General features: G+C 70.9%; 204 protein-coding genes, 2 tRNA genes and 7 pseudogenes (2 of these 213 cut by a window edge). 79 read left to right on the top strand and 134 right to left on the bottom strand.

Annotated features, from left to right (window positions below):
• From SH922_RS08830 to SH922_RS08840, 3 genes are all read right to left on the bottom strand, one after another.
• Positions 1–184: the start of a Tox-REase-5 domain-containing protein gene (locus tag SH922_RS08830; RefSeq protein ID WP_393056674.1), read on the bottom strand. It extends 2,330 nt beyond the left edge of the window; the window shows 184 of its 2,514 coding nt (coding positions 1–184); its start codon is at positions 182–184; its stop codon lies off the left edge, out of view.
• Positions 185–311: 127 nt separating this feature from the next.
• Entirely contained in the window at positions 312–797 is a 486-nt protein-coding gene (locus SH922_RS08835; protein ID WP_393056676.1) for a GNAT family N-acetyltransferase, read from the bottom strand.
• Positions 798–855: 58 nt separating this feature from the next.
• The gene (locus tag SH922_RS08840; protein WP_393056678.1) at positions 856–1,794 is read right to left on the bottom strand and encodes an AraC family transcriptional regulator; all 939 of its coding nucleotides are present in this window, start codon (positions 1,792–1,794) and stop codon (positions 856–858) included.
• 101 nt (positions 1,795–1,895) lie between these two features.
• Here SH922_RS08840 and SH922_RS08845 point away from each other — a divergent pair, with 101 nt between their 5' ends.
• A complete protein-coding gene (locus tag SH922_RS08845) occupies positions 1,896–2,906 on the top strand; it encodes a zinc-dependent alcohol dehydrogenase family protein (RefSeq protein WP_393056680.1) in 1,011 nt (336 codons plus the stop codon).
• Between the two features lie 216 nt (positions 2,907–3,122).
• Here the strand turns inward: SH922_RS08845 and SH922_RS08850 are convergent, their stop codons facing one another.
• Together SH922_RS08850 and SH922_RS08855 are read right to left on the bottom strand one after the other, a co-directional pair.
• The gene (locus SH922_RS08850; protein WP_393056682.1) at positions 3,123–3,734 is read right to left on the bottom strand and encodes a DUF1349 domain-containing protein; all 612 of its coding nucleotides are present in this window, start codon (positions 3,732–3,734) and stop codon (positions 3,123–3,125) included.
• Complete coding sequence (locus SH922_RS08855) at positions 3,731–5,251, bottom strand: aldehyde dehydrogenase (NADP(+)) (RefSeq protein WP_393056684.1); 1,521 nt, start codon at positions 5,249–5,251, stop codon at positions 3,731–3,733. Before SH922_RS08855 ends, SH922_RS08850 begins: the two co-directional genes overlap by 4 nt.
• A 155-nt stretch (positions 5,252–5,406) precedes the next feature.
• Between SH922_RS08855 and SH922_RS08860 the strand changes: the two genes are divergently transcribed.
• The 10 genes from SH922_RS08860 to SH922_RS08905 all read left to right on the top strand — a co-directional run bounded on the left by SH922_RS08860 (position 5,407) and on the right by SH922_RS08905 (position 15,291).
• On the top strand, positions 5,407–6,177 hold the full coding sequence (locus tag SH922_RS08860; RefSeq protein WP_219569419.1) for an IclR family transcriptional regulator: 771 nt from the start codon (positions 5,407–5,409) through the stop codon (positions 6,175–6,177).
• A 2-nt stretch (positions 6,178–6,179) separates the two neighbouring features.
• Positions 6,180–6,653, top strand: a complete 474-nt coding sequence (locus SH922_RS08865) for a GNAT family N-acetyltransferase (RefSeq protein WP_393056687.1) — start codon at positions 6,180–6,182, stop codon at positions 6,651–6,653.
• Between the two features lie 326 nt (positions 6,654–6,979).
• On the top strand, positions 6,980–8,245 hold the full coding sequence (locus SH922_RS08870; RefSeq protein WP_393056689.1) for a phosphatase PAP2 family protein: 1,266 nt from the start codon (positions 6,980–6,982) through the stop codon (positions 8,243–8,245).
• A 91-nt stretch (positions 8,246–8,336) separates the two neighbouring features.
• Entirely contained in the window at positions 8,337–9,353 is a 1,017-nt protein-coding gene (locus SH922_RS08875; RefSeq protein ID WP_393056691.1) for a hypothetical protein, read from the top strand.
• Positions 9,350–10,603, top strand: coding sequence for a sensor histidine kinase (locus SH922_RS08880; RefSeq protein ID WP_393056693.1), 1,254 nt, complete (start codon positions 9,350–9,352; stop codon positions 10,601–10,603). The genes SH922_RS08875 and SH922_RS08880 overlap by 4 nt, the downstream gene beginning before the upstream one ends.
• On the top strand, positions 10,600–11,259 hold the full coding sequence (locus SH922_RS08885) for a response regulator (RefSeq protein ID WP_393056695.1): 660 nt from the start codon (positions 10,600–10,602) through the stop codon (positions 11,257–11,259). Before SH922_RS08880 ends, SH922_RS08885 begins: the two co-directional genes overlap by 4 nt.
• Positions 11,260–11,351: 92 nt before the next feature.
• Entirely contained in the window at positions 11,352–12,803 is a 1,452-nt protein-coding gene (locus SH922_RS08890) for a peptidoglycan D,D-transpeptidase FtsI family protein (RefSeq protein ID WP_393056697.1), read from the top strand.
• 238 nt (positions 12,804–13,041) lie between these two features.
• Entirely contained in the window at positions 13,042–13,614 is a 573-nt protein-coding gene (locus tag SH922_RS08895) for a SigE family RNA polymerase sigma factor (RefSeq protein ID WP_393056699.1), read from the top strand.
• Positions 13,611–14,333: a hypothetical protein gene (locus SH922_RS08900; RefSeq protein ID WP_393056701.1), complete on the top strand. Its 723-nt coding sequence runs from the start codon at positions 13,611–13,613 to the stop codon at positions 14,331–14,333. The genes SH922_RS08895 and SH922_RS08900 overlap by 4 nt, the downstream gene beginning before the upstream one ends.
• 109 nt (positions 14,334–14,442) lie before the next feature.
• Positions 14,443–15,291, top strand: coding sequence for a pectate lyase (locus SH922_RS08905; RefSeq protein WP_393063499.1), 849 nt, complete (start codon positions 14,443–14,445; stop codon positions 15,289–15,291).
• 69 nt (positions 15,292–15,360) lie between these two features.
• Here the strand turns inward: SH922_RS08905 and SH922_RS08910 are convergent, their stop codons facing one another.
• The 13 genes and pseudogenes from SH922_RS08910 to SH922_RS08970 all read right to left on the bottom strand — a co-directional run bounded on the left by SH922_RS08910 (position 15,361) and on the right by SH922_RS08970 (position 31,613).
• A complete protein-coding gene (locus SH922_RS08910; RefSeq protein ID WP_393056703.1) occupies positions 15,361–16,698 on the bottom strand; it encodes a polysaccharide lyase family 1 protein in 1,338 nt (445 codons plus the stop codon).
• A 65-nt stretch (positions 16,699–16,763) separates the two neighbouring features.
• Positions 16,764–17,594, bottom strand: a complete 831-nt coding sequence (locus tag SH922_RS08915) for a rhamnogalacturonan acetylesterase (protein ID WP_393056705.1) — start codon at positions 17,592–17,594, stop codon at positions 16,764–16,766.
• 150 nt (positions 17,595–17,744) lie between these two features.
• Positions 17,745–19,079, bottom strand: coding sequence for an ABC transporter substrate-binding protein (locus SH922_RS08920; protein ID WP_393056707.1), 1,335 nt, complete (start codon positions 19,077–19,079; stop codon positions 17,745–17,747).
• 71 nt (positions 19,080–19,150) lie between these two features.
• Entirely contained in the window at positions 19,151–21,151 is a 2,001-nt protein-coding gene (locus SH922_RS08925) for a pectinesterase family protein (protein ID WP_393056709.1), read from the bottom strand.
• A 53-nt stretch (positions 21,152–21,204) separates the two neighbouring features.
• A complete protein-coding gene (locus SH922_RS08930; RefSeq protein WP_393056711.1) occupies positions 21,205–22,767 on the bottom strand; it encodes a family 43 glycosylhydrolase in 1,563 nt (520 codons plus the stop codon).
• Complete coding sequence (locus tag SH922_RS08935; RefSeq protein ID WP_393056713.1) at positions 22,764–23,591, bottom strand: PmoA family protein; 828 nt, start codon at positions 23,589–23,591, stop codon at positions 22,764–22,766. The genes SH922_RS08930 and SH922_RS08935 overlap by 4 nt, the downstream gene beginning before the upstream one ends.
• Positions 23,592–23,806: 215 nt before the next feature.
• Positions 23,807–24,952: pseudogene (locus SH922_RS08940) on the bottom strand (Gfo/Idh/MocA family protein); the annotation flags it as partial.
• Positions 24,949–26,289, bottom strand: a complete 1,341-nt coding sequence (locus SH922_RS08945; protein ID WP_393056715.1) for a polysaccharide lyase family 1 protein — start codon at positions 26,287–26,289, stop codon at positions 24,949–24,951. The gene SH922_RS08945 and the pseudogene SH922_RS08940, both read right to left, overlap by 4 nt.
• Positions 26,290–26,294: 5 nt before the next feature.
• A complete protein-coding gene (locus tag SH922_RS08950; RefSeq protein WP_393056717.1) occupies positions 26,295–27,215 on the bottom strand; it encodes a carbohydrate ABC transporter permease in 921 nt (306 codons plus the stop codon).
• A complete protein-coding gene (locus SH922_RS08955) occupies positions 27,212–28,141 on the bottom strand; it encodes a carbohydrate ABC transporter permease (RefSeq protein WP_393056719.1) in 930 nt (309 codons plus the stop codon). The genes SH922_RS08950 and SH922_RS08955 overlap by 4 nt, the downstream gene beginning before the upstream one ends.
• Before the next feature lie 156 nt (positions 28,142–28,297).
• Positions 28,298–30,025 carry an L-arabinonate dehydratase gene (araD, locus tag SH922_RS08960; protein WP_393056721.1) on the bottom strand — a complete coding sequence of 576 codons (1,728 nt, stop codon included), beginning with the start codon at positions 30,023–30,025 and terminating at the stop codon, positions 28,298–28,300.
• A complete protein-coding gene (locus SH922_RS08965) occupies positions 30,022–30,924 on the bottom strand; it encodes a dihydrodipicolinate synthase family protein (RefSeq protein WP_393063500.1) in 903 nt (300 codons plus the stop codon). Before SH922_RS08965 ends, araD begins: the two co-directional genes overlap by 4 nt.
• 32 nt (positions 30,925–30,956) lie before the next feature.
• Positions 30,957–31,613, bottom strand: a complete 657-nt coding sequence (locus SH922_RS08970) for a GntR family transcriptional regulator (protein ID WP_393056723.1) — start codon at positions 31,611–31,613, stop codon at positions 30,957–30,959.
• A gap of 266 nt (positions 31,614–31,879) precedes the next feature.
• Between SH922_RS08970 and SH922_RS08975 the strand changes: the two genes are divergently transcribed.
• On the top strand, positions 31,880–33,091 hold the full coding sequence (locus SH922_RS08975) for an MFS transporter (protein ID WP_393063501.1): 1,212 nt from the start codon (positions 31,880–31,882) through the stop codon (positions 33,089–33,091).
• Here the strand turns inward: SH922_RS08975 and SH922_RS08980 are convergent.
• Together SH922_RS08980 and SH922_RS08985 are read right to left on the bottom strand one after the other, a co-directional pair.
• A complete protein-coding gene (locus SH922_RS08980; RefSeq protein WP_393056725.1) occupies positions 33,081–34,259 on the bottom strand; it encodes a hypothetical protein in 1,179 nt (392 codons plus the stop codon). The genes SH922_RS08975 and SH922_RS08980 overlap by 11 nt on opposite strands.
• Complete coding sequence (locus tag SH922_RS08985) at positions 34,256–35,215, bottom strand: 5-dehydro-4-deoxyglucarate dehydratase (protein ID WP_393056727.1); 960 nt, start codon at positions 35,213–35,215, stop codon at positions 34,256–34,258. Before SH922_RS08985 ends, SH922_RS08980 begins: the two co-directional genes overlap by 4 nt.
• A 627-nt stretch (positions 35,216–35,842) precedes the next feature.
• On the opposite strand from SH922_RS08985, the gene SH922_RS08990 reads away from it, so the two are divergent.
• The gene (locus tag SH922_RS08990; protein ID WP_393056729.1) at positions 35,843–36,652 is read left to right on the top strand and encodes an NAD-dependent epimerase/dehydratase family protein; all 810 of its coding nucleotides are present in this window, start codon (positions 35,843–35,845) and stop codon (positions 36,650–36,652) included.
• Between the two features lie 111 nt (positions 36,653–36,763).
• Positions 36,764–37,978, top strand: a complete 1,215-nt coding sequence (locus SH922_RS08995) for a TerD family protein (protein ID WP_393056731.1) — start codon at positions 36,764–36,766, stop codon at positions 37,976–37,978.
• A 116-nt stretch (positions 37,979–38,094) separates the two neighbouring features.
• Here the strand turns inward: SH922_RS08995 and SH922_RS09000 are convergent, their stop codons facing one another.
• From SH922_RS09000 to SH922_RS09015, 4 genes and pseudogenes are all read right to left on the bottom strand, one after another.
• Positions 38,095–38,325: a hypothetical protein gene (locus tag SH922_RS09000; protein WP_037711258.1), complete on the bottom strand. Its 231-nt coding sequence runs from the start codon at positions 38,323–38,325 to the stop codon at positions 38,095–38,097.
• A gap of 296 nt (positions 38,326–38,621) precedes the next feature.
• A complete protein-coding gene (locus SH922_RS09005) occupies positions 38,622–40,100 on the bottom strand; it encodes an alkaline phosphatase PhoX (RefSeq protein ID WP_393056733.1) in 1,479 nt (492 codons plus the stop codon).
• A 127-nt stretch (positions 40,101–40,227) separates the two neighbouring features.
• The gene (locus tag SH922_RS09010) at positions 40,228–41,697 is read right to left on the bottom strand and encodes a hypothetical protein (protein WP_393056735.1); all 1,470 of its coding nucleotides are present in this window, start codon (positions 41,695–41,697) and stop codon (positions 40,228–40,230) included.
• A 213-nt stretch (positions 41,698–41,910) separates the two neighbouring features.
• Positions 41,911–42,615, bottom strand: a pseudogene (locus SH922_RS09015) (antibiotic biosynthesis monooxygenase).
• A 135-nt stretch (positions 42,616–42,750) separates the two neighbouring features.
• Between SH922_RS09015 and SH922_RS09020 the strand changes: the two are divergent.
• From SH922_RS09020 to dapA, 3 genes are all read left to right on the top strand, one after another.
• Positions 42,751–43,872, top strand: a complete 1,122-nt coding sequence (locus tag SH922_RS09020) for a lipid II:glycine glycyltransferase FemX (RefSeq protein ID WP_393056737.1) — start codon at positions 42,751–42,753, stop codon at positions 43,870–43,872.
• A 63-nt stretch (positions 43,873–43,935) separates the two neighbouring features.
• Positions 43,936–44,718 (top strand): phosphodiesterase, encoded by a 783-nt coding sequence (locus SH922_RS09025; RefSeq protein WP_393056739.1) that lies wholly within the window; start codon positions 43,936–43,938, stop codon positions 44,716–44,718.
• Between the two features lie 88 nt (positions 44,719–44,806).
• Positions 44,807–45,733 carry a 4-hydroxy-tetrahydrodipicolinate synthase gene (gene dapA, locus SH922_RS09030; RefSeq protein WP_393056741.1) on the top strand — a complete coding sequence of 309 codons (927 nt, stop codon included), beginning with the start codon at positions 44,807–44,809 and terminating at the stop codon, positions 45,731–45,733.
• Here dapA and dapD read toward each other — a convergent pair.
• The 4 genes from dapD to SH922_RS09050 form a co-directional block, all read right to left on the bottom strand.
• Positions 45,705–46,694, bottom strand: coding sequence for a 2,3,4,5-tetrahydropyridine-2,6-dicarboxylate N-succinyltransferase (dapD, locus tag SH922_RS09035; RefSeq protein WP_350988864.1), 990 nt, complete (start codon positions 46,692–46,694; stop codon positions 45,705–45,707). The genes dapA and dapD overlap by 29 nt on opposite strands.
• Before the next feature lie 128 nt (positions 46,695–46,822).
• Positions 46,823–47,170, bottom strand: a complete 348-nt coding sequence (locus SH922_RS09040) for a hypothetical protein (protein ID WP_393056744.1) — start codon at positions 47,168–47,170, stop codon at positions 46,823–46,825.
• 204 nt (positions 47,171–47,374) lie between these two features.
• Positions 47,375–47,911, bottom strand: coding sequence for a TetR/AcrR family transcriptional regulator (locus tag SH922_RS09045; RefSeq protein WP_393056746.1), 537 nt, complete (start codon positions 47,909–47,911; stop codon positions 47,375–47,377).
• Positions 47,911–48,231 carry a multidrug efflux SMR transporter gene (locus SH922_RS09050; protein ID WP_330827114.1) on the bottom strand — a complete coding sequence of 107 codons (321 nt, stop codon included), beginning with the start codon at positions 48,229–48,231 and terminating at the stop codon, positions 47,911–47,913. The genes SH922_RS09045 and SH922_RS09050 overlap by 1 nt, the downstream gene beginning before the upstream one ends.
• Positions 48,232–48,447: 216 nt before the next feature.
• Between SH922_RS09050 and SH922_RS09055 the strand changes: the two genes are divergently transcribed.
• Positions 48,448–49,467, top strand: a complete 1,020-nt coding sequence (locus SH922_RS09055) for a hypothetical protein (RefSeq protein WP_393063502.1) — start codon at positions 48,448–48,450, stop codon at positions 49,465–49,467.
• A gap of 198 nt (positions 49,468–49,665) precedes the next feature.
• Positions 49,666–51,909 (top strand): PQQ-binding-like beta-propeller repeat protein, encoded by a 2,244-nt coding sequence (locus SH922_RS09060; RefSeq protein ID WP_393056749.1) that lies wholly within the window; start codon positions 49,666–49,668, stop codon positions 51,907–51,909.
• 95 nt (positions 51,910–52,004) lie between these two features.
• Here the strand turns inward: SH922_RS09060 and SH922_RS09065 are convergent, their stop codons facing one another.
• Positions 52,005–54,467: a hypothetical protein gene (locus SH922_RS09065; protein WP_393056751.1), complete on the bottom strand. Its 2,463-nt coding sequence runs from the start codon at positions 54,465–54,467 to the stop codon at positions 52,005–52,007.
• 170 nt (positions 54,468–54,637) lie between these two features.
• Positions 54,638–55,363 (bottom strand): DUF6333 family protein, encoded by a 726-nt coding sequence (locus SH922_RS09070; RefSeq protein WP_393056754.1) that lies wholly within the window; start codon positions 55,361–55,363, stop codon positions 54,638–54,640.
• Positions 55,364–55,652: 289 nt separating this feature from the next.
• Here SH922_RS09070 and SH922_RS09075 point away from each other — a divergent pair, with 289 nt between their 5' ends.
• From SH922_RS09075 to SH922_RS09085, 3 genes are all read left to right on the top strand, one after another.
• The gene (locus SH922_RS09075) at positions 55,653–56,114 is read left to right on the top strand and encodes a hypothetical protein (RefSeq protein WP_393056756.1); all 462 of its coding nucleotides are present in this window, start codon (positions 55,653–55,655) and stop codon (positions 56,112–56,114) included.
• 9 nt (positions 56,115–56,123) lie between these two features.
• Positions 56,124–57,923, top strand: coding sequence for an alpha/beta hydrolase (locus SH922_RS09080; protein WP_393056758.1), 1,800 nt, complete (start codon positions 56,124–56,126; stop codon positions 57,921–57,923).
• A 73-nt stretch (positions 57,924–57,996) separates the two neighbouring features.
• The gene (locus tag SH922_RS09085; protein ID WP_393056760.1) at positions 57,997–58,440 is read left to right on the top strand and encodes a hypothetical protein; all 444 of its coding nucleotides are present in this window, start codon (positions 57,997–57,999) and stop codon (positions 58,438–58,440) included.
• A 265-nt stretch (positions 58,441–58,705) separates the two neighbouring features.
• Here SH922_RS09085 and SH922_RS09090 read toward each other — a convergent pair whose 3' ends face one another.
• The 10 genes from SH922_RS09090 to SH922_RS09135 all read right to left on the bottom strand — a co-directional run bounded on the left by SH922_RS09090 (position 58,706) and on the right by SH922_RS09135 (position 67,192).
• Positions 58,706–58,897, bottom strand: a complete 192-nt coding sequence (locus tag SH922_RS09090) for a hypothetical protein (protein WP_393056762.1) — start codon at positions 58,895–58,897, stop codon at positions 58,706–58,708.
• A gap of 180 nt (positions 58,898–59,077) precedes the next feature.
• Complete coding sequence (locus tag SH922_RS09095; RefSeq protein WP_393056764.1) at positions 59,078–60,472, bottom strand: hypothetical protein; 1,395 nt, start codon at positions 60,470–60,472, stop codon at positions 59,078–59,080.
• A 148-nt stretch (positions 60,473–60,620) separates the two neighbouring features.
• Positions 60,621–60,959, bottom strand: a complete 339-nt coding sequence (locus SH922_RS09100; protein ID WP_093539690.1) for a metal-sulfur cluster assembly factor — start codon at positions 60,957–60,959, stop codon at positions 60,621–60,623.
• A complete protein-coding gene (gene sufU, locus SH922_RS09105; RefSeq protein WP_024492621.1) occupies positions 60,956–61,411 on the bottom strand; it encodes a Fe-S cluster assembly sulfur transfer protein SufU in 456 nt (151 codons plus the stop codon). The genes SH922_RS09100 and sufU overlap by 4 nt, the downstream gene beginning before the upstream one ends.
• Positions 61,412–61,432: 21 nt before the next feature.
• Entirely contained in the window at positions 61,433–62,701 is a 1,269-nt protein-coding gene (locus SH922_RS09110) for a cysteine desulfurase (protein ID WP_393056767.1), read from the bottom strand.
• Positions 62,698–63,462 carry a Fe-S cluster assembly ATPase SufC gene (gene sufC / locus SH922_RS09115; protein ID WP_326663577.1) on the bottom strand — a complete coding sequence of 255 codons (765 nt, stop codon included), beginning with the start codon at positions 63,460–63,462 and terminating at the stop codon, positions 62,698–62,700. The genes SH922_RS09110 and sufC overlap by 4 nt, the downstream gene beginning before the upstream one ends.
• A 7-nt stretch (positions 63,463–63,469) precedes the next feature.
• Positions 63,470–63,787, bottom strand: coding sequence for a bifunctional 3-phenylpropionate/cinnamic acid dioxygenase ferredoxin subunit (locus SH922_RS09120; protein WP_136328637.1), 318 nt, complete (start codon positions 63,785–63,787; stop codon positions 63,470–63,472).
• Positions 63,787–64,968 carry a Fe-S cluster assembly protein SufD gene (gene sufD, locus SH922_RS09125; RefSeq protein ID WP_393056770.1) on the bottom strand — a complete coding sequence of 394 codons (1,182 nt, stop codon included), beginning with the start codon at positions 64,966–64,968 and terminating at the stop codon, positions 63,787–63,789. The genes SH922_RS09120 and sufD overlap by 1 nt, the downstream gene beginning before the upstream one ends.
• Before the next feature lie 62 nt (positions 64,969–65,030).
• Positions 65,031–66,452, bottom strand: a complete 1,422-nt coding sequence (sufB, locus tag SH922_RS09130; protein WP_136328638.1) for a Fe-S cluster assembly protein SufB — start codon at positions 66,450–66,452, stop codon at positions 65,031–65,033.
• Complete coding sequence (locus SH922_RS09135) at positions 66,449–67,192, bottom strand: helix-turn-helix transcriptional regulator (RefSeq protein WP_393056773.1); 744 nt, start codon at positions 67,190–67,192, stop codon at positions 66,449–66,451. Before SH922_RS09135 ends, sufB begins: the two co-directional genes overlap by 4 nt.
• A gap of 136 nt (positions 67,193–67,328) precedes the next feature.
• On the opposite strand from SH922_RS09135, the gene SH922_RS09140 reads away from it, so the two are divergent.
• The 3 genes from SH922_RS09140 to SH922_RS09150 all read left to right on the top strand — a co-directional run bounded on the left by SH922_RS09140 (position 67,329) and on the right by SH922_RS09150 (position 70,130).
• Complete coding sequence (locus tag SH922_RS09140) at positions 67,329–68,276, top strand: ABC transporter ATP-binding protein (protein ID WP_393056775.1); 948 nt, start codon at positions 67,329–67,331, stop codon at positions 68,274–68,276.
• Complete coding sequence (locus SH922_RS09145; protein WP_393056777.1) at positions 68,273–69,040, top strand: ABC transporter permease; 768 nt, start codon at positions 68,273–68,275, stop codon at positions 69,038–69,040. Before SH922_RS09140 ends, SH922_RS09145 begins: the two co-directional genes overlap by 4 nt.
• A 76-nt stretch (positions 69,041–69,116) precedes the next feature.
• Entirely contained in the window at positions 69,117–70,130 is a 1,014-nt protein-coding gene (locus SH922_RS09150; RefSeq protein ID WP_393056779.1) for a heme A synthase, read from the top strand.
• A 49-nt stretch (positions 70,131–70,179) separates the two neighbouring features.
• On the opposite strand, the gene SH922_RS09155 is transcribed toward SH922_RS09150, so the two are convergent.
• The 7 genes from SH922_RS09155 to SH922_RS09185 form a co-directional block, all read right to left on the bottom strand.
• A complete protein-coding gene (locus SH922_RS09155; protein ID WP_393056781.1) occupies positions 70,180–71,175 on the bottom strand; it encodes a sugar kinase in 996 nt (331 codons plus the stop codon).
• Positions 71,176–71,215: 40 nt separating this feature from the next.
• The gene (locus SH922_RS09160; protein WP_393056783.1) at positions 71,216–71,857 is read right to left on the bottom strand and encodes a bifunctional 4-hydroxy-2-oxoglutarate aldolase/2-dehydro-3-deoxy-phosphogluconate aldolase; all 642 of its coding nucleotides are present in this window, start codon (positions 71,855–71,857) and stop codon (positions 71,216–71,218) included.
• A gap of 49 nt (positions 71,858–71,906) precedes the next feature.
• Positions 71,907–73,052 (bottom strand): galactonate dehydratase, encoded by a 1,146-nt coding sequence (dgoD, locus tag SH922_RS09165; protein ID WP_393056785.1) that lies wholly within the window; start codon positions 73,050–73,052, stop codon positions 71,907–71,909.
• The gene (locus SH922_RS09170) at positions 73,049–73,792 is read right to left on the bottom strand and encodes a FadR/GntR family transcriptional regulator (protein WP_393056787.1); all 744 of its coding nucleotides are present in this window, start codon (positions 73,790–73,792) and stop codon (positions 73,049–73,051) included. Before SH922_RS09170 ends, dgoD begins: the two co-directional genes overlap by 4 nt.
• A gap of 40 nt (positions 73,793–73,832) precedes the next feature.
• A complete protein-coding gene (locus SH922_RS09175; protein WP_393056789.1) occupies positions 73,833–74,591 on the bottom strand; it encodes an SDR family NAD(P)-dependent oxidoreductase in 759 nt (252 codons plus the stop codon).
• A gap of 232 nt (positions 74,592–74,823) precedes the next feature.
• Positions 74,824–75,180: a hypothetical protein gene (locus SH922_RS09180; RefSeq protein ID WP_219570174.1), complete on the bottom strand. Its 357-nt coding sequence runs from the start codon at positions 75,178–75,180 to the stop codon at positions 74,824–74,826.
• Between the two features lie 93 nt (positions 75,181–75,273).
• Complete coding sequence (locus tag SH922_RS09185; RefSeq protein WP_393056792.1) at positions 75,274–76,227, bottom strand: heme o synthase; 954 nt, start codon at positions 76,225–76,227, stop codon at positions 75,274–75,276.
• A 468-nt stretch (positions 76,228–76,695) separates the two neighbouring features.
• Between SH922_RS09185 and tkt the strand changes: the two genes are divergently transcribed.
• The 6 genes from tkt to SH922_RS09215 all read left to right on the top strand — a co-directional run bounded on the left by tkt (position 76,696) and on the right by SH922_RS09215 (position 83,714).
• Complete coding sequence (gene tkt / locus SH922_RS09190; protein WP_393056794.1) at positions 76,696–78,783, top strand: transketolase; 2,088 nt, start codon at positions 76,696–76,698, stop codon at positions 78,781–78,783.
• 34 nt (positions 78,784–78,817) lie between these two features.
• Positions 78,818–79,936, top strand: a complete 1,119-nt coding sequence (gene tal / locus SH922_RS09195; protein ID WP_393056796.1) for a transaldolase — start codon at positions 78,818–78,820, stop codon at positions 79,934–79,936.
• A gap of 5 nt (positions 79,937–79,941) precedes the next feature.
• The gene (gene zwf / locus SH922_RS09200; protein ID WP_393056798.1) at positions 79,942–81,474 is read left to right on the top strand and encodes a glucose-6-phosphate dehydrogenase; all 1,533 of its coding nucleotides are present in this window, start codon (positions 79,942–79,944) and stop codon (positions 81,472–81,474) included.
• On the top strand, positions 81,471–82,493 hold the full coding sequence (gene opcA / locus SH922_RS09205) for a glucose-6-phosphate dehydrogenase assembly protein OpcA (RefSeq protein WP_393056800.1): 1,023 nt from the start codon (positions 81,471–81,473) through the stop codon (positions 82,491–82,493). The genes zwf and opcA overlap by 4 nt, the downstream gene beginning before the upstream one ends.
• Positions 82,490–83,275 (top strand): 6-phosphogluconolactonase, encoded by a 786-nt coding sequence (pgl, locus tag SH922_RS09210; protein ID WP_393056802.1) that lies wholly within the window; start codon positions 82,490–82,492, stop codon positions 83,273–83,275. Before opcA ends, pgl begins: the two co-directional genes overlap by 4 nt.
• Positions 83,276–83,354: 79 nt before the next feature.
• On the top strand, positions 83,355–83,714 hold the full coding sequence (locus SH922_RS09215; RefSeq protein WP_393056804.1) for a VOC family protein: 360 nt from the start codon (positions 83,355–83,357) through the stop codon (positions 83,712–83,714).
• Between the two features lie 6 nt (positions 83,715–83,720).
• On the opposite strand, the gene SH922_RS09220 is transcribed toward SH922_RS09215, so the two are convergent.
• The 14 genes from SH922_RS09220 to SH922_RS09285 form a co-directional block, all read right to left on the bottom strand.
• On the bottom strand, positions 83,721–85,199 hold the full coding sequence (locus SH922_RS09220) for a PH domain-containing protein (RefSeq protein ID WP_393063503.1): 1,479 nt from the start codon (positions 85,197–85,199) through the stop codon (positions 83,721–83,723).
• A 98-nt stretch (positions 85,200–85,297) separates the two neighbouring features.
• Positions 85,298–85,801 (bottom strand): PH domain-containing protein, encoded by a 504-nt coding sequence (locus SH922_RS09225; RefSeq protein WP_393056806.1) that lies wholly within the window; start codon positions 85,799–85,801, stop codon positions 85,298–85,300.
• 4 nt (positions 85,802–85,805) lie between these two features.
• Positions 85,806–87,458 carry a glucose-6-phosphate isomerase gene (pgi, locus tag SH922_RS09230; RefSeq protein ID WP_393056808.1) on the bottom strand — a complete coding sequence of 551 codons (1,653 nt, stop codon included), beginning with the start codon at positions 87,456–87,458 and terminating at the stop codon, positions 85,806–85,808.
• 173 nt (positions 87,459–87,631) lie between these two features.
• On the bottom strand, positions 87,632–87,967 hold the full coding sequence (locus tag SH922_RS09235; protein WP_078622699.1) for an RNA polymerase-binding protein RbpA: 336 nt from the start codon (positions 87,965–87,967) through the stop codon (positions 87,632–87,634).
• Positions 87,968–88,075: 108 nt separating this feature from the next.
• Complete coding sequence (secG, locus tag SH922_RS09240) at positions 88,076–88,312, bottom strand: preprotein translocase subunit SecG (protein WP_018104607.1); 237 nt, start codon at positions 88,310–88,312, stop codon at positions 88,076–88,078.
• Positions 88,313–88,421: 109 nt separating this feature from the next.
• Positions 88,422–89,210, bottom strand: a complete 789-nt coding sequence (gene tpiA / locus SH922_RS09245) for a triose-phosphate isomerase (protein WP_393056811.1) — start codon at positions 89,208–89,210, stop codon at positions 88,422–88,424.
• Between the two features lie 6 nt (positions 89,211–89,216).
• Complete coding sequence (locus SH922_RS09250; RefSeq protein WP_393056813.1) at positions 89,217–90,428, bottom strand: phosphoglycerate kinase; 1,212 nt, start codon at positions 90,426–90,428, stop codon at positions 89,217–89,219.
• A gap of 108 nt (positions 90,429–90,536) precedes the next feature.
• Positions 90,537–91,547, bottom strand: coding sequence for a type I glyceraldehyde-3-phosphate dehydrogenase (gene gap, locus SH922_RS09255; RefSeq protein ID WP_219573458.1), 1,011 nt, complete (start codon positions 91,545–91,547; stop codon positions 90,537–90,539).
• 258 nt (positions 91,548–91,805) lie between these two features.
• The gene (gene whiA, locus SH922_RS09260; protein ID WP_024494235.1) at positions 91,806–92,795 is read right to left on the bottom strand and encodes a DNA-binding protein WhiA; all 990 of its coding nucleotides are present in this window, start codon (positions 92,793–92,795) and stop codon (positions 91,806–91,808) included.
• Positions 92,786–93,820 carry a uridine diphosphate-N-acetylglucosamine-binding protein YvcK gene (gene yvcK / locus SH922_RS09265; RefSeq protein ID WP_350988802.1) on the bottom strand — a complete coding sequence of 345 codons (1,035 nt, stop codon included), beginning with the start codon at positions 93,818–93,820 and terminating at the stop codon, positions 92,786–92,788. The genes whiA and yvcK overlap by 10 nt, the downstream gene beginning before the upstream one ends.
• Positions 93,817–94,782 carry an RNase adapter RapZ gene (gene rapZ / locus SH922_RS09270; protein WP_393056817.1) on the bottom strand — a complete coding sequence of 322 codons (966 nt, stop codon included), beginning with the start codon at positions 94,780–94,782 and terminating at the stop codon, positions 93,817–93,819. Before rapZ ends, yvcK begins: the two co-directional genes overlap by 4 nt.
• Positions 94,779–96,845, bottom strand: coding sequence for an excinuclease ABC subunit UvrC (uvrC, locus tag SH922_RS09275; RefSeq protein ID WP_393056819.1), 2,067 nt, complete (start codon positions 96,843–96,845; stop codon positions 94,779–94,781). The genes rapZ and uvrC overlap by 4 nt, the downstream gene beginning before the upstream one ends.
• A 125-nt stretch (positions 96,846–96,970) precedes the next feature.
• On the bottom strand, positions 96,971–97,867 hold the full coding sequence (locus tag SH922_RS09280; RefSeq protein WP_393056821.1) for a hypothetical protein: 897 nt from the start codon (positions 97,865–97,867) through the stop codon (positions 96,971–96,973).
• Between the two features lie 4 nt (positions 97,868–97,871).
• Positions 97,872–98,486 (bottom strand): papain-like cysteine protease family protein, encoded by a 615-nt coding sequence (locus tag SH922_RS09285; RefSeq protein ID WP_393056823.1) that lies wholly within the window; start codon positions 98,484–98,486, stop codon positions 97,872–97,874.
• Positions 98,487–98,712: 226 nt separating this feature from the next.
• On the opposite strand from SH922_RS09285, the gene SH922_RS09290 reads away from it, so the two are divergent.
• Positions 98,713–99,639 carry a hypothetical protein gene (locus SH922_RS09290; RefSeq protein ID WP_393056825.1) on the top strand — a complete coding sequence of 309 codons (927 nt, stop codon included), beginning with the start codon at positions 98,713–98,715 and terminating at the stop codon, positions 99,637–99,639.
• 87 nt (positions 99,640–99,726) lie between these two features.
• Here the strand turns inward: SH922_RS09290 and SH922_RS09295 are convergent, their stop codons facing one another.
• Both SH922_RS09295 and uvrA read right to left on the bottom strand, forming a co-directional pair.
• Positions 99,727–100,155, bottom strand: coding sequence for a Rieske (2Fe-2S) protein (locus SH922_RS09295; RefSeq protein WP_393056827.1), 429 nt, complete (start codon positions 100,153–100,155; stop codon positions 99,727–99,729).
• Positions 100,156–100,402: 247 nt separating this feature from the next.
• Positions 100,403–103,462 carry an excinuclease ABC subunit UvrA gene (gene uvrA / locus SH922_RS09300; RefSeq protein ID WP_393056829.1) on the bottom strand — a complete coding sequence of 1,020 codons (3,060 nt, stop codon included), beginning with the start codon at positions 103,460–103,462 and terminating at the stop codon, positions 100,403–100,405.
• Positions 103,463–103,637: 175 nt separating this feature from the next.
• On the opposite strand from uvrA, the gene SH922_RS09305 reads away from it, so the two are divergent.
• Together SH922_RS09305 and SH922_RS09310 are read left to right on the top strand one after the other, a co-directional pair.
• Positions 103,638–104,327 (top strand): maleylpyruvate isomerase family mycothiol-dependent enzyme, encoded by a 690-nt coding sequence (locus tag SH922_RS09305; protein ID WP_393056831.1) that lies wholly within the window; start codon positions 103,638–103,640, stop codon positions 104,325–104,327.
• A 10-nt stretch (positions 104,328–104,337) separates the two neighbouring features.
• Positions 104,338–104,994, top strand: a complete 657-nt coding sequence (locus SH922_RS09310) for an MBL fold metallo-hydrolase (protein ID WP_393056833.1) — start codon at positions 104,338–104,340, stop codon at positions 104,992–104,994.
• Positions 104,995–105,054: 60 nt separating this feature from the next.
• On the opposite strand, the gene SH922_RS09315 is transcribed toward SH922_RS09310, so the two are convergent.
• The 5 genes and pseudogenes from SH922_RS09315 to SH922_RS09335 form a co-directional block, all read right to left on the bottom strand.
• A complete protein-coding gene (locus tag SH922_RS09315; RefSeq protein WP_393056835.1) occupies positions 105,055–106,068 on the bottom strand; it encodes a TerC family protein in 1,014 nt (337 codons plus the stop codon).
• A gap of 254 nt (positions 106,069–106,322) precedes the next feature.
• Positions 106,323–108,279 (bottom strand): annotated as a pseudogene (locus SH922_RS09320) (TerD family protein).
• Positions 108,280–108,573: 294 nt separating this feature from the next.
• The gene (locus tag SH922_RS09325) at positions 108,574–109,152 is read right to left on the bottom strand and encodes a TerD family protein (RefSeq protein ID WP_266777464.1); all 579 of its coding nucleotides are present in this window, start codon (positions 109,150–109,152) and stop codon (positions 108,574–108,576) included.
• Positions 109,153–109,283: 131 nt separating this feature from the next.
• Positions 109,284–111,410, bottom strand: coding sequence for an excinuclease ABC subunit UvrB (uvrB, locus tag SH922_RS09330; RefSeq protein WP_393056837.1), 2,127 nt, complete (start codon positions 111,408–111,410; stop codon positions 109,284–109,286).
• Between the two features lie 62 nt (positions 111,411–111,472).
• Positions 111,473–112,363: an MHYT domain-containing protein gene (locus SH922_RS09335; protein WP_393056839.1), complete on the bottom strand. Its 891-nt coding sequence runs from the start codon at positions 112,361–112,363 to the stop codon at positions 111,473–111,475.
• 213 nt (positions 112,364–112,576) lie between these two features.
• On the opposite strand from SH922_RS09335, the gene SH922_RS09340 reads away from it, so the two are divergent.
• From SH922_RS09340 to SH922_RS09350, 3 genes are all read left to right on the top strand, one after another.
• Positions 112,577–113,563 carry a glycerophosphodiester phosphodiesterase gene (locus SH922_RS09340; protein ID WP_393056841.1) on the top strand — a complete coding sequence of 329 codons (987 nt, stop codon included), beginning with the start codon at positions 112,577–112,579 and terminating at the stop codon, positions 113,561–113,563.
• A 148-nt stretch (positions 113,564–113,711) separates the two neighbouring features.
• A complete protein-coding gene (locus SH922_RS09345) occupies positions 113,712–114,254 on the top strand; it encodes a methylated-DNA--[protein]-cysteine S-methyltransferase (protein ID WP_393056843.1) in 543 nt (180 codons plus the stop codon).
• Between the two features lie 61 nt (positions 114,255–114,315).
• Positions 114,316–115,614 carry an MFS transporter gene (locus tag SH922_RS09350; protein ID WP_393056845.1) on the top strand — a complete coding sequence of 433 codons (1,299 nt, stop codon included), beginning with the start codon at positions 114,316–114,318 and terminating at the stop codon, positions 115,612–115,614.
• Positions 115,615–115,667: 53 nt separating this feature from the next.
• Here the strand turns inward: SH922_RS09350 and SH922_RS09355 are convergent, their stop codons facing one another.
• From SH922_RS09355 to SH922_RS09365, 3 genes and pseudogenes are all read right to left on the bottom strand, one after another.
• Positions 115,668–116,030: a cupin domain-containing protein gene (locus SH922_RS09355; protein ID WP_393056847.1), complete on the bottom strand. Its 363-nt coding sequence runs from the start codon at positions 116,028–116,030 to the stop codon at positions 115,668–115,670.
• Entirely contained in the window at positions 116,017–116,418 is a 402-nt protein-coding gene (locus SH922_RS09360; RefSeq protein WP_393063835.1) for a hypothetical protein, read from the bottom strand. The genes SH922_RS09355 and SH922_RS09360 overlap by 14 nt, the downstream gene beginning before the upstream one ends.
• Before the next feature lie 49 nt (positions 116,419–116,467).
• Positions 116,468–116,551: pseudogene (locus SH922_RS09365) on the bottom strand (class I SAM-dependent methyltransferase); the annotation flags it as partial.
• A gap of 299 nt (positions 116,552–116,850) precedes the next feature.
• Between SH922_RS09365 and SH922_RS09370 the strand changes: the two are divergent.
• Positions 116,851–117,792: a pseudouridine-5'-phosphate glycosidase gene (locus SH922_RS09370; RefSeq protein ID WP_393056849.1), complete on the top strand. Its 942-nt coding sequence runs from the start codon at positions 116,851–116,853 to the stop codon at positions 117,790–117,792.
• On the top strand, positions 117,789–118,691 hold the full coding sequence (locus tag SH922_RS09375) for a carbohydrate kinase family protein (RefSeq protein WP_393056851.1): 903 nt from the start codon (positions 117,789–117,791) through the stop codon (positions 118,689–118,691). Before SH922_RS09370 ends, SH922_RS09375 begins: the two co-directional genes overlap by 4 nt.
• 126 nt (positions 118,692–118,817) lie before the next feature.
• Here SH922_RS09375 and SH922_RS09380 read toward each other — a convergent pair whose 3' ends face one another.
• The gene (locus tag SH922_RS09380) at positions 118,818–119,465 is read right to left on the bottom strand and encodes a uridine kinase (RefSeq protein WP_393056853.1); all 648 of its coding nucleotides are present in this window, start codon (positions 119,463–119,465) and stop codon (positions 118,818–118,820) included.
• A 124-nt stretch (positions 119,466–119,589) separates the two neighbouring features.
• On the opposite strand from SH922_RS09380, the gene SH922_RS09385 reads away from it, so the two are divergent.
• Positions 119,590–119,955, top strand: a complete 366-nt coding sequence (locus tag SH922_RS09385) for a nuclear transport factor 2 family protein (RefSeq protein WP_393056855.1) — start codon at positions 119,590–119,592, stop codon at positions 119,953–119,955.
• 58 nt (positions 119,956–120,013) lie between these two features.
• Here the strand turns inward: SH922_RS09385 and SH922_RS09390 are convergent, their stop codons facing one another.
• Together SH922_RS09390 and SH922_RS09395 are read right to left on the bottom strand one after the other, a co-directional pair.
• Positions 120,014–120,466 carry a cupin domain-containing protein gene (locus SH922_RS09390; protein WP_393063504.1) on the bottom strand — a complete coding sequence of 151 codons (453 nt, stop codon included), beginning with the start codon at positions 120,464–120,466 and terminating at the stop codon, positions 120,014–120,016.
• A gap of 199 nt (positions 120,467–120,665) precedes the next feature.
• Entirely contained in the window at positions 120,666–121,343 is a 678-nt protein-coding gene (locus SH922_RS09395) for a winged helix-turn-helix transcriptional regulator (protein ID WP_393056857.1), read from the bottom strand.
• A gap of 88 nt (positions 121,344–121,431) precedes the next feature.
• Between SH922_RS09395 and SH922_RS09400 the strand changes: the two genes are divergently transcribed.
• Positions 121,432–122,643: a pyridoxal phosphate-dependent aminotransferase gene (locus SH922_RS09400; RefSeq protein ID WP_393056860.1), complete on the top strand. Its 1,212-nt coding sequence runs from the start codon at positions 121,432–121,434 to the stop codon at positions 122,641–122,643.
• A gap of 30 nt (positions 122,644–122,673) precedes the next feature.
• On the top strand, positions 122,674–123,291 hold the full coding sequence (locus tag SH922_RS09405; RefSeq protein WP_393056862.1) for a peptidase: 618 nt from the start codon (positions 122,674–122,676) through the stop codon (positions 123,289–123,291).
• Between the two features lie 317 nt (positions 123,292–123,608).
• Here the strand turns inward: SH922_RS09405 and SH922_RS09410 are convergent.
• Together SH922_RS09410 and SH922_RS09415 are read right to left on the bottom strand one after the other, a co-directional pair.
• Positions 123,609–123,695: transfer RNA gene (locus tag SH922_RS09410), tRNA-OTHER, on the bottom strand.
• A 38-nt stretch (positions 123,696–123,733) separates the two neighbouring features.
• A complete protein-coding gene (locus SH922_RS09415; RefSeq protein WP_393056864.1) occupies positions 123,734–124,465 on the bottom strand; it encodes a hypothetical protein in 732 nt (243 codons plus the stop codon).
• A gap of 215 nt (positions 124,466–124,680) precedes the next feature.
• Between SH922_RS09415 and SH922_RS09420 the strand changes: the two genes are divergently transcribed.
• Together SH922_RS09420 and SH922_RS09425 are read left to right on the top strand one after the other, a co-directional pair.
• Entirely contained in the window at positions 124,681–125,220 is a 540-nt protein-coding gene (locus tag SH922_RS09420; RefSeq protein ID WP_393056866.1) for a DUF3574 domain-containing protein, read from the top strand.
• 210 nt (positions 125,221–125,430) lie between these two features.
• Positions 125,431–125,739 carry a hypothetical protein gene (locus SH922_RS09425; protein ID WP_393056868.1) on the top strand — a complete coding sequence of 103 codons (309 nt, stop codon included), beginning with the start codon at positions 125,431–125,433 and terminating at the stop codon, positions 125,737–125,739.
• 38 nt (positions 125,740–125,777) lie between these two features.
• Here SH922_RS09425 and SH922_RS09430 read toward each other — a convergent pair whose 3' ends face one another.
• The 3 genes from SH922_RS09430 to SH922_RS09440 form a co-directional block, all read right to left on the bottom strand.
• Positions 125,778–127,106 (bottom strand): SWIM zinc finger family protein, encoded by a 1,329-nt coding sequence (locus SH922_RS09430; protein WP_393056870.1) that lies wholly within the window; start codon positions 127,104–127,106, stop codon positions 125,778–125,780.
• The gene (locus tag SH922_RS09435) at positions 127,103–130,054 is read right to left on the bottom strand and encodes a DEAD/DEAH box helicase (protein WP_393056872.1); all 2,952 of its coding nucleotides are present in this window, start codon (positions 130,052–130,054) and stop codon (positions 127,103–127,105) included. The genes SH922_RS09430 and SH922_RS09435 overlap by 4 nt, the downstream gene beginning before the upstream one ends.
• 303 nt (positions 130,055–130,357) lie before the next feature.
• Complete coding sequence (locus tag SH922_RS09440) at positions 130,358–131,401, bottom strand: slipin family protein (RefSeq protein ID WP_393056874.1); 1,044 nt, start codon at positions 131,399–131,401, stop codon at positions 130,358–130,360.
• Between the two features lie 255 nt (positions 131,402–131,656).
• On the opposite strand from SH922_RS09440, the gene SH922_RS09445 reads away from it, so the two are divergent.
• Positions 131,657–132,004 (top strand): hypothetical protein, encoded by a 348-nt coding sequence (locus tag SH922_RS09445; RefSeq protein ID WP_393056876.1) that lies wholly within the window; start codon positions 131,657–131,659, stop codon positions 132,002–132,004.
• 89 nt (positions 132,005–132,093) lie between these two features.
• Here the strand turns inward: SH922_RS09445 and SH922_RS09450 are convergent, their stop codons facing one another.
• The 3 genes from SH922_RS09450 to SH922_RS09460 form a co-directional block, all read right to left on the bottom strand.
• Positions 132,094–132,534: a DoxX family protein gene (locus SH922_RS09450; protein WP_393056878.1), complete on the bottom strand. Its 441-nt coding sequence runs from the start codon at positions 132,532–132,534 to the stop codon at positions 132,094–132,096.
• A gap of 108 nt (positions 132,535–132,642) precedes the next feature.
• Positions 132,643–133,338 (bottom strand): class I SAM-dependent methyltransferase, encoded by a 696-nt coding sequence (locus tag SH922_RS09455; protein WP_393056881.1) that lies wholly within the window; start codon positions 133,336–133,338, stop codon positions 132,643–132,645.
• Positions 133,339–133,379: 41 nt separating this feature from the next.
• The gene (locus SH922_RS09460; RefSeq protein ID WP_393056883.1) at positions 133,380–134,621 is read right to left on the bottom strand and encodes a PucR family transcriptional regulator; all 1,242 of its coding nucleotides are present in this window, start codon (positions 134,619–134,621) and stop codon (positions 133,380–133,382) included.
• 146 nt (positions 134,622–134,767) lie between these two features.
• On the opposite strand from SH922_RS09460, the gene SH922_RS09465 reads away from it, so the two are divergent.
• From SH922_RS09465 to SH922_RS09475, 3 genes are read left to right on the top strand one after another with little or no spacing between them, the layout of a single operon-like run.
• A complete protein-coding gene (locus SH922_RS09465) occupies positions 134,768–135,667 on the top strand; it encodes an SGNH/GDSL hydrolase family protein (RefSeq protein ID WP_393056885.1) in 900 nt (299 codons plus the stop codon).
• A 3-nt stretch (positions 135,668–135,670) separates the two neighbouring features.
• Positions 135,671–137,662, top strand: a complete 1,992-nt coding sequence (locus tag SH922_RS09470; protein ID WP_393056887.1) for a hypothetical protein — start codon at positions 135,671–135,673, stop codon at positions 137,660–137,662.
• 54 nt (positions 137,663–137,716) lie between these two features.
• Entirely contained in the window at positions 137,717–138,793 is a 1,077-nt protein-coding gene (locus SH922_RS09475; RefSeq protein ID WP_393056889.1) for a tyrosine-protein phosphatase, read from the top strand.
• A gap of 13 nt (positions 138,794–138,806) precedes the next feature.
• On the opposite strand, the gene SH922_RS09480 is transcribed toward SH922_RS09475, so the two are convergent.
• Positions 138,807–139,982, bottom strand: a complete 1,176-nt coding sequence (locus SH922_RS09480) for an ADP-ribosylglycohydrolase family protein (RefSeq protein WP_393056891.1) — start codon at positions 139,980–139,982, stop codon at positions 138,807–138,809.
• A 22-nt stretch (positions 139,983–140,004) separates the two neighbouring features.
• Here SH922_RS09480 and SH922_RS09485 point away from each other — a divergent pair, with 22 nt between their 5' ends.
• On the top strand, positions 140,005–140,283 hold the full coding sequence (locus SH922_RS09485; protein WP_393056893.1) for a DUF6343 family protein: 279 nt from the start codon (positions 140,005–140,007) through the stop codon (positions 140,281–140,283).
• Positions 140,284–140,295: 12 nt separating this feature from the next.
• On the opposite strand, the gene SH922_RS09490 is transcribed toward SH922_RS09485, so the two are convergent.
• From SH922_RS09490 to SH922_RS09505, 4 genes are all read right to left on the bottom strand, one after another.
• Positions 140,296–140,664: a tetratricopeptide repeat protein gene (locus SH922_RS09490; RefSeq protein WP_385282548.1), complete on the bottom strand. Its 369-nt coding sequence runs from the start codon at positions 140,662–140,664 to the stop codon at positions 140,296–140,298.
• Positions 140,665–140,730: 66 nt separating this feature from the next.
• Positions 140,731–141,333, bottom strand: coding sequence for a dephospho-CoA kinase (gene coaE / locus SH922_RS09495; protein WP_393056896.1), 603 nt, complete (start codon positions 141,331–141,333; stop codon positions 140,731–140,733).
• Positions 141,334–141,388: 55 nt separating this feature from the next.
• Positions 141,389–142,327 (bottom strand): PAC2 family protein, encoded by a 939-nt coding sequence (locus tag SH922_RS09500; protein ID WP_393056898.1) that lies wholly within the window; start codon positions 142,325–142,327, stop codon positions 141,389–141,391.
• 82 nt (positions 142,328–142,409) lie between these two features.
• On the bottom strand, positions 142,410–143,933 hold the full coding sequence (locus tag SH922_RS09505) for a flavin monoamine oxidase family protein (protein WP_393063505.1): 1,524 nt from the start codon (positions 143,931–143,933) through the stop codon (positions 142,410–142,412).
• 335 nt (positions 143,934–144,268) lie between these two features.
• Here SH922_RS09505 and SH922_RS09510 point away from each other — a divergent pair, with 335 nt between their 5' ends.
• A complete protein-coding gene (locus tag SH922_RS09510; RefSeq protein WP_393056900.1) occupies positions 144,269–145,231 on the top strand; it encodes a right-handed parallel beta-helix repeat-containing protein in 963 nt (320 codons plus the stop codon).
• A gap of 101 nt (positions 145,232–145,332) precedes the next feature.
• Here the strand turns inward: SH922_RS09510 and rpsA are convergent, their stop codons facing one another.
• On the bottom strand, positions 145,333–146,844 hold the full coding sequence (gene rpsA / locus SH922_RS09515; RefSeq protein ID WP_124267717.1) for a 30S ribosomal protein S1: 1,512 nt from the start codon (positions 146,842–146,844) through the stop codon (positions 145,333–145,335).
• A gap of 401 nt (positions 146,845–147,245) precedes the next feature.
• Here rpsA and SH922_RS09520 point away from each other — a divergent pair, with 401 nt between their 5' ends.
• Positions 147,246–148,058 (top strand): class I SAM-dependent methyltransferase, encoded by an 813-nt coding sequence (locus tag SH922_RS09520; protein WP_393056903.1) that lies wholly within the window; start codon positions 147,246–147,248, stop codon positions 148,056–148,058.
• 49 nt (positions 148,059–148,107) lie between these two features.
• The gene (gene hrpB / locus SH922_RS09525) at positions 148,108–150,609 is read left to right on the top strand and encodes an ATP-dependent helicase HrpB (RefSeq protein ID WP_393056905.1); all 2,502 of its coding nucleotides are present in this window, start codon (positions 148,108–148,110) and stop codon (positions 150,607–150,609) included.
• Here the strand turns inward: hrpB and SH922_RS09530 are convergent.
• The 3 genes from SH922_RS09530 to SH922_RS09540 form a co-directional block, all read right to left on the bottom strand.
• Positions 150,596–151,603: a DUF3068 domain-containing protein gene (locus SH922_RS09530; protein ID WP_393056907.1), complete on the bottom strand. Its 1,008-nt coding sequence runs from the start codon at positions 151,601–151,603 to the stop codon at positions 150,596–150,598. The genes hrpB and SH922_RS09530 overlap by 14 nt on opposite strands.
• Before the next feature lie 67 nt (positions 151,604–151,670).
• A complete protein-coding gene (locus SH922_RS09535) occupies positions 151,671–151,808 on the bottom strand; it encodes an SPW_0924 family protein (protein ID WP_393056909.1) in 138 nt (45 codons plus the stop codon).
• Positions 151,809–151,959: 151 nt separating this feature from the next.
• Positions 151,960–153,642 (bottom strand): lytic transglycosylase, encoded by a 1,683-nt coding sequence (locus SH922_RS09540; protein WP_393056911.1) that lies wholly within the window; start codon positions 153,640–153,642, stop codon positions 151,960–151,962.
• A 186-nt stretch (positions 153,643–153,828) separates the two neighbouring features.
• Between SH922_RS09540 and SH922_RS09545 the strand changes: the two genes are divergently transcribed.
• Positions 153,829–154,719 (top strand): DUF4184 family protein, encoded by an 891-nt coding sequence (locus SH922_RS09545; protein WP_393056913.1) that lies wholly within the window; start codon positions 153,829–153,831, stop codon positions 154,717–154,719.
• Positions 154,720–154,798: 79 nt separating this feature from the next.
• Here SH922_RS09545 and polA read toward each other — a convergent pair whose 3' ends face one another.
• A complete protein-coding gene (gene polA, locus SH922_RS09550; RefSeq protein WP_393056915.1) occupies positions 154,799–157,510 on the bottom strand; it encodes a DNA polymerase I in 2,712 nt (903 codons plus the stop codon).
• Between the two features lie 166 nt (positions 157,511–157,676).
• Between polA and SH922_RS09555 the strand changes: the two genes are divergently transcribed.
• From SH922_RS09555 to SH922_RS09585, 7 genes are all read left to right on the top strand, one after another.
• On the top strand, positions 157,677–159,950 hold the full coding sequence (locus tag SH922_RS09555; protein WP_393056917.1) for an FdhF/YdeP family oxidoreductase: 2,274 nt from the start codon (positions 157,677–157,679) through the stop codon (positions 159,948–159,950).
• A 110-nt stretch (positions 159,951–160,060) separates the two neighbouring features.
• Positions 160,061–160,531 carry a PaaI family thioesterase gene (locus SH922_RS09560; RefSeq protein ID WP_393056919.1) on the top strand — a complete coding sequence of 157 codons (471 nt, stop codon included), beginning with the start codon at positions 160,061–160,063 and terminating at the stop codon, positions 160,529–160,531.
• A 647-nt stretch (positions 160,532–161,178) separates the two neighbouring features.
• Positions 161,179–162,390, top strand: coding sequence for a branched-chain amino acid ABC transporter substrate-binding protein (locus SH922_RS09565; protein WP_393063506.1), 1,212 nt, complete (start codon positions 161,179–161,181; stop codon positions 162,388–162,390).
• 100 nt (positions 162,391–162,490) lie between these two features.
• Complete coding sequence (locus SH922_RS09570) at positions 162,491–163,420, top strand: branched-chain amino acid ABC transporter permease (RefSeq protein ID WP_350988694.1); 930 nt, start codon at positions 162,491–162,493, stop codon at positions 163,418–163,420.
• A gap of 5 nt (positions 163,421–163,425) precedes the next feature.
• Positions 163,426–165,210: a branched-chain amino acid ABC transporter permease gene (locus tag SH922_RS09575; protein WP_393056922.1), complete on the top strand. Its 1,785-nt coding sequence runs from the start codon at positions 163,426–163,428 to the stop codon at positions 165,208–165,210.
• Positions 165,211–165,215: 5 nt separating this feature from the next.
• Positions 165,216–166,142: an ABC transporter ATP-binding protein gene (locus tag SH922_RS09580; protein WP_393063507.1), complete on the top strand. Its 927-nt coding sequence runs from the start codon at positions 165,216–165,218 to the stop codon at positions 166,140–166,142.
• Positions 166,139–166,855 (top strand): ABC transporter ATP-binding protein, encoded by a 717-nt coding sequence (locus tag SH922_RS09585; protein ID WP_356324248.1) that lies wholly within the window; start codon positions 166,139–166,141, stop codon positions 166,853–166,855. Before SH922_RS09580 ends, SH922_RS09585 begins: the two co-directional genes overlap by 4 nt.
• A gap of 86 nt (positions 166,856–166,941) precedes the next feature.
• On the opposite strand, the gene SH922_RS09590 is transcribed toward SH922_RS09585, so the two are convergent.
• Positions 166,942–167,592: an ANTAR domain-containing response regulator gene (locus tag SH922_RS09590; RefSeq protein WP_148015825.1), complete on the bottom strand. Its 651-nt coding sequence runs from the start codon at positions 167,590–167,592 to the stop codon at positions 166,942–166,944.
• A gap of 96 nt (positions 167,593–167,688) precedes the next feature.
• On the opposite strand from SH922_RS09590, the gene SH922_RS09595 reads away from it, so the two are divergent.
• Together SH922_RS09595 and SH922_RS09600 are read left to right on the top strand one after the other, a co-directional pair.
• Positions 167,689–167,763 (top strand) — tRNA-Leu (locus SH922_RS09595).
• A 109-nt stretch (positions 167,764–167,872) separates the two neighbouring features.
• Entirely contained in the window at positions 167,873–168,637 is a 765-nt protein-coding gene (locus SH922_RS09600; RefSeq protein WP_393056925.1) for a transcriptional regulator, read from the top strand.
• Positions 168,638–168,647: 10 nt separating this feature from the next.
• On the opposite strand, the gene SH922_RS09605 is transcribed toward SH922_RS09600, so the two are convergent.
• The 3 genes and pseudogenes from SH922_RS09605 to SH922_RS09615 all read right to left on the bottom strand — a co-directional run bounded on the left by SH922_RS09605 (position 168,648) and on the right by SH922_RS09615 (position 170,929).
• Positions 168,648–169,109, bottom strand: a complete 462-nt coding sequence (locus tag SH922_RS09605; RefSeq protein ID WP_393063508.1) for a pyruvate kinase alpha/beta domain-containing protein — start codon at positions 169,107–169,109, stop codon at positions 168,648–168,650.
• 66 nt (positions 169,110–169,175) lie between these two features.
• Positions 169,176–170,082 (bottom strand): annotated as a pseudogene (pyk, locus tag SH922_RS09610) (pyruvate kinase); the annotation flags it as partial.
• Positions 170,083–170,230: 148 nt separating this feature from the next.
• Positions 170,231–170,929 (bottom strand): SIMPL domain-containing protein, encoded by a 699-nt coding sequence (locus SH922_RS09615; protein ID WP_393056927.1) that lies wholly within the window; start codon positions 170,927–170,929, stop codon positions 170,231–170,233.
• 218 nt (positions 170,930–171,147) lie between these two features.
• On the opposite strand from SH922_RS09615, the gene SH922_RS09620 reads away from it, so the two are divergent.
• Positions 171,148–172,959, top strand: coding sequence for a bifunctional metallophosphatase/5'-nucleotidase (locus SH922_RS09620; protein WP_393056929.1), 1,812 nt, complete (start codon positions 171,148–171,150; stop codon positions 172,957–172,959).
• A 100-nt stretch (positions 172,960–173,059) separates the two neighbouring features.
• On the opposite strand, the gene SH922_RS09625 is transcribed toward SH922_RS09620, so the two are convergent.
• The 4 genes from SH922_RS09625 to pepN all read right to left on the bottom strand — a co-directional run bounded on the left by SH922_RS09625 (position 173,060) and on the right by pepN (position 179,147).
• Entirely contained in the window at positions 173,060–173,467 is a 408-nt protein-coding gene (locus tag SH922_RS09625; protein ID WP_393056931.1) for a peptidoglycan-binding protein, read from the bottom strand.
• Between the two features lie 74 nt (positions 173,468–173,541).
• Entirely contained in the window at positions 173,542–174,960 is a 1,419-nt protein-coding gene (locus SH922_RS09630) for a lysine N(6)-hydroxylase/L-ornithine N(5)-oxygenase family protein (protein WP_393056933.1), read from the bottom strand.
• Complete coding sequence (locus SH922_RS09635; protein WP_393056935.1) at positions 174,957–176,360, bottom strand: pyridoxal phosphate-dependent decarboxylase family protein; 1,404 nt, start codon at positions 176,358–176,360, stop codon at positions 174,957–174,959. Before SH922_RS09635 ends, SH922_RS09630 begins: the two co-directional genes overlap by 4 nt.
• A gap of 252 nt (positions 176,361–176,612) precedes the next feature.
• Positions 176,613–179,147, bottom strand: a complete 2,535-nt coding sequence (gene pepN, locus SH922_RS09640; RefSeq protein ID WP_393056937.1) for an aminopeptidase N — start codon at positions 179,145–179,147, stop codon at positions 176,613–176,615.
• Positions 179,148–179,367: 220 nt separating this feature from the next.
• Between pepN and SH922_RS09645 the strand changes: the two genes are divergently transcribed.
• The gene (locus SH922_RS09645) at positions 179,368–179,859 is read left to right on the top strand and encodes a MarR family winged helix-turn-helix transcriptional regulator (RefSeq protein WP_393056939.1); all 492 of its coding nucleotides are present in this window, start codon (positions 179,368–179,370) and stop codon (positions 179,857–179,859) included.
• Positions 179,860–180,040: 181 nt separating this feature from the next.
• On the opposite strand, the gene SH922_RS09650 is transcribed toward SH922_RS09645, so the two are convergent.
• The 11 genes from SH922_RS09650 to SH922_RS09700 form a co-directional block, all read right to left on the bottom strand.
• Positions 180,041–181,105, bottom strand: a complete 1,065-nt coding sequence (locus SH922_RS09650; protein ID WP_393056941.1) for a Rieske 2Fe-2S domain-containing protein — start codon at positions 181,103–181,105, stop codon at positions 180,041–180,043.
• Between the two features lie 7 nt (positions 181,106–181,112).
• A complete protein-coding gene (locus tag SH922_RS09655; protein ID WP_393056943.1) occupies positions 181,113–181,343 on the bottom strand; it encodes a recombinase-like helix-turn-helix domain-containing protein in 231 nt (76 codons plus the stop codon).
• Between the two features lie 23 nt (positions 181,344–181,366).
• On the bottom strand, positions 181,367–182,329 hold the full coding sequence (locus SH922_RS09660) for a PDR/VanB family oxidoreductase (RefSeq protein ID WP_393056945.1): 963 nt from the start codon (positions 182,327–182,329) through the stop codon (positions 181,367–181,369).
• Positions 182,326–183,996, bottom strand: a complete 1,671-nt coding sequence (locus SH922_RS09665; protein ID WP_393056947.1) for a thiamine pyrophosphate-binding protein — start codon at positions 183,994–183,996, stop codon at positions 182,326–182,328. Before SH922_RS09665 ends, SH922_RS09660 begins: the two co-directional genes overlap by 4 nt.
• Positions 183,997–184,029: 33 nt before the next feature.
• Positions 184,030–184,815, bottom strand: a complete 786-nt coding sequence (locus tag SH922_RS09670; protein ID WP_393056949.1) for an SDR family oxidoreductase — start codon at positions 184,813–184,815, stop codon at positions 184,030–184,032.
• A 128-nt stretch (positions 184,816–184,943) separates the two neighbouring features.
• Positions 184,944–185,702, bottom strand: coding sequence for an SDR family NAD(P)-dependent oxidoreductase (locus SH922_RS09675; protein WP_393056951.1), 759 nt, complete (start codon positions 185,700–185,702; stop codon positions 184,944–184,946).
• Positions 185,702–186,223 carry a cupin domain-containing protein gene (locus SH922_RS09680; RefSeq protein ID WP_389134295.1) on the bottom strand — a complete coding sequence of 174 codons (522 nt, stop codon included), beginning with the start codon at positions 186,221–186,223 and terminating at the stop codon, positions 185,702–185,704. Before SH922_RS09680 ends, SH922_RS09675 begins: the two co-directional genes overlap by 1 nt.
• A 47-nt stretch (positions 186,224–186,270) precedes the next feature.
• On the bottom strand, positions 186,271–187,071 hold the full coding sequence (locus SH922_RS09685; protein WP_393056954.1) for an alpha/beta fold hydrolase: 801 nt from the start codon (positions 187,069–187,071) through the stop codon (positions 186,271–186,273).
• The gene (locus SH922_RS09690) at positions 187,068–187,907 is read right to left on the bottom strand and encodes an aspartate dehydrogenase domain-containing protein (protein WP_393056956.1); all 840 of its coding nucleotides are present in this window, start codon (positions 187,905–187,907) and stop codon (positions 187,068–187,070) included. The genes SH922_RS09685 and SH922_RS09690 overlap by 4 nt, the downstream gene beginning before the upstream one ends.
• The gene (locus SH922_RS09695) at positions 187,904–188,878 is read right to left on the bottom strand and encodes a VOC family protein (RefSeq protein WP_393056958.1); all 975 of its coding nucleotides are present in this window, start codon (positions 188,876–188,878) and stop codon (positions 187,904–187,906) included. The genes SH922_RS09690 and SH922_RS09695 overlap by 4 nt, the downstream gene beginning before the upstream one ends.
• A 38-nt stretch (positions 188,879–188,916) precedes the next feature.
• Positions 188,917–190,398, bottom strand: coding sequence for an aldehyde dehydrogenase (locus SH922_RS09700; protein WP_393056960.1), 1,482 nt, complete (start codon positions 190,396–190,398; stop codon positions 188,917–188,919).
• Between the two features lie 321 nt (positions 190,399–190,719).
• Here SH922_RS09700 and SH922_RS09705 point away from each other — a divergent pair, with 321 nt between their 5' ends.
• On the top strand, positions 190,720–192,156 hold the full coding sequence (locus tag SH922_RS09705) for an MFS transporter (RefSeq protein WP_393056962.1): 1,437 nt from the start codon (positions 190,720–190,722) through the stop codon (positions 192,154–192,156).
• A 93-nt stretch (positions 192,157–192,249) separates the two neighbouring features.
• Here the strand turns inward: SH922_RS09705 and SH922_RS09710 are convergent, their stop codons facing one another.
• Complete coding sequence (locus tag SH922_RS09710) at positions 192,250–192,588, bottom strand: chorismate mutase (RefSeq protein WP_393056964.1); 339 nt, start codon at positions 192,586–192,588, stop codon at positions 192,250–192,252.
• A 25-nt stretch (positions 192,589–192,613) separates the two neighbouring features.
• Positions 192,614–193,492 carry a helix-turn-helix domain-containing protein gene (locus tag SH922_RS09715; RefSeq protein WP_393056966.1) on the bottom strand — a complete coding sequence of 293 codons (879 nt, stop codon included), beginning with the start codon at positions 193,490–193,492 and terminating at the stop codon, positions 192,614–192,616.
• Between the two features lie 255 nt (positions 193,493–193,747).
• Between SH922_RS09715 and SH922_RS09720 the strand changes: the two genes are divergently transcribed.
• Positions 193,748–195,547 (top strand): beta-galactosidase family protein, encoded by a 1,800-nt coding sequence (locus SH922_RS09720; protein WP_393056968.1) that lies wholly within the window; start codon positions 193,748–193,750, stop codon positions 195,545–195,547.
• Between the two features lie 131 nt (positions 195,548–195,678).
• On the opposite strand, the pseudogene SH922_RS09725 reads toward SH922_RS09720, so the two are convergent.
• Positions 195,679–195,771 (bottom strand): annotated as a pseudogene (locus SH922_RS09725) (transposase); the annotation flags it as partial.
• Positions 195,772–195,808: 37 nt separating this feature from the next.
• On the opposite strand from SH922_RS09725, the gene SH922_RS09730 reads away from it, so the two are divergent.
• Positions 195,809–196,717 (top strand): hypothetical protein, encoded by a 909-nt coding sequence (locus tag SH922_RS09730; RefSeq protein ID WP_393056970.1) that lies wholly within the window; start codon positions 195,809–195,811, stop codon positions 196,715–196,717.
• 52 nt (positions 196,718–196,769) lie between these two features.
• Complete coding sequence (locus tag SH922_RS09735; RefSeq protein ID WP_393056972.1) at positions 196,770–197,735, top strand: ankyrin repeat domain-containing protein; 966 nt, start codon at positions 196,770–196,772, stop codon at positions 197,733–197,735.
• Positions 197,736–197,832: 97 nt separating this feature from the next.
• On the opposite strand, the gene SH922_RS09740 is transcribed toward SH922_RS09735, so the two are convergent.
• From SH922_RS09740 to SH922_RS09755, 4 genes are all read right to left on the bottom strand, one after another.
• Positions 197,833–199,536: a DEAD/DEAH box helicase gene (locus tag SH922_RS09740; RefSeq protein ID WP_393056974.1), complete on the bottom strand. Its 1,704-nt coding sequence runs from the start codon at positions 199,534–199,536 to the stop codon at positions 197,833–197,835.
• A gap of 267 nt (positions 199,537–199,803) precedes the next feature.
• Positions 199,804–200,007, bottom strand: coding sequence for a cold-shock protein (locus SH922_RS09745; protein WP_015607926.1), 204 nt, complete (start codon positions 200,005–200,007; stop codon positions 199,804–199,806).
• A gap of 293 nt (positions 200,008–200,300) precedes the next feature.
• Positions 200,301–200,912, bottom strand: coding sequence for a TetR/AcrR family transcriptional regulator (locus SH922_RS09750; RefSeq protein WP_393056976.1), 612 nt, complete (start codon positions 200,910–200,912; stop codon positions 200,301–200,303).
• A 69-nt stretch (positions 200,913–200,981) separates the two neighbouring features.
• Positions 200,982–201,488 carry a pyridoxamine 5'-phosphate oxidase family protein gene (locus SH922_RS09755; RefSeq protein ID WP_393056978.1) on the bottom strand — a complete coding sequence of 169 codons (507 nt, stop codon included), beginning with the start codon at positions 201,486–201,488 and terminating at the stop codon, positions 200,982–200,984.
• Positions 201,489–201,656: 168 nt separating this feature from the next.
• On the opposite strand from SH922_RS09755, the gene SH922_RS09760 reads away from it, so the two are divergent.
• Positions 201,657–201,944, top strand: a complete 288-nt coding sequence (locus SH922_RS09760; protein ID WP_393056980.1) for a hypothetical protein — start codon at positions 201,657–201,659, stop codon at positions 201,942–201,944.
• On the opposite strand, the gene SH922_RS09765 is transcribed toward SH922_RS09760, so the two are convergent.
• Entirely contained in the window at positions 201,923–202,507 is a 585-nt protein-coding gene (locus tag SH922_RS09765; RefSeq protein ID WP_393056982.1) for a HutD family protein, read from the bottom strand. The two genes, SH922_RS09760 and SH922_RS09765, sit on opposite strands and share 22 nt — an antisense overlap.
• A 133-nt stretch (positions 202,508–202,640) precedes the next feature.
• Between SH922_RS09765 and SH922_RS09770 the strand changes: the two genes are divergently transcribed.
• Entirely contained in the window at positions 202,641–203,564 is a 924-nt protein-coding gene (locus SH922_RS09770) for a rhomboid family intramembrane serine protease (RefSeq protein WP_393056984.1), read from the top strand.
• Between the two features lie 184 nt (positions 203,565–203,748).
• The gene (locus SH922_RS09775) at positions 203,749–204,912 is read left to right on the top strand and encodes an SLC13 family permease (RefSeq protein ID WP_393063509.1); all 1,164 of its coding nucleotides are present in this window, start codon (positions 203,749–203,751) and stop codon (positions 204,910–204,912) included.
• Between the two features lie 149 nt (positions 204,913–205,061).
• Here SH922_RS09775 and SH922_RS09780 read toward each other — a convergent pair whose 3' ends face one another.
• The 3 genes from SH922_RS09780 to SH922_RS09790 all read right to left on the bottom strand — a co-directional run bounded on the left by SH922_RS09780 (position 205,062) and on the right by SH922_RS09790 (position 212,227).
• Positions 205,062–206,522 carry a glutamate synthase subunit beta gene (locus SH922_RS09780; RefSeq protein ID WP_393056986.1) on the bottom strand — a complete coding sequence of 487 codons (1,461 nt, stop codon included), beginning with the start codon at positions 206,520–206,522 and terminating at the stop codon, positions 205,062–205,064.
• On the bottom strand, positions 206,515–211,074 hold the full coding sequence (gene gltB, locus SH922_RS09785) for a glutamate synthase large subunit (RefSeq protein ID WP_393056988.1): 4,560 nt from the start codon (positions 211,072–211,074) through the stop codon (positions 206,515–206,517). The genes SH922_RS09780 and gltB overlap by 8 nt, the downstream gene beginning before the upstream one ends.
• A 418-nt stretch (positions 211,075–211,492) precedes the next feature.
• Positions 211,493–212,227, bottom strand: a complete 735-nt coding sequence (locus SH922_RS09790) for a VIT1/CCC1 transporter family protein (RefSeq protein WP_393056990.1) — start codon at positions 212,225–212,227, stop codon at positions 211,493–211,495.
• 263 nt (positions 212,228–212,490) lie between these two features.
• On the opposite strand from SH922_RS09790, the gene SH922_RS09795 reads away from it, so the two are divergent.
• The 7 genes and pseudogenes from SH922_RS09795 (at position 212,491) to SH922_RS09825 (ending at position 220,477) form a co-directional block, all read left to right on the top strand.
• Entirely contained in the window at positions 212,491–213,687 is a 1,197-nt protein-coding gene (locus SH922_RS09795) for an ADP-ribosylglycohydrolase family protein (RefSeq protein WP_393056992.1), read from the top strand.
• Positions 213,684–215,066 carry an ADP-ribosylglycohydrolase family protein gene (locus SH922_RS09800; protein WP_393056994.1) on the top strand — a complete coding sequence of 461 codons (1,383 nt, stop codon included), beginning with the start codon at positions 213,684–213,686 and terminating at the stop codon, positions 215,064–215,066. Before SH922_RS09795 ends, SH922_RS09800 begins: the two co-directional genes overlap by 4 nt.
• Positions 214,993–216,195, top strand: a complete 1,203-nt coding sequence (locus SH922_RS09805; RefSeq protein ID WP_393056996.1) for an ADP-ribosylglycohydrolase family protein — start codon at positions 214,993–214,995, stop codon at positions 216,193–216,195. The genes SH922_RS09800 and SH922_RS09805 overlap by 74 nt, the downstream gene beginning before the upstream one ends.
• Positions 216,192–217,582: pseudogene (locus SH922_RS09810) on the top strand (ADP-ribosylglycohydrolase family protein). The gene SH922_RS09805 and the pseudogene SH922_RS09810 overlap by 4 nt, the downstream one beginning before the upstream one ends.
• The gene (gene rbsK / locus SH922_RS09815) at positions 217,579–218,463 is read left to right on the top strand and encodes a ribokinase (protein WP_393056998.1); all 885 of its coding nucleotides are present in this window, start codon (positions 217,579–217,581) and stop codon (positions 218,461–218,463) included. Before SH922_RS09810 ends, rbsK begins: the two are co-directional and overlap by 4 nt.
• Complete coding sequence (locus SH922_RS09820) at positions 218,460–219,659, top strand: CaiB/BaiF CoA transferase family protein (protein ID WP_393057000.1); 1,200 nt, start codon at positions 218,460–218,462, stop codon at positions 219,657–219,659. The genes rbsK and SH922_RS09820 overlap by 4 nt, the downstream gene beginning before the upstream one ends.
• Positions 219,656–220,477, top strand: coding sequence for an HpcH/HpaI aldolase/citrate lyase family protein (locus SH922_RS09825; protein WP_393057002.1), 822 nt, complete (start codon positions 219,656–219,658; stop codon positions 220,475–220,477). The genes SH922_RS09820 and SH922_RS09825 overlap by 4 nt, the downstream gene beginning before the upstream one ends.
• Before the next feature lie 78 nt (positions 220,478–220,555).
• Here the strand turns inward: SH922_RS09825 and lgt are convergent, their stop codons facing one another.
• The 11 genes from lgt to hisI form a co-directional block, all read right to left on the bottom strand.
• A complete protein-coding gene (gene lgt / locus SH922_RS09830) occupies positions 220,556–221,551 on the bottom strand; it encodes a prolipoprotein diacylglyceryl transferase (protein ID WP_393057004.1) in 996 nt (331 codons plus the stop codon).
• Positions 221,552–221,707: 156 nt separating this feature from the next.
• Positions 221,708–222,535, bottom strand: a complete 828-nt coding sequence (locus SH922_RS09835) for a DsbA family protein (protein ID WP_393057007.1) — start codon at positions 222,533–222,535, stop codon at positions 221,708–221,710.
• 76 nt (positions 222,536–222,611) lie between these two features.
• Entirely contained in the window at positions 222,612–223,424 is an 813-nt protein-coding gene (trpA, locus tag SH922_RS09840) for a tryptophan synthase subunit alpha (RefSeq protein ID WP_393057009.1), read from the bottom strand.
• Positions 223,421–224,707, bottom strand: coding sequence for a tryptophan synthase subunit beta (gene trpB / locus SH922_RS09845; protein ID WP_393057011.1), 1,287 nt, complete (start codon positions 224,705–224,707; stop codon positions 223,421–223,423). The genes trpA and trpB overlap by 4 nt, the downstream gene beginning before the upstream one ends.
• Positions 224,708–224,846: 139 nt before the next feature.
• The gene (gene trpM, locus SH922_RS09850) at positions 224,847–225,062 is read right to left on the bottom strand and encodes a tryptophan biosynthesis modulator TrpM (protein WP_393057013.1); all 216 of its coding nucleotides are present in this window, start codon (positions 225,060–225,062) and stop codon (positions 224,847–224,849) included.
• Positions 225,063–225,070: 8 nt separating this feature from the next.
• On the bottom strand, positions 225,071–225,880 hold the full coding sequence (gene trpC / locus SH922_RS09855; protein WP_393057016.1) for an indole-3-glycerol phosphate synthase TrpC: 810 nt from the start codon (positions 225,878–225,880) through the stop codon (positions 225,071–225,073).
• Positions 225,881–225,995: 115 nt separating this feature from the next.
• Complete coding sequence (locus SH922_RS09860) at positions 225,996–226,514, bottom strand: DUF2752 domain-containing protein (RefSeq protein ID WP_393057018.1); 519 nt, start codon at positions 226,512–226,514, stop codon at positions 225,996–225,998.
• Between the two features lie 80 nt (positions 226,515–226,594).
• On the bottom strand, positions 226,595–226,843 hold the full coding sequence (locus SH922_RS09865; RefSeq protein WP_148022565.1) for an HGxxPAAW family protein: 249 nt from the start codon (positions 226,841–226,843) through the stop codon (positions 226,595–226,597).
• Between the two features lie 130 nt (positions 226,844–226,973).
• Positions 226,974–227,633 carry a TIGR02234 family membrane protein gene (locus SH922_RS09870; RefSeq protein WP_393057021.1) on the bottom strand — a complete coding sequence of 220 codons (660 nt, stop codon included), beginning with the start codon at positions 227,631–227,633 and terminating at the stop codon, positions 226,974–226,976.
• A gap of 50 nt (positions 227,634–227,683) precedes the next feature.
• A complete protein-coding gene (locus SH922_RS09875) occupies positions 227,684–229,171 on the bottom strand; it encodes an anthranilate synthase component I (protein ID WP_393057023.1) in 1,488 nt (495 codons plus the stop codon).
• A 111-nt stretch (positions 229,172–229,282) separates the two neighbouring features.
• Complete coding sequence (gene hisI / locus SH922_RS09880; RefSeq protein WP_393057026.1) at positions 229,283–229,732, bottom strand: phosphoribosyl-AMP cyclohydrolase; 450 nt, start codon at positions 229,730–229,732, stop codon at positions 229,283–229,285.
• Between the two features lie 84 nt (positions 229,733–229,816).
• On the opposite strand from hisI, the gene SH922_RS09885 reads away from it, so the two are divergent.
• The gene (locus SH922_RS09885) at positions 229,817–230,449 is read left to right on the top strand and encodes a TIGR03085 family metal-binding protein (RefSeq protein WP_393057028.1); all 633 of its coding nucleotides are present in this window, start codon (positions 229,817–229,819) and stop codon (positions 230,447–230,449) included.
• A gap of 25 nt (positions 230,450–230,474) precedes the next feature.
• Here SH922_RS09885 and SH922_RS09890 read toward each other — a convergent pair whose 3' ends face one another.
• Positions 230,475–230,686, bottom strand: partial view of a cation acetate symporter gene (locus SH922_RS09890; RefSeq protein WP_393057030.1) — the final stretch only. The gene runs 1,393 nt beyond the window's last position; 212 of the gene's 1,605 nt are visible here — the last part of the coding sequence; its start codon lies off the right edge, out of view — the gene reads right to left on this strand; it ends in the stop codon at positions 230,475–230,477.

Raw genomic sequence — 230,686 nt, forward strand, 5'->3', positions numbered from 1 at the left:
CGCCGTTCAGCGCGTCGGCGGCGAGCGCGGAGCCGAACAGGCCGGCGCCGCCCAGCAGCGTCGCACCGAACAGCACATGCAGCAGCATCCGGGCCGCGCCCATGGGGCGGGGCAGTGCCCGGCGCCCCGTTCCGGGCGCGGGTTCTACGCCTCCGTATGCGGATATGCCACCTGTCGCAGACATGCTTCGCCCCCCACCAGCACTGCCCGGAGGCAGAATGACGATTTCTCAGGCTACGGGCCCCGGGACCCGCCGTCATGGGCCCCAGGACCCAACTCGGGTCCCAGCGTCGCTGGGCCTGCGCTCACGTCTACTGGTGCGCGGCAGCCGACACCGCGAGGCGCAGCACCAGATGGCTGCCCGCCCTCGGGTGATCCGGGTCGGCCGTCCAGCCGTGCGCTGCGTAGAAGGACTGGGCGCGGACGTTGTGGACGAACACCTCCAGGCGGGCGTCCGCCACCCCGTCCCGCTGCCAGGCGGCCACGCACGCGGTGTGCAGGGCGGTCCCGACTCCCTTGCGCCAGTGGGCGGGTGACACATGGAGCTGGGAGAGGTGCATCATGCCGTCGCGCGGGGCGTAGGCCGCGACGCCGGCGAGTATGCCGTCCGGTTCGGCGCAGATCACGGTGGCGCCGTCCCGGTCGATGGCGCGGGCCCAGCCGCCCCGGCTCCGGCCGACCTCGGCCTCGCCCGCGTACTCCTCCTCGGGAAGGTGCCCGCTGTAGTACGTGGCCCGGGCCTCGGTGTGCAGGCGGACTATGGCGTCGAGGTCGGCGGGCGTCGCAGTTCGGATCATGGTGGAGGGGACGCGTCCGGCCGGCCGGCGGTTGCCCCCGCCGTGCGGTCGTGAGGAGTCATCCCGCCTGTCGGCGGTACTGCCCGGGGGCCATCCCGTACTCCCGCTTGAACGCCTTGGCGAACGCGAACTCCGAGGTGTAACCAGCCCGTTGGGCGACCGAGCGCAGGGGTGCGTCGTCGGCCCGCAGCAGCCGGCCCGCCGTCGTCATCCGCCACCAGGTCAGATAGGCCAGCGGCGGTTCACCGACCAGGGCGGTGAACCGCCGGGCGAAGGCGGCGCGGGAGAGGCCGCCCAGGGAGCCGAGTTCCTCGACGGTCCAGGGGCCTGCCGGGTCGTCGTGGACGGCGGACAGGGCCGCCGAGACCGCCGGGTCGGCCAGCGCCGCCGACCAGCCCGCCGGGCGCCCGTCCGCGCGGGGCGACGCCTGCTCCTCCAGCCACCATGTGCGCAGGATGTACAGCAGCAGGGTGTCGAGCAGCGCGGGCACCACGGCGTCGGAACCGGGCAGCGGGGTGCGGAGCTCGCCGCCGAGCAGGTCGATCGCCGAGCGGAGCGCGGGGTGTGCGCCGATCCCGGCCGGGAGGTGAACCACGTCGGGCAGGTGCGTGAGCAGGGGATGTGCGCGAGCCCGGTTCAGCTTGTAGGCACCGCACAGGAGTTGGGCGGACGGAGCCGCCGCGTCGGAGGGTGGCTCGTCGTCGGGCGTCGGCCAGGTGCCGTCCGGGCCCGGGACAACATCGTCCAGGGGCGTGCCGGGGTCGTCGGCCAGCGCGTGCCCTCGACCGTGTGCGAGGAACACCACGTCACCGACGCCCAGCCGCACCGCAGGAGCCTCGCCGGGCGGGATCAGCCAGGCCGTGCCCTGGAGCACCACATGGAATCCGGCCCCCTCGGATGCGGGGAACCTCATGCCCCAGGGGGCGTACTTGCTGCGGCGGGAGGAATGCGGACGACCGGCCCGCATGGCCGTGATCACGTCGCTGAGGACATCCATGACTCCAGCCTATCCACGACACAGCTGCAGGAGACGAACAGACATGGAGAGGCGCTTCTGAGATATGGATCGTCTCGAACCGGGTTCGTACGGTGATGACCATGACGAACACAGCATCACCCACCACCAGGGCCGTCCTCTTCCACACCACCGGTGATCCGGACGTCCTCACCGTCGAAGAGGTGCCGCTGCCCGCACCCGGCCCCGGCGAGGTGCTCATCCGGGTCGAGGCGCTGGGCCTCAACCGGGCCGAGGCGCTCTTCCGCGCGGGCACGTACTTCTACCAGCCGACACTGCCTGCCTCCCGCAACGGCTACGAGGCGGCCGGAGTCGTCGAAGCCGTCGGTACGGGAGTGAGCGACTTCGCGCCCGGCGACCTCGTGATGGCCACTCCCGAGAAGGAGCTGAGCGGCCACGGTCTCTACGCCGAGCGCGTGGTGGTTCCGGCCGCTTACGTGCTCCACCGCCCCGCGGGCGTGGATGCGGTGAACGCGGCCGCCGCCTGGCTGACGTACTCCACCGCCTACGGCGCCCTGCTGGAGAAGGGCGGGCTGCGCCCCGGCGACCATGTGGTGATCACCGGGGCATCGAGCGGGGTCGGCACGGCTGCTCTTCAGGTGGCCGAGCGGATCGGGGCGATCCCGATCGCCACCACCCGTACCGCAGCCAAGAAGCAGCGGCTGCTCGCCGCGGGGGCAGCCCATGTCGTCACGACGGACGACGAGGACGTGGTGAAGGAGGTCGGGCGCATCACCGGCGGCAAGGGCGCCGAGCTGATCTTCGACGCGATCGGCGGACCCGGACTCGCCACGCTGGGTGAGGCGGCGGCGCACGACGGGACGCTGATCGTGTACGGGTGGCTGGACGGGCGGCCGGCCGTGCTGCCGACGAACTGGCCCTTGACCGTGATCGGTTACAACAATCTCGACCTGTCGGCCGATCCGGCCGGCCGTCGCCGGGCTGCCCATTTCCTCGGTTCCGGCCTCCGCAGTGGTGCGCTGGCTCCCGTGGTGGGTGCCACGTTCGACGGTCTGGAGCGGATGGCGGACGCGCACCGCCTCATGGAGTCCGATGCGCACATCGGGAAGATCGTGGTGACGGTCCGGCACTGACAGGCGGCCGGTCGCTCCATGAGCCGGCACTCGTCCGGGACGAAGCGGCGTGAACCGGCCCCGATGAGCGAGCAGCCTGCCGGGTGGCGCCGGTCCGCGAGGACAGCACCACCCGACAGGAACGACGCCCCCGGTCAAGGACTCGGTCCCGCCTCATGGCGGTAGCCGCCTCCCCGAGCCCAGGCCCGGGAGGCGGCTACCGCCTCAGCCGCGAGGTCAGCTGCCGTCGCGCAGGTCGGCGATCCCCGTCGGCCGGAACTCGATCCGGTCGAAGGAGACCTCGCAGCCGTCGCCCGTGGGCGACTGGGCCAGGAAGCCGATGGACGCGGTGGCGGCCCGTTCCGGATCACCCAGGGCGAAGACGCGGACGAAGGTCCACTTCTCACCGTCGGGCGAGGCATGGCAGGCGAAGGCGTTGCCGGTGCGGCTCAGGCGCAGCCAGTAGGTGTCGCCGTCCACGACGAAGGAGTTGACGTCGTCGGAGTGACCGCGGGTGACGACGGTGCAGATCGTGGGGCGGTCCGGGGAGAGCTCCAGACAGACCTTGGCCCACTCCCGGTCGCCGACGTGGAGGTACAGGACCCCCGCGTCGAAGGCGGCGGCGAAGCCGGCCTTCACCCGGGCGATCAGCTGGAAGTCACCCTCCGGGGCGGTGCCCAGCAGCCGGGGAGCATCGCTCACCGAGTCGAGGCTCTCGCCGTCCGGCGCGACGAAGCGGTCCTGCCGGGCGCCGGCGCGGCCCGTGAGTACGCCGTCCTGGTAGTTCCAGCCCGTGGCGGGGCCGAACGACTCCAGGCCGAAAGGGAGTTCGGGAACTTGCAGGGTCATGAGCGACGTCCGTCCACGCGGCGGGACAGGCCCAGCGGATTGTCCTCGCGGAGCTCCGGCGGGAGCAGTGCATCGGGGGTGGTCTGGTAGCTGACCGGGCGCAGCCAGCGCTCGATCGCGGTGGCGCCGACCGAGGTGGAGGTGGAGGTGGTGGCCGGGTAGGGGCCGCCGTGGTGCTGGGCGGGTGCGACGGCGACGCCGGTCGGCCAGCCGTTGACCAGGACGCGTCCGGCGAGCGGGGTGAGTGCGTCCAGGAGTGCGGCGGCGCTGCCGTCGGCTTCCTCGGTGGCGATCTGGAGGGTGGCGGTGAGGTTGCCGGGCAGGCGGGACAGGACCGCGGTGATCTCGTCCTCGGAGGTGTAGCGGGCGATGACGGTGACCGGGCCGAAGCACTCTTCCAGGAGCGCGTCGTGCGGGCCCTCGGTGGCGAGCAGCTGCGCCGGTACGGTCAGGAAGCCGGCCGCGACGGTGTGTTCGCCGCCGGCTCCGGGGGTGACCGGGGCCTCCACGTCCGGGAGTGCGGCCCGCTCGCTCACTCCGGCGAGGAAGGCGTCGCGCATGCGGTGGTCGAGCAGGACTCCGGCCTCGGTGTCGCTGACCGCCCCGGTGAGGGACTTCAGCAGCCGGTCGCCGGCCTCGCCCGCGGGGGCCAGGACGAATCCGGGCTTGGTGCAGAACTGGCCCGCGCCCATGGTCATCGAGCCCGCGAGCCCGGCACCGATCTGCTCGCCGCGCTCGGCGGCGGCCGCCTCGGTGACGACGACGGGGTTGAGGGAGCCGAGCTCGCCGTGGAAGGGGATGGGGACCGGCCGTGCGGCCGCCGCGTCGAAGAGGGCGCGGCCGCCGCGGATGGAGCCGGTGAAGCCGGCGGCGCTGACGAGCGGGTGCCTGACCAGTTCGACGCCCGCCTGGAAGCCGTGCACGAGGGTGACGACGTCCTCGGGCAGCCCGTGCTGCGCCGCGGCCCGGCGCAGCACGGAGGCGCACAGTTCGGAGGTCGCGGGGTGGTCGGGGTGCGCCTTGATCACGACCGGGCAGCCGGCCGCGAGGGCGCTGGCGGTGTCGCCGCCGGGTACGGAGAAGGCGAGCGGGAAGTTGCTGGCCGCGTAGACGGCGACGACGCCGAGCGGGATCTTGTAACGGCGCAGGTCGGGCCACGGCGGGGTGCGGGTGGCGTCCTCGTGGTCGATGTGGATGTCGAGGTACGCGCCCTCGTCGACGACCTCCGCGAAGGCACGCAACTGGGCCGCGGTGCGGGCGAGTTCGCCGGTCAGCCGGGCCGGGCCGAGCGCCGTCTCGGCGTCGGCGGCCTCGATGACGTGCTCACCGGCCTCGACGAGCAGATCGGCCGCGGTGCGCAGGAACGCGGCGCGCACGGTGCGGTCGGCGAGGGAGCCGCGTACGGCGTGAGCGGCCCGGACCGCGCGGTCGACCTCCTCCGCTGTAGCCTCCACCGCAACCTGCTCGCGCGGGTTCCCGGTGCGGGGGTCGACGCTCCAGACTGGTGCTGCTGCCACCGTGTTTCCTTCCGCTCCACTGCCACACATCAGAAGTTGTTCGGTATTCTGAACAGAGTTCCTGATCGTGAATATGAAGCGACTCTATTTCCGGGCGTTCGGTGTTGGCAAGAAGTCGCAGGGTTTCGTAAGTGGGCTGGAAGGGGCGTAGGGCGATGTCGGTTGCCGAGTCTGGTGGGGCACAGGTCAAGTCCGCGGTACGGACGGTGGAGCTGCTGGAGTACTTCGCCGGGCGGCCGGGCATGCACTCGCTCGCCGCGGTGCAGGAAGCGGTCGGATACCCCAAGTCCAGCCTCTACATGCTGCTGCGCACCCTGGTCGAGCTGGGCTGGGTGGAGACGGACGCGACCGGGACGCGGTACGGGATCGGGGTGCGCGCACTGCTGGTCGGCACCTCGTACATCGACGGCGACGAGGTGGTCGCGGCCGCCCGCCCCACCCTGGACCGGCTCTCCGACGACACCACGGAGACCATCCACCTCGCCCGGCTCGACGGGACGAACGTGGTCTACCTCGCCACCCGCCAGTCCCAGCACTACCTGCGCCCCTTCACCCGCGTCGGCCGCCGGCTGCCCGCGCACTCCACCTCGCTCGGCAAGGCGCTGCTGGCCACCCACAGCGACGAGCAGGTGCGCAAGATGCTGCCCGAGACGCTCCCCGCACTGACCGAACACACCCTGACCGACCGGGAGAAGCTCATCGAGGAGCTGCACCTGATCCGCGAACAGGGCTACGCCGTGGACCGCGAGGAGAACACCCTGGGGCTGCGCTGCTTCGGCGTCGCGGTCCCGTACCGCACCCCGGCCCGGGACGCCATCAGCTGCTCGGTGCCCGTCGCCCGGCTCACACCGGCGCACGAGCAGATGGTCAAGGACGCCCTGTTCGACGCACGCGACCGGCTGACTCTCGCCACCCGCAGGCTCTGACCGTGGATGTCTCACTGCGCGCGGTGCAGGGCGCCGACCTGCCGTTGTTCTTCGCCTGGATGTCCGACCCCGAGTCGGTCCGCACGGCCGCCTTCACCAGTGAGGACCCGAGCGACCGGCACGCGTTCGACGCCCACTGGGCGCGCATTCTCGCGGACCCGTCCGTCGTGATGCGCACGGTGCTCGCGGACGGTGCGGTGGTCGGCAGCGCCGGGGCGTACGGGGCGCCGGACGACCGTCAGGTCACGTACTGGATCGACCGGGCGCGCTGGGGCCGCGGTCTGGCCACCGCCGCCCTGGGCGCACTGCTCGACGTCGTACCGGAACGCCCGTTGTACGCGCGCGCCGCGGCCGACAACACGGGCTCGCGGCGGGTGCTGGAGAAGTGCGGGTTCGTCGTGACGGGCGAGGACCACGGCTACGCGCACGCGCGCGGCGAGGAGACGGACGAACTGCTGTTCACCCTGCCCGGCTGAGACCTGCCCGGGTGAGAACCGCCGCCCCGTCCCGCGCGGCGGGCCGGCCGGCCCGCCGCGCGATCCGCCATGACCATCGAGGCATCGAACACCACTCCGATAACATGCTCGAATTCATGGCGATTTACCTCATCGTCCAACCATCACCGGCGAACCGTGCTGCCCGGCGCGACAAGTGCCCCACGACGTGACCTACTCCACCAACATCTAACAAATCGGCCAAACTCTTGATACCTATAGCATCGCGGGTGTTTTCGCGAATAACCGACGGAAATACGCCCGGCACTTGGCGTCGGCCACGAACGGCGCTCTATGCCGCGGTAGCGGTGGTGGGACTCGGGTTCCTCGTCGCTCTGGAGATCGCCGCGCGTCACTACGGTCTGCCGGGGCCGATCGCCAGCCAGGCGCGAGAGGTCGTGGTCGCCCCCGCCTCGGGTTTCCTGCTGTACGGCAGCATGGGCCTGATGATGGTGGTCCTCACCTGGCGGCAGCGGTTCATCGCGATCGGGACCGCGATCGGTATCGACCTCGTCATCCTGCTGGTGCGCTGGGTGGCCGACGCGCCGGTGACCCACGGCCACCCCTTCGGCAACGGCGCACTGTGGGTGATCCTGGGGTGCGCGGTGATCGCCGTCACCCGCCGCACCGGCCGGGAACGCCTCCTGTTGCTGAAGGGCGTCGGGCTGGGCCTGCTCCTGGTGACCGGCCGCAAGACCGGCGACACCTGGTTGCTCATCACCTCCAAGACCCGCCCGCTGGTGCTCGACCAGTACGTGGCGACCGCCGACCACGCACTGGGCAACCCCTCGTGGCTGGTGGGCCGGCTGGTCAGGTCCACCGGCTCGTTCGGCGAGGTCTTCCTCGACTCCGTCTACACCCAGCTCGCGGTGGCCGCGGTCGTCGTCGCGATGTACCAGCTGCGCAACGTCGCGGCCGAACGCCGCTTCCCGTCCCACCACCTGGTGCGCACCTTCCTGGTCATCGGCCTCCTCGGACCGGCCATCTACATGATCTACCCGGTCGTCGGACCGGTCTTCGCCTACGGCGCCGACGGCGGGCACTGGGCCGTGGCCAACCTGTGGCCCGACACGATGCCTCCTGGCAGCGGCCCGCAGCACATGCCGTTCGACGACTTCACCCCGCGCAACTGCATGCCCAGCCTGCACACGGCGTGGGCCACCACGATCTTCATCCATTCCCGCAAGGGCCCCCGGTTCCTGCAGTTCGCGGGCGCGTTCTGGCTGATCGCCACACTCGCCGCGACGCTGGGCTTCGGCTACCACTACGGCATCGACATCATCACCGGTGTGATCTTCACCCTCACGATCGAGACGGCCCTGCGCTCGCTCGAACGCGGCTGGGACCGGTCCGGAACCCAGCTGGTCGCTTACGGCGCGACGGTCTTCACCGCGATCCTGGTGGCCGCCCGCTATCTGTCGACGCCGATGGCCGCCCATCCGTGGCTGTCCGGCCCCCTGCTCGTTCTGGCGATGGTGTCGGTGATCTACGCGTATGTGCGGACCACCAGGCAATGGGACCCGAAGCCCGCACCGGCGGTGCGGCAGCCGGAGCTGCAGCCCGAACTGGTCTGAGCGCTGCGGCGTTCCGTCTCCGCCGGACGGCGGAGACGGATCGTCGCCAGGCACGACGTGCCCGGACGGGCCGCGCGGCAGCGTGGGTGCCATGACACGGACACCTCTCGCACCCGCTCCCGCACCGGAAGCCGCCACCCCGGTCACCGACCGTCTCCGCGCCGCGCTGCGCACCGTCGCGATCGTCGCCTGCCTGCCCTACATCGTCCTCAAGACCGCCTGGATCTCGGGCAGTCACCTCGGGATCCCCGAGGGCAGCGAGCTCCTCGACCACAGCACCGCTCTCGTCGTCGGGAACATCGGGTCGGTCCTGATGGACAGCGCGGTCGTCGTCATCGCGCTGCTCCTCACCCAGGCCTGGGGCCGCCGGGTACCCGCCTGGCTGCTCGCCCTGCCGATGTGGGTGGCGACCGGGCTGCTGCTGCCGATCATGACCGGCTATCCGCTGCAGTTGTTGGTGGCCGCCCTGGGCGGTGACATCGTGCAGGACGAATCCGGCCGGCCCTTCCTTCAGGAGTGGGTCTTCGGCGTCGTCTACGGCGGCTTCATCCTCCAGGGGCTGTCCCTGGGCGCCCTGTTCGCGCTGTACGCCCGGGACCGCTGGGGCCATCTCTGGCAGGGTGCGCTGCGCGAGCTGCCCAGCAGCCCCACCGCACCCGCACTGCGGGCGGCCGCCGTCACCGCTTCGCTGATCGCCCTCGCGCCCGCCGCCGTGCACCTGCTCTGGGCCACCGGTTCGCCCGCGGGGCTCAGCGAGGCCCGCGCCGCGGAGCGCACCAGCGGTTTCTACGTCCTCGAAGCGGTCCATCTGTTCTTCGTCGCCGCCACCGTCACGGGCGTCCTGCTGCTCGCCTTCCGCCGTTCCGCGCTTCCGCTGCGCGTGCCGCTCGCCCTGGCCTGGGGCGGCTCGGGGGCGACGGCCTGCTGGGGCGGCTGGATGAGCATCGCCTCGCTGGTCCCCGTCGACGACATCGCGGAACGGCCCACCCCCGCCATGGTGTTGATCTACGCTGTCCAGATGCTGGTCGGGACGCTGGTGGTGGCTCTGGGCGCGTACTTCCTGGCGGAGCGCGCGGCCACGACACGACCGGCGGGCCCGCGGGCGTGACGCCGCTGCTCGGCCGGCGGGCCCGGCGGCGCTGGCTGCATCTGATCATCGGCGGCGCCCTGCTGATGCCGTACTTCCTGGTCGGCACGGTCGTCGTCGGCGTGTACCGCCCGGAAGCCGATGTCTTCACCTCGCCGGCCGGCCAGCTGACCGCGTTCGCCTACGCCCTGCCGATGGCCGCGGTCACCGCGCTCCTCCCGCTCGCCCGGCCGCTCTCGGCGGCCGTCGCCCGCGCCCTGTGCGGTCTGCCGGCGGACCGGCCACTGGCGGACGGGCCCGCCAGGACCCGGCAGGCCAGGATCCGTTCGGCGGCCTGGTTCACCCTGCACGTGGGGCTCGGCGGTGTCATCAGCGGCATGACGCTGGCGCTGGTCCCGTTCGCCGTGGGCGTCATGGGGCTGCCGTTCTTCGCGGCCGTGCGGGACTCCCCCGTGCTGGACCTGCCCGAGGCGCTGGACCGTACGTGGGTGCTGGCCCTGGCGCCCCTCGCCGGGATCGCGATGCTGGTGGCCCTGGCCGGCTGCGCGGCGGCGGCCGGGGCGCTGCTGGCGAACCGGGCGCCGGTGCTGCTGGGCCCGACCCCCGACGACCGGCTGGCCGCCGCGGAGCGCCGCGCGGCCGAACTGGCGGTCCGCAACCGGCTGGCCCGCGAACTGCACGACTCGGTCGGCCACGCGCTCAGCGCCGTCACCCTCCAGGCGGGCGCGGCCCGCAGGGTTCTGGACAGCGACCCGGAGTTCGTCCGGGCCGCGCTGACCGCGATCGAGGAGACGACGCGGCGCACGGTCGGTGAACTCGACACCGTTCTGGGACTGCTGCGCAAGGACGACGGCGGGGCGCCGGACACGCCGTCCGGCCCGGGGCTCGACGCGCTGGAGGGATTGCTGGCGCACTGCGGGCTGCCTGTCGCGTACGCCGCCGACGGCGAGACGGGCACGGCCCCCGCAGTGGTGTCGCGCGAGGCGTACCGGATCGTGCAGGAAGGGCTGAGCAACGCGCTGCGGCACGGCGGACGCGGTGAACCGGTGCGGCTGCGGATCACGGTGCGCACCGGGGAGCTGGAGATCGTCCTGGACAGTCCGCTGCCCGCACGGCCGGCGGTGGTGCGCCCCGGCGGCGGCCTGGGGCTGCGCGGCATCGCCGAACGGGCCGTACTGCTCGGCGGCCGCACCGAGGCCGGACCGCACGACGGCGGGTGGCGGCTGACCGCCCGCCTCCCCCTGCACACCCCCGCACAGGAGCCGCGATGAGCACGCCCGTCCGGATCGTCATCGCCGACGACGAACGCATGGTCCGCACCGCCCTGCGGGTCATCCTGGACGCCGAGACCGGCCTGGAGGTCGTCGGAGAGGCGTCGACGGGCGCGGAGGCCGTCTCCGTGGTGCGCGCACTGTGCCCCGACGTGGTGCTGATGGATGTGCGGATGCCGGAGATCGACGGGATCCGGGCGACGGAGCGGATCCTGGCCACGCTCGACCCGGCCCCCCGCATCGTCGTCGTCACCACGTTCGAGAACGACTCCTATGTGTACGACGCGCTGCGCGCCGGGGCGTCGGGTTTCCTGCTCAAGCGGGCGGCGGCCGAGGACCTGGTGCAGGCGGTACGGCTGGTCGCCCGCAGCGACTCGCTGCTCTTCCCCGCTGCGGTGCGGGGTCTGGCGGCCGCGTACGGGAAGCGGCAGCCGTCCGCCGCACCGCCCTGGGCGGCCAGGCTCACGGGCCGGGAGGCGGACGTGCTGCGGCTGATGGCGAGAGGCCTGACCAACGCGGAGATCGCCACCCGGCTGAGGGTGGGCCAGGCGACGGCGAAGAGCCACGTGGCGGCCGTCCTCGCGAAGACCGGCGCCCGGGACCGCACCCAGGCGGTCATCGCGGCGTACGAGTCGGGGTTCATCACGCCCGGCTGACCCCGACGGGGCACGGCGGAATTGATGAGGAATCGGTGAGAAACGGCACAGCCGGGAACGGAGTGCGGCATCCCGCTCGTCCCACCAGCGGGATGAACAAGACGATCAGGCGCGCTTCGGTCTTCTCCCTGCTGCTGGTCCTCGCCCTGCTGGGGCGCGCGACCTGGGTGCAGGCGTACCAGGCCCGGGCGCTCGCAGAAAACGACCACAACCGGCGGAACACCATCGCGCAGTACGCGCAGCCGCTCGGCGACATCATCGTGGCCGGCTCCCCGGTCACCGGATCGAAGAAGACGGAGGGCAGCGATCTCGCGTACAAGCGCACCTACAAGGAAGGCGACCTCTACGCGGCCGTCACGGGTTACGGCTCGCAGGCCTACGGCTCCACCCAGCTCGAGGGGATCTACAGCAAGGTGCTGGACGGCACCGACACCCGGCTGAAGAATCCGCTGGACGCGCTGACCGGCAAGCAGAGCACACCCGGCAACGTGCTGACGACGATCGACCCCGATGTCCAGAAGGCGGCGTACGACGCGCTCGGGGACGACAAGGGCGCGGCCGTCGCGATCGACCCGAAGAGCGGGCAGATCCTGGGGATGGTCTCCTCTCCGTCCTACGACCCCTCCGGCATCAGCGGGACGACGGACGGCGACACCTGGCAGAAGCTGCTCGCCGACCCGGACAAGCCGCTGGTCAACCGCGCGATGCGGCAGCCACTGGCGCCCGGCTCGACGTTCAAGCTGGTGGTGGCATCGGCCGCGCTGGAGAACGGGCTGTACAGCTCCGTCGACGAGCCCACGAAGAGCCCCGTCCCGTACACGCTGCCCGGAACCAGCACCGTCCTCAAGAACGAGAGCGCCACCGCCCCCTGCGAGAACGCGACGCTGCGCGTGGCGCTCCAGTACTCCTGCAACAACGTCTTCGGCAAGGTCGCCGCCGATCTCGGCCAGGACAAGGTGCGGGCGATGGCGGAGAAGTTCGGCTTCAACACCGAGAAGCTCGATGTGCCGGTCCGGGCCTCGAAGAGCGTCTACCCGTCCGGGATGGACAAGGCGCAGACGGCGCTGAGCGGCATCGGCCAGTTCGAGGTCACCGCGACGCCGCTCCAGATCGCGATGGTCTCCGCGGCCCTCGCCAACGACGGCGAGCTGGCCGCACCGCACATGGTCTCCAAGGTGACGGACGGGGACGGCGGCACGCTGGAGGACTTCGAGGACGGAGACATGACGCGGATCGTGTCCCCGTCCACGGCCGAGCAGCTGCGCAGCGCGATGGTGACCGTCGTGGAGGAGGGCACCGGCACCAACGCCCGGATCGACGGGGCCGAGGTCGGCGGCAAGACGGGCACCGCCGAGAACGGCGTGGGCAACAGCAACACCCCGTACGCGTGGTTCACCTCGTACGCGAAGGACGACTCCAGCGGCCAGGAGGTCGCGGTCGCGGTGATCGTGGAGGACTCGGGCTCGTCGGCGTCGGAGGTCAGCGGCAACGGCCTCGCGGCGCCGATCGCCCAGAAGATGATGAAGGCCGCGCTGCAGCGGTAGGCGGGGGTCGCGCAACGTCCCGGTACCCCGAGCTTTTCGGGGTACCGGGACGTTCGCTGTGTCCCGGCCCCTTCAGGTTTTCGCCCTGTTACGCCTTACTTGGTTACGCACCCGCGTCGAAGCGCTTCCGCGGAGCGCTGGTACGCTCTCGCCCCGCCGCCCGCCGTGGGCAGCGGCTGGGAACGTACACAGCCCGACCACGCAGGCACCGGGATTCGAGCGCAGAGATGAGGTAGCTGTGGGCACATCCATCGACCATGCCGATGCCGCTGCCGCCGAGTTCCATGAGTTCTTCGAGGCCCATTACGCCGAACTCGCCCGGCTGGCCCATCTGCTGACCGGTGAGGCCGATGCCGCCGACGATCTGGCGGCCGACGCCCTGCTGGCACTCTGGCACCGCTGGGACCGGGTCAGGGACGCCGACCATCCGGTGGCGTACGCGCGCGGCGTCGTCGCCAACATGGCGAGGACCCGGATCCGCAGTGCGGTGCGCGAGCGGCGCCGGATCGCGCTGTTCTGGGCGCCCCGCGGCAGTGGGGAGGCGGTCGACGATCCGGACGTGCCGGCCGTCGTCGACGTCCAGGGAGCGCTGCGCAGACTGCCGTTCCGCAAGCGTGCCTGTGTGGTGCTGCGGCACGCTTTCGACCTCTCGGAGCGGGACACCTCTCTGGTGCTCGGAATCTCGGTGGGTACGGTGAAGAGCCAGACCTCGCGTGCCGTCGCGGAACTGCAGCGGCTGCTGGGTCCTCAGCCGCCCGGCACGCACATGCAGGCGGCCGTCGCGGCGCAGCCCAGCGGAGGAGACCGGTGAAGGACGAGGAGCTGTCCGTGCGGCTGCGGGAGGCCGCCGAGGCGCACCGCCCCGAACGGGAGCGGATGCTGGCCCGGGTCGAGCGCGGTATGGCCGGGGGCCGCCCGCCGGCCCGCGTGGTGCGTCCGCCGCGCGGAGCGGCGCCGTGGCTGCGGATCGCGGGAGCGACGGCCGCGGTCTGCGGAGTGCTGGCGTTCGGCGCCCTCGCCGTCACCTCCGCCGGTGGGGACGACGGACCTCACGGGGAGCGGGTGGCGGCGCCCCCGGCGTCCTCCTCCGCCGCGGCCGCGACGCCGCCCGCCGGCCTCGGGGCGCTGCGTACCGAGGACGGGCCGCTGTGGACGGACGGTGCTGTCGACCCGCACTCCAACGCGTACTGGGCGCAGAGCGATGTGACGCTGCGGACGGCCCGGCCGCTGTCCGCGCTCACCGTGGAGCTGCGGATCGCCCTCACCGGCGGGGTGAACAGCACCGGTTCCTGGCGCTCGTTGCCCGAGAAGGACTTCACCGTGTCGGCGACGGAGGACGGCGGCTATCTCGTCTACCGATGGGCGCTGAAGCCGGGCCGGACCGTCCCCGCCGGTACCCATACGTTCGCGGGGCAGTACAACCACGCCGAGGGTGAACGGGACGCCGCGGGCGACTACCTGACCGCACACGCGGTCCGCGTTTCCGGTGAACGGGCCTCGGTGGGCGACTACTTCGGCCCGGACCACTGACCGGACGGCCGGACGGAAAGAAGACGGCGGAACCCGGCAACCCTTGTCCCCCGCGGTGGCGACCAAGAAGCGCAACGCTCCCCCCACCATCGAGGAACGGGACACCGACATGAAGAAACGAGCCGCACTGCACGGCAGTCATGCACGGCGCACCGGCCGCCGCCGCATGATCGCCGCTTCGGCCACCGCGCTCTCCCTCACCGGCGCCGCGCTCACCACCGGCCTGCTGGTCCAGTCGGCCGAGGCGGCTCCCACCGCCGCCGCGGCCGCCGCATGGCCGACGCCCTCGGGTTCGCAGGCCGTCTCGGCGACCATCAAGGTCTCGGGCACGTACGACGGCGGACTGAAGCGCTTCTACGGAAGCGGGGACCTGGGTGACGGCGGTCAGGACGAGGGCCAGGATCCGATCTTCGAACTGGCCGACGGGGCGGTGCTGAAGAACGTCGTCGTCGGCTCTCCGGCCGCCGACGGCATTCACTGCAAGGGCAGCTGCACGATTCAGAACGTGTGGTGGGAGGACGTCGGCGAGGACGCGGCGTCCTTCAAGGGCACCTCGTCGGGCGCCACGTACAAGGTGACCGGCGGCGGCGCCAGGAAGGCCGACGACAAGGTCTTCCAGTTCAACGGCGCGGGCACGCTGACCATCAGCGGCTTCCAGGTCTCGGACTTCGGCAAGCTCGTCCGGTCGTGCGGCAACTGCTCCACGCAGTACAAGCGCACGATCGCGGTCAGCGACGTCGACGTGACGGCGCCGGGCAAAGCCCTGGTAGGGATCAACACCAACTACGGGGACACCGCGACGCTGAGGTCCGTACGGATCCACGGCGACAGCAGCAAGAAGATCAAGCCGTGCGTCCGCTACACGGGCAATGACGACGGTGACGAGCCGACGGAGACGGGCAGCGGGCCGGACGGCACGTACTGCAAGTACTCCGCGTCGGACCTCTCCTACGACTAGGAGACCGGGCGCGAGAATGGGGCGGGCGGGCCGCCGACGGCCCGCCCACCCCTTTCTCGTCGTCCTCGGTCAGCGCAGGCGGCCCGCTCCGGCGCCCCGGTCGACGAGGGCCGGGACGGCGCGCGGGTGGTCGATCCTGGTGCGCAGGGTCGGCGTCCAGCCGGCGCCCGTGGTGAGCTGCTCCGCGGGGACGCCCGCGTTGTGGACGGCGACGAGGTCCGTCCGGCGGCCGTTGACGTAGTTGTCCGCGGCGGTGAGCGAGGACTCGGACCACTTCTTGAGGATCTTCGCCTGGTCGAATCCGGCGCCGAGGGTGAACGCGTTGTGCTCGGCGACGAGCTGGGACTTGGCACCGATGCCGTACGTGTAGCCGTAGACGCTGCCCGTGGTGGCGACGAAGTGGTTGTTGTAGGAGTCGACCTGTCCGAAGCGGACACGGGGGGCGCGCTCGTTCACGTCCTTGAAGAGGTTGTGGTGCAGGGTGACCCGGAGCTTGCCGGTGTCGGTCGCGCCGGCCCCGTCGCTGTTGCCGATGAGCATCGTCTTGTCGTGGTCCTTGAGGACGTTCCACGAGACGGTGACCAGGTCGGCGCCCTTGACGATGTCGAATAGCCCGTCGTGCTGCTGGTACAGCTCGTTGAAGTAGCGGGGCTGGCCGGCGTCGGGGCGGTCTCCGTCGCTGAAGGTGTTGTGGTCGACCCAGACGTGGTCGGAGCCGTAGACGACGAGGTTGTCGTACTCGGAGTTCCAGTGGCCGGTTTCACCGTCCGTGGGGTCCCACTGGGGGAAGCAGTCGTAGGTGTCCTCGAACGAGATGTTCCGGACGATGACGTTGGAGACGTTCTGGATCTGGAGGCTGGCGCCGATGACCGTCGCGTCCTTGCCGACCCCGACGAGCGTGGTGTTGGACGGGACGTAGACGTTCACCGCGGCCTTCTGCAACGTGGCGGACGCGAGCCGGGCGTCCTCCAGGGGGCCCGACGGGACCTCTGCGCGGCCCCAGGTGGCCGGGTCGTAGGCGGCGAGGTACTTGTCCAGGGTGTAGCCGTCGGTCTGGTACGCCTCGCAGTCGATCGGGGTGCCCTCGGCGTCGGAGTTCCCGTGTACGGTTCCGTCGATCTTGATGATCTTCGGCGCGTCGCCCGCGTCCTCGAAGGCGGCGATGAGTTCGGCCCGGTTGCTCACGGTGTAGATGTGGTCGGGTGTTGCGGCGGCGCCACCGGTGGTGGAGCCCTCGGCGGCGGCCCAGCCGTCGCCCTTGGCGAGGACGGCACGGTCGACGCCCTTGTGGTGGCCGGAGCCGCCCGGGTGGCCGGTGGCCTGGGCGGGGACGGACACGGCGAGCGCCAGGGAGGCGCAGCCCATCACCAAGGCAATGGCGCGGGCATGACAGATGCGTGCGGGCATGGCGGATCCTTCGGTGGTGAGGAGGGAGCTGTGAAGTGAGGTGAGGAGAAGCGGGGCGGCCGGGGTCAGGCCTGCGGCCAGGTGATCCACTCGAGCGGGATCGCGGAATCGGTGCGGCGTACGTCGCGCGGGGCGAGTACCTGCCCGGCCACGAGGGCCCGGGCGACGAGCCGCGCGGCCTCGACGGCTCCGCGGGGCCGGAAGTGCGTGTTGTCCTGTTGCCCGTCGGGGTAGTTGGGCGACTGGCCCGGCTCCAGCCAGTTGAAGTACGCCAACGTGCCGTCGGGGCCGAGCTCCTGCCAGCGCGCGAGCGTGAGCGCCTGGAGGTCGAGCAGGGGTACGCGCTCCTCGGCGGCCAGCGCGCGCATCGCGGCCGGGTACTCGCCGTGGCTGGGCTTCGCCGTGCCGTCGGCGGCGAAGCGGCGGCGCTCGACCGGGGTGAGCAGGACCGGCCGCGCCCGGCGGGACCGCGCACCGCGCACGTACTCGCGCAGGTAGTCCTGGTAGGTGGTGTACGGGTCGGTGCCCCGGGCCGGATCCTCGGTCTTCTCGTCGTTGTGACCGAACTGGATCAGCAGGAGGTCGCCCTCGCGGACCCCCTCCAGCAGTGCGGCGAGCCGGCCCTCGTCGATGAAGCTCTTCGAACTGCGGCCGTTCATCGCGTGGTTGGCGACTGTCAGCGGGCGGCCCAGGAAGAACGGCAGGGCCATCCCCCAGCCGGTCTCGGGTGCCGCGTCGGCGTACTTCTGCGCGGCCGTCGAATCGCCGGCGATGTGCAGGGTACGGGGGCGGGGGCGGCCGCCCGGGCTGTGCGCCGCCGCTGCGGTGCCGGTGGCGAGTACCAGGGGCAGCGCGGTGACGGCGGCGGCGACGGTCTGCCTGCGGGTGAGTGACACGGTGAAGCTGCCTCTCTCATGGATGCGTAGCGGTGCGTACGCGGGCGTACGGCGGTACGGAGTGCAGGAGGAGAGGGGACCGGCGGCGGGACGCGACCCGAACCGCCGCCGGTCCCCGGTCACCGGGGTGTCGGCCTGGCGAGCAGCCGATCAGCCGTTGCCGATCTCCTTCCACTCCTTCTGGGCCTTGTTCAGCTCGTCCGCGATCTTGTCCAGGAAGGCCTTGGCCGTGACCTTGCCGAGCAGCAGCTTCTGGAACTCGGGCTCGTTGTCCGCCTTGCTGATGTTGTTCCAGTCCGGCAGGTAGTACGGCAGCTGCACGATCTTGGTGGAGCCGTCGGTGAGGGCCTTCGCGGCGAGCTCGGTCGGCTCGGCGGCGCTGATCCACGGGTCCTTGGCGGCCTCGGTGTTGGCCGGAATGGCGCCCGCGGACTCGTTCCACTTGCTGTTCGACTCGTGCGAGGCGGCGAACTCGATGAACTTCCAGGCCGCCGTCTTGTTCTTGCTCGCCCGGAACATGCCGAGCCCGTCGACCGGGTTGGAGACCTGGACCCGGGTGCCGCTGTCACCGATCGGGTTCGGTATGCCGGCGAACTTCTCCTTGCCCAGCGCCTTCAGGTGGTCCTGGTAGGAGCCGAGGTTGTGGCTCAGCATGCCGATGGTGCCGGTGTCCCACTGGGCGACCATCTTGGTGAAGTCGTTGTTGAGGTCGGCGGCGGGTGTCGTCTTCTTGTACAGCGCCACGTACTTCTCCAGCGCGGCGACGTTCTTCGGGTCGTTGAGCGTCGTCTTGTCGCCGCTCCAGAACTCCGTGATGCCGGACTGGCCGTACGACGCGTCGATCGCCTGGGCGATGGAGCCGGCGCCACCGCGGATGGTGTAGCCGAACTTGTTGTCCTTGGAGTCGGTGAGCTTCTCGGCCGCCTTGTAGAAGTTGGCCCAGGTGGTGGGCGCTTCGAGGCCCGCCGCCTTGAACAGGTCGGTGCGGTACCAGAGGGCGCCGTTGTTGGCGGAGGTCGGCACGGTGTACATGTCGTCGCCCCGGCCGCCCGCGTCCTTGACGCTCGCGACCATGCCCTCGACGAGCTTGCCGTTGAGAGCGGAGCCCTTGATCCGGTCGTTGAGCGGTTCGAGGGCCTCCTGCGAGACCATGTTGGCCAGGTAGGCGGTGCCCACGCCACCGACGTCCGGCAGTCCGCCGCCCGCGGTGGCCGTGTCGTACTTGGACTGCACGTCGGCGATCGGGATCGGCACGTACTTGACCTTGATGTCCGGGTACTTCTTCTCGAAGTCCTTGATGATCTCGGTCCAGATGGCGGTGCGCGGACCACCGTTGTTGTCCCAGAAGGTGATCTCACCCTTCCCGCTGCCCTCGGTACCGGTCTTGCTGCCGTCGTCACCGCAGGCGGTCGCCGTCAGGGCGAGCACCGCCGCGAGGGACACCGCTGCCGCGGCACGCCCCCGCTGCGTCTTCGAGATGGTCATGGTCGGCTCTTCTCTCTCGGTTCTCTGTTGTGTCGTGCGCACTGCATGGGGGGTGTGCCGAACTCCGGGATTCAGCGGTGGGTGCCCTGCGGCGCCCAGCCGTCCTCGCCCCTGAGGTAGTCGGAGACCTGGTGGTGTGCGGCGTCCGCGTCGGACATCTGCGGACGGTCCGCGGTCACCGCGGCGCCGGGCCCGTGGGTCCGGTACTCGGTGAACCGGGCGTCCTGCCACGGGAATCCGCCCATCTCGCTCCACGGCGTGGCCTTGACCGCCGCGGGCAGGAGGGTTTCGCGGATCAGTACCTGGCCGACCGCGTCGGGGTTGCCGCTCGGGTGCCAGGGCCGGCCGAGGTGGAAGGTGTCCGCGGGGGCGTCGCTGATGATCCGGCTGCGGGTGATCAGGAAGCCGTACGGGTTGTCCTTCCACGTCGAGGCGGCCGTGATGTAGCCGTTGTTGGTGGCCGAGCCACGGCTCAGCGCCTTGATAACGGAGTGCTCGACGACCGTGGTGGCGCGGCCGTAGATGAAGTCGACGTCGCCCTCGATGTAGACGTCCCTGAGGTACACCCGGGCCTTCTGGGTGAGGACCGGGGTGTCGGTCATCAGGGTGTCCTGGTTGCCGAGGAAGGCCGTGTTCTCGAAGGTCAGCCGGTCGCCGGTGGTCTTCACGGCGAGGGCCTGCTCGCCGCTCAGCTCGACGGCGGCCTCGTCGAAGTCGTTGGAGAAGGTGAGGTTGCGGGCGCTGAAGTCGTGTCCCTCGACGACGACGGTCGCGCTGCCCCAGGAGCCCTGGGTGGTGCCGTCCGGCTTGAGTTCGCCCTGCGGGGTGTCGAAGACGACGAGCGTGTCCGAGCGGCTCCTGCCCGTGCCGACGAGCGAGACGTACGGCTGGTTCTTCCCGATCCTGACGTGCTCGCGATAGGTGCCGGGGGCGATCCGTACGGTGATCCGGCCGTCGTTGCCCTGCGGCACCGCGTCCACGGCGGCCTGCACGGTGGCGTACGCGCCGGGGACCCGGAGCACGGTCTCGGTGCCGATGTCCTTCTGCGGACCCGCGTCACGGGTGACCAGCTTCGGCACGTCGGCCGCGCGGTCCAGGTGGTACGGGTAGAAGTCGCGCGGGTCGAAGGCGGTCCCCCAGGCGTCCGTGCGGCCCGTGGTGTTCTTCAGGATCGAGCCGCGCTGGACCAGCTCGGCCGTGGCGTCCGCCTGGTACGGGTGCTGGACGTCCCGGTAGTAGCTGTTCTCGATGACCATCTTCGTGGCGCCGCGCGCCCAGTTTCCGTACGTCCACACCGGGTCGCCGTCCGCGACCTGCGCGGAGAGGTAGTTGTTGTAGAGGTGGGCGTAGGCGCAGTTGTCGGCGGAGGGGTTGCGCTGCTTGGTGCCCTCGAACCAGTTGTGGTCGAGGGTGATCTGCGTCTTGACGTTCTCGGTCCAGCCGATGCCGAACGCCTTGTTGTGGTTGCTGAAGTGGTTGTACGAGACGGTGATGTACTCGCTGTCCTTGCGGATGTCGAGCAGTCCGTCGCCCATGTGCGTGAGGCGGTTGTGGTCGATCCAGATGTGGTCGACCGAGTCCATCTGGATGGCGTCGAAGTCGGTGGTCTTGCCGTCCCAGTCGCCGTCGACGTACGAGTCCCGGATGGTGAGGTTGCGGATGATGACGTTGTGGGTGCCGGGGTTCAGGTGCAGTTCGCCGTGGACGATCTCCCCGGTGTCGCCGACGCCGACGATGGTCTTGTCGGAGGCCACCACGATGTCGTGGCCGAACGGTTCGACGACGACGGCTCCGGCGACCCGGATGACGTAGGGCTCCGGCGCCGCCGCGTACGCCGCCAGGTCGGCCTGGGTGGAGACCGTGACGACCTTGCCGCCGCTGCCTCCGGTGGTCCCGCCGGCCAGGGAGGCGAAGCCGTGCGGGGTGTCGGACCAGGTGTCGTGCGCTGCGCCGGGGCCGGCCGGCTGTGCGGCGGCGCCGGCCGAGGGGGCGGACGGGACGAGGAACGCGGCGGCCAGGGCGAAGGCCGCGGCAAGGGTTCGTGCTCTGGTGCGCTTGTTGCTCAGGTGCATCGATGCGGCTCCTGTACATGCGGATCAGGCAGGGCGGATGTGCTCCGTACGGGTCATGCGGTGGTGCGGAATCCGGTGAAGCAGGCCGTCCCGGCCGGCCCCGTCCCGGGCGGTGCGGTGGCGAACAGTCCGAGCAGGGCCCCGACCCAGCGCCACGGCGTCGCGGCGAATACCTGGCCCGAGGGCTGCCATCCGGTCCCGTCCCCGGTGTCGGCGAAGAAGCGGCAGCGGGCGCCGGGGGTGACCTCGATCCGGAGCCGGACCCTGCCCTCGGGGGCCGGCCTGCCGTGTGCGGCGTCGCGTTCGTGTTCGGCGACCGTCTCGGCGTACCGGTGCACGAGCCGGATCCCGCCGTCCGTACCGTCCGCCGACCGCTCCAGGCCGATCCAGCTGAACGCGTCCCCGAGCACCGCGAGACCGGCCTTGGCCCCCGCCACCTCGCTGCCGAGGGCGAGCTCTGCCTCGACGGTGAACGTCTCGGCGGGCAGCCGCTGGACCAGCACGTTGGGCAGGGCCCGCAGATCGTGTGCGTACGCGGTCCGTACGCAGCTGAGCCGCAGCCCGTCCCCGCCGTGCTCGACGGTCCAGCCGGGGCGCGGATTGGCGGTCCACTGCCACTGCCTGCCGTACCGGCCGCCCGGGAAACTGTCGCCGGCGGCCGGGGCGGCGGCGGACTGCTCGGGCGCGGATGGTTTGGTGTGCACGGAGACGGGCTCTCCCCCGTCGCCGATGACCGGCCAGCCGCCGTCCTCCGCGTCCCAGCGCATGGGCTGGAGGTGGACCACCCGCCCGTACGCCCCGCGCTCCTGGAAGTGCAGGAACCAGTCCTCACCGGCCGCGGTCGTGACCCAGCCGCCCTGGTGCGGCCCGTTGACCTCGGTGCGGCCCTGCGCGAGGACGACGCGTTCCTCGTACGGCCCGAAGAACTCCCGGGAGCGGAAGGCACCCTGCCAGCCGGTCGTGACCCCGCCGGCCGGGGCGAGGATCCAGAATTCGCCGTCCCGCCGGTAGAGCTTGGGGCCCTCCAGGGTGAACCAGCCGGGGATCGTGTCGGCGTCGATCAGGGTCTTGCCCTCGTCGAGGAGTTCCCGACCGTCGGGGCTCATCCGGTGACCGGTGAGCCGGTTCTTGATCCCGGAGCGGGACTTGGCCCAGGCGTGCACGAGATAGGCCTCGCCGGTCTCCTCGTCCCAGAGCGGGCAGGCGTCGATCAGTCCCTTGCCCGCCTTGACCAGATGGGGTGCGCTCCACGGGCCGCGGATGTCCTCGGCGTTGATCTGCTGGATGCCGTGGTCGGGGTCGCCCCAGAAGATCCAGAACCGTCCGGCATGGTGTCGCAGCGACGGCGCCCACACCCCGCAGTCGTGGCGGGGCACGGCGAAGTCTGCGGCCGGCTCCAGCCGGTCCAGGGCGTGGCCGATGAGGGTCCAGTTGACGAGGTCGCGCGAGTGCAGCAGCGGCAGTCCGGGGACCCGGCCGAAGCTGGAGGCCGTGAGGTAGAAGTCGTCGCCGACCCGCACCACGTCGGGGTCGGACCAGTCGGCGTTCAGCACCGGGTTGCGGTAGGTGCCGTCACCGAGGTCGGCGGTCCAGGGGCGCTGCCCGGCCGCGCTCACGCGGTCACCGCCCGGCGGACGTAGGCGGCGGCCTCGGCACGGTCGAGCCGGCCGTCCGCGATGACGGTGACGACCCGGCGCACGATCGTCGCGCCCGCCGGGACGGGGAGCCGGTGGGCGGCGGCGAGGGAGGAGCCGACGCCCGGGTACTCGGTGGTCCGCACGAACCACGGGTCCCGGCGGGTCTCCTCGGTGGCCCCGGCGAAGACCAGGGTCCAGCCGTCACCGCTCATCGCCACCCAGTCGGCCGCCTGCCCGTGCACCGCCTCCTCGCCGTCCGCGGACCCGCTGAACACGGTGGGCGCCGATGCCTCCTTGGGGGCGCGCCAGAAGAAGCCGCCGTATCCGGCGCCCGGCCGGCCGTTGGTGGCGGGGCTGCCGATCGACAGGTCCGAGGTGCCGCGGTTGGTGAGCGAGAAGGAGAAGTCCAGGGCCCAGGCGGCCTGGGAGAGTTCGGCGGTGGCGACCGTGCGGTGCTCCCGCAGCAGTTCGGTGTCGCCGGCCTCCCAGCTGAGCTCCTCGACGAATCCGTCCGGGTCGCGGAGCTTCCAGCCGAGGTGGCGCTGGACGCCGTGGTTGTCCAGCGCGGTGGGGCCCTGGTCGCGGACGAAGGTGCGGCCGCCCCAGAAGTTGTGCCCTGCGACGTCCGGGACGGCGACGGAGGTGCCCAGGTGGTGGAGGTGGTCGGCCGGGCGCTCCTCGGTGACGGGGGTGCCGGCGAGGGTGGTGACCGGGTGGAGGTAGGGGCGGCCGTCGGCGGCGGGGAGGTAGGTGTAGCGGCCGACCGGGCGGCCGGCGCAGCTCAGCAGTGCGGTGGTCGTCACGATGAACTCACCTCGGTGGTAGGTCCTGTCTGGGGTTCCGGCGCGGGAGAAGGAGCGGCGTCCGGTGCCGTCGAATCCAAGGCGGAGGAGGGAGCCGACGCGGAGGGGGCCCCTCCCATGCCATTGAGGCCATGGGGGAGTCGGCGACTGACGACAACGCCGGAGGCGGCGGTGCCGGACGCCGCGACGCCGCGGGGGAACTCCAGACAGGACCTGAGCGCCCAGGGGACGCCGAGTTCGGAGAAGAGCGTGAGGGTGTCGGCGCCCGCCGCGACCAGTCCGTCGATCCCGCGCACCACCCGGCGGGGGGCGGCGGAGGCGGTCGCGGTGTACCAGGCGTCGGCCGGCAGCGCGAGCGGCTCGGGGGCGGTCCGTACGGCCTCGACGACCTCCATGAACGCGCCGGTGCGGTGCGGCGGTACGAGCAGGGCGGCGTCCCGCACCAGGTGGTCGACGAGGTTCTCCAGGAGGTCGGTCCTTCCGTGCACCGCCTCCTCGGGGCCGTGTCCGGCGCGCTGGACGAGGACCCGGTCCTGCTTGTACCAGAAGGTGATCCGGCCGCGGTCGCCGTGGACGATCACATAGGGCTCCCCGGCCTGTTCCGCGCAGAGGGTGACGGCGGCGGTGACCGGGATCCCGGCCGTGGTGGTGATGCGTACGCAGGAGGTGTCGTCGGCCTCGATGTCGTGGGCGCGGAACAGCTCGGTCTCGACTCCGGCGACGTCCTGGGCCGTGCCGCTGCCGGCGAGTTCGAGGGCGGTGGCGACGGCGTGGGCGAGCGGGTTGGTCAGGACCCCGTCGACGACGTCGGTGTCACCGATCCGGCGCCGCCCGGCCCAGGGTGCCCGCCGGTAGTAGGCCTCGTCCCGGACCCAGGCGCCCGCGGCCCCGTAGCCCTGGACGGTGCCGATGGCGCCGGTGCGCACGAGCTCGCGGATGGCGGGCACGGCGTGCGAGCCGAAGGACTGGAAGCCGACCTGGCAGGCGATGCCGGCGTGCTGCACCCCGGCCAGGATCCGTCCGAAGTCGGCGCGGGTCGCGGCGGGAGGCTTCTCCAGCAGGAGGTGGACGCCGCGGCCTGCGGCGGTGAGCGCCAGTTCGGTGTGGGTCTGGATCGGGGTGCAGATGACGGCGGCGCGGGCCCCGGTGGAGTCCAGGAGCGCGCCGAAGTCAGCCGACTGCTCGGGGAGTTCACCGGCGAAGGCGTCGAGTTCGCCGTCGTCGAGCGGCTTCAGCTCGCAGACTCCGGCGAGCCGGACGAGGCCCTGGTGCTGAAGGCGGCGGATGTTGGCGAGGTGCCAGCGCCCGTGGCCGCGGGCGCCCGCGAGGACGATGGGCAGGGGGGTCGGCCGCGTACTCATCCGATCCTCCCCGCTCCCGCCGCGCGGGCCACGTCGGCGGCGGCGCGGGCGGCGGTATCGATCGGGCCGTGCAGGGCGGGCGTCCAGCCGGCGTCGGTGGCCAGGTCCTGCTCGCTGCCGGAGTTGTAGGCGTTGTAGATGGAGACCAGGTCGACCGGGTATCCGTTGAACTCGGTGCCGCGCTGCTGGAGCAGGCTGCCGTTCCAGCTCTTCACCAGGTCGGCGACCTCGACATGGCCGGGGGTGGTGAAGGCGTTGTTCTCCGCGATGATGCGGGACTCGGTGGAGACGCCGAGGGAGTAGCGGTACTCACCGTCCGCGGGGACGGTGTAGTGGTTGTTGTAGAGGTGGACCTGGCCGAAGCGGACACGCGGGGCGCGCTGCACGACGGAGTCGAACTCGTTGTGGTGCAGGGTGACGCGCAGCTTGCCCCGGTCGGTGGTGACACCGTCACCGTTGCCGATCAGCATCGCCTTGTCGTGGTCGGCGAACCGGCTCCAGGAAACGGTGACCAGGTCGGCGCCGTTGGTGATGTCGAGCAGTCCGTCGTGGCGCAGGTAGTTGCGCCCGAAGTAGGTGGGCTCGCGGTCGTCGGGGTGGCCCTTGTCGCTTGCCGTGACGTGGTCGACCCAGACATGGGTGGCGCCGCGCAGCCACAGCGTGTCGTAGGCGGTCTTCCAGTCGCCGAGACCTCCGGTGTTGGGCTGCCAGGCGGGGAAGCAGTCGTAGGCGTCGCGGAGTTCGAGGTTGCGCACGATGACGTTGTCGGCGTCCCTGACCTGGAGGCTGCCGCCCTTGATGCCGGCGCCCCGGCCGAGGCCGACGAGGGTGGTGTTCGAACCGATCAGGAGCTCGACCCGTTCGGCCTGCCGGGCGGCGGACGCCTTGCGGGCGTCCTCCTGGGGGCCGGTGGGCTTGGCGCCGCCCCAGGTGGCCGGGGCGTAGGCGGCGAGGTACGCCTTCAGGCCGTATCCGCCGGTCGTGTAGTCGGCACAGTCCAGGGGGCGGCCGCGGTCGTCGGTGTTGGCGTCGATCGTCCCGGCGATCTTGATGATCTTCGGTACGGAGCTGCCGCCGTCCAGCGCTGCGACGAGCTGGGCGCGGTTGCGCACGGTGAAGACGTGGGCGTCGTCGGCCGTCGAGCCGCCGGTGGTGCCGGGGCCGTCGGCGGCCCAGCCGTCACCGTCGGCCAGGACCTCACGGCCCAGGTCCCGTGCGGGGGCGGCGGGCGGCTGCGCGGTGGCGGCCTCGGCGCCCGGCTGGAAGGTCAGGCCCGCCAGGAGGAGGGTGAGCGCGGCGGCGGTGCGGCGCACCGGTCGCGTGCGGAGTGCGGTCATGTGCGTCAGCCCTTCACGGCGCCGGCACTGAAGCCGGTGATCAGCCACTTCTGGATGAAGGCGAAGACGATCACCACGGGGACCGCGGCGATGACACCGCCCGCGGCGAGCGCGCCCAGGTCGACGCTGTCCGCGCCGATGAGGGTGTTCAGGCCGACCGGGATCGTCTGCTTGTCCTGCTCGCTGAGGAACATCAGGGCGAACAGGAAGTGGTTCCAGCTGTGCACGAAGGCGAAGGAGCCGACCGCGATGAGCCCGGGGCGCAGCAGCGGCAGCACGACCGCGCAGAAGGCCCGGAAGCGCGAGCAGCCGTCCACCCAGGCGGCCTCCTCCAGGGTGGCGGGCACGTTCTTGATGAACCCGCTGATCAGGATGATGGAGAGCGGCAGCTGGAAGACCGTCTCGGCGATGACCACGCTCCCCAGGGAGTTGATCAACTGGAGGTTCTTGAAGATCTCGAAGAGCGGTACGAGCATCAGTGCGCCCGGGATGAACTGCGAGCAGAGCAGCGCCAGCATGAAGGCGTTCTTGATCTTGAAGTCGAACCGGGCGAGTGCGTAGCCGCCGGCCAGTGCGACGAGCGTCGTACTGACCAGGGTGCAGACCCCGACGATCATGCTGTTCTGGAAGAAGAGGGCGAAGCTGCGCTCGTTCCAGACCTTGGAGAAGTGCTCCCCGGTCATCGGCCAGGGCACCAGCGAGGTGGAGCCCGAGGGGCGCACGGCGAACAGGAACATCCAGTAGAACGGGATGAGGGTGAAGACGAGGTAGATGCCGAGGGGTACGTAGATCTGCCAGCGCGGCACGTCGTCGAAGGCGCGTTCGCGGCGGGGCTTGGCGCGCCGGTGCGCGGAAGGGGGGCGGCTGTCCCGGACGGGCGGTCGTGCGGCGTCGGTGCCGTTCTTCTCGGCCAGTGCGGCAGTCACTTGTGGTCGCCTCCGAACTTGCTCAGGCGCAGATAGACGATCGAGCAGAAGAGGAGGATCACGAAGGCGACGGTGGTGAGCGCGGAGGCGTACCCGAAGTCGTGGCCCTCGATGCCGGTGTTGGCGACGTAGAGCGGCAGGGTGGTGGTCTCGCCGGCCGGTCCGCCACCGGTGAGGGTGTAGAGGAGGTCGACGTTGTTGAACTCCCAGACACCGCGCAGCAGTGTGGAGAGGATGATCGCGTCCCGCAGGTGGGGCAGGGTGATGTGGAAGAACTGGCGCATCCGCCCGGCGCCGTCGACGGACGCCGCCTCGTACAGCTCCTTGGAGACGGACTGCAGGTCGGCGAGGATGAGGATGGCGAAGAAGGGCACTCCGCGCCAGAGTTCGGCGACGGTCGCGGCCCAGAAGACGGTTCCGGTGTCGGAGAGCACCGAGGTGCCGTAGTCGCCGATCCCGGCGTCCGCGAGGTAGCGGCTGAATCCGGTCGACGAGTTGTAGAGCAGGATCCAGATGGTGCTGGTCAGCACTCCGGAGACGGCCCACGGCGAGAAGACCATGGCGCGGGAGATGCCGCGGCCGATGAAGCTCTGGTTGACGATCAGGGCGAGTGCGAGCCCGAGGGTGAGCTGGAGCGCGACCTGGACGACCACCCACTGGGCGCTGAAGCCCAGCGTCGTCCAGAACTGGTCGTCGTCGGTGAAGATCCGGGTGAAGTTGTCGAAGCCCGCGAAGCCGTTCCGCCACGGCTTGGTGACGTTGTAGTTCTGCAGGCTGTAGTAGAAGACGCTGACCACCGGGTAGGCGATGAAGCCCAGCATCAGCAGCCCCGCGGGGGCGATCAGCAGATACGGCAGTCGGCGGGGGCTCGCGGAGCGGCGTTTGGGCACCTTGGGCGGTGTGGCCACAGCGGCGGCTTGGGCCATGACACGTCTCCGTTCTCTCAGGTACGGGGTGCGAGGTGGTGCTGGGAGGTGCTGTGCGTACTGGTGCTGCGTACTGATGCGTGTAGTGCGCAAGCGCTTGCCGCATGGTGTTCGATATGCCGAACGGGGCGGGGCGCCGGAATTCCGGTGGGCCGTTCAGCCGGCGTACGGGTCGGGCACTTCTCCCGGCCGGGCCAGGAAGGCGAAGTCGCAGCCGGTGTCGGCCTGGGTGATCTGGTCGTGGTAGAGCGCCCCGTAGCCGCGCTCGTAACGGGTGGCCGGCGGCGTCCACTCGGTCCTGCGGCGCGTCAACTCCTCTTCCGTCACGTCGAGATGGAGCAGGCGCGCCTCGACGTCCAGGGTGATGGAGTCACCGGTGCGGACCAGCGCGAGAGGTCCGCCGACATAGGACTCGGGCGCGATGTGCAGCACGCAGGCCCCGTAACTGGTGCCGCTCATCCGGGCGTCGGAGATCCGCACCATGTCCCGCACACCCTGCTTCAGCAGATAGTCGGGGATCGGCAGCATGCCGTACTCGGGCATGCCGGGACCGCCCTTGGGTCCGGCGTTGCGAAGCACCAGCACATGGTCCGGGGTGAGGGCCAGCGCCGGGTCGTTGATGGTGCGCTGCATCTCCTCGTAGTCGTCGAAGACGACCGCGGGGCCGGTGTGGCGCAGCAGGTGGGGCTCGGCGGCTATGTGCTTGATGACCGCCCCGTCCGGGCAGAGGTTGCCGCGCAGCACCGCCACGCCGCCCTCATCGGCCAGGGGGTTGTCGCGTTCCCGGATGACGTCACTGTTGTGCACGAGTGCGCCGTCGAGCTGTTCGCGCAGGGTGTCGTGCGCGACCGTGGGCCGGTCCAGATGCAGTACGTCGGTCAGCCGGGCCAGGAACCCGGGCAGTCCGCCGGCGAAGTGGAAGTCCTCCATGAGGTACTTCCCGCCGGGGCGCAGATTGGCCAGCACCGGGACGGTGCGGGCGATGCGGTCGAAGTCGTCGAGGGTGAGCTTGATGCCGGAGCGGCCGGCCATCGCGATCAGATGGATGACGGCGTTGGTGGAGCCGCCGAGCGCGAGGACGGTGGCGACGGCGTCCTCGTACGCCTCCGCGGTGAGGATCGTCGACAGCTTCCGCTGCTGCCACACCAGTTCGACGATCCGGAGGCCCGACTGCGCGGCCATCCGGTCGTGACCGGAGTCGACGGCCGGGATGGAGGAGGCACCGGGGACGGTGACGCCGAGCGCCTCGGCGGCTGCGGTGAGGGTCGAGGCGGTGCCCATCGTCATGCAGTGGCCGGGTGAGCGGGCGAGCCCGTTCTCCAGTTCGTCCATCTCGCAGTCGCCGATGAGTCCGGCCCGCTTGTCGTCCCAGTACTTCCACATGTCGGTGCCGGAGCCCAGCACTTCGTTGCGCCAGTGCCCCGGCAGCATCGGCCCGGCGGGCACGAAGACAGCCGGCAGGTCGACGGAGGCGGCGCCCATCAGCAGTGCGGGCGTCGACTTGTCGCAACCACCCAGCAGCACCGCGCCGTCGACGGGGTAGGAGCGCAGCAGCTCCTCCGTCTCCATCGCCAGCATGTTGCGGTAGAGCATCGGGGTCGGCTTCTGGAACGTCTCCGAGAGGGTGGAGACCGGGAATTCGAGCGGGAAGCCGCCGGCCTGCCAGACACCGCGCTTGACCGCCTGCGCGCGGTCGCGCAGATGCACGTGGCACGGATTGATGTCGGACCAGGTGTTGAGGATCGCGATGACCGGCTTGCCGAGGTGCTCCTCGGGGAGGTAGCCCAGCTGGCGGGTGCGGGCCCGGTGGCTGAAGGAGCGCAGCCCGTCGGTGCCGTACCACTGGTGACTGCGCAGCTCCTCGGGGGCGATGCGGCCGGTCATATGGACCACCCCGCGACCTGGTCGGCGACCTCGGCGCGCTGCGCCTCGGGCAGCACCCGGCTGGGCGGGCGCACGTCGCGGCTGCACAGGCCGAGCGAGGCCAGGGCCTCCTTGACGACCGTCACGTTGTTGGCGGACTGCCGGTCGGCGCGCAGCTCCTCGAAGCGGCGGATCTGCTCCCAGACCTTCATGGCGGCCGGATGGTCGCCGGCCCGCAGCGCCTCCAGCATGGCGATCGAGACACCGGGGGCGACGTTGACGAGACCGGAGGTGAATCCGGTGGCACCCGCGGAGAAGTAGGCGGGGGCGTACAGCTCGGCGAGACCCGCGACCCAGACGAAGCGGTCCAGGCCCGCGTCCCGGGCGAACGCGGCGAAGCGTGCGGCGTCCGGAACGGCGTACTTGACGCCGATGACGTTGGGGCAGCTGTCGGCGAGGACCGCCAGGCATTCCCCGTCGAGGTGCGGGTTGCGGATGTAGGGGACGACACCGAGCCCGGGGACGGCCTCGGCGATGGCCCGGTGGTAGTCGATCCAGCCGTCCTGGGAGATGTACGGGTGCACGGGCTGGTGCACCATCACCATCTCGGCTCCGGCGTCGCGGGCGTGCTCGGCGGCGGCGACGGCGGTCGGCACGTCGTGCCCGACACCGACCAGGATCGTGGCACGGCCGCCGGCCTCGTCGATGGTCAGCTCGGTGACGGTGCGCCGCTCCTCGGGGGTGAGCGCGTAGAACTCCCCGGTGTTGCCGTTCGGGGTGAGGATGCGTACGCCGCCGTCGAGCAGCCTTCGCAGCAGGGCGCGGTGCGCCGCCGTGTCGATGGTGCCGTCCCCGGCGAACGGGGTCACCGGGATCGCCACGACATCTGCGAGGGCCGCCTTCAGCGGTGTGAGGTCCATGCGGACAGGCCTTTCGTCGGTGTGCTGCTGGTTCACGCCGCGTCACCCCCGTCTTCGTCGTCGGGGAACGCACGGCGCACGAACGACGCGATGTGGTCGTGCAGAGCCCCGGCCGCCGCGTCCGCGTCGTCGGCGAGCGCGAGCCGCAGGATCTCCCGGTGCTCGGCCGCCTCCCGCTCCCACGACGGGATCGTCGACCACGCGACCGTCGACACGAGCGCGGCCTGGTCGCGGACCTCGTCGAGCATCCGGGCCAGCAGCGGGTTGCCGCACGGGAGGTAGAGCGCCCGGTGGAAGTCCCGGTTGGCGAGCGACCTGTCGGCCTTGTCGAGCGCCGAGTCGGCGCGCTCCAGGGCCTCCTGGGCCTCGTCGAGCGAGGCCTTGCGGGTGATGGAGCGGCGCAGCGCCTCCGGTTCGAGCAGCAGCCGCACGTCGTACACCTCCCGGGCCATGGACGCGTCGACCAGCCGCACGATGGCGCCCTTGTACTGGCTCATGACGACCAGGCCGGTACCGGCGAGGGTCTTGAGCGCCTCACGGACGGGGGTCTTGGACACCCCGAACTGCGCGGCGAGTTCGGTCTCGACGAGCGCCTGCCCTGGTCTCAGCTGCGCCGTGAGGATCGCGTGCTTGATCGCCTCCAGCACGTACTGGGTGCGGGACGGAATCGGGGTGGGCGCAAAGGTCATGAGTGAAGGGCTCTCGCATCTCGCGTATCGCGTCTCATATATGACGTACGAAGTACGACGCGATGAAGCTAGAGGCGCCGCGAATGTTTCGTCAACGCTTCTGACAGAAGAAATTCACCGGACTACGACGTGTGCCCTACACCGATCTCGGTGGCGGGCCGCCCGGCCCAGCGGGCCTACGGCATCCGCCCGATGTCCCGCAACTGCCTTACCGGCCAGCCTGATCACCCAACGAAAGTGCAGGTCAGGGAGGTTCGGTGGAGGCAATGGCAGGGTCGGCGACCAGGCGGGTACTGCGGGACCGGACGGCCGGGCTGTTCCTCGCGGCGGTCGTGGTGTCCGGTTTCGGCAGCTCCGCGATGTCACTGGCCGCCGGGATCTGGGTCAAGTCCCTTACGGGCTCCGACAGTCTCGCGGCGCTCGCCCTCTTCGCCGTCTGGCTGCCGGTGCTCTTCGGGCCGGCCCTCGGCACGGTGGCCGACCGGCTGCCCAGGAAGCCACTGCTGGTCTGGTCGAACATCGTCATGGCCCTGCTGCTGACCACGCTGACCGCGGTGGACTCGGCAGGACGGATCTGGATCCTGTTCGCGGTGCTCCTGGTGTACGGGACCGGTCACGTCCTGATGGACGCGGCCGAGTCGGCCGTGGTCGCCCAGGCCGTGGACGCCCGCCTGCTGGGCGACTTCAACGGCTTGCGGATGATGGCGAACGAGGGCATGAAGCTGGTGGCCCCGCTCACCGGCGCGGCGCTCTGCGCCCGCTTCGGGGGCGGCGCGGTGGCCCTGCTGGACGCGGTCTCCTTCGCGCTGGCCGCGGGGCTCTACGCACTGCTGCGCGTACGGGGGCCGGCCCCGGCGACGGAAGGTGGCCGCCAACGGTCCTCCGGGATGCGGCAGGTGTGGGGGTCGCCGGTGGTGCGGCCGCTGGTGCTCGCCGGAGCGGTCACGATGCTGTGCGCAGGGCTCAACGGGGCGGCGCTGTACGCCGTCGTGGACGGGGTGCTCGACCGCTCGCCCGCATACGCGGGTGTGCTCTCCGCGGTGCAGGGCGCCGGGTCCGTCACGGTCGGGCTGCTGGCCGGACCACTGCTGCGGCGACTGTCGGAGCGGGTGTTCACGGCTGCGGGGATCACCCTGTTCGCGGTGGCGGTGGGCCTGCGGGCGCTGCCGTACGACGCGGTGGCACTGGTGGCGTGCGGCCTGATCGGGATGGGCCTGCCGTGTGTGCTGATCGCCGCGATGACGGCGGTGCAGCGGGAGACCCCGGACGCGGTCCTGGGCCGGACGGCCGCGACCGCGGGCACGCTGATGATGGCGCCCAACGCGGTGGCGCTGGCGCTCGGCGCGGGACTGGTCGCCCTGGTGGACGTGCGGGTGCTGCTGCCACTGGTGGGCGCGGCGGCACTGCTGACGGCGGCATGGCTGGTCACGGGCCGGCGGGAGAAGGTCCCCCGCCGGCCCGCGTGCGTCAGCGGCTGAGGCGTGAGAGCCCTGCTGCGACGGCCTCGAGATCCGGGTCCGAGGCCAGCCCCGCGTGGTACAGGCGCAGTTGGTTCGCGCCGAGCGAGGCCGCGTGGGCGGCGTCGCGCTCCAGCGTGCCGGGGCTGCCGCCCATCCCCCGCACCACGGTGAGGTTGGCCGCGACGACGCCCCCGCGGCCGGCGAACGGGCCGAGCACCGCCTCGCGAACCGCGTCACCACCGGTGCAGGGCAGCACCACGCCGTCCGCCACGGACAGGATGTGCTCCGGGTCGACGCCCACGTTGGCACCGGAGCGGTACGGCGCGGGGTCGGCGTGCAGCAGCACCTGGAAATCAGGCGAGGCCGCCGCCCTCACCGCGGCGACCACCGACTCCTGGAGTCCGCGGGCCACCTGGGTGCGCCACCGGAGAGTGGCGGCGGCGAGATCCGCACCGAGCAGCTTCTCGATGCCGTCCCAGCCCGCTTCCGGGGCGCCCGAACCGGACCACACCGGCTCCAGCGCGCGGCGCACGGCCAGGCCCAGATCCTCGGCGTCCAGCCCCTGACCGCCGTATCCGGCCCGGCAGTCGGGACAGAAGCAGAGCGACATCAGGTACTGCGCCGCGTCACCGAGGCCGACGCCCGCGATCTTGTCGTGGGCGTGCAGATGCGCGAAGCCGTACCAGCCGCACGACTCCAGTTCGGTGCCGCGCGCCCCGTCCCGTACCGCCGCCTCCGCGGCCAGGTCCACCAGATACGCACGGACCGCGGGCTGCGCGATGCAGGGGGCCCAGGGGTAGCGGTCCCCGTAGGCGTTGACCACGGAGGTGTCGGGGTGCTCCGCGCCCAGCCGGGAGTTGTGCGCGAGCACGACCCAGCTGTGCACGTCGAGCCCGGCGGCGGCCAGCGCCTCGGCGGCCTCCGCGTAGGCGTCGGCCGATTCCACCCAGGACTGCGTGTACGGGCGCAGCCCGCGCCCCGCCCACCGGGCGGCGTCCGGCGGGTAGAGCACCGCGGCGTGCTCGGCCGTGACGATGCGGCGGGCGGGATGGCGCGGGGTCAGCGCGCGGGTGGAGTGGTAGGCGGCGGCGAGCGTCACCTGCTGGACGCCGAGGTCCGCGACACGGGCGGCCCCGTCCGGATCCCCGACGATGTCCCAGGGGTAGAGGAAGGCGGACGTCTTCACCCGCGCTCCCCCGCGCCGCTGCGCTCCAGCAGCCCGCGGCCGGCTTCGATGATCTCCGTCAGCTCCTTGATGTGCGCGGCCGGCGGCTCGGTGAGCGGGGTGCGCACCTCGCCGACGTCCAGGCCCTGGAGGCGGACGGCCGCCTTGACCAGCGAGACGGCGTAGCCGCGGCCCTTGGCCCGCAGTTCGACGAGCGGGCGGTAGAAGGTGTCGAGCAGCGCGTTGACGAGATCGTCGTCGCCGGACTCCAGGGCGCGGTAGAAGGCCAGTGCGATGTCGGGTGCGAAGGCGAACACGGCCGAGGAGTAGAGCGTGACGCCGATGCCCCGGTAGGCGAGACCGGTGAGCTCGGCCGTGGGCAGCCCGTTGAAGTAGAGGAAGTCCTGGCCCGGCAGTCCGGTACGGACTGCGCTGACGATGCGCTGCATCAGGTCGAGGTCGCCGTAACCGTCCTTGAGACCGATGATGCCCGGCGTCTGCGCCAGCGCGACCACGGTCTCGGGGGTGAAGACGGCGTTGTCGCGCTGGTAGACGATCGTCTCCAGGCCGGTGGCGGCGGCGAGCGCCGTGTAGTGGGCGAGCAGCCCCTCCTGGTCGGCGAAGACCAGGTACGGGGGCATGGCGAGGAGGCCGTCCGCGCCGGCCTCCTCGGCGAGCTTCGCGAACTGGACCGCAAGGGCGGTGCCGTATCCGGCGCCCGCCACGACGGGCACCTCACCGGCGGTCTCCTCGACGGCCGCGCCGACGACGAGGCGGAATTCCTCGGGCGTCAGGGCATGGAACTCACCCGTCCCGCAGCAGGCGAAGACGGCCGCGGCACCGGCGTCGACGCCCGCGCGCACGTGCGCGCGGAAGGCGTCCAGGTCGACGGAGCCGTCCGGCCCGTAGGCGGTGACGGGGAAGAAGAGCGGCCCGGCGACAGCGGTGAGTCGGGCGGCAAGTGGGGCTGAGGTCACGGGCGCTCCCTGAGCGGTTTCAGGCGTGCACAATTCTGATTGACGTCCATATTCATGAACGCCTTCACGCTAGAGCAGCGGCTCACCAGGGTCAAGGCGAGTACGGAGCGGGTACCCCGCGGGGGCGCCGTGTCCCGGTGATGGGGTTCCAGGCCCCTCCGGGGCGTCTCCTCAAACGCCGAACGTTCCGCGGGTACGCGGCGTGACCCGGGTATCTGTTCGTCGTCCTGCGGGGACTCCCCTGCACGGCCCCGGACCCGGCCGCCGTGCGTCTGCGGCAGCAGTACCACCGGCGTGCACACGCGGGCGGGACCGGGTGGGGACGTGCAGGGGAGTCCCCGCAGGAAATGGCGTACGACCCGGGTCCACCGCGTCACCGGGTGAACACGCCATTTCCGAGGAGACGCCCCGGAGGGGCCCCGCCCCCACCCACCGGGCAGGCGCACCCCCGCGGAGGACCCGCACCAAGCCCGTCCGGCGCTTGAGGACGGAACCCCGCACCCGGGGACCGGGCGAGCAACAACCCCTTGACGCAACCGCACACGCTCCGTAACTTGTCCACGCATGTGAATGCCACCCATGCATCTAGCGAGCGCGCGCTCGCCCACGTACCGAGGAGATCCGCGTATGCCCGCCCCCCGCACCGTCCTGCTCACCGGCGCCGCCGGCGGTCTCGGCACCCTGATGCGCGGGCTGCTCCCCGCCCACGGTTACGAGCTCCGCCTGTTCGACATGTTCCCCATCGAGGGCGAGCCGGACGCGATCACCGCCGACCTCGGCGACAAGGAGGCACTGCGCGAGGCCGTGCGGGGCGTCGACGCGATCATCCACCTTGCGGGCATCTCCCTGGAAGCGTCCTTCGACAAGATCCTCAGGGCGAACATCGAGGGCACCTACAACCTCTACGAGGCCGCCCTCGCGGAGGGCGTACGCCGGATCGTCTTCGCCTCCTCCAACCATGCCGTCGGCTTCACCCCGCGGCCGCTCCCCGGCGACCCGCTCATTCCCATCGACACCCCACGCCGCCCGGACACCTTCTACGGCCTCTCCAAGTCCTTCGGCGAGGACCTCGCCCAGCTCTACTGGGACCGGCACGGCCTGGAGACCGTCTCGGTGCGGATCGGCTCGTGCTTCCCCGAGCCGACATCCGTACGGATGCTGTCCGTCTGGATGAGCCCCGCCGACGGTGCCCGGCTCTTCGACGCCGCGATCACCGCCGAGAACGTGGGACACACCGTCATCCACGGCTCGTCGGACAACACCCGCCTGTGGTGGGACCTGACGACGGCCCGGTCCCTGGGCTACGAACCGCAGGACGACTCGGAGCAGTACGCGGCGAAGCTCATCGCCGAACAGGGCGAGCTCGACCCGGACAACCCGGACCACGCCCACCTCGGCGGCCACTTCTGCACCAACCCGCCGATCTGGCCGTACTGAGAAGTCGGGCGACGGGGGCGCCCCTCCCGGGCGGAGGCGCACTGCCGCCGTACGGGCGAAGCCGTCGGAAGGTAAGGGAACGGCAAAGCCGGGTCATTCGTTACCTCGTGCATGACCGCTATGACACCCGGCTCGAACATCCCCCTCTCCGCCGCCCGCGTGACGGTGGACGTCGCCGCTCCCGTGCGGCTCGACGTATCGGGCCTGCTGCTCACCGCCGACGGCAAGGTGCGCTCCGACGACGACTTCATCTTCTACAACCAGCCCGCGGGCCCGGGTGTGACCTACCGCTCCGGCGGCGGGACCGCGCCCGACGCGATCGTGGTGGACACCGCCGCGGTGCCGCCCGGCATCGAGAAGATCGTCGTCACGGCGAGCCCGGACGGAGCGGGTCAGACCTTCCAGGGCATCGAGCCCACCGCCACCGTGCGCAACGCGGACGACGGCAGTGCGCTCGCCACGTTCACCCCGCCGCAGCTGGGCTCCGAGACCGCGCTCGTGGTCATCGAGGTCTACCGGCGGGGCGGCGCCTGGAAGGCCCGCGCAGTCGGGCAGGGCTATGCCAACGGGCTGGCCGGCATCGCCACCGACTTCGGTGTGTCCGTCGAGGAGCCCGCCGCCGCCCCAGTCGCGCCTCCGGCCCCCGTCGCACCGCCGGTGGACCCGCGGATCGCCGCTCCCCCGGTGGCAGCCGCACCGCCCGTCGCGCCCCCGGCGCCTCCGGCGCCCTCCGCTCCCCCGGCCTCCGGCAAGATCAACCTCGACAAGGGCCGGGTCAGCCTGCAGAAGAACCAGACGGTGTCACTGGTCAAGGGCGGCCGTCCGCTGCTCTCCCAGGTCAAGATGGGCCTCGGCTGGGAGCCCGCGTTCCGTGGCAAGGACATCGACCTCGATGCCTCGGTGATCGCATACGGCCCCAACCGCAACCACCTGGACAGCTGCTACTTCGGCAAGCTCTCCATCCTGAACGGCGCCATCAAGCACTCGGGGGACAACCTCACCGGCGAGGGCGCCGGCGACGACGAGGTGATCGTCGTCGACCTGGGCCGGATTCCCCCGGAGGCGACCGGCCTGGTGTTCACGGTCAACTCGTTCACCGGCCAGAAGTTCACCGAGGTGGCCAAGGCCTACTGCCGGCTGATCGACGCGGCCACCGGCGAGGAGCTGGTCCGCTTCGACCTGACCGGCGCGGAGCCGCAGACCGGCGTGATGATGGCCAAGCTGATCAAGCAGTTCTCCGGCGAGTGGGAGATGACCGCGATGGGCGACTTCGTGAAGTCGCGCACCGTCCGCGGCATGGTGAAGCCCGCCGCCCAGTCGCTCTAGGACGGGCCCCGGGGGACCGGTGGAACGTCTTCAGGGGCACCCGGCTGGCTGCGGGTGCCCCTGAAGGCGGTCGGCGAGAGAAATACGGCGTACGCGGCGCGTGCTCGTCGCTTCTCTCAGAGCTTGGTCAGCTTGGAGTACGGGCTCAGGATCCTCCCCTGTCGCCCCGAGAAGTCGATGAGCACTGCGTCGTTGTCGCCCTCGACAGCAAGGACTCGACCGAGTCCGAACTGGTCATGCGACACCCTGTCGCCCACATCGAACAATTCGACCGGTGGGGCCGCCTGGGCCGGGCGGTTGAAGGGACTGGAAGGCAGGTGACGCCGGGATCCGGCTGACTGTTTCATTACATTGAGTATGCGCCCTGGAAACGCCCGACGCCATGCCCGACCGCTCCTGGGGCCGCACTGATGCCGGATTCGTAATCAGCGGTTCCGGGACCGTGCGCTGCTCCTCCCCGCTTCCTGCAAGGGCACCGCCCGTGTCACGGCGCCTGCGGGGCCGCCGCGGATGTGGCGGTTATCGCTTCCCTTTGGGGCATGACCGGCAGGCGTTCCGGGCACAGGACCGGCCCCGGTCCGCGGCGGACACCACCGCCACGGACCGGGGCCGGATCACAGCTGAGGGGCTCTGCCGCAGGGCTCTACTGCTCCCGACGCGAGTGGCGCTTCCACGGGCCGGTGATGGCCAGCATGATGCCGGGCGTCTGGATGTTGGCGAAGAGCGTCTTGCCGTCGGGCGAGAAGGTCACACCGGTGAACTCGCTGTACTCCGGCTCGGCCTCCGTGCCGGCGTTCAGCTCGTTGCGCGCGATGGGGTAGGTGCGGCCGCTCTCGGTCGCCCCGAAGAGGTGCTGGACGCCCTCCCCGTCCTCGGAGATGACCAGGCCGCCGTAGGGCGAGACGGTGATGTTGTCCGGGCCGTCGAAGGCGCCGTCCTTGGAGGGGTCGGCGTTGACGCCGAGGAGCACCTTCAGCGTCAGCGTGCGGCGCTTCGGGTCGTAGAACCAGACCTGGCCGTCGTGCTGTACGGGGCTCTCGTCACGGGCGAACGAGGAGACGATGTAGGCGCCGCCGTCGCCCCACCACATGCCTTCGAGCTTGCGGGCGCGGGTGACGTCCTGGGCACCGAACTGCTTGCGCACCGAAACGGTCTTGGCATCACGGTCGGGCACGTCGACCCAGTCCACGCCGTACACGGTGCCGATCTTCGTGGCGCGCGAGAGGTCGTCGACGAACTTGCCGTTGCGGTCGAAGCACTTGGTGGCCTGGAGGACACCGGCGTCGTCGGCGAGCGTGCGGAGCTTGCCGCGGCCGTGCTTGAAGCCGTGCGGCGGGACCCAGCGGTAGAGCAGTCCGTTGGGGCCGGACGCGTCCTCGGTGAGGTAGGCGTGCCCCTGCTTGGGGTCGATGACGACGGCCTCGTGGGCGTAGCGGCCGAACGCCTTGATCGGGCGCGGGTCGCGGTTGGCGCGCCGGTCGGACGGGTCGACCTCGAAGACGTAGCCGTGGTCCTTGAGCAGGCCGTTCTTCCCGGCCTTGTCCTCGGTCTCCTCACAGGTCAGCCAGGTGCCCCACGGGGTGGAGCCGCCGGCGCAGTTGGTGGAGGTGCCGGCGATGCCGACCCATTCGGCGGTGCGGCCGTCGCGGCGGGTCTCCACGACGGTGCAGCCGCCGGCCGCGACCGGGTCGTAGACGAGGCCGTCGGTGAGCGGAACGGGGTGCTCCCAGCCGGCGCGGGTGCCGCTCAGCTCGTGGTTGTTCACCAGCAGGGTCACGCCGCGCGCACCCTCGAAGGCGGCCGTGCCGTCGTGGTTGGAGGGGGTGTACTCGCCGGTCTCCAGCTTGGTGACGCCACTGTGGGTGATGACCTTGTACGAGAATCCGGCGGGCAGCGCGAGTATGCCCTTCGGGTCGGGGAGCAGCGGCCCGTAGCCGGGCTCGTGGCTGTGCCCGTGTCCGTGTCCGTCGTGACCGTGGCCGTGGTCGTCGTGGCCGTGCTTGGAGTCCCCGGCGGCGAGGGCGCCGGGTGCGGTGGCCAGCGCGGCGACGGTTCCGGTGAGGGCGATGCCGGCACCGGTGAGGGCGGACTGTCTGGTGAATTCCCTGCGCGTGAAGGCCATCACGTACTCCTGGTGCAGCTGGGGCGGGTTGGTTGCGGGATCACCGTCCCGCCCCTGCGCCAACACCAGTTGAACTGAGGACGACTTCGAGGGATTCCGTTGCGTGAACTTCCTCGCCGCCGCCTGCTCAGTTGCCGGAGCCGCTCCGCGACCGCGCCTTGAAGGCGGCCTTGCGGGCGGCCTTCGCCTGCTTCTTGTCACTGTGCAGCCGCCCCATCGCCTCCAGGACGTCCGCCGTCGCCGGGTGGTCCACCCGCCACGCCTCGTCGAAGAAGCCGCTGTGCTGGCCGGACAACCCCTCGACCAGGCCCTGGAGCTCGTCCAGATCGCCGTCCGCCTCCAGCTGCGCCGCGATCGTGTCGATGGCGAGCCAGAAGATCATCGCCTCCGAGGGGGCAGGCACGTCGGCGGCACCCCGCTCGGCGAGCCAGACCCTGGCGAGTCCGCCCAGCTCGGAGTCGCCCAGCACCGCGCGCACCGCGGTTTCGGCCCCCGCGCCGACCAGGGCGAGCGCCTGCTGGCAGTGCAGCCGGCGCAGCGGTGCCTGCGGGTCCTCGCCGCGTGCGGCGTCCAGGAGTTCACCGGCCGCCCCGTCGGCGCCGTGCCGCGCGAGCCACAGCTCGATCTCGCCGCGGGCCGCCGACTCGGGGTAGTACGCGATGCCGCCGAGCAGCACGTCGGCGCCCTTGTCCGCCAGGTCGCCGATGGCCGGGGCGTCCACACCGGCGTCCAGCATCCGGGCCCGGATGCCGTAGAGGCCGAGTGGGGTCAGCTTCACCATGCCGTACCGGGTGACGTCGTCGTCGTCGGCCGGCGGCACGGCCTCCTCGCCCTCCTCGGCCAGCAATGCCTCGTCCACCGGGTGGTATTCGACGATGCCGATGGGTTCGAGGACCCGGAACTGGTCGTCGAGGCGCATCATCGCGTCGGACACCTGTTCCAGGATGTCGTCGGTGGGCTCGCCCATGTCGTCGGGAACGATCATCGAGGCGGCCAGCGCGGGCAGCGGCACGGGCTCGTCGCCCGCGCCCTCGCCGACCGTGAGCAGATAGAGGTTGCCGAGCACCCCGTCGAGGAATTCGGCCTCGGTCTCCGGGTCCCAGTCCAGCGCGTCGAAGTCGACCGACCCGTCCTCACCGACGAGGTCGGCGAAGTCGTCGAAGACCGGGGCTGTGGCGTCGGCGTGGGCGGCCTCCAGGCCGTCGAGCCAGATCGCCAGAACGTCCTGCGGCGAACCGCCGGTCAGCAGTGCCAGGTTCTCTCCCGCGGTGACGGTTCCCTCCGCGTCGCCGTCGGAATCCGCGTCCGCGTCCGCCTCCGGGTCCTCGACGTCGACCAGGCCGGTGTCGACCGCGAGCCGCCACGCCTCGCTGGCCTCCGCCGCACCGTCCTCGTCCGCGACGAGGCCCAGGTGCTCGGCCGCCGCGGGCAACTGATCGTCGACGAGCTCGCCACCCGCGCCGACCCGCGTGTCCGGCCCGGCCCAGCGGGCGAGCCGGACGGCGCGGGCGAGCAGCGGCGCGGCAAGCGCGTCCCGTGCCAGCTCCGCCTCGGTGTGCAACCGTACCGGCGGCAGGGTGGGGCGCTCTGCGGACATCAGGGGGTTCTCCTCGAAAACGTGCGGGTGTACACGTCGCCGGGGCCACGGCTCCGGGCGGGTACGGGGTCAGGCGTCCCAAGCCTAGACGCATTTCACCCGGTGCCGCCCGGTTCACGAAGGAGAAGGAGACCGGTCACCGAAGGGACCCGGACAACTGATCTTCGTACATCAGGAATTGCCGCCCACGGAAGGCCACTGCCACCCGCACCGCTACCCGCCCCCGCCCGGCCGCAGGCTGAGCGCGGGGGTGTAGCGGTGCACGCCACCGCCGGTGACGCCCGGGTAGGTCTGCACCCGTTCCCACTGCGGCGTCCGCGATCCGATGCCGTCCCCGGGCGTGGCCAGTGCGTCGATGTGGGCCTGTGCGCTCACCCACTCCGCGTAGTTGAGCACCCGGGTCCCGTCGGTGCTCACGTGGAAGTGGCCGGCGAGCCCGCCGGGCGCGGGGTCCGGGTCCGTCCCGAGCGCTTCGAACACGCCGTCCACTCAGTCGCGTTGGCGGGCCTTGTCCGCGCCGTCGAACTCGACGTCGACCACCACGACGCAGCCGGGCTCCCGGTCGCCTGGCGACGAGGAGCGGTAGAGCTCGTAGGTGTGCAGCCCGAGTCGCTCGATGCCCGGCACGGCCGCGTCGATCTGGGCGTTCCGCTCGTCCCGGCCGTCCCGGACGAACTCCTGGTAGCTCTCCTCACCGGTCCACTGCGAGTAGTGCAGGAGCGTCCCCCCGTCCTCTCCCGTGTACACGCTGTACGAGAGCAGTCCCGGGTGCGGCCAGCGCCTGGTCCCCCATGCGGAGCGGATGGCCTCGACGGCCTGCCGCCGGCGCTCCGGCGTGCCGACGTCCCAGGTGCTGACCTTGACGAGCCCCGCATCCGCTCGGGTGACATCGGGCCGGGACACGAACTGCACGGTCATGGCGGCTCCCCTCACCGGCGCACCCTTGCGGTGCGTCCGTGACAGCCACCCTGATACGTCAACCACGCTTGAGGTCAACCGCGACCCGCGCCCCCCTCACTACGCTGACGAATCGGACAACGAACGGAGTACCGCATGACGCTGCGGGTCGAGGAGATCACGCGCGAACAGCATCTGGCGTTCGTCGCCGACAGGGACGCCGCCAGTCATATGCAGGTCCCCTCGTGGGGTGAGGTGAAGCCCGACTGGCGTGCGGAGAGCATCGGCTGGTTCGACGACGACGGGCGGATCGCCGGTGCCGGGCTGGTGCTGTACCGCCCGGTGCCCAGGCTGAAGCGGTATCTGGCCTATCTGCCGGAGGGCCCGGTCATCCCCTGGCACGAGGGCGATCTGCGCCCCTGGCTCGATCCCCTGGTGGCCCACGCCAAGGCCCGGGGCGCGTTCACCGTACGGATGGGCCCGCCCGTGATCGCCCGCCGCTGGGAGGCGCCGACGCTCAAGGACGCCATCGCGGACCCGGCCGCGGGCCGGCTGCGCGACGTCGAGGCGGATGTCACCGAGCCCCGGGCCGCCGAGGTCGTGGAGCAGTTGCGCCGGCTGGGCTGGCAGCAGGGCGCGGACGGGGACGCGGACGGCTTCAGCGCCGGGCAGCCCCGGTACGTGTTCCAGGTGCCGTTCGCCGGACGGTCGCTGGAGGAGATCCGGGGCGGGCTGAACCAGCAGTGGCGGCGCAACATCAAGAAGGCGGAGAAGGCGGGCGTGAAGGTCGTCGAGGGCGGCCTCGACGACCTTCCGGTCTTCTACGAGCTGTACCGCGAGACCGCCGAGCGCGATCGCTTCATCCCCCGGCCGCTCGCGTACTTCGAGCGCATGTGGACCGCGCTGCGGGCCGAGGATCCGGACCGGATGCGGCTCTATCTCGCCCACCACGACGGGGAGGTGCTCTCCGCGGCGACGATGCTGACCGTGGGGACCCATGTCTGGTACTCGTACGGCGCCTCGACGAGCCGCCGGCGCGAGGTGCAGCCCAACAACGCGATCCAGTGGCGGATGATGAGCGACGCGCACGAGCGGGGCGCCGCCGTCTACGACCTGCGCGGCATCACCGACACCCTCGACGAGGGCAACCACCTGCTGGGCCTGCTGCGGTTCAAGGCGGGCACCGGGGGGCGGGCCGCCGAATACATCGGCGAGTGGGACTACCCGGTCGGCAAGCTGCTGCACAAGGCGTTCGGCCTGTACATGTCCCGGCGCTGAGCGCACCGTACGGCGTACCCAGGACCGGCGTTGCCAGCCCCGGTTGCGGGGCAGACTGCCGGGATGACCGTCTCCGTGGCACATCTCAGCGATCCGCATCTCACCGCCGGCGCGCTGGCCGCCGAACCGGCGGCCGGTCTCGACCGGGCGCTGCGCCGGGTGCTCGCACTCGACCCGCTGCCCGACTGCGTGGTGATCACCGGTGATCTCGCCGACCGGGGTACGCCTGCGGAGTACGCCCTGCTGCGCGAAGTGATCGGGCGGTTCCCGCTGCCGCTGCACCTGGTGACCGGCAACCATGACGATCCGGCGGCGCTGATGGACGCGTTCGGCGGCACGGCGTTCGTGGGCGGGGGCACCGAGGCGCACTACGCCGTGGATCACCCTGCGTTCACGGTGGCCGTCCTGGACTCGGCGGTGGCCGGGTCCCCGGGCGGGCTGCTGGGGGCGGAGCAGTTGGAGTGGCTGGACGGCCTGCTCTCCCGCAGGACCGGCGTCCCGGCTCTCGTGTGCCTGCACCATCCACCGGTGCCGGTCGGGATCCCGTTCCTGGACGGGATGCGGCTGGCGGACGGCGAGGCGCTGGCCGAGGTGGTCGCCGCCCACCCGAACGTCGTCCGGGTCCTGGCCGGCCATCTCCACCGTCCGGTCACCGCCGCCTTCGCGGGCAGCGTGCTGGCCGTGGCGCCCAGCACCTTTCGGCAGAGCGGCCTGGCCCTGCGGGATGCCGTACCCGGCTATCTGGCGGAGCCGACGTCGTTCCTGCTGCATCTGCTCGCGGGCGATGCATGGGTCACCCATGCCGTGCCGGTCAGCCATGCGGCCGGAGCGCTGGCCGGGTACTGACGCTCCACGCAACAGTTGAGCGCTGCTTCACCTTCACCCGAAGAAGAACTAAGTGGACCTTCACGGTCGGCAGGCCGACACTTCGGGCATGACGCCGCCCGCACTCTCCCGCCCCCGCCCCTTCGGCCGCGCCCTCTGCGCCATGGTCACGCCGTTCACCGCCGCCGGCGACCTCGATCCGGACACCGCCGCCGCGCACGCCACGACGCTGGTCGCCGGCGGCTGCGACGGTCTGGTGCTCAGCGGCACCACCGGCGAGTCCCCGACCACCTCCGACGCCGAGAAGGCGGCCCTGGTACGCGCGGTGCGGGAGGCGGTCGGCCCGGACGTCTCGCTGGTCGCGGGCGTCGGGACGGCTGACACGCGGCACACCGTGGAACTGGGCAGACAGGCGGAACAGGCGGGCGCCGACGGCCTGCTGGTCGTCACCCCGTACTACAGCCGGCCCCCGCAGGCCGCCGTCGAGGCGCACTTCCTGCGGGTCGCCGGGTCGACCGGACTCCCGCTGATGCTGTACGACATCCCCGGCCGCACCGGCACCCGCATCGAACCGGAGACGATGCTGCGGCTGGCGGAGCACCCGCGCATCGTGGCGGTGAAGGACTGTTCGTACGACCTGCTGGGTGCGACGAAGGTGATCGCCGCCACCACGCTCGCGTACTACTCCGGATCCGAGGAGCTGAATCTGCCGCTGTACGCGGTCGGCGGCGCGGGTTACGTCAGCACGGTCGCCAATGTGGCGCCGCGTCCGCTGCGCGCCGTGCTGGACGCCTTCGACGCCGGGGACACCGCAGGGGCTGCCCGGCTGAACGGGCTCCTGGCCCCGCTCACGGAACTGATGATGGCGTCAGGGCTGCCGGGCACGGTGACGGCGAAGGCGCTGCTGGACGCGGGCCCGGTCCGCGAACCGCTGCAGCCCGCCGGGCGCGAGGCGTCCGACGGGCTGCGGAAGGCGTACGCGGAACTGCTCGCCGCCTGCCAGTCGTTCAGTCGTTGCTGTGCAGGACGTCGTTGAGTCCGCCCCAGACCGCGTTGTTCGGGCGGGCCTCGACGGCGCCGCTCACCGAGTTGCGGCGGAAGAGGATGTTCGAGGCGCCGGAGAGCTCGCGCGCCTTGACGACCTGACCGTCCGGCAGGGTGACGCGGGTACCGGCGGTGACGTACAGACCGGCCTCGACGACACACTCGTCGCCCAGCGCGATCCCGACACCGGCCTCCGCGCCGACCAGGCAGCGCTCGCCGATCACGATGCGCTCCTTGCCACCGCCGGAGAGCGTGCCCATGGTGGAGGCGCCGCCACCGATGTCCGAGCCGTCCCCGACGACGACGCCTGCGGAGATCCGGCCCTCGACCATGGAGGTGCCGAGGGTGCCCGCGTTGAAGTTGACGAAGCCCTCGTGCATGACGGTGGTGCCGGCCGCGAGGTGCGCGCCGAGTCGCACCCGGTCGGCGTCGGCGATCCGGACGCCCTTCGGCGCGACGTAGTCCGTCATGCGCGGGAACTTGTCGACCGAGGTGACCTGGAGGTGCAGGCCCTCGGCGCGGGCGTTGAGCCGGACCTTCTCCAGATCGTCGACGGCGACCGGGCCGAGCGAGGTCCAGGCCACGTTGGTGAGCAGGCCGAACAGGCCGTCCAGGTTCTGCCCGTGCGGCTGGACCAGGCGGTGCGAGAGCAGATGCAGGCGCAGGTACGCGTCGTGCGCGTCGAGCGGCTTGTCGTCGAGCGAGGCGATGACCGTTCGGACGGCGACGACCTCGACCCCGCGGCGGGCGTCCACGCCGATGGCCTTGGCGGCGCCCTCACCGAGCAGGTTGACAGCACGGTCGGGGGTGAGCCGCTCGGTTCCGGCCGGTCCGGGCTCGGCGGTGAGCTCGGGGGCGGGGAACCAGGTGTCGAGAACGGAACCGTCGCCGGCGATGGTGGCGAGGCCGGCGGCGACGGCGCCGGTGGTGCGGGTGGAAGTCGTGTCGGTCATGACCAGAACCTAACCGGCCGGGGGCCGCCCGGGCCAACCGGTCTCAGCGTCCGGGCGTCGCGCCTGCCGCCGTACGGGGACACCCCCGCACCCCCCGTACGGCGATCGCGGACGAGCCGTACCGACGGTCAGGAGCGCTCCCCCTTCCTGTCGACCAGAGCGGTCTTCAGCACGGCGCTGACACCGTCCGCGGTCGGCGAGTCCAGCGAGCCCCAGCCGGCGAACCTCATGGTCTGCGCGTCCAGCAGGAACAGGTCACGCTCCCCCGGGTAGCGGATTCCGACGACCGGCCGGTTCAGGGCGTCCTGCGTCTGTACGGCTCTGAGGCCGGGCACGGTGGCCATCGCCCGGTAGACCGCGGCGAGCCCCTTCGGGTCGGCGGGGTAGGACATCGCCAGCATCGACAGCGCTCCGAAGTCGTGCCGGGCGACGGACTCACCGTCGCCCGGGTAGAAGGCGCGGGCCCGCTTCTTCACCTGGGCCGGGTCGGACGGCAGCGCCGCCAGCAGCTGGAACCGCTCACGGGCCGAGTGGTCGTCGCCCGACCGCCCGTTCTCGAACTCCGGGTCCGCGTACCGGTACCAGTGCTCGGTCTTCTTCAGCAGTTCCGCACGAGGCGTGTCATCTGCTGTTGCCCGGAGCGGCCTTCCGGGTTCACGGGCGGAGCCGGAGGGATCGGGTCAGCTGCTGATCCGGGCCAGCATCTCCCGCGCGTACGCCTCGTCATAGGCCCCGCCGGTGAGGAGGACCTGCAGACAGATCCCGTCCATCAGCGCGACCAGCGCCCGCGCCGTGGCCGGGCCGGTGCGCGGCGCCAGGAGTGCGGCGGTGTCGTCGGTCCACTCGGCGGCGACCGGGCGCAGCGCGGGCCGGCGCAGGGCAGCGAGGTACAGCTCGTACTCCAGCTCCGCCCGGCCGCGGCCGGCGCCGAAGAACTCCCCGAGCAGCCGGGCCAGTTCGGTGGCGAGATCGGCGGCCGGGTCGGCGAGGGCCCGGCTCGCGCGCATGAGCGTGGCGAAGTTCTCGTTCGACCGGCGCAGGGCGGCGATCAGCAGTTCGTCGAGTGAGGCGAAGTGGTATGTCGTCGAGCCGAGCGGCACATCGGCCTCGGCGGCGACGGAGCGGTGGCTGAGCCCCGCGATCCCCTTGGCGTCGACCACCCGGATCGCCGCGTCGATGATCCGCTCGCGCCGCTCGGGGTCGTACCGCCGCGCCATCAGTGCGCTCCGCCCAGATTGAGGACCACCACACCGGCGATGACCAGGGCGATGCCCGCCGCCTTGACGGGGCTGCCGGACTCCCCCATGAACAGCATGCCGATGACGGCGACGGCGGCGGTGCCGATCCCGGCCCAGATCGCGTACGCCGTCCCCATCGACATCGTCCTGAGCGTCTGGGCGAGCAGCGAGAAGGCGAGCAGGTATCCGGCGACGGTGATCAACGAAGGCCACAGCCTGGTGAATCCCTCGCTGTACTTCATGGCGGTCGTCCCGGCGACCTCTGCCGCGATGGCCGCGGCCAGCAGTCCGTATCCCATGTGTACGAGTGTACGCATCGGCGGTGCGGGAGGCCCGGGGCCGGAAGGACGCCGGGGGCGTTACCGTGGTCCGTCCAGTACATGCCAGTTCATGATCGACTGACCGACGGAGCAGCAGTGGCGCAGGACGCGGGGTGGGGTGGCGGTGCCTACGGGGGCGCGCCGTACGGGGGACCCGGGGGGCCGCCCGGCTGGGGCGGCTGGGGCGGCGGCTGGATGCCGCCGAAGCCCGGGGTGATACCTCTGGGCCCGCTGCGGCTCGGGAACGTCCTGAGCGGGGCGTTCGCCACCTTGGGCCGTTACGGCAAGCAGTTGCTCGGCGTCGGCGCTGCCGCGTACGGCGGGGCGCTGGCCGTGGTGGTGGCAGCCGCCGCGATCGCGTACTCCGCCGTCGCGGACCATCTGGACCGGATACTGTCGCTCGGCTCCGACCAGAACCCCCGTACGGAGGACTGGGTCCCGCCGGCCATCGCCTTCGGTTCGGTCGCGGTGGTGGGCCTGATCGCCCTCGTGATCTCCACGGCCATGATGTACACGGCCGTGCCGGCGGTCCTCCAGGAGGCGGTCCTGGGCCGCCCGGCCACGTTCTCCGCCGTCTGGCGAAGGGCCTGGGCGCGGATGCCTGCCGTGATCGGGACGGTCCTGCTGACCTGGCTGATCGCGATGGTTCCCCTGCTGCTCGCCTGGGCCGGCTTCCTGGCCTTCGTGATCGGCATGCTCAGCATGGACGGCGGCAGCGGGCCGGTCGTCACGATCCTGATCGGTGTCCTGGGCGCCCTGGCGACGGCTCCGCTGGCGACCTGGCTCTGGGTGAAGTTCAGCCTGGCCCCCTCGGCCGTCGTCTTCGAGAACCAGGGCCCGATCGCCGCGATGCGCCGCTCGTCCAGCCTGGTGCGCGGGGACTGGTGGCGGATCTTCGGGATCACCATGCTGGCCGGCGCCATCGCGGCGGTCGCGAGCTATCTGATCCAGATACCGTTCTCGTTCCTCGGCATGTTCTCCGGCGTCCTCGGTTCGATGAATCTGGGCGACGACCCGAATCCGGCCTCGGTCATCGTCGCGATGAGCGGCTATGTGGGGTCGTTCCTGATCGGCCAGCTGGTCAGCCAGCTGGTCGTGGCGACCTTCCCGCCGCTGGTGGCCGGGCTGCTGTACGTCGACCGCCGGATCCGCACCGAGAACCTGGGCCCGGTCCTCGCCGAGGCCGCCGCGATGCCGCCGCAGTACTCGGCCTGATGCGGCATCCGCAGGGCGGAAGCCAGGAGTCCGCCCTGCGGATGCGCTCAGTCGACGAGCAGCCCTGGGAGGCGTTGGCGGGTGCCCTGTTCGTCACCCGCTTTGCTCTGCCGTACTGCCCTGCGGCTAGTTTGTGTGCAGGACAGGTACGCAGGCCCGTGGTGGCAGAGATGCACGGGGGACGGGAGGTCGGGAAGAGTGTCGCTGCGCGGAGGTGATCCAGCCGAGATCGGCGGTTATCCGCTTGAGGCACGGCTCGGCTCGGGTGGCATGGGCACGGTCTTCCTGGCCCGTACGAGCTCGGGAAGACCTGTCGCGATCAAGCTGATCCACCAACAGTTCGCGGGCGACGAGGAGTTCCGCATCCGCTTCCGGCAGGAGGTGGCGGCGGCGAGGCGGGTGAGCGGCGCGTTCACCGCCGCTGTGGTCGACGCCGCCCCTGAGGCCGAGCAGCCGTGGATGGCTACGACCTATATCGAGGGTCACACGCTCGCCCAGCGCATCGCCGCACAGGGCCCGCTGAACGGATCGGAGCTGAGGAAGCTCGCCATCGGGCTGGCGGAGGCGCTGCGCGACATCCACCGCGTGGGGGTCGTCCACCGTGACCTGAAGCCCTCGAACGTCGTGCTCTCGCCCGAGGGTCCGCGCGTCATCGACTTCGGCATTTCGCGCGCCGCGGACCAGCAGACGCTGACGATGACGGGGCGGGTCATCGGCACGCCGCCCTTCATGTCGCCGGAACAGCTGCAGGCGCCGCGCGGTGTGGGGCCGCGGTCCGATGTCTTCTCGCTGGGGACACTGCTGGTGTACTCGGCGACGGGCCACGGGCCCTTCGACTCGGACAGCCCGTACATGACGGCGTATCAGGTGGTGCACGAGGAGCCGTCGCTGGGTGCCGTTCCGCTTGCTCTGCGCGCGGTCGTCGAGTCGTGCCTGGCCAAGGAACCCGAGGGCCGCCCCTCGGCGGACGAACTCCTCGTGCTGCTGCGGGACCTGCCGGCCGACCTCGGCAGAACCGACACGGACGCGGCCGGCGCGGGCCGTACCCGCGACACGAACACCCAGCATCACCTCGTGACGCGGGCCACCCCGCCGCCGACCGCCCCGAGCACCGGTCCGGCCGGTCCCGGTACCGGGAGCACCGGCAGCCCCATCGGCCGCCGCCTGCGCCGCCGATGGCGTCCTGTGCTCGCGGCCGCGGTCGCCGTGGCAGCGATCGGCGGCGGGGTGGCCATGCTGGAGGCCGGCGGCTTCGGGGGGAACAGCGATGCCGAGGGCAACAGCGTCACGGCGCCGGGTGCCGCCCTTCCGGACGGCTTCGTGCCGTGGCACACGACTGTGCCGGGTGGCCGCGCGGACATCCCCGACGAGCTGCGGTGCGTCGCGCGCGGCAACGCCCTGTTCTGCGGGGGCGGCGGTGTCGTCGCGACCCGGATCAGTGCGCTGGACGGCTCGCGGGTGTGGACGGCGAAGAGCCCGGGCGTCCCGGTCCAGGGCATGCACCTGGTGGGCGCCACCGCCGACACGGTGCTCGGATACCGCTTCGCCGACCAGGACGCCCCGCAGGGCCCGCCCAGCGAAGTGGTGGCGCTCGACGCGGGCAACGGCCGGGAGCTGTGGTCCGTACCGTCGGGCGCCCAGTCGACGGCCGTCACGGGCCGCACTCAGGACGCCGTCGTCGTCGGCTCCTCCGTCGTGACGGTCGACGCCTCCAACTCCCGCTTCGAGGCCCGGGACGCGCACAGCGGTGAGGTCACCTGGACGACACCGTTTCCCGCGGGCACGCAGTGCGCCGCCGTCTCGGTGGGTGCGCGGCTCCTGGCGATGTGCGCGACGACTGCGGAGGTGGACGGCTCGGGGGTAGGCCACCCCACCCTGTCCACGGTAGACCGCGCTTCGGGGGAACTGGGCAGGCCCATCGCCGTCAACGGCCCTGCCGTGCCGGTCGGCGTCGACGGCGACGACCGGCTCGTACTCCTTCACGGGCACATGGAGGGACCGGCGCTGGCCGGCTACGACGGGGTGACGCGGGTCGATCCGGCCTCGCGGAAGGTCACGTACTCCCCACTGGCCAAGACCTACGCGGGGACGCCGGGCATGGCGGACGGCACCGTCTACGTGAGCGGGCAGACCGGTCGCATCACGGCGATCGACCCCGCGACCGGCCGGGAGAAGTGGTCACGGCAGACGTCCGTGGAGGGCGCGTCCGGTCCCGCGGCGGGAGCCGGCGCGGTGTACTTCAGCTCGGCCACCGGCCGGGTCGTCGCGCTGTCGCCGCAGGACGGCACCTCCCTGTGGGCGACGGACCCGCAGGCCGAGGGGCTGACGGGCGAGGAGGGCGCGAGCCCGCGTGTGACCGTCGTGGGGCGTGCGTTGATCGTGGCCGCGGACAGGAACACGCTCTTCGCCTTCGACACGCAGAAGCCGCCGAAGTCGGGCTGACCCCGCGGCGCATGCTTCCGGACCGGGATGAGCCTCCCCCCTTTTCCGAGGGGGAGGCTCATCCCGTGTCAGGCGTGCGCACTACCGCCGGTCGGTCAGCCGGTGGCGCCCTGACGCCTGCGGCGCATCCACCACACCAGCGCCGCGCCTGCGGCGACGACCGCTGCGGCGATACCGGAGATCATCCCGATCGGGGTGTCGGAGCCGGTGTCGGCGAGGCCGCCGTCCGGGTCCGGCCTGTTCGCCGGCGGCTGGGTGTTCCCGCCCGGACCGGACGGGTCCGGGGCCGGGGCCGACGCGTCGTCACCCGGTCCGCTCGGCTCGGGACCGGGCTTCGTGGGAGTGGGGGTGGGGGTAGGGGTGGGCTTGGGGTCCTCACCGTCGCCTGCCGCCACCTTGCCGCCACCCAGGAAGAGGGTGTCGGTGTCCCGGTACGAGACGTCATCGGACTGGAGGGACGTCTTGGTGGTGGTGTCCAGAGTCCGGTGTTCGACGTTGAACCGGGTGCGGGAGATGTTCTGTTTGGGCTGCTTGGAGAAGTCCACGCCACCGACGCCCTGGTTGTAGACCTTGCCGCCGTACTCCAGCTCGAACCACTCGATGCCCTTCTTGATCGAGTCCATGTACCGCTTGTGAACGTCTTCGCGGGTCCAGTTCTCGTTGGGGGCGCGCAGCGGCCACGCGGAGACGTCGTTCGAGTCGATGATCTTGTGGAAGTCGGTCGGCGTCTTAGCGTCCTGCTGGCGGATGTACTCGGCGGCGACGCGGGCGGTGTAGACGGCGCGCAGATCGGCGTAGTCGGGGTCGGTGTTGACCCGTTCCTCCACCAACGGCATCACGTTCGTGCGGATGCTCGCCTCGATGGCGTGCTTCTGCGCGTCGGTCAGGCCCTTGCACTCGGTGGAGCCGGGTGCCTGCCACTCGACGTCCAGCCACTGGGTGGACACCTTCAGGGGTGCGTCGAGGATGTAGATTCCGCCGTCCTGCTCGCGGACCTGCGCGGGCTTGGGCTCGATCCACATGCGCACACCGGGGAAGCAGGGCATGCCGTTCTGGCGGGGAGCGGTGTCCCAGTACCGCCTGGCGCCGGCGTGCTTGTCGGGGTTGAGGGCCTCGGAGAAGTCGTGCTTCATCTCCAGGTCGGATTCGAGCAGGACCCGGCCCGCGTCGGTCTTTCCGAACGTGGCGTCCATGACCCGGTCGGGCTCGTCCGGGTTGAGGTTGACCCAGAACTTCTCCGGGGTCAGTGCGAGCCAGGTGAACAGGGCGTCGGAGGAGAGCTGCATGCGCGCCTCGCCACCGAAGCCGGGGTCCTCGTCGGGGTTGGGCATCTGGTCGGCGCGCATGGAGTACTGCATGCCCTTGCCCTTGCCCAGGCCGCCGACGTAGCGCAGTTCCAGGGTGGTGAAGTCGACGCCGCCCGGGCCACCGCGCGGGAGGGTGCCGCGGGAGTCGAACCGGCGTGCGTCGGCCTGGATCCTCCTGGCCTCCTCCAGGGTCTTGCCGGAACCGTTGATGCGGTCGTTCAGCGGGCCGCGCGTGCCGCAGGTGGAGGCGGCGGCGAGTTGCATCCTGCCCTGGCCGCCCTGGCAGCCCGGAGCGAACCACCTCTGGTAGTCGGAGTAGCCCCTGATGGGCTTGGTCCGCGGGACGGGATTGTAGATCCGCTGGTTGCCGCGGACCTGGTTCGTCTGGCCCGGCCGCAGCCGGTTGACGTACCGGTTGAAGTTGTCGATCTTCTTCCGCTGGGTGTCGGTGAACACCTTCGCGCCGGTGACCCGGAACTTGTGGTCCGGCATGAGCCGGGCGACCTTCCGGTCCTTCGCGAGCTGCTTGTTCGTCAGCTCCGAGTTCGACTTGAACTCGTTGAACTCCTTGGTGCGCCGGTTGTAGGCGTCGTACCGGCGCGTCTCGACGACGTTGCCCTGCGCGTCGATGAGTTCGACGGTGACCTCACACAGCCAGTCCGGCCCGACCAGGCGGAAGTCACGGACAAGCTGGGCTTCGAACGACGATCCCTTGTGGTTGTTGACCTGGTTACGGATGAACCGTTGCTCGAACCAGTGCTCGAAACTCAGACTCTCGTTGTTGTTGAAGTACCGGGCGTAGATCTCGAACCTGCGGTCCTCCGGGTCACCGGACTTGTCCGCGATCTTCTGCCACGCCTTGTAGTTCTTCTCCGTGTCGCCCGGGACCTTGGACAGGGCCTTGGTCCTGTTGGCGGCCGTCGGCGCCTTCACCCCGTCGTACGCCTTGCCGGGAAGGTCGTAGTTGAAGTTCTTCGGATTGCCCTGCCAGGCGGCGAAGTTCGATCCGGTGGGGTCGTTGGGGAAACCCGAGCTCGTCGGCGTGCTCTGTTCCGTGCGTCCCAGGTTCTTCTTGTCGCAGCGCTGGGCGCCGGGCTTGACCCTGGCCGAGACAGCGCGTGGCGCTGCGGTGGCGGTGTCGGTCTCGATGCCGGGCAGACCGGTCACGGTGATCGCCGAGGCGATCCCTAACGCGACCAGGACGCGGCCGGCCGTACGCCACCGCTCGGGTATACGCAGTGCTCTGTTCAAGAGTGACCATCCCTCATGTGGGGCCTTGAGGGGCTAGGGGCGGCGCGTGAGGCCCCCGTGACGTGTACGCGCCGCCCAATCACCCTAGACCGGCCCATCGTCACGTAAAAAGCGGTTAAGGGTGTGTCCCCGATCCACTCAAGGTGCTCACAAAGGGAGTTGACGTGTGCTCAGTCGGTGAAGTACAGACTCTCCATGTGGCTGGTCGCCTGCTCACTGTGCCGCACCCTCAGCGAGGAGGCGTCCAGATCGGCCCTCCCCCACGGGTCCGCGTCGCCCAGGCATGCGGTGGCGAGAGCGCCCCAGTCGTTCTGATTCGGGTCGTCGTCCGGGTCGAAGTACACATCGAGGTCTTCGAGGCCCTCCGCGGTGATCCCCAGGGCGGACATGACCCCCTGCGGGTCGCCGGTCACGACGAACGGTTCGTCACCGGGCCAGCCGCAGGCATGGAACATGGTGCCGTCCGGCAGCCACACGAGATCTTCCGTGTGCTCGGCACCGCAGTGCACCTCCACCCTGCCCACGATCCGCGCGTCGGGGAAGCGCTCACGCAGCCGGGTGGCCTCCGCGAGCAGCGGCATGTCGTTGCCGTCGTCCGCGAACGCCGGATCGGAGACCGACATGACGTTTCCCCACACCCCCACCTGGACGATGTCCAGATCGGCCCTCGTGGCGACCGTCATCATGTCGCTCCGCTTACGGGGGCCGAGGTCTTCGATCACCTCGTCGACCGCCTCCAGGGAGCGGGCGAACTCCACGGCCCGCTCCGCGTCGTTGGGCGGGAGGTCGCCGACCGCCCCCGTGAACGGCGGCTGGAGAACGGTGAGTTCGTAACGGCTGCCACTGCCCCGGGTTTCGCGGTCGGCGGGCACGGTCCAGAAGTCGGTGTCAGACATGCCCGTCACCGTAACGGGTCCTCCGGCCGCTCCCTTGGCGACCGCCGGAACGGCCATGCCCGTCGGCCCGCCCGGCAGGGGCGACCGCGCGTATATGTGGAATCGCTCAAGCCGCCCGGCCGGATCAGCCGTTGACGGCGGGTCGAGCCGCTTGACCGACGCAGTTGGCGTAAACCAGCACACGCGTTTGATCGCGCTCGTCCATCCGGGAATGCTGGCGCCTGTTGGGCCCCGGGGCATCCCGGTTCCAGAACGGGCCCAAGGGGCAAGGGGACACGGGGAGGACGCAGTGACGACACGGGACGAGTGGGAGCAGCTCAAGGCCGGAGCGGCAGCATCGTCGACGCACATGCAGTTGAACCATTATCAGGCCGATTCCGGGGGCGGTACGCCCGGGGCCAACACGTCGGCGGACCTGAAGTCGAGCAAGAGGGCATGGGCCCAGGCGGGCAACGGCACCAAGGGCCTTGCTGTGCCGATCGGTTCCGCGCTGACGAAACTTGCAGACGGACAGACCGGGCTGGACGACACAGCCGGATACCGGAGCGCGGCGGCACAGAAGGAGCTGTACACCTCCTGGAGGAAGTACGCAGAGAACGTGCGCAAGCGCTGCACGTCCCTGGGCGGGCTCCTTGAGGCTTCAGGGCGTGACCTGTCGAAGACGGATGAGTCCCTGAAGACCGAGCTGGACGCGCTCAGGAGCAGGTACACGGACACCCAGGCCGTCGGCGGTCAGCCCAAGGGGAGGTGATCCGGGCGCATGGATCTTGCGACGCTGAAAGCGCTCAAGCCGTCGGAGTTCGAGAATGCCGCGGATGCGTACCGGGCGACGGACCGGATGGCCGATGCGGCCAAGGACACCGTCGACAACCGGATCGCCGCGGGGATACGTAACCAGCTCTCGGGTGCGACCGCGGATGCCGCCCTTCGGGAGCTGGCCGCACTGTCGAAGAACTTCCAGTACATACAGACCGAGTGCGGGCTGGTGACCACCGCGCTGAACGGTTTCGCGTTCGAAATGGCTGTGGCCAAAAGAAAACTGGAAGCGGCGATCGAGGACGCGCAGGCGGACCACTGCACGGTGCACGCAGACGGTTCGGTCGGCTTCCCGGCAGGCAGGAAGCCGGGGGAGGAGAAGGACGCCCCGGGCGGGACCGTGACCGGTAGCGCCGGGGGCAGCCCGACGTCCGACGCCCTGGACCGCCAGGCGGCGAACATCCACCCGAACCCGTACTACGGCGCGGCCATCGCCTATGCCGACCGGATAGCGGACGCCTTGCAGGAAGCCACCGACGCGGACGCGAAGTGGGCACCGAAGCTTCGCGCCCTCCAAGCCGACGACGACCTCGTGGTCTCGAACCGGGACCGGGTGGACGTGAAGTCCGACCGGGGTGGGGTACTCAAGGCCGCCGACCCCTACCTGGACAGCATCAAGCCCCCGCCGAAGGAAGCCACCCCCGAGGAGAGCGCGGAGTGGTGGAAGAACCTCACCCCGGAGCAGCGGGCCGACTATCTGGCCGTCCATCCGAACGCCATCGGGTCGATGAACGGCTTACCGTCCGACGTACGCGACGACGCGAACAGAATGGTTCTGGACGAGACGAGGGCGAGATACCAGCTGGATCTGGACGCCATTCCGAAAGAGCCGGCCAAGTACGCCCCCAATACCAACGGCAGCTACCCCGCCGTCGTCATCACCCCGCAGTGGCAGCAGTGGCACGACAAGTACGGGGACAAGAAGGCCAGGATCGAGGGCGTGCTGAAGGGAGCGGAGGCCATCCAGGACCGCTTCGACCGTACAGGTCAGGACGGGCTTCCCGAGGCGTACCTGCTCGGCTTCGATCCCACCGGCCTCGGGGACGGGAAAGTCATCCTCGCCAACGGGAATCCGGACACAGCCGATCACGTAGGCGTCTGGGTCCCCGGTACGAAAGCGGGACTGGAATCGGTCCGTGGGGACCTCGGTCGTGCCGAAGGACTCTGGAACGCAAGTCAGCGCCTTGCCCCCGGTCAGAACGTCTCCACCATCATGTGGCTCGACTACAACGCGCCGGACAACGTCCTTCCCCAGGCGACGCGCGGGGAGTACGCGGAAGAGGGGGGCCCGCGGCTCCACGACTTCCTGGAGGGGAACAGAGTCGCGCAGCAGGCCGACGACGGCGCTCGCTCACACACGACTGTCGTCGGGCACAGCTACGGAAGCACGGTCGTCGGCGTCTCTGCGCAGTCGGGAAGCTGGGACGACGCCAAGACCACCGACGACTACGTCTTCGCGGGCAGTCCCGGCGTCCAGGCCGATCATGCTGCGGACCTGGGTGTCAGAGGTGACCATGTATGGGCCATGGGCGCCGGCTCCTGGGACGACCAGCTGGTCCGGCAGGGGGGCCGAGCGATGGGGCTCGGTGACAACGGAGTCATTCCCACCGACGAATCCTTCGGCGGGAAGATCATGGCAAGCGACTCCGGCGGACACACTGGATTCTACGACGAGGGCTCTCTCAGCCTACGAAATCAGGCAGCCGTGATCGCCGGCGCATACGACAAGGTGAAACTTGAATAGGCGATTTTCTGCACTGGGATTAAGTATCGCAGTATGCGCGCTGGCGGTGGCGTGTTCAGGAAAGGAGGAGCCGATGGAGCAACGGGACAAGAACACCGTGAAAGCGGACGTCGAGAGGGCATCCAGCCGGATTCTCGAACTGATCGACATCAAGGGGACGGCCACGGAGCCGGGGGCTACGACGATGCCCTGCTCCGATGACTATTACCAGGATGAGCCCTACTACGCACTTCACCCCTGGAGCCTCTACAAGGCACCCTTCGCCGAGCTGCAAAAAGGTATGAACCGCCTGCGGGTCGCACTCCCGAAGGACGGCTGGACGATCACGAAGGACGGCAGGGACGGCACTATCGGCAACAGCCCGCAGATCGTCGCGGAGTCCAAGGGGCGTGGATTCATGGTCGACGTAAGACTGCACAAAGAGGTCAAGGCCCAAAAGTCCCCGGCCATGCTGGAGGTCACCGTCCAATCGCGTTGCTACCGGTCGCCGGTCACCCCGACGCCTTCGGAGGGATAGCCCGCCGGCAAGCGTGGCCAAGAACGCCGATCGGCCCCCGGCAGGCTCGCGCCGGGGACCGTTCACACGCGTACGGTGTGTACATGGGGTGACCTGCCAGCGAGTGCAGAAGGGTGTGGACCGCCTGCCGGCCGATCTCCCGAAAGACGGCTGGAAGATCGTCAAGGACGGCGGGGGCCGCGTTCAGAAACGGGCGGGCCGGGCCCTTGGAGTCGCGGACCGCCCGTCGACGCCCTCGGTCCGGCCATCGCCCTCACGCCCCGGCTCAGTTCGCCCTCGGCACCTCGATGTCGTAGACCAGCGCGTACACGATGTCCCTGGCCTGGCGCAGGTCGTAGCCCGTCGCGTCCACAATCACCTTGACCGCCCGGATGGTGTCACCACCCAGCATGAACATGCGCGCGTCGTCCTGCGCCTCGGCCGGAACCGGGAAGACACGGGCTCGCCGCGGATCCACGCTCCGCGGGAGCCTCGGCAAACCGCCCTCTTCTTTCCTCTTTCCCCACAACACCTTGGGTCTGACACCCCTCCCCCGTACGGCCGGTTCGTGGAGCGCATCCTATGCGGACGGGTCGGACGATGCCCGAACCCGTCGGCCCGGACGCCTGCGGGCGAACCCGTGGAGTCCGGCTCCCGATCAACCGTTGACGGTGAACCAGGCGCCGCGCGACTTCTTCCACTCGTCGTGGTCGAGGTCCTTGGCCTCCGTACCGTCCCCGTACAGGTCGGCCGAACCCGCGTCCGTGATCAGCTGGGCGCGTGCGCCGGCCGTGTTCAGGTCGGGGACGGCGACGACGGCCTCCCAGCCGCCCGGGTCGGTGGTCGGCAGGTCCAGGCGCTTGACCGGTGCGTGGCCCGCGATTCCGTCCCAGGAGTAGAGGGCGTACGGGTCGGAGTTGTCGTCCGCCGCCCAGGAACCGGCCACGATCAGATACTGGTCGGCGGAGTTCTTGCGGATGTCGCGGATGCTGAGGCCGCCGAGGTCCAGCTCGATCGGGGTGCCGATGACCGCCTTCGCTCCGGAACCGGCCACCTTGTCGAAGTTGGTGACGGGCACGATCAGCGCCTTGCCGCCCTCCTTCGGCGGGACGAGCGGGGCGCGGAAGCCGAGGTAGGCGGTGGTCGTCGAGCCGGGTGCGAACTCCAGGCCCTCGATGTTGAACCCGTCGATCTGCTTGGGCACTTCGCCGTCGGCGGTCCCCGCGGCGAAGCCGTAGCGGTTGCCGTTGGCCTTGTCCCAGGCGACGAGGTCGTCCCGGAGCTTCTTGTACGAGCCGCCGACGGTCAGCTGGGTCGCGGCGCCGGAGCCGCTCACCGTGGTGGTGAAGACGGTGTTGCGGTCCGCCTTGTACTCGCCGTCCTTGTTGTTGCCCAGCGAGCCCGTCCAGTAGACGGTGTTGCCGACCCGGGCCGCGCCCTCGATGTCGATCTCCTTGGAGACGCCGAGCTTCGAGGCCACGTCCCACGTCCGTACGGGCGCTCCGGAGGCGGAACCGTCGTAGAGGCGAAGAGTGTTGGACTCGTCGTCGGCGACCAGCACATAGCCGTCCCCGGCGTCGACGGCGGCCGAGGCATCGGAGGAGCCGGTGAGGTAGCGGGTGTCGGCCGCGTTCTGCACGGCGGCGGAGGCCGCGAAGTGCAGCGAGTTGGTGGCGGTCTTCCCGCCGAGTCCGGTGACCTTGATGGTGAGGTCGGTGTAGCCGCGGGCGTGTGCGGCGACGCGGAGCTGCCGGGTGGCGCCGGTGCCGGCCACGGTGACGTCCCCAGTGGCGGCGACGGACGTCTTTGAGCTGGCGGACGCGGCCACACCGAGCGCGGCGGCGTCGGCGCCGCTCTGTGCCACGGTGACCGTCACAACGGGGTCGGCGGTGGCGCCGACGGCACCGGAGAGATAGCCGGCCGACAGGGTGATCGTCGGTGTTCCGTAGCTCGCGGCGTGCGCAGGCACGCCGAGACCCAGGGCGGCCAGCGCCAGGGCGCCTCCCGTGGCGGCGACGGTACGGCGGTGGCGGAGAACAGGGGGAAGCGGCACGGCGTACCTCTCGTCGGCGTGGTGTCGAGGAGTAGGTTCCGGTTCCCGTGCCAACGGACGGCGCACGCCAGGAGTACGCCGGACGAACAACGTCGAACGGCCCCCGGCAGGCTTGCGCCGGGGGCCGTTCACACGCGTACGAAAGTGCTCAGACGTTGAAGCCCAGCGCGCGCAGCTGCTCGCGCCCGTCGTCCGTGATCTTGTCCGGGCCCCACGGCGGCATCCAGACCCAGTTGATCCGGAGCTCGTTGACGATGCCGTCGGTGGCGGACTTCGCCTGGTCCTCGATGACATCGGTCAGCGGGCAGGCCGCGGACGTCAGGGTCATGTCGAGGGTCGCGATGTTGGCGTCGTCGATGTGGATGCCGTAGATCAGGCCCAGGTTGACGACGTCGATGCCCAGCTCGGGGTCGACGACGTCGTACAGCGCCTCGCGGACCTCCTCCTCGGAGGCCGGCTTCGTGGTGAGAGTCTCGTTGTCGCTCATGCCGTCTTCCCTTCGGACAGCGCTTTCGCCGTCGCGTCCTTCCACGCCATCCAGCTCAGCAGCGCGCACTTGACCCGGGCCGGGTACTTGGAGACACCGGCGAACGCGACCGCGTCCTCCAGCACCTCCTCCATCGCATCGTCCGGCTCCAGCTGTCCCTTGGACTGCATCAGCTCCAGGAACGCGGCCTGGATCTTCTGGGCCTCGCCCAGTTCCTTGCCCACCAGCAGCTCGTTCAGCACGGAGGCGCTGGCCTGGCTGATGGAGCAGCCCTGACCTTCGTAGCTCACATCGGCGATCGTCTCGCCGTCGTACCGCACCCGCAACGTGATCTCGTCACCACACGTCGGATTGACGTGGTGCACCTCGGCATCGCCGTCCCGCAGGCCGCGCCCGTGGGGGTGCTTGTAGTGGTCCAGGATCACTTCCTGGTACATGGAATCAAGCTTCACCAGTCAACCCTCAGCCGCTGTCTAACCGAAAAAGTTCCGGACGTGTTCCAGACCGTCCACCAGGGCGTCGACCTCGGCGGGCGTGGAGTACAGATAGAACGACGCTCGCGTCGTCGCAGGAATTCCGTACCTCAGGCAGACCGGTCGTGCGCAGTGGTGTCCGACGCGGACCGCGACGCCCAGCTCGTCGAGCACCTGACCCACGTCGTGGGGGTGGATGTCGCCGAGCGTGAACGAGATCGTGGCGCCGCGGTCCTCCGCGGTGGCCGGACCGATGATCCTGAGGTCCGGGACCTCCAGCAGACGCTTCACCGCGTACTCGGTGATGGCCTGCTCGTGGCGGTGGATGTTCTCCATGCCGATCGCCGAGAGGTAGTCCACAGCCGCGCCGAGGCCCACGGCCTGCGCGATCGGGGGCGTACCGGCCTCGAACTTGTGCGGCGCGGGGGCGTAGGTCGACGAGTGCATCGACACGGTCTCGATCATCTCGCCGCCGCCGAGGAACGGCGGCAGGTCCTCCAGGAGCTCCTGCCGTCCCCAGAGCACGCCGATGCCGGTCGGGCCGACCATCTTGTGACCGGTGAAGGCCACGAAGTCGGCCTGGAGCGCCTGCACGTCGAGCACCATGTGCGGGGCGGCCTGCGAGGCGTCGATGCAGACCAGCGCGCCGACTTCCTGGGCGCGCCGGACGATCTGCTCGACCGGGTTGATCGTGCCCAGGATGTTCGAGACCAGCGTGAAGGAGACGATCTTCGTCTTCTCGGTGATGATCTCGTCGATGTTGGACAGGTCGAGCCGGCCGTCGTCGGTGATGCCGAACCACTTCAGCTTCGCGCCGGTGCGCTGCGAGAGCAGCTGCCACGGCACGATGTTGGAGTGGTGCTCCATCTCCGTGGTGACGATCTCGGTCTCGTGGTCGACCCGGTAGGGCTCGTCGGCCCAGCCGAGCATGTTCGCCACGAGGTTGAGCGACTCCGAGGCGTTCTTGGTGAAGATCACCTCGTTACGGCTGGGCGCGTTGATGAACGCGGCGACCTTGTCACGGGCGCCTTCGTACAGCGCCGTGGCCTCCTCCGCGATCGTGTACACGCCGCGGTGCACATTGGCGTTGTGCCGCTCGTAGTACTCGTTGACGGCATCGAGCACCTGGCGCGGCTTCTGCGAGGTCGCCGCGCTGTCCAGGTAAACGATCTTCTTGCCGTCGTGGACCGTGCGGTCCAGGATCGGGAAGTCCTTGCGGATCGCCTCGGTGTCGAGGAGGCCGGAGAGCCCCTGTCGGGCGTCAGTCACGCGGAAGCGCCACCCTTCGTGTAGGCCTCGTAGCCCTCGTCCTCCAGCTTGTCCGCGAGCTCGGCGCCGCCGGACTCTGCGATCCGGCCGTTGGCGAAGACGTGCACGAAGTCGGGCTTGATGTAGCGGAGGATCCGCGTGTAGTGCGTGATCAGCAGGGTGCCGACCTCGCCGGACTCGCGGACCCGGTTGACTCCTTCGGAGACGGTCTTCAGCGCGTCGACGTCCAGGCCGGAGTCGGTCTCGTCGAGGATCGCGATCTTCGGCTTGAGGAGCTCCAGCTGAAGGATCTCGTGGCGCTTCTTCTCACCGCCGGAGAAGCCCTCGTTGACGTTGCGCTCGGCGAACGCCGGGTCCATCTGCAGACCGGCCATCGTCTCCTTGACCTCCTTCACCCAGGTACGCAGCTTGGGCGCCTCGCCGCGGACGGCGGTGGCGGAGGTACGCAGGAAGTTGGAGACCGAGACGCCGGGGATCTCGACCGGGTACTGCATGGCGAGGAACAGGCCGGCACGGGCGCGCTCGTCGACGGTCATGTCCAGGACGTTCTCGCCGTCCAGGGTCACCGTGCCGCTGGTGATCGTGTACTTGGGGTGACCCGCCAGCGAGTACGCGAGGGTGGACTTGCCGGACCCGTTGGGGCCCATGATGGCGTGGGTCTCGCCCTGCTTCACGGTCAGGTCGACGCCCTTGAGGATCTCCTTCGTGGCGTTGTCGGCCTCGACGGTGACGTGCAGGTCGCGGATTTCAAGCGTTGCCATGGGTGACTCAGGACTCCTGGGTGACGGAGACGAGCACATCGTCCCCTTCGATCTTGACGGGGTATACGGGGACGGGGCGCGTCGCGGGAAGGCCGGACGGCTTGCCGGTGCGCAGGTCGAAGCTCGATCCGTGCAGCCAGCACTCGATCATGCAGTCCTCGACCTCGCCCTCGGACAGCGAGACGTTCGCGTGCGAGCAGATGTCGTTGATCGCGAACACCTCGCCTTCGGTGCGGACGACGGACACCGGCGTGCCGTCGAGCTCCACCCGCTTCGGGGTGTCGTCCTCCAGCTCGCTCAGCGCGCACGCCTTGACGAAGGTCATCAGACCGACGCCTTCAGCTCGGTCTCGATCTTGTCGAGGAGACGGGCTTCGACGTCCGGCAGGCCGATCTGCTGGACCAGCTCGGCGAAGAAGCCGCGCACGACGAGGCGGCGGGCCTCCTCGGCCGGGATGCCGCGCGACTGGAGGTAGAAGAGCTGCTCGTCGTCGAAGCGGCCGGTCGCGGAGGCGTGGCCGGCGCCGACGATCTCGCCGGTCTCGATCTCCAGGTTCGGCACCGAGTCGACCCGCGCACCGTCCGTGAGGACCAGGTTGCGGTTCATCTCGTAGGTGTCGGTTCCCTCGGCACTGGCCTGGATGAGGACGTCACCGATCCAGACGGCGTGGGCGCCGTCGCCCTGCAGCGCGCCCTTGTAGGCCACGTTGGACTTGCAGTGCGGGGCGTTGTGGTCGACCAGGAGGCGGTGCTCCTGGTGCTGGCCCTTGTCGGTGAAGTACAGACCGAAGAGCTCCGCCTCGCCGCCGGGGCCCGCGTAGGCGATCCGCGGGTGAAGGCGGACGAGGTCGCCGCCGAAGGTGACGACGATGGACTTGAAGGAGGCGTCGCGGCCGACCAGCGCGTTGTGCTGGCCGACGTGAACGGCCTGCTCGTCCCAGTCCTGGACGGAGACGACGGTCAGCTTCGCACCGTCGCCCAGGACGTAGTCGACGTTGGCGGCGAGCACCGCGTCACCGGTGTGGTCGATGACGACGACGGCCTCGGCGAAGGCGCCCAGCTCGATGACCTGGTGGCCGTAGGCCACGCCGCCCTCACCGTGCACGGCGATCCGGATCGGCTCGGTGAGCACGGCTTCCTTGCCGACGGTGACGACAGAGGCCTGCTCGAAGGACGAGTACGCCTGCGCGGCGACCCGGTCCACGGGCGTACCGGCCTTGCCGAGGCGGGCGTCGTCACGGCCGACGGTCTCGACCGTGACACCCGCGGGGGCCTCGATGGCGACCTTCACACCGCTGCCGGTGGCGACGGCCGTGCCGTCGTGCAGCCCGCGCAGCCGCTCCAGCGGCGTGAACCGCCACTCCTCCTCGCGGCCGTGCGGGACCGGGAAGTCCGCGACGTCGAAGGACGGGGGCGCGCTCATGCGCGTGGCGACGGTCGACTCGGCGGCCACCGCGATGGAGCCGGCAGTGGTGGATCCCGCCGGGATGTTCTGAGCCTCAGCCATGGCTGTCGTAGTGCTCGCTTTCTCAGTCGGACAGATGTCAGGGGGATTCGGTCGTCGGCGTGCTAGCCGACCGAACCCTCCATCTGGAGCTCGATCAGCCGGTTGAGCTCGAGGGCGTACTCCATCGGGAGTTCCTTCGCGATCGGCTCGACGAAGCCACGCACGATCATCGCCATCGCCTCGAACTCGGTCATGCCGCGGCTCATCAGGTAGAAGAGCTGGTCCTCGGAGACCTTGGAGACGGTCGCCTCGTGGCCCATCGACACGTCGTCCTCGCGGACATCGACGTACGGGTAGGTGTCGGAGCGCGAGATGGTGTCGACCAGCAGCGCGTCACACAGCACATTGGACTTCGAGCCCGGCGCGCCCTCGCCGATCTCGATCAGGCCGCGGTAGGAGGTGCGGCCGCCGCCTCGCGCCACCGACTTGGAGACGATGTTCGACGAGGTGTTCGGGGCCATGTGGACCATCTTGGCGCCGGCGTCCTGGTGCTGGCCCTCGCCCGCGAAGGCGATGGACAGGGTCTCGCCCTTGGCGTGCTCGCCCATCAGGTAGACGGCCGGGTACTTCATGGTGACCTTGGAGCCGATGTTGCCGTCGACCCACTCCATGGTCGCGCCCTCGTAGGCGACGGCGCGCTTGGTCACCAGGTTGTAGACGTTGTTCGACCAGTTCTGGATCGTCGTGTAGCGGCAGCGGCCGCCCTTCTTCACGATGATCTCGACGACCGCGGAGTGCAGCGAGTCCGAGGAGTAGATCGGCGCGGTACAGCCCTCGACGTAGTGGACGTAGGCGTCCTCGTCGACGATGATCAGCGTCCGCTCGAACTGTCCCATGTTCTCCGTGTTGATACGGAAGTAGGCCTGGAGCGGGATCTCCACGTGCACGCCCTTCGGCACGTAGATGAACGAGCCGCCGGACCACACGGCCGAGTTCAGCGAGGCGAACTTGTTGTCACCGACGGGGATGACGGTGCCGAAGTACTCCTTGAAGAGCTCCGGGTGCTCCTTCAGCGCGGTGTCGGTGTCCATGAAGATGACACCCTGCGCCTCCAGCTCCTCGTTGATCTGGTGGTAGACGACCTCGGACTCGTACTGCGCGGCGACACCGGCGACGAGGCGCTGCTTCTCCGCCTCCGGGATCCCGAGCTTGTCGTACGTGTTCTTGATGTCCTCGGGCAGGTCCTCCCAGGACTCCGCCTGCTTCTCCGTGGAACGCACGAAGTACTTGATGTTGTCGAAGTCGATGCCCGACAGGTCCGAGCCCCAGTTCGGCATGGGCTTCTTGCCGAAGAGCTTGAGGCCCTTGAGACGCAGCTTCAGCATCCACTCGGGCTCGTTCTTCTTCTCCGAGATGTCGCGGACGACAGCCTCGGAGAGGCCGCGCTTGGCCGCTGCGCCTGCCGCGTCGGAGTCGGCCCAGCCGAATTCGTACGTGCCCAGGCCATCGAGCTCAGGGTGGGCAGTCTCCGTAGGGAGCGTCATGCGGGGTTCCTCCCGGCCGTGCTTGCAGATGCTGGATCGGTGGTCTGTGGGGTGGTGGGGTGTCCACTGCGCGGAATGTACGTCGTACACACCCCGTCGCCGTGGGCGATGGTGGCCAGACGCTGCACATGGGTCCCCAGGAGGCTGGAGAAGATCTCCGTCTCCGCCTCGCACAGCTGCGGGTACTGCTCGGCGACATGTGCGACCGGGCAGTGGTGCTGACACAGCTGCTCACCCTGCTGCGGGCCCGGCGCGCTGCGCGCCGTAGCAGCGTACCCGTCGGCGGACAAGGCCTTGGCCAGCGCCTCCGTACGGGATTCGGGGTCCGCGGCCTCGATGGCCGCGCGGTAGGCCGCCGACTGGTCGGCGATCCTGGCCCGGGCGAAGACCATGACCGCTTCGTCGCCCGAGGTCTCGGCGATCCAGCGCAGGGCGTCCGCGGCGAGCTGGTCGTAGGACTGGTCGAAGGCGTCCCGGCCGCAGTCGGTCAGGGCGAACACCTTGGCCGGGCGGCCACGGGTCCGTGCCCCGTACACCCGCTGCTCGCGGGCCTCGACGACGACGTCGGAGACGAGGGCGTCGAGGTGGCGGCGGACGGCGGCCTGGGTGAGGCCCAGGCGCTTCGCCAGGTCGGCGACGGTGGACGGGCCGTGGTCCAGGATGGAGCGCGCGACCCGGTTGCGCGTCGAGCGCTCTCCGGTCGCGAGTTCCTCCTGCGGAGCCTCGCCAACGTATTTCACAACGCCATTGTTGCGTAATTCCCTCGACTCTGACAACCACGGTCCGGAACGATCAAGGGTGGAATCCATCACTTAGGGTTACCTAATCAAGCCCCCGGACCGGGCCCCGGCAGGCGGCTGCCTAGACTTACCGCCCATGAAGAGCGAGCCCGCCCCACCCCCCACCGGCCCGGCCGTCCAGGTCCGCGGCCTGGTGAAGCGGTACGGCAGCAAAGCCGCGGTGGACGGCCTCGACCTGGATGTCCGGGCCGGCGCGGTCACCGCGATCCTCGGCCCCAACGGCGCGGGCAAGACCACCACGGTCGAGACGTGCGAGGGATACCGCCGTCCGGACGGCGGGACGGTCCGGGTCCTGGGCCTCGACCCGGTCGCCGACGCGGCGCGCCTGCGCCCCCGCATCGGCGTGATGCTCCAGTCCGGCGGCGTCTACTCCGGCGCGCGCGCCGACGAGATGCTCCGCCACATGGCGAAACTGCACGCCCACCCCCTGGACGTGGACGCCCTCATCGAACGTCTGGGCCTGGGCGGCTGCGGCCGCACCACCTACCGCCGGCTCTCCGGCGGCCAGCAGCAGCGGCTCGCCCTGGCGATGGCCGTCGTGGGCCGCCCGGAACTGGTCTTCCTGGACGAGCCGACCGCCGGCCTCGACCCGCAGGCCCGTCGCTCCACCTGGGAACTCGTACGCGAACTGCGCACCGACGGAGTCTCCGTCGTCCTCACCACCCACTTCATGGACGAGGCCGAGGAGCTCGCCGACGACGTCGCCATCATCGACGCCGGCCGGCTCCTCACCCAGGGCAGCCCCGAGGCGCTCTGCCGCGGCGGCGCCGAGAACACCCTGCGCTTCACCGGCCGTCCCGGCCTCGACCTCGGCTCCCTGCTGAAGGCGCTGCCCGACGGCACGGAGGCGGCCGAGCTCGCCACCGGCGCGTACCGCATCACCGGCGACGTCGACCCGCAGCTGCTGGCCACCGTCACCTCCTGGTGCGCCCAGCACGGCGTGATGCCCTCCGGCATCTCCGTCGAGCGCCACACCCTGGAGGACGTCTTCCTCGAACTGACCGGCAAGGAGCTGCGCGTATGAGCGCCGGTACGTACGTCCCCCGGCCGGGCGCCGCCCCGTTGCCACGCATGATCGCCGCGCAGACCGCGCTGGAGACCCGGATGCTGCTGCGCAACGGCGAGCAGCTGCTGCTGACGGTGATCATCCCGACGCTGCTGCTCGTGCTGTTCAGCGCGGTCGACATCGTGGACACCGGCTCGGGCGAGTCGGTCGACTTCCTGACCCCGGGCATCCTCGCCCTCGCCGTGATGTCCACGGCGTTCACCGGCCAGGCCATCGCCACCGGATTCGAGCGGCGCTACGGCGTGCTCAAGCGGCTCGCCGCCTCGCCGCTCCCCCGCTGGGCGCTGATGACCGCCAAGACCCTCGCGGTCCTGGTCACCGAGGTGCTCCAGGTCGTGCTGCTGACGGTGATCGCCTTCGCGCTGGGCTGGTCGCCCCATGGCAACCCGTTCGCCGTTCTGCTGCTCCTGGTGCTGGGGACCGCCGCGTTCTCCGGGCTCGGGCTGCTGATGGCCGGGACGCTGAAGGCGGAGGCGACGCTGGCCGCCGCCAATCTGGTCTTCCTGCTGCTGCTGGTCGGCGGCGGGGTCATCGTGCCGCTGGACAAGTTCCCGGACGCGGTGCAGTCCGTGCTGGGGCTGCTGCCGATCGCGGCCCTCTCGGGCGGGCTGCGGGACGTCCTGCAGCATGGTGCGGCGATGCCGTGGGGCGACCTGGGGATCCTCGCGGTGTGGACGGTGCTGGGGCTGGGTGCGGCGGCGAGGTTCTTCCGCTGGGAGTGAGCCCGCGGGTGCGTTCCGTAGGCGGTTCGGGGTAACTCGTCCCCCTCGTGAAAGCTTGCACAAGCCGCCGCCTACGATGGTGCGCGTGCCCAAGCTGACCCGAGCCGATGTCGCTCAAGCCGTGCGGAACCCGCTCCTGTACATCGCCGAACGCTGGACGCCGTCCCCCCGGACGGTCCGCCGTGCGGCCATGTCGGCCGTCGTCATGACCGTCGTCATCGTCGTCACCGGCGGTGCCGTGCGGCTGACCGGTTCCGGCCTCGGCTGCCCGACCTGGCCCAAGTGCACCGACGACAGTCTGACGGCGACCGGCGCGATGGGCTTCCACGGCGCGATCGAGTTCGGCAACCGGATGCTCACCTACGTCCTGTGCGCGGCTGTCGGGTGGGCGATCATCGCCGCCCGGTCCGCCAAGCCGTGGCGCCGCAGCCTGACCCGGCTCGGCTGGACGCAGTTCTGGGTGGTCATGGGCAACGCCGTGCTCGGCGGCATCGTGGTGCTCGTGGGCCTGAACCCGTACACCGTCGCGGCGCACTTCCTGCTCTCCACGGCACTGCTCACGATCGCCCTGGTGACGTGGCAGCGGGTCCGGGAGGGCGACACGGAGCCGCGCCCCCTGGTGGGCAAGGCCGTCTCGCAGCTCACCTGGCTGCTGGCGGTCGCGGCGGGGCTGCTGATCGCGGTCGGCACGGTGGTCACGGGGGCCGGGCGGCACGCCGGTGACTCCAGCGACGTCCACCGCATCCCGATCGACTGGAAGATGATCAGCCAGCTGCACGCCGACCTGGCCTGGGTCGTGGTGGCGCTGACCGTCGCGCTCTGGTTCGTCCTGAAGGCCGTCGACGCGCCCGTGGGCCCGCTGCACCGCGCCCGGGACCTCTTCCTGATCCTCATGGCGCAGGGCGTGATCGGGTACGTGCAGTATTTCAACGACACCCCCGAGATCCTGGTCGGCGTGCACATGCTGGGCTCGTGCCTGGTCTGGATCGGTGTGGTCCGCGTCGTGCTGTCGCTGCGCGAGCGGCCCGTGGCCGTCGCCCCCGTGCCCGGCCCGGCGGCCGAGCAGCCGGAGCCCGCCACGGCGGGCTGAGACCCGTCCGTGATTCCGCGGTAGGCGGCCAGGGCTGCCCGTACCCCTGTCACCCGCCCCGGCTCCATGCCCCGGGTCCCGCGTCCAGCAGCTCCGCGAGCCGGGCGCGGTCCGGCAGCGGCCCGTGGTCACCGGTGACCCGCAGCGCGGCGCCCGCGGTGAGATGCCCCAGCCGCAGCGCCCGTACGGTGTCCTCGCCACGCAGCAGCCCGGCGAGGAACCCTGCGGCGAACGCGTCACCGGCGCCGACCGGTTCGACGACCTCGACCCTGGGCGCGGGCACGGTGTGGACCCGGTTGCCGTCGAAGGCGGTGGCAGCCCGCCCACCGTCCTTGACGACGAGGATCCGCGGCTGAGGAAGCAGCGCCCGTACGTCGGCCGCGTCGGCCAGCTCCTCGCCCCACAATGCCTGCGCCTCGTCCAGCCCGACAAAGGTGATGTCCGCCTGCCGGGCGAGGGCGAGCAGCACACCGGCCGCCATGCCGTCCGGCCACAGGGCGGGCCGGTGGTTGACGTCGAAGCTGACCGGGCGGGGCCGTTCTGCGGCAGGAGGCTCCAGCAGAGCGGCCACCAGGTCGTGGCAGCCCGCGGAGAGCGCCGGTGTGATGCCGCTGAGGTGGATGAGCCCGGCCGTGCGTACGGCGTCGTCGCCCAGCAGGTCCGGGGTCAGGGCCGAGGCCGCGGAACCGCTGCGGTAGTAGTGGACCCGGGTGGCCTCGGTGCCGGGGTCCTTGACCAGGAGTCCGGTCGGACGGTGCGGGTCGGTCCGCACCCCGCTGACATCGACGCCGGACGCGGCCACCTCGGTGCGGATCCGGCGGCCGAACGGGTCGTCGCCGAGCGCGGAGACCCAGCGGGCGGGCACCCCGTGGCCGGCGAGGTACATCGCCACATTGGATTCGGCGCCGGCGATCCGTACGCCGAGCAGATCGGCGCCCTCCAGCGGGGCGGCCGGTTCCGGCACCAGCGCGGCCATGGTCTCGCCGATGCAGGTCACCGGGGGCCGGACGGGCCACCGGCCCTGCGGACGCGCGGTCGCGGTCATGCGGAACTCTCCTGCCGGCAGGCGGCAGGCAGACCCGCGGTCATCGCCCGGTGCCCGCGGGGAGGTGTACGGCGTCGAGGAAGGCGCGGGTGCGCTCGCGCAGGGCGTCGGTGCTGCCCCCGTCGGCCGCGTCGCCGATCAGCGGGGAACCGACGCCGACAGCGGTGGCGCCCCGGGCGAGATAGTCACGGGCCGCCTCGGCGTCCACTCCCCCGACAGGGACGAACGGCGCGTCCGGGAACGGCCCGCGCAGCGCCCCGAGATAGCCGGGGCCGCCGGCCTGCGCGGCGGGGAAGAGCTTGTACGCGTCGGCGCCGAGCCGCTGCGCGGCGACGATGTCGCTCGGGGTCATCACTCCGGCCAGCACCGGCAGCCCGAGGCGCTTCGCCTCGGTGACGCCTTCACAGACGGCCGGGGTGACGACGAAGTCGGCTCCCGCGTCGCGTACCGCGGCCGCGTCCTCGGCTGTCAGGACGGTGCCCGCGCCGAGCGGTGCGGCCGGGCCGAGCGCGGCACGGGCCCGGCGGATGACGTCGAGCGCGTCCCTGCCGCTGAGGGAGACCTCGATGAGCGGGAGTCCCTCCTCGGCCAGGGTGAGTACGGTCCTGAGTGCGGCGTCCGCGTCGGCGCCGCGCACGATGGCGACGATCCGGTGGGTGCGCAGCGCGGTCAGCAGTTCCACGTGCGGGTTTCCTTCCTCTTCGGCTGTACGGCGGTGGCCGGCCGGGCGCTCACCACTCGGCGAAGGCGCCGTCGTCGTGGCGCCACACCGGGTTGCGCCAGGCGTGTCCGGCACGGTCGGCGGCGCGTACGGCGGCCTCGTCGACGGTGATGCCGAGCCCCGGCAGGGCGGTGCGCCGGGCGTGGCCGGCGTCGAAGCGGAACGGTTCGGTGTCCACGACGTAGCTGAGCAGGTCGGCGTCCTTGTTGTAGTGGATGCCCCGGCTCTGCTCCTGGATGAGGAAGTTCGGGGTGGCGAAGGCGATCTGGAGGGCGGCGGCGAGGGCGATGGGACCGAGGGGGCAGTGCGGGGCAAGCTGCACCCCGAAGGTCTCGGCGAGCGAAGCGATGCGGTGCACCTCGGAGATGCCTCCGGCGTGCGAGGGGTCGGGCTGGGCGACCGCGATCCCTGCGGTCAGTGCGGGCAGGAAGTCGGCGCGTCCGTAGAGCCGTTCGCCGGTGGCGATGGGGACGGAGGTGGCGCCGACGAGGGCGGGCAGCAGATGCCCCTGCTCGGGCAGGAGCGGTTCCTCGACGAACAGCGGGTGCAGCGGCTCGATGGCGTGCAGCACCCGGCGGGCCCCGGCGGGTCCGAACCGGCCGTGCATGTCGACGGCGACGTCGCGGCCCGGGCCGAGCACCTCACGGACGGCGGCGACCCGTTCGACGACGGCGGCGGTCCCGGCGGGGGTGGGCAGCGCGGAGGTACGGCCCGCCGCGTTCATCTTGACCGCGGTGAAGCCGGCCTCGACCTGGGCGGTGACCTCCTCGGCGAGCCGGGCGGGTTCGTCGCCGCCCACCCAGGCGTAGACCCGGACCCGGTCACGCACGGGGCCGCCGAGCAGGGCGTGCACCGGGGCGCCGTACGTCTTTCCGGCGATGTCCCACAGGGCCTGGTCGATGCCGGCCACGGCGCTGGAGAGTATCGGGCCGCCCCGGTAGAAGCCGCCCTTGCTGAGCACCTGCCAGTGGTCCTGGATGCGCAGCGGGTCCTGGCCGGTCAGGTATTCGGCGAGGACGTCGACGGCGGCCCGGACGACCTCGGCCCGGCCCTCGACGACGGGTTCGCCCCAGCCGACGATGCCCTCGTCGGTCTCGATCCGGCAGAACAGCCAGCGCGGCGGGACGAGGAAGGTCTCGACACGGGTGATCCTCACCGGTCCGCGGTCCCCTCGTCGGTGGCAGCTGCGGTGCCGTGCACCCGGTCGAGATCGCGGACCGCCTGGTCGAGCAGGGCCCGCATGGCGTGTTCGGCGGTGGCCGGGTCCCGGTCGCGGACGGCGTCCAGGACGGCCCGGTGGCTGGGGACCGGGTCCTCGCCGTGCCGGGAGCTGTGCACGATCGCGTCACGGTGGGCGAGGCCGGACTCGATGACCACCTCCATGCGTTCCAGCAGTTCGTTGTGGGTGGCCGCAAGGAGGGCGCGGTGGAAGGCGAGGTCCGCCTCGACCGCGTGCGCCGCGCCGCCCTCCTGCTCACCCATCGCGGTGATCGCCGCTTCGAGGGCGACCAGGTCCGCCTCGGTGCGGCGTTCGGCGGCCAGCCGGACGGCGGCCGGCTCGATGATGCCGCGGACCTCGCCGAGGTTGCGCAGCAGTGCCAGGTCGGCACCGGAGCCGGTGCCGCCGGTGAACTGCCAGCGCAGCACGTCCGCGTCGAGCAGGTTCCAGTCGGAGCGGGCCCTGACGAAGGTGCCGCGTTTCTGGCGCGCGTCGACGATCCCCTTGGCCGCGAGCACCTTGAGGGACTCGCGCAGGGCGGTCAGGCTGACGTCGAGCTCGCCCTGGAGCGCCACGAGGTCGAGTGTCGCCCCTTCGGGGATCTCGCCGCTCAGGACCCGGCGCGCAAGAGTCTCCACGGTCTGGCCGTGCACTCCGCGGCGCGCGTATGGCGTCATGTCCGTGTGCCTTTCTGCTGTGCGAGAGGTGCGGCGGTGGTCAGGCGGAGCCCTTGACGACGGACCAGCCGCCGTCCACCAGGAGGCTCGATCCGGTGATGTAGGACGCTTCGTCGGCGGCGAGGAAGGCGATGGCGGCAGCCGCCTCGCCGGGGGTGCCGAACCGGCCCGCGGCGGTCTCGGCGACGCTCTTGCGCCGGTCCTCCTCCGTCACCCGGTCCCAGGCCGCGGTGAGGATGGGTCCGGGCAGCACGGCGTTGACCCGCACCTCGGGCCCGTACTCCACGGCGAGCTGTCCGCACAGGGAGAGCAGCGCACCCTTGGACGCCGCGTAGGCGGGGTGTCCCGGGATGCCCTTGTGCGCATGGACCGAGGAGGTCAGCACCACGGCACCGCACTGCGCGCGCAGGTCGGGCAGGACCGCCCGGAAGCCGAGGAAGGTTCCGGTGAGGTTCACCGCGAGCTGGCGCTCCCAGGAGTCGACGGTCATCGCGTGGGCGGGGGTGACGTCGACCGTGTAGGCGTTGCTCACCAGGACACCGACGGGGCCGAAGGTGTGCGCGGCGGCCACGGCCCGCTGCCAGTCGGCCTCGTCGGAGACGTCGGTGCGGACGAAGAGGGCCCGGCCGCCCCCGGCGCGGATGGATTCGGCGACGCTCTCGCCGAGGTCTTCCGCGATGTCCGCGAGGATCACCGCGGCGCCCTCCGCGGCGAGTCGTCCGGCGGTGGCCGCACCGATGCCCGAGGCGGCTCCGGTGACGACCGCCACTTTGCCGGCGAAGCGGGGGTGCGCGTTCATGAGGCGGATCGACTCCTCAGGACATCTGCGTGCTGTCGGCCGCCGGGGCCCGGCAGCGGGGCCTCGCCATGGTGGAGGAGCCTGGTCACAGCGTGACGGTGCGAGCGGGACGCCGTCAAGATTAATTACTAATTAAGCAACATTCGTGCACACACATGACGGCGGAGGCCGGCCGGGCGCCTGCCCGGCCGGCCTCCGCCGTCATGTGTGTGCCGCACCCGCGCGGCCGCCCTCAGGCCTTGTTGGCCGGGCCGCCGATCTGGATGCCGGCCATGCGGGTCCACTCGTACGGGCCCGTGTGGACCTTTGCGGCGAACTCGCCGTCGAAGGACTCGTGCATCGTGATCCCGGACTTCTGTGCGGCACTCTCGGCGACCGCGTACGAGGGGGCGACGAGATCGCCCCAGCCGCCGTCCTCGCCGACGAGGACGATGCGGGTGCCCATCTGCCCGATGTAGGCCAGCTGCCCCTCGGCACCGCCGTGCGCCTTCGCGAAGGCACCGATCTGCTTGGCCAGCCTGGCCGCCCTGCGCTCCGCGCGCGCCGCCTGCTTGCCGTCCACCTGCTGGGTCTCAGCCGTCTCTGCCATGCACAGGATGCTACCGATGGGTAGACCAACGTGCGACGGGCGGGGAGCGTGGCCTGTGCCACGCTCCCCGCCCGTCGGCAGGTCACCGAGGTGCTACCTCAGGAAGGGGTCCACCGCCACCGCGACGAACAGCAGCGACACATAGGTGATCGACCAGTGGAACAGCCGCATCTCCTTGAGCTTCCCGCCGGTCGCCCCGGCCTTGGCCCGGTTCAGCAGGCCGTGCGCCTCCCAGAGCCAGAAGCCGCCGGTCAGCAGCGCCACGGCCGTGTAGAACCAGCCGGTGTAGCCCAGCGGGGTCAGCAGCAGCGAGACGGCCACCATCACCCAGCTGTAGAGGACGATCTGGCGGGCCACCACCCGATTGGAGGCAATGACCGGAAGCATGGGAACGCCGACCCGCGCGTAGTCGTCCTTCACCTTCATGGAGAGCGGCCAGTAGTGCGGCGGCGTCCAGAAGAAGATGACGGCGAAGAGGATCACCGCGGCCCAGGACATCGAGTCGGTCACGGCCGACCAGCCGATGAGCACCGGCATGCAGCCCGCGATGCCGCCCCAGACGATGTTCTGCGAGGTACGGCGCTTCAGGATCATCGTGTACACGACGACGTAGAAGAGCAGGGCGCCGAGCGACAGGGCTGCCGACAGCCAGTTCACCAGCAGGCCGAACCAGACCGTCGAGATCACCGCGAGGGCGATGCCGAAGGCCAGGCACTCGCGAGGGCTCACCATGCCGGTGACCAGCGGGCGCTGCGACGTACGGTCCATCAACGCGTCGATGTCGCGGTCGATGTACATGTTCAGTGCATTGGCACCACCGGCGGACAGATATCCGCCGACGGTGGTAGTGAGCACGAGCCACAGGTCGGGTACACCCTGAGCGGCCAGGAACATCACCGGAACAGTGGTGATCAGCAACAGCTCGATGATCCGAGGCTTGGTCAGTGCCACGAATGCCTTGACACGGGCCCCGAATGGGCGATGGCCCCCTGGGCTCGGAGTCAAGGCGACCCCTGCGGGTCGGGACTCGACGGCCGTCACGCACACCCCTGACAGAGAAATCCCAGCAAGCTCCGGGCCGTGAGGGCCCAGTAAAGACTTGCGCGAACCAGACCACTGTAGACGTTGGGGACAGGGCGCCCTTCGCGGGGGTGGGGTCGTGTTGATGTGGCGCGGGACGTTGCCGCGGCACATGCGCGAGCGCTCTCGCGCGTCCCCGCGGAACGCAGGCGCGCACCGGCGCGCACGCCGCCCGCACATATGTGCTTCGGCGCACTCGACAGAGGTCTCAGGAGTGGGCCGGGACGCTCATCGGAGGCCTCAGGAGTGAGCCCGCACGCTCATCGGAGTGAGCCCATCGGTGAGCCTCCGCGCTCATACGGGAGGCGGATTCGACGGGCCGCCCGCACCCTGGAAGCAGCCGGAAATTGCGGGTCCGGACGGGGGTAGGCTCGACAACGCCCGGTGCGGTCACAGTCACCGGTTTACGACAGTGGAGAGGAGCCCTGACTCAGGGTGAGCACCAAGCCGACCACCACAGACCTCCAGTGGACCGAATTGGACCAGCGGGCCGTGGACACCGTCCGCGTCCTCGCCGCGGACGCCGTACAGAAGGTCGGAAACGGCCACCCGGGTACGGCCATGAGCCTGGCTCCCGCCGCGTACACCATCTTCCAGAAGGTGATGCGGCACGACCCCGCCGACGCGGACTGGACCGGCCGCGACCGGTTCGTGCTCTCGGCGGGCCACACCAGCCTGACCCTCTACATCCAGCTCTACCTGGCCGGGTACGGCCTGGAGCTCGATGACCTGAAGGCCTTCCGCACCTGGGGCTCCAAGACCCCGGGACACCCGGAGTACGGCCACACCACGGGCGTGGAGACGACGACCGGCCCGCTGGGCCAGGGTGTCGCCAACGCCGTGGGCATGGCCATGGCCGCCCGCTACGAGCGCGGCCTGTTCGACCCGGAGGCGGCCCCCGGCACCTCCCCCTTCGACCACATGGTGTGGGCCATCGCCGGCGACGGCTGCCTCCAGGAGGGCATCTCCGCGGAGGCGTCCTCGCTGGCCGGGCACCAGAAGCTGGGCAACCTGGTCCTGCTGTGGGACGACAACCACATCTCCATCGAGGGCGACACGGAGACCGCGGTCTCCGAGGACACCCTGAAGCGCTACGAGGCGTACGGCTGGCACGTCCAGCGCGTCGAGCAGCTGCCCAGCGGCGACCTGGACCCGGCAGGTCTGTACAAGGCCCTGCTGGCCGCCAAGGCCGAGACCGGGCGCCCGTCGTTCATCGCGGCCCGCTCGATCATCGCCTGGCCCGCGCCGAGCGCCCAGAACACCGAGGCCTCGCACGGCTCCGCGCTCGGCGACGACGAGGTCGCCGCGACCAAGCGGGTGCTGGGCTTCGACCCGGAGAAGACCTTCGAGGTCGCCGACGAGGTCATCGCGCACACCCGTGAGGCGCTGGACCGCGGCCGCGAGGCCAAGGCCGAGTGGGAGAAGACCTTCGCCGCGTGGCGCACCGCCAACCCGGAGCGCGCCGCCGAGTTCGACCGGATCTCCGCGGGCGAGCTGCCCGAGGGCTGGGAGGACAAGCTCCCGGTCTTCGAGCCCGGCAAGGGCGTCGCCACCCGCGCGGCCTCCGGCAAGGTGCTCCAGGCGCTCGGCGAGATCGTCCCCGAGCTGTGGGGCGGCTCCGCCGACCTCGCGGGCTCGAACAACACCACGATCGACAAGACGTCGTCGTTCCTCCCGGCGGGCAACCCGCTGCCGGGTGCGGACCCGTACGGCCGCACGATCCACTTCGGCATCCGCGAGCACGCCATGGCCGCGGCCATGAACGGCATCGCGCTGCACGGCAACACCCGCATCTACGGCGGCACCTTCCTGGTGTTCTCCGACTACATGCGCAACGCCGTGCGCCTGTCCGCGCTGATGCACCTTCCGGTGACGTACGTGTGGACGCACGACTCGATCGGTCTCGGCGAGGACGGCCCGACCCACCAGCCGGTGGAGCACCTGGCCTCGCTGCGCGCCATCCCGGGCCTGAACGTGGTCCGCCCGGCCGACGCCAACGAGACCTCCCTCGCCTGGCGCGAGATCCTGCGCCGTTACACCAAGGTGTTCGGCAAGGGCGCTCCGCACGGTCTGGCGCTGACCCGGCAGGGCGTGCCGACGTACGAGGCGAACGAGAACGCGGTCAAGGGCGGCTACGTGCTCTTCGACGCGGAGGGTGGCGACGCCCAGGTCGTCCTCATCGGCACCGGCTCCGAGGTCCACCTCGCGGTCGAGGCGCGCGAGGAGCTCCAGGCCGCCGGCATCCCGACCCGTGTGGTGTCGATGCCGTGTGTCGAGTGGTTCGAGGAGCAGGACCAGGCGTACAAGGACAGCGTCCTGCCGCCGTCGGTGAAGGCCCGGGTCGCCGTCGAGGCGGGCATCGGTCTCACCTGGTACCGGTACGTCGGCGACGCGGGCCGGATCGTCTCGCTGGAGCAGTTCGGTGCCTCGGCCGACGCCAAGGTCCTCTTCCGCGAGTTCGGCTTCACCGGCGAGGCCGTCGCGGCCGCCGCCCGGGAATCTCTCGCCGCCGTCACGCGCTGACGCCGTTATACGACTAGTAGGAGATGCAATTCTCATGACAGACGCACTCAAGCGCCTCTCCGACGAGGGCGTGGCGATCTGGCTCGACGACCTGTCCCGCACACGGATCACCTCCGGCAACCTCGCCGAGCTGATCGACCAGAGTCACGTCGTGGGTGTCACGACCAACCCGTCGATCTTCCAGAAGGCGATCTCCCAGGGCCACGGTTACGACCAGCAGCTCACGGACCTCGCCACCCGCAAGGTCACCGTGGACGAGGCCATCCGCATGATCACGACGGCGGACGTCCGTGACGCCGCCGACATCCTGCGTCCGGTCTTCGACACCACGGACGGCCAGGACGGCCGGGTCTCCATCGAGGTCGACCCGCGCCTGGCCCACCACACGGCCCCCACGGTCGCCGAGGCCAAGCAGCTGGCCTGGCTGGTGGACCGGCCGAACACGCTCATCAAGATCCCGGCGACGAAGGCCGGCCTGCCGGCGATCACCGAGGTCATCGGCAAGGGCATCAGCGTCAACGTCACGCTGATCTTCTCGCTGGAGCGCTACCGCGAGGTCATGGACGCCTACCTGGCGGGTCTGGAGAAGGCGAAGGCCGCGGGCCTGGACCTCTCCAAGATCCACTCGGTGGCCTCGTTCTTCGTGTCCCGCGTGGACACCGAGATCGACAAGCGGCTCGACGCGATCGGGACCGACGAGGCCAAGGCGCTGAAGGGCAAGGCGGCTCTCGCCAACGCCCGGCTCGCGTACCAGGCGTTCGAAGAGGTCTTCTCATCGGACCGCTGGGCCGCGCTCGACAAGGCGCACGCCAACAAGCAGCGCCCGCTGTGGGCCTCCACCGGCGTGAAGGACCCCGCGTACAAGGACACCCTGTACGTGGACGACCTGGTCGCCCCCGGCACGGTGAACACCATGCCCGAGGCCACCCTGGACGCCACCGCGGACCACGGACAGATCACGGGCAACAGCATCGCCGGCACCTACGAGCAGGCCCGTGCCGAGCTCGACGCCGTCGAGAAGCTGGGTGTCTCGTACGACGACGTCGTCCAGCTCCTCGAGGACGAGGGCGTCGAGAAGTTCGAGGCCGCCTGGATCGACCTGCTCAACTCGACCGAGGCAGAGCTCAAGCGCCTCGCCCCTTCGGAGGGCTGACCACTTTGTCTGGTGTTCCCGGAGCCAACCCGCTCCGTGACGCCCAGGACCGACGGCTCCCGCGTATCGCGGGGCCGTCGGGCCTGGTCATCTTTGGCGTCACGGGCGATTTGTCCCGTAAAAAGCTGATGCCCGCCGTCTATGACCTGGCCAATCGCGGCCTGCTGCCGCCGGGCTTCTCGCTCATCGGTTTCGCGCGCCGCGAGTGGCAGGACGAGGACTTCGCACAGGAGGTCCACGACGCCGTCAAGCAGCATGCCCGCACGGAGTTCCGCGAAGAGGTCTGGCAGCAGCTCATCCAGGGGATGCGCTTCGTCCAGGGCAACTTCGACGACGACGAGGCCTTCGAGACCCTGAAGGCGACCATCCAGGAGCTCGACCAGGCACAGGGGACGGGCGGCAACTTCGCCTTCTACCTCTCCGTGCCGCCGAAGTTCTTCCCCAAGGTCGTCCAGCAGCTCAAGAAGCACGGGCTCGCGGACCAGAAGGAGGGTTCCTGGCGGCGTGCCGTCATCGAGAAGCCCTTCGGGCACGACCTGAAGAGCGCGCAGGAGCTCAACCAGCTCGTGCACGACGTCTTCCCGCCCAACGAGGTCTTCAGGATCGACCACTACCTGGGCAAGGAGACGGTCCAGAACATCCTGGCGCTGCGGTTCGCCAACACGATGTTCGAGCCGATCTGGAACCGGAGCTACGTCGACCACGTCCAGATCACGATGGCCGAGGACATCGGCATCGGTGGCCGGGCCGGCTACTACGACGGCATCGGCGCCGCCCGTGACGTCATCCAGAACCACCTGCTCCAGCTGCTGGCGCTGACCGCGATGGAGGAGCCCGGCTCCTTCCACCCGAAGGCCCTGGTCGCCGAGAAGCTCAAGGTGCTCACGGCCGTCGAGCTGCCGGACGACCTCGGCAAGCACACCGTGCGCGGTCAGTACGCGCACGCGTGGCAGGGCGGCGAGGAAGTCCTCGGCTACCTGGAGGAGGACGGTATCGACCCCAAGTCGAAGACCGACACCTTCGCCGCGATCAAGCTGACGATCAACAACCGCCGCTGGGCGGGCGTGCCGTTCTACCTCCGTACCGGAAAGCGCCTCGGGCGCCGGGTCACGGAGATCGCGGTCGTCTTCAAGCGCGCCCCGTACCTCCCCTTCGAGTCCGGGGCGACGGAGGAGCTGGGCAGCAACGCCCTGGTCATCCGGGTCCAGCCGGACGAGGGCGTGACCGTGCGGTTCGGCTCCAAGGTGCCCGGCACCTCGATGGAGGTCCGGGACGTGACGATGGACTTCGCCTACGGCGAGTCCTTCACCGAGTCCAGCCCGGAGGCCTACGAGCGGCTCATCCTCGATGTGCTGCTCGGCGACGCCAACCTCTTCCCCCGCCACCAGGAGGTCGAACTCTCCTGGAACATCCTCGACCCGATCGAGGAGTACTGGGACAAGCACGGCAAGCCCGCGCAGTACCCGGCGGGCACCTGGGGCCCGGCCGAGGCGGACGAGATGCTCGCACGAGACGGACGGAGCTGGCGCCGGCCATGAAGATCGATCTCACGGAAACCACTTCCAGCAAGATCAACCAGGCGCTGGTGTCGGCCCGTCGTGCCATCGGCACCCCGGCGATCGGCATGGTGCTCACCCTGGTCATCGTCACCGACGAGGAGAACGCCTACGACGCTCTCAAGTCGGCCGGCGACGCCTCGCGCGAGCACCCCTCGCGGATCATCGCGGTGATCAAGCGGGTCAGCCGCTCGCCGCGCAGCCGGCGCGACGCCCGGCTGGACGCCGAGGTCCGGGTCGGCTCCGACGCGGGTACCGGTGAGACCGTGGTGCTCCGGCTCCACGGCGAACTGGCCAACCACGCCCAGTCGGTGGTCCTGCCGCTGCTGCTGCCGGACGCCCCGGTCGTGGTCTGGTGGCCCGAGGCCGCGCCCGCCGATCCGGCGAAGGACCCGCTCGGCGCACTCGCCCAGCGCCGGATCACGGACGCCTACTCGGCGGAGCACCCGAGCGACGAACTGGCGGTGCGCGCCAAGTCGTACACCCCCGGGGACACCGACCTGTCCTGGACCCGCATCACGCCCTGGCGCTCGATGCTGGCGGCCGCGCTCGACCAGCAGGCCGTGGACGTCGTCTCGGCGACGGTCGAGGGCGAGTCCGAGAACCCGAGCTGCGAGCTGCTGGCCATGTGGCTCGCGGACCGGCTGCAGGTTCCGGTCGAGCGCACCATGTCCGGCGGCCCCGGTCTGACGGCCGTCCGGATGGAGACCAAGTCCGGCACGATCGTGCTGGACCGGGCCGACGGTTCGCTGGCCACGCTCTCCATGGTGGGACAGCCCGACCGTGCGGTGGCGCTCAAGCGCCGGGAGACCGCGGAGCTGCTCGCCGAGGAGCTGCGCCGGCTCGACCCGGACAACACCTACGAGTCCGCGGTGAAGTTCGGCGTGGAACGGCTCGGGGAGGCGGCGAAGCCCAAGGCTGCCGCGTCCGCGTCGTCGGCCGCGCCCGCCGCTCCCGCCGCCAAGAAGGCCGCACCCGCGAAGAAGGCGGCGTCGAAGTGAGCGTCGTCCCGCAGCTCGTCGTGCACCGCGACAAGGAGCTGATGGCGCAGGCCGCGGCTGCCCGGCTGATCACGAAGATCGTGGACGCCCAGGCCGCACGCGGTCACGCCTCGGTGGTACTCACCGGCGGTCGCAACGGCAACGGCCTGCTGGCCGCACTCGCCGAAGCACCCGCCCGGGACGCGGTCGACTGGTCGCGGCTCGACCTGTGGTGGGGCGACGAGCGGTTCCTGCCGGAGGGCGACCCGGAGCGCAATGTCACGCAGGCCCGCAAGGCCCTGCTGGACTCGGTGCCGCTGGACCCGTCCCGGGTGCACGCGATGCCCGCGTCGGACGGGCCGTACGGCGAGGACGTCGATGCGGCGGCGGCCTCGTACGCCACCGAACTGGCCGCCGCGGCCGGTCCGGAGGACCACGGACCGGTGCCGGTGTTCGACGTGCTGATGCTGGGTGTCGGCCCCGACACCCATGTCGCCTCGCTCTTCCCCGAGCTGCCCGCGGTACGGGAGACCGAGCGCACCGTCGTCGGTGTGCACGGGGCGCCCAAGCCGCCGCCCGTCCGCGTCTCGCTCACGCTGCCCGCCATCCGGTCGGCGCGCGAGGTGTGGCTGCTCGCGGCGGGCGAGGACAAGGCGGAGGCTGCGGCCATCGCCCTGTCGGGGGCCGGGGAGATCCAGGCCCCGGCCGCGGGTGCGTACGGCCGAAGCCGCACGCTGTGGCTGCTGGACGCGGCGGCTGCCTCGCAGCTGCCGCGCGCCCTGTACCCGCCGGCCTCGGCCTGAACGGCCGTCAGCGGTACTGCACGCAGGCCCGGTTCGCTCCTCGGAGCGGACCGGGCCTGCGTCGTGAAAGGCTCGGTCCATGCTGCACATCGGAAGCGTGGTGATGGGCGCGTCGGACGTACGGCGCGCGGCGGACTTCTGGAAGGCGGCGCTCGGCTACGTCGAGCGCGAGCCGCTGAAGGACGACTGGGTGGTGCTGGTCCCGGCCGAGGGGCCGGGGGCGGGGGTCTCCCTGGGCCGGAGCGATGTCCCGGTGCAGGAGGTCCCCCGGGTCCACCTCGACCTGTACACCGAGGACCAGCACGCCGAGGTGGCACGGCTGCTCGCGCTCGGCGCCAGGGAGACCGGCTGGAAGCTGTATCCCGAGGACCCGGACTTCGTGGTCCTCGCGGACACCGAGGGCAACCGCTTCTGCGTCATCGACACGACGCACGGCTGACCGGGCTCACTCCCCGGCCGGCTCCGCTGCCGGGGCCCGCTCCAGGAAGGGTTCCAGCAGGCCGGGGACGGCCTCGGCCGCGAAGGCGAGGCCCTCGGACGCGTCGGCGTCGTACACCGTGTACGCCCCCGCCCCGGCGGCCGTCGTCGCGGTGACGTTCAGTACCCCGGCCCGTCGCTGGAAGTACGACTGCCCGACCGTCCAGCCGATCACCCCGGCCCGCTCCAGAGCGGCGGTGGAGCGGCGCAGGGTGCCCGAACGGGTCACCAGGTAGCCGCCGCTGAGGGCGTGGCCGAGACTGCGGTACGCGTCGCGCGCCAGGAGCACCCCGACAGGCAGCCCCACGACGGCGCAGCCGAGCGCGGTCCACAGCAGGACGGGCGTCAGCAGGGCGCCGAGCAGCGCCAGGACCAGGACGGGCACCAGGACCGCCCAGTACGCCCTGCGCAGGCGCCGGCCCCGCGCGGCGGGCGGATGCGCGGTCAGTGGGGCACCGGTCGGGGACACCTTCTCGCGCAGCACGGCGGCTGCTGCCTCGTCGGCGACCGGCCGGGGCGCGGCGGGCAGCAGGGTGCTGTGGTCGCCGCGCTGCTCCTCGTCGTCCTTGGCCAGTCCGGTGGTGATGGCGTCGACCCGGGCGGCGCCCAGCAGCCGGACACCGAGCGGCTCGACGAGGTCGACCCCGCGCAGCCGGCGCTCCTCGATGGAGACGGACCGGGAGGTGAGCAGTCCGCGGCGGATGCGCAGGGTGCCGCCCGGTTCGCGTTCGAGGCGGTAGTTCCACCACATCTCGACCCAGAGCCCCAGTGCTCCTACGACGCCGGCCAGCGCTGCGGCCACGACGAGGAGCAGGATCACGGAGAGCAGGGAGGAGTGCCGGTACCGGTCGCCGACCCACTCGATGACCTGGCCCTGTGCCCCGAACCAGTCGCTGACCTGCATCACGGCTCCGGCCGCGGCGCCACCGAGGGCCGGGGCGACGAACGAGACCGGTGCGTAGCGGATCCAGCGCGGGTCGAGCGTGACGAGCTCGCCCTCGCGGTGGCTGCCGGACGCCTCGGCCGGACCTCGTTCCAGGAGCGCGCGGCGCAGCCGTTCGCCCTCGGCGCGCAGGACCGGGTCGAGTTCGAGGGTGGAGTCGTCACCGTTGTGCTCACCGGTGCCGATCCGGACGGTGACCAGGCCGAGGACGCGCTGGAGCAGGTGGGCGGTGAGGTCGACGCTGCGGATGCGTTCCCGTGCCAGGGAGCGCTTCCTCACCAGCAGGAGGCCGGTGCGGAGCTCGACCCGGTCGGTGCCGACACGGTAGCGGGTGCGGCGCCACCGTACGTAGTCGGCGCCCGCGCTGCCGCCGATCAGCAGGGCCGCGCCCGCCAGCACCCATGCGACGGCGGCGGCGAACCCGAACCGTCCGGAGAGCCCGAGCGTGGTCGGCACGGCTGCTCCGGCCGCCACGCCCGCCGTGACGAGGCCGGTGGCCAGCACCGTGCGCCGGTCGAGGCGGCGCCATTCGACGGCGGACGACCCGCCCCGGTCACCCGTACCGTCCGGGGCGGTGGCGTCCGGGGCGGTGTCCGCCCTGCTCACGTGGCGTCCCCGGGGGTGTCCTGGGTGATCCGGGTCAGCCGCTCGGCGAGCTCTGCCGCCAGCTCGTGGTCGAGGCCCTCGATCCGGACCGCGCCCTTGGACGAGGCCGTGGTGACGGTGACCGTGGCGAGCCGATAGAGCTGTTCGAGGGGGCCGCGCACGGTGTCCACGGTCTGGATCCGGGACATCGGCGCGATCCGCCACTCCTGCCACAGCACCCCGGTCCGCACGTACACCGCCTCGTCCGTGACCTCCCAGCGATGGGTGCGGAACCACCAGAGGGGGACGAGGACGGCGCAGCCGATGCCGAGGACCGCGAGCACCGCGGCGGCCAGCAGCAGCCAGAACCGGGCGGATGCGATGAACGCGCCCAGCACGGCCAGGACCACCACCGGCATCGCCGTCAGCAGCAGCCACTGCGCCCGCCACCAGCCGACCGCCCGCGGGTCCGGCATGTGGGCCGGGGCCCGCAGCCGTACCGCCCCCTCCCCCGTGGCCACGGGCTCAGCGCCCCCGCAGCTCGCGGTACGCGGCGACGAGTGCGGCGGTCGAACTGTCCAGCTGCTCGGCCCCCTTGCCCTCGGTCAGCACCGGCTCGATCCGCTTGGCGAGGACCTTCCCGAGCTCGACACCCCACTGGTCGAATGAGTCGATGTTCCAGATCGCACCCTGGACGAAGACCTTGTGCTCGTACAGCGCGATCAGCTGGCCGAGCACGGACGGGGTCAGCCGGTCGGCGAGGATCGTCGTCGTGGGGTGGTTCCCGCGGAACGTCTTGTGCGGCACCAGCTCCTCGGGAACGCCCTCGGCGCGCACCTCGTCCGGCGTCTTGCCGAAGGCCAGGGCCTGGGTCTGGGCGAAGAAGTTGGCCATCAGCAGGTCGTGCTGGGCGACCAGGCCGGGCAGCAGGTCGTCGACCGGCTCGGCGAAGCCGATGAAGTCGGCCGGGATGACCTTGGTGCCCTGGTGGATCAACTGGTAGTAGGCGTGCTGCCCGTTGGTGCCGGGGGTGCCCCAGACGACCGGACCGGTCTGCCAGTCGACCGGATTGCCGTCCCGGTCGACGGACTTGCCGTTGGACTCCATGTCGAGCTGCTGCAAGTACGCCGTGAACTTGGACAGATAGTGACTGTAGGGCAGCACGGCATGCGACTGGGCGTCGAAGAACGCGCCGTACCAGACGCCCAACAGGCCCAGCAGCAGCGGGGCGTTCTCCTCGGCGGGGGCGGTGCGGAAGTGCTCGTCGACGAGGTGGAAGCCGTCGAGCATCTCGCGGAACCGGTCCGGTCCGATGGCGATCATCAGCGAGAGGCCGATGGCCGAGTCGTACGAGTAGCGGCCGCCGACCCAGTCCCAGAACTCGAACATGTTGGCGGTGTCGATGCCGAAGTCGGCGACCTTCCCGGCGTTCGTCGACAGGGCCACGAAGTGCTTGGCCACCGCATCCTGACCGGCCCTCAGGCCGGTCAGGAGCCAGTCGCGGGCGGAGGTGGCGTTGGTGATCGTCTCGATCGTGGTGAAGGTCTTCGACGCGATGACGAAGAGCGTCTCGGCCGGGTCGAGGTCGTGCACGGCCTCGTGCAGGTCGGCGCCGTCGACGTTGGAGACGAAGCGGACGGTGAGCGAGCGGTCCGTGAAGGAGCGCAGCACCTCGTACGCCATGGCGGGGCCGAGGTCGGAGCCGCCGATGCCGATGTTGACGACGTTCTTGATGGGCCGGCCGGTGTGGCCGGTCCACTCGCCCGACCTGACGCGGTCGGAGAAGGCGGCCATCTTGTCGAGGACCGCGTGCACGGCGGGCACCACGTTCTCGCCGTCGACTTCGATCACGGCGTCCCGCGGGGCGCGGAGCGCGGTGTGCAGGACAGCGCGGTCCTCGGTGGTGTTGATCTTGTCTCCGCGGAACATCGCGTCCCGCAGCTCGGCGACACCGGTGGCCGCGGCGAGCTCGCGGAGCAGCCGGAGCGTCTCCTCGGTGACCAGCTGCTTGGAGTAGTCGACGTACAGGTCGCCGACGCGCAGGGTGTATCCGGTACCGCGCTCCGGATCGTCCGCGAAGAGCTCTCGCAGATGGGTCGTCCCGAGCTGCTCACGGTGCTTTCCCAGCGCGGTCCATTCCGGCGTCTGGTTGAGCCTGGCTCGGCTTTGTGCGTTCATCCCGGACATCAGCCCACTTCTTCTCGTAACCGCAGTTCCCCGCTGCCCCTCCAACTTAATTGATCAGGGCGGTGGACGGGACAACGTCGGGCTGCGGCACGGCAGAAGCGTTCCGGCCGGGCACCCTGGGGGTGTCCGGCCGGTGAACAACTTCTACGGAGCCACGAGAGGTGTCAGATCTCGCCGCGGAGTTTGGCGAGGGCTTCGGCAAGGATGGCCTCGCCGTCGGCGTCGCTGCGCCGCTCCCGCACGTACGCCAGATGCGTCTTGTACGGCTCGGTGCGCGGCGGGTCCGGCGGGCTGTCCCGGTCCTGGCCGGCCGGGAATCCGCAGCGCGGGCAGTCCCAGGTCTCCGGTACCTGCGCGTCATGGGCGAAGCTCGGCTGCGTCTCGTGCCCGTTCGAGCACCAGAAGGAGATGCGGGCCCGTGGCGCGGACTCGCCGCGCTCGGCCTCCCCCATCGGCCCCGCTCCGACCCGGCTTCCCCGGATCGCGTTGCCACTTGCCACGGTCGTAACTCCCTGCGTGATGGTGCTCGAAGATGCCCCAGTCTACGTAAGGCCCAACGCGCGTCCAGTGGTTGGAGTTACACCCTCACCGGAATCGCGTACGACGGGTCAGTTGTCCAGCTTGATGAGCAGACCAAGCACCACGATGCACGCGAACCAGCCCAGACCGACCACGACGGTGATCCGGTCGAGGTTGCGCTCGGCGACCGAGGAACCGCCGACGGACGACTGCATTCCGCCACCGAACATGTCGGAAAGACCGCCGCCCTTCCCCTTGTGCATCAGCACCAGCAGCATCAGCAGCAGGCTGAAGACGATCAGGGCGATCTCGAACCCCAAAATCACGGCTGGTCCCTACTTTCCGGAATTCCTGACTGCATGTGCGAACGACGGGGGCCGGGAGGCTGCCCTCCTGGCCCCCGCAAGGGTACGACGGATCCGCGCTACCGCATACTCACTGGTCGCGGAAGCGGACGATCTTGACGAACTCGTCGGCGTCCAGTGCGGCGCCGCCGATCAGTGCGCCGTCCACATCGGGCTGCGCCATGATCGCGGCCACGTTGCCGGACTTCACCGAGCCGCCGTACTGGATGCGGACCGCGTCGGCCAGCTCCTGCGAGTACAGCTCGGCGAGGCGGCCGCGGATCGCACCGCAGACCTCCTGCGCGTCCTCGGGGGTGGCGACCTCGCCGGTGCCGATGGCCCAGACCGGCTCGTAGGCGATCACGATGGTCTCGGCCTGCTCGGCCGGGATGTCCTTCAGCCCGCCGTCGAGCTGCGCGAGCGTGTAGGCGACCTGGTCACCGGCCTTGCGGATGTCCAGGCCCTCGCCGACGCAGAGGATCGGGGTCAGACCGTGCTTGTACGCGGCCTTCACCTTGGCGTTGCAGACCTCGTCGGTCTCCGCGTGGTACTGACGGCGCTCGCTGTGGCCGACGGCGACATAGGTGCACTTCAGCTTGGCGAGCATCGGGCCGGAGATCTCACCGGTGTACGCGCCGGAGTCGTGCGCCGAGATGTCCTGGGCGCCGTACTTGATCTTCAGCTTGTCACCGTCGACCAGCGTCTGGACGGAGCGCAGGTCGGTGAAGGGCGGCAGGACGGCGACCTCTACGGCGTCGTAGTCCTTGTCGGCCAGGGCGAAGGCGAGCTTCTGGACGTGTGCGATGGCCTCGAGGTGGTTGAGGTTCATCTTCCAGTTGCCCGCCATCAGCGGGGTCCGGCCTTGGGCAGTAGCTGTCATGAAAGGTCAGTCCTCCAGTGCGGCGAGGCCGGGAAGCGTCTTGCCCTCGAGGTATTCGAGGCTGGCGCCGCCACCGGTCGAGATGTGTCCGAACGCGTTCTCGTCGAAGCCCAGGATGCGGACCGCGGCGGCGGAGTCGCCACCGCCGACCACGCTGAAGCCCGAGGAGTCGACGAGGGCCTGGGCGACGGCCCGGGTGCCCTCGGCGAAGTCGGGGTGCTCGAAGACGCCCATCGGGCCGTTCCAGAAGACGGTGGCCGCGTCGGCGAGCTTCGATGCGTAGAGCTTGTTGGTCTCCGGGCCGTTGTCCAGTCCCATCTGTCCGGCCGGCATGGCGTCGGCGGCGACGGTGGTGGGGTTGGCCGGGGCCTTGGTCTTGAGGTCGGGGAACGCCGGGGCGACCACGACGTCGACGGGGAGCACGAACTCCACGCCCTTCTCCTCGGCGCGCTTGAGGTACTCCAGCACCACCGGGATCTGGTCCTCCTGCAGCAGCGAGCTGCCGACCTCGTGGCCCTGGGCCTTGAGGAAGGTGTACGCCATGCCGCCGCCGATGAGGATGCGGTCGGCGCGCTCCAGGAGGTGGTCGATGACGCCGAGCTTGTCGGAGACCTTGGCGCCGCCGAGAACCACGGCGTACGGGCGCTGCACGTCGTCGGTCAGCTTCTTCAGGACGCCGACCTCGGTGGCGATCAGGTCGCCCGCGGCGTGCGGAAGGCGGGCCGGGAGGTCGAAGACCGAGGCGTGCTTGCGGTGGACGGCGCCGAAGCCGTCGCCCACGTACACGTCGGCGAGCTCGGCCAGCTGGTCGGCGAAGGCGCCGCGCTCGGCGTCGTCCTTCGACGTCTCGCCGGCGTTGAAGCGGAGGTTCTCGATGACGGCGACCTGGCCGTCGGTGAGCGCGGCGACGGTGGCGCGGGCGGACTCGCCGACCGTGTCGGTCGCGAAGGCCACGTCGGTCCCGAGCAGTTCGCCGAGGCGGGCGGCGGCGGGCGCCAGCGAGAACGCCGGGTCCGGGGCGCCCTTGGGGCGGCCCAGGTGCGAGGCGACGACGACCCGGGCGCCGGCCTCGGCCAGCTTCCGCACGGTCGGCTCGACGGCGCGGATGCGGCCGTCGTCGGTGATGGTGGTCCCGCTGAGCGGCACGTTGAGGTCGGCGCGGACGAATACGCGCTTGCCGGTGACCCCTTCGGCGAGAAGTTCGTCGATCGTCTTCATCTGTCTGGACTCCTTGGAGAACGAGGGAGCATGCAGCGGGGCTCGAACGGCGCTGCGTTGCGCTGTTCGAGCCCCGTGCTCACATCGAGGTGCCTGCCGATCCGAGGATCAGAGCTGGCCGCCGACGAAGACGGTCAGGTCGACGAGGCGGTTGGAGTAACCCCACTCGTTGTCGTACCAGCCGAGGATCTTCACCGTGTTGCCCTCCTGGACCATGGTCAGGGAGGAGTCGAAGGTGCAGGACGACGGGTCGCTGACGATGTCCGAGGACACGATCGGGTCCTCGGTGTACGTCAGGAAGCCCTTGAGGTCGCCGTCGTCGGACGCCTTCTTGAACGCGGCGTTGACCTCGTCCTTGGTGACCTCGCGCTGCAGGGTCACGACGAGGTCGGTGGCGGAACCGGTCGGGACCGGAACACGCATCGCGATGCCGTCGAGCTTGCCCTTGAGCTGCGGGAGGACCAGGGCGGTGGCCTTGGCGGCACCCGTCGTGGTCGGGATGATGTTCTCCGCGGCGGCGCGGGCGCGACGCAGGTCGGAGTGCGGGAAGTCCAGGATGCGCTGGTCGTTCGTGTACGCGTGGACCGTCGTCATCAGGCCCTTGACGATGCCGAAGTTCTCGTCGAGAACCTTGGCCATCGGCGCCACACAGTTGGTGGTGCAGGAGGCGTTGGAGATGACGTGGTGGTTGGCCGCGTCGTACTTGTCCTGGTTGACGCCCATCACGATGGTGATGTCCTCGTCCTTGGCCGGAGCCGAGATGAGGACCTTCTTGGCGCCGCCCGCGATGTGCTTGGCGGCGTCGGCCTTCTTGGTGAAGATGCCGGTCGACTCGATGACGATGTCGACGCCCAGCTCGCCCCACGGGATGTCCGCCGGGTTGCGCTCGGAGAGCACCTTGATGGTGTGACCGTCGACGGTGATGGTGTCGGCGGTGTGGCTCACCTCTGCCTTGAGACGACCCAGAATGGTGTCGTACTTCAGCAGGTGGGCCGTGGTCGCAGTGTCACCCAGGTCGTTGACAGCCACGATCTCGATGTCCGCACCCTGCTCCAGCAGCGCGCGGAAGTAGTTACGACCGATGCGGCCAAAGCCGTTGATGCCTACGCGGATCGTCACGAACCGATCTCCTCGTTAGGTACGCCGGTTTTCGACGCCGGCGAGTTGTATGGGATGTCCCCGACCGCCTCCGACCCTACCTCTCCGGAGCCCTCGGGGTGACATCGAGCGGGGCCGCAGGAACGACGGAGGCCCGTACTCCCCAGTAGGAGTACGGGCCTCCGGTTGTCCGGCCCCACCCGCTGCGACGATTACACAGCGTCAACACCCGCGGGTGCGCGGCGCGTTCCCCCCGCGGCTCGTCGGCGGGGGTGCGAGTCAGCCGACCAGGCCGTCGGCCAGCTCTTCGCTGAGGGTGGATTCCGTGCTCGGGATTCCGAGGTCCTGGGCCCGCTTGTCGGCCATCGCGAGGAGACGGCGGATCCGTCCGGCGACGGCGTCCTTGGTCAGCGGCGGGTCCGCGAGGGCGCCCAGCTCTTCCAGGGAGGCCTGCTTGTGCTCCATGCGCAGCCGTCCGGCCGCCGCGAGGTGCTCCGGGACCTCCTCGCCGAGGATCTCCAGCGCGCGCCCCACCCGGGCGCCTGCGGCCACTGCGGCCCGGGCGGACCGGCGCAGGTTCGCGTCGTCGAAGTTGGCGAGCCGGTTGGCGGTGGCGCGGACCTCGCGCCGCATCCGCCGCTCCTCCCAGGCCAGCACCGACTCGTGGGCGCCGAGCCGGGTGAGCAGCGCGCCGATCGCGTCGCCGTCCCGTACGACGACCCGGTCCACCCCGCGCACCTCACGGGCCTTCGCCGCGATGGAGAGCCTGCGGGCGGCGCCGACCAGCGCGAGCGCGGCCTCCGGGCCCGGGCAGGTCACCTCCAGCGAGGAGGAGCGGCCCGGCTCGGTGAGCGAGCCGTGGGCCAGGAAGGCCCCGCGCCAGGCGGCCTCGGCATCGCAGGTGGCCCCCGAGACCACCTGCGGGGGAAGTCCGCGGATGGGACGGCCGCGGCCGTCCACGAGGCCCGTCTGACGGGCCAGCTGGTCGCCGCCCGCCACTACCCGCACGACATAGCGCGAGCCGCGCCGCAGCCCGCCGGGAGCCATCACGATCAGCTCCGAGCTGTGCCCGAAGATCTCGAGAATGTCCCGCTTCAGCCGGCGCGCCGCCATCGCGGTGTCCAGCTCCGCCTCGATCACAATCCGGCCGCTCACCAGGTGCAGCCCACCCGCGAACCGAAGAATCGCCGAGACTTCTGCCTTCCTGCAGCAGGTCCGGGTTACGGGAAGCCGAGAGATTTCGTCCTTCACCGCTGGCGTCATCGCCATGGGCCGATCCTTCCATGCATCCGAAAAATACGGTCGTACGCGGCAGCCAACAGCTCCGGATCATGAATCGGAACGCCGTCGGGTGAGGCCACGGGCGCCAGCTCGACTGCGGCGCCGAGCCGTTTTGCGGCATCGGCGAGGGACTCGCGGTCGGGCACGGCGGCCTCGTCGGCCAGCACCACGTCCAGGGCGAGTTTAGGGGCGTGTCGTCCCAAAACCTCCAAATGACGCTGCGGAGAGAAGCCATCTGTTTCGCCGGGTTGCGGTGCGAGGTTCAGTGAGAGGACCTTCCGGGCCTTCGTTTCGATCAGCGCGTCCAGCAGATCGGGGACCAGCAGATGCGGAATGACCGACGAGAACCAGGAGCCGGGGCCGAGCACCACCCAGTCCGCGTCGAGGACCGCGGCGACCGCTTCGGGTACGGCCGGCGGGTCGTGCGGGACGACGTGCACGGACTGCACCTCACCCGGCGTGAGCGCCACGGTCGCCTGGCCGCGCACCGTGTCCACCTCGTCCGGGCGCTCCGGGTCGTGGCCCTTCACGAGCGCCTGGAGCTCCAGCGGCACGGCGGACATCGGCAGCACCCGGCCGTGCGCGCCGAGGAGCTTGCCGACCAGGTCCAGGGCCTGTACGTGGTCGCCGAGCTGCTCCCACAGGGCGACGATCAGCAGATTGCCGACCGCGTGCTCGTGCAGGTCGCCCTTGGACTGGAAGCGGTGCTGGATGACCTGGGCCCAGGTCTGGCCCCATTCGTCGTCGCCGCACAGCGCGGCCAGCGCCTTGCGCAGGTCGCCGGGCGGCAGGACGCCCAGCTCCTCGCGGAGCCGGCCGCTGGAGCCCCCGTCGTCGGCGACGGTGACCACGGCGGTCAGGTCGCCGGTGATCCGCCGCAGCGCGGTGAGTGAGGCGGACAGGCCCATGCCACCGCCGAGCGCGACGACCTTGGGCTGTGCGCCGCGCTTGCGGCCGGACAGCGCGGAGGTGGCCCTGCTCAGCCGGCGCAGACGGAGGTTGCGACTGGTCACTCGCGCCCCATGTCCCGATGCACGAGCACGGTCTCGATCCCCTCGGTGGCGAGCCTGGCCGCCAGCTTCTCCGACATGGCGACGGAGCGGTGCTTGCCGCCCGTGCAGCCGACGGCGATGGTCACGTAGCGCTTGCCCTCGCGGCGGTATCCCGCGGCGATGAGCTGGAGCAGCTCCGTGTACTGGTTGAGGAACTCCTTGGCGCCCGGCTGGTCGAAGACGTAGGCGGAGACCTCCTCGTTGAGCCCGGTGAAGGGGCGCAGCTCGGGGACCCAGTGCGGGTTGGGCAGGAAGCGGCAGTCCACCACCAGGTCGGCGTCGACGGGCAGCCCGTACTTGAAGCCGAAGGACATCACGGTGGCACGGAGCTCCGGCTCCTCGTCGCCCGCGAACTGGGCGTCCATCTTGGCGCGCAGTTCGTGCACGTTGAGGCTGGAGGTGTCGATCACCAGGTCGGCGTCGCCGCGCAGCTCGCGCAGCAGGTCGCGCTCGGCGGCGATGCCGTCGACGATGCGGCCGTCGCCCTGGAGGGGGTGCGGGCGGCGGACGGACTCGAAGCGGCGGACCAGCGCGTCGTCGGAGGACTCCAGGAAGACGATCCGCCGGGTGACGCCCTTGGCCTCCAGGTCGGCGAGCGACTCCCGCAGATTGTCGAAGAAGCGGCGGCCCCGGACGTCGACGACGACGGCGATCCGCGCCACGTTGCCCTGCGAGCGGGCGCCGAGCTCCACCATGGTGGGGATCAGCGCGGGCGGCAGGTTGTCGACGACGAACCAGCCGAGGTCCTCCAGACACTTGGCCGCCGTGCTACGGCCGGCGCCCGACATTCCGGAGATGATCACCAGCTCGGGGATGGCCACCGTGCTGTCGCCCGTCTCGATCGAGGTGCCCGTACTCACGTCTGCTGCTCCGTCTGCTCGGTCTGTGCGGTCGTGCCCGTGTTCAAGCTCGTGCTCGGTCATGTCGTGCTGCCCCCGTCGTCCTCTTCAATGATCTCTCCTGTGGCCGTGTTCACGGCAGGCGTGGCCGGGACGGCCGTGGCGAGGGCGACAGCCACTGATTCCGCCGTCCTGCGGCCTATCCCCGGAACCTCGCAGATCTCGTCGATTGTCGCCTGTTTCAGCTTCTTGACGGAGCCGAAATGCTTGATCAGGGCCTGTTTCCGGGTCTCTCCGAGTCCGGCGACCGCGTCCAGGGGGCTGGACCGGATGCGCTTGGCCCGTTTGGCGCGCTGGTAGGTGATGGCGAAGCGGTGCGCCTCGTCACGGACGCGCTGGAGGAGGTAGAGGCCTTCGCTGGAGCGGGGCAGGACGACCGGGTCGTCGTCGTCCGGGAGCCAGACCTCTTCGAGGCGCTTGGCGAGGCCGCAGACGGCGATGTCGTCGATCCCCAGCTCGTCCAGGGCACGCCTGGCCGCGGCGACCTGGGGCTGCCCGCCGTCGACCACGAGGAGCTGCGGCGGGTAGGCGAACCGCTTGGGCCTGCCGTCGTCCTCACGGGGCTCGGCGGCTCCGTCCTCGTCGGGACCGGCCGGTACGGGGCCCGTGGGGGCGGGGCCGTCGGCGGCGGGGCCGTCGGTGGCGGGGCCGTCGGTGGCGGGGCCCTCCTCCCATTCCCCCGTCCGCTCCTTCTCCTGGAGGTAGCGCCGGAAGCGCCGGCTGATCACCTCGTGCATCGAGCGGACGTCGTCCTGTCCCTCGAAGCCCTTGATCTGGAAGCGGCGGTACTCCCCCTTGCGGGCCAGCCCGTCCTCGAAGACCACCATCGACGCCACCACGTCGTCACCCTGGAGGTGGGAGATGTCGAAGCACTCGATGCGCAGCGGAGCCGTGTCGAGGCCGAGCGCCTCGGCGATCTCCTCCAGGGCCCGGGAGCGGGTGGTCAGGTCGGAGGCGCGCTTGGTCTTGTGCAGCCCCAGGGCCTGCTGGGCGTTGCGCTGGACCGTGACCATCAGGTCCTTCTTGTCGCCGCGCTGCGGGATGCGCAGGCTTACCTGGGATCCCCTGCGGTCCGCCAGCCACTGGGAGACCGCCTCGGGGTCCTCGGGAAGGGCCGGGACGAGGACCTCCTTGGGAACGGAGTCGCCGGTCTCCTCGCCGTACAGCTGCTGGAGGGCATGCTCGACGAGGCCGGAGGTGTCGACGTTCTCCACCTTGTCGGTGACCCAGCCGCGCTGGCCGCGCACCCGGCCGCCGCGGACGTGGAAGATCTGGACCGCGGCCTCCAGCTCGTCCTCCGCGACCGCGATCAGGTCGGCGTCGGTGGCGTCGGCGAGCACGACGGCGCTCTTCTCCATGGCGCGCTTGAGCGCCTCCACGTCGTCACGCAGGCGAGCCGCGCGCTCGTACTCCATCTCCTCGGCCGCCGCCATCATGTCCTTCTCCAGGCGGCGGATGTACGTGCCGGTACGGCCGGCCATGAAGTCGCAGAAGTCGTCCGCCAGTTCGCGGTGCTCCTCCGGGGTGACCCGGCCGACGCAGGGGGCCGAGCACTTGCCGATGTAGCCGAGGAGACAGGGGCGGCCGGACCTGGCGGCGTTCTTGAAGACGCCGGTGGAGCAGGTGCGCACCGGGAAGACCCGGAGCATCAGGTCGACCGTCTCGCGGATCGCCCAGGCGTGCCCGTAGGGGCCGAAGTAGCGCACGCCCTTCTTCTTGGCGCCGCGCATCACCTGGACGCGCGGGAACTCCTCGTTGAGCGTGACCGCGAGGTACGGATAGCTCTTGTCGTCGCGGTACTTGACGTTGAACCGGGGGTCGAACTCCTTGATCCAGGAGTATTCGAGCTGGAGCGCCTCGACCTCCGTGGAGACGACGGTCCACTCCACTGACGCGGCGGTGGTCACCATCGTGCGCGTGCGCGGATGGAGGCCGGACAGGTCCTGGAAGTAGTTGGCGAGCCGCTGGCGCAGGCTCTTCGCCTTCCCGACGTAGATCACCCGGCGGTGTTCGTCGCGGAATTTGTAGACCCCCGGGGAGTCGGGGATCTGTCCCGGCTTGGGGCGGTAGCTGGAGGGGTCTGCCATGTCTCCCACCCTACTTGCGGGCAGTGACAGCACGGTGTGCTCATGGGTGGCGCCGCGCTCCGGGACACGGGGTGGGGGCACGTGTCCCGGAGCGCGGGGTCATCGGGTCCGGAGAGCCGTTACGGTCACCGGGTCCTGCGGCGGCCCCGGTGGCGCAGGGCGGTGACGCCGCAGAGGGCGAGTACGGCGACCGCGCCCGCCGCCGCTGCCGTGGAGATCGCGGTCAGGGCGGTGCCCGTCGCGGCGTCCGCCGCGACGGCGGGCCCGGGCTCTCCCGTGACGGGCTTCGCGCCGGTGGGTCCGTAGCCGCCCGCCCGGCCCGCGCGGGCGTAGCCGGAACCGGGGAGCTTGTCCGAGTACGCGGCCCGTACCCGGGTGCGGTAGGCGGCCAGGGTGGTGCCGTCCGCGCCGACGGCACGGACGGCGTCCGTGTCCAGCGGGAGCACCCGGCCGCCCTTCTGGACGTACCAGGCGTCGATCTGCGGTTCCCTGAAGACGATGCCTCCGGGCAGCTTGCGGGCACCGGAGGCCGCGTACCGGGTCTCGTCGTCGCCGGTGGCGATGTTCACCACCCGCCAGCTCCCGTCCTTGCCCGGCTCCGGAAGTGTCCAGAGGGATGCCTTCTGCCCGTCCGAGGAGACCGCCGTACTGGCCAGGTATTCCAGTGCGGCGACGGACGCCCCGGGTTCGCCCGCGACGAAGTCCGCGGACAGGGTGCGTACGGGTACGGCGCCGCCCTCGATCCGCGGCGCGGCGGCCGCCCTGGTGACGGCGCCCTCTCGGGCGAAGAACCGGGACAGTGTGTTCAGGGTCGTGGCGTCGGTGGCCGCCTCGTGGGCCGCCGCCAGGGCCGCCGGAGTGACCGAGGGACCGGTGGCGGCAGCCGCCTGCGGGGCGGCGGTCAGCAGGGCGGCGCAGGCCAGCACGCCGCTCGCGGCGAGGGCGGCGGCGAGCGGACGTGCGCCGCTCGCGATACGTGGGGCGGGGCGGTGCGGGGAAGCCGGGGAACTGGTGGAGGTCATGCCGTCACGCCCCGATCCGGTAGAGCGAGTGGGTCCAGGAGAACTCGCTGTTGTTCACGTACCAGGCGTGCGAGGCCCAGTTGTAGCGGTTGCTGGAGGGCCAGGGGTCGCCCCAGTAGACCCAGCTGTTGGCGTCGTCGTACCCGTACAGGACGTGCATGTGGCCGCCGCCGGAGGACCACTGGATGCGGGTCTCCACCGGCCGTCCGGCGGCTATCTCGGCCTGCACGGTCGGGTAGCGCAGCCAGCCGGTCACGTACGAGCCGGGGTTGATGCCGGCCCAGTACAGACCGTCCTGGACGTTCCCGAGCGAGGCCTGCGAGTTGGGGCACTCGTAGCCCTGGGCCCGGCCGAAGGCCGCGTTGCAGAACTGGTTCTGCGTGTAGTTCCGGCCGAACCAGGTGGCGATGGTGTTGCCTGCGGCGGCCCAGCACCAGTTCGTCTTCTGCTGCGCCTGCATGCTGATGTTCAGCCGCTGGGCGGCGGCGAGGGTGTCCGTCGCCGCGGAGACGGCGTGGTGCTGATCGGCGGCGGCGGTCGCCGTGGGTGCGGCGAGCAGTACGGCGGCGAGTACGGCTGTCACCGACAGCCGGCCCGGCCGGATTCTTCGGTTGCGCATGGCGTTCCTCCCGGGGCGGGGGGTGGGGGATCCAAGGAGCGCGTCCGGACGCTGCGAGGAGCATCAACCGTTGTCGGGAGCGGGTCAACACGCTTCAATGCGGGGGAACATCGCGGTGTGAACGCCGGTGGCGGGTGTGTGAACACTCCCCCCTGGCCACCTGCGGCCCCACACCCGTCGGCACGGCCCGGTCGTCGCCCGCCGTGAACGTTCACCTGGAGGACCCATGCAGCACACCGAGGCCGAACTGGCGCAGGTGCTGCACACCGGCCCGTTCCACCTGGCGCTGCGCACCGCTCTCTCGGTGCGCGGGCTGCCGTTGCAGCGGGTGCAGCACCATCTGGCGCACCGGGGGGTCAAGGTCGGTGTGACCAGCCTCAGTTACTGGCAGCAGGGCGCCCGGCGTCCGCAGCGCCCGGAATCCCTGCGGGCCGTGAAGGCGCTGGAGGAGGTACTGGAGCTGCCGGGGAACTCCCTGCTCGGGCTGCTCGGGGCCGGGGAGTCCCGCACCGACGCCGGCCGTCCGCCCGCCCGCTCGTACCGCTCCCTGATGGAGGTGTCCGGAGCGGTGGAGCGGCTGCTCGCGGCGATGGAGTCACCCGAGGACGGTGGGCTGCACACGGTGGGGCATCAGGAGCGGGTACGGATCGGGCCCGGCCGTCAGATGCAGTACCGGAGCTCGCAGCACGTCGTGCGCGCCCACCGCGACGGCATCGACCGCTATCTCGCCGTGTACCGCGGCGATCCGGGCTGCGATCCGGCGCGGGTCGGGGTGAGCGCCCGGGAGAACTGCAGGACGGGGCGGGTCCGCTGGGACGCGGCGACGGGGGTGCTGGTCGCCGAGCTGCTCTTCGACACCCGGCTGCGTGCGGGCGAGACGTACCTCTTCGGCTACGGCTTCGAGGACGGTACGGGAGGGCCCTGCGGCGAGTACGTCCGCGGCTTCAGCTTCGGCGGCGGGCAGTACGTGCTGCAGGTCCGGTTCGACGAGGAGGCTCTGCCGGTACGGTGCCGGCGATTCGCCCAGGTCTCCGCGGGGGCGCCGCGCGGGGGCCGGACCGATCTCACGCTCACCGGCCGGCACCGGACCGTTCATCTGGTGGAACAGGGGGTACGGCCCGGCCTGGTCGGCATCGACTGGGACTGGGGCTGAGGCGGGCCCGCGGGCGTCCGGTTCGGGCCCGGGGGCGTCCGGGTCAGACGTCAGGGCCGGGGTGGCGGGTCAGGCGTCGGGGCCGGGTCAGGCGTCGGGGCCCGCGATCAGCTTTCCGCCCTCGACCTTGACCGGGACGGAGGGCAGCGGCACGGTCGCGGGGCCGTGGACGGCCTTGCCGGTCGTGGTGTCGAAGAGGCTGCCGTGGCAAGGGCAGTGCCCCTCGTTCTTCTCGACCTTGTCCAGCAGACAGCCCGCGTGGGTGCACTGGGCACTGAACGCCTTGTACTGCCCCTTGGCCGGGCAGCTGACGATGACGCGCTGCTCGCGGTAGAGCCTGGACTCGCCGACCGGGATCTCGTCGGGGGCACCGAGCTCGACGGGTGCGGTGGGGGTCGGCGTCTGGGCGTGCCCGAGCTTCGAGTCGGTCGAGCAGGCGGCCACTCCCAGCCCGGCGACCCCCGCGAGAGCGGCGCCCTTCAGCACGGTGCGGCGGGCGGCGGGCTGGCCGGACATGCGGTCTCCACAGGTCAGAGGGGCAGAGGGTGCCAAGGCTGCCGGGGCGCCCGAGGCGGCAGGGGCAGCGGTGACGTAACCGACGATACCGGCGGAGACGGACGCTCCTGCGCCCGGGCCGGGTGCACCCGGTCGTGCCTGGTCAGGGCCGGAGCACGCCGAGGTGGCGGCCCCTTCCGGGAAAGGGGCCGCCACCTCGGGACGGGCGTCACGCCGCGCTGTCGGTCCCGGCCGTCGGCCGGTCTCGTCAGGCCTTGCGCGCGCGGGTCGTCTTCTTGGCAGCGGGCTTCTTCGCCGCAGACGTCCCAGCGGCCTTCGCCGTCGAACCGTGGGCGGCCTTCGCCGTCGCGGTCTTCGCCGTCGCCGTCTTGCGCACGGGGGCGGCCTTCGCGGCGACCGCCTTCTTAGCGGCCGTCTTCCGCGCCGGCTTGCGCGCCGCGGGCACGGCCGCCTCGCTCACCCGGTCCGCGTCCAGGATGCCCTGGAGGAACTTCCCGGTGTGGCTGGCGGGGACGCCCGCCACATACTCCGGGGTGCCTTCGGCAATGACCAGACCGCCGCCGTTGCCGCCCTCGGGTCCCATGTCGATGACCCAGTCGGCGGTCTTGATGACATCGAGGTTGTGCTCGATGACGATCACCGAGTTGCCCTTGTCGACCAGGCCGGAGAGCACCTTGATCAGCTTGGAGATGTCCTCGAAGTGCAGACCGGTGGTCGGCTCGTCCAGAACATAGACCGTGCGTCCGGTGGAGCGCTTCTGGAGCTCGCTGGCCAGCTTCACCCGCTGGGCCTCGCCGCCCGAGAGTGTCGGCGCGGACTGGCCGAGCCTGACGTATCCCAGACCCACCTCGTTGAGCGTCCGCAGATGGCGCGCGATGGTCGGGACGGCCTCGAAGAATTCCAGGCCCTCCTCGATCGGCATGTCCAGCACTTCGGCGATGGACTTGCCCTTGTAGTGGACCTCCAGGGTCTCCCGGTTGTAGCGCGCTCCGTGGCAGACCTCGCACGGGACGTACACGTCCGGCAGGAAGTTCATCTCGATCTTGATGGTGCCGTCGCCCGAGCAGTTCTCGCAGCGGCCGCCCTTGACGTTGAAGGAGAACCGGCCCGGCAGATAGCCGCGGACCTTGGCCTCCATCGTCTCCGCGAACAGCCGGCGGACATGGTCGAAGACCCCGGTGTACGTCGCCGGGTTGGACCGGGGCGTGCGGCCGATGGGCGACTGGTCGACATGCACCACCTTGTCGACGAGGTCGTCCCCGTCGACCCGGGTATGCCGGCCGGGCACCGACTTGGCGCCGTTGAGCTCGCGCGCCAGGTGGGTGTAGAGGATGTCGTTGACCAGCGTCGACTTTCCCGAACCGGAGACGCCGGTCACGGCGGTCAGCACGCCGAGCGGGAAGGAGACGTCGATGTCCTGGAGGTTGTTCTCCCGGGCACCGTGGACCGTGAGCAGACGCGAGGGGTCGACGGGGCGCCGGATCTCGGGCATCGCGATCGACTTCTTGCCGGTCAGATACTGACCGGTGATCGACTTGTCGTTGGCCAGCAACTCCTTGAGCGAGCCGGAGTGGACCACCTTGCCGCCGTGTTCGCCGGCGCCGGGGCCGATGTCGACGACCCAGTCGGCGACCTTGATGGTGTCCTCGTCGTGCTCGACGACGATGAGCGTGTTGCCCATGTCGCGGAGCCGGACCAGAGTCTCGATCAGCCGGTGGTTGTCGCGCTGGTGCAGACCGATGGACGGCTCGTCGAGCACGTACAGCACGCCGACCAGACCGGAGCCGATCTGGGTGGCGAGCCGGATGCGCTGGGCCTCACCGCCGGACAGGGTGCCCGCCGCGCGGTTCAGCGAGAGGTAGTCCAGGCCGACGTCGACCAGGAACTTCAGCCGCTCGTTGACCTCCTTGAGCACCCGCTCGGCGATCTTCTTGTCGCGGGCGTTCAGCTTCATCCGGCCGAGGAACTCGGCGCACTCGCTGATCGACATCGCGGCGACCTGGGCGATGGACTTCTCCATCACCGTGACCGCGAGGACGATCGGCTTGAGCCGGGTGCCCTCACAGGTCGGGCAGGGCACCTCGCGCATGTAGCCCTCGAAGCGCTCCCTGCTGGAGTCGCTCTCCGCCTCGGAGTGCCGCCGCTTGACGAACTGCACCGCTCCTTCGAAGGAAGGCGTGGTGTAGGCGCGCTCGCGCCCGTACCGGTTGCGGTAGCGGACCTCGGTCTGGATCTTGTGGCCGAAGAGCAGGGCCTTCTTGGCGCGCTGCGGCAGCCCGGCCCAGGGGATGTCCGTACGGAACCCGAGGGCTTCGGCCAGGGCGTTGATCTGGCGGCCGAAGTACTCCTTGGTGTGGCCGTGCGACCAGGGGTGAATCGCGCCCTCGTCGAGGGACTTCTCCTCGTCCGGGACGATCAGCTCCGGGTCGACCTCCATCCGCGTACCGATACCCGTGCAGTCGGGGCAGGCGCCGAAGGGGGAGTTGAAGGAGAAGGAGCGCGGCTCCAGCTCCTCGAAGGAGAGGTCGTCGTACGGGCAGTAGAGGTGCTCGGAGTACATCCGCTCACGCTCGGGGTCGTCCTCGGGGAGGTCGACGAAGTCGAGCACGACCATGCCGCCGGAGAGGCCGAGGGCGGTCTCGACCGAGTCGGTCAGCCGGCGCTTGGCACTGTCCTTCACCGTGAGGCGGTCGATGACCACCTCGATGGTGTGCTTCTCCTGCTTCTTGAGCGTGGGCGGCTCGGAGAGCTGGATGGTCTCGCCGTCGACCCTGGCCCTGCTGTACCCCTTGGTCTGCAGATCGGCGAAGAGGTCGACGAACTCGCCCTTGCGCTCACGCACCAGCGGCGAGAGCACCTGGAAGCGGCTGCCCTCGGGCAGGCCGAGGACCTTGTCCACGATGGCCTGCGGCGACTGGCGCGAAATGGGACGGCTGCACTCGGGACAGTGCGGCTTGCCGATCCTGGCGAAGAGCAGCCGGAGGTAGTCGTAGACCTCGGTGATCGTGCCGACCGTCGAGCGCGGGTTGCGCGAGGTCGACTTCTGGTCGATGGAGACGGCGGGCGACAGCCCCTCGATGAAGTCGACGTCCGGCTTGTCCATCTGGCCGAGGAACTGCCGGGCGTACGAGGAGAGCGACTCCACGTAGCGCCGCTGGCCCTCGGCGAAGATCGTGTCGAACGCGAGCGACGACTTACCCGACCCGGAGAGCCCGGTGAAGACGATGAGGGAGTCGCGGGGGAGGTCGAGCGAGACGTTCTTGAGGTTGTGCTCGCGAGCGCCACGGACGATGAGACGGTCGGCCACGCCGGTCCGCACCTTTCTAGAGAGAAGCGGGGGAACTGAGCCCCTGCCCCAGGGTATGGGGGGTGCCACAGCGATGTACGAAGCTTTCGACTCCGAGCGTATAGCACGCGCATTCGATTTACGGACGGCTGATGACTCCTTCACCCGAATGAGTGGCGAGGCTAGGCTCGGCCCCATGACTGATCATGCGCACGACCTGGCCGCACTGCGTGAAGCGACCGACCGACTGCTCAGCGCCACGGAGAAACTGGACGACGCGGCACTCGCCGAGCCGTCGCGCCTCCCGGGCTGGAGCCGGGGTCATGTCATCGCGCACCTCTCACGTAACGCCGACGCGCTCGCAAATGTTCTCCAGGGCCGCCCCATGTACGCAGACAGCGAAACCCGCGACCGCGACATCGAGCGGGACGCACCCCGGCCGCAGGCCGAGCAGCTGTCCGACCTGGCCGCGAGCGCGGTCCGCTTCACGGACGCCGCCGCGGAACCTGCGGACTGGTCACGCACGGTGGCGCTGCGCAACGGCGTGACGGACTCCGCGTCCCGGATCCCCTTCCGCCGCCGCGTCGAGGTCGAGCTGCACCACGTCGACCTGGGGGCCGGCTACGAGCTGGAGGATCTGCCGGACGAGTTCACCGCCCGGGATATCGACTTCCTGGCCGAACGCTTCGCCGGCCACCCCGCGGTCGTCTCGACGGGCTTGGTCGACGACACGGGCCGCATCTGGACGACCGGCGGCGGCGCGGAGGGCGGGCACGTCGCCGTCCGCGGCACGGCGTCCGAGCTGCTCGGCTGGCTCAGCGGGAGGCGCGACGGGTCCGCTCTGACCGTCGAGGGCGGAACCCTTCCCGCACTGCCCCCGCTATAGGCTGAGAGGCATGACGTACAGCGGAGCGGTCAAGGTCGGCGGGCGTGCGGACGTACACGAGTTGACGGATCTGATGATCTCCAAGGTCGCCGTCGGCCCGATGAACAACAACGCCTATCTGCTGCGCTGCCGGGCCACCGGCGAGCAGCTCCTGATCGACGCGGCCGCCGAGGCCGGGACCCTGCTGCAGCTCATCGGTCACGACTCGATCGCCTCGGTCGTCACCACGCACCGGCACGGCGACCACTGGCAGGCGCTGGGCGAGGTGGTCGCGGCCACCGGTGCGCGCACGTACGCCGGGCGGTTCGACGCCGAGGGGATTCCGGTCCCGACGGATGTGCTCGTCGAGGACGGGGACACGATCCGGGTCGGGCAGGTCGTACTGACCGCCCGCCATCTGACCGGGCACACCCCGGGCTCGATCGCGCTCGTCTACGACGACCCGCACGGCGCTCCGCACCTGTTCACCGGGGACTGCCTCTTCCCGGGCGGGGTCGGCAACACGTTCAAGGACCCCGAGGCGTTCGTGAGCCTGCTGCACGACGTGGAGACCAAGCTCTTCGATCCACTGCCGGACGAGACCTGGGTCTATCCGGGGCACGGGCACGACACCACTCTGGGCGACGAACGCCCGCACCTGCCGGAGTGGCGCGCCCGGGGCTGGTGACGAGGCGGCGGGGTGACGGGCACGCGGTCCGCGCCCGTCACCCCGCCCTCCACTCAGGCGTCAGGCGTCGATGCCGGCGCCCTTCTCCGCGGAGTCCTCGGTCTTTCCGGCCTCCGCTGCGGCCTCGGCATCGGCCGTCTTCTTGTTGGCGATCAGGCTGGTGATCGTGGTGATCACCAGTACCCCGCAGATGACGCCCAGCGAGACCGGGATGGAGATCTCTGGGACGTGCACCCCGGACTCGTGCAGGGCGTGCAGCACCAGCTTGATGCCGATGAAGCCGAGGATCACCGAGAGCCCGTAGCTGAGGTGGACCAGCTTCTTGAGTAGGCCGCCGATCAGGAAGTACAGCTGCCGCAGCCCCATCAGCGCGAAGGCGTTGGCGGTGAACACGATGTACGGGTCCTGGGTCAGACCGAAGATCGCGGGGATGGAGTCCAGCGCGAACAGCACATCGGTGGTCCCGATGGCGAGCATGACCACCATCAGGGGGGTCAGGACGCGCTTGCCGTTGCTGCGGATGAAGAGCTTGGTGCCGTGGTACCGGTCGGCGACTCCGAAGCGGCGCTCGATGTTCTTGAGGAGGCGGTTCTCCTCGAACTCCTCTTCCTCCTCGTCGGCCCGCGCCTCCTGGATCAGCTTCCAGGCGGTGTAGATCAGGAACGCGCCGAAGATGTAGAAGACCCACGAGAAGTTGGCGATGACCGCGGCGCCGGCGGCGATGAAGATCGCCCTCAGCACCAGCGCGATCAGCACGCCGACGAGCAGCACCCGCTGCTGCAGGTGGGAGGGCACCGAGAACTTCGCCATGATCAGCACGAAGACGAAGAGGTTGTCGACACTCAGCGATTTCTCGGTGATGAAGCCGGCGAAGAACTCGCCCGAGGCCTGGCTCTCACCGAACACGAGCAGGCCGAGTCCGAAGAGGGCGGCCAGCGCGATCCAGACGATCGTCCAGATTCCGGCTTCCTTGGTCGACACGTCATGGGGCTTGCGCCCGATGAAGAAGTCGACGGCGATGAGGGCGCTCAGACCAAGAATGGTCAGCGCCCAGAGGGTCCATGAAACGTCCACTGCGCCTCCGGCAGTTCGCTACGGCTACTGATCAGCGTCGTCGCTGCCGGAGGTCTCTTCCACCCGGGCGCACGGGATGCGCGCCTGGGCCGGCGCCCCGGGACCGGTCACAGTCCGTACTGACGGGAACGCCGCGTATGGGAGTACTCCCCTCCGCTCAATGAACAGTACAGGGAACACCAAGGAAAGGTAAAGAGAAGGGTAAGGAATCCCCAAAGCGCCAGGTCGGAGCGTGTGTTGAAGAGTGGACAGGGTCAGCGGTGCCCGGTGCGGCGCGCGGCGGCCACCCGGTCCAGCACCTGTTCCAGGACGCGGCTGCCGGGCGGGGTCCCGAGCGGCTCGTACGTCCAGGCGTGACCGACCCAGGGGTCGGCCAGATGGTCGTCGGCAACAGGGGTGACGCGGAGCAGGGAACGCCACAGCGGGTCGAGTACCGGACCGTACGCCGAGGCGTCCTCCCGGTCCGCGACCATCAGGAGATGCACCCCGACGGAGGGCCCCTCGTCGGCGAGATAGCGCAACTGGGTGACGGCACGGTCGTCGAAGCCGTGCGGGAAGTCGTTGACGATCAGCAGCTGCTCGGCCGGGTCGAGGTCGGGCGGCAGCGAATCGGCGGCTCCGGCCCTGATCGCCATCTGCACCAGGTCGACGCGCCGGGTGAGGCCGGCGAGGACCGAGGACACTCCCCCGGGCCCGTACGCGGGCGGGCTCGCGAGCACCCCGGCGCCGACCAGTGGGGCCAGTGCCGCGGCTGCGGAGCCTGCCGGGTCGATGACGTGGACCGAGAACTCGTTCGGCGGGTAGACGGCGAGCATCCGCGCGGCGTGCAGGACTGCGCTCTCCATGGCCAGCCGGCGCAGCTGGTCCGAATCGGCCAGGGCGGCAGCCTCGGACGCCGTGCGCCCGCTGTCGATCCACATGCCGCGCTCCAGCGGCAGCCGGACGAGCAGCGGGATCCTCACCCCGGCGCTCTCCGGCAGATGGAGGTCACCGATCCGCAGAGCCATGGGGATCTCCATCGGGACGCGGTAGGCGTGCCAGACGGGGTTGTCCCAGCCCGCGTACGCGGCAGGGAGCGCGGGTTCCACCACGGCGGCCTCGGCGGCCAGCTGGGCGAGGTCGCGGTCCAGAGCCTCGCGGGCCCGGCCGGTCAGCTCGTCGCGCTTGGCGCGGGCCTGCTCACGGGCCCGGTCGCCCGCGCCGCCGATCCGGCTGCGCGGATCGGACAGGGTCCGCTCAAGCTCCTGGTCCATCCGGGACTCGGCGAAGTCGACGGCGCTGCGGTACGCGGCGGTGGCCCGGGCCAGGTCCTCGAACATGCCCCAGACCTGGTTGTAGAGACGCTCGTCCATGGACCAGCCGGTCGCGTCCCCGGCGAGGGGCGTCGCGGGCTGACCGGGCTGGGCGGGCGGCGCGGCTGGCGGGGGCGGCGGAGGTGCCGTGGCCTGGCGACGCGGGTGCGCGTAATCGATGGGGCCCCCGGCGGAGGGGGTGGCGGGAGCAACCGGGGTGGCCGGCGGCGGAGAGGGGCTCGCCCAGGGGGCCGGGCTGCTGGGCGGCTTGGGGCAGTCCGCCGCCCTGGTCCGGCGCCGGACCCCCGGCGTGCCTGACCCGGTCGCCCTCCGAGGTGCGGGGCGGGGGCGGGGCCACCGAGCGGGCCAGACCGCGGGCAACCGCTTCCTGGATCGACCTCGCCAGTTCGGCCGCCCCGTCCACCCCCTGGTCGGCGAGCATCGCGGCGAGACCGCCCGCGTACCCCTGGCCGACCGCGCGGACCTTCCAGGCCCCCTGTCTCCGGTAGAGCTCCAGGGCGGCGACCGCGGACTCGGAGTCCAGACCGGTCAGCGTGAAGGTGGCGATCTCCGTGCCGTCGAGTCCGGTGACCGCGACGAAGGGCGAGGCCACGGCGCCGAACCGGGTCGGACCGCCCGCCTCCAGCGGCAGCGCGAGCAGCACCGTGACGCGGTGCACCGCGTCGGGCAGGGCGCCGAGGTCCACGGCGAGCCGGTGCTCGGCGGCGGCCTGCCTGGACACCTCCAGTCCCGGCAGCTGCGGCGATCCGGGATGGGCTATCCACTCGACGCCGTGCACCGTGCCGCGCTCGTCCCCGAGCGTGGCACCGGCCACCACGGGTGCGCCGGCCGAAACCCGGATCTCCAGACGGGTCTGGGGCAAGGTGTGGTTCTGCCCCCGGACCAGCTCGGCCGTCATTGCCCTGTCCCCTCGACGAGTTACTTCTGCGCGATGCGGTGTCGTACGCGATGCGGTGTCGTGCGTAGTGCGGTGGTGTCGTGCGGTCGTACGAGGCACCGCCATACCTGGTGCCGCCATACGTGGTGCCGTCATACGTGGTGCCCGTGCCGCGCGGCACGCTCCGGCGCCGTGCCGTGCTGTGCCGCCGACCCGTACCGGGCGGTTCGAGGTGCTGCGATGCGGTGCAGCTCCCGGCGGCCGATGCCGCCGGGAGCTGCGCGTACCAGTGCGGACCCTTGGGTCCGGCGCTGCCTACAGGTGCGGCAGGATCGCCGGCATGAGGTCCTGGAAGGTGCGGCCGTTGGCCGGGGTACCGATGGCGGTCATCTGCCACCCGCTGCCCGAACGGTGCACCTTCGCCATGATCTGCGCGGTGTACTGCCCGCCACCGTCCAGCGTGTAGCGGGCGAGCTCCTGGCCGTTGGTCTCGTCCACGATGCGGCAGAAGGCGTTCTGCACCTCCTGGAACGTCTGGCCGGTGAAGGAGTTCACCGTGAAGACGATCTGGTCGATGTGGACCGGCACCCGCTGGAGGTCGACCAGGATCGCCTCGTCGTCGCCGCCCGAGCCGGCACCGCCGACCAGGTTGTCCCCGGTGTGCTTGACCGAGCCGTCATCGCTGACGAGGTGCCGGAAGAACACGACATCGACCGGCTGCTTGTCGGCGAACAGGACCGCCGAGGCGTCCAGGTCGATCTCCCGGGTGCGTGAGCCGAACAGACCGCGGCGCGGAGCCGCCTGCCAGCCGAGCCCCATCCGTACCGCGGTCAGGGTCCCCCCGTCGCTCTTCTGCAGGCTGATGGCCTGACCCTTGGTCATGTTGACCGTCACGCGCTGTCCCCTCTCCGGTGTCCCCGCAACCGTCCTTGCGCGGTTTTCCAGCACCCTACGCAGTCACATCACAGGCACAGCCACCTAGGGCCGTTTTGTGTCGGTCTTGCAACACACCAGGTGCGGCAGGGTCAGGCCAGACCCGCCTCCCGCATCTGGCGCAACTCCTTCTTCAACTCCCCCACCTCGTCACGCAGTCGGGCCGCCACCTCGAACTGCAGGTCCGCGGCGGCCGCACGCATCCGGTCGGTCATCTCCTCGATGATCCCTGCGAGCTCGGTGGCCGGACGGTCCGTGACCACCGCCTTGTCCCCGCCGGCCTTCCCGGCCTTCCCCGCACCGGCCTTGATGCCCAGCGTGGGCACAGGCGCTTTGGTGCCCTTCGTCTGGCGGTAGCCGGTGCCGAGCAGCTGCTCGGTGTCGATCTCCTCGCGGGCGATCGTCGCGACGATGTCGTTGATCTTCTTGCGCAGCGGCTGCGGGTCGAGTCCGCGCTCGGTGTTGTACGCGATCTGCTTCTCACGGCGGCGGTTGGTCTCGTCGATGGCCTGCGCCATCGCCGGGGTGATCTTGTCCGCGTACATATGGACCTGTCCCGACACGTTGCGAGCCGCGCGTCCGACGGTCTGGATCAGCGAGGTGGCCGAGCGCAGGAAGCCCTGTTTGTCGGCATCGAGGATGGCCACGAGCGATACCTCGGGCAGGTCGAGACCCTCGCGCAGGAGGTTGATCCCGACCAGGACGTCGTACTCACCGGAGCGCAGCTCCCGCAGCAGCTCGATACGGCGCAGGGTGTCGACGTCACTGTGCAGATAGCGGACCTGGATGCCCAGCTCCAGGAAGTAGTCGGTGAGGTCCTCCGACATCTTCTTGGTGAGGGTGGTGACCAGGACCCGCTCGTCCTTCTCGGTGCGCTTGCGGATCTCGTGCACCAGGTCGTCGATCTGGCCCTCGGTGGGCTTGACGACGATCTCCGGGTCGACGAGTCCGGTCGGCCGGATGATCTGCTCCACGAAGCCGTCGCCCCGGGAGAGCTCGTACTTGCCCGGAGTGGCGGAGAGGTAGACGGTCTGGTTGATCCGTCCGAGGAACTCCTCCCACTTCAGCGGGCGGTTGTCCAGGGCGGAGGGCAGCCGGAAGCCGTGGTCGACGAGGGTCCGCTTCCGGGAGGCGTCGCCCTCGTACATCGCGCCGATCTGCGGCACGGTGACGTGCGACTCGTCCAGGACGAGGAGGAAGTCCTCGGGGAAGTAGTCGAGGAGGGTGTGCGGGGCGGTGCCGGGGTCGCGGTCGTCGAAGTGCATCGAGTAGTTCTCGACGCCGGAGCAGGTGCCGATCTGGCGGAGCATCTCGATGTCGTACGTCGTGCGCATGCGCAGCCGCTGGGCCTCCAGCATCTTGCCCTGCTTCTCCAGCTCGGCGAGGCGCTGCTCCAGCTCCTTCTCGATGCGGCCGACCGCCTTCTCCATGCGTTCGGGGCCCGCGACGTAGTGGCTGGCGGGGAAGACGTGGAGTGACCGGTCCTCGCTGATGATCTCGCCGGTGAGCGGGTGGAGCGTGGAGAGGGCCTCGATCTCGTCACCGAACATCTCGATGCGGACGGCGAGCTCCTCATAGACCGGGAAGATCTCGATGGTGTCGCCGCGGACCCGGAAGGTGCCCCGGGTGAACGCCAGGTCGTTGCGGGTGTACTGCATCTCGACGAAGCGGCGCAGCAGCTGGTCGCGGTCGAACTCGTCGCCCACCTTGAGCTGGACCATCCGGTCCACGTACTCCTGCGGGGTACCGAGGCCGTAGATGCAGGACACGGAGGCGACCACGACGACGTCCCGCCGCGTGAGCAGCGAATTCGTGGCGGAATGGCGCAGCCGCTCGACCTCCTCGTTGATCGAGGAGTCCTTCTCGATGTAGGTGTCCGACTGCGGGACGTACGCCTCGGGCTGGTAGTAGTCGTAGTACGAGACGAAGTACTCGACGGCGTTGTTCGGCAGGAGCTCGCGGAACTCGTTGGCCAGCTGGGCGGCGAGGGTCTTGTTCGGCGCCATCACCAGGGTGGGGCGCTGCAGCTTCTCGATCATCCAGGCGGTGGTCGCCGATTTACCGGTGCCGGTCGCGCCGAGGAGCACGACATCCTTCTCACCTGCCCGGACGCGCCGCTCCAGCTCGGCAATGGCCGCAGGCTGGTCGCCACTGGGCTGGTAGGGACTGACGACCTCGAAAGGCGCCACCGAACGTTCGATCTTCGAAACGGGCCGCATGCAACCACCGTACGACCCCCCACTGACAACGGGGCCGGGTCAGGGTCCGCGGCGGCCTGCGATCACCAGTCCTGGGGCTGCGCGGAGTCCTGGCGCTGCGAGTGGAACGACGCCGGGTCGGCGTGCGTACCGAACCGGGGCACCTGGCGCTGGACCTGGATTCCGGGGGTCCGGGCCCCGCGGATGACCGCGGGGTCGTTCCAGTCCGGGGTGCCCATGACCACCAGGGGGTCGAACATCACGACGACCGCGGCAAGCACCAGGAAGCAGGCCGGGCCGATCAGCATGGGGACGAGCAGCGCGGTCGCGCTGTCGCCGGTGCCCGCCGAGGCGCCGGTGAGGGCGGCTGGGTGGAGATGGACCCTGAGGGCGGCCATGCCGGTGTAGTGCATGCCACTCACCGCGACACCCATCACCACGCTGGCACCGAGGCTGGGCAGGAAGCCGTGGATGGAGACGGCGGCCCAGAGCGCGGCGGTCGATGCCACCACCGCGATGACGACGGAGAGCGACACGGTGATCGTGTCGTACTCGAACTGCCCATCAAGTCGCATACCGGCCATGCCGAGGTAGTGCATGGAGGCCACGCCGAGTCCGGTGATCGTTCCTCCCGTCACCAGCGCCATGCGGGTGGCGCCGCGGTACCCGACCAGGAAGATCCCGATACCGACCATGACGATCGCGACGGCGAGGCTGGCGAAGGTGATCGGCTTGTCGTAGCCGATCGGCACCTCCTCGACGGTGAAACCCGCCATCGCGATGAAGTGCATCGTCCAGATGCCGGAGCCTATGGAGGTCGCCCCCAGAGCCAGCCAGCCGGCCTTGAAGGAACGCTCGGTGCGCAGCGACCGGGTGGTGCAACGCAGGCCCAGGGCCGCGCCCAGACAGGCCATGAGGAAGGCGGCCACGGGAGTGACCGCCCCATAGCCGAAACCGTCGATTGTGCCCTGCATGCTCGTACGCCCTTCGCAGAAGCCCGGGTTCGGCTGACTTTAAGGCGCAAGGCCCGGCAAACAAACAGAAGAACTGCATTTTATCGACAGGGGTGGCGGCCCGTGACCTGGTCCTCGGGACGGGTTCACGTTGTGGCCGTGCTTCACCTGTCCTCCCGTTCGGCAACGGCCGGAACCCCCGGGCCGTCCGTAACTCTGACGCAAGGAGTCCACGTGTACGCAGGCACCGCAACCGCCTCCGTCGCTGCCGCCGCCCTCCTGGGCGCCGGCACGTTGCTGATGTCGAGTACGACCGCCGAAGCGCCGGGCACCGGCGCCGGCACGGCCGGCCGGCCCGCGGCGGTGGCCCACGCCGTCGCCGCAGGCTCCGCGACGGACGCCGGCACCGGCGTCCGGACCGTGAGCGACGTGTCCCGGGACCGGACGGGTGACCCGCTCGTCATCGCTCACCGGGGCGCGTCGGCGTACGCGCCCGAGAACACGCTGGCGGCGGTGGACAAGGCCGACGTCCTGGGCTTCGACTGGGTGGAGAACGACGTCCAGCTCACCCGGGACGGCGTACTGGTCGTCATCCACGACACCGGTCTGAAGCGGACCACGGACGCCGAGAAGGTCTTCCCCGACCGTGCGCCGTGGGCGGTCAAGGACTTCACGGCAGCCGAGATCGCCCGGCTGGACGCGGGCAGCTGGTTCGGTCCGGAGTACGCCGGGGCCCGTGTGCCCACGCTCCAGCAGTATCTGCACCGGATCGGGCGCAACCACCAGAACCTGCTCCTGGAGATCAAGAGCCCCGAGACCTACCCCGGGATCGAGCAGGCGACCCTGCGGGTCCTGAGCCAGGAGGGGTGGCTCGACCGCGAGCACGTCCGCAGCCGTCTGGTGATCCAGAGCTTCGGCGCCGACAGCGTGCGCAAGGTGCACGAGCAGAGCCCGGACGTCGTCACGGGCTTCCTCGGCACCCCGGCCGTCGCCGACCTTCCCTCGTACGCGGAGTTCACCGACCGGATCAACCCGGCGTACACCTCCATCTCGAGCGAGTACGTGGCAGCGGTGCACGCCCTGAAGGGCCCCCACGACAAGCGGCTCCAGCTCAATACCTGGACGGTCGACGACGCGGAGCACGCGCTCCAGGTGACCGGCTACGGCGTGGACGGCATCATCACCAACACCCCCGATGTGGTGCGGGAGGCCACTGGCTGACGGCTCGGGACCGCCAGGGATCCCTCCGGGGCGCCCGGGAACCGTCCGGGATCCCTCCGGGGCGCCCGGGGACCGTCCGGCACTGCTGGGGGAGCGTGGTGACGGCCGCCACCGTCCGTTGTCAGTGACCGGTCGTACGGTGGTTCCCATGAACAACAACGGGGTTGTCGAGTGGGCCGTCGTCGACAGCGACATCGGCCCGCTCATGCTGGCCGCGACCGATACCGGCCTGGTGACCGTGGTCTTCCACGCCCGGCCGGCGGTGCGGGACCGGGCGCTGGACCGGTTGGCCGCCCGGCTCGGCGCCGAGCCCGTCCAGGCGCCCGGCGCCGCACGGCTCGCCGAGCCGATACGCCAGCTCGCGGCGTACTTCGCGGGCACGCTGCGGGAGTTCTCGCTCGCCCTGGACTGGTCGCTCACGAGCGGCTTCAACCGCCAGGTTCTCCGCGAGCTGGCGACAGGCGTGCCGTACGGCGCGGTGGCCGGATACGGGGACCTCGCCGACCGGGTGGGGCAGCCCGGTGCGGCCCAGGCGGTCGGTGCCGCCATGGGGTCCAACCCGCTGCCCGTGGTGGTGCCCTGCCACCGGGTGGTGGAGAGCGACGGCGGGCTCGGAGGCTTCGGAGGCGGGCTGGAGACCAAGCGGCAGCTGCTGGCCCTGGAGGGTGTGCTGCCCCAGCCGTTGTTCTGACTCTCCCACCTGCACCGTCCGCGCCGTTTCGGGTGTACGCGACGGCTGGCACACTGCGTCGGTGACCAACACCCTCGACGCACCTGACACCCCCGGCGGACCGGGTCCCGCCGGCCAGGTCACCGCGGCCGACCTGCCCGGACTCCGGCGCAGGACGACCGGCGTGCTCATGGCCAGCCAGATACTCGGCGGCCTCGGCGTGCCCGTCGGCATCGCCCTGGCCCCGGTGCTGGCGACACGGGTCAGCGGCTCCGAGGCGCTGTCGGGACTCGCCCCCACCGCGTCGGTGACCGGCACGGCCCTGCTGTCGCTGCCGCTGGCCGCGCTGATGACCTCGCGTGGCCGGCGCCCCGGTCTCGTGCTGGCCTATCTGATCGGCGCTGTCGGTGCGGGTCTCGTGGTGCTGGCGACCGTGGTGGAGAGCTTCCCGCTGCTGCTGCTCGGCATGGCCGGGTTCGGTGCGGGGTCCTCGGCGAACCTCCAGGCCAGATTCGCCGCCGCCGACCTGGCCGAGCCCGACCGGCGCGGCAGGGCGATTTCGACCGTCATCTGGGCCACCACGATCGGTTCGGTGCTCGGGCCCAACATCGCGGCCCCGGCGGGGCGGGTCTTCCGGGGCACCGCTGTCCCGGAGACGGCCGGCCCGTTCGTCTGGGCGGCCGGCATCTTCGCGCTCGCCGCTCTCGTCGTGGCGGCGCTGCTGCGGCCCGACCCCCTCCTCACCGCGCGCGCCCTGGCCCCGCAGGAGAACCGGTCGCCCGGGGCCCGTTCGCTGCGGGCGGGCCTCGCGGCCGTGCGGGCCTCACCGATGGCCCGGCTCGCCCTGGTGACCGTCACCGTGTCGCACACAGCGATGGTTTCGATCATGGTGATGACGCCGGTCGATCTCGGCCACCATGGCGCGGACCTCCAGCTGATCGGCCTGGTGATCAGTGGCCATATCGCCGGGATGTACGCGTTCTCGCCGGTGATGGGCTGGCTGTCCGACCGCTTCGGCCGGCTCACCGTCATCGGGCTTGCGGTCGGGCTGCTCTCCTGCGCCGCGCTGCTGGCGGGCACCGCGGGCGCCTCTCACGGCAGGAGCGCGGCCGGCCTGTTCGTGCTCGGTCTCGGCTGGTCCGCGGGCCTGGTCGCGGGTTCGGCGCTGCTCACCGACTCCGTGCCGCAGGCCGCACGCGCGGCCGTACAGGGCCTGTCGGACCTGAGCATGAACGCGGCGGCGGGCATCGGCGGCGCAGCCGCCGGGGTGATCGTCTCCCAGGCCGGCTACGGCTGGCTCAACCTGGCCGGAGCCTGCTTGCTGCTTCTGATGGCGGTGCCGGCACTGCGCCGGACCGTCGCCCGCCGCGCCTCGGCCTGAGCCCGGGTTCCGGCGGCCGCGGCCGCCGGAACCGGCCCGGGCTCACCGGCTGCTCAGAGGCTGATGTGGTACGCCTTGCGCAGTGTCTCGTGCACGGTCCACGTCGTACGGTCTCCCTCGCGCAGCACACAGGCGTCGCCCGATCCGATCTCCAGCGTGGCGCCGCCCTCGACCTCCACGGTCGCGCGCCCGCTGATGACCACGAACAGTTCGTTGGCCTCGGTGTCCGTGACCACGCCGGGCGTGATCTGCCAGATCCCGCGCACCTGCTTGCCGTCAGCCGACTCCCACAGCACCTTGCCGGTGACCTCGGGTTCACCCGAGACGATCTGCTCGGGTTCGAGCGGTTCCGGTTCGAGCGCGGCGTCGGGAATGTGCACGACGAAAGAGGCAGGGGCTTGATCAAATGTGGTCATGGCCGGTCACCTTAGCCACCGCCTCCGGACGCCTCGCCACCAGGACGGGCTGAAAGAAGTCCGACTCGTCGGGCTCGTGCCACACGGGCTCCCGCAGCCCGGCCCGCGCCGTGATGTTGACGATCTGTGCCTGGGACAGCGACCAGTAAGAGGTGCGCCTCGTACGCACGCCCCAGCGCTCCCCCTCCTCTCCTTCCTCCTCGGCGTTCGCCGACGCGTCGGGCAGCAGCTGGAAGTGCTCCAGGTCCTCGCGCTCGCCCTCCGGTTTCCAGTGCCACAGCTGGAAGGTGACCACCCGGCCACCGGCCCCTTCCCTGACCTGTGGGGGCGTGGACACCGGCCGTTCGCGGCGCAGCCGGTCGTACGGCCGGGTGGACAGCGGCAGCACCCCCGGGCCGCAGCACCCTTCGCATCTCGCCGAGCGCGGCCAGCACCGCCTTCGGGGTGAGCAGATGCGGCTGGGAGTCGTCGGCGCACACGACGACGTCGAACGAGCCGTCGCGGAACGGCAGCTTCGTCATGTCGGCGGTCGTGACGCGCAGCCTCAGCCCTCGCGAGGCCGCCCCCGGGAGCGCCGCCGCCCTGGACCGCCTCACCGATCAGCGCGGAGAGCGCTGCTGCCTGCCGTGCGATGCTCGCATCCCGGTCCGCGTACATGAGGTCGTAGTCCGCGGCCAGGTCGTCGTAGAAAAGCCGAACCGTGGGCGTCGAGCGATCGGTCGAAGGGTGCATGGCCCGACGTCGACGCGGAGCGAAGCGACTTCCAGCCGCCCGGACTGCACACGTTTGAGGGCGGCCCGTCCGCGACAGGGATGTGGACATGTCACTGACTGAGCCGTTCGACGCCCTCCCCTACGCACCCGTTCTCTCCGCGGAGGTACGGGACGCCCTCGCCGCGCACCGGCCCGTCGTCGCCCTGGAGTCGACGATCATCGCCCACGGCCTGCCCCGCCCCCGCAATCTGCGGGTCGCCGAGGAGCTGGAGGCGATCGTACGGGCGGCCGGTGCCGTACCCGCCACGGTCGCCGTGCTGGACGGCAGCGCCCGGGTCGGCCTGGACAAGGTCCAGTTGGAGCGGGTGGCCGAGGACCCGGCGATGCGCAAGCTGGGGCACCGGGACCTCGCACCCGCACTGGCGACGGGTGCGAGCGGGGCGACGACGGTCTCGGCGACCGCGTTCCTCGCCGCGCGGGCGGGCCTGCGCGTCTTCGCGACCGGGGGGCTCGGGGGTGTGCACCGGGGCTGGACCGAGACACAGGACGAGTCCGCGGACCTGCGGCTGCTGGCACGGACGGACATCACCGTGGTCTGCGCGGGAGTGAAGTCGATCCTGGACGTGCCCGCCACGCTGCAGCGTCTGGAGACGCTCGGGGTCGGGGTGCTCGGATACGGCACCGACCGGTTCCCCGGCTTCTATCTGAGCAGTTCGGGTGAGCCGGTCGACTGGACCGTGCGGTCGCCCGAGGAGGTCGCCGAGGTGATGGGGGCGCAGGACGCGCTCGGTGGCCCGGCGGCGGCACTGATCGTGGCCAACCCCGTACCGCAGGACGAGCAGCTGGATCCTGTCCTGCACGACCGGGTGCTGGCGGAGGCGCTGGACGCGTGCCGGGAGCGCGGCATCGCCGGGCAGGCCGTCACGCCGTATCTGCTCGACCATCTGATGCGGGGTACCGACGGGGCTTCACTGGAGGCCAACCTGGCGGCCGTCCGCGGCAATGTGGCGCTCGCCGCACGGATCGCCACCGCCTGGGCCGCCCGGTGACCGGCGGACTTCTCGTCGTCGGGGACGTGGTCACGGACGTGGTCGCGCGGCATGGTTCGGCACTGGTCCACGGCACGGACACGGCGGCCAGGATCCGGACCCGGGCAGGCGGCGCGGGGGCCAATACGGCTTGCTGGGCGGTGCGTTCGGGCTGCCGGGATGTGCGACTGGTGGCCCGCGTGGGCGCCGACTCCGCGGACTGGCACCGGGACCTGCTGCGGCGCGCGGGGGTACGGGGGCTGCTGACCGTGGACGACGGGGCACCGACGGGCACCGTCGTCGCGCTGGTCGACCCGTCCGCCGAGCGCACCTTCCTCACCGACAGCGGGGCGGTGCTGCGGCTCTCCCCCGACGACTGGTCGCCGTCGATGCTCGACGGCATCGCCCACCTCCATCTGTCCGGCTACCTCCTGTTCGCGGCGACCAGCCGCGAAACCGCCCTGCTCGCGCTGCGGGAGGCCGGGCGGCGGAACATCCCGGTGAGCATCGACCCGGCTTCGGCCGGGTTCCTCGCCGAACTGGGCGTCGACCGGTTCCTTGCCCTGACCGAGGGGGCGGATCTCCTGCTGCCCAATGCGGACGAGGCCAGACTGCTGACCGGGCTCCCCGAACCGGCGGACGCGGCAGCAAAGTTGAGCCTGCTGGTCCGTCAGGTCGCCGTCACCCTGGGCGAGGGCGGCGTCCTGCTGGCCACTGCGGGGACGGTGACCGCCCGCGTTGCGGCCCCACCGGTCCCCGCGGCCGTGGATTCCACCGGGGCCGGTGACGCGTTCACCGGGGGCTTCCTGGCAGCCCGGCTGGCGGGCGCCGATGACAGGTCGGCTGCGGCGGCCGGGTGCCGCGCGGGGGCGGAGGCCGTCATGACCGTGGGCGGGCGGCCGCTTCTGCCCGCCGAGTGAGCACGGCCGCACTCCGGGCCTGCCCACACCTGTTCACCCCTGCCCGCCGAGTGAGCACGGCCGCACTCCGGACCTGGCCGGCCCTGTCCACCGCTTCCCCCGAGCAGGAACCGGGCGCCTCACGGACTACCCGTCCTGCCGCAGCCCGGTCCAGGCGGGATGGTGGGGATCGTCGGCTCTGACTACCGCGTCCGCGCTCCCCGTGGGCGCCACCTCGTCCTCGTACCGGGCGAAAGCGGGCAGGGTCCACTGCTCTTCCTCCTGCGTACGCCGCCTCAGCGCACCCGCCGACAGCCGCAGGTGGACGCTGAGGTCGAACGGGAACCAGTGCCCCAGCAACAACGGCCCGTGCAGAACCAGCACTCCGCCTTCCGGCAGGTGCCGGTACGGGCTCCGCGTGGCCCGGTCGGTCACCGGGTCCCACAGATCGGGCAGCACCCGCCCGCTTCCGCCCGGCTCCAGCGGACCGAACACCTCACGCCACAGGGCCCCGGTGTCGAACCAGCTGCCGTAGTACGAGTCGGGGTCCCGCCTGCCGTACTCGTACCGCAGACTGGCCGGCCGCAGGAACCCCGCGGTGGACACCGGGAGTACCGCCCGGCCGCGCAGCCGCAGCCCTTGGGCGACCGCCTCGGCCAGCTCGCCGGTACGGGCGGCCGGGGCGCCGTCGACGGCGATCTTGAGCCAGGGCCCTCCGTCGGCCGGCTTCAGTACGTCGGCGTGCGCGGCAAGCTCGTCCGCCAGCCTTTCCCAGGTGATCGCTTCGAATCGCACGCGTCCATCATGGCCTTCCCCGCACCCCGGACCCTCGGTCGCCTTCACACGTCCCAGGGTGCGGCGCTCCCCCGTTGCCGAAAATCTGCGGCCTTCGCCGGTTCCCCCCGCTACGGTCCTGCCCATGGATCTCGCATTCGCCCGCACGTTCGCCGCCGAGTGGCAGGCCGCCTGGAACTCCCACGACCTGGAACGCGTCCTGGCGCACTATCACGAGGACGTGACGTTCAGCTCCCCCATGATCGCGCAGTTCACCGGCGACGCCTCCGGCACGGTCCGGGGCAAGGGGGAGCTGCGCGCGTACTGGGCCCGGGGCCTGGAGCTCATCCCCGACCTCGAGTTCGAGGTGATGGACGTGCGGGCGAGCGTCGACACGCTGGTGATCGACTACCGCAATCAGATCGGGGGCCGGGTCTACGAGGTGCTGACCTTCCGCGACGGCCTGGTCAGCGCCGGCCTCGGCGCGTACGGGGAGACACTCGCCCGCTGACGGTCGGCGCCCGGTGGCTCGGTGGCCGGCCGGGGCGCCAGAGGGCGGGTGCCGCGCATCACTTCTTCTTGCCGCAGTCCACCGCATCGGCGTCGTCGGAGAGTTCACTGCCCTCGGGCAGCAGATAGGTCACCCAGAGGACCACGGGCTCGGTGCCCAGATTGCGTCCGATGTGGCGGTGCTTCGCTCCGGAGGGCTCGATGAAGGACGTGCCCGCAGGGGTCACCTCGACCGAGCAGTCGTCCAGGGTGCGGGTCAGTGTCCCGGACTTGACGACGGCGATCAGCTGACCGCGGTGCGTGTGCCAGCCGGTGGAACCGCCGGGCTCGACGGTGATCGTCCGGAAGGTGACGTCGGTGCGCCCCTTCGGCGTCTTCACCTTCAGCTTGCCCACGGAGGTGCCTTCCGCGACCACGGTGCCGCTCACACCACTGCCGGGGGTGGCGACAGCCGCCGCCGGTACGAAGCCGAGCGCGGCCACACAGCCGCCGACGACGAGCGCCTTACCCAACCGCTGCGGCTGATTCTGCCGCCCTTGCCGTTCCCGCCAGTCCTGCCGTTCCCGCTGGTCCTGCCGTTCCCGCTGGTCCTGCCGGTCCTGCTGTCTGCCAGTTCTCACGGGCAACTCCTCTGCATCGGTGTCCCGGACATCCCAAATGCCCCGACGCTACCCAGAAGTCGACCGATCGAATCACGCCACCGCACGCCCCTCACACACCGCGCAGCTCCACGGCCAGCGGCCCGTCGCCGGTCACCTCGATCCGCCCGTCCTTCACGGCCTCGGCGAAGGTCAGCTCGCCGCGCCCCAGCGTGAGACAGAGCTCGGAATCGAGGGCGATGCGCGCATCGGCGCTCGCGGCGGGCCCGTCCCCGTAGACCGGTTCACCCGCTGCCGGCTCCCCCGTACGGACATGGAACTCGCCCTCGTCGAGGCGCACATCGACCACCCCGCCGGCGGCCGCTCCCCCGAAGCCGTCCAGGGCGCGCAGCAGTGGAAGGGCGAACCAGTGCGCCCGGACCGCGTCCGTGGGCCGCCGCTCCACCAGTGCGGGCGCCCCCCACTCGGCGAGCGCCGCGAGGACGGGCAGCAGTCCCTGTCCGCGCTCGGTGAGTTCGTACACCGAGGCGGCGGCGGGCGGGGGCAGCTTGCGGCGGGTGACCAGCCCGCCCTGCTCCATGTCCTTGAGCCGGGAGGCCAGGACGTCCGTGCTGACTCCGGGCAGGTCGGCATGCAGATCGGTGTACCGGCGGGGACCGGCCAGCAGTTCACGGACGATCAGCAGGCTCCACCGGTCACCGACCGCGTCCAGAGCCCTGGCACTGGCGCAGAACTGGTCGTAACTCCGGCGGCGGACCGGGCGGGTTGCGGGCTGTTGCTGACGTGGCATGCGACGCAGTCTAGACATGTTGTTGGACTTTCCAAGCCCAAGCTTGGTAAAACCAAGTATCGCAATCGGGTCGGGGAGGCAGCACCGCATGGAATTCCGCCAGTCCAGCAAGCTCAACGAGGTCTGTTACGAGATCCGGGGCCCGGTCATCGAGCACGCCAACGCCCTTGAGGAGGCTGGCCACAGCGTGCTCCGCCTCAACACGGGAAACCCGGCACTGTTCGGGTTCGAGGCGCCCGAGGAGATCGTCCAGGACATGATCCGGATGCTCCCGCAGGCCCACGGCTACACGGACTCGCGCGGCATCCTGTCCGCCCGCCGGGCCGTCGCGCAGCGCTATCAGGCGATGGGGCTGACGGAGGTCGGCGTCGACGACATCTTCCTCGGCAACGGTGTCTCCGAGCTGATCTCGATGGCGGTGCAGGGGCTGCTGGAGGACGGCGACGAGGTGCTCGTCCCGTCCCCCGACTATCCGCTGTGGACCGCGGTGACGACGCTGGCCGGCGGGAAGGCCGTGCACTACGTGTGCGACGAGGCCTCGGACTGGAACCCGGACCTCGCCGACATGGCCTCGAAGATCACCGACCGCACCCGGGCCGTCGTGATCATCAACCCGAACAATCCGACCGGCGCCGTCTACCCGCGCGAGATCCTCGAAGGCATCCTCGACCTGGCCCGCAGGCACGGCCTGATGGTGTTCGCCGACGAGATCTACGACCAGATCCTGTACGACGACGCCGAGCACCACAGCGTGGCGGTCCTCGCCCCCGACCTGGTCTGCCTCACCTTCAGCGGGCTCTCGAAGACGTACCGCGTGGCCGGGTTCCGCTCGGGCTGGATGGTGGTGTCGGGCCCCAAGCAGCACGCCCGCAGCTATCTGGAGGGGCTGACCATGCTCGCCTCCATGCGCCTGTGCCCCAACGCCCCGGCGCAGTACGCGATCCAGGCCGCCCTCGGTGGCCGCCAGTCGATCCGGGAGCTCGTGGTGCCCGGGGGCAGGCTGTACGAGCAGCGCAACCGCGCCTGGGAGAAGCTGAACGAGATCCCCGGGGTGTCCTGCGTGAAGCCGAAGGGCGCGCTGTACGCCTTCCCGCGCATCGACCCGAAGGTGCATCCGATCGTCGACGACGAGAAGTTCGTCCTGGACCTGCTGCTGCGGGAGAAGATCCAGGTCGTGCAGGGAACGGGTTTCAACTGGCCGCGGCCCGACCACTTCCGGATCCTGACCCTCCCGTACGCTGACGATCTTGACGCGGCGATCAGCCGCATCGGCCGCTTCCTGGCGGGATACCGGCAGTGACCGGACACCGGAGATGAACGGAGACCGATCGTGAGCTGCCCCACCTGCCGGGTCCCCGTGCACACCCAGTTCGCCTCGTTCGAGCTCGTCGGGCCGATCGTCGAGGGCGGGCTGGACCCGGCCTCCGACCCCGCCTGGGCGGACTCGGGCGCGAAGTCGCCCGCGGAGTACGCCCGCTGGGCAGGCCATCTGTGCGGTATGACCTGCCTGCGCATGGCGCTCGGCGCCGACGCCCCGTCGCTGTTCGCGCTACGGGACGGAGCGCTGGCGTACGGCGCGTACACCGAGGACGGCGACGGCGAGATCCGGGGACTGGTCTACGCCCCGTTCGCCACGTACGTACGCGAGAAGCACGGCCTGGACGCCACGGTCCACCGTCATCTCGCGCCGGCGGAGATCCTGGACCTGCTGGACGAGGGCCGGTCCGTCATGGCGTCGGTGCACTACGCGATCCGCCACCCGCGGCGGCCCGCACCGGGACGCGGTGGACATCTGGTGCTCCTGACGTCCCGTACGTCCGACGGGACGGGCGTCCACTTCCACAACCCGTCCGGCACGACGGCCGAGACCCGGGCGGCGGAGCTGCCGCTGGCAGACTTCGAGCGCTTCTTCGCGGGCCGCGGGGTGTCGTTGCGCGCGGCGGGGTGACGCGCGGGGCCCGGAACGGGAGCGGGCCCGGGGACGTAGCCGGCCCCCGAGCCCTGTGATTGCCGCCTGTACGGCACGCCGACACTTTTAAAGGTCCCGTGTCAGTCTGATGTCGCCGCGTCCTGCCTTTAGACGACCGCGGATCGAAGCTCCGCGGGCCGGAGTCGAACCGGCATCTCGACGCGCACGGGCACGGGCCCGGTCGATTCGGCGATAGGCGGCGCATGCTGAGTCTGGAGCAAGAGTCTGAGATTGATCGCGGCCTGCCTCTGCCATTTGGGCTACCCCGGCCCGTATCCGTACGGGAGGTGCGGAAGTGCCGGGGGGAGGACTCGAACCTCCACTTGAACCGCGTCGTCACGACAAACTTCAGTGTCAGCTTTGCGCTCCTCGCGCACCCCGGCCGCGTCGACCGCCGCCGGGGATTCCATGGTCGGTCACCTCATCCGAAGAGGTAACCGAAGACCGCATCACCCACCCGCTGGTCCGTGACGTCCACGCCGTTGGCCTCCTCGCGGGCGAACTTGACGGCCTGCTGGAGCTTCTCCACCCGGTCGAGCAGTTCGTTGATCCGCCGCGCGGGCAGCGCCCCGGAGAACTTCACGGTCGTCCAGTAACCGATCGGGATGTCCTCGTAGTACACCTCGACCTGCGCCGGGTGCTTGTCGGTGGCCTCCGCCTTCACGTGGTTGCGGGGCACCTTCTTCGTCCGCAGGGTCCTCACCGGCTCGGTCTTCCAGGAGTCCGTCGACGGATCCTGGGCCCACGCCTCGGAGGCGTCGAGCACCGGGAGCTTGCGGACGAAGGTGTTGATGTCCGTGAGCTGCTTCTCCAGGAAGAGGAGATACGACACCGGCACCTCGCTCACCAGGACGCGTCCGTCGACCGAGACGTCTGCGCGGGCCGCGCAGTTCGCCCAGTCCTTCGTGGCGGTCACGTCGAAGAGGCGGGTGAGGGTCGCCGCGGTCTCCCGCAGCACGTCCTCGGCCTTGATCTGCACCAGGGTCGACTCGGGCGGCAACTGCTCACCCTCCTCGTCCTTCGGCTGGTACGTCCGGGAGATCCCGGCCAGCAGTCCGGCCTTCTGGAGGCCGTGATGCGCCGCCGTCAGGTCCTGGTGAGCCTTGGACTTGACGCCCTTCTCCACTGCGATGATCTGATTGAGTTTCGCCACGTCCAGGAAACTAGCAACAGCAACACGGGCCGCACCAGCGGTTTTTGCCACCCTGCGGTGCGCCCGGCGCGCCTGATGTGTCCGCGTGCGCCCGCCCGTTCGGGTGGTTTCCGTACGACGCCCATGTTCCGCCACCGGCCGGCGGGAGCGGCTTGCCACAGTGAGCCCCGCGCGTCCCGCGTCTCTCCCCCGCACCTGGAACGAAGGGCCTCCCCATGTCTCGCCTTCCCCGCTTCACCGGCGCGAAGAACCCGGCCGCCCCGGGTTCCTTCGACGTACGTCACCGCCCGCGGCGCCGTGCCGCGCTCGCCGCGGCCACGGCCGGCCTCGCGGTCCTGGCCGTGGGCACACCCGTCGCGTACGCCACGCTGGGCACCGGCTCCCCCGCGGACCCGCGGCCGGCGACGGCGGCCGCCGCACGGGGCAAGGACTACGTCGAGACGCGGCTGTTCTTCGGCACCGAACGCCCGGACGGCGGACCGGATGTGACCGACCGGCAGTTTCTGGACTTCATCGACGCGGAAGTCACTCCGCGCTTCCCGAACGGGCTGACGATCCAGGACGGCCGAGGGCAGTGGCGGGACTCCAACGGGGTGATCGAGCGGGAGCGCAGCTACGAACTGACCCTGCTCTACCCGGCGTCCGAGGCCCGGGTGCGCGATCCGCAGATCGAGCGCATCCGCAACGCCTACGAGAAGACGTACGCCCAGGACTCGGTGGCACGGCTGGAGGAGCGCACGACGGCCGACTTCTGAGCCGGGCGCGGGGCGCCTGGGGTGCGCACCCGGCCGGTCGTACGGGCCGTGGATGCGGGCACTGTTGCGGAGCGAGCCGGTTCCGCCACGGTTCCGCCTCCGCGGCCGCCGACACCGTACTGCCCGCCCGACGCAGGTTCTGAGCCGTCGGATACTGTTCCGCGGCCGGGTGCCGGGGCACCGGACGTCGACCAGCAGGGAGCAAGCCAGATGGGCACGCCCGTACGTCACTTCACCGCGACGACCGAGCAGGGTCAGGTCTTCACGGTCAACATCGAGCGGGACTTCCGGTACGACCCGTACCGCGACTTCCTCGTCTGTACGCACTGCGACTGGTCGCCGTCGCTCCTGACGACCAGGCGGCTCATCGACATGGCCGGTGAGCACCTGGCGTCCGCCCACGGAGCCGGCCGGGGGCTGACGCAGCAGGACAACGAGTCGTTCCGCAAAGCGCGGCTCATCATGCTGCCTGTCGTCGCCGTACTGCTGATCGGTCTGCTGATCTTCCTGAACAACTGACGGCACGGCAGCACCGGCTCCGGCACCGGCCGGCCTGTTCAGCCGCCGCTGAGCTCCAGGAGCGCCCGCACCGGGTCGGGGTCCGGGGCGGCCCGGGGCCACCACTCGTCCTCGCCGGGGTCGGACTCGTAGCCGTACCACCGGCCGTCGTGGCCGAAGCGGAGCTGGAGTGCGCCGCCGGGGTGAGTGAGGTGGTTGCGCCACGGCTGGAAGCGGGGGAAGCCGGCCGCCGCGAGGGCCGGACGGGCGCGGTCGAACGGGCCGGCCGGTGGGTCCCAGGGTGTCTCCAGGACGGCGAGCCCCTCGGCTCCGCCCTGACGCCAGGCGGCCACGGCCCGGGCCAGGTCGGTGGTGTTGCGGCCGGTGGCGGATGCCAGTTCGCGGTAGAGGGCGCGGGTGGTGGCGGTGAGTCCGGCCGTGGGGCGGGCGGCTGCCAGCCGGACCGCGTCCTGCCAGGCGGTGAGCCCGGCCAGCGGGTCGGCGCCGGTGGTCAGCAGCGCGTGGGCGCGGGCGGCCGCGTCGGTGGCGAGCTGGTCGAGGGCGAGCGGGTCCCGGGCGCCGGGGAACTCCGGGTACGAGGGCGGCCGGCCCGGATGCGGCTCCACCCGGAACGGGGCGGGCAGCGGCGGCAGGAAGCGGTCGGCGAGCGCATCCCTCGCCGGTACGGACGGGGCGGCGGGCGCCGCGGGCCGCTCGTGCGCGGAGTGTGCGGCGTTGCGCCGGCCCAGGTCCTCCAGGAGTTCGCGCTCGCCCCGGCCGCGCAGCAGCAGGAGGACGAACGGGTCGGCGTCCAGGAGGCGGCCCATCTGGTAGCAGAGCGCCGCCACGTGCTTGCACGGCCAGCCGCGGTCCGGGCAGGAACAGCCGGGGTCGAGGTCGTCCGCCGCGGGGAGCAGGGTGACGCCGGCAGCGGCGGCCGTGTCGGCGAGGGAGTGCGGCATCTCCTTGGCGAGCAGGGTGGCGAGATGGCCGGGGCGGGCGGCGACCGCGTCGAGGAAGGTGTCCCAGTCGGGGTCGGTGAGCGTGCGCAGTCTGAGCTCCGCACGGTAGGGGCGGGGGCGACTGCCGTGCACATAGGCGACGACCTGACCCGGGGTGACGGTGATCGCGGCGACGTTCCCGCTGTCCGCGTACGCGCGTCCGCGGGCGAGCCTGGGCCCGTCCATCGACAGGTCCTCCAGCGCCGCCACCCAGGCCCGGCCCCACCAGCTGTCCGCGAACGGTTCGTCGCCGTCGGACGTGCGTGCCGGCACGGCCTCGAAGGTCCTCCGCAGGTCGTCGGGGCCCGGCCGGGACCGGGCGACGGGCCGCGAACCGAGGCGGTCGGCGGCCGACGGCCCGGAGGCGGGGCGGGGGCGGGGGCTCATGACGGCCTCCGGAGCGAGACGAGGTCGGCCAGGTCACGGTCGCTGAGCTCGGTCAGCGCGGTCTCGCCGGTGCCGAGCACGGCGTCGGCCAGCGCCCGCTTGGCCAGCAGCATCTCTCCGATCCGGTCCTCGACCGTGCCCTCCGCGATCAGCCGGTGCACCTGGACCGGCTGGGTCTGCCCGATGCGGTAGGCGCGGTCCGTGGCCTGCTCCTCGACGGCCGGGTTCCACCAGCGGTCGTAGTGGATGACATGAGCGGCCCGGGTGAGGTTGAGCCCGGTGCCGGCGGCCTTGAGGGAGAGCAGGAAGACCGGCACCTCTCCTGACTGGAAGCGGTCCACCATCCGTTCCCGCTCGGGCACCGGCGTACCGCCGTGCAGGAGCTGGGAGGGGATCGCGCGCGAGGTGAGATGCGCGGAGAGCAGCCGGGCCATCGTCACGTACTGGGTGAAGATGAGCACCGAGCCGTCCTCGGCGAGGATCGTGTCGAGGAGTTCGTCGAGCAGGGCGAGCTTCCCCGACCGGCCGGTGAGCCGGGTGGGTTCCTCCTTCAGATACTGCGCCGGGTGGTTGCAGATCTGCTTGAGCGAGGCCAGCAGCTTCATGATCAGGCCGCGCCGGGCGATGCCCTCCGAGGCCTCGATGTACGCCATGGTCTCGCGCACGGTGGCCTCGTAGAGCGTGGCCTGTTCGCGGGTGAGGAAGACCGGGTGGTCGGTCTCCGTCTTGGGCGGCAGCTCGGGGGCGATGCCGGGGTCCGACTTCTTGCGGCGCAGCAGGAAGGGCCGGACCAGCCGGGAGAGCCGCTCCACCGCTTCGTCGTTGGCGATGCCCGCGGCCGTGCCGGTGTTCTCCACGATGCGGGCGTGGCGGGCCCGGAACGCCTTGAGGGGGCCGAGCAGTCCGGGGGTGGTCCAGTCGAGCAGCGCCCAGAGCTCGGAGAGGTTGTTCTCGACGGGGGTGCCGGTCAGGGCGACCCGGGCCGGGGACGGGATGGTGCGCAGCGCCTTCGCCGTGGAGGAGTGCGGGTTCTTCACGTGCTGTGCCTCGTCGGCGACGACCAGTCCCCAGCTGTGGGCGGCCAGTTCGGCCGCGCTGGAGCGCATCGTTCCGTATGTGGTGAGGACGAAGCCACCGTCGGGCTCGGCGAGGGTGCGGTCGGTGCCGTGGAACCGCCGGACGGGGACGCCGGGCGCGAAGCGGTTGATCTCCCGGTGCCAGTTGCCCAGCAGCGAGGCGGGGCAGATCACCAGCGTGGGCGCGGGGTGGGCACGGTGCAGATGGAGGGCGATGAGGGTGATCGTCTTGCCGAGGCCCATGTCGTCGGCGAGGCAGCCGCCGAGGCCCAGCGACGTCATCCGGTCCAGCCAGGCCAGACCGCGCAGCTGGTAGTCGCGGAGGGTGGCATCGAGGCCGGGCGGCGGCGCGATGAGGGTGTCGTCATCGACGATACGGGCGCGCAGCGCTGCCAGCGCTCCGACCGGCACCGCCTCGACCTGCTCGCCGTCCACCTCTGCGCTGCCGGTCAGGGCGACGGCGAGCGCGTCCACCGGGTCGAGGAGCCCCAGCTCCCGCTTGCGTGCCTTGCGTACGAGAGCGGGGTCGACCACGACCCACTGGTCGCGCAGCCGCACCACGGGCCGGTGCGCCTCGGCGAGCACGTCCATCTCTGCCTCGGTCAGCTTCTGGTCCCCCAGCGAGAGCTGCCAGTTGAACGCGAAGAGCTGTTCGGCGTCGAAGAAGGAGGTGCCGTCGGTGGCCGAGCCGGGGGCCGGCCGTACGACCGCCTCGGCGGTGAGGGAACGGGCCAGCTCCCGGGGCCAGTGCACGCTCACCCCGGCTGCCGACAGCCGTGCCCCACCGGCGCCCAGCAGCTCGTACAACTCGTCCTCGGTGAGGGCCAGTACGTCGGGGACGGGCTGATCCAGCAGCCGTTCCAGCGGTGCCCAGACGCGGGCGGCGCGGCGCAGGGCGAGCACCGCGTCGATGCGGGAACGCGGGCCGAAGGGCTCGCCCGCCGTGCCGTTCCACAGAGCGGCCGCGTCGACGACGTAGGTGGGGTCGGCGAGGCTGTGCACCTGGGTGATGGCGGCGCCTGCATGCCGCGCGGCGGCCGGTGTGCGGCCGTCGGTCGCGTCGTCGGCCGTACCGGCCCTGTCATCGGCGCCGGTCGTGTCGAAGAGCTCGTACGCGGACAGGTCCAGGCGCAGCGACACCCGTACGCCCGCGTCCAGCCCGGCCGCGACCTCCACCGCCCACTCCCGGGCGCCGGGCAGGTGCCTGGCCTCCCGGGCCGCGAACGGGGCCCCCATGGCGAAGGCGGCCGCGGGGGTCCGGGGCAGGGTGTCGGCCACCGCGTCGAGGAAGGAACCGATGAGCGGTTCGGGATCGGGGACCTGGAGGGGCGTGCGGTCCGGGTAGGGGGTCGCGTAACCCTCGGCGGGCATGGCCGCGGCGACGGCACGCAGGTGGGCGATGTCCGCGGCGTCACGCGGTCCGGCCCGCCAGGCGTCGTGGTCGTCGGCGGTCAGTCCGGGAAGCATCCGGCCGCGGGACACCAGGTGGAGCGCGTGCAGGGTGGCGGCACCCCAGCAGCGGGTGGCGGGGTGGGCGGACCTCAGGTGGCGGGCACGGGCCAGCAGGGGCACGGCCTCGGCCACCGGAAGCAGCAGGGCCGGCACGGTGGCCCGGCGGACGTCCCCCTGCTCGGCGTGGCGCCGGACGACCGTGATCTCGGAGGTCCGCACGCCCGGGCCGTCCGACTCGGCGGGCCCGGCAGGGCCCGCGGCGCCGGGCCCCCACAGGTCGCCCGGCTCGGGCAGCGGGTGCCCTTCCGGGTCCCAGAACGCGATACGCCCCTCGCGCGGGAGCGCGGCGGGCAGGAAGACCGCGGCACAGCGCAGCAGGCGGCCGACGGCCGCGTCGTGCGGCGGCGGTGCGATACCCACCGGCCCCTCCCCTTCCCGTCCGGGCCCCGCTCATGAGCCCATGTGTCCTCGCGTCCCCGGTCCTCCCTGCCTGGTCAGCCCGGGAGTACGGAAACCCTCTGACTCGCGAGTCTAGGCGGGGGGACTGACAACGGACCGGCCGCCGCCGTGCCCGCACCTCGTACGGGGTCGGGCAGCGACCGGAGTAGCGAGACCGGGCCGGTGCCTTGCAGACGGCCGGCCCGGCCCCATGGGAACGGGCGGGCCGGTGCCGGGCAGCGGCCGGGTGAGGGGCGGTCGGCCGCTGCCCGGCACGTGACCGGGTCAGTGCCTGGCGAGTGGCTTCGAGCCGGTGGGACGGGGCCTCTCGGAGGCCGAGGCCGACTTCGTCGGCGTAGCGGGACGCGGACGCCCAGGGCCCGATACCGGTGGCGCGGAGGGGGCGGGCGCCGACGGCTCGGCCGGCCGGGGCGCGGCAGGCTCCGCCGACCTGCCCGCCGCCTCCGGTCCACGGTCTCCAGGGTGCTCGTCCCGTGCACGGTCCACGGACTGCGGCACCGGCTGGGCGGGCTGCTGCTGCGGCTGCGCGGGCTGCTGCTGCGGCGCCGGCTGCTGGGCCCGTTCCAGGAAGCGGAGCAGCTCCACCGGGAACGGCAGCACCAGGGTGGAGTTCTTCTCCGCCGCCACCGCCACCACGGTCTGCAGCAGCCTCAGCTGCAATGCGGCGGGCTGGGCGGACATCTCCGATGCCGCCTCGGCCAGCTTCTTGGACGCCTGGAGTTCCGCGTCCGCGTTGATGACCCGGGCGCGCCGCTCACGGTCGGCCTCCGCCTGGCGGGCCATGGAGCGCTTCATCGTCTCCGGCAGCGAGACGTCCTTGATCTCGACCCGGTCGATCTGCACGCCCCATCCGACCGCGGGGCTGTCGATCATCAGCTCCAGGCCCTGGTTGAGCTTCTCCCTGTTGGAGAGCAGATCGTCCAGATCGCTCTTGCCGATGATCGAACGCAACGACGTCTGCGCCATCTGCGAGACGGCGAACCGGTAGTCCTCCACCTCGACGACCGCGCTCGCCGCGTCGACCACCTTGAAGTAGATCACCGCGTCGACGCGCACGGTGACGTTGTCCCGGGTGATCCCGTCCTGTGCCGGCACGGGCATGGTCACTATCTGCATGTTGACCTTGCGCAACCGCTCGACGCCCGGCAGCACCATGGTGAATCCGGGCCCGCGCACATCGTTACGGAGCCGGCCGAGCCTGAGCACCACGCCCCGTTCGTACTGCTTGACGACCCGGGCGGCCGCCACCGTGTACACAGCACCCGCCGATACTGCCGCAACCGCTGCGATCAAGAGCTCCTGGACCATGACGGCCCCCTGCCATCCGGAAGAACCGGAACATCTACCTCACGCCGCAATCAGCGCTATTACCACGTTATGCCCCCTTTGGGCAACGGGCGAACCTCTGCCCGCCCTCCCGTCCCCCGCCCGGCCGCTTACCGGATGCCGCGCCCGCCGTGAGCGGGCAGGGTGACCAGCGTCAGCACGTCCCTCCGTGGCGTACGGGGGTGACGTGGCGGAGTGCGTACGGATGAGCCGGACGAGACAGACGAGGACCCGCCCATGCCCGTGATCGACCATCGACGCCGCCGTCTCGGCATCGCCGCCGGGACCGCGCTCCTGACCCTCACCGTCGCAGGCTGTTCGGGCCTCGGCCGGACCGCTGTCGGACCGGTCATCTACACCACCGAACGGGACGCCGTGGTCGAGGTGAACAGTCCCTCCGTGAAGGGATGCCACCGGCTGGCACCCGCGGGTGCCAAGGAAGTCACCAACGAAACCCTGATCGACATCATCCTGTACCGCACACGGAACTGCACCGGCCCGGGCACGACGTACCTCGCAACCACACTGTCCGACGTCAACGCGCCCAGCGCGCTGCCCTGGCGCAGCTTCAGCACCGTCCACTGACCCACCGAAACCGCCGGTGCTGACACGCACCGGCGGTCCCGGCCTCAACGGGTGCACCGCCGCACCGGCGTCACCTTCACGCACCGCCTTCACGCACCGCGGCGGACCAGCGCGATCAGTGCCGCCGTTCCGGCCCGGCGGTCCCGGGCGATCAGGACCATCACCACGATGAGCGCTGCGGGCATGACCGCGTTCGGCGGGTCCAGCAGTGTCAGCTGGACGATCGACGCCCCTGCCAGCAATCCGCAGAAGGCGATGGCCGCCACCCCGGCGAGGACCGGGACCAGCAGGGCGATCGCCCCCGCCGTCTCCAGCCCGCCGATGGCGTACATCGCACCGTGGCTCCAGCCCATCCGGCCGAAGGACTCGATGGCGGACTCATGGGCGATCAGCTTGGCGATCCCGCTGAAGCCCAGGAAGAGGGCGAGTGCGTACCGCGCCACAGTCAGCGCGACGGCACCCCGGCCACGGCGGCCGGCGGCGGAAGCGGAAGCGGCCGGCATGGATGCGGCCGTCGTGATCTCGGACATGGCGGTCTCCTCGGGGAAGCGGTGCGCGGTGTCGCTCACACAAGGTCAGACCGGCTCCCCGCCGACAACTCATCGCTCCGCCGCCCGCGGATTCGCCCTGCCGCCCGGTTACTTGGCCACGGCCCGCACCCAGACGCCGTCGTCCGTGAGATAGCGGTCCACGCGCAGTCCGGCCGCCTCCAGATGGCCCTCGAACTGTTCCTTCGACAGCGGACGCGCGAGAAACGTCTGCGACCACCGCGCATCCTCGAAGTCGTACTCGGCGCGCACCGAACGCACCCCGTCCCCCACCGGCTCCGAGGAGACGATCCGGATCGTGTACCCGGCCGGATGGACGCGCTCGCGCGGCAGTTCCGTGTGGTAACCCTCTCCCTCTCGCTGGATGAGTACCACTCCGCCGTCGCGCACGTATCTCCGGCAGGTCCGCAGCAGCCCGTCCCGCACCCGGTGGTCGCCCGCATGCACCAGGAAGGACGCCAGCATGACCACGTCGAAGGTCTCGTCACCGAGGTCCAGGGACTCGATGGGGCTCTGCACCGTACGCGCGCCGCGCACGCGCTCCAGCATCTGCGCCGACTCGTCCACCGCCGTGACGTCGAAGCCGCGGTCGACCAGCGGGTGCGTCACCCGGCCCGCCCCGCAGCCCAGTTCGAGAATGCCCGATCCGGCGGGGACGGACGCGGCGATGACGTCCGGTTCGTCACCGACGGCGAGGCGGGTGTACAGCTCGACAGCGCAACCGTCCGGCGTGATCGCGCCGGGACCCGTCCCTGAATAACCCTCACGTACCACTCGTCCGCTCATATCCGGCCGAACGAACGGTCGGCACCTGCCGTTCCCGGACCTCACACCGAACGGCGCGCGACCAGCGCCGCACTGAGGTGCTGCAGGTCCGTGGGGCGGGCCGGGGAGAGACCGGTCAGCCGGCCGATGCGGCGGATGCGGTAGTCGACGGTGTTCGGGTGGACGTGCAGCGCGGCCGCCGCCGCCCTGCGGTCCAGGCCGTGGGCGAGGTACGTCTCCAGCGTGTGCAGCAGCTCCGGTTTCGCCTCCAGTGGCTGGAGCAGCCGCGCCAGCCCGTGCAGGGCCGCGCTCGGTCTGCTCAGCTGGTACTCCAGCAGGACGTCGGCCAGCCGGTACAGACCGGCGGGCCGTCCGGTGCGGGCGACGAGGTCGACGATCTCGGCGTTACGGGCCACGGCGGCCGGCACCGCCGCCGGTTCCGTGGTCTCCGCGGCCGCGACGACCGGGACCCCCGCGGCCCGGGTGGCCTCGGCGATCAGGGCGCACAGACCGCCCGGCCCGCTCCACGGCGGCGGCTCGGCGACGGGCAGCAGGACCGTGCCGCCGGTCTCGTCGAGGGCGGTCAGCGCGGGCGTACCGGCGAACCGGTCCAGGGCCGTGCGGATCCGGCGGATCTTGCGGCGGGCCGCCACCCCCGTACCGGGGCCCGGCGCCTGACCCACCTCGTCGTCGTGCGGGCCGAGTGCGAGCGTCATCGTCAGATACCGGGCGGCCGGGCGCAGTCCGGTGCGCCGGGTGAAGCGGTCCAGGTCCTCGCCCGTCAGCAGGGCCGCCATCAGGGCGTGCCGGCCGCCGTGTTCCTGGCTGTCCAGGATCTGCCGGGCCTCCAGATAGGCCCCGCTCACCGCTGAGGTCAGCTGCTGCTGGAGAACCATGATGCGGTTCATGATCTCCAGTACGGCCGGCAGGTCCGCGGGCCCGGCGTCCCGGGCGGTCTCCTCCCAGCACATCCCGATACCCACCTGGTACGCGGTGAGGATGGAGTCCAGCGGAACGCCCTCCTCGGCCCGCTGGGCCGCCGAGTCGCGCTGCTGGGCCAGTTCGGCGTCGGTGGCGGGTCTGCGGTGTTCGACGACATCGGCGAAGAGCCGCAGATTGTGCTGGACGATGTCCGCGATGTCGCCCGCGATCTCCTCGTGCGGCAGTTCCGCATAGACCGGCAGATCGCTGAGCAGCCGGGCGACGACGCGGGCGGTCAGGGCGGGGGCGCGAGCCCTCAACTGGGCCGCCACCGGGCGGCCGCCGATGCACAGCGGCCGCTGCGCATCGGCTCTCCGGTCCATGTGTTCACCCGTCACGGCAACATGCCCTTTGTCATGCGTCACAAAAGCCCCCGCGGAAGTCTGCGTTACCCACCAGTTAAACGACGGCGTTCGAGTCTGCATGATGACCGGCGACACCCGCCATGCCCCCACCATCGGAGGTCGCCATGAACTCGCCCCGCAACAATGCCTTCTGTCGGACCGTCAGAACTTCCGTGACAGCCCTCGCCCTGGCCGGACTGGCCGTCGGGACCAGCGCCTCCGGCGCCTGGGCGGCAGGCGAGGACACCACGTCGTACGTCGCGCTCGGCGACTCGATGGCCTCCGGGCCCCTCATCCCGGACATCACGGGCCCGGTGGCCTGCGGCCGCTCCACGCACAACTACGCGCACGAGCTGGCCGCCGGCATCGGCGCCTCGCTGCGCGACGTCACCTGCAGCGGCGCCAAGTCCAAGCACATGACGGAGAAGCAGTCGCTCTCCCTGCTCGACATCCCGATGGGGTCGGCGCCGCCCCAGTTCGACGCCCTGCGCGCGGACACCGACCTGGTGACCCTGACGATCGGCGGGAACGACGCCGGTCTGGTCGGCATCGCGCAGGACTGCATGACGCTCGACCCGACCGCCACCCCGTGCAAGGACAAGCTGACCGAGGGCGGCGTCGACCAGGTGGCGCAGCGCATCGCGGAGTTCGCGCCCCGGCTGGCAGCCGTCCTGGACGGGATCCACCAGCGTTCGCCGCAGGCCCGCGTGATCGTCACCGGCTACGGGCTCTACATCAAGCCGGGCGGCTGCTGGCCGCTCCAGCCCGTGCTCCCGGTGGACGCCGACTTCCTCCAGGGCAGCGTCGACCGGATGAACACGGTGATCGCCGAGCAGAGCGCGGCCCACGGCGCCGAGTACGTCGACGTCGCCACCCCCAGCAAGGGCCACGACGCCTGCCAGGCCCCCTCGGACAAGTGGGTCGAGGGCTACGTGCCGACCGCGGCAGCCGCCCCGCTGCACCCCAACCAGCAGGGTGAGGCGGCCTACGCCCGCATCATCGGCGCGCACCTCCAGGGGAGCTGACCCGTGCGGCAGCGGCTGCTCCACGGCCTGCTCGCGGCGGCGCTCGGTGCAGCCGCCCTCCTCGCCCCGCCCGCCCATGCGGCTCCGGCGGGCCACCCTCCGGAGCGGGGCTGCGACCCGCTGGCACCCGTCGAGTGCCTGCTGCCGTTCCCCGACGACTGGTACACCCGGCCGGACCCGGACACCGACACGGGCCGCCGGGTGGACTTCAGCACCGCCGCGCTGCCCCGCGCCACGACCGGGCTGCCCATCGACCCGGCCGCCTGGAACCGGGCCGACGGCTTCTCCCCCGGCTCCACCCTGATCGCCCAGGTGCCGGACCTGGACCTGGCGGCCACCGGTGCGGCGCCGCTCACCGGCATCGGCCGTTCCCTCGACCGGGACGCCCCGGTCGTCCTCCTGGACACGACGACCGGTGAGCGGTGGCCGTACTGGGCCGAGCTCGACGCCAACGCCGCAGACCCCGCACGCCAGGCGCTGCTGATCCACCCCGCCCGCAATTTCCGGGACGGCCACCACTACGCCGTCGCCCTGCGCCACCTCAAGGACGGTGCGGGCCGCACGATCCCGGCAGCCGCCCCGTTCGCCGCCGTCGCCGGCAAGCGGCTCCCCGCCCACGATCCGCTGCGCGCCCGGCAGGACCGGCTCCGCCCCGCCCTCACGGCCCTGCGCAGGGCCGGGGTCACGACCGAAGGGCTCCATCTGGCCTGGGACTTCACCGTCGCCTCCACCCGCAGCCTCACCGGCGACCTCTTCACGATCCGCGACGACGCGTTCCGCCGCCTCGGCAGCCGCTCGCCCGGATTCACCGTCACCGGGGTCACCGACTTCACCGCCGCCCAGGATCCCCGGATCGCACGCGAGGTCACCGGGCAGATCACCGTACCCAGCTATCTCAGCCTGCCGGGCGGCCCGCCCGGCTCCGTCCTGCACCGCGACCGCGACGGCGTGCCGCGCCGGCTCCCCCTCAACACCCAGCTCGCCACGTTCCGTTGCGAGATCCCCCGCTCGGCCTTCCGCACCCCCTCCCACCCCTCCCTCTACGGACACGGGCTGCTCGGCTCCCGCTCCGAGGTCGGCGCGGGCAACGTCAAGGACATGGCGGCCGAGCACAACTTCACCTTCTGCGCCACGGACTGGACCGGCATGGCCAAGGAGGACATCCCCGTCGTCCTCGGTGCCCTCGCCGACCCGAACCTCTTCCCGGCCGTCCCCGAACGCAGCGAACAGGGCATGCTGAACGCCCTGTTCCTCGGCCGCGCCCTGATCCACGCCAAGGGTCTGGGCACCGACCCCGCGTTCCGCACCGCCGGCGGCCGTCCGCTCGTCGACACCCGGCACGGTCTCGCGTACGACGGGAACAGCCAGGGCGGCATCCTCGGCGGCGCCCTCGTCGCCGCCTCGCCCGACATCCGGCGCGGGGTCCTGGGCGTCACCGCCATGAACTACGGGCTGCTCCTCAACCGCAGCGCCGACTTCGCCCCCTTCCAGCAGGTCCTGGACGTGGCCTACCCGGACAAACTGCACCAGCAGCTCGTCCTCCAGCTGTTCCAGATGGTGTGGGACCGAGGCGAGACGAACGCGTACGCGAACCACCTCACCGACCACCACCAGGTGCTGATGCACATCGCCTACGGGGACCACCAGGTCGCGAACGCGGCGGCCGACGTGGAGGCGCGAACGATCGGTGCCCGCCTGCAGGCCCCCGCGCTCGCCGCCGGCCGGAGCCCGGACACCGTCCCGTACTGGGGCATCCGCCGCATCGCCGCCGGCCAACTGCCCTACCGGGGCTCGGCCATGACCGTCTGGGACAGCGGCACCCCCACACCCCCGCTCACCAACACCCCGCCCGCCGGGCCCGATTACGGCCACGACCCGCACGAGGATCCCCGCAACTCGCCCGCCGCACGTCAGCAGAAGGCCACCTTCCTGACCACCGGCCGTGTCATCAATGTCTGCGGCACCACCCCGTGCACCGCCACACCGACCTCCTGACGCCCCCCCTCCCCGCCGGGCATGACCTCCCGCGGGGGACAGACAAGGAGCACCATGCGTACGCACCGCATAGCCGGAGCCGCCGTCGCGGCCGCCCTCCTCGCCGGTACGGCACTGGCCCCTTCCGCGCTCGCCGCACCGCCCGCCGCCTCGGCCACCGCGCAGGCCGCGGTCCCGTTCACCTCCGCCGGCGCCGTGCGCGCGGCCGACGGCGGCCACACCCTCTCCTGGGCCTCACCGGCCGCCTCGGTGACCGTCACCGCCGTCACCTCCCCCGACGCCGCCACCGGCATCGCCCTCGGCACGGCCCCCGGCACCGGCTCGCTGACCGTCCCGGCCGGAACGCTCCCGGAGGCCGGGCGCTGGTACTTCCGGCTGGTCCCCGACGGCGGCAGCCCCCTCGTCGTCGCCGACCGCTCCCTCGGACTGGCTTCCGCCCGCAACTTCCGCGACATCGGCGGCTACCGCACCACGGACGGGCGCTGGGTGCGCTCCGGCCTGGTCTACCGCTCCAACAAGCTGAACAGCCTCACCGACGCCGAGCAGCAGCGGCTGGTCTCCCAGCGCCTGACCCTCGACGTGGACCTGCGCAACGTCCAGGAGCGCAACGACGCCCCGGACCGGCTGCCCGCGGGCGTGGCGTACCAGGTCGCCGACGTCGTCTCGCTCAGCCACGGCATCCGTTTCCACGACTCGGCGCTGATGACACTGGCCGAGGCCATCGCGGCCGGCCTCTTCTCCGGCTCGTCCGACCTGGGCCAGTCCATCGGCTACCCGTTCATGGTCAACTTCGTGGGCGCCGACTACGCGTTCCACGACCTGGTCACCGCCGTCGCCACGAACACCTCGGGCGCCACGGTCTTCCACTGCAGCGCCGGCAAGGACCGCACCGGCTGGGGCACCGCCGTCCTGCTCACCCTGCTCGGCGTCCCGCGGGCCACCGTCGAGGCGGACTTCCTCGCCAGCAACCAGTACACCGGTGATCCGGAGGCCGTCGAACTGAGCTGGCTGCGCGCGGCGTTCGCCGAGGTGGACCACATCTACGGCGACTTCGACACGTACGTACGCGAGGGTCTGAAGCTCGACGCGGCGACCGTGGAGACCCTGCGCGCCAAGCTGCTGACCGGCTGACCGGCCCGCCCGGTCAGTACCCCGGGTAGCGGCCGGGCGGCCACTCGACCGGGTGCTCGAACTCCAGGGACAGGTCGTCGGCCACCTCGGCGATCACCGCCCGTCCCTCGGTGAGCACCAGCCACGACGGCGGAAGGTACGCGTCGCCGTGGCGGGCGCCGAGCAGATTGCCGCAGACCGCGCCGGTGGAGTCGCTGTCGCCCGAGTGGTTGACCGAGAGCAGCAGCGCCTCGCCGGCCTGGCCGGCCTCCGGCAGGGCCAGGGCGCAGTACACGGCGATGGCCAGGGCTTCCTCGGCCACCCAGCCCGCTCCGAGCGACTCCACCTTCTCTGCGCCCGGCGCGCCCTGCGCGGCCAGCTCGACGGCGCCGCGCAGGGCGGCGGTCGTCTCCTCGTGCCCGGGGTGGCGGGCCAGCAGGTCCATGGCCCGCAGGACGGATCCGGGCAGGGAGTCGCCCTCCAGCAGATGGGCGACGATCGCCGCGAGCGCGCCGGCGGCGTAGGCGCCGGTGGGGTGGCCGTGGGTGATCTGCGCGCACCGGGCGGCGAGAGCGAAGCTGCCGGCCGCGTCCCGGCCGGTGAGGCCGAAGGGCGCGGAGCGCATGACCGTGCCGCAGCCCTTGGAGTCGGTGTTGACGGGGCCCGGCTCGCCGACCGGACCTCGCGGGTCGGGGATGTGCCCAGCCGCGAGGCCGGTCAGGCAGGCGTTTCCGGGGGCCCGGCGTGCGTACAGCCAGGGCTGCTGCCTGAGCCATCCGCTGCGGACGGGGTCCTGTGCGTCGCCGGCCGGCGGCGCGGGATGGTTCTGGGTGTCCAGCCAGCGCAGGTAGGCGTTCTTGATGATCGCCGTCTCGGCGCCGCCGATCCCCCTGGACATGGCCCGGGAGTGCGCCCTGATCAGCCCCTCGGCCGTGAAGAGGGTCATCTGGGTGTCGTCCGTGACGCGTCCGACGACCCCGTCCTCGTCGGCGGTGAGCCCCCGCACGCCCTGTTCCCCGTGCGCCCGGCGGATACCGGTGAGCGACAGGAACTCCACCGGGTTGCCCAGGGCGTCCCCGATCGCACCGCCCAGCAGACACCCGCGGACCCGGGCCCTGCGGACTGCTGCGTCCCCCCGTGCTGTGCCGTTCACGGCCGTCCACCCACTCTCTTCCGTCGGAACACCGCACTCGCGCCGTCGCGGGTCCATGCTGGTAGGAGAGGCGATGGCCATGCGTACCGGTAGTGAACCGACGACCGCCCGCAGTTCTCTGCGGATGCGGCTCTGGCTGAGTCTATGGGGCCTGGCCTGGGCCGTCTTCGGATTGGCGGCGTTCACCTGGACCGGCAGGCCGGGGTGGGCGGCGGCCTGCGGGGTGCTCCTCGTGCTGGTCCTGGTGGATCTGGCCGTGATCGTCCACCACCTGCACCAGGGCCCGCATTACCAGCCGGGCCGAACAATCCCGCCGTACGAACCCGATCACGGCGGGCGGGGGCGTTACGGTCACTGAGTGCCTGCGGCCTCAGCCCTCCGCTTCGAAGCGGGCCGCCTTCAGATACTCCGGGTTCGGGTCCAGCGCCGCCGCCAGCCGGAAGTGGCGCGTGGCCCGCTCCGGATGACCGGAGCGCTCGAAGGTGCGGGCGAGGGCGAAGTGCGCGAACGCGTTGTCCGGCTCCCGCTCCAGCACGAGCTCGAACTCCAGCTCAGCGGGGCGCAGTTGGGCGGCAGCGAAGAAGGCCCGGGCGCGCAGCAGCCGGGCGGCGGTGTTCTCCGGGTGGGAGGCGATCACCGAGTCGAGCAGCTGCACCGCGCCCCGGGGGTCGCGCGCGGCCAGCAGCTGCTCGGCCGCGCGGAAATCGATGACGTGTGTTTCGGGGTTCCTCTCGGGCACAGTCGAATCCTTCCCTCGTCCACCGTCAGATGAACGTCTGCCCGGCTGCCGGTGTTCCGGCCCGGGTCAGCCGGCCGCGGCCCGCCGGGTCAGCTCAGCCCAGACCGAGCGGACCTGCGGTTCCAGGGCCTCGATCGGCCCGTCGTTGTCGATGATCAGGTCGGCCACCGCGCGCCGCTGTTCCCGGGTGGCCTGCGCGGCCATCCTGGCGCGCGCCTCCTGCTCCGTCATCCCGCGCAGCCGTACGAGGCGGTCGAGCTGGGTCTCCGGCGCCGCGTCGACCACCACGACCAGGTCGTAGAGAGGGGCGAGGCCGTTCTCGGTGAGGAGCGGGACGTCGTGGACGACCACGGAATCGGGGCCCGCGGCACGCTCCAGCTCGGCGGAGCGGGCGCCCACCAGCGGGTGGACGATCGCGTTCAGGGCGGCGAGGCGCTCACTGTCGGCGAAGACGATCGAGCCGAGCTTCGGCCGGTCCAGCGTGCCCTCGGAGGTGAGGATGCCGGTGCCGAACGCCTCGACGACGGCGTCGAGCCCGGGGGTGCCGGGCTCGACGACCTCGCGGGCGATCCGGTCGGCGTCGATGAGGACGGCTCCGTAGCCGGCGAGCATCCGGGACACTTCGCTCTTGCCGGCGCCGATACCACCGGTCAGGCCCACTTTCAGCATGGGCGGCAGCCTAGTGCTCTGCCTGCGGCGCTGCGGAAAGTGGGTCCGGCCGAGGTCAGCCGTCGCCTTCGCGCTCGGCCAGGAACTTCTCGAACTCGAGGCCGATCTCGTCGGCGGACGGGAGGTCCACCGGCTCGGCGACCAGGTTGCCCCGGGTCTCGGAACCGGCGACCGCGTCGTACTGGTGCTCAAGACCCTCGACCAGCGAGACGAGTTCCTCGTCGCCCTGATCGATCTGGCGGTCGATCTCCGTCTGGGTGCGGTGCGCCTCGGTGCGCAGGGAGTGGGCGACGGCCGGCAGGACCAGTCCGGTCGCCGCCGTGATCGACTCCAGCGCGGTGAGCGCGGCGTCCGGGTAGGCGGAGCGGGCGACGTAGTGCGGTACGTGGGCGGCGACACCGAGGACGTCGTGTCCGGCTTCCATCAGCCGGTACTCGACGAGGGCGGCGGCGGAGCCGGGTACCTGCGCCTCGTCGAACGGGCTGCGGTGACCCGGCATGAGGTCGGTGCGGTTGCCGTGCGGGGTGATGCCGACCGGGCGGGTGTGCGGAACGCCCATCGGGATGCCGTGGAAGGTGACGGCGAGACGGACACCGAGCCGCTCGACGATCTGCTCGACGGCGGCGGCGAACCGCTCCCACTCCACGTCGGGCTCGGGACCGGACAGCAGCAGGAAGGGCGCACCGGTGGCGTCCTGGACCACCCGGACGTCCAGCGTCGGGGTCTCGTACGCCGCCCAGCGGTCGCGCTTGAACGTCAGCAGGGGGCGCCGTGCGCGGTAGTCGACGAGACGGTCGTGGTCGAAGCGGGCCACGACCTGGTGGGGCAGCGATTCGAGCAGCCCGTCGACGATCTGCTCACCGGTCTCACCCGCGTCGATGTATCCCTCGAAGTGGTAGAGCATGACCAGGCCGGCCGACTCCTGGGCGAGCGCCATGTCGACGACAGCCAGGCCCTTCGGCTCCCATTCGTACAAACTCTGCGGATCAAGCACGGTTACCGCTCCTCCTTGTGTTCCTGAAGAAGAACGTCCCGGGGGGCACGGGCATTCCCACCCGTGCCCCTTCACATGGTGTTTACCCAAGTACCCGCGTATGCAGTGCCGTGACCGCCTTCCGTGCGGAGGTGAACGCTCCGTGCTGCCAGGCGTCCGCGTAGCTCAGGTAGTCACCGGCGAAGTAGACCCGCCCTGCTGCCTGGTTGAGCGGTGCGAAGACCGGGGCGTCGGGGCCGCCCGACAGGGAGTGCCAGGACGCCTCCAGGTACGGAGTCTGCCGCCAGTGGTGGGAGAACGAAGTGGCGAGTTCCGTACGGTACTTCTCCCCATGGATCTTCACACCCTGCGCGACGGCCCGCGCCTCCCGCTCGCGCGGGGTGAGGGCGGCGTACGAGTCGGCGTTGGAGCCGGTGTTGTAGTACCCGATGATGGTGCCGCGCCGGCCCTGGTGGCCGTAGGACGGATACCAGATGTGGGCGAGATCCATGTCCGTCTCGGTGATGCCGCCGTAGATCTGGTGGTCGCTCTCCCACCAGCGGCTCTTGTACTCCAGCCCTATCTTCCCGGCCGAGGACGGCTTGCAGGCCTCGAGTGCGGTCTGGACGGCCGGGCCGAGGTTGTGGGCGGTCTTGGCGAGGATGTTGGGCGGCAGGGCGGCGACGCAGTAGTCCGCCTCGATGCTGCGGGTGCGCCCGGACTGGGTGTAGGTGACGGTGACGCCGTGGGCGGTGTCGGTGATCTCGGTGACGGCCGCGCCGGTGCGGATCCTGCGCTCGCCTATCGCCCTGGTGAGCGCGGCGGGTATCCGGTCCATGCCGCCGACGGGCTGGAACATCAGCATCGCCTGGTCGTACTCGAACTCGAAGGCGAAGTAGCGCCCGACGCCGCTGGCGAAGACCTCGGAGGCGGAGGGGACGGAGCCCAGTTCCTCTCCGGGGGTGCCGGCGGCGGCCGGGTCGACGCGGTAGCCGCGCCGGGGGCTGCCGGTGTAGTCGAGGGTGTCGCCGATGTCGCCGAAGTCCTTGAGGAAGTCGAGCAGCCGCTCCTGGTCGTCGGCGGTGATCTGCCGGTCGAGCGCACCCTTGTCGGTGGCCTTGGAGAGGAGTTCGGCCACGTAGCCGTACACGTCGGCCTTGGCGGTGCGGTATCGCGTCGGGGCCTTCATGCCCGACCTCTCGTTGTAGATGTAGGCATTGGCATTCACATTGGTGAACACCTCGATGGGAACGCCGAGTTCGCGGCAGTAGTCGAGGGTGACCATCCACTGCGGAATCCGGCCAGGTCCGGCGTTCATGTACTGCCCGTCGGAGAACTGTGCCGTCTGCTTGACGCCGTGGATGTCGGTGGTGGAATCCCCGCCGCGCACGGTGAAGTTGCGGCCGCCCGTGCGACTGCGGGCCTCCAGGACCGTACAGTCGTAGCCCGCCTTGCCGAGCTCGTAGGCGGTGGCGAGACCTGCGATGCCGCCTCCCACGACGACCACCTTGGCGGCGGCCCTGCCCTTCAGGTTGAAATCGCCCTTGCTGGGGGCGCGGAAGGCTGGTTCGCGGCCTGCGGCCTGGGCGGTGGGGGCGAGACCGAGCGCCCCCATGGTGGCGAACATCGCCCCCGCCCCGCCGGAAAGCCCGACATTGCGGAGGAAGGTGCGGCGGCTGGCGCCCGGCGTCGCGGGCGAGTGGTGCGAAGCGTGAGTCATGTCCCGGCTCCCCTTCGGATCTTGAGGTTGCGGGGATCCTGGCAAGGGTGTGTTACGGGCCGTCAGCCATTCGTGTATCCCACACGTTTCCCTGTGTTCACCCCGCCCACCACGTCCGCGAGCAATGGTCCAGACCTTGACATGTCCCCATCCCGCCCCTACCGTCACTGGGCAGCAAGTTCAGACACTCGCCCCACATTCATGTATGAGAACGTCCTGAACCCCTCACGGGAAGGCACCCCATGCGCACCCGCACGCTGTTCCCCGCCCTGCTGGCCACCGCCCTCGCCACCGGCGGCCTGGCCCTCGCCACCGCCACCACGGCCGGTGCCGCGACGGTCATCGAGGTAAGCACCGCCGCCCAGCTCAAGTCGGCGCTCACGGCGGCCGCTCCCGGCGACACGATCCACCTCGCGGACGGCACGTACACCGGCAACTTCAAGGCGCTCGTCCCCGGCACCGCATCGGCACGCATCACCCTGACCGGCTCCGCCGCGGCGGTCCTCACGGCCGGCGGCGGCTACGGGCTGCACCTCAACGGCGCCTCGTACTGGACCGTGCGGGGCATCACCGTCACCGGCGGCCAGAAGGGCATCATGGCCGACGGCGCCAACGGTGTCGTGATCGACTCGGTGACCGTGCACGACCTCGACATGGAGGGCGTCCACTTCCGCAAGTCCAGCAGCGACGGCGTCATCCGGAACTCCCGGATCTACGACACCGGGCACGACGGACGCGGCATGGGCGAGGGTGTCTACGTCGGCACCGCGGGCGACCTGTCCGACAGGAGCGACCGGGTGCAGATCCTGGACAACACGATCGGGCCGGGCGTCGGCGGCGAGAACGTCGACATCAAGGAAGGCACCACCGGTGCGCGCATCGTCGGCAACACCTTCGACGGCAGCGGGCTGACCGGCGCCAACTACGACGACTCCTGGGTCGACGTGAAGGGCAACGGCGTCCTGGTCGAGGGCAACCACGGCTCCCGTACGACCAACAACGGCTACGAGACCCACACCCAGCAGAGCGGATGGGGCTGCGGGACCGTCTTCAAGGACAACACCTCGGACCTGTCCGGCGCGACGGGCGACAAACGGCTCGCAGTCAATGTCACCAACTACGGCGCGAGCTGCCTCACCACCGTCTACGCGAGCAACACGGCGACCGGCGGCAACGGCCTGACCAACATCACCGTCACCCCGTAGGGATCCCGTCGCGGAAAACGAATGAGGCCCGCCCCCCGAAGGGAGCGGGCCTCACCGTCATCTACTTACTGCAGCCGATGACCGGCCGGAAGGTCGGAGCGTCAGCTCTGGCCGCCCGCCAGCTTCTCGCGCAGGGCAGCCAGGGCCTCGTCCGACGCCAGGGCGCCGGAGTTGTCCGCGGACTCCGAGGAGTACGAGCCGCCACCGCTGCCGCCCGAGGCAGCCGGAGCGCTGCCGGCCGGGGCAGCAGCGCCCTCGGCAGCAGCGGCCTCGTCGGCCTCGCGGGACTTGATGACCTGGGCCTGGTGCTGCTCGAAGCGCTGCTGCGCCTCGGCGTACTGGGTCTCCCAGACCTCGCGCTGAGCCTCGAAGCCCTCGAGCCAGTCGTTGGTCTCGGGGTCGAAGCCCTCGGGGTAGATGTAGTTGCCCTGGTCGTCGTACGACGCGGCCATGCCGTACAGCGTCGGGTCGAACTCGACCGAGGCCGGGTCGCCACCGAAGGACTCGTTGGCCTGCTTCAGCGAGAGGCTGATGCGACGACGCTCGAGGTCGATGTCGATGACCTTGACGAAGATCTCGTCGTTGACCTGGACGACCTGCTCCGGGATCTCCACGTGGCGCTCGGCCAGCTCGGAGATGTGGACCAGGCCCTCGATGCCCTCGTCGACGCGCACGAACGCACCGAACGGAACGAGCTTGGTGACCTTACCGGGAACAACCTGCCCGATCTGGTGCGTGCGGGCGAACTGCTGCCACGGGTCTTCCTGCGTCGCCTTGAGCGACAGGGACACGCGCTCGCGGTCCATGTCCACGTCGAGAACCTCGACGGTGACTTCCTGGCCGACCTCGACAACCTCGGAGGGGTGGTCGATGTGCTTCCAGGACAGCTCGGAGACGTGCACGAGACCGTCGACGCCACCCAGGTCCACGAAGGCACCGAAGTTGACGATCGAGGAGACGACGCCGGAGCGGACCTGACCCTTCTGGAGGGTCGTGAGGAACGTCTGGCGGACCTCGGACTGGGTCTGCTCGAGCCAGGCACGGCGGGACAGGACCACGTTGTTGCGGTTCTTGTCCAGCTCGATGATCTTGGCCTCGAGCTCCTTGCCCACGTACGGCTGGAGGTCGCGGACGCGGCGCATCTCGACGAGCGACGCCGGCAGGAAGCCACGGAGGCCGATGTCGAGGATGAGACCACCCTTGACGACCTCGATGACGGTACCGGTGACGATGCCGTCTTCTTCCTTGATCTTCTCGATGGTGCCCCAGGCACGCTCGTACTGAGCGCGCTTCTTCGAGAGGATCAGGCGGCCTTCCTTGTCCTCCTTCTGGAGAACCAGGGCCTCGATCTCGTCGCCGACCTTGACGACCTCGTTCGGGTCGACGTCGTGCTTGATCGAGAGCTCGCGGCTCGGGATGACACCTTCGGTCTTGTAACCGATGTCGAGGAGAACCTCGTCGCGGTCAACCTTGACGATGACACCGTCAACGATGTCGCCGTCGTTGAAGTACTTGATCGTCTCGTCGATCGCCGCGAGGAACGCGTCCGCGTCGCCGATGTCGTTGACCGCAACCTGCGGAGTGGTGGCGGTGGTCTCGGTGCTGCTCGTCATGTGGGAAAGGGCTCCGGTACGGACAGTGAGTCGAAGTTACTGCTACGCCGTGAGCCCGTATCGCCTCTGCAGAAGCCGGACAGCCTGGGAAGCGCCGATCCCGTGAACCGGGAGGCGCCTCTCGTGAACCGAGGGGACATACATACAGATGCGAGCGCGGCCTGCTAGGTCTGAGGCGCGCAGGCTCGCAGCGCAACTTGTAGCATACGGGGGCAGCAGGGCACGGTCAATGCGCGAAGGCGCACACCAGGGGCGGAACGACCCATACCCGGCACAACTCAGGTTCACCGAGGCCACATCGGCCCCGGGGATGTTCCGGACACGCGGGTTCCGTACTCACGGGTCCCCCCCGGTACGTACCGCGTACGACGGGGTGAAGGCAAACTACAACGACGGACACGATGAGCCAAGAGATCTACGCGGCCGAACCCGAGGCGACACGCCGCAGCGCCGGCGAGGCCGAGAGCAGCCGGGCCAGCCGCGGCTGGTGGGACCGGAACGCGGACGAGTACCAGAACGACCACGGCGGCTTCCTCGGCGACGACCGCTTCGTCTGGGGCCCGGAAGGGCTCGACGAAGCCGAAGCCGGTCTGCTCGGCCCCGCGGAGTCACTGAAGGGCCTGGACGTCCTGGAGATCGGCGCCGGTGCCGCGCAGTGTTCGCGCTGGCTGGCCGCTCAGGGCGCCCGGCCGGTCGCCCTCGACCTCTCCCACCGCCAGCTCCAGCACGCGCTGCGGATCGGTGAGGGCATCCCCCTGGTCGAGGCGGACGCCGGGGTGCTGCCCTTCCGGAACGGCTCCTTCGACCTGGCCTGCTCCGCCTACGGCGCGGTGCCGTTCGTCGCCGACCCCGTCCAGGTGTTCCGCGAGGTCCACCGGGTGCTGCGCCCCGGCGGCCGCTGGGTCTTCTCCGTCACGCACCCGGTCCGCTGGGCCTTCCCGGACGAACCGGGGCCCGAGGGCCTGTCCGTCGCCGCCTCGTACTTCGACCGCACGCCCTACGTCGAGCAGGACGAGCGGGGCGACGCGGTGTACGTGGAGCACCACCGGACACTCGGCGACCGGGTGCGGGACGTGGTGGCGGGCGGCTTCCGCCTGGCCGACCTGGTCGAGCCGGAGTGGCCGGCGTGGAACAACCAGGAGTGGGGCGGCTGGTCGCCGCTGCGGGGCAATCTGATCCCGGGGACCGCGATCTTCGTCTGCGTACGGGACTGAGACACCTGCCGGTGCGGGAGGCGGCGCCCCGCCGTACGAGACTGGGGGCGTGATCCGCACCGACGCCCTGGACCAGCTGCCCGTCCGCACCGCCGTGCCCGCGCTGCGGCGGGCACTCGACGACCGCGGGGTCGCGGTGCTGTGCGCGCCGCCCGGCACCGGCAAGACGACCCTCGTCCCGCTCGTCCTGGCCGGCCTGACCGGGGACGGTCCGGTGCGCCGGGTCGTGGTGGCCGAACCGCGGCGGATCGCGGCCCGGGCGGCGGCCCGGCGGATGGCGTGGCTGCTCGGCGAACGGACCGGCGAACGCGTCGGGTTCACCGTGCGCGGGGAGCGGGTGGTGGGGCCGGACACCGTCGTCGAGGTGGTCACCACCGGGGTGCTGCTCCAGCGGCTCCAGCGCGACCAGGAGCTGGCGGGCGTCGACGCGGTGATCATCGACGAGTGCCACGAGCGCCATCTGGACGCGGACACGGTGGCCGCGTTCCTCCTCGACGTACGGGCGGCGCTCCGCCCCGACCTGCGCCTCGTCGCCGCGTCGGCGACCACGGACGCACAGGGCTGGGCACGGCTGCTCGGCGACGCACCGGTGATCGAGGCGCAGGGCGTGTCACACCCGGTGGAAGTGGTGTGGGCCCCGCCCGTCCGGCCGGTACGGCCGCCGCACGGGATGCGGGTCGACCCGGCCCTGCTGACCCATGTCGCCTCCGTGGTGCGGCGGGCGCTGACCGAGCGGGACGGCGACGTGCTGTGCTTCCTGCCCGGCGTCGGCGAGATCGGCAGGGTGGCCGGGCAGCTGTCCGGGGTGGCCGCGGAGGTGCTCCAGGTGCACGGGCGGGCCCCGGCCGCGGTGCAGGACGCGGTGCTGGCGGGTTCTTCCGGGGGGCGGCGGGTGGTGCTGGCGACCTCGGTGGCTGAGTCGTCGCTGACCGTCCCGGGGGTGCGGACCGTCGTCGACTCGGGGCTGGCCAGGGAGCCGCGCACCGACCATGCGCGGGGGCTGAGCGCGCTGACGACGGTACGGGCCTCGCAGGCGGCGGGCCGCCAGCGGGCGGGCCGGGCCGGGCGTGAGGCTCCGGGGACGGTCTATCGCTGCTGGGAGCAGGCCGAGGACGGGCGGCTCGCCCGGTTCCCCTCCCCCGAGATCAAGGTGGCCGATCTGGCGGCGTTCGCCCTCCAGGCGGCCTGCTGGGGCGATCCGGACGCCACGGGACTCGCGCTGCTGGACCCGCCGCCGGCCGGTGCGATGGCCGCGGCCCGCGAGGTGCTGACGGCGGTCGGCGCGGTGGCGGCGGACGGGCGGGTGACCGACCGGGGCGTACGGATGTCCCGGCTGGGGCTGCATCCACGGCTGGCCAGGGCGCTGCTGGACGGCGCGGCCGAGGTCGGCGGGCGGCGGGCCGCGGAAGTGGTCGCGCTGCTGAGCGAGGAACCACCGCGGGAGTACGGGGACGACCTGGCCGCCGCGTTGCGTACCGCACGGCTGGGCAAGGACGGTTACGCGGCCCGCTGGCGCCAGGAGGTGCGGCGGCTGTCCTCCTCATTGAAGGGGGCCGGGTCCGGCGGTCCCGGTCCGGACGATGCCGCCGTGGGCCTGGTGGCCGCTCTGGCGTTCCCCGAGCGGGTGGCGCGGGCCCGGGGCGAGGGGACGTTCCTGATGGCGTCCGGCACGGGTGCGGAGCTGCGGGACGGCTCGCGGCTGCGCAGCGCGCCGTGGCTGGCGGTCGCGGTCGCGGACCGCCCGGCCCACGCGGCGTCGGCGCAGGTCCGGCTCGCCGCCGTCATCGACGAGGACACGGCACGGCTGGCTGCGGGGCATCTGCGGTTCGCGGGCGAGGAGGTCCGCTGGGACGGCCGCGACGTGGTGGCCCGCCGGGTGGAGCGCCTCGGCGCGGTCGAGCTGTCGGCGCGCCCGCTGAAGCAGCCGGATCCCGCGCTGGTGCGCGAGGCCCTGGTGGAGGGGCTGCGGAGGGAGGGCCTCGGGCTGCTGCGCTGGAGCCGCGACACGGGGCAGCTGCGGGAACGGCTGGCCTTCCTCCACCAGGAGCTCGGTGGGCCGTGGCCGGACGTCTCGGACGAGGCGCTGCTGGACCGTACCGAGCAGTGGCTGGAGCCCGAGCTGTCACGGGCCCGCCGCCGCTCGGACCTGGCCGGGATCGATGCGGGGCAGGCGCTGCGCAGGCTGCTGCCGTGGGCGACCGGTGAGGCGGCCCGGCTGGACGAACTGGCCCCGGAGCGGATCGAGGTGCCGAGCGGTTCACGGATCAGGGTGGAGTACGGCGGGCCCCAGCCCGTGCTCGCGGTGAAGCTCCAGGAGCTGTTCGGCCTCCAGGAGACCCCTCGGGTGGCGGGAGTCCCGGTCCTGGTGCACCTGCTCTCCCCGGCAGGTCGTCCGGCGGCGGTGACGGCGGATCTGGCGTCGTTCTGGCGGGACGGCTACAAGGCGGTGCGGGCGGAACTGCGCGGCCGCTATCCGAGGCACCCGTGGCCCGAGGACCCGACGACGGTGGAAGCGACCCGGTTCACGAAGGCACGGCTCAGGCGGGAGTAGGTGCCGGGTCCGGGACGCGGTCCGGCGCGGCCTGCGACTGCGCCTCGCCCGGCCGCCGCGAGCGCGCCTCCAGCCACAGCGAAAGGGCCAGCAGCCCGCCGCCCAGGACGAGGAAACCCCAGGGCAGGTACGAGGTCAGCAGCAGGACGAGCAGTCGCTGGGACTTGACCAGGTCGACGATCGAGACGATGTAGTCCTCGCGCATCTTCACATGCCCGGCGAACACGGTGACGGTGTCCTGGGCCATGCCCATCGCCTTCGCGTTCCGCAGCTCCTCCTTGTGGATCTCCTCGCCGTTGACCGGCGCCCCGGTGACGGGGTCGACCCAGAACATCCGCTTGGTGGTGTACCAGCGGGTCATGCCGGTCTCCGCGATCTGCGCCGGGGTGATGCCCTTGATCGGCATCGTCTTGGGCATGGGGACCTTGGTCCACGGGATGGTCTGCTCGAAGTAGTAGACGTCCATGCCGCGGAAGTTGCGTGTGCCCCCGTAATGGATGGGCGAGCTGGTGCGGGTCTGGGCGTCGAAGTACTCGTAGTCGCGCTTCTCCGTGAGGAAGGGCCACTTGAACTCGATGCCCTCGCGGCTCACCGGGTCGCCGTCGACCGATTCGCCCGTGGCGTGGACCGGGTCCTGGCTGTGAGCGTCGAAGATGTAGCGCTCGGGGATCTTGGAGACCATCTTGCCGTCGGGGCCCTGCACATAGGAAAGCGCGTCCCACACGACGACATCACGGCCGGCGCTGCGCTCGATCTTCTCGGACTCCTCCACATTGCCCTTGAGGGTCTGCACGATGGTGATCTTGTCGACCTTCTCGGCCTTGAGGGTGCTGTAGTCGAGGAGGGTCGCGGGCTTCGCCTCCAGCACCGTCTCCTGGTACTGGTTCGGCGGGATCTTCGCGAGCCGCGGGAACGCGTACCAGCGCAGCAGTGGCGACAGCGCGGCGAAGAAGACGGCGAAGGCCAGGAGTACGAGGCTGGCTCGGCGGCGCATGGGGTGTCCTCCCTCTGCATTCCGTCCGCGTTCCGTGGTGCGGACGGTGACTTCTCGGTGCGGACGGCTACTTCTTGGGGCCCGGGACGGTGGTCAGCAGGGGTTTGGGGGAGGTCTCGCCGGGTGGTGCGCCGATCGCACTGACGGTGAGTACGAGGGCGAGGGCGACGGCCAGTCCGATGGCGGCGGCGACTAGGGCGCGCATGCTCGGCCTCCCGGAGGCGAGTAACTGATGGGTCGTCAGGGCTGGGGCACCGTAGCAACCGGGGGGCGAGATGAGAACACGTAGAACAGTCCCTTGGCCGGGTGCCGGCCAAGGGACTGTTCGGGGCATGGTGGGCCCTGGTGCGCGTGGGTCAGGCGGCAGGGGCCTCGACCGTGAGCTCGATGACGACGGTGGCGCCGCCCTCGGTGGTCAGGCGCAGCTTGTACGTGCCCGCGGCGCCGTCGGCGTAGATCTTCGGCAGGGTGAGCTTGCCGTCGGCGTCCGTGGTGAACACGAGGGTGCGGACCGGGTCGCCGTCGTCGTTCGTGAAGTACGGGCCCTTGTCGTTCTCGACCGGCTCGCCCCCGTCGGTGATCATGGTGGCCGTGACGGCGACCCGGCCGGCGGCCGCGCCCTTGTACGTGGCCTCGGCCGTGACGTCGGCGAACGTCTGGCCCGCCACGGCGGTCAGTTCCGCGGTGCCCGTCCTGGCGATGGCGTCGGCCTGGCGGGCGGTGACGGTGGCCGCGTACGTGACGGCGGGCAGCGAGGTGCCGGTGGCCGTCGCACTCACGCTGAACCCGCCGGTCTTCTCGCCCGCCGTCAGCACCGGTGCGGTGACCGTGCCGTCGGCCCCGGTGACGAGGGTGACCGTGCTCTTCGCGCCGTCGAACGTGGCGTCCGTGTCACCGACGACGGTGAAGGTCACGGACACCTTGGCGAGCGGAGTGCCGCGGTCGCTCTTCGCCCGGACCTTGATCCGCTCGGCGAAGGCGTCGCCCGCCGTGGCGGTCAGCTCTCCGGTGCCCGCGTTCTGCACGGCGGCCAGGACCGGGGACGGGGTGGGATCGGGCGTCGGGGGAGGCGTCGTCGGCGTGCTCGGGTCGGTGGGCGTGGGGCTCGGCTTCGCCGGGGGCTTCGGCGTAGGTGTCGGGGTGGGCGTGGGCGTCGGCGATGTCGACGGGGTGGTGCGCGGGGTGTCGGTGTCGACGTCCCGGTGGGTCCCCGTACTGGTTTCGACCGGCAGGACGCCCGTACCGTCCGGCACCTCGTGGGTGCCACGGTTGTAGTACTCGAACCAGGTACGGACGGTACGCAGGTACTCGTCCGAGTGGTTGTAGCTCAGAACCGCCCGGTCCAGGTCGGCGGCGAGCGACAGGTCCCGGGAGCCGGCGCAGAGATAGCGCCCGGCGGCGAGGGCCGCGTCGTAGATGTTGTTGGGGTCCTTACGGCCGTCGGCGTTGCCGTCCTGGCCCCAGGTCTCCCACGTGGACGGAATGAACTGCATCGGGCCGACCGCCCGGTCATGCGTCGAGTCCCCGTCGTAGGCGCCGTTGTCGGTGTCCTTGATCAGGGCGAAGCCCTGGCCGTTGAGGGCCGGGCCGAGGATCGGGGAGAACGTGGTGCCCTGCGCGTCGACGCGGCCGCCGCGGGCCTGGCCCGACTCGACCTTGCCGATCGCGGCGAGGAGCTGCCACGGCAGCCGGCAGGCGGCGTCCGTACCAGCGACGGCCTGCTGGGCCTTCTTGTACGCCGCCAGGACAGAGGCCGGAATGCCCGATTCCGCACTGCCTGTCACGGGCAGATTGACGGAGGTGCCCGGCTTGTTGGGGGTGTTCAGCGGCGGCAGGTCGGTGAAGTAGGGCGAGTTGCCGGACGCGGCACCGTCACCCGAGGGCGTCGAACCGGCAGTCGGCTGGTTCGACTGGTCGCCCTCCGACGCCACCAGGGGTGAACCGGGGCCCTGCGAAGCGGTGAGTGCCGCCACAGCGGCGGCGGCCACGGCAGTCGTGGTCGCCCCCCTGCGCAGTCGGCGACCGAATTGCGCTGCCATAACGTGTGGGCCCTCCCCGTCGTCGGCTGTCCGCGCTCCCCTGCGCCTGGACTCAGGCGACCCTACGGCAACTTGTGCCGCCCGAACACAGCGGCCGGACCGCTTCTTACCGGTTTCTCACCTTCCGGCCAGCACGTTGTCCAGTTCGCGAGGGGTCCGTGACGGCGGCTCACGCATACTTCCCCCATGCCGTTCACGCTCAGTCACGCCGCAGCCGTCCTCCCCGGGATCCGCCGCAACGGAACGAGCCGCGGACCGCTCCTCGCCTCGGCTCTCGTCGCAGGCTCGTTCGCCCCCGACATGACGTACTACGCGGACAGCGCGATCCCGGGCGCCATGGAGTTCGGGCAGGTCACGCACGCGTGGTGGGGGGTGTTCACGGTGGACGTCCTGATCACCGCGGCGACCGTGGCACTGTGGCTGCTGCTGCGCGAACCCCTCGTGGCACTGCTGCCCGCCACCTGGCAGGGGCGCGTGCACGCGTGGGTCCGCGGAGCCCGGCGCCCACCGGGACAGGGGCGGCGGGGGCTGCGGGACGCTGCGTGGTTCGTGGTGTCGGCCGTCATCGGTGCCGCCACACATGTCGTCTGGGACGCCTTCACCCACCACGACCGGTGGGGGGTGCGACTGGTGCCCTTGCTCGGGCAGAACACCGCCGGATACCCGGTGTTCCAGCTGGTGCAGTACGGCAGTTCGGCCCTCGCACTCACCGTGCTCGTGTGGTTCACCGTGTCGGGACTGCGCCGCACCGGGGCCCCGCCGGCACCGGCGTCCCTACCCGTCCTGGACCGGCGGGCGCGCTGGTGGACCTGCGCGTTCCTCGGACTGTGCGTCCTGCTGGGCATCGTGCACCGCTGCGCGCGCTGGTACGCGTACTTCGGACACGTGGACACACCGCTCGACATCATTCCGACCGCCTGCTTCGGCGCGGGCGCCGGGCTGGCGGTCGGACTCGTGCTGTACGGGGCGTGGATGCGGCTCCGGAGCCGGGGCGCCGGCACACCTACACCTGCGCTCCCCGTCGCCGGTCCGGCCCGGGACACGAGCCGGACCGGCGACCGAAGGACCGGCGCCTGAAGGACCGGGGACTGCGGGGGCCGGGGACTGCGGGGCCGGGGACTGCGGGCCCAGCACCCCGGCAGGGACCCGCGTCGCGTCAGTGCGCGGCGGACTCCCAGTCCGTGCCCACCCCGACCGACACGTCCAGCGGCGCCCGCAACTGCACCGCCGTCGCCATCTCGTGGCGCAGGATCCCCTCCACCCGCTCCCGCTCGCCCGCAGCGATCTCCAGCACGATTTCGTCATGCACCTGGAGCAGCATCCGCGACTTCAGCTTCGCCTCGGTCAGCGCGCGGTCGACGTGAAGCATGGCGACCTTGACGATGTCCGCGGCGGTGCCCTGGATCGGTGCGTTGAGCGCCATCCGCTCCGCCGTCTCACGGCGCTGGCGGTTGTCGCTGTTGAGGTCCGGCAGATAGCGGCGGCGGCCGAAGACCGTCTCCGTGTAGCCGGTGGCCCTGGCCTCCTCCACCACCCGGTGCAGATAGTCACGGACTCCGCCGAACCGCTCGAAGTACGTGTCCATCAGGCCCCGGGCCTCGCCCGCCTCGATGTTCAGCTGCTGGGACAGGCCGAACGCGGACAGCCCGTAAGCCAGCCCGTAACTCATGGCCTTGATCTTGCGCCGCATCTCCGGGTCGACCGCGGACTTGTCGACGCCGAAGACCTGGGAGGCGACCGTGGTGTGCAGGTCCTCGCCGGACGTGAACGCCTCGATCAGGCCCGCGTCCTCGGAGAGGTGGGCCATCACCCGCAGCTCGATCTGGCTGTAGTCCGCCGTCATCAGCGTCTCGAAACCCTCGCCGACGACGAAGCCCCGGCGAATCGCCCGGCCCTCGTCCGTACGGACGGGGATGTTCTGCAGATTGGGGTCGGTGGAGGACAGCCGGCCGGTCGCCGCGACCGTCTGGTTGAACGTGGTGTGGATACGGCCGTCCGCCGCGATCGTCTTGACCAGGCCCTCGACCGTGACCCGCAGCTTCGCCTGCTCGCGGTGGCGCAGCATGATCACCGGCAGCTCGTGCTCGGTCTGCCCGGCCAGCCACGCCAGCGCGTCCGCGTCCGTCGTGTAGCCCGTCTTCGTCTTCTTCGTCTTCGGCAGGCCCAGCTCACCGAAGAGGACCTCCTGCAGCTGCTTGGGCGAACCGAGATTGAACTCGCGGCCCACCGCGGCGTGCGCCTCCTTCACCGCCTGCTGCACGGCGCCCGCGAACTGCTGCTCCATGCCCTCCAGATGGGCCCGGTCCGCCGCGATGCCGTGCCGCTCCAGACGGGCCAGCAGGATCGACGTCGGCAGCTCCATGTCGTGCAGCAGCTCGGCGGCACCGACCTCCTTGAGCCGCGCCGTGAACGCGTCACCGAGGTCCAGGACCGCACGGGCCTGCGTCATCAGGGCATCGGCCTCGGCCTGGTCGTCCGCACCGAACGCCAGCTGCCCGTCGGACGAGGACGCCGGAGCGAGCTCACGGCCCAGGTACTCCACGGCGAGGGCGTCCAGCGCGAAGGAGCGCCGGCCCGGCTTGACCAGATAGGCGGCGAGCGCGGTGTCCATCGAGACGCCCTCGGTCCGCCAGCCGTGCTCCGGGAAGACCCGCATCACGCTCTTCGCGTTGTGCATGACCTTCGGCCGGTCCGCGTCCGCGATCCACGCCGCGAAGGCCTGCTCGTCGGCCTCGTCGAGCAGTGCCGGGTCGAACCAGGCGGCGGCCCCGCCTGCCGCGGCGAGCGCGATCTCGGTGACCGTGCCACTGCCGAGCGCCCAGGTGTCGACCGTGGCGACACCGAGCGGCTGGGCGCCGTGCTCGGCCAGCCACGGAGCGAGCTCACCCGCACCCAGCACCGAACCGTCCAGCTCGACGCCCGCGGCGGGCGCCGGAGCCTCGTCCTCGGCCTTGCCCGGGTCCACCGCGAGCAGCCGCTCACGCAGGCTCGGATTGCGGATCTCCAGCACATCGAGCACCCCGGTGACGGCCGTGCGGTCGTACGGAGCACGCTCCAGATCGGACGGGGTCTTCGGCAGCTCCACATCGCGGACCATCTCGGTCAGCCGCCGGTTCAGCCGCACCGCGTCCAGGTGGTCGCGGAAATTCTGCCCGGCCTTCCCCTTGACCTCCTCGGCCCGCGCCACCAGCTCGTCGAACGAACCGAACTGGTTGATCCACTTCGCGGCCGTCTTCTCGCCCACCCCGGGAATGCCCGGAAGGTTGTCCGACGGGTCACCGCGCAGCGCGGCGAAGTCCGGGTACTGCTGCGGAGTGAGCCCGTACTTCTCCTCGACCTTCGCCGGGGTGAACCGCGTCAGCTCCGACACACCCTTGGTCGGGTACAGCACCGTCACATTGTCCGTGATCAGCTGGAACGAGTCACGGTCACCCGTGACGATCAGCACCTCGAACCCGGCCGCCTCGGCCTGGGTCGCCAGCGTCGCGATGACATCGTCCGCCTCGAAGCCGTCGACCGCGAAACGGTCGGCGTGCATCGCGTCCAGCAGCTCACCGATCAGCTCGACCTGGCCCTTGAACTCGTCCGGCGTCTTGGACCGGTTCGCCTTGTACTCGGGGAACTCCTGCGAGCGCCACGTCTTGCGCGACACATCGAACGCCACCGCGAAATGCGTCGGCGCCTCGTCACGCAACGTATTCGCGAGCATCGACGCGAAGCCGTACACCGCGTTCGTCGGCTGCCCCGCCCCCGTCGTGAAATTCTCCGCAGGCAGCGCAAAGAACGCCCGGTACGCCAGGGAGTGCCCGTCCATCAGGAGCAGGCGCGGTCGGTTGTCTGCCGTCTTCTTCGATGCCGTCTCAGCCACACCCCGATCCTGCCACGTACCACTGACAATCCGGACCGTCGACCGCCCCCGGCCGCCGCGCGACCGCTCACCGGGCGGCCCGCCCGCACCGCGTGCCAGGATCGAGGAGAAGGAAACACGCACAGCGGACCGCACAAGGTCCGCGGCAGGCTCGAAGGGGAGCACGATGGCCACCAAGCCGCCCGCAGGAGACCCGGTCCAGGACGCACCCCGGGTCGAGCCGGCCCAGCACGCCGCCGCCGGGCTGCCCGCCGTCGCCCACAGCCTGCGCATCGCCCAGCAGCAGATGGGCATCCGCCGCACCGCGCAGACCCTCCTCAAGGTCAACCAGAAGGACGGCTTCGACTGCCCCGGCTGCGCCTGGCCCGAAGGCGACAAGCGGCACACCGCCGAATTCTGCGAGAACGGCGCCAAGGCCGTCGCCGAGGAAGCCACCCTGCGCCGCGTCACCCCGGACTTCTTCGCCGCGCACCCGCTCGCCGACCTCGCCACCCGCAGCGGCTACTGGCTCGGCCAGCAAGGACGCATCACGCAACCCATGTATCTGCCCGAGGGTGCGGACCGGTACGAGGCCGTGACCTGGGAGCGCGCCTTCGCCGTCATCGCCGAGGAGCTCGGCGCCCTCACCTCCCCCGACGAGGCCCTCTTCTACACCTCCGGGCGCACCAGCAACGAGGCCGCGTTCCTCCTCCAGCTGTTCGCCCGCGAGTTCGGCACGAACAACCTGCCCGACTGCTCCAACATGTGCCACGAGTCATCCGGCTCGGCACTCACCGAGACCATCGGCGTCGGCAAGGGCTCCGTCTCCCTGGAGGACCTCCACCACGCCGACCTGATCATCGTCGCCGGACAGAACCCCGGCACCAACCACCCCCGGATGCTCTCCGCCCTGGAGAAGGCCAAGTCCGCCGGAGCGAAGATCATCTCGGTGAACCCGCTGCCCGAGGCCGGACTCGAACGCTTCAAGAACCCGCAGACCCCCCTCGGCATGGTCAAGGGCGCAGCTCTCAACGACCTCTTCCTGCAGATCCGCATCGGCGGCGACCAGGCCCTCTTCAGGCTCCTCAACAAGATGATCCTGGAGACCGAAGGCGCAGTCGACGAAACCTTCGTCACCGAACACACCCACGGCTACGAAGAGTTCGCGGCCGCAGCCGCACAAGCGGACTGGGAGCAGACCCTCGCCGCGACCGGACTCGACCGCGCCGCCATCGAAGAAGCCCTCGCCATGGTCCTCGCCTCCAAGCGCACCATCGTGTGCTGGGCCATGGGCCTCACCCAGCACAAGCACTCCGTGCCGACCATCCGCGAGGTCGTCAACTTCCTTCTGCTGCGCGGCAACATCGGCCGCGCCGGCGCCGGAGTCTGCCCCGTCCGCGGCCACTCCAACGTCCAGGGCGACCGCACCATGGGCATCTTCGAGAGGCCCGCGCCCGCATTCCTCGACGCCCTCGACAAGGAATTCTCCATCACCTCACCGCGGCACCACGGCTACAACGTGGTCCGCTCCATCCAGGCGCTGCGCGACGGCGACGCCAAGGTCTTCTTCGCCATGGGCGGCAACTTCGTCGCCGCCTCCCCCGACACCGACGTCACCGAGGCCGCGATGCGCACCGCACGCCTCACCGTCCACGTCTCCACCAAACTCAACCGCTCGCACACCGTCACCGGCACCCGGGCCCTGATCCTGCCCACCCTCGGCCGCACCGACAAGGACGTCCAGGCCGGCGGCAAGCAGTTCGTCACCGTCGAGGACTCCATGAGCATGGTCCACGCCTCCCGCGGCAACCTCACCCCCGCGAGCCCCCACCTGCTCTCCGAACCCGCCATCGTCGCCCGCCTCGCCCGCGCCGTACTCGGCCCCGCCTCCACCACCCCCTGGGAAGAGTTCGAGAAGGACTACGCGACGATCCGCGACCGCATCTCCCGCGTCGTCCCCGGCTTCGAGAACTTCAACCGACGCATCGCCCACCCCGGCGGATTCACCCTCCCCCACGGCCCCCGCGACTCCCGCCGCTTCCCCACCGCCACCGGCAAGGCCAACTTCACCGCCGCCCCCGTCGAGTTCCCCGAACTCCCCGAAGGCCGCCTCCTGTTGCAGACCCTGCGCTCCCACGACCAGTACAACACCACCATCTACGGCCTCGACGACCGCTACCGCGGCATCAAGGGCGGCCGCCGCGTCGTCCTCGTCAACCCCGACGACGCCACCTCCCTCGGCCTCCCCGACGGCACCTACACCGACCTCGTCAGCGAATGGAAGGACGGAACCGAACGACGCGCCCCCGGCTTCCGCGTCGTCCACTACCCCACCGCCCGCGGCTGCGCCGCCGCCTACTACCCCGAGACCAACGTCCTGGTCCCCCTCGACTCCACCGCCGACACCAGCAACACCCCCGCCAGCAAATCCGTCGTGGTGCGCTTCGAGAACCTGCGCTGACACCCCCCAGGCGACACTAAGCGCCCGCTCAGTCGTCTGATAAGAACAGTGCACACACGCAAGAACGTGCACACAGCAGCGAACCACCGCAGACGATCGGAGCCGGACCCATGGGCGAGCACACCACACCCAAGTTCCCCCAGGAGATCATCGACGAGTACGCCAGCCTCGGCGTCGACCTGCCCGCCCTCTTCTCCGCAGGCCACCTCGGCGAACGCATGGGCGTCACGATCACCGAAGCCTCCGCGGACCGCGTCGTCGGCACCATGCCCGTCGAAGGCAACACCCAGCCCTACGGACTCCTGCACGGCGGCGCCTCCGCCGTCCTCGCCGAGACCCTCGGCTCCGTCGGCACCATGCTCCACGGCGGCGCATCCAAGGTCGCCGTCGGCGTCGACCTGAACTGCACCCATCACCGAGGGGTACGAAGCGGCCACGTCACCGGCGTCGCCACCCCCGTACACCGCGGCCGCACCACCGCCACGTACGAGATCGTCATCACCGACGAACAGGACAAGCGCATCTGCACCGCCCGCCTCACCTGTCTGCTCCGCGACCTCCCCAGGACCGACGCCTCCTGACCACGCACCACCCCCGCACCACCCCTGCCCGGCCGGAACCCCAAACCGGCCGGGCAGACCCATACCCGGGCACAACCACCGCCCCGCACACCGAACTTGCACAACACCGGCAACCAACCCCCTTGACCACCCACCCCGTTCCATGGCCCACTCATCTGCCACACCCCGCCTGCGCACCCACCACACCGCGTCGACCACACCACCCCCGATGTAACACTGCGTAACAAGCGCGCAATGTGCATCCGCCCCACGCGACACAAAGAACCCGGCCCCGCAGGCACCGGGCACCGAGGCGCGCCCTCCCCCGCCTCCACACACCCCCGTCACGCGACAGCACCAAGATCACCTCAAGCCCCTTAACAGAGCTGCGCGTTCTCACCATGCGGTCACTTCACCGTCCGGTAAAAAGCCGTACATGTCCACACAGCCACCTCAAGCCTTGCTCAAGGGCATAACAAGACAGTCACATCCTGCGCCACCCCCATCCCCGACCCCCATCCCTGCCCTTAGAGTCACCGCCAGTCACCGCGCCGCCGGGCGCGTCTGCAGCACGGCCCTGTACCAATCAGTACGGCCCGGCGAACGACACGGCACCTCAAGCAGAGGAGGCCGCGCCAGGGAAAGGACTTTTCGTGCGACACCGTTCTTTGCTCATCCTCACCACAGTGCTCACCACAGGAGCACTGACACTCACCGCCTGCGGGTCGCGCGACGACGACAAGAAGGGCAGCAGCGGCGGCGACACGCAGACCGTCGTCATCGGCGTCGACGCCCCGCTGACCGGTGACCTCTCCGCCCTCGGCCTCGGCATCAAGAACTCCGCCGACCTCGCCGCCAAAACGGCGAACAAGGAGAAGACGGTCCCGGGCATCACGTTCGAGGTCCAGCCCCTCGACGACCAGGCCCAGCCCTCCGTCGGCCAGCAGAACGCCACCAAGTTCATCGACAACAAGAAGGTCCTCGGCGTCGTCGGACCGCTGAACTCCGGCGTCTCCCAGTCGATGCAGAAGCCCCTCAACGACGCCGGCCTCACCCAGATCTCCCCCGCCAACACGGGCACCGAACTGACCCAGGGCGACAACTGGAAGACCGGCGACAAGAAGCGCCCCTTCAAGACCTACTTCCGCACCGCCACCACGGACCAGATCCAGGGCGCCTTCGCCGCGAAGTACCTCTACAACAACGCGAAGATCAAGCAGGTCTACCTCATCGACGACCAGAAGCCCTACGGCGCCGGTCTCGCAGCATCCTTCAAGGCGACGTTCACCGGCCTCGGCGGCAAGATCGCCGGATCCGACCACGTCAACCCCGACGACCGCGACTTCAACGCCGTCGTCACCAAGGTCAAGAAGTCCGGCGCCAAGGCCGTCTACTACGGCGGCGAATACCCCGCCGGCGCACCCCTGAGCCAGCAGCTCAAGGACAGCGTCCAGATCCCCCTCATGGGCGGCGACGGCATGTACAGCGCCGACTTCATCAAGCTCAACAAGAAGGCCCAGGGCGACATCGCCACCTCCGTCGGCAAGCCCGTCGAAGAACTCGACTCCGCCAAGGCCTTCATCGCGAACTACAAGACCGCCGGATACAAGGACGCCTACGAGGCCTACGGCGGCGGCACCTACGACGCCACCTGGGCCATCATCGAGGCCGTCAAGGCCGTCGTCGCAGCCAACGACGGCAAGCTCCCCGACGACGCCCGCGCCAAGGTCCTCGAAGCCGTGAGCAAGGTCAACTTCCAGGGCGTCACCGGCCCCGTCTCCTTCGACGAATTCGGCGACACCACCAACACCATGATGACCGCCTACCAGGTCGACGGCGGCAAGTGGGCCTCCAAGCTCAGCGAGGCCTACAAGCCGTAACAAGCTCCCGGTCACGCACTGACTGACACCAGACCGCGCGGGAGCGCTACGAGCGCTCCCGCGCGGTGCCATATCCGAACCACTCCACGGAGGCCCTGCGGTGCACGAACTGCCGCAACAGCTGGCCAATGGACTCATCCTCGGCGCGATGTACGGACTCATCGCGATCGGATACACGATGGTCTACGGAATCATCCAGCTCATCAACTTCGCCCACGGCGAGATCTTCATGATCGGAGGCTTCGGAGCTCTCACCGTGTACCTCTGGATGCCGGCCGGCGCCAACCTCCTCGCAATCGTCCCACTCATGATCATCGGTGGCGTCATATGCTCCGTCGCCATCAGCGTCGCAGCCGAACGCTTCGCCTACCGGCCCCTGCGCACCGCCCCCAGGCTCGCCCCGCTGATCACCGCGATCGGACTCTCCCTCGCACTCCAGCAGGCCATCTGGAAGTGGTACCCCGACGCCACGAAGGACCGACCCTTCCCCCAGTTCAAGGGCGAAGCATTCGACATCTTCGGCGCCCACATCCAACGCGGTGACCTCTTCGTCCTCATCGCCGCACCCGTCTGCATGATCGCCCTCGGCCTCTTCGTCTCCAAGACCCGCTCCGGCCGCGGCATGCAAGCCACCAGCCAGGACCCCGACACCGCCAAACTCATGGGCATCAACACCGACCGCATCATCGTCATGGCCTTCGCCATCGGTGCCGCGTTCGCAGCCGTCGCAGCCGTCGCCTACGGGCTCAAGAACGGCCAAATCGGCTTCAAAATGGGCTTCATCATGGGCCTCAAAGCCTTCACCGCAGCCGTACTCGGCGGCATCGGCAACATCTACGGCGCCATGCTCGGCGGCGTCGTACTCGGCGTCGCCGAATCCCTCGCCACCGGCTACATGAGCGACGTCCCCGGCATGGACCTCTTCGGCGGCGGCGCCTGGAAGGACGTGTGGGCCTTCGTCCTCCTCATCGTCGTCCTGCTGCTCCGGCCCCAGGGCCTGCTCGGCGAACGCGTCGCGGATCGGGCGTGATACGGATGACCACCCAGAAAGCACTCATCCCCCTCCCCACACCGATCGCCCGGATCGCCACCGCCGCCGGCGCAGCCATCGCGCTCGCCGGAACCTTCCTCCCCTGGACCTGGACCTCCGAATTCCCCGGCGACCTCACCGTCACCGGCTACCCCGGCGGCCTCCAGATCCTCACCCTCACCGGCGCCGTCCTCACCCTCCTCTTCACCCTCTGCGGATACGGCATCCCCGGCCTCCGCTGGCTCACCCCCGGCGGCACCAACAGCCCCGTACGCCTCCTCGCCCTCGGCACCCTCGGCGTCACCGGCTACACCATCGGCGCCATCACCTACGAGCTCGGCGGCGTGGTCAACCTCGAACCCGGAGCCTGGGTCAGCGGCATCGGCGCACTCATCGCCCTCCTCGCCGCCCTCGGACTCCCCAGCGACGAACCACTCCCCACCGACGAACCCCGGCCCGGCCCCTGGAAGCTCTTCCGCAACAGCCTCGCCGCACCCTCCGTCGGCCGCGCCAAGCCCCTCCCCGCCTGGGCCGAAATCCTCATCATCACCGCAGCCTTCGGCGCCGCGCTCTACGTCTTCACCTTCTGCGTCGACATCCCCACCGAAGAATCCGAACAGTTCATCGGCTTCCTCATCACCACCGCCTTCGCCTTCACCGCACTCACGCGGGCCGGCCTCATCGCCCGCATCACCGCGCTGACCACGAAGCACCGCAACGTCACCCTCACCGCAGCCCTGGCCGCAGCCTTCTGCTTCCCCTTCACCCAGGACACCGCGGAATACGCCCTCATCGGCGCAAACATCCTCATCTTCGCCACCGTCGCCCTCGGCCTCAACGTCGTCGTCGGCCTCGCCGGCCTCCTCGACCTCGGCTACGTCGCGTTCCTCGGCGTCGGCGCCTACACAGCCGCCCTCGTCTCCGGCGCACCCCTCTCCGCCATCGGCGTCCAATTCCCCTTCTGGGCCGCCGTCCTCACCGGAGCCGCCGTCTCACTGATCTTCGGCGTCCTCATCGGCGCCCCGACCCTGCGACTGCGCGGCGACTACCTCGCCATCGTCACACTCGGCTTCGGAGAGATCTTCCGCGTCACCGTCAACAACCTCAACGGCAACAGCGGACCCGACCTCACCAACGGCTCCCAAGGCATCCCCAGCATCCCCGACCTCAACCTGTTCGGGATCGACTTCGGACTCAGCCACGACATCGGCCCCTTCACCCTCAGCAGGCCCGCCAACTACTACCTGCTGATGCTCGTCGTCACCGCCGTCGTCGTCCTCGTCTTCCGCCGCTCCGGAGACTCCCGCATCGGCCGCGCCTGGGTCGCCATCCGCGAAGACGAAACCGCAGCCACCGCCATGGGCATCAACGCCTTCCGGCTCAAGCTCCTCGCCTTCGCCCTCGGCGCCACCCTCGCCGGCCTCGCCGGCACGGTCCAGTCGCACGTCAACTACACGGTGACACCCGAGCAGTACCAGTTCGCCGGCTCCGTGCCCCCGAACTCCGCCTTCCTCCTCGCCGCCGTCATCCTCGGCGGCATGGGAACCCTCAGCGGACCCTTCGTCGGCGCCGCACTGCTCTACCTCATCCCGGCCAAGCTGCAGTTCATGCAGGACTACCAGCTCTTCCTCTTCGGCATCGCACTCATCCTCCTGATGCGCTTCCGCCCCGAAGGCCTGGTCGCCGACCGCCGGAAACAACTCGAATTCCACGACAACGACCCCATCGTCGTACCAGAACCACGGCAGTCCGAAGACAACGACGCCGGCATCACCAAGGCGGGGGCGTGACCACCATGACCACCACCACCACGAAGACCACGACCACCGTCCTGGACGCCAGCGGCGTCACCATGCGCTTCGGCGGCCTCACCGCCGTACGCAACGTCGACCTCACCGTCAACGCAGGCGAAATCGTCGGACTCATCGGCCCCAACGGCGCCGGCAAAACCACCTTCTTCAACTGCCTCACCGGCCTCTACGTCCCCACCGAGGGCAAGGTCAGCTACAAAGGCACCGTCCTGCCACCCAAGCCCCACCTCGTCACCAAGGCAGGCATCGCCCGCACCTTCCAGAACATCAGGCTCTTCGCCAACATGACCGTCCTGGAGAACGTCCTCGTCGGACGCCACACCAGAACCAAAGAAGGCCTCTGGTCCGCACTCCTGCGCCTCCCCGGCTTCACCAAAGCCGAAAAGGCCAGCCACGAACGCGCCATGGAACTCCTGGAGTTCATCGGCCTCCAGGACAAGGCCGACCACCTCGCGCGCAACCTCCCCTACGGAGACCAGCGCAAGCTGGAGATCGCCCGCGCCCTCGCCAGCGACCCCGGACTCCTCCTCCTGGACGAGCCCACCGCCGGCATGAACCCCCAGGAAACCCGAGTCACCGAAGAACTCATCTTCGCCATCCGGGACCAAGGCATCGCCGTCCTCGTCATCGAGCACGACATGCGCTTCATCTTCAACCTCAGCGACCGCGTCGCCTGCCTCGTCCAAGGCGAAAAACTCGTCGAAGGCACCGCCGAAGTCGTCCAGAGCGACGAACGCGTCATCGCCGCCTACCTCGGCACCCCCTTCGAAGGCGCCCCCGGTGCCGAGGAAGTCGCCGAAGTCGAAGCGGCCGAAGCGGTAGCGGAAGCCGAAGCAAGCACCGGGGCCGGCGCCGGCACCAAGGACACCACCACCGCCACCGCCACCACCGAGGAGGAGGACACCCGATGACCGCACTGCTCGAGGTCGAGGACCTCCGCGTCGCCTACGGCAAGATCGAAGCCGTCAAAGGCATCTCCTTCACCGTCGACGCCGGCCAGGTGGTCACCCTCATCGGCACCAACGGCGCCGGTAAGACCACCACCCTGCGCACCCTCTCCGGGCTGCTCAAGCCCATCGGCGGCCGCATCCTCTTCGAGGGCAAGCCACTCACCAACATCCCCGCACACAAGATCGTCGCACTGGGCCTCGCCCACTCCCCCGAGGGCCGCCACATCTTCCCCCGGCTGACGATCACCGAGAACCTCCTCCTCGGCGCCTACCTCCGCAACGACAAGGCAGGCATCGAGAAGGACATCCAGCGCGCCTACGACCTCTTCCCCATCCTCGGGGAACGCCGAAAGCAGGCCGCCGGAACCCTCTCGGGCGGCGAACAGCAGATGCTCGCCATGGGACGCGCCCTCATGTCCCAGCCCAAACTGCTCATGCTCGACGAACCCTCCATGGGCCTCTCCCCGATCATGATGCAGAAGATCATGGAGACCATCGTCGAACTCAAGGCCTCGGGCACCACCATCCTGCTCGTCGAGCAGAACGCCCAGGCCGCCCTCTCCCTCGCGGACCAGGGCCACGTCATGGAGATCGGCAAGATCGTCCTCTCCGGCACCGGAGCGGACCTCCTCCACGACGAGTCCGTCCGCAAGGCGTACCTCGGCGAGGACTGACCCCGCGCACGAGGAAGGCCCGCGCCCCGGACGATCTGCTCCGGGACGCGGGCCTTCCTCGTGTACGAGTACGAGTGCGGGTACGCCTACTCGGCCGCCCGCTTCTTCTCCTCGGCGTCCTCGATCAACGCCTCCGCCAGCTGCTGCATCGACAGCCGCCGGTCCATCGACGTCTTCTGGATCCACCGGAACGCGGCAGGCTCGGACAGGCCGTAGTCCGTCTGCAGGATGCTCTTCGCCCGGTCCACGAGCTTCCGCGTCTCCAGCCGCTGCGACAGGTCCGCGACCTCGCCCTCCAGCGCCTTCAGCTCCGCGAACCGCGACACCGCCATCTCGATGGCCGGCACCACGTCGCTCTTGCTGAACGGCTTCACGAGGTACGCCATCGCCCCGGCGTCCCGGGCCCGCTCGACGAGGTCGCGCTGCGAGAACGCGGTGAGCATCAGGACGGGCGCGATGGACTCCTCCGCGATCTTCTCGGCGGCGGAGATCCCGTCGAGGACCGGCATCTTCACATCGAGGATCACCAGGTCCGGCTTGTGCTCCCGGGCCAGCTCGACAGCCTGCTGCCCGTCTCCGGCCTCACCGACGACCGAGTACCCCTCTTCTTCGAGCATCTCTTTGAGGTCGAGGCGGATGAGCGCCTCGTCCTCGGCGATGACGACGCGGGTCGTCAGCGGCGGGACGTGCGACTTGTCGTCGTCGGCGACGGGCTGGGGCGACTCGGGGGTGGTCACGGGGCTCCTTGGTTCAGGCAGGTACAGCTCCCACGAGCGTACCTAGCTACGATATGGTGGCACTACACAGGGCAGGGGATACCCTTCCTTTCTAAGGCCCCAGTACTCCAACTGGTTAGAGAGGCCGCTCTCAAACAGCGGACAGTGTGGGTTCGAATCCCACCTGGGGCACTTTTCCTTAGATTCCAAGGTTGCATGGAAATGGCGCAGATTCACGTGATCGTGTGACTGCAGCACCATTTCCTCCCTCGATCGCAAAGATCCCTCCAAGCTCAGCCACGTGTACGACCGTGAAACACGAAAGCATGCGCTGGCTCTCCTCGATCAGGGCTTCAGCCAGAACTCGGTAAGCAAGCAGACTGGCATTTCCCGAGCCGCCATCCGTTCCTGGCTCGTGCGAATAGAGCCCCTCGGATACGACCGCGGCCGCGAATGCCCTCGATGCGGCGATGCACCCAGGCCCCCCGACGCGCCTGCCGCATACTCGTACCTACTTGGCCTCTACCTCGGCGACGGCTGCATCAGTGCGACCAAGCGAGGCGTGTACAGCCTCCGCATCGCATGCGCCGACGCCTGGCCGGGACTCATCGACGCCTGCATCGAAGCCGTACAGATCGCGCGACCGGCCAACAAAGTAGGTCTGGTATCGAGTCCAGGCTGTCAGTACGTCACATGCTCCAGCAAGCATTGGCCTTGCCTCTTCCCTCAGCACGGCCCCGGCAAGAAGCACGACCGTAGGATCACTCTCGCCGACTGGCAGCAGATCATCGTGGATGCGCACCCTTGGGAGTTCATCCGAGGCCTCATCCACTCCGACGGCTGCCGGATCATCAACTGGGCCACGCGCCTGGTCGGTGGCGAACAACGACGGTACGAGTACCCCCGCTACTTCTTCACCAACCTGTCGCCCGACATCCTGGGGCTCTTCACCAGCACGCTCGACCAGGTGGGAGTCGAGTGGAGACGCGCCAGCGGCAAGAACATCTCCGTTGCCCGACGGGCATCCGTAGCCCTCATGGATGCACGCGTCGGGCCGAAATACTGAGCCAGCCCCTCTACTTCGGGCTGTCGTCCTCGCCGATGTGGTGCACCCGCACCAGGTTCGTCGAGCCCGCGACGCCCGGCGGGGAGCCTGCCGTGATGACCACGACGTCGCCCTTCTGACAGCGGCCGATCTTCAGCAGCTCCTCGTCCACCTGCGCCACCATCGCGTCCGTCGAGTCCACGTGCGGCCCCAGGAACGTCTCCACACCCCACGTGAGGTTCAGCTGGGAGCGGGTGGCCGGGTCCGGAGTGAAGGCCAGGAGCGGGATGGGTGAGCGGTAGCGGGAGAGGCGCTTGACCGTGTCGCCGCTCTGGGTGAAGGCGACCAGGAACTTCGCGCCGAGGAAGTCGCCCATCTCCGCTGCCGCGCGGGCTACCGCGCCGCCCTGGGTGCGGGGCTTGTTGCGGTCGGTGAGCGGGGGCAGGCCCTTGGCGAGGATGTCCTCCTCCGCCGCTTCGACGATGCGGGACATCGTGCGGACCGTCTCGATGGGGTACTTGCCGACGCTGGTCTCGCCGGAGAGCATCACGGCGTCGGTGCCGTCGATGACGGCGTTGGCGACGTCGGAGGCTTCGGCGCGGGTGGGGCGGGAGTTGTCGATTCATCGAGTCGAGCATCTGGGTGGCGACGATGACCGGCTTGGCGTTGCGCTTGGCGAGTTTGATTGCGCGCTTCTGGACGATCGGGACCTGTTCCAGGGGCATTTCGACGCCCAGGTCGCCGCGGGCGACCATGATGCCGTCGAAGGCGGCGACGATGTCGTCGATGTTGTCGACGGCCTGGGGCTTCTCGACCTTGGCGATGACGGGGAGGCGGCGGCCTTCCTCGTCCATGATGCGGTGGACGTCTTCGATGTCGCGTCCGCTGCGGACGAAGGAAAGGGCGATGACGTCGGCGCCGGTGCGCAGGGCCCAGCGGAGGTCTTCGATGTCTTTTTCGGAGAGGGCGGGGACGGAGACGGCGACGCCGGGGAGGTTGAGTCCTTTGTGGTCGGAGACCATGCCGCCTTCGATGACGGTGGTGTGGACGCGGGGGCCGTCGACTTCGGTGACTTCGAGGGTGACCCGGCCGTCGTCGATGAGGATGCGTTCGCCGGCGGTGACGTCGGCGTTGAGGCCGGTGTACGTGGTGCCGCAGGTGTGGCGGTCGCCTTCCATGGGTTCGACGGTGATGGTGAAGTCGTCGCCGCGTTCAAGGAGTACGGGTCCTTCGCGGAAGCGTCCGAGGCGGATCTTCGGGCCTTGAAGGTCGGCGAGGATGCCGACGCTGCGTCCGGCTTCGTCGGATGCTTTGCGTACTCGGTGGTAGCGGTCTTCGTGTTCGGCGTAGGTGCCGTGACTGAGGTTGAGGCGGGCGATGTCCATTCCCGCGTCGACCAGGGCTTTGATCTGGTCGTATGTGTCGGTTGCGGGTCCTAGGGTGCATACGATTTTGGCTCGGCGCATGGTGTGAGCCTAGACCTTACTTACGGGTAGTTAATTGGCTGTGCATGACTGGGTAACGACCTTTGGATGAAGGGTTTTTGACAAGTGTTGAATTGTGCGGCGGGGTGCTCGGATGAGCATTCGGTTCGGGGTTTCGGAGTTCGGGGTTTCAGAGTTTTGGTGGGGTCATGATGAAGCGGGCGTTCACCTGGGCGTAGACGGTTTTCTGTTGCGGTTCGAGGTCGAGGGCGGGGGCTGCTCCGGGGGCGGCGCCTCCCGTCAGGGGTGGCGGGCCGCCGTAGGCGCCGCGGGCGAAGGGGGCGGGGGTGGCGTTCTCGGCGCCGAGGTCGGCGAGTTCGACGAGGGCGGCGAGTTGGGCGCCGACGGCGTCGGCGTATTCGCGGGCGCGTTGGACGGCTTCGTGGACGGCTTGGCGGCGTGCTTGGCCGTGGGCGGGTGAGTCTGGGCGCAGGGCCCAGTGGGGTCCGTCGATGCGGGTCATGTCGAGGTCGGCGACGCGGGTGGTGAATTCACCGAGTGCGGTGAAGTCGTTGAGCGTGGCGGTGATGTGGACGCGGCCGTGGTAGGCGCGGACTTTTTCGTCGCGTCCGTGCAGGTGGAGTTCCGGGGTGATGGAGAGGGCGCCGGTTTCGAGTTTTTCGACGGCGGGTCCGTAGCTGCGGGCGAGGTCGAGGACGGTGGTGTTGCGTCGGGTGAGGTCTTCGAGTGCGGCGCGGCGGTCTTTGCCGCGGGCGCTGACGGTGATGCCGACGCGGGCGATTTCGGGGTCGACCTGGAGGCGCGCTTCGCCGCGGACGGCGAGGCGGGGTTGGTCGGGGGTGCCGTAGGGCTGTGTGGTGTCGGTCATGGGTTCACTGTGGCACTGGGGTGTGACAGCGGGGGCGACGGCGGGGGCGACGGCGGGGGCGACGGCGGGTGGTCATCGAATAGAAACCTGCTGGGGGTGTTGCCGGGCGTGGTTCGTGGGTGATTATCTACGCGCGTTGTCCACGCGTGCGTGGGGTCTACGCGCGTTGTGTACGGACAGAACTGTGCACGGAGAGATCAGAGATTGTGGGAGACGAGATGCCGCTGAACCGAAGGACGTTCCTGGGCACATCGGCCGCGGCCGGTGCCGGTGTGGCGATTGCGGGCGGTGCCGCGGTACCTGCCGAGGCGCATGGTCGCGGGTCCGGGCAGGGGCATGGGCGTCCGCCGAAGCGGTACTCGTTCACCGTGATGGGTACGACGGATTTGCACGGGAATGTCTTCAACTGGGACTACTTCACCGACAAGGAGTTCGACGACAAGGCACACAACGACGTGGGTCTGGCGAAGATCTCGACGCTGGTGGATCAGGTGCGTCGGGAGAAGGGTCGTCACAACACCCTGATGATCGATGCGGGTGACACGATCCAGGGCACGCAGTTGTCGTACTACTACGCGAAGATCGATCCGATCACGGCGAAGCGTGGGCCGGTGCACCCGATGGCGCAGGCGATGAACGCGATCGGTTATGACGCGGCGGCACTCGGCAACCATGAGTTCAACTACGGCATTCCGGTGCTGCGGAAGTTCGAGGAGCAGTGTGATTTCCCGCTGCTGGGTGCGAATGCGTTGGATGCGAAGACGTTGCGGCCGGCGTTCGCTCCGTATGTGATCAAGAAGTTGCGTACGCCGCACGGCCGGGATGTGAAGGTGGCGATCCTGGGGCTGACGAATCCGGGTATCGCGATCTGGGACAAGGCTAACGTGGGCGGGAAGATGGTGTTCCCGGGTCTTGAGGAGCAGGCGGCGAAGTATGTGCCGCGGCTTCGTTCGATGGGTGCGGATGTGGTGATCGTGTCGGCGCACTCGGGGAACAGCGGGACGTCGTCGTACGGTGATCAGATTCCGTACGTGGAGAATGCTGCGGGTCTCGTGGCGGAGCAGGTGCCGGGGATCGATGCGATTCTGGTGGGTCATGCGCACCTGGAGATTCCCGAGTACTTCGTGGAGAACAAGCAGACCGGTAAGAAGGTGGTGCTGTCCGAGCCGCTGAAGTGGGGGCAGCGGCTGACGTTGTTCGACTTCGACCTGGTGTGGGAGAAGGGCCGCTGGGTGGTCGAGAAGGCCGGTTCGCAGGTGTTGAACTCGAACACGGTGGCTGAGGACCCGAAGATCACGCGGATGCTGGCGGACGAGCACACGAAGGTGGTTGCGTACGTCAACCAGGTGATCGGTACGTCGACTGCGGCGATGACGACGGCCGAGGCGGCGTGGAAGGACGAGCCGATCATCGATCTGATCAATGTCGTCCAGGCGGAGACGGTGAAGGCGGCGCTGGCGGGTGGCGAGTACGCGGCTCTGCCGGTGTTGTCGCAGGCGTCGTGTTTCTCGCGTACGGCGCAGATCCCTGCGGGGAATGTGACGATCAAGGATGCGGCGGGTCTTTATCCGTTCGAGAACACGCTTGAGGCGCGACTGCTGACGGGCGCGCAGATCAAGGACTATCTGGAGTTCTCGGCGCGGTACTACGTGCAGACGGCGGCGGGTGCTCCGGTGGATACGGCGAAGCTGACGAACGCGGACAACACTCCCGACTACAACTACGACGCGGTGTCCGGTCTGACGTATGACATCGACATCGCGAAGCCGAATGGTTCGCGGATCGTGAATCTGTCGTTCGAGGGGAAGGCGATCGATCCGGCGGCGCAGTTCGTGCTGGCGGTGAACAACTACCGGGCGAGCGGTGGGGGTAACTTCCCGCACGTTCCGGGTGCGAAGCAGCTGTGGGCGAATTCGGAGGAGATCCGGAACACGATCATTGCGTGGGTGCAGGCAAAGGGTTCGGTGGATGGTGCGGAGTTCGCTTCGGTGGACTGGCGTCTGACGCGGGACGGTTCGCCGGTGTTCTAGCCGGTGTTCTGGCGTCGGTCTTGTCGTGTGTGGTGACGGCTCCTTCCCGCTGCGGGTGCGGTGGGAAGGAGCCGTCGGCCGGCTGTCGTGACTGTTCGCGTCAGCGGGTGCCGAGCAGGGCGCGCCAGGTGTTCGGGCCGATGACGCCGTCGGCGGTCAGGGACCGGGACTTCTGGAAGCGGATCACCGCGGAGCGGGTGGTGGGGCCGAAGCTGCTGTCGGCGGCGGTTGTGCAGCCCCGCGCGGTCAGGAGCTGTCGGGCGGACTTCACGTCTGCGCCCTTGGAGCCGTTCTTGAGGGTGGGCCAGGAGGCGCTGGGGACCTGGGGCTGTCCGCCGCCGCCGCCGCCGCCGCTGCTGCCGCCGAACTTGACCGGGCGGAAGGGGGCGTAGTGGTCGCTGCCGATGCCGTACTTGAGCTGCCGGTGGGTTGTGCCGTATGTGCCGCGTTGTTCGTACGCCCAGTAGACGCTGTGTGATGTGTTGGCCCATTTCTCGAATATCACCACGCGGCGGAAGTCGCCGGGCGGCCGCTGTTTCCCTTCCTGGGGTGGGCGGCCGCCTTCTGTGTGGTTGCGCCCTGTCAGTTGCCTCGTGCGAGGGGGACGAGGGCGGGGTGTTGTGCGGGGATGTTGGGGTTGTGGGGGGTGAGGCCGAAGGTGGTGAAGGCGGTGCGTTGTGGGAGGGGGTAGGGGGTGGTGCCGGTGAGGTTGTTGAGGATGGTGGCGCTGCGCCACGCGGCGAGGCCGAGGTCGGGGGCGCCGACTCCGTGGGTGTGGCGTTCGGCGTTCTGTACGTAGATGTTGCCGGTGATGGCGGGGTCGAGGTCGAGGCGGTACTGGTCGTCGATGCGGGGGCGTCCGGAGGTGTCGCGGCGCAGGTGGGTGCCGAGGCTGCCGAGGATGTGGTCGAGGGGGCGTTCGCGGTAGCCGGTGGCGAGGACGACGGCGTCGGTGGTGAGGCGGGTGCGGGTGCCTTGTTGGGTGTGTTCGAGGTGGAGTTCGATGCGGGTGGTGGCGACGCGGCCTGCGGTGCGTACATGGACGCCGGGGGTGAGGGTGGCGTCGGGCCAGCCGCCGTGGAGGGTGCGGCGGTAGAGCTCGTCGTGGATGGCGGTGATGGTGTCGTGGTCGATGCCTTTGTGGAGTTGCCATTGGTGGGGGACGAGTTGGTCGCGTACGGGTTCGGGGAGTGCGTGGAAGTAGCGGGTGTAGTCGGGGGTGAAGTGTTCGAGGCCGAGTTTGGAGTACTCCATGGGGGCGAAGGCGGGGGTGCGGGCGAGCCAGTGGAGTTTTTCGTGGCCGGTGGGGCGGGCGCGGAGGAGGTCGAGGAAGATCTCGGCGCCGGATTGTCCTGAGCCGATGACGGTGATGTGTTCGGCGTCGAGAAGTTGTTGGCGGTGGTGGAGGTAGTCGGCGGAGTGGATGACGGGGACGGTTCCGGCGTCGGTGAGGGGTCTGAGGGGTTCGGGGATGTGGGGTTCGGTGCCGATGCCGAGGGCGATGTGGCGGGTGTGGGCGCGGCCGAGGGCTTCGGCTTCGCCGTCGGGGTCGAGTTGGGTGAAGTCGACTTCGAAGTGGGCGTGTCCGGGGTTCCAGCGGATGGCGTCGACTTGGTGGCTGAAGTGGAGGCCGGGGAGTTGTTGGCTGACCCAGCGGCAGTAGGCGTCGTATTCGGCGCGTTGGATGTGGAAGCGCTCGGCGAAGTAGAAGGGGAAGAGCCGGTCGCGGGTGCGTAGGTAGTTGAGGAGGGTCCAGGGGCTGGTGGGGTCGGCGAGGGTGACGAGGTCGGCGAGGAAGGGGACTTGGAGGCTGGCACCGTCGATGAGGAGGCCGGGGTGCCAGTGGAAGGCGGGGCGTTGTTCGTAGAAGGCGGTGGTGATCGGGGTGGGGATGCCGTGGGCGAGGGCGGCGAGGGAGAGGTTGAAGGGGCCGATGCCGATGCCGATGAGGTCGTGTGGCTGGTCGGTGTCGGGGGTGGGCCGGTCGGGCCGGGTTGTCATCGGTGCGTGCTGCTTTCTGTGAGTTCGGTGGTGAGGCGGGTGACGAGGTCGAGGAGTTTTTGCAGGTCGTCTGGGGTGGTGTGGGGGTTGAGGAGGGTGGCTTTGAGCCAGAGGTGGCCATGGGTGCGGGTGCGGCCGAGTACGGCGTGGCCTCGGGTGAGGAGGGTGCGGCGGATGGTGGCGACGGTGTGGTCGTCGGTGCCTGTGGGGCGGAAGAGGACGGTGGTGATGGTGGGTTGGTCGTAGAGGTCGAGGGTGGGGGTCTTGGTGATGAGGTCGGCGAGGTGGTGGGCGGCGGCGCAGGTGCGGTCGATGAGGTCGGCGAGTCCGGTGCGGCCGAGTGCTTGGAGGGTGACGGCGATCTTGAGTGCGTCGGGGCGGCGGGTGGTGCGCAGGGAGCGGCCGAGGAGGTCGGGGAGTCCGGCTCGGGTGTCGTCGTCGGCGTTGAGATAGGGGGCCTGGTGGTGGAGGGCGTCGAGGTGGTGGTGGTCGGGGACGGCGAGGATGCCGGCTGATGCCGGTTGCCAGCCGAGTTTGTGGAGGTCGAGGGTGACGCTGTGGGCGCGGTCGAGGCCGTTGACCTTGTGGCGGTGGGTGGGGCTGAGGAGGAGGGGTCCGCCGTAGGCGGCGTCGATGTGGAGTTCGGCGCCGTGGGTGTCGCAGAGGTCGGCGATTGCGGTGAGGGGGTCGATCTGGCCGGTGTCGGTGGTGCCTGCGGTGGCGGTGACGAGGAGGGGTGCTTGGCCCTGGTGGCGGGTGAGGGTGTCGCCGAGGGCGGTGAGATCGATGGTGCCGTGGGGGGCGGGGACGGTGAGGGGTGCGGGGAGGCCGAGGAGCCAGGCGGCGCGGGTGAGGCTGTGGTGGGCGTTGGTGCCGCAGATGGTCTGGACGGGGCCGTGGCGTTCGCGGGCGAGGAGGAGGGCGAGTTGGTTGGCTTCGGTGCCGCCGGTGGTGACGAGGGCGTCGGGGTGGGTGTGGTGGGGGTAGATCTCGGCGGCGAGTGCTGCGGTGGTGTCGGCTTCGAGGGCGGAGGCGGCGGGTGCCTGGTCCCAGGAGTCCATGGAGGGGTTGAGGGCGGAGGCGGCGAGGTCGGCGGCGGTGGCGAGGGCGAGGGGTGGGGTGTGGAGGTGGGCTGCGCAGAGGGGGTCTGCGGGGTCTGCGGCGCCTTCGGTGAGGGCGCTGATGAGGGTGGCGAGGGCGTGGTGGGGGCCGGTTCCGTGTTCGGGGATGACGGGGTCGAGGGCGGTGCGCATGCGGGTGGTTACGGTGTCGGGTCCGCCGGCGGGGAGGGGGCCGTTGCGGCGGCGGGCGCCTTCTTGGAGTGCGGTGAGGACGGTGTCGATGAGGGGGCGCAGGGCGGCGGGGCCGGTGGTGGATCCGGCGAGGGGTGGGGTGGGCATGGAGTGGTGGCCCTTCGGGTGCGCACGGTTGGGCATGGGTGGACATGCCAGCTTGTCCGGGTTCCGGGGGGCGCGGCCGGGGAGCGTGGTGATCTGAACTCGAAAGGGGGATGGGTGGGCGCTTGGGGGCGTTGGTGGGGGGCTCGGGTGGTAGAGGTGCGTGCGGCTGTGGGTCCGTATATGGGTGTGCCCGGCCTGTCCTCGGGTGAGGGCGGGCCGGGCACGGGTGGTGCGGGCGGTGCGGGGTTTGGGTCAGTGGTTGTTGCGGACGGTGAGGGCGCGGCGCAGGTCGTCGATCTGGTCGGTGAGTTTGCGGCGGAGTGCGGGGATGAGGGCCTGGTCGGTGAGGGCCTGGTCGCCGAGGTGGAGGCTGTCGGCGTCGATGGCGTAGGCGGGGAAGGCGTAGCGCCCGGCGGCTTCGGCGATGGCGGGGCCGCGGCGGACGGCGAGCGCGGTGGCGTCGGGGTAGTAGCGGGGTACGTAGGCGGTGAGGAGATCGGTCTGTTCGGGCTGCCAGAAGCCTTGGGCGGTGGCGGTGAACAGGTAGTTGGAGAGGGTCTCGTCGGTGAACATGGCGTGCCAGGCGGCGGCCTTGGCCTCGGCGGTGGGCAGGGCGGCGCGGCAGCGGGCGGCGCCTTCCTGGCCGGTGGCGCTGGGGTCGGCTTCGAGTTCGGCGGCGATGGCGGATTCGTCGGTGGCGCCGAGGACGGCGAGGCGGGTGAGGATGCGCCAGCGCAGCTCGGGGTCGAGTTCGGGGCCGCCGGGGACGGTGCCGTCGGTGAGCCAGCCGTGGATGGTGTCGGGCTGGGTGGCGGCGTCGATGAAATGGCGTACGGCGGTGAGGCGGAGGCCGGGGTGGGTGCCGTCCTCGGTGCGGCGGATGAGGTCGCGGGTGAGGGCGGTGAGGGTGGCGAGGGCGGCGGGGCGGTCCTCGGCGGTGACGTAGCGTGCGGCGACCTGGGTGTCGGCGAAGGCGAGGACGCCTTGGAGGAGGGCCAGGTCGGTTTCGTGCGGGAGGTGGGTGCGCGCGGCTTCGAGGTAGGTGGCGGGGGCGAGTTCGCCGTCGCGGACCATGTCGCGGGCGGCGTTCCAGATGACGGCGCGGGTGAGGGCGTCGGGAATGCCGGAGAGGCTGTCCAGGACGGTGTGCCAGGAGTCGGGGTCGAGCCGGATCTTGGCGTAGGTGAGGTCGTTGTCGTTGAGGACGACGAGGGCGGGGCGGCGGCCGGGGCGGGTGGTGGTGGCGTCGCCTTCGTGGGGGCCGTCGTGGGTGGCGTTGTCCTGGGGGATGCCGATGTCGAAGCGGTCGCGCAGGACGAGCCGGTCGGGACCGGACTGGGTGTCGATGGTGTGGTCGTACGTGCCGACGGTGATGCGGTGGGGGCGGGTGCCGTGGTGGTCGACGGTGAGGGACCAGGTGGTGTCGGTCTCGGTGAGGTGGGGGGTGAGAGTGTCGACTCCGGTGGTGCGCAGCCACTGGTCGGCCCAGGCGTGGACGTCGCGGTCGGTGGCGGAGGCGAGGTTGTCGATGAAGTCGGCGAGGGTGGCGTTGCCGAACCTGTGGCGGGCGAAGTGGGTGTTGATGCCGGCCAGGAAGTCCTTCTCGCCGAGCCAGGCGACGAGTTGGCGCAGGGCGGAGGCGCCCTTGGCGTAGGAGATGCCGTCGAAGTTGAGCATCGCGGACGCGGTGTCGGGGACGGCGGCCGGGTCGGGGGCGACGGGGTGGGTGGAGGGGCGCTGGTCGGCGTCGTATCCCCAGCCCTTGCGGGCGACGCCGAAGTCGACCCAGGTGTCGGTGAAGCGGGTGGCTTCGGCGAGGGTCTGGTAGCCCATGTACTCGGCGAAGGACTCGTTGAGCCAGATGTCGTCCCACCAGGTGAGGGTGACGAGGTCGCCGAACCACATGTGGGCCATTTCGTGGGCGATGACCATGCCGCGGGTCTGGCGTTCGGTGTCGGTGACGGCGGAGCGGTAGATGAACTCGTCGCGGAAGGTGACGAGGCCGGGGTTCTCCATGGCGCCCGCGTTGAATTCGGGGACGAAGGCCTGGTCGTAGGAGTCGAAGGGGTAGGGCTCGTCGAACTTTTCGTGGAACCGGTCGAAGCAGGCGCGGGTGATGTCGAGGATCTCGTCGGCGTCGGCGTCGAGGTGGGGCGCGAGGGAGCGGCGGCAGTGGATACCGAAGGGCAGTCCGGCGTGTTCGGTGGTCACGGAGTGCCAGGGGCCTGCGGCGACGGCGACGAGGTAGGTGGAGACGGGCGGTGTGGGAGCGATGGTCCATCGGCCGTCGCCGGTGTGCCGGGCGATCCCGTTGCCGAGGACGGTCCAGCCTTCGGGAGCGGTGACGGTGAGCGCGAAGACGGACTTGAGGTCGGGCTGGTCGAACGCGGCGAAGACGCGCTGGACGTCTTCCATGAAGAGCTGGGTGTAGACGTAGGTCTCGTCGTCGGTGGGGTCGGTGAAGCGGTGCATGCCTTCGCCGGTGCGGGAGTAGCGCATGGCGGCGTCGATGCGCAGTTCGTGGGTGCCGGCGGTGAGGCCGGTGAGGGGGAAGCGGTTCTCGGTGAGGTCCGCGGGGTCCAGGGGGTGCCCGTCGAGGCTGATGGAGCGCAAGGTGGCGGGCTTGAGCTCGACGAAGGTGTCACCGTCGGCGAGGGCGGTGAACTGGATGACGGTTCGGGAGTCGAAGGTCTCCTCCCCCGCGGTCAGATCGAGGTCGATCGTGTACCGCTGTACGTCGAGGAACTGGGCTCGGGCCTGCGCTTCATCGCGCATCAGTACGGACATGGGAGCCATGCTGCCGTATGCGGTGGGCGGTGTGCAGGCGGGTTCTCGCTGGGCTGACGGGCCCGGCCCGGTCCTTTGAGGGCTAAGATTCTTGACGACGTTCTACCTGCACGGAGGAGTGCCCGGGATGGCGAAGAACCAGGCTTCCGCGAGTTCCGGCGTTGCCGGGGGTTCCGGGGATGCTGCGGGGTCCGCGGGGTCCGCGCCGCGGCAGGATGCGGTGGCGTCGATCGTGGCGGACTGGCGGCGGGAGCGGCCTGAGCTGGATACGGCTCCGCTGGAGGTTTTCGGCCGTCTGCATCGGGCGTTCCTGCGGTACAGCGCGGCGATCTCGCGTCCGGTGGAGCGCAAGGGGCTGTCGATGGCCGGCTTCGATGTGCTGACGGCGCTGCGCAGGGCGGGGGCGCCGTTCCGGCGTACGGCGGGTGAGCTGGCCGATTCCGGGCTGATCAGTTCGGCGGGCGTGACGCTGCGGATCGACCGGCTGGAGAAGGACGGGCTGATCCGGCGGGAGCGGGATCCGCAGGACCGCCGGGTGGTGCACTCGCGGCTGACGGACGAGGGCCTGTCGGTGATCGACGAGCTGTTCTCGGAGCATCTGGACAATGAGCGGCGGATGCTGGCGGGGCTGACGCCTGCGGAGTGCGCGCAGCTGGCGGGGCTGTTGGAGAAGCTGGAGCGGTCTGTGCTGGCGGCGGAGTCGGGCGAGTAGTGGCGGGGCGGGGTGCGGGGTCGCTCCGCGGGGGCGCCGGCACCCCGGTGTGAAGGTGTCCTCAATCGCCGGACGGGCTTGGTATTGCCGGTTTCCGGCTTTGATGTGCCGGTGTCCGGCCTTGATGTGCCGGCGGGAAGCGTTGTCCGGGCGATTGAGGACCTCTTCGGAGGGGTGGCGGTCAGCCCGCCGCCTGGGCCTCCGCTTCTGTGCGGTACATGCGGCGGACCCGGACCACGCCGAGGTCGTGCTGGTAGAGGTTCTCCGCCTGGTCGGCGTCGGTGCGCAGGTCCTCCAGCATGACGCGGTCCTGTTCGAGGACGTCCCAGTGGCGGTCCTCCAGGAGTGTCTTGTAGAGGAAGCGCCAGGTGTCGCGCTGCCAGTCCGTCACCTTGCGGTAGCGCCAGAAGAAGACGGCGCAGCGGTCCTCGTCGATGGGGGTGGCCATGCCGACGATGCCGAAGGGTCCGCCGGGGCCGGCGGTCGGCGGGTAGGGGATGGTGAGGTCGACCCAGTCGACGCCGGTGCGGCAGAGCTCGACCCAGTCGAAGTTGACGCCGCTCTGGTCGGTCTTCTCGAAGAAGAACCCGCGCTCGGTCTCGCGGATGCGGAAGCGTGCGGTGGTCTGTCCCTCGGCCATGCTGTGCGAGTCGCGGTGGAGGAACGAGCCGTGCATGGGGTCGAGCAGGTTCTCCACCGCGTAGCGCCAGTTGACGTTCCACTCGGCGTAGCAGAGGAACGCGGACGTGTCGGGGTCGGTGAGGGGTTCGGGCAGCACGAGTGGTGACGGTTCGGGGTGCTCGTTGTCGCCGAAGTAGGCGAGGATGCCGCCGCCGGTCTCGATGACGTGGGGTGCGGCGACGAGCTGTTTGCCTTCCAGGTTGCAGCCGGGCAGTCCGGGGACTGCGGCGACGGTGCCGGTGCCGTCGACCTGGACGCCGTGGTACCAGCAGGCGATGCGGTCGCCGAGGTGTTTGCCGAGGGAGAGGCGGGCGCCGCGGTGGGGGCAGCGGTCCTCGAGCATGTGGAGGGTGCCGTCGGCGCGGCGGAAGAGGAGCCATTCCTCGCCGAGGAGGGTGAGGCGCTTCATGCCGCCGGCGGGGACGAAGTCGGAGGGGCAGACGGCGTACCACTGGTTGCGGATGCCGGTGCTGAAGAGCCGGTCGGCGGTGCGGTTGCCGGGTCGGGCGACTTCGGAGGGGCGGGTGGGGGTACCCGGGTGCACGGTGGTGGTGTCGGTGGTCATGGTCGTCTCACGCTCCCAGGCGTCGCATCTCGTTGCGGAAGGTGTCCTCGGTCCACTGACTGCCGTCGGGGGCGGGCAGGTCGCGGGCGTTGAGTCCGGCGACGAGGCCGGGCAGGTCGTGGGCTCCGCTGCCGAAGACTTCCTCGATCACTGCGGCGAGCTTCTTCTCGTACGGGGTGGGCTCGGCCGTGCGTGCCTGGTTCGGGTTGAGGTACTGCGGGGTGGTCGGGCTGGTCATGTCGGCTCCCTTCGGGGGGTGGTTCAGAGGTCGAGTACGAGGCGGGGGGTGCGGGCGCGGGAGACGCAGAGCATCATCGAGGCGCCGGCTTCGCGTTCGGTTTCGGTGAGCAGGAAGTCGCGGTGGTCGGGGGTGCCTTCGAGGACCTTGGTCTCGCAGGTGCCGCAGATGCCGTCGCGGCAGGAGGAGGTGACGGGGATGCCGGCGTTCTCCAGTGCGTCGAGTGCGGTGGTGGAGGGGCCGACTTCGATGGTGCGTCCGGTGCGTGAGCAGACGATGTCGAAGCTGCTGTCCTCGCCGTCGCGGGGTGCGGCGGTGGGTGCGGCGAAGCGTTCCGTGCGGGCGTCGGGGCAGCGTTCCTCGACGGCGGCGAGGAGGGGTTCGGGGCCGCAGCAGTAGACCTGGGTGCCGGGCGGCAGGTCACCGAGGAGGGTGTCGAGGTCGATGTGGCCGTGTTCGTCCTGGGGGACGAACTCGACGGATCCGCCATCGAGTTGGGCCAGTGCGGTGAGTTCTGCGCCGAAGGCCATGGAGGTGCGGGTGCGGCCGCCGTGGACGAGTCGCCACGGGGTTCCGGTGCGGGCTGCTTCGCGGGCCATGGCGAGGATCGGCGTGATGCCGATGCCGCCTGCGATGAAGAGGTAGCCGGTGGCGTCGCCCGTGGTGTCGAGCTCGAAGTGGTTGCGGGGGCCCTGGACGTGGAGGGTCTGGCCGGGGCGGAGCTGGGTGTGGATGTGGGCGGAGCCGCCGCGGGAGGCGGGTTCGCGGAGGATGCCGATGCGCCAGTGGGTGGTGTCGGCGGGGTCGGAGCACAGGGAGTACTGGCGGATGTGTCCGCCGGTGTGTACGTCGATGTGGGCGCCGGGCTGCCAGGCGGGCAGCGGGTTTCCGTCGGGGTGGGTGAGTTCGATGCTCAGGACACCGTCGGCCTCCCAGGTCATGCGGTGGACGAGCAGGTCGATCCGGGGTTCCTCGGCTGGCGTCATGACGGGTTGCCTCCTTCTCCAGAGGTATCGGTGGCGGTGGCGGGGAGCTTGACGGGCGGGGTGAACGGGGTGTTCATCGGGCCGAGTGCGGTGAGGTCGATCTCGACGAGGGTGGGGCCCTCGGAGGCGATGGCTTCCTTGATGACGGGTCCGGCGTCGGCTTCGGAGGCGATCCGCGCGTACGGGAGGCCGACGGCGGCGGCCAGGAGGGCGAAGTCGGGGGTGGTGAGGTCGACTCCGGAGCGGCGGGGGAAGTGGTTGTCCTGCATGTTCCGCAGGACGCCGTAGCCGCCGTCGTTGAAGACGAGGAGGGTGAGGTCGGGCTTCTCCTGGGCGAGGGTGAGGAGTTCGCCGAGGTGGACGGCGAGGCCGCCGTCGCCTGCGATGACGACGGTGGGGGTGTCGGGGCGGCCGAGTGCGGCGCCGATGCCCATGGCGAGGCCCTGTCCGATGCCGCCGCCGCGGGGGAAGACGTTGGTGGCCGGGTCGGTGATCTCCAGGAGCCGGTTTCCCCAGGTGGAGGAGGGGATGGTGACGTCTCGGGCGATGACGGATCCGGGCGGGCAGGCGTCGCGGATGGCGTCGTTGATCGCGGCCTGGGGGCCGATGGCGTGGCGTTGTGCGGTGCGGGCGTCGGTGCGGGCCTTGCGTACGCGGTCGGGCCAGCTCGGCTCCGTACCTCCGCTGGTGACGCGTCCCAGGAGTGCGGCGAGGACGGTGGCGGCGTCGCCGTGGAGGGCGCAGGTGGCGGGGTAGACGCGGCCGGGGGCGGCCGGGTCGAGGTCGAGCTGGATGTGGACGGCGGGGAGTTCGAGGCTGTAGTCGGCGGTTTCGTTGGAGCGGAAGTGGGTGCCGATGGAGAGCAGCACGTCGGCTTCGGCGAGCAGGGCGCGGCCTGCGGGTGCGGTGGCGTAGTTGCCGAGGACGCGGTCGTCGGACTCGGGGACGCTGCCGCGGCCGGAGTTGGAGGTGACGAGTCCGGCGTTCAGGGCGTCCAGGAGCGCGGCGAGTTCGGGGCGGGCGGTGTTGGCTCCGCCGCCCGCCCAGACGAGGGGGCGTCGTGCGGCGGACAGCAGGGCGGCGGCCCTGTCGAGGAGTGCCGGGTCGGGCAGTGCGGGGGCGGTGGCCGTCCGGACGGGGGTGCCGGTGAGCTGCTGGGGGGCGAACTGCAGGTCGATGGGCCATTCGACGCTGACGGGGCCGTGCGGGGCGGTCAGTGCGCGGGCCGCGGCGTCGCGGAGGATGTCGCCTGCGGTTTCGGCGTCGGTGACGGTGACGGCGTGGGTGGAGACCGCGCGGAGCATGCCGAGCTGGTCCTTGGTCTCGTGGATGAAGCCGCGTCCGGAGCCGAGGTACTCGCTGTCGATCTGTCCGGTGATGTGGAGGACGGGGGTGCCGGAGCTGAGGGATTCGATGAGGGATCCGGCCGCGTTGCCCGCTCCCGTACCGGTGCTGGTGAGGGCGCAGCCCAGGTTGCCGGTGGCGCGGGCGTAGCCGTCGGCGGCGTTGACTGCGGCGGCTTCGTGGCGGACGGGGACGAAGCGCAGGTCGCGGTCGACGGCTTCGACGAGCGGCAGGTTGTGCACGCTGACGATGCCGAACACCGTGTCGACGCCGAGTTCGCGCAGCGTCTCGACGAGCAGGTCGCCGCCGTTGGGTCGGTTCATGTCGGGTGCTCCTGAAGGGGTGGGGGATGTGGGTTACGCGATGGCGCGGTTGACGCCGCCGCAGACGTCGACGGTGGTGCCGGTGATGTACGAGGCCCTGGGTGAGAGGAGTGCGGTGACGGCGTACGCGACTTCGTCGGCGTTGCCGAGGCGGCCCAGGGCGATGCCGCGGTCGGCGGCGAGTTCGGCCTGCCAGGCGGGGTAGTCGAGGGGGCTGGCGGAGGCGGCGTAGCGGCGTTCCCACTGTCCGGTGTCGACGAGGCCGAGGCAGACGGAGTTGACGCGGATGCCGTCGGGGGCGAGTTCCTTGGACAGGGAGGTGGAGAGGTTGAGGATGCCGGCGCGGGCGGCGCTGGTGGTCATCAGTGCGGTCTCGGGCTGTTTGGCGAGGACGGCGTTGATGTTGACGACGGAGGCGTTGCCGGATGCGCGCAGGTGGGGCAGGGCGGCGTTGAGGGGGTTGAGGACGCCGAAGAACTTGAGTTCGAGTTCGTCGCGCCAGTCGTCGGCGGTGGTCTCGGCGAAGGGTTTCATCCGGGAGGCGCCGGCGTTGTTGACGAGTCCGTCGAGGCCGCCGAGGTGGTCGGCTGCGGTCTCGGTGAAGGCCTGTACGGCGGCTTCGTCGCGTACGTCGCAGGGGGCGTGGTAGAGCGTTTCGGGGCCGGCGAGTCCGTCGAGGGCGGTGGTGAGGGCGTCGGCGCGGCGGCCGCAGGTGGCGACGCGGGCGCCTTCGGCGAGCAGCATGCGGACGGTGGCGAGGCCGACGCCGGAGCTGCCGCCGGTGACGAGGATGCGGCGGTCTTTCAGGCGGAGGTCCATGGGGCGGGCTCCTTTCGGGTGGGGTGTGCGGGGCGCTCCGCGGGGGCACCGGGGACCCGGTGCGGGGGTGTCCTCGATCTCCCCCATGGCCTTGAGGGCAAGGGGGCTCCTCGACGGGCTTGATTCGTTCAGTTCATCGTGAAGCCGCCGTTGACGGCGAAGGTCTGGCCGGTGATGTAGCCGGACTCGTCGCCGATGAGGAAGGCGATGAGGCCGACGAGGTCGGCGGGCTGCTGGGGCCGGGAGATGGCCCGGTTGAGGCGGTAGAGCTCGTGGCGTTCGGCGGGGATGTCGACGGCGGACTCCCCCTCGGTGAGACCGGGGGCGACGGCGTTGACGGTGATGCCGAAGTCGCCGGTCTCGCGTGCCATGGCCCGGGTGAGGGAGATGACGGCGCCCTTGGAGGCGATGTAGTGGGCGAGCCGGGGTGAGCCGTACAGGGCGGCGTCCGAGGCGAGGTTGACGATGCGTCCGCTGCCGTGTTCCCGCATGAGGGGGAGGAGGGCGCGGGCGACGAGCCAGGGGCCGCGGGCGTTGACCGCCATGATGCGGTCCCAGGCTTCGACGTCGATCTCGTGGAAGGGTTTGCCGCCCACCGCGTTGGCGAGTCCGGCGTTGTTGACCAGTCCGTACAGCCGGGTTCCGTCACCGGTGAGGGTGGCGGCCAGCGCGTCGACGGAGTCCGGGTCGGCGACGTCGAGCGGGTGGTAGTCCGCGGTGATGCCCTCGGCGCGCAGTTCCTCGGCGGCCTGTGTGCCGGTGGTCTCGTCGAGTTCGGCGATGACGACGCGGTGGCCGTCGTTGCCGATCCGGCGGGCCGCGGCCAGTCCCAGGCCGCGGCCGGCGCCGGTGACGACGACCGTACGGGGGGTGTCGTCGGTGGCCATCAGTCGCGGGTGATGCCGTGCATCGGCGAGTGCTCGGGGTAGGTGGGGACCTGCGGCTTCTGCGTGCCGATGATGACGCAGAACAGGGCGTCGGTGTCGCCCTCGTTCTTCAGCGAGCGGGCCACGCCGGCGGGGACGACGATCATGTCGCGGTAGCCGAGGGTGCGGTACTCGGCCTCGTCGGCGCCGCGGTGGATGCCGACCTTGACCTGGCCCTCCAGGACGAAGAAGGCCTCCTCGACGTCGTGGTGGGTGTGCTCGGGGCCTTCGGCGCCCGGCGGGAGCAGCATGTTGGAGAGGGTGAAGCCGCCGGAGGGCAGGATGCGGTTGTCGTTCTCGTGGTTGCCGGTGGCGCCGGAGCCGACGTAGCGGATCTGGGCGCGGCGGTACTGGGCGCCGGCCTTCTCCTGGAAGGAGAGGGTGTTCCAGTCGGGCTCGCGGGAGTCCTTGGTGGCGATGAGGGAGTCGGTGAACTTCGCGAGGTCGCCGTCGGTCTCGTACGGGGTGTTGTCGATGGGCACGAGATGCTCCTTGGTTTGTTGGTGGGGGCGGGGGTGGGGTCTCGTCGTCACGCGGGTACGCGGGCGACGACGTGGAGGTGGGCGCGGACCCAGGCGTTGAAGGCCTCGGGGCGTTCCTGGTTGGAGAGGTGTCCGGCGCCGGAGAGGGTGACGTAGACGGATTTGCCGAGTCCGCCGGCGATGGCCTGTGACTCGTCGGTGCCGGTGACGGTGTCCTGTTCGCCGCACAGGACGAGGGCCGGTGCGGTGATGGCGGGCAGGTCGTCGGTGAGGTCGGCCTCGGCCATGGATGCGGCGGCGTATCCATAGCCGGGGGTGCGGACGGAGGCGGCCATGGTGGCGACGACTCGTTCGACGAGTTCGGGGGGTGCGCCGGCGGAGACGAGGCGTGGTCCGCGAGTGGCGGCGAAGGCTTCGGGTCCCTGGTCGGCGAGTTGTCCGGCGCGTTCGCGCATGGCGCGTGCCTTGTCGGGGTGGATGCCGGAGCCGCGGCTGGAGTCGGCGACGATCAGGGAGGCGACGAGGTCCGGGTGGCGGGTGGCGAGGCGCAGTGCGATGACTCCGCCCCAGGAGACGCCGAGGACGTGGGCGGGGGCGCCGTGTTCGCGGATGAGGGCGGCGGCGGTGTCGGCGTAGCCGTCGAGGCCGGGGGCGTGGGCGGGGTCTGCGGAGTCCGCGTAGCCGGGGGCGTCCCAGGCCACGACGCGTACCTGGTCCGCGAGCCCGTCGAGTTGGGGGGTGAAGGCGGCGGAGGAGGAGCCGATGCCGTGGAGGCAGAGCAGGAGCGGGGCGTCGGGGTCGCCGGCTTCGCGGGTGTGGACGGCCCCGGTGGCGAGGGCGGCGGTCACAGGATCTGTCCTGCCCGGCCGACGACGGCGCCGAGGCTGCGGAGCACGGCGTGCGGGACGACCTGGCTGGTGGCGGGGTTGGCTTCGTCGGGCCGGTGGGCGACCTCGAAGCGGTACGTGCCGTGCGGGCCGGCCGCTTCGATGACGTGCCGGGTGAGGGTGGCGGCCGGGTCGGCGACGACGATGACCTCGACGAGGGCGGGGTCGCCGGTGGCGAGGGCGACGGATGCGGCGACGTTGGTCGACTTGGGGAACTTCACCGGGACGTCGATGGCGGTGCCGCGCATCACTTCGACGGGTTCGGTGGTGGTGCGCAGCCGCTCGGTGAGCTCGGCGTCCATCCACGGCTGGTGGAGGGTGCCGGGAAGTTTGGTGGTGGTGAGGGTGACGGAGGTGAGGGGGCCGAGTCCGCGGACGGCCTGGAGGAGGTCGAGTCCGCCGACGGCTCCGCCGGTGAAGTAGACGCGTCCGGGTCCGGCGGCGCGCAGCCGGTCGGTGAGGTCGGGGTCGACGAGGGCGCCGGTGGAGGCGATCAGCAGGTCGGCGCCGCTGTCGAGGACGCGCTCGGCCCATTCCCGTACGACTGCCTGGCCCGCTGCTTCGACGATGAGGTCGCAGACGGCGAGGGCGTCCTCGAAGGAGAGCTGGGGTGCGGGGGCGTCGACGAGGGGGCGGTTGTCGATGATGCAGGTGAGTTCGGCGCCGGGGATGTGGCCTTCGGCGAGTGCGGTGCCGACGACGCGTCCGATGGCTCCCCAGCCGACGAGGCCGATGCGGCGCACGGGGCGGGCGGGACGGGCGATGGTGTCCGGCCGGGGGGTGAGGGTGGCGGTCATGCGGTCACCTCTTCGGTGGTGTCGGCGGTGGTGGCGAGGGGGCCGGGGTCGGGGGTGCCGGCCATGTGGCAGCGGATGCCGGGTGAGGGCGGACCGGCGGTTCCCCACAGGTCGGAGAGGTCGGGGGTGCGGCGCCAGACCTTGGCGATCCAGGCGTCCTCGATGATCTGGGCGACCTCGGAGGTGTATTCGCAGACGAGTCCGGCGGGGTCGGTGAAGTACGAGAAGGTGTTGTTGCCGGGGCCGTGCCGGCCGGGTCCCCACTGGGGGTTGATGCCGTGGTGGCGGAGGCGGCCGAGGCCGCGCATGAAGTGGTCGACGGACGTCATCTCGTAGGCGACGTGGTTGAGGGAGGTCCACTCGGCCTGGTTGAACGCGATGCAGTGGTGGTCGGCGTTGCAGCGCAGGAACGCCATCTGGTGCTCGGACCAGTCGGAGACGCGCAGGCCGAGGACCGAGGTGTAGAAGGCGACGGCGGCGTCGATGTCGGTGGTGTTGAGGACGGTGTGGGTGACGCCGACGGGGACGGCGGCGTCCCGGCCGCGGGGGGTGACGGCGTGGGTCTGGGCGCTGAGTTCGATCAGCCGGCCCTCGGGGTCGGTGAAGCGGAGTCCGTAACCGCCGCCGACCTGGTCGAGGGGGCCGGGGCCTGCGACGGGGACGATGGACCGGGCGAGGAGCCGGCGGGCGGCCTCGTCGATCTCGGCGGGGGTGGCGACGGCGAAGGTGATGCGGCCGAGGCCGTTCTGCTCGCCGCGGGCGAGGTGGAGGACGTGGTGTTCCTCGCCGGTGCCGCGCAGCCAGGTGGCGTCCGCTTCGCGTTCGACGGGCTCCAGGCCCCAGACCTCGGCGTAGAAGTCGGCGGATTCGGTGAAGGCGGGGGTGTGCAGCTCGACGGAGCGCAGGGCGCGCAGCCGGGCGACGGGTTCCCTCGGTACCGCGGGGCGGGTGTGGAGGTTCTGGTGGGTCATGGGGTTCTCCCGCTTCTCTTCGTGCGGCTCGTGCGGCATCAGTGGGTGGCCCAGGGCAGCGGGGTGGTGTCGGTGGCCCAGTAGAGGGACTTCTGCCGCTGGTAGCCGCGGATGAGGTCGCGGCCCTTCTCGGTGCCGATGCCGCTGTCCTTCAGCCCGCCGAACGGGGTGGAGATGCTGAACTGCTTGTACGTGTTGATCCAGACGGTGCCGGCGTCGATGCGGCGGGCGAGGCGCCAGGCCCTGGCGTGGTCGCGGGTCCAGATGCCGCAGGCCAGTCCGTACACGCTGTCGTTGGCCTGGGCGACGAGGTCGTCCTCGTCGTCGAAGGGCAGGGCGATCAGGACCGGGCCGAAGATCTCTTCCTGGCAGACGCGGGCGGTGTTGGGCAGGCCGTCCAGGACGGTGGGGAGGTAGTAGGCACCGTCGCGGTAGTGGTCGCCGTCGGGGGCCGCTCCCCCGCACCGGACGGTGGCGCCCTCCTCGCGGGCCAGGTCGACGTAGGCGGCGACGCTGTCGCGGTGGCGGTGGTGGACGAGGGGGGCGACCTGGGTGGCGGGGTCGGTGCCGGGTCCGACGCGCAGCTGCTCGGTGCGGGCGACGAGTTCGGTGAGGAACTCCTCGTACCGGGAGCGGGCGACGAAGAGCCGGGAGCCGGCGATGCAGCTCTGTCCGCTGGAGGAGAAGACGCCGTACATGACGCCGGCCAGGGCCTGCTCCAGGTCGGCGTCCTCCAGCACGATGGTCGGCGACTTGCCGCCGAGCTCCAGCGACAGGGGCATCAGCTTGTCGGCGGCGGCGTGGGCGAGGGTGCGGCCGGTGCTCGTACCGCCGGTGAAGGTGATCTTCCCGACGGCGGGGTGGCGGACGATCGCGTCTCCGATGACGCTGCCGCGGCCGGGCAGGACGGACAGGAGAGCGGTGGGCAGTCCGGCTTCGGTCAGTGCCCGGTGGACGAGCCGGCCCAGGGCGAGGGCGACGAGGGGCGTCCACTCGGCGGGCTTGAGCAGGACGGCGTTGCCCGCGGCGAGTGCGGGGGCGAGCTTCTGGGCGTCGCTGGCGATCGGCGAGTTCCAGGGGGTGATCGCGCCGACGACGCCGATGGGTTCGTGGACGCTCATCGTGACGTACGGGCCGCGGGACGGGGTGATGGCGTCCTCGGCGGTCTCCAGGGCGGCGGCGGTGTAGCGGAAGGTGCCGGCGGCGCTGAGGACGAGGGCGCGGGTCTCGGTGCGGCACTTGCCGGTGTCGGCGGTCTGCAGGGCGGAGAGCCGGTCGGCGCTCTGCTCGACGAGGTCGGCGATGCGGTGCAGCAGCCGGGCGCGGAGGTGGGCGGGCAGCTCGCGCCAGGCGGGGTCGTGGGCGGCGCGGGCGGCTGCGGCGGCGGCCTCCTCGACGTCGTCGAGGGATGCGGCGTGCACGGTGGCGATGACCTGGCCGGTGGCCGGGTCGACCGTCTCGATGAGGGCGCCACGGCCCTGCCGCCACTGCCCCGCGACCAACACCTCGTCGGCAAGCATCAGTTGGCCTCCTGCAATCGAATCAGTTACCTCAGAGCTAAAAATCTAAGGGCTTAAGTAATTCTTCGCAAGCCCCCTCGGCAAAATCTCCTTTTGCCTCGAAGGTCTTGACGGCGGCCACCCCTGGGCGGGTAAAACTTAAGCGCTAAGAAGCTAGGCACTTATAGAAGTTTCCAGAGGGCAGTGGGAGATTTCACAAGCTCACGAGCGCCGCACGGCCGTCCCCCACCCGTACGCTCAGCTGACTCACGCCTCCTCTGCAACCTCGTACACCTGGCTCCCCAACCGCTCCGGCCCCACGCGGAGCAGGAGGAACCCTGGATGAGCACCGACATCTCGAAGGACGCCGCACCGGGCTCGTCGCCGGCCGGCACCACCCGCGCCACCATCGCTGCCCGCTTCGAGCGCCTGCCGCTCTCCCGTTGGCATGTCACCGTCCGCCTGATCGTGGGTGTCGTCACCTTCTTCGAGGCCTTCGACCAGCTGCTGATCGCCTATGCGCTCCCGGAGCTCCGCGACGAGTGGCAGCTGTCCACGGGCGACGCCACCGCGGTCCTCACGGTCGGCTCGGCCGGCATGCTGATCGGCGCCCTGCTGTCGGGACGGCTGGCCGACCGCTACGGCCGGGTGAAGGTGATCGCGTACTGCGTGGCCGCGTCCGGTGTCGCGAGCCTGGCCCTGACCGCCTGCACCTCGCTCACTCCGTTCCTGGCCCTTCGCTTCCTCCAGGGGCTTGCGATCGGGGGCGAGGTGCCGGTGGCGGCGGCCTTCATCAGCGAGATCACCCGGAGCTTCAAGCGGGGCCGCTTCGTCCTGCTGTACGAGCTCGTCTTCCCGGCCGGCCTCACCATCGGCGCCCTGGTCGCTGCCTGGGTGGTCCCGGCGGCGGGCTGGCGCGTGATGTTCGCGGTCGCCGCCGTGCCCGGCCTGCTGGCCTTCCTCGTCCAGCGCAAGGTCCCGGAGTCGCCGCGCTGGCTGGCGGAGCGGGGGCGGCTGGAAGAGGCCGAGGCGGTCATGACCGAGATCGAGGCCAAGGTATCGGCGGCAACGGGTGAACCACTCCCCCGGCCGGCCGTCCCCGCCTCCACTGCCCCGGAGCCCACGGCAGCAGCGGCCGCCACCCCGGCGGAACGCGCCGCGACCGGCGTGCGCGGCCTGTTCACCGGCCGCTACCGGCGCCGCACGCTGGTCGTCGGCGTGATCTGGTTCACCGGCTACTTCGTCAACTACGGCGTGACGTCCTGGCTGCCCAGCATCTACAAGGACGAGTACGGCCTCACGCTCTCCGACGCCCTGCTCTACTCCACGGTGACCTCGGTCGCCGGTCTGCTCGGCTGCCTGATCGTCGCCCTCACGGTGGACGTCCTGGGCCGACGCCGGATCTTCGCCCTCTGCCTCGGCGCCTCGGCCGCGCTCCTGCTCACCCTGGCCGCACTCGGCGCCGGCACCCCCGCACAGGTCCTGATCTGGACCTCCCTGTCCGCGGTCGGCTTCTTCGGCTCCAACATCTGCCTGTACCTGTACACGCCCGAGCTCTACCCGACCCGGATGCGCGCCCTGGGCTGCAGCGTCGGCGGCGCGGTCAACCGGCTGGGCGTGATCCTCGGCCCGATCCTGGTGGGCGTGGTCTACGCGGCCGGCGACAGCGTCACCGCCGTGTTCGTGATGCTGGGCGCGGTGGCCGTGGTGGGCGCGGTGGTGGCGGGGACGCTGGCGGAGGAGACGGCGAACCGGTCACTGGAGGAGATCTCACCCTGAGCCCCGAACACTGACCCCGGACCCCGGACCCCGGACCCTGAATCCGGAGCCCTGAGCCCTGAGCCCCGAACCCTCGGCTCGGGGCTCCGGCCGCTACTCCTGTGCGCCGCCCGCCCCGTTCACCGCCGACTCCTCCGCGATGCGCTCATGGTGGCGGATGACCTCGGCCACGATGAAGTTCAGCAGCTTCTCGGCGAACGCCGGGTCCAGGTGGGCGCTCTCCGCCAGCTGACGCAGCCGCGTGATCTGGCGGGACTCGCGGGCCGGGTCGGCCGGGGGCAACTGGTGGGCGGCCTTGAGGTGGCCGACCTGCTGGGTGCACTTGAAGCGCTCGGCGAGCATGTGGACAACAGCCGCGTCAATGTTGTCGATGCTCTCGCGCAGCCGGTTCAGTTCGGCGCCTACGGAATCGTCGATGTCGCTCGTGGTCATGGTCAGCGAGCTTAGACGGACCGGGCTACGGGATGATCGTCGGTGGGTGTTCCGCGTCCGGGACACGGTCGCTCCATCCGCCCGGCACACTGCGGCCCTGCTGTTCGCGGAAGCGGACCGGGGCCATGCCGACGCGGCGGGCGAACAGGCGCGAGAAGTACGCCGGGTCGTCGTACCCGACCCGGCGGGCGACCGCGGCGACCGGCAGGTCGCCGGTGGCGAGGAGTTCCTTGGCACGGCCGAGCCGGATGCCGAGGAGGTAGTCCTTCGGGCTGCAGCCGGCCCCCCGCCGCACCGCGGTGCGCAGTTCGGCGGGTGTCATGCCGTGCCGGGCGGCGTGCTCGGCGACGGAGAGCGGCTGGAAGGCGTCACGGGCCAGGGCGTGCAGCACGGGGTCGCCGTCGGGGCTGACGTCGGCGCGCGCCCGGCGCAGAGCGACGAGGAGTTCGTGGACCGCCGCACCCGTCTCCACCTCCAGCAGCGGATTGCCGCGCCGGGCCGCCCGGACCATCCGGCCGACGGCGGCGCGCGGTGCCGCGGTGTCGGAGAGCGGGACGAGAGGCCGGTCCGGCTCGATGTAGCCGAGCTCGGTGTACGTGGTGGTGGCGGGCCCGGTGAAGTCGACGAAGCTCTCGTCCCAGCCGGTGACCGGGTCCGCGCCGTAGTGGTGCGGGGTGCCGGGGGTAAGCCAGATCAGGCTGGGCGCCGTGACGGGGACCCGGCGCCCGTCCGGCCCGGCGAACCATCCGCTGCCCGAATTGATGACGACGGCCACATGGTGGTCCAGGGTGCGGGGGCCGACGGTCGGCAGCGTGCCGTGCTGCAGACCGACGCCCAGGCAGACCAGACCGAGGCGGTGGTGGAGCGGGCTCGGAGTGAAGAAACGCATCCAGGTGTGGTACATCGGCCTCGCTCCCCGGTTCCTGTGTCGTGCCCCGACCATGCTGTGTACTGCGGCAATGCATGCTGCGGCATCCCGCGTGCTGCGTCCAATCAGCAGTGATCTTTGTCCATGGACCGGCCGCACGCCAGGGGGTGAGGCTGGGCCGTGACATTCCTCCCGGGTTCGCCCACTCCGTCACACGTACCGCGTTCCGCTCGTACCGGGCCGCGCACCGCGGCGTTCACGGGACCGCGCGCACAGGAGAGAACGAGCACGATGGCTGACTTCACCGTGGGGGACGACCACTTCCGGATCGACGGGAAGCCCGTACGGCTGCTGTCGGGGGCCCTGCACTACTTCCGGGTGCACGAGGCGCAGTGGGAGCACCGGCTGTCGATGCTGCGGGCGATGGGCCTGAACTGTGTCGAGACGTATGTGCCGTGGAACCTCCACGAGCCGCAGCCGGGCGAGTACCGGGACGTCGCGGCGCTCGGCCGTTTCCTGGACGCGGCGCACCGGGCCGGACTGTGGGCGATCGTCCGCCCGGGCCCGTACATCTGCGCGGAGTGGGAGAACGGCGGTCTGCCCGCATGGGTGACCGGGCGGTTCGGCCGGCGGGTGCGGACCCGGGACGCGGGCTACCTGGACGCGGTGGAGCGGTGGTTCGCGGAGCTGCTGCCGCAGGTGGTGGAGCGGCAGACCGACCGCGGCGGTCCGGTGATCATGGTGCAGGCGGAGAACGAGTACGGCAGTTACGGCACCGACGCGGTCTATCTGCGCCGGGTTGCCGAGATGCTCGTCGCGTCCGGCGTGAGCGTTCCACTGTTCACCTCCGACGGGCCGGAGGACCATATGCTCACCGGCGGTTCGGTGCCCGGCCTGCTCGCGACGGCGAACTTCGGTTCGGGGGCGCGCGAGGCGTTCCGGGTGCTGCGTCGTCATCAGGGCGCCGGCCCGTTGATGTGCATGGAGTTCTGGTGCGGCTGGTTCGAGCACTGGGGCGCGCCGCCCGTCGTACGGGATCCGGCGCAGGCCGCCGACGCGCTGCGGGAGATCCTGGAGTGCGGTGCGTCGGTGAACATCTACATGGCGCACGGGGGGACGAACTTCGCCGGCTGGGCGGGCGCCAACCGCTCCGGGCCGCTCCAGGACCAGGACCTGCTGCCGACGGTGACGTCGTACGACTACGACGCGCCGATCGACGAGTACGGGCGGCCCACGGAGAAGTTCCGCCTCTTCCGCGATCTCCTCGCGCCGTACGCGGACGGGCCGCTGCCCCCGCTGCCGCCGGAGCCCGCCGGCCTGGATCCGGTGCGGGCCGATCTGACGGAGTGGGCGCCGCTGCCGGACGTCTTGGAGGCGCTGGGCGAGGAGGAGGCGGAGACCGGTGTGCCGCCCACGTTCGAGGAGCTGGGGGTCGACCGCGGTCTGGTGCGCTACCAGGTGGCGGTGCCGGGTCCGCGATCCCCGTACACCCTGGGCGTTTCGGGCCTGCGGGACCTGGCGGTGGTGTACGTGGACGGGGTCCGCAGGGGCGTGCTGAGCGAGGAGGACAGCGTCCTGCCGGAGCCGGTGGCCGGGCCCGCCGAGGTGGAGCTGTGGGTGGAGTCGCTGGGCCGGGTCAACTACGGGCCGCACCTCGGCGAGCCGAAGGGGATCACCGGGGGCGTGCTGCACGAGCGCCAGTTCCTGCACGGGGTACGGGCGCGGGCGCTGCGGCTCGACGCGTTCGACGGGCCGGCCGCGGTGGCGGGCGTCCCGTTCGTGCCGGTCGACGGGTCCGGGGGTGCCGGTCTGTACCGGGGCACGTTCGAGGTCGCCGACGTGTCCGGAACGGGGCACGCGGGGCTCGAACTGCCGGGCTGGACACGTGGGTTCGTCTGGGTGAACGGCTTCTGCCTCGGGCGCTACTGGTCGGCGGGCCCGCAGCGGACGCTGTACGTGCCGGGTCCGGTGCTGCGGGACGGCGTGAACGAGGTGTGGGTGCTGGAGGTGGAGGGTGCGGCGGCGCCGTACGCGCTGCTGGGGCCTGGTGTGCCCGTGCGAGCGGCCGGACCTACGGACGCGGATGTCTGACGGTCCCCGCCCGCCGCGGTCTACTCTTGCTTGTGGCCGGCGCTCCGCCCTTCGGGGCGGGGTAAAGGCCGTCCTTTGGCCGAAGGCGCGGAGCGCCGGAGTGCTCTGTGTCTTGGTCGTGTCGGGCAGGCGGGACGCTGCTGGTTCTCAATGTGCTGCCTGACAACGGTCAGGGGTGCCCCGCCACATGATCCAGTGAAGTAGGAGCCGGACCAGAGGTGTCCGCCCCGGCGGACGTCGTCGCGAAGTGGAGGTGAGGACGTGACGGACGGCCCCCACGGCAGCCCGGTGGTGCACGGTTTCCCGCATCTGGCCACCGTCCGCTCGGCGATCACCGCGCTGTACCGCCGACTGTCGTACGACGGCGTCCACCGCTTCGCCCCGAGTCTCGCCCCCGCCGACGCGGCGTTCGCCGACGCGGACGACCTGTATCTCGGTGCGCAGCGGGTGGCGCGGGCGATGGTGCAGCATCTGCGGCTCCCGGAGGCCCGGATGATCGTGGCGTTCCGTGCGATGGAGCATGCGGGAAGTGTCGAACTCGCGGCGGGGCCGGAGTACTTCATCGAGCTGAACGACCGCTTCCGTACCCATCGCAGGGACATCGGTGCCGCGTTGTCGCACGAGGTCATGCATGTGCTGCTGCACCGGCTCGGCCTGGAGTTCCCGGGGACGCGTGACAACGAGATCCTCACCGACACCGCGGCGGCCTATCTGGGGGCGGGCTGGCTGCTGCTGGACGCGTTCCGTCAGGACGCCACGTCCAGCCAGAAGCTCGGCTATCTCACCCCGGAGGAGTTCGGGTACGTGCTGGCCAAGCGGGCGCTCGCCTTCGACGAGGATCCTTCGCCGTGGTTCACCAGCCCGCAGGCGTACACCGCGTACACCAAGGGCCGGGCGCAGGCCCTGCGCGAGAGCGTGCAGCCGCCGCTGACTGCGGCGGGCTGGTCGGGCAGGCGCCGGTACGCCAGGGACCGGCGGTACGCGCAGGACCATCCCGGCTCGGTTCCGCCCCCGGGTCCTGAGGTTCCGTACGCCTTCGAGGCCGGCGGGGACGGGCTGCGGGTCGCGTTCCCGTGCCCGACCTGCCATCAGCGCAACCGGGTGCCGGTCCGCGGCCGGGTGCGTGCGCGGTGCGCACTGTGCCGGACGGTGCTGGACTGCACCACCTGAGAGGTCCGCCACGGACAAGAGGCCCTGACGCAGGGCGTATTACAGTCGAAATATGACAGAAGATCCGATGGCGGCGGCAAGGGGCGGGCCAAGCCTGTTCGATGCGCTGTACGAGGGTGAGGACGCCGTCGTACGGCTGCTCCGCGCCGGTGTGCCCGCCGAGTCGGTGGACGAGGACGGGGCGAGCGCGCTCTATCTCGCGGCGGTGTCCGACCGTCCGGGGGTGGTGCGGCTGCTCCTCGTCGCGGGCGCCGACCCTGACCGGGCGTGCGGTCCCGATTCCGGTGATCTTCCGCTCTGCGGGGCGGCGTGCGGCGGGCACACGGAGGTGGTCGAGGCGTTGCTGGCGGCCGGGGCGCGGCCGGATCTGCGCGAGCAGTTCGGGTTCACGGCGCTTCGGTGGGCGGTGGGCCTCGGTCACGTGCGGACCGCCGAAGTGCTGCTGGCGTACGGCGCCGATCCGTGCCTGCCGGGTCCGGAGGGCGAATCGCCTCTGCTGCGGGCCGTCCGCCGGGGCTCCCTGCCGACGGTGCGCGCGCTGCTGCGGCACGGCGCGGGGGCGGTGGAAGGTGCGGTCGAGGAGGCGCTCGACGAGGCGCGGCGCATGCTGGGCACCGACCTGGAACAGGAGATGCGGGCTGGCCTGCGGGAGTTGTACGGGGACACGGACGCGTACGACGTCGTGGTGGACCGGACCGTCGTCGACGGCGGAGAGACGCTGACCGTCGAACTGGTCCGCGACGGGCGGCCGTCCGCGGGCCGGGACCAGCAGACGGGGCACGGCGCGATCGCCACGGTGCTGGAGAGGGAGCTGGGTCTTTCCGCCCCCTTCGAGGAACTGGCGCTGCGGGCTCTGCGGTCGGGGAGCCCGGAGCTGGAGAACTGGCGGACCTCGGCCGAGGCGCTGTGCGAGCGCGGCGGAGAGGAGACCCGCCAGGCGGCGGCCGCGTGGTGCGCGGCGGCTGATCCCCTGCGGCGGGCGTTCGGCGCGGACGTCCTGGCGCGGCTCGGGGGCTGACGAAGCGAGCCCGTCCGGGCGGTAGAAGCAGCCCGGACGGGCTCGAAAGGCATGCCGGTCCGTCCGGAAAAAGCCGGACGGACCGGGATGTGACCAGCTACGCCGCGCGACGACCACGCGCAGGCGCGCCGCCGCGGCCGGCACCGCCGGAGCGACCCGCGCCGCCGCCACCGGTACCGCGCGAGGCGCCACCGGTACCGCGCGAAGCGCCACCCGTGCCGGTACCGCGCGAGGCGCCGGCGGCACCCGAGCCCCGGGACGCGCCGCCCGTACCCTGCGCACCGCCGCCACCGGCAGCGCCTGCGCCACCGGCGCCGCCGCGCCTGCCCCGGCCACGGCTGCCCGAGCGGAACCCGCCCGCGGCGCCGGCGCCCGTACCCGTGCCCCCGCCGGACCGCGTGCGCGGCTTCGGCGGAGTCGGCTGCGGGACCTCGACCACGATCGCGATGCCGGACGGTTCGCGCGCCCCGGTGATCCGGGTGAGCTCCTCGTCGCTGGACTTGATCCGGGTGGTGCGGGGTGCGATGCCCGCGTCCTGCATGAGCCGGGTCATCTCCCGCTTCTCCTCGGGCAGCACCAGCGTGACGACGCTGCCGGACTCCCCAGCGCGTGCCGTGCGTCCGCCGCGGTGGAGGTAGTCCTTGTGGTCGGTGGGCGGGTCCACGTTGACGACCAGGTCGAGGTCGTCGACGTGGATGCCACGGGCCGCCACGTTCGTCGCGACGAGCGCGGTGACCTCACCGGTCTTGAACTGGTCCAGGGTCCGGTTGCGCTGCGGCTGCGAACGGCCGCCGTGCAGCGCGGCAGCCCGTACACCGCTGGCGAGCAGCCGCTTGGCGAAGCGGTCGGCGGCGCGCTTGGTGTCGACGAACATGATCACCCGGCCCTCGCGGGCGGCGATCTTCGTGGCGACGACCTTCTTGTCGGTCTCGTCGAGCACATGGAGCACGTGGTGCTCCATCGTGGTGACGGCGCCGGCGGACGGGTCGACCGAGTGCACGACGGGGTCGGTCAGGAACATCTTGACCAGCCGGTCGATGTTCTTGTCCAGGGTGGCGGAGAACAGCATCCGCTGTCCGTCGTCCTCGACCTGCTTGAGGAGGGCGACGACCTGCGGCATGAACCCCATGTCAGCCATCTGGTCGGCCTCGTCGAGGACCGTGATGGCGACCTGGTCCAGGCGGCAGTCGCCGCGCTCGATGAGGTCCTTGAGACGGCCCGGCGTGGCGACGAGCACCTCGGCGCCGCGGCGCAGGGTGCCGGACTGCTTGCTGATCGACATGCCGCCCACGACGGTGGCCATCCGCAGGTTGACGGCGGTGGCGTAGGGCGTCAGCGCGTCGGTGACCTGCTGGGCGAGCTCGCGGGTCGGGACGAGAACGAGCGCCAGCGGCGCCTTCGGCTCGGAGCGGCGCCCGGCGGTGCGGGCCAGCAGCGCGAGGCCGAAGGCGAGGGTCTTGCCGGAGCCGGTGCGGCCGCGGCCGAGGATGTCCCGGCCGGCGAGCGAGTTCGGCAGGGTGGCGCCCTGGATCGGGAACGGGTCGGTGACGCCCTGCGCGGCAAGGGTTTTCAGCAGGGCGGCGGGCATGTCCAGCTCGGCGAACGCCTCGACGGCGGGCAGCGCGGGGGTCATGGTTTCGGGCAGGGCGAACTCACCCTGCGGCGGCGTGGCCCTGCGACGGGGTGACGCCTTGCCGGATCCCTTGCCGGAACCCTGTGCGGTTGCCTGTGCCTGGGCCGTGCCACGCCCCCTCGACGGGCGATTGCGGGCGGGACGGTCCTGACGTTCGGAGCGGGTCATACGGAATTGCCCTCCTGGGGATTCCTGGGGAACTACGTGGACTGCTGGGGACTGCTGGGCCTGCGGGAGAGTTCCGGGGGTGCGTGGGCATACGGCATGACCGCTGTACGCGGCGCGCGGAACTCTCTGGACGCCCGGGGTGCCTCGTCGCACCCGGTGCCGGCCACTGAACAGGGCCCGGTCTTTGCGTTACTTCCCAGGGACAGCACAAGCCGGGACCCGCACCTTCACGGTGCGGGCCCCGGCTGCGAGGTACGCGTCCGGCAATTAGGCCGGGACGATGTTCTCCGCCTGCGGGCCCTTCTGGCCCTGCGTGACGTCGAAGGAGACCTTCTGGCCCTCCTGGAGCTCACGGAAGCCCTGGGTGGCGATGTTGGAGTAGTGGGCGAAGACGTCAGCGCCGCCGCCGTCCTGCTCGATGAAGCCGAAGCCCTTTTCCGAGTTGAACCACTTCACGGTTCCAGTAGCCATGTCATTCTCCTAAAACAGGTGCAGTGCCGGAAATCCGCACTTTACGAATTCCAAGTCGCCGCATTGAGCCCCACCCGGAGAAAGCCGGAAAACATTAAAGCGCCTGAGGAAGCATTCCCGTCAGGCGCACATAAAGTTCATGGGTACCAAAACTGCAACCGGATCACCGTAGCACGATCTGCCGACCAGCGGTGGGACACGCCGCGCCGCCGGCCGGAAGATTTTCGCGCGAACCCTTGGGGCGTCCGGCCTGGAGCCGCCTCGAAACTGTTCGAACCGGTCCCCCGGGCCGGTCAGCGACGCAGGGCGATGCCGTCCAGCACCATCGAGAGGTACTGGCGGGCGATCTCCTCCGGACTGTGCTGCCCGCCCGGCCGGTACCAGGACGCGGCGACCCAGACGGTGTCGCGGACGAACCGGTAGGTGAGACGGATGTCGAGATCGGCGCGGAAGGTCCGGTCGGCGACACCGCGCTCCAGGGTGCCGAGCCAGGCCTTCTCGAACTTCTCCTGGGATTCGACGAGGTACTGGAACCGGGGCTGGGCGGCCAGGTGCCTGGCCTCCTTCTGGTAGATGGCGACGGCGGCGCGGTGCCGGTCGATCTCACGGAAGGATTCGGTGACGAGTGCCTCGATGGTCTCCCTGGGGCCGAGCCCGGCGTCGAGGACGGCGTCGTAGCCCTCCCAGAGCTCGCCCAGGAAGGTGGAGAGGATCTCGTCGAGCATCGATTCCTTGGAATCGAAGTGGTAGTACAGGCTGCCCGCGAGCATGCCGGCGGCGTCCGCGATCCTGCGGACGGTCGTGGCGTTGTATCCCTGGGCGGCGAACACCTCGGCGGCGGTGGCGAGCAGTTCGCCACGGCGCTCGGGCGAGGGGGTCACCGGGGGCTTCTTCTTGGTAGGCACCCGCCCATTCTCCGCCTGCCGGGCGCGGCCGCGGACGGGCCCGTCGTCCGCGGCCCGGCCCGGGGGCCGTCAGGGCTCCGTGACCGTCGAGCCGTCGTCGTTGCCCCTGCGGACCGTGCGCAGCGGGTGGCCGGGGCGCCAGGACTGGATGAGCAGGGTGTCGCCGCCCTCCAGGCCGATGCGCACCACCTCAGTGAGCTCCACCCCGAAGAGGTGGAAGGGCTCCGGCGGCTTCACCTCGCCGATGAAGCGGGCCAGCACCTCGGGGTCGGTCACCTCCACGGCGCGTCCGGAGATCCGTACGTCCCCGTCGGCCATCTCGGCGTCGGGACCGGGATTGGCGTGCACCGCGAAGCGGGGGTCGCGGAACAGGTCCAGTGCCTTGCGTGAGTTCGGCATCATGCCGAGGAACGGTTCGCCCAGCCGGAATTCCACTTCGATGCCGGTCACCCGTGGCGAGCCGTCCTTGCGGAGGGTCGCCAGGACATGGTGCTTGTACTGCTCGAAGCGCTGTCGCACGGTGCCGGCGAAGGCGGGCTCCGCCGACCGGAAGTCTGCCCAGGAGGATGAGGTCATGACTCCATCGAACCCGGGAATCCCGACACCTTCTGTCGGGATTCCCTAAGGGCGGTCGCGGACCACCCGGACGGATGCCGTGCAGGCCCCTGCGTGGTCTGCTGGTAGAGGTAGAGGCCGCCGTCCGGGCGGCGGGGAGGACCACTCCCGCCTCCGAGGTGAGTTCAGATGGCGATCTTCATGAAGGCGTCGCTGCCGGGCATGACGACGGACCAGTACGACGCGCTCAACGCGGAACTCCAGGCACTGCCCGGCGACACGTTCGCGGGCTGTCTGTCGCACGTCTGCGTCGCCACCGATTCGGGCATCGAGGTGTACGACCTCTGGGAGTCCGAGGAGGCCATGGACAAGTTCGGCGCGGTGATGATGCCCGTCGCCGAGAAGCAGGGACTGCCCGCCACGGGCGAGCGCCCGAAGGTATCGCAGGTGCACCGCTACTGGATTCCGGGCTCGTAGCCCGACAGGGTGACCAGCGCCGCGTATCCCTGCGTCCGCAGTACGACCGGCGCCCTGCCCCGCACCGACACCGCGTCGTAGCGGCCGAGTCCGGTGTCCGTACCGTCGATGACGGCACCGTCCTCCAGCGCCACGGCCAGCACCGCCCCGCCCTCCGGAGCCATCAGCCGGAGGGTGCCGCGTACCACCGCGGTCTCGGCCCGTGTGCGGTCCCTGCGGTACATCACGTTGAGGTTCATGACCGGGCCCGCCAGCAGCCGGCCGTCGGTGTCCAGGTCGCCCGGGAAGTCGTGTGGCCAGTACGGCTCGTCGACGATGTGGTGCTCACCGCCCACCATCAGGTCCATCCCTGCCCCCTCCACCACGGTGAGGGTGCGGTCGACGCCCGGGAACACGGAGAACGGCCCGTCAGCGGCCACGTCCGCCAGGCTGACCCGCCAGTCGAAGGCCTCGGTCGTGGCGCCGGGGGACGCGGCGATCTCACGGGTGGTGCCCCCGCCGTTCTTCCACGCCGCCGTTGTACGGCCGGCCGCACGCAGGATCCGGAACGCCTCGGCGGTCATCAGGGGGCTCCGATCGTCGGGAGTGAGGAACCCCGAGCCTAAACCCGGGTGTGGCCCGCTCCTGCGGGTTCGCTATCTTGATCGCCGCCGCCCCCACCGGCTTCTGGTCCATTCACTGACGAAGGAGCCGGCCATGGAGGCCGCCGTCACCACGTGCTACCGCCATCCCTCGTACGAGACGTATGTGAGCTGCACCCGTTGCGAGCGCTTCATCTGCCCGAACTGCATGCGCGAGGCGGCCGTCGGCCATCACTGCGTGGAGTGCGTGAAGGAGGGGCAGCGTTCGGTACGGCAGGCGCGGACGGTGTTCGGCGGTGCGGTGCCCCGTAACGCCGTGCCGATCGTCACCTACGTCCTGATGGGCCTCAACATCCTGGCGTACCTGGGTGAGCTGGTCCGGCCGGGGATCGTCGACCGGTTCGCGATGACGGGTGCCGGGCTGGCCGGCCCGGACGGCAGCCAGTACCTCTACATGGACGGGGGTGTCCCCGGACTCGATGTGATCGGTGTGGTGGACGGTGAGTGGTACCGGCTGCTGACAGGGGCCTTCCTTCACCTGCCGCCGGGTGAATCCTCCTTCGGTTCGGTGCCGTTCGGCGTGCTGCACATCGCTTTCAACATGTACGCGCTGTGGAATCTGGGCCGGGTCGTCGAGGAGCAGTTGGGACGGGTCCGGTATCTCGCGCTGTATCTGCTGTCCGCGCTGGGCGGTTCGGTCCTGGTCTACCTGATCGCACCGCTCGACTCCGCGGTGGGCGCCTCGGGAGCGGTCTTCGGTCTCGCGGCGTCGTTCTACGTCATCAACAGGCGCCTGGGCCGGGACATGCAGGCGGTGAACCGGTTCCTGGCCGGCTTCCTGGTCTGGATGGTGATCTCGGCGGGCTTCACCTCGTGGGAGGGGCATCTGGGCGGGCTGCTGACCGGTGCGGTCGTCACGGTCGTGTACGCGTACGCCCCGGCGCAGCGGCGTGCGCCCGTGCAGGCTGCGGGGTGCGTGGTGCTGCTCGCCGTGCTGGTGCTGCTGGTGGTCCTCAAGAGCTCGGCGCTGACGGGCTGAGCCGGGGCACGTACGCCGCCCCGAAGCCCGACCGGTGCGGCCTCGCGTCCCCGCTCATCTGCGAGGAGCCCGGTTCTCCTTCTGTCACCATTGCCCCATGCACAGAGATCAATCCGCCCGGCGGCCGCGTGCCGGGCGGGCCGGGGGCCGGCCTGCGGGCTCCTTCGTACGCCGGCTGCATCCGCTGGACTGGCTTGCGGGCGGGCTGCTCGTTCTGGGCGTGACGGCGGTGGTGACCGGGCTGTTGCCGGCTGATCCGGCGGCGGATCAGATGCGGCGCATCGGGCCCCTGCTGGTGTTCCTGGCCACGGTGATCGTGCTGGCGGAGCTGGCGGGCCGGGCGCAGGTCTTCGATGTGGTGGCGGCGTGGGTGGCGCGCGCGGGCCGGGGCCGCTATCCCCTGCTCTTCGGGCTCTGCGTGGTGTTCGCCTCGCTCACCACGATCACGCTGAATCTGGACACCACCGCGGTGCTGCTCACCCCGGTGATGCTGGCGCTCGGTACCCGGGTGGGGATCGCGGCCCTGCCGTTGGCGATGACGACGGTGTGGCTGGCCAACACGGCGAGTCTGCTGCTGCCGGTGTCGAACCTGACCAATCTGCTGGCGGCGGACCGGGTGGCGCTGTCACCGGCCGGTCTGGCCGGCGTGATGTGGCTGCCCCAGCTGGCTGCGATCGCCGTGACGGCCCTGTGCCTGTGGGTGTTCTACTGGCGCCGCGGCCGTCGCGGCGCGGACCGCTACGTCCCGCCCGAGGTGCCGGTGCCCGGGGATCTGGTGCTGCTGCGGATCTGTTCGGTGGCGTGCGGCGGTTTCCTGCTCGCGATCCTGGTGGCGGACGTGCCGCTGTGGTCGGCCTCGCTGGTGGCGATGGTGATCGTGGTGGCGGCGTATGCGGTGCGGCGCCGGGAGGAGCTGCGGGTGTCGCTGGTCCCGTGGCGGCTGCTGGTGCTGGTCCCCGGGATGTTCCTGGTCGTGGAGACGGTCGGCGCGCACGGTCTGCACGAGTTGCTGGTGCGGGCGCTCGGCTCGGACAACGGTTTCGTGGGCATGCTGCGGTCGGCCGGGGTGGGCGCGGGGCTGTCCAACGTACTGAACAACCTGCCGGCGTACGTGGCGGGCGAGGCGGTCATCCCCGCCGGCAACCACAACCAGCTGCTCGCCCTGCTGATCGGGGTCAACGCGGGTTCCGTCGTCACCCCGTGGGGCTCGCTGGCGACCCTGCTGTGGTTCGAGCGGTGCCGCTGGCAGGGGACGCGGATCTCGGTGCGGCGCTTCGTCCTGACCGGTCTGGTGCTGTCGGTGACGGCGGTGTCCGCAGCCACCTGCGCGCTTGCTCTGGTCACCTGAGGCGCAGGCGCCGCGGGGGCGCTGCCGGAGGCCGGGCCGGAAACCGCCCCGGGATGCGCCACGGCGCCTGCCGAATCGTCCGGTCGGGGACGGGCAGGCGCCGCGTTCAGTTCCGTACGCCGTTGTACGGGACGTCTGGTGTGCCGTGATCAGACCGTCAGTGAACGGTCCGTCGGGCGGATCGGGGCCGGCAGTGCGCTGGCTCCGGTCAGGAAGCGGTCCACGCCTCGTGCCGCGGAGCGGCCCTCGGCGATGGCCCACACGATGAGGGACTGGCCGCGGCCCGCGTCACCGGCGACGAACACGCCGTCGACGTTGGTGGCGTAGTCGTCGTCACGGGCGACGTTGCCCCGCGCGTCGAGCTCCAGACCGAACTGCTGGACCAGGCCGTTGGCCTGGTCCGTGCCGGTGAAGCCCATTGCGAGGGTGACCAGCTGTGCGGGGATCTTCCGCTCGGTGCCGGGCTTCTGCTCCAGCTTACCGTCCTTGAACTCCACCTCGACGAGGTGGAGGGCCTGGACGTTGCCCTCGTCGTCGCCCTCGAAGTGGGTGGTGGAGACGGAGTAGACCCGCTCGCCACCCTCCTCGTGCGCGGAGGTGACCTTGTAGAGCATGGGGAAGGTCGGCCAGGGCTGGTTGGCGTTCCGGTCCTCGCCCGGCTGCGGCATGATCTCCAGCTGGGTGACGGAGAGCGCACCCTGCCGGTGGGCGGTGCCGACGCAGTCGGCGCCGGTGTCGCCGCCGCCGATGACGACGACGTGCTTGCCCTCGGCGGTGATCGGGGAGACCGTCAGGTCGCCCTCCTGCACCTTGTTGGCGAGCGGCAGGTACTCCATCGCGAAGTGCACGCCGCCCAGCTCACGGCCCGGGACGGGCAGGTCACGGGAGACGGTGGCGCCGGCGGCGATGACGACGGCGTCGTACCGGCGCCGCAGCTTCGCGGCGTCGACGTCCTTGCCGACCTCGACCTCGGTGCGGAACTTGGTGCCCTCCGCGCGCATCTGCTCGATGCGGCGGTTGATGTGCGACTTCTCCATCTTGAACTCGGGGATGCCGTACCGGAGGAGTCCCCCGATGCGGTCCGCGCGCTCGTACACGGCGACCGTGTGGCCGGCCCGGGTCAGCTGCTGGGCGGCGGCGAGTCCGGCCGGACCGGAGCCGATGACGGCCACGGTCTTGCCGGAGAGGCGCTCGGGCGGCTGCGGAGTGACGTCGCCGCGGTCCCACGCCTGGTCGATGATGGAGACTTCGACGTTCTTGATGGTGACGGCCGGCTGGTTGATGCCGAGCACACACGCCGACTCGCACGGGGCCGGGCAGAGCCGCCCGGTGAACTCCGGGAAGTTGTTCGTGGCGTGCAGGCGCTCGGACGCGGCGGTCCAGTCCTCGCGGTAGGCGTAGTCGTTCCACTCGGGGATGAGGTTTCCGAGGGGACAGCCGTTGTGGCAGAACGGGATGCCGCAGTCCATGCAGCGGCCGGCCTGCTTGCTGATGATCGGGAGCAGCGAGCCCGGAACGTAGACCTCGTTCCAGTCCTTGACGCGCTCGCCGACGGGGCGGGTCTTGGCGACCTCGCGGCCGGTGGTCAGGAAGCCCTTGGGGTCAGCCATTGGTCGCCGCCTCCATCATCTTCTCGGTGGTCTCCTGCTCGGAGAGACCGGCGAGCTCAGCGGCGTCCTTGGCGGCGAGCACTGCCTTGTAGGTGGACGGGATGATCTTGCTGAAGCGGGCCACCGCGGCGTCCCACTCGGCGAGGAGCTTCTCGGCGACCGTGGATCCGGTCTCCTCCTGGTGGCGGCGCACGACGTCGTGCAGCCACTGCCTGTCGGTGTCGGAGAGCTCCTCGACAGCGCCGAGGTTCCCGACGTTGACGTTGTCCCGGTTGAGGTCGATGACGTACGCGACGCCGCCCGACATGCCGGCCGCGAAGTTGCGTCCGGTCTCACCGAGGACGACGGCGTGTCCGCCGGTCATGTACTCGCAGCCGTGGTCGCCCACGCCTTCCGAGACGACCGTGGCGCCGGAGTTGCGGACGCAGAACCGCTCACCGGTGCGGCCGCGCAGGAACAGTTCGCCGCCGGTGGCGCCGTAGGCGATGGTGTTGCCCGCGATGGTGGAGTACTCGGCGAGGTGGTCGGCGCCGCGGTCCGGGCGGACGACGACGCGGCCGCCGGACAGGCCCTTGCCGACGTAGTCGTTGGCGTCGCCCTCCAGGCGCAGCGTCACACCGCTGGGGAGGAAGGCGCCGAAGGACTGGCCCGCGGAACCGGTGAAGGTGATGTCGATGGTGTCCTGGGGCAGGCCCGCACCGCCGAACTTCTTCGTGACCTCGTGACCGAGCATCGTGCCGACGGTCCGGTTGATGTTGCGGATCGCGATCTGCGCGCGGACCGGCAGGGCGGCCTCGGCGCTGTCGGCGTTCAGGGCGTCGGCGGCGAGCTTGATGAGCTCGTTGTCGAGGGCCTTGGAGAGGCCGTGGTCCTGCTCGGCGATCTGGTGACGGACCGCGCCTTCGGCCAGCTCGGGGACGTAGAACAGGGGCTTGAGGTCGAGGCCCTGTGCCTTCCAGTGCGTGATGGCACGGTCGGTGTCCAGGAGCTCGGCGTGGCCGACGGCCTCTTCGATCGTACGGAAGCCGAGCTCGGCGAGGATCTCGCGGACTTCCTGGGCGATGAACTCGAAGAAGTTGACGATGTACTCGGCCTTGCCGGAGAAGCGGTCGCGCAGGACCGGGTTCTGGGTGGCGATGCCGACCGGGCACGTGTCGAGGTGGCAGACGCGCATCATGACGCAGCCGGAGACGACGAGCGGCGCGGTCGCGAAACCGAACTCCTCGGCGCCCAGCAGCGCGGCGATGACGACGTCGCGGCCGGTCTTCAGCTGGCCGTCGGTCTGGACGACGATGCGGTCGCGCAGGCCGTTGAGCAGCAGGGTCTGCTGGGTCTCGGCGAGGCCGAGCTCCCAGGGGCCGCCCGCGTGCTTCAGGGAGGTGAGCGGGGAGGCGCCCGTTCCGCCGTCGTGGCCGGAGATGAGGACGACGTCCGCGTGCGCCTTGGAGACACCGGCGGCGACCGTGCCGACGCCGACCTCGGAGACCAGCTTCACGTGGATGCGGGCCGCCGGGTTGGCGTTCTTGAGGTCGTGGATCAGCTGAGCCAGGTCCTCGATGGAGTAGATGTCGTGGTGCGGCGGCGGGGAGATCAGGCCGACACCCGGGGTGGAGTGCCGGGTCTTGGCGACCCACGGGTAGACCTTGTGACCGGGCAGCTGGCCGCCCTCGCCGGGCTTGGCGCCCTGCGCCATCTTGATCTGGATGTCGTCCGCGTTGACCAGGTACTCGCTGGTCACACCGAAGCGGCCGGAGGCGACCTGCTTGATGGACGAGCGGCGGGCCGGGTCGTAGAGCCGGTCGGCGTCCTCGCCGCCCTCGCCGGTGTTGGACTTGCCGCCCAGCTGGTTCATGGCGATGGCGAGGGTCTCGTGCGCCTCGCGGGAGATCGAGCCGTACGACATGGCGCCGGTGGAGAAGCGCTTGACGATGTCGGAGACGGACTCGACCTCGTCGATGTCGATCGCCTCGCGGTCCGAGTTGAACCCGAACAGGCCGCGGAGCGTCATGAGGCGCTCGGACTGCTCGTTCACCCGGTCCGTGTACTTCTTGAAGATGTCGTACCGGCGGTTGCGGGTGGCGTGCTGGAGGCGGAAGACCGTCTCCGGGTCGAACAGGTGCGGCTCGCCCTCGCGGCGCCACTGGTACTCGCCGCCGATCTCCAGCGCTCGGTGCGAGGCGGAGATGCCGGAGGCGGGGTAGCCCTTGGCGTGCCGGGCGGCGACCTCCTTGGCGACGACGCCGAGTCCGGCGCCGCCGATCTTGGTGGCGGTGCCGTTGAAGTACTGCGCGACGAAGTCCTCGTCGAGGCCGACGGCCTCGAAGACCTGGGCGCCCCGGTAGGAGGCGACGGTGGAGATGCCCATCTTGGACATGACCTTCAGGACGCCCTTGCCCAGGGCGTAGATGAGGTTGCGGATGGCCTGTTCGGCCTCGATGCCCTCGATGAAGGTGCCGGCCCGGACGAGGTCCTCGACGGACTCCATGGCCAGGTACGGGTTGACCGCGGCGGCGCCGTAGCCGATCAGCAGGGCGACGTGGTGGACCTCGCGGACGTCACCGGCCTCGACGAGCAGGCCCACCTGGGTGCGCTGCTTGGTGCGGATGAGGTGGTGGTGGACGGCCGAGGTGAGCAGGAGCGACGGGATCGGCGCGTGCTCGGCGTCGGAGTGCCGGTCGGACAGGACGATCAGGCGGGCGCCGTCCTCGATGGCGGCGTCGACCTCGGTGCAGATCTCCTCGATCCGCGCGGCCAGCGCCTCGCCGCCGCCGCTGACCCGGTAGAGGCCGGCGAGCGTGGCGGCCTTCATGCCCGGCATGTCGCCGTCGGCGTTGATGTGTATGAGCTTGGCCAGCTCGTCGTTGTCGATCACCGGGAAAGGCAGCGTGACCGCGCGGCACGCGGCGGCGGTCGGCTCCAGGATGTTCCCCTGGGGGCCCAGCGTGGAGCGCAGCGAGGTGACGAGCTCCTCGCGGATGGCGTCCAGCGGCGGGTTGGTGACCTGGGCGAACAGCTGGGTGAAGTAGTCGAAGAGCAGCCGGGGACGGGCGGACAGCGCGGCGATCGGCGAGTCCGTGCCCATGGAGCCCAGCGGCTCGCCGGCGGTGCGGGCCATCGGGGCGAGGAGGACGCGGAGCTCCTCCTCGGTGTAGCCGAAGGTCTGCTGGCGGCGGGTGACGGAGGCGTGGGTGTGGACGATGTGCTCGCGCTCGGGGAGGTCCTCGAGCTCGATCTCGCCGGTTTCCAGCCACTCCTCGTACGGGTTCTGGGCGGCCAGGGACGCCTTGATCTCGTCGTCCTCGATGATGCGGTGCTCGGCGGTGTCGACGAGGAACATCTTGCCGGGCTGGAGGCGGCCCTTGCGGACGACCTTCGCGGGGTCGATGTCCAGGACGCCGACCTCGGAGGAGAGCACGACGAGGCCGTCGTCGGTGACCCAGTAGCGGCCGGGGCGCAGACCGTTGCGGTCGAGGACCGCGCCGACCTGGGTGCCGTCGGTGAAGGTGACGCAGGCCGGGCCGTCCCAGGGCTCCATCATCGTGGAGTGGTACTGGTAGAAGGCGCGCCGGGCCGGGTCCATGGAGTCGTGGTTCTCCCACGCCTCGGGGACCATCATCAGGACCGAGTGCGGCAGCGAACGGCCGCCGAGGTGGAGCAGCTCCAGGACCTCGTCGAAGGAGGCGGAGTCGGAGGCGTCCGGGGTGCAGACGGGGAAGATCCGGTCGAGCTGCGCTTCACCGAAGAGGCTGGAGGCGAGCTGGGACTCGCGGGCCTTCATCCAGTTGCGGTTGCCCTTGACCGTGTTGATCTCGCCGTTGTGCGCGACGAAGCGGTACGGGTGGGCGAGCGGCCAGCTCGGGAAGGTGTTGGTGGAGAAGCGGGAGTGGACCAGTGCGACCGTGGTGGCGAAGCGGCGGTCGGAGAGGTCCGGGAAGAACGGCTCCAGCTGTCCGGTGGTGAGCATGCCCTTGTAGACGATCGTGCGGGCGGAGAGCGACGGGAAGTAGACCCCGGTCTCACGCTCGGCGCGCTTGCGCAGCACGAAGGCCTTGCGGTCCAGGACGATGCCGGTGCTCTCGCCGTCCGCGACGAAGAGCTGGCGGAACTCGGGCATGGTGGCGCGGGCGCCGTTGCCGAGGATGTCGGGGGTGACAGGGACCTCGCGCCAGCCGAGGACGTTCAGGCCCTCTTCGGCGGCGATCTTCTCAAGGCTGCGGACGGCTGCAGTGGAGTCGTCCGCGGGCAGGAAAGCGATGCCGACGGCGTAGGCACCGGCCTCGGGGAGGTCGAAGGGGACCTCTTCGCGGAGGAAGGTGTCCGGGACCTGGAGCAGGATTCCGGCACCGTCACCGGAGTCGGGCTCGGATCCGGTGGCGCCTCGGTGTTCGAGGTTGCGCAGTACGGTCAGCGCCTGCTCGACCAGCTCGTGGCCGGCCACACCGGTCAGAGTGGCTACGAACCCGACACCGCAGGCGTCGTGCTCGTTGCGGGGGTCGTACATCCCCTGCTGGGCGGGGCGACCGTCCATGGGCGACCAGGCGTCGGTGCGCATCGGCTCTCCCGTCGTCGTCGTGGCATTTTCAGTGCCGAGGGACGACGTTGGCCCTCTGCGAAATTTCGTGCAGATTACATGATGGGACGCTTCTCAAAAAGCGGATAGCTCGTTCCAACATACGGACACCGCTGTGGCGGTGGGATGGGTCGCAGTCGGAGGATCGGCGCCCGGAAGACCGCAGAGAGCAGGCGTCGTTGCCTGCGGTGTCTACGGCTCATGCCCGGTGGCAAAGGAAACGAAACCGCCGGGTAACGACTACTTATGTGTAGCCGTGCATAGAGTCTCATTTTACGTCGCGTACAGCCGATCCGCCCAGTGGCGGCGATCAGGACGTACGTCACACAGATGGCACACACGTTACGGCCGCGTGCACCGGACGGTGCACGCGGCCGTGGACGGTACCGGGTCCGGGGGCTCAGCCCCCGACGGCGACCCCGAACAGCGCGCCCAGTCCGTAGGTGATCGCGGCCGCCGCGCCACCTAGCACCAGCTGCCGCAGCCCGCTGAACCACCAGCTGCGGGCGGTGACCCGGGCCACCACCGCGCCGCAGCCGAAGAGCCCGGCCAGGGCGAGCAGCACCGCGGGCCACATCGCGTCCGCGCCGAGCAGGAACGGCAGTACGGGCAGGAGCGCGCCCAGTGCGAAGGCGCCGAACGAGGACACGGCGGCGATGAGGGGTGACGGCAGGTCGCCCGGGTCGATGCCGAGCTCCTCGCGGGCGTGGATCTCCAGGGCCTGCTCGGGGTCGCGCGACAGCTGGCGGGCGACCTCACGGGCCAGGTGCCGCTCGACTCCGCGGGACTCGTAGAGCTCGGCGAGCTCCCGCTCCTCGTCCTTGGGGTGCTTGCGCAGCTCCCGCCGCTCGACGTCGAGTTCGGCCTCGACGAGCTCGCGCTGCGAGGCGACGGAGGTGTATTCGCCGGCCGCCATCGAGAAGGCGCCCGCGGCCAGACCGGCCAGGCCGGTGATCACGATCGTGCGGTGCGAGACCGCACCGCCCGCGACGCCGGTCATCAGGGCGAGGTTCGAGACGAGCCCGTCCATCGCACCGAAGACCGCCGGACGCAGCCAGCCGCCGTTCACATCACGGTGGGTGTGGTTGTCCCGGTGCGCCTCGTGCAGTACGGCGTCGGTCTCGATGATGGACACAGCTCTCCCCTTCTCCGGCAGCGGATTTCGTGCGCTCCGCCCCGCTCGTCACCATCGAAAGTACGCACGAAAAATGGCCCCCGCCAGCAAGGCAGGCCGTACTTACCACCCTCCGTAATCGCATAGGTACGCCTTGCCTTGCTGTCCGAAGGCCGTCATCCGAGTGGCCCTTTTGTGGTGATAATCGGCCTCTGTCGCGGCTCCGCGTGGCACAGATCCCACAGGGGCGAGAACTGGCTCGGTACGAGCGAAGGGTCGACGCGATGGAGCTGACCGCAGGAAATCCGGCAGGGCCGCGGACGGACGGCACGCGGGCGGCGGCGGTACGCGGGGCTCCGGACCCGGCCGGTCCGGCCCGGGGCAGCCTCGGCGACCGGGCCAGGGGTGCGCTGCTGGGGCTCGCGGTCGGCGACGCGCTGGGCGCCCCGGCGGAGAACATGCGGCCCTCCGAGATCCGCCGCCGCTGGGGCCGGATCGAGGGCTTCGTGAGCGACGACCCGGCGGGCACGGACGACACGGAGTACGCGATCTTCTCCGGGCTGCTGCTGGCCCGGCACGGTTCGGCGCTGACCGTCACCCATGTCGAGCGGGCCTGGCACCTGTGGATCGCAGATCTGGACGAGGGGCCGTTCCGCGGTGCCGGTTTCAGCGAGAGGGGCACGCTGGAGAACCTGCGCCGGGGCCTGGCCGCCCCGATCTCCGCCCAGCACCGGCACGCCTGGAGCGACGGTCTGGCGATGCGGGCGGCGCCCTTCGGCGTCTTCGCGGCGGGCCGGCCCGCGGAGGCGGCACGGCTGGTCGCGGTGGACGGACGGGTCAGCCATGACGGCGAGGGCATCTACGGCGGCCAGGCGGTGGCGGCCGGGGTGGCGGCCGCGATGACGGGGGCCGGGGTCACCTCCGTGATCGCCGCCGCGCTGTCCGTCGTCCCGATGGACTCGTGGACGGCACGCTCGCTGCGCCGGGCGGTGACGGCCGCGCAGCATCCGTATCCCGACCGCCTCACGAGGGAGAGGGCCGTGCGCTCGGCCGTCGTCATCGGCGGATACCCCTGGACGGACCTGGCGCCGGAGGCGGTCGGCCTGGCCTTCGGTGCGTTCGCGGCGGCGCGCGGGGACTTCCGTACGGCCGTGCTGACCGCGGTCAACATGGGCCGCGACGCCGACACGACCGCCGCGGTGGCGGGCGCCCTGGCCGGAGCGCTGCACGGCGCGTCCGCCATCCCGCGCAACTGGGCGGACGCGATCGGCCCGGTCCGCGGCAGCTGCCTCCCGTCGATGCGTGGCTACCACGTCCTGGACATCGCGGAACTGCTCACTCCGGACGAGACGGAGGAGCGGGACGGGAACGAGGGGACGCGGGGCGAGCGGGCAGGGAGCGAGCGGGCAGGGAGCGGTCCGCCCGAACCGGGGTCCCCTGTGGGCGATGCCCCCGCCCCCGGAACGGCGGTGCGGCGATGACCACGGCGAGGGATGCCTCCCGTACCGCGCACCCGGGCGGCCCCGCGCATCCGGACGACGCGCGCGAACACCCCGGCGACGAGCGGCTGCGGGAGGCCGCGCGCGGCGAGAACGGCCGGGGCGCCGGACGCGCGGCCCCGGCCCTCTCCCCCGCCGCGCGGCCGGCCATCGCGCGCCGGGCCCGGATCGAGGGGCTGCTGCTCGGGCTGGCCTCCGGCGACGCCGCAGGCTGGCCGGCCGCGCGGCACCGGGCTGCCCGGATGCCGGAGTGGACCAGGCGCCTGACCCGTGAGCTCGACACCTTCGCCGAGCAGAACGCGACCACCACGCTGCCCGTCCCCATCGCGCTCAACCAGCCGCCCGAGCCCCTGCGGCTCGGCCCGTCGGACGACGCCGAATGGGCGGCGTTCGCCGCCGGGACCGTGCTGACCTCGGCGGCGGGTGCACTGCAGGGCCTGACCCCCGCACGCCGCATGCGGGCCGCCGTGGACGCCGCCTGGAACGCGCTGGCCGCCGAGGTCGCCGCCGCGGCCGCCAGGGCGCCCGAGGTCGAGTCGGCGGTCCTGCCGCTGCGGGCCCGGATCTCGGTCCGGGCCGGGCTCGGCAACCTCGCCGCCGGTCTCCGCCCGCCCGCCACCGGCCATGACAACCCGCACTACTTCGACGACGCGGCGTGTGTGCGGGCCGCCGTGCTGGCCGTCGTGCACCCCGGCGACCCCGAGGCCGCGGCCGACCTCGCGGAGTTCGACGCGCGCTACACCCAGGACGGTGACGGGGTGCACGGGGCTCGGGCGATGGCCGCCGCGATCGCCGAGGCGCTCGGCGGTGCGGACGTGGACACCGCGGTGAACGCCGCGCTCGCCCAGCTCCCCGAGGGCACCGAGATCGCCCGCAACGCCGCCCATGCGGTCCGCATCGCCCGCGACTTCGCCGGTGAGCGGGCCGGGGCGTTCGCCCTCGTACCGGTGCTGGAGCATCAGATCGTCGATCACGTCTACAGCTACGGGATCGCCGCGGCCGAGACCGTCCCCGTCGCCCTCGCCCTGGCCACCGCGGCCCGCGGCGACATCGCGCAGGCGGTGCCGTCGGCGGCCTGTCTGTCCCGGGTCGCCGACTCGGCGCCCGCACTGGCCGGGGCGCTCACCGGGGCACTGGGCTCGATCACCGCCGTGCCCGACGGCTGGCGCGAGGCGTGCCGCACCCTGGCGGGGTGCGCGCTGCCCCGTTTCGCGGGCACGGATCTGATCGAACTCGCCGGGCTGCTCGCAGACACGGAACCGGTGCCCCGGGGTGGACAATTCGGACATGACATCCACAGCGCCCCCGGCGCCCACGAGGTCCGCACCCCCCACGACGCCCGCGGCGCCCACCCTCGATGAACGGATCGCGGGCGCGCTCGTCGGCGCAGCCGTCGGTGACGCGCTCGGCGGTCCGGTCGAGGGCCGGCCCCCCGAGCAGATCGTGGCGCGCCACGGCGGGCGGATCACCGGCGTCGTCGGCCCGTGGGACGGCGACGACTGGCGCACCGCACGTCCCATCGCGCCGTACCACAAGGGCGACGGGCACGTCACCGACGACACCTTGATGACCCATGCGCTGGTCCGGGTGTACGGGAAGGTCCGCGGCCATCTCGACGCGTACGCCGTCGCCGACCACCTCGTACCGGAACTGATCTCGAACCCCCGCTGGATTCCGGAGCTGGAGGCCGAGGCGCTGCCGCTCCAGCGGATCTTCCTCGCCGAGAAGTGGATCGTCGCCCGGCTGCACTACGGCCATGTCGACCCGCGCGAGGCGGGCACCGGAAACATCGTCAACTGCGGGGCGGCGATGTACATGGCTCCGGTCGGTCTGGTGAACGCGGCCCATCCGCAGGCCGCGTACGCCGAGGCACTCGATGTCGCGGGCGCCCATCAGTCCAGTTACGGCAGGGAGGCGGCCGGTGTCTTCGCGGCCGCGGTCGCCGCGGCCTGCGTGCCGGGGGCGACGCCCGCGAGCGTCGTCGAGTCGTGTCTGTCGCTGGCCAAGGACGGGACCAGGGCCGCGATCGAGGCGGTCTGCGAAACGGCCGCACGGTACCGGGACTTCGAGCCGGCGCTCGCCCCGCTGCGGGAGGCCGTCGCCCCCTTCGACACGGTCGGTCCCGACTACCGCGCCCCCTCGCTCGGCGCCCGCCGCCCGTCCCGGCTGCACGCCATCGAGGAGCTTCCGGTCGCCCTCGGGATGCTGCTGGTCGCGGACGGGGACTACCGGCAGGCGGTGCTCGGTTCGGTCAACTACGGGCGGGACTGCGACTCGATCGCCACGATGAGCGGAGCGATCGCGGGCGCGCTGCACGGCGAGCGGGCGATCCCGGCGGACTGGGCGACGACGGTCGGTGAGGCCAGCCGGCTCGACCTGCACGCCCCTGCCCGCGCCCTGACCGAGGTCGCCCACGAGGTGTTCGCGCAGGACACGGCACGCCGCCGCGCCCACGAGGCCGCCTTCGCCGCGCTGGCGGGCCGGCCGTGACCGCGACGGTCCGGGCCACCTGGGTCCAGCCCGAGGACCTGGTCGGGCACGAGCTGCGGCAGGCAGCCGAGGACGGGCGGGACGCCCGGGACGTCGAGCGCCGGTGGTACGAGGCCGGCGGCTCGCCCGCCCCGGACCGCGCGGGCGCCTCGGCGCCCCCGGCGTCTCCGGGCTGCGCGCGGTCGCCTGGCATCTGCTGGACGAACTCGCCCTGCTGGAGTCGCCGCTGGCCGACGACGAACCGACCGGCCTCGACGCGATCCGGGCCGCCTGCCCGCACTGGCCGCACCCGCGCACGGAGCCGTTTGCCGTGGGCCGCGAGCGGCTGCACGCGGCGTGGCTGGGCCGCGCCGCCGGCTGTCTGCTGGGCAAGCCGGTCGAGAAGCTGCCGCTGGAGGGCATCCGGGCCCTGGCCCGCGCCACCGGCAACTGGCCGCTGAGCACGTGGTTCACCGCCCGCGGCCTGCCCCCGGCCCTGGCCGCCACCTACCCCTGGAACCGCCGTTCCGCAGCCACCTCCCTGGCCGAGAACATCGACGGGATGCCCGAGGACGACGACCTCAACCACCCGCTCCTCACCGTGCTGTTGCTCCAGCGGCACGGCAGGTCCTTCACCACCGCGGACCTGGCCAGACTCTGGCTGGAGGAGCTTCCGGCGGGCCGGACGTTCACCGCCGAGCGGGTCGCGTACCGCAATCTGCTCGACGGCCTCGAACCGCCGGACACCGCCCGCCACCGCAATCCGTTCCGGGAGTGGATCGGTGCGCAGATCCGCGCCGATGTGCACGGCTGGACCCATCCCGGCGACCCCGCCGCGGCAGCGGAGCAGGCGCACCGCGACGCGGTGCTCACCCACACCGGGAACGGGGTGTACGGCGCGATGTTCACCGCGGCGGCACTGGCCGAGGCGGCCGGGGGCGAGGCCGATGTGCACGGGTGTCTCGCCGCCGGTCTGCGAGTGGTGCCCCCAGGGTCGCGGTTCGCGCAGGCCGTACGGGACGGCATCGCCACGGCCCGCGAGGAGGAACGTTTCGATACGGTCGTCGACCGGTTGCACGCGGGGTACGGCAGGTATCACTGGGTGCATGTGCTGCCCAACGCGGCTCTGCTCGCCGCCGCCCTCACCCACGCCGACGGTGACTTCACCGGCTCGGTCTGCCGTGCGGTGTCGGGCGGCTGGGACACCGACTCCAACGGGGCGACCGCCGGTTCGCTCGCCGGTCTGCTGGCCGGGCGGCCGGACGAGCTGCCCGACCGGTGGACCGCCCCGCTGAAGAACCGTCTCGCCACGTCCGTCCCCGGTTTCGACTCGGTCGGCTTCGACACCCTCGCCGACCTGACCCACCGGCTCACCCGGCTCACCCACGAGGAGGCACTCCGCCCATGACCGATATCGCGGTGCTCGGCAGCACCAATATGGATCTTGTGGCTTACGTCGACCGGGCTCCGGAGCGCGGGGAGACCGTCACCGGGCGGGAGTTCCGCACCATTCCCGGCGGCAAGGGCGCCAACCAGGCCGTCGCCGCCGCCCGCGCGGGCGGTGACGTGATGATGATCGGCGCAGTGGGCGACGACGAGTACGGCCTGCGGATGCGGGAGAACCTGGAGCACTCGGGCGTCGACACCGATCTGCTGCACACCGCCGAAGGCCCCAGCGGCACCGCGCACATCGTGGTCGACGCCAAGGGCTCCAACGCGATCGTCGTCATCCCCGGCGCCAACGGCACCGTCACCGCGCTCGGGCCCGGCGAGATCGCCGCCATCGCCGGTGCCGATCTGCTGCTGCTCCAGCTGGAACTGCCGATGTCCGCCGTGATCGAGGGGGCCCGGGCCGGTCACGCCCAGGGGGTGCGGACGGTCCTCACTCCGTCCCCCGTACAGCACCTGCCCGCCGAACTCCTCGACTGCGTCGACCTGCTGATCGCCAATGAGCACGAGGCGGCCGAACTGTCGGGGCACGCCGAGCCGCACGCGGCGGCCGAGATCCTCCTCAGCCAGGTGCCTGCGGTCATCATCACGCTCGGTTCGAGGGGCTGCCTGTACGCGGCGCGGGGTAACCAGACCGTCCACTTCCCCGCCCCCGAGGTCACCTCCGTCGACACCACCGGCGCCGGGGACACCTTCGTCGGCACACTCGCCGTGGCGCTCGGCGAGGGACGGCCGGTACCGCAGGCCATCGCCTGGGCCTCGGCCGCCGCCGCGCTCTGCGTACAGAAGCCCGGTGCCTCGGTCTCCATGCCGTACCGCAGCGAAATCGACGCCGCATGAGCGCGCCGGGAGCGCCGCCCCTGACCGGGCTGCGGGTCATCGATCTCGCCACGCTGTTCGCGGGCCCCCTCTGCGCCACCGTGCTGGGCGACTTCGGCGCCGATGTGATCAAGGTCGAGCATCCGGTCAGACCGGATCCGTCCCGGGGGCACGGGCCGACGAAGGACGGCGTCGGCCTGTGGTGGAAGCTGCTCGGCCGCAACAAACGCAATCTCACGCTCGATCTGTCCTGCCCCGGCGGCCGTGACCTCCTGCTGCGGCTGGCCGCCGACACCGACGTGATCATCGAGAACTTCCGGCCGGGCACGCTGGAACGGTGGGGGCTCGGTCCGGCGGAACTGCACGCCGTCAACCCGCGGCTGGTGCTGGTCCGGGTCACGGGCTTCGGCCAGTTCGGCCCCTACGCCCACCGGCCCGGCTTCGGCACGCTCGCGGAGGCGATGAGCGGGTTCGCGGCGATCACCGGGGAGCCGGACGGCCCTCCGACGCTGCCGCCGTTCGGTCTCGCCGACTCCATCGCGGCGCTCGCGACGTCGTTCGCCGTGATGGCCGCGCTGGCCGGCCGGGACCGCACGGGCGTGGGGCAGGTCGTCGACATGGCGATCATCGAGCCGATCCTCACGGTGCTCGGCCCGCAGCCCCTCTGGTACGACCAGCTGGGGTATGTCCAGCCGCGCACCGGCAACCGTTCGCGCAACAACGCCCCGCGCAACACCTACCGCACCTCGGACGGGCAGTGGGTGGCCGTCTCCACCTCGGCCCAGTCCGTCGCGGAGCGCGTGATGCGTCTGGTGGGCCGGGCGGAGCTGATCGACGAGCCGTGGTTCGCCTCCGGCGCCACACGGGCCGAGCACAGCGACGAACTCGACGAGGCGGTCGGCCACTGGATCGCACGGCGCACCCGGGACGAGGCGATCTCCGCGTTCGAGAAGGCGGAGGCGGCCATCGCACCGATCCACGACATCCGGGACGTGATGGAGGACCCGCAGTACCGGGCCCTGGACTCCATCACGGAGGTCGACGACCCGGAGCTGGGCCCACTGCGCATGCAGAACGTCCTCTTCCGGCTGTCCGGCACCCCCGGGGGGATCCGCTGGGCCGGGCGGCCGCACGGGGCGGACACCGAGGAGATCCTCACCCGGCTCGGGCTGAGCGGCGCGGAGATCGCGGCGCTGCGGGCGGAGCGTGTCCTGTGACCGCCGAGACTCCGCTGACCTGGCTGTACGTTCCCGGCGACCGGCCGGACGTGGTGCGCAAGGCGCGTGGTTCCGGGGCGGACGTGGTGATCGTCGACCTGGAGGACGCGGTCGCCCCCGACCGCAAGGAGTACGCGCGGTCGGCCGCCGTCGAGCTGCTCTCCGAACCGGCCTCCCCCACCGCGGCGCCGGTCCATGTCCGTGTCCACACGGAGGCGGACGTCCTGGCCCTGGCCGGGCTGCCGGGCCTGTCCGAACTGAGGCTGCCGAAGATCACCCACGCGGCGTCCGTCCATCACATCGCGGCGCTGGCCCCCGGGGTCTCCCTCTGCCCACTGCTGGAGTCGGCGCTCGGCATCGAGCACGCGTACACGGTGGCCGCCGCCCATCCCCAGGTGCGTTCCATCGCCCTGGGCGAGGCGGACCTGCGGGCGGATCTGGGGGTACGGGACGATACGGGGCTCGACTGGGCGCGCAGCCGGGTGGTGGTCGCGGCCCGGGCGGCCGGGCTGGCCCCGCCCGCCCAGTCGGTGTTCCCGGACGTCCGGGACCTGGACGGGCTGTGGGCGTCCTGCGCCCACGGGCGGGCGCTCGGCTTCCTCGGCCGGGCGGCGATCCATCCCCGGCAGCTCCCGGTGATCGAGCGGGCGTTCCGGCCGACGCCGCAGGAGGTGGAGGCGGCGCAGGAGATCGTCGAGGCGGCCCGGGCCGAGGCGGGTGCGCTGGCCCTGCCGGACGGCCGCTTCGTCGACGCGGCGGTGGTGGCCCAGGCCCAGCGCACGCTGGCCCTGGCGGAATCAAGCCTTTCCTGCGATTGAGTACACCGTGCCGCAGGCGCGGACATGGCGAGGGGCCGCCGAATCGCTCGGCGGCCCCTCGTCGTCGTTGTGGCGGCGTCAGCCCTTGGCCGTCTCCGCCTCACCGTTCGTCTTCGGCACGTCCGCTTCGGCCTCGGCCCCGCCGGCCTCGGTCGGCTTCGAGTCGGCGGACTCCTCGTCGGCGGACTCCTCGTCGGCGGACTCCTCGTCGGCGCTCTCGGCCTCGCCGGACTCCGCGTCCTCGGCGCCTGCGGCGTCAACCGCCTCCGGCTCGACGATCTCCTCGCGTCCCGGCCGTACCCTCGCCGAGATCACGATGTAGACCACCGCCAGCACGAACACGATCAGCGCGGTCCACACGTTCAGACGCAGGCCCAGAATGTGGTGGGCCTCGTCGACGCGCATGTACTCGATCCAGGCGCGGCCCGCGCAGTACGCGGCGACGTACAGCGCGAACGCCCGCCCGTGTCCGAGCTTGAAGCGGCGGTCGGCCCAGATCACCAGGAGCGCCACGCCGATGCACCACAGCGACTCGTACAGGAAGGTCGGGTGGTAGGTGCCGGCGACCCGGTTGGGGCCCTCACTGATCTTCAGCGCCCACGGCACATCGGTTGCCCGCCCGTACAGCTCCTGGTTGAACCAGTTGCCCCAGCGGCCGCAGGCCTGGGCCAGGGCGATTCCGGGGGCGAGCGCGTCGGCCCAGGCGGGCAGCGGGATCCCGCGGCGGCGGCAGCCGATCCAGGCACCGACCGCGCCGAGCGCGATCGCACCCCAGATACCGAGGCCGCCCTGCCAGATCTTGAAGGCGTCGACCCAGTTCTCACCGTCGCTGAAGTACAGCTGGTAGTCGGTGATGACGTGATAGAGCCTGCCTCCGACAAGGCCGAAGGGCACGGCCCAGACGGCGATGTCGGCAACAGTGCCGGCTCTGCCGCCTCGGGCGACCCAGCGCTTGTTGCCGAACCAGACGGCGACGAAGACACCGATGATGATGCAGAACGCGTAGCCGCGAAGCGGGATCGGTCCGAGATCGATCACACCGGTCGACGGGCTGGGAATGTAGGCAAGATTCATGGCATCGTCGACGCTACCCTGCCGGGCGGGACGTACGGCAACCCACCCGACAACGTCTGGGTAACGAGGCGGTCATCGATTCCCCCGGTCGGGCGCCGCCCGGGGCGCCGGATGGCCTCGGAGACCCCGCCCGGTCCGAGGTCACCCGACAGCGTTTCAGGACCCCGACGGGGCGGGCGTGACGGTGCCCGGCTTCTTGCCCTTGTTGGCCTCGGCGACCCACTTCTTCAGGTTGGCCACGGTGAGGGGCTCGTCCCCCTTCTTGGGGAAGATCGACTCGCCGTTGAGCAGCAGTGTCGGTGTGCCCTGGAATCCGCCCTTCTCGAACGCGGTGTTGGACTTCTCCACCCAGGCCTCGTGCGCGCCGTCCTCCACACAGCTGCGGAAGGTGGGCGTGTCGAGCCCCTCGACCTTCTTGGACAGCTCGATCAGCCTGCTGTTGTCGCCGAAGGCGTCGTCGGACTCCTGCGGCTGGTTGCTGTACAGGACGTCGTGGTACGCGGGGAACTTGCCGGCGTCCTGCGCGCATGCTGCCGCGTTGGCCGCCTTGAGCGAACCGCTGCCGCCGAGATTGCCGTCGATCAGCGTGGCGAAGTGGTAGTCGACCTTGAGCTGCCCGCTCTGCTCCATCTGGTGGATCGTGTCGCGGAACATGTTCTCGAACTGGGCGCAGACCGGGCAGCGGAAGTCCTCCCAGACCGTGAGCGCGGACGGGGCGTCGTCGGCTCCCACCGGAATGGCCAGGCTGTCCTTGCCGGTGGCGCCGGACGGTGCGACGGCAGGACCCGAAGCCTTGTCCTTGTCGCCCTTGCCGCCGGTGTTCGCCGCGATCACGCCGACGACGGCGGCCAGTCCCAGGACCCCCACCACGGCCGCGGAGACGATCAGCGTGCGGCGGCGGCGCTCCTGCGCCCTCGCCTGCTCGCGCTGCTGGATCAGCCGGTCTCGCGCGGCCCTTTTTCCCTCTTGGTTCTTCTCGCTCACACCCGCAGCAACGAACCGGGGAGGCACTCGCGTGCCTCCCCGGTCCTATGTCCACCCATTCGGGTTACGACAGGTGTCAGCGCTTTCGAACACCTTCGGCCAGATCGGCCGCCAGCGAGCGGACGGCCGTCAGTCCTGCCGCCTCGTCGGGAGCGTCCAGCATCCGCTTGACGAAGGCCGAGCCGACGATGACGCCGTCGGCGAAGCCGGCGACCTCGGCGGCCTGGTCGGCGTCGGACACGCCGAGGCCGACGCAGACCGGGAGATCGGTGGTGGCGCGGGTGCGCCTCACCAGGTCCTGGGCCTGCTCGCCGACCGAGACGCGGGTGCCGGTGACGCCCATCAGCGACGCCGCGTAGACGAAGCCGGAGCCCGCAGCCGTGATGGTCGCGAGACGCTCGTCCTTGCTGCTGGGCGCGACGACGAACACGGTCGCGAGACCGTGCTTGCCGGCGTGCTCGCGCCACAGTGCGGACTCCTGGACCGGCAGGTCGGGCAGGATGCACCCGGCGCCGCCGGCCTCGGCGAGCTCGGCGGTGAAGCGCTCGACGCCGTACCGGTCGATCGGGTTCCAGTACGTCATGACGAGGATCGGGATGCCCGTCGCCTCGTACGCCTCGCGGACCGTGCGCATCACGTCGGCGATCCGCACGCCGCCGCGCAGCGCGATGTCGTCGGCGGTCTGGATGACCGGGCCGTCGAGCACGGGGTCGCTGTGGGGCAGCCCCACCTCGACGACGTCGGCGCCACCTGCGGCCACGGCCTTGATGGCCTCGATGGCGCCGTCCACGGTCGGGAAGCCGGCGGGCAGATACGCGATCAGCGCGGCCCTGTCCTCCGCCTCGGCGGCGGCGAGCGTGGTGCTCAGCAGCTCGATGTTGCCGCTCACTTGACGTCCCCCTCGATCTCCGCGCCGATGCTGTCCGCGTCGGCCTCGACGGCCGCGTCGGCGTCGTACAGCCCGAAGTAGCGCGCTGCCGTGTCCATGTCCTTGTCGCCGCGGCCGGACAGGTTGACCAGGATCAGTCCGTCCTTGCCGAGCTCCTTGCCGACCTCAAGGGCGCCGGCCAGCGCGTGCGCGCTCTCGATCGCCGGGATGATCCCCTCGGTGCGGGAGAGCAGACGCAGGGCCTGCATGGCCGCGTCGTCGGTGACGGCACGGTACTCGCCCCGGCCGATGTCCTTCAGGTACGCGTGCTCCGGGCCGATACCCGGGTAGTCCAGGCCGGCCGAGATGGAGTACGGCTCGGTGATCTGGCCCTCGTCGTCCTGGAGGACGTAACTGCGCGAGCCGTGCAGGATGCCGGGCTCGCCCGCGGTCAGGGTCGCCGCGTGCTCTCCGGTCTCCACACCGTGTCCGGCGGGCTCGCAGCCGATGAGGCGGACGCCGGCGTCCGGGATGAGCGCGTGGAAGAGCCCGATGGCGTTGGAGCCGCCGCCGACGCAGGCGACCGCCGCGTCCGGCAGCCGGCCGGCGCGTTCCAGGATCTGCCGCCTGGCCTCGACTCCGATCACGCGGTGGAAGTCGCGGACCATCGCCGGGAAGGGGTGCGGGCCCGCGACCGTACCGAAGAGGTAGTGGGTGCGGTCCACGTTGGCGACCCAGTCGCGGAACGCCTCGTTGATGGCGTCCTTGAGCGTGCGGGAGCCGGACTTCACGGCGATGACCTCGGCGCCGAGCATCCGCATGCGCGCCACGTTCAGTGCCTGCCGCTCGGTGTCGATCTCGCCCATGTAGATGGTGCATTCGAGACCGAAGAGCGCGCAGGCGGTCGCGGTGGCGACGCCGTGCTGGCCCGCTCCGGTCTCCGCGATGACGCGGGTCTTGCCCATGCGCCTGGTGAGCAGCGCCTGGCCGAGCACGTTGTTGATCTTGTGCGAGCCGGTGTGGTTGAGGTCCTCGCGCTTGAGGAAGATCCGCGCACCGCCGGCGTGCTCGGCGAAGCGCGGGACCTCGGTCAGGGCGCTGGGCCGGCCGGTGTAGTTCACCATGAGCTCGTTGAGCTCGGCGGCGAAGGCCGGGTCGGCCTTGGCCTTGTCGTACTCGACGGCCACCTCGTCCACGGCGGCGACGAGCGCCTCCGGGATGAACTTTCCGCCGTACGCACCGAAGTACCCCTCGGCGCTGGGGATCAGACCCTCCGGGTCCGGAATGAAGAAGTCGGACGACATCTCGACGTGCTCCTCGGCATGGCAGTGGGTGGTTTCACCGTATGCGCCGTGAGCGGAGCGCCGCCGCGGCCGTGGGTGGCCGGGCGGTGCGGTCGTGCGGATCCGCCGGTGGGGCGGGGTACGACGGCCGGGGCTCGCTCTACTGCGCGGACCCCGTGCGCCATCGCATGCCGTTGACCTGGCCGGGTTCGTCGCCGATCACGTACCGCACCCGCCGGCCGTGCACGCGGCGTGCGGGGGCGCGGCAGCCGCGGGGGCGGCAGCCGCGCGCCAGCGGCGCGTGCGGGTCCCGGCCCGTGACCCCGGCGGGGCGCAGGCCCGGCCGGGGACGGAACGCGGAACAGTCGGCGGACACGGGTGCGGTCAGCTCCGTCCGTGCCGGAGCGCCGGGTGGGCGCCGGCGGCGACCAGGTCGGCGACGGCCGCCCGCGGGTCGCGGCCGGTGACCAGGGACTCGCCGACCAGCACGGCGTCCGCGCCGGCGTTGGCGTAGGCGATGAGGTCGTGCGGGCCGCGGACGCCGGACTCGGCGACCTTGACGATGTGGTCGGGGATCTCGGGGGCGACGCGGTCGAAGGTGGAGCGGTCGACCTTGAGGTCCTTCAGGTTGCGGGCGTTGACGCCGATGATCTTGGCGCCGGCGTCCACGGCACGTTCCGCCTCCTCTTCGTCGTGCGCCTCGACCAGCGGCGTCAGGCCGATGGACTCGGCGCGCTCGATCAGGGAGACGAGGGCCTCCTGGTCGAGGGCGGCGACGATCAGCAGGGCGAGGTCGGCGCCGTAGGCGCGCGCCTCCCACAGCTGGTACGAGGTGACGATGAAGTCCTTGCGCAGGATCGGGATGTCGACCTTGGCGCGGACGGCCTCCAGGTCGGCCAGCGATCCGCCGAAGCGGCGCTCCTCGGTGAGGACCGAGATGACGGACGCGCCGCCCGCCTCGTAGTCCGCGGCGAGCGCGGCAGGGTCGGCGATGGCGGCCAGAGCACCCTTGGAGGGGCTGGAGCGCTTGACCTCGCAGATGACGGTCACGCCCTCGCCGCGCAGGGCGGCGACTCCGTCCTTGGCCTGGGGAGCGCGGGCCGCGCGTTCCTTGAGCTCGTCGAGGCTGACGCGCGCCTGCCGCTCCGCGAGGTCGGCGCGAACGCCGTCGATGATCTCGTCGAGCACACTCACGCGAGAGGCCCCCTTCCGGGACGTTGACAAGGGAACAGGATTGGCCCTGCCGATGGTATCCGCAGGAGGCCGATGGGCTCGCATCCGGCCGGTGGATGTCCCACTACCTGGGCATTCACGGCGCCAGCGCCGATCCGAACGGCAGGTTCCGGACCACGGCGAAGATCAGCAGTACGGCTCCGATCCCCCACCAGTGGACCGGTTTCAGGTCGATCCGCAGCGGCCTCCCGGCGGCTGCGCGGACCATCCAGAGGGCCCAGAGGACGGCGAAGGCGGCGTAGCCGATGACGGCGGCGGCGTTGGAACCGAGCGCCGTCGCGATGTCGCCGTGCGCGAAGGCGTGGGCGCTGCGCAGTCCGCCGCAGCCGGGGCAGTAGATGCCGGTGAGCCGGAGCAGCGGGCAGACCGGGTAGTGCCCTGGTTCGTTGGGGTCGACGGTACCGACGTAGGCGAAGGCCCCGACGACGCCGGCCAGGACGGCGGCCGGGGTGGCGATCCGTCGGAGCCGCGAGGCGGGGACGGGAGCGGGCGGGAAGACCGGCGGGGGTCCCTGGTGGCCGGGCGCCGGGGACGGGCCGGGCACCTGCTGGGGGCCGGGCGCCGACGGAGCTACGGGAGAAGGCGATGCGTCCACTCGGTGATTGTCGCCGCTGATACGGAAAGGCGCAGCCCGGGCCGGGCTGCGCCTTGCGTGCGTACGTCGCTCGGACGGGGTCAGGAGGTCTGCGCCTGCCCGGCGCGGGCCCTGGCCGCTGCCAGCTCCGCCGACTCCTTCGGCATGCCGAGGCCGGCGGCCTTCATCGCGAGGCCGACGATCCCGCCGACGAAGACGACGACGATTCCGGCCCAGAAGCCGAGGGGGTTGGCCGCGACCATGAAGACGCCCGCGATGCAGAAGCCGATGAAGGCGATGATGACACCGGTCCAGGCGGCCGGGGTGTGTCCGTGGCTGCTGCCCGCCATGAGTTGCTCCTCGTTGGTGTTGCGCTGTTGGTATCGCTCGGGGTCGCCGCGCCCGTGCCGCTCTGGGTGCCGCTGTGCTGCGAGCTCACGGCCATTGTCCCGTACGTGCGGAGGCGACGTGAGCTGGGGGTCATGCCTCGCGCGTCGGGTCCTCGCCGCGGTCCAGGGCCTTCCACAGGTCCTCGGGCCGGTCCGGGTCCGGGGCGGTGCGAGGCGCCTTTCGGGGGCGCGGGGTGCCGTCGCGCTCGTACCGTCCGGACATGGTGGGCCAGCGGCTGCCGAAGCGCAGGGCGAGTAGCCCGGCGAGCAGGATCAGCAGGCCGCCGGCCGCGGTGACGTAGGGCCAGGCGGTGTGGCTGAGGGCTTCGACGGTGGCGGAGGTGTCGCCGGTGGTCTGCGCGGCCTTCTCATCGAGTGCGGCACTGTCGGACGCGCCGAAATAGGCGCTCAGCGCGGCACCGAGGCCGCTGAGGGCCAGCAGTCCGGCGACCGCCAGCCGGCCGGCGCCGCGGACGGCGAAGACGGCGACGAGGGCGGCCAGGCCGACTATGGCGAGGGCCGCGGGGAGGCCCGTGACGTCCTGCCCGTCGGCGTTCAGCGCCAGGGTGCCGCCGCCGACCGCGGCCTTGCCCCCGGCCCAGGTCTGCCCGGAGGCGAGCAGGACGACGGTGGCTCCGGCCGCCCCGAGGAGCAGGCCGGCTGCCAGGCTTCGGCGGCTTCCCGCGCTGTCGGGCGCGGTGGCGGCTTCGGCACGGGGCTGGGGTACGGGGACAGCGCTCACGTACTCCACTATCCCTTACGGCCCCGCAGTGGCCGACCGCCCCCCGTGTGCCGGTCGTCTCAGTTGCCGCCGAGCCGATTGGCGGTGTGCACGGCACGCAGCACCGCCGCAGCCTTGTTGCGGCATTCGGTGTCCTCGGCGACCGGGTCGGAGTCGGCTACGACACCGGCGCCGGCCTGGACGTACGCCGTGCCGTCCCGCAGCAGCGCGGTGCGGATCGCGATGGCGGTGTCGGAGTCCCCGGCGAAGTCGAGGTAGCCGACGCAGCCGCCGTACAGTCCGCGGCGGGTGGGTTCGAGCTCCTCGATGATCTGCATGGCGCGCGGCTTGGGAGCGCCTGAGAGGGTGCCCGCCGGGAAGCACGCGGTGAGGACGTCGAAGGCGGTGCGGCCCTCGGCGACGCGGCCGGTGACGGTGGACACGATGTGCATCACGTGCGAGTACCGCTCGATCGACATGAAGTCGACGACCTCGACGCTGCCGGGCTCGCAGACCCGTCCCAGGTCGTTGCGGCCGAGGTCGACGAGCATCAGGTGCTCGGCGCGTTCCTTCGGGTCGGCGAGGAGTTCGTCGGCGAGCGACTGGTCCTCCTGCGGCGTGGCGCCGCGGTGCCGGGTTCCGGCGATCGGGTGGACCATCGCGCGGCCGTCCTCGACCTTGACGAGGGCCTCGGGGCTGGAGCCCGCGACGTCGAAGCCGTCGAAGCGGAAGAGGTACATGTACGGCGAGGGATTGGTGGCGCGCAGCACCCGGTAGACGTCCAACGCGCTTGCCGTGCACGGGGTTTCGAAGCGCTGGGAGGGGACGACCTGGAAGGCCTCGCCGGCCCTGATGCGCTCCTTCACGTCCTCGACCGCGTCCTGGTAGGCCTTGCCGCCCCATAGCGCGGTGTACGGCGGGAGCTCGGAGGGCGGCAGGGCGGCCGGGGCGTTCTCGACGGGGCGGCGCAGGTCCTGTTCCATGGCGTCGAGCCGGGCGACGGCATCGGCGTGCGCCTCGTCGACACCGCTGGCCAGGTCGTTGTGGTTGATCGCGTTGGCGATCAGCAGGACGCTGCCGTCCCAGTGGTCGAGGACGGCGAGGTCGGAGGTGAGCAGCATCGTCAGCTCGGGGAGCTTCAGGTCGTCGCCGCCGCTCTCGCCGATCTTCTCGAGCCGGCGCACGATGTCGTAGCCGAGGTAGCCGACCATGCCGCCGGTGAAGGGCGGCAGACCGGATTCCTGGTCGTGCGGGGTGTGCAGGGTCTCGATGGTGGCGCGCAGGGCCTGCAGCGGGTCGCCGTCGACGGGGACGCCGACCGGCGGGGTGCCGAGCCAGTGGGCCTCGCCGTCGCGGGTGGTGAGCGTGGCTGCGCTGCGTACGCCGATGAACGAGTAGCGCGACCAGGTGCGGCCGTTCTCCGCGGATTCCAGGAGGAAGGTGCCGGTGCGCTCGCCCGCCAGTTTGCGGTAGAGACCGACCGGGGTGTCGCCGTCCGCGAGGAGCCGGCGGGTCACGGGAATGACGCGCCGGTCGACGGCCAGCTTGCGGAACGTGTCGAGGTCCATGGCGGCTGACCCTACTGTCCGAGGGGGTGCCTCGCCGACAAGGGTCGGATCAGGCCGCGGCGTCTGGTGCGGTGCATCGCAAGGCGCCGGGGCGTCCTCATCGCGGAGCGATCAGGACGTTTCGGTAACGCCGCGAGGTGCCGTGCCAGACGCCGCGGACCCGGCCCTGGTCGGCGAGCCACCCCCTATAGGGAGGACGTCGGCGTCGAAACAGGTGCGGTCGCCCGTGTGGCAGGCGGCACCCGTCTGATCGACCCTGACGAGGACGGTGTCGGCGTCGCAGTCCAGGGCGACGGACTTGACCTGCTGGATGTGGCCGGAGGTGTCGCCCTTGACCCAGTACTCCTGGCGGCTGCGCGACCAGTAGGTGCAGCGGCCGGTGGTCAGGGTGCGGTGCAGGGCCTCGTCGTCCATCCAGCCGAGCATCAGCACCTCGCCGGTGTCGTACTGCTGGGCGATGGCCGGGACCAGCCCGTCGGCGCCGCGCTTGAGGCGGGCGGCGATGGCGGGGTCGAGGTCGCTGGCGGGCCGGGGAGTGCCGGGCGTGGGCGTGCTGGTCATGTGCCCATTGTGCCGTGGGTGCGGAGGGCCTCCCGGCGTGCGTCCACTGGGCGGACGGTGGACGGCGGTCGTACGCTGGCGGGCATGTCGACCCATGCGAAGCGCGAACGACTTCTGCTTGCCGACCTGTTGGAGGCCGTGGGCCCGGAGGCCCCGACCCTCTGCCACGGCTGGACGACCCGTGAGCTGGCTGCCCATGTGGTGGTGCGGGAGCGCCGGCCGGACGCGGCGGCCGGTCTGGTCATCGGTCCGCTGAAGAACCGGCGTGACCGGGTCATGACCGAGTTCACCGATAAGCCGTACGAGGAGCTGATCCAGCTCATCCGTACGGGTCCGCCGAGGATGTCCCCGTTCGGGCTGAAGCAGCTGGACGAGGCTGCCAACACGGTCGAGTTCTACGTGCACACGGAGGATGTGCGCCGGGCGCAGCCGGACTGGTCGGCGCGGGAGCTGGACCCGGTGTTCGCCGACGTCCTGTGGTCGCGTACGGAGAAGGCGGCGCGGATCCTCGGGCGGAAGGCGCCGGTGGGGCTGGTGCTGCGCCGCCCGGACGGCCAGACGGCGGTCGCGCACAAGGGCACGCCGGTGGTGACGGTGACGGGCGAGCCGGGCGAGCTCCTGCTGTTCGCTTTCGGGCGGCAGAACGCGGCGCGGGTGGAGCTGGAGGGCGAGCAGGACGCGATCGGCCGGCTGACGACGGCGAAGCTCGGTATGTGACCGGCGTTCCGCGCGGCGCAGCTGTCTATCGGGCAAGCGAAGGCCGGCGGCGCCCGGGTGGGGCCGGCGGCGCGGGCCGCTGCGTCTTCCGCCCGGTGCGGGAGCCCAGGTGTCCCAGGAGGAATCCGGCCGGGATGGTGACCAGCCCCGGTGTCTGGAGCGGGAACCAGTGGAAGTCGCGGGACGGGAACAGCGCGATGTGGGTGCCGGAGAACGCGGGCGAGAACACCATCAGGA

Origin of the sequence: Streptomyces sp. LN549 (assembly GCF_043203805.1) — a bacterium.
Taxonomy (GTDB): Bacteria; Actinomycetota; Actinomycetes; order Streptomycetales; family Streptomycetaceae; genus Streptomyces.

Coding starts and splice junctions, on each gene's coding strand:
- SH922_RS08835 (WP_393056676.1), bottom strand. CDS start 797: ATGATCCGAACTGCGACGCCCGCCGACCTCGACGCCATAGTCCGCCTG.
- SH922_RS08840 (WP_393056678.1), bottom strand. CDS start 1,794: ATGGATGTCCTCAGCGACGTGATCACGGCCATGCGGGCCGGTCGTCCG.
- SH922_RS08845 (WP_393056680.1), top strand. CDS start 1,896: ATGACGAACACAGCATCACCCACCACCAGGGCCGTCCTCTTCCACACC.
- SH922_RS08850 (WP_393056682.1), bottom strand. CDS start 3,734: ATGACCCTGCAAGTTCCCGAACTCCCTTTCGGCCTGGAGTCGTTCGGC.
- SH922_RS08860 (WP_219569419.1), top strand. CDS start 5,407: ATGTCGGTTGCCGAGTCTGGTGGGGCACAGGTCAAGTCCGCGGTACGG.
- SH922_RS08875 (WP_393056691.1), top strand. CDS start 8,337: ATGACACGGACACCTCTCGCACCCGCTCCCGCACCGGAAGCCGCCACC.
- SH922_RS08885 (WP_393056695.1), top strand. CDS start 10,600: ATGAGCACGCCCGTCCGGATCGTCATCGCCGACGACGAACGCATGGTC.
- SH922_RS08890 (WP_393056697.1), top strand. CDS start 11,352: ATGAACAAGACGATCAGGCGCGCTTCGGTCTTCTCCCTGCTGCTGGTC.
- SH922_RS08905 (WP_393063499.1), top strand. CDS start 14,443: ATGAAGAAACGAGCCGCACTGCACGGCAGTCATGCACGGCGCACCGGC.
- SH922_RS08910 (WP_393056703.1), bottom strand. CDS start 16,698: ATGCCCGCACGCATCTGTCATGCCCGCGCCATTGCCTTGGTGATGGGC.
- SH922_RS08920 (WP_393056707.1), bottom strand. CDS start 19,079: ATGACCATCTCGAAGACGCAGCGGGGGCGTGCCGCGGCAGCGGTGTCC.
- SH922_RS08925 (WP_393056709.1), bottom strand. CDS start 21,151: ATGCACCTGAGCAACAAGCGCACCAGAGCACGAACCCTTGCCGCGGCC.
- SH922_RS08945 (WP_393056715.1), bottom strand. CDS start 26,289: ATGACCGCACTCCGCACGCGACCGGTGCGCCGCACCGCCGCCGCGCTC.
- SH922_RS08955 (WP_393056719.1), bottom strand. CDS start 28,141: ATGGCCCAAGCCGCCGCTGTGGCCACACCGCCCAAGGTGCCCAAACGC.
- araD (WP_393056721.1), bottom strand. CDS start 30,025: ATGACCGGCCGCATCGCCCCCGAGGAGCTGCGCAGTCACCAGTGGTAC.
- SH922_RS08965 (WP_393063500.1), bottom strand. CDS start 30,924: ATGGACCTCACACCGCTGAAGGCGGCCCTCGCAGATGTCGTGGCGATC.
- SH922_RS08970 (WP_393056723.1), bottom strand. CDS start 31,613: ATGACCTTTGCGCCCACCCCGATTCCGTCCCGCACCCAGTACGTGCTG.
- SH922_RS08975 (WP_393063501.1), top strand. CDS start 31,880: ATGGCAGGGTCGGCGACCAGGCGGGTACTGCGGGACCGGACGGCCGGG.
- SH922_RS08990 (WP_393056729.1), top strand. CDS start 35,843: ATGCCCGCCCCCCGCACCGTCCTGCTCACCGGCGCCGCCGGCGGTCTC.
- SH922_RS08995 (WP_393056731.1), top strand. CDS start 36,764: ATGACCGCTATGACACCCGGCTCGAACATCCCCCTCTCCGCCGCCCGC.
- SH922_RS09000 (WP_037711258.1), bottom strand. CDS start 38,325: ATGAAACAGTCAGCCGGATCCCGGCGTCACCTGCCTTCCAGTCCCTTC.
- SH922_RS09005 (WP_393056733.1), bottom strand. CDS start 40,100: ATGGCCTTCACGCGCAGGGAATTCACCAGACAGTCCGCCCTCACCGGT.
- SH922_RS09010 (WP_393056735.1), bottom strand. CDS start 41,697: ATGTCCGCAGAGCGCCCCACCCTGCCGCCGGTACGGTTGCACACCGAG.
- SH922_RS09020 (WP_393056737.1), top strand. CDS start 42,751: ATGACGCTGCGGGTCGAGGAGATCACGCGCGAACAGCATCTGGCGTTC.
- SH922_RS09025 (WP_393056739.1), top strand. CDS start 43,936: ATGACCGTCTCCGTGGCACATCTCAGCGATCCGCATCTCACCGCCGGC.
- dapA (WP_393056741.1), top strand. CDS start 44,807: ATGACGCCGCCCGCACTCTCCCGCCCCCGCCCCTTCGGCCGCGCCCTC.
- dapD (WP_350988864.1), bottom strand. CDS start 46,694: ATGACCGACACGACTTCCACCCGCACCACCGGCGCCGTCGCCGCCGGC.
- SH922_RS09045 (WP_393056746.1), bottom strand. CDS start 47,911: ATGGCGCGGCGGTACGACCCCGAGCGGCGCGAGCGGATCATCGACGCG.
- SH922_RS09050 (WP_330827114.1), bottom strand. CDS start 48,231: ATGGGATACGGACTGCTGGCCGCGGCCATCGCGGCAGAGGTCGCCGGG.
- SH922_RS09055 (WP_393063502.1), top strand. CDS start 48,448: ATGCCGCCGAAGCCCGGGGTGATACCTCTGGGCCCGCTGCGGCTCGGG.
- SH922_RS09070 (WP_393056754.1), bottom strand. CDS start 55,363: ATGTCTGACACCGACTTCTGGACCGTGCCCGCCGACCGCGAAACCCGG.
- SH922_RS09080 (WP_393056758.1), top strand. CDS start 56,124: ATGGATCTTGCGACGCTGAAAGCGCTCAAGCCGTCGGAGTTCGAGAAT.
- SH922_RS09085 (WP_393056760.1), top strand. CDS start 57,997: ATGGAGCAACGGGACAAGAACACCGTGAAAGCGGACGTCGAGAGGGCA.
- SH922_RS09100 (WP_093539690.1), bottom strand. CDS start 60,959: ATGAGCGACAACGAGACTCTCACCACGAAGCCGGCCTCCGAGGAGGAG.
- sufC (WP_326663577.1), bottom strand. CDS start 63,462: ATGGCAACGCTTGAAATCCGCGACCTGCACGTCACCGTCGAGGCCGAC.
- SH922_RS09120 (WP_136328637.1), bottom strand. CDS start 63,787: ATGACCTTCGTCAAGGCGTGCGCGCTGAGCGAGCTGGAGGACGACACC.
- sufD (WP_393056770.1), bottom strand. CDS start 64,968: ATGGCTGAGGCTCAGAACATCCCGGCGGGATCCACCACTGCCGGCTCC.
- sufB (WP_136328638.1), bottom strand. CDS start 66,452: ATGACGCTCCCTACGGAGACTGCCCACCCTGAGCTCGATGGCCTGGGC.
- SH922_RS09140 (WP_393056775.1), top strand. CDS start 67,329: ATGAAGAGCGAGCCCGCCCCACCCCCCACCGGCCCGGCCGTCCAGGTC.
- SH922_RS09145 (WP_393056777.1), top strand. CDS start 68,273: ATGAGCGCCGGTACGTACGTCCCCCGGCCGGGCGCCGCCCCGTTGCCA.
- SH922_RS09150 (WP_393056779.1), top strand. CDS start 69,117: ATGGTGCGCGTGCCCAAGCTGACCCGAGCCGATGTCGCTCAAGCCGTG.
- SH922_RS09155 (WP_393056781.1), bottom strand. CDS start 71,175: ATGACCGCGACCGCGCGTCCGCAGGGCCGGTGGCCCGTCCGGCCCCCG.
- SH922_RS09170 (WP_393056787.1), bottom strand. CDS start 73,792: ATGACGCCATACGCGCGCCGCGGAGTGCACGGCCAGACCGTGGAGACT.
- SH922_RS09175 (WP_393056789.1), bottom strand. CDS start 74,591: ATGAACGCGCACCCCCGCTTCGCCGGCAAAGTGGCGGTCGTCACCGGA.
- SH922_RS09180 (WP_219570174.1), bottom strand. CDS start 75,180: ATGGCAGAGACGGCTGAGACCCAGCAGGTGGACGGCAAGCAGGCGGCG.
- tal (WP_393056796.1), top strand. CDS start 78,818: ATGACAGACGCACTCAAGCGCCTCTCCGACGAGGGCGTGGCGATCTGG.
- opcA (WP_393056800.1), top strand. CDS start 81,471: ATGAAGATCGATCTCACGGAAACCACTTCCAGCAAGATCAACCAGGCG.
- SH922_RS09215 (WP_393056804.1), top strand. CDS start 83,355: ATGCTGCACATCGGAAGCGTGGTGATGGGCGCGTCGGACGTACGGCGC.
- pgi (WP_393056808.1), bottom strand. CDS start 87,458: ATGAACGCACAAAGCCGAGCCAGGCTCAACCAGACGCCGGAATGGACC.
- tpiA (WP_393056811.1), bottom strand. CDS start 89,210: ATGACAGCTACTGCCCAAGGCCGGACCCCGCTGATGGCGGGCAACTGG.
- SH922_RS09250 (WP_393056813.1), bottom strand. CDS start 90,428: ATGAAGACGATCGACGAACTTCTCGCCGAAGGGGTCACCGGCAAGCGC.
- whiA (WP_024494235.1), bottom strand. CDS start 92,795: ATGGCGATGACGCCAGCGGTGAAGGACGAAATCTCTCGGCTTCCCGTA.
- rapZ (WP_393056817.1), bottom strand. CDS start 94,782: ATGACCGAGCACGAGCTTGAACACGGGCACGACCGCACAGACCGAGCA.
- uvrC (WP_393056819.1), bottom strand. CDS start 96,845: ATGGCAGACCCCTCCAGCTACCGCCCCAAGCCGGGACAGATCCCCGAC.
- SH922_RS09280 (WP_393056821.1), bottom strand. CDS start 97,867: ATGACCTCCACCAGTTCCCCGGCTTCCCCGCACCGCCCCGCCCCACGT.
- SH922_RS09285 (WP_393056823.1), bottom strand. CDS start 98,486: ATGCGCAACCGAAGAATCCGGCCGGGCCGGCTGTCGGTGACAGCCGTA.
- SH922_RS09290 (WP_393056825.1), top strand. CDS start 98,713: ATGCAGCACACCGAGGCCGAACTGGCGCAGGTGCTGCACACCGGCCCG.
- SH922_RS09295 (WP_393056827.1), bottom strand. CDS start 100,155: ATGTCCGGCCAGCCCGCCGCCCGCCGCACCGTGCTGAAGGGCGCCGCT.
- SH922_RS09305 (WP_393056831.1), top strand. CDS start 103,638: ATGACTGATCATGCGCACGACCTGGCCGCACTGCGTGAAGCGACCGAC.
- SH922_RS09310 (WP_393056833.1), top strand. CDS start 104,338: ATGACGTACAGCGGAGCGGTCAAGGTCGGCGGGCGTGCGGACGTACAC.
- uvrB (WP_393056837.1), bottom strand. CDS start 111,410: ATGCGGCCCGTTTCGAAGATCGAACGTTCGGTGGCGCCTTTCGAGGTC.
- SH922_RS09335 (WP_393056839.1), bottom strand. CDS start 112,363: ATGCAGGGCACAATCGACGGTTTCGGCTATGGGGCGGTCACTCCCGTG.
- SH922_RS09345 (WP_393056843.1), top strand. CDS start 113,712: ATGAACAACAACGGGGTTGTCGAGTGGGCCGTCGTCGACAGCGACATC.
- SH922_RS09355 (WP_393056847.1), bottom strand. CDS start 116,030: ATGACCACATTTGATCAAGCCCCTGCCTCTTTCGTCGTGCACATTCCC.
- SH922_RS09370 (WP_393056849.1), top strand. CDS start 116,851: ATGTCACTGACTGAGCCGTTCGACGCCCTCCCCTACGCACCCGTTCTC.
- SH922_RS09385 (WP_393056855.1), top strand. CDS start 119,590: ATGGATCTCGCATTCGCCCGCACGTTCGCCGCCGAGTGGCAGGCCGCC.
- SH922_RS09395 (WP_393056857.1), bottom strand. CDS start 121,343: ATGCCACGTCAGCAACAGCCCGCAACCCGCCCGGTCCGCCGCCGGAGT.
- SH922_RS09400 (WP_393056860.1), top strand. CDS start 121,432: ATGGAATTCCGCCAGTCCAGCAAGCTCAACGAGGTCTGTTACGAGATC.
- SH922_RS09420 (WP_393056866.1), top strand. CDS start 124,681: ATGTCTCGCCTTCCCCGCTTCACCGGCGCGAAGAACCCGGCCGCCCCG.
- SH922_RS09425 (WP_393056868.1), top strand. CDS start 125,431: ATGGGCACGCCCGTACGTCACTTCACCGCGACGACCGAGCAGGGTCAG.
- SH922_RS09430 (WP_393056870.1), bottom strand. CDS start 127,106: ATGAGCCCCCGCCCCCGCCCCGCCTCCGGGCCGTCGGCCGCCGACCGC.
- SH922_RS09440 (WP_393056874.1), bottom strand. CDS start 131,401: ATGGTCCAGGAGCTCTTGATCGCAGCGGTTGCGGCAGTATCGGCGGGT.
- SH922_RS09445 (WP_393056876.1), top strand. CDS start 131,657: ATGCCCGTGATCGACCATCGACGCCGCCGTCTCGGCATCGCCGCCGGG.
- SH922_RS09450 (WP_393056878.1), bottom strand. CDS start 132,534: ATGTCCGAGATCACGACGGCCGCATCCATGCCGGCCGCTTCCGCTTCC.
- SH922_RS09455 (WP_393056881.1), bottom strand. CDS start 133,338: ATGAGCGGACGAGTGGTACGTGAGGGTTATTCAGGGACGGGTCCCGGC.
- SH922_RS09460 (WP_393056883.1), bottom strand. CDS start 134,621: ATGGACCGGAGAGCCGATGCGCAGCGGCCGCTGTGCATCGGCGGCCGC.
- SH922_RS09465 (WP_393056885.1), top strand. CDS start 134,768: ATGAACTCGCCCCGCAACAATGCCTTCTGTCGGACCGTCAGAACTTCC.
- SH922_RS09475 (WP_393056889.1), top strand. CDS start 137,717: ATGCGTACGCACCGCATAGCCGGAGCCGCCGTCGCGGCCGCCCTCCTC.
- SH922_RS09480 (WP_393056891.1), bottom strand. CDS start 139,982: ATGGACCCGCGACGGCGCGAGTGCGGTGTTCCGACGGAAGAGAGTGGG.
- SH922_RS09485 (WP_393056893.1), top strand. CDS start 140,005: ATGCGTACCGGTAGTGAACCGACGACCGCCCGCAGTTCTCTGCGGATG.
- coaE (WP_393056896.1), bottom strand. CDS start 141,333: ATGCTGAAAGTGGGCCTGACCGGTGGTATCGGCGCCGGCAAGAGCGAA.
- SH922_RS09505 (WP_393063505.1), bottom strand. CDS start 143,933: ATGTTCGCCACCATGGGGGCGCTCGGTCTCGCCCCCACCGCCCAGGCC.
- SH922_RS09510 (WP_393056900.1), top strand. CDS start 144,269: ATGCGCACCCGCACGCTGTTCCCCGCCCTGCTGGCCACCGCCCTCGCC.
- rpsA (WP_124267717.1), bottom strand. CDS start 146,844: ATGACGAGCAGCACCGAGACCACCGCCACCACTCCGCAGGTTGCGGTC.
- SH922_RS09520 (WP_393056903.1), top strand. CDS start 147,246: ATGAGCCAAGAGATCTACGCGGCCGAACCCGAGGCGACACGCCGCAGC.
- SH922_RS09530 (WP_393056907.1), bottom strand. CDS start 151,603: ATGCGCCGCCGAGCCAGCCTCGTACTCCTGGCCTTCGCCGTCTTCTTC.
- SH922_RS09535 (WP_393056909.1), bottom strand. CDS start 151,808: ATGCGCGCCCTAGTCGCCGCCGCCATCGGACTGGCCGTCGCCCTCGCC.
- SH922_RS09540 (WP_393056911.1), bottom strand. CDS start 153,642: ATGGCAGCGCAATTCGGTCGCCGACTGCGCAGGGGGGCGACCACGACT.
- SH922_RS09545 (WP_393056913.1), top strand. CDS start 153,829: ATGCCGTTCACGCTCAGTCACGCCGCAGCCGTCCTCCCCGGGATCCGC.
- SH922_RS09555 (WP_393056917.1), top strand. CDS start 157,677: ATGGCCACCAAGCCGCCCGCAGGAGACCCGGTCCAGGACGCACCCCGG.
- SH922_RS09560 (WP_393056919.1), top strand. CDS start 160,061: ATGGGCGAGCACACCACACCCAAGTTCCCCCAGGAGATCATCGACGAG.
- SH922_RS09575 (WP_393056922.1), top strand. CDS start 163,426: ATGACCACCCAGAAAGCACTCATCCCCCTCCCCACACCGATCGCCCGG.
- SH922_RS09580 (WP_393063507.1), top strand. CDS start 165,216: ATGACCACCACCACCACGAAGACCACGACCACCGTCCTGGACGCCAGC.
- SH922_RS09585 (WP_356324248.1), top strand. CDS start 166,139: ATGACCGCACTGCTCGAGGTCGAGGACCTCCGCGTCGCCTACGGCAAG.
- SH922_RS09605 (WP_393063508.1), bottom strand. CDS start 169,109: ATGTCCCGCATCGTCGAAGCGGCGGAGGAGGACATCCTCGCCAAGGGC.
- SH922_RS09615 (WP_393056927.1), bottom strand. CDS start 170,929: ATGACCGACACCACACAGCCCTACGGCACCCCCGACCAACCCCGCCTC.
- SH922_RS09620 (WP_393056929.1), top strand. CDS start 171,148: ATGCCGCTGAACCGAAGGACGTTCCTGGGCACATCGGCCGCGGCCGGT.
- SH922_RS09630 (WP_393056933.1), bottom strand. CDS start 174,960: ATGACAACCCGGCCCGACCGGCCCACCCCCGACACCGACCAGCCACAC.
- SH922_RS09635 (WP_393056935.1), bottom strand. CDS start 176,360: ATGCCCACCCCACCCCTCGCCGGATCCACCACCGGCCCCGCCGCCCTG.
- pepN (WP_393056937.1), bottom strand. CDS start 179,147: ATGTCCGTACTGATGCGCGATGAAGCGCAGGCCCGAGCCCAGTTCCTC.
- SH922_RS09650 (WP_393056941.1), bottom strand. CDS start 181,105: ATGACCACCGACACCACCACCGTGCACCCGGGTACCCCCACCCGCCCC.
- SH922_RS09655 (WP_393056943.1), bottom strand. CDS start 181,343: ATGACCAGCCCGACCACCCCGCAGTACCTCAACCCGAACCAGGCACGC.
- SH922_RS09660 (WP_393056945.1), bottom strand. CDS start 182,329: ATGACGCCAGCCGAGGAACCCCGGATCGACCTGCTCGTCCACCGCATG.
- SH922_RS09665 (WP_393056947.1), bottom strand. CDS start 183,996: ATGAACCGACCCAACGGCGGCGACCTGCTCGTCGAGACGCTGCGCGAA.
- SH922_RS09670 (WP_393056949.1), bottom strand. CDS start 184,815: ATGGACCTCCGCCTGAAAGACCGCCGCATCCTCGTCACCGGCGGCAGC.
- SH922_RS09675 (WP_393056951.1), bottom strand. CDS start 185,702: ATGGCCACCGACGACACCCCCCGTACGGTCGTCGTCACCGGCGCCGGC.
- SH922_RS09690 (WP_393056956.1), bottom strand. CDS start 187,907: ATGACCGCCACCCTCACCCCCCGGCCGGACACCATCGCCCGTCCCGCC.
- SH922_RS09695 (WP_393056958.1), bottom strand. CDS start 188,878: ATGACCCACCAGAACCTCCACACCCGCCCCGCGGTACCGAGGGAACCC.
- SH922_RS09700 (WP_393056960.1), bottom strand. CDS start 190,398: ATGCTTGCCGACGAGGTGTTGGTCGCGGGGCAGTGGCGGCAGGGCCGT.
- SH922_RS09705 (WP_393056962.1), top strand. CDS start 190,720: ATGAGCACCGACATCTCGAAGGACGCCGCACCGGGCTCGTCGCCGGCC.
- SH922_RS09710 (WP_393056964.1), bottom strand. CDS start 192,588: ATGACCACGAGCGACATCGACGATTCCGTAGGCGCCGAACTGAACCGG.
- SH922_RS09715 (WP_393056966.1), bottom strand. CDS start 193,492: ATGTACCACACCTGGATGCGTTTCTTCACTCCGAGCCCGCTCCACCAC.
- SH922_RS09720 (WP_393056968.1), top strand. CDS start 193,748: ATGGCTGACTTCACCGTGGGGGACGACCACTTCCGGATCGACGGGAAG.
- SH922_RS09735 (WP_393056972.1), top strand. CDS start 196,770: ATGACAGAAGATCCGATGGCGGCGGCAAGGGGCGGGCCAAGCCTGTTC.
- SH922_RS09740 (WP_393056974.1), bottom strand. CDS start 199,536: ATGACCCGCTCCGAACGTCAGGACCGTCCCGCCCGCAATCGCCCGTCG.
- SH922_RS09745 (WP_015607926.1), bottom strand. CDS start 200,007: ATGGCTACTGGAACCGTGAAGTGGTTCAACTCGGAAAAGGGCTTCGGC.
- SH922_RS09755 (WP_393056978.1), bottom strand. CDS start 201,488: ATGACCTCATCCTCCTGGGCAGACTTCCGGTCGGCGGAGCCCGCCTTC.
- SH922_RS09760 (WP_393056980.1), top strand. CDS start 201,657: ATGGCGATCTTCATGAAGGCGTCGCTGCCGGGCATGACGACGGACCAG.
- SH922_RS09765 (WP_393056982.1), bottom strand. CDS start 202,507: ATGACCGCCGAGGCGTTCCGGATCCTGCGTGCGGCCGGCCGTACAACG.
- SH922_RS09770 (WP_393056984.1), top strand. CDS start 202,641: ATGGAGGCCGCCGTCACCACGTGCTACCGCCATCCCTCGTACGAGACG.
- SH922_RS09780 (WP_393056986.1), bottom strand. CDS start 206,522: ATGGCTGACCCCAAGGGCTTCCTGACCACCGGCCGCGAGGTCGCCAAG.
- gltB (WP_393056988.1), bottom strand. CDS start 211,074: ATGCGCACCGACGCCTGGTCGCCCATGGACGGTCGCCCCGCCCAGCAG.
- SH922_RS09795 (WP_393056992.1), top strand. CDS start 212,491: ATGGAGCTGACCGCAGGAAATCCGGCAGGGCCGCGGACGGACGGCACG.
- SH922_RS09800 (WP_393056994.1), top strand. CDS start 213,684: ATGACCACGGCGAGGGATGCCTCCCGTACCGCGCACCCGGGCGGCCCC.
- SH922_RS09805 (WP_393056996.1), top strand. CDS start 214,993: ATGACATCCACAGCGCCCCCGGCGCCCACGAGGTCCGCACCCCCCACG.
- rbsK (WP_393056998.1), top strand. CDS start 217,579: ATGACCGATATCGCGGTGCTCGGCAGCACCAATATGGATCTTGTGGCT.
- SH922_RS09820 (WP_393057000.1), top strand. CDS start 218,460: ATGAGCGCGCCGGGAGCGCCGCCCCTGACCGGGCTGCGGGTCATCGAT.
- lgt (WP_393057004.1), bottom strand. CDS start 221,551: ATGAATCTTGCCTACATTCCCAGCCCGTCGACCGGTGTGATCGATCTC.
- trpB (WP_393057011.1), bottom strand. CDS start 224,707: ATGTCGTCCGACTTCTTCATTCCGGACCCGGAGGGTCTGATCCCCAGC.
- SH922_RS09865 (WP_148022565.1), bottom strand. CDS start 226,843: ATGGCGGGCAGCAGCCACGGACACACCCCGGCCGCCTGGACCGGTGTC.
- SH922_RS09875 (WP_393057023.1), bottom strand. CDS start 229,171: ATGGACCTCGACACGTTCCGCAAGCTGGCCGTCGACCGGCGCGTCATT.
- hisI (WP_393057026.1), bottom strand. CDS start 229,732: ATGACCAGCACGCCCACGCCCGGCACTCCCCGGCCCGCCAGCGACCTC.
- SH922_RS09885 (WP_393057028.1), top strand. CDS start 229,817: ATGTCGACCCATGCGAAGCGCGAACGACTTCTGCTTGCCGACCTGTTG.